Origin of the sequence: Serratia sp. CY82433 (assembly GCF_052166535.1) — a bacterium.
Taxonomy (GTDB): domain Bacteria; phylum Pseudomonadota; class Gammaproteobacteria; order Enterobacterales; family Enterobacteriaceae; genus Serratia; species Serratia sarumanii.
This window is the reverse complement of record NZ_JBJNOR010000001.1, coordinates 617,344-848,029: the sequence shown is the minus strand read 5'-3', so window position 1 is coordinate 848,029 and position 230,686 is coordinate 617,344. Positions and strand designations below refer to the sequence as shown.

Annotated in this window: 208 protein-coding genes, 3 pseudogenes and 1 other annotated feature (2 of these 212 running past the window's edge); of the genes and pseudogenes, 87 read left to right on the top strand and 124 right to left on the bottom strand. The window is 57.0% G+C overall.

Translation table 11 applies throughout. The annotated features are described in order from the left end of the window. Positions 1–1,439, bottom strand: partial view of an ATP-dependent Clp protease ATP-binding subunit ClpA gene (gene clpA, locus ACJ8PI_RS04185; protein WP_025302261.1) — the 5' portion only. The gene continues 841 nt to the left of window position 1, outside the view; the window shows 1,439 of its 2,280 coding nt (coding positions 1–1,439); it begins with the start codon at positions 1,437–1,439; its stop codon lies off the left edge, out of view. Positions 1,440–1,466: 27 nt separating this feature from the next. Then, the gene (clpS, locus tag ACJ8PI_RS04180; protein WP_004928347.1) at positions 1,467–1,787 is read right to left on the bottom strand and encodes an ATP-dependent Clp protease adapter ClpS; all 321 of its coding nucleotides are present in this window, start codon (positions 1,785–1,787) and stop codon (positions 1,467–1,469) included. Positions 1,788–2,142: 355 nt separating this feature from the next. Here clpS and cspD point away from each other — a divergent pair, with 355 nt between their 5' ends. Then, on the top strand, positions 2,143–2,364 hold the full coding sequence (gene cspD / locus ACJ8PI_RS04175) for a cold shock-like protein CspD (protein WP_004928349.1): 222 nt from the start codon (positions 2,143–2,145) through the stop codon (positions 2,362–2,364). Between the two features lie 87 nt (positions 2,365–2,451). Here the strand turns inward: cspD and macB are convergent, their stop codons facing one another. Both macB and macA read right to left on the bottom strand, forming a co-directional pair. Next, positions 2,452–4,398, bottom strand: a complete 1,947-nt coding sequence (gene macB / locus ACJ8PI_RS04170) for a macrolide ABC transporter ATP-binding protein/permease MacB (RefSeq protein WP_039566730.1) — start codon at positions 4,396–4,398, stop codon at positions 2,452–2,454. After that, positions 4,398–5,513, bottom strand: coding sequence for a macrolide transporter subunit MacA (gene macA / locus ACJ8PI_RS04165; RefSeq protein ID WP_033637836.1), 1,116 nt, complete (start codon positions 5,511–5,513; stop codon positions 4,398–4,400). The genes macB and macA overlap by 1 nt, the downstream gene beginning before the upstream one ends. Before the next feature lie 194 nt (positions 5,514–5,707). On the opposite strand from macA, the gene ACJ8PI_RS04160 reads away from it, so the two are divergent. Then, on the top strand, positions 5,708–6,661 hold the full coding sequence (locus tag ACJ8PI_RS04160) for a VirK/YbjX family protein (RefSeq protein WP_039566731.1): 954 nt from the start codon (positions 5,708–5,710) through the stop codon (positions 6,659–6,661). Positions 6,662–6,675: 14 nt separating this feature from the next. Here ACJ8PI_RS04160 and ACJ8PI_RS04155 read toward each other — a convergent pair whose 3' ends face one another. Next, positions 6,676–8,334, bottom strand: a complete 1,659-nt coding sequence (locus ACJ8PI_RS04155; RefSeq protein ID WP_033637834.1) for an ATP-dependent endonuclease — start codon at positions 8,332–8,334, stop codon at positions 6,676–6,678. Positions 8,335–8,521: 187 nt separating this feature from the next. On the opposite strand from ACJ8PI_RS04155, the gene ACJ8PI_RS04150 reads away from it, so the two are divergent. The 5 genes from ACJ8PI_RS04150 to ltaE all read left to right on the top strand — a co-directional run bounded on the left by ACJ8PI_RS04150 (position 8,522) and on the right by ltaE (position 15,320). Beyond that, positions 8,522–9,418, top strand: coding sequence for a lysine exporter LysO family protein (locus ACJ8PI_RS04150; protein ID WP_004928363.1), 897 nt, complete (start codon positions 8,522–8,524; stop codon positions 9,416–9,418). A 180-nt stretch (positions 9,419–9,598) separates the two neighbouring features. Next, positions 9,599–11,248 carry a hydroxylamine reductase gene (gene hcp, locus ACJ8PI_RS04145; protein ID WP_033646641.1) on the top strand — a complete coding sequence of 550 codons (1,650 nt, stop codon included), beginning with the start codon at positions 9,599–9,601 and terminating at the stop codon, positions 11,246–11,248. Between the two features lie 56 nt (positions 11,249–11,304). Next, positions 11,305–12,306 (top strand): NADH oxidoreductase, encoded by a 1,002-nt coding sequence (gene hcr, locus ACJ8PI_RS04140; protein WP_048321405.1) that lies wholly within the window; start codon positions 11,305–11,307, stop codon positions 12,304–12,306. 199 nt (positions 12,307–12,505) lie between these two features. After that, positions 12,506–14,227: a ubiquinone-dependent pyruvate dehydrogenase gene (gene poxB / locus ACJ8PI_RS04135; protein ID WP_039566737.1), complete on the top strand. Its 1,722-nt coding sequence runs from the start codon at positions 12,506–12,508 to the stop codon at positions 14,225–14,227. Between the two features lie 76 nt (positions 14,228–14,303). After that, positions 14,304–15,320 (top strand): low-specificity L-threonine aldolase, encoded by a 1,017-nt coding sequence (ltaE, locus tag ACJ8PI_RS04130; RefSeq protein ID WP_164134098.1) that lies wholly within the window; start codon positions 14,304–14,306, stop codon positions 15,318–15,320. Positions 15,321–15,350: 30 nt separating this feature from the next. Here the strand turns inward: ltaE and ACJ8PI_RS04125 are convergent, their stop codons facing one another. Then, on the bottom strand, positions 15,351–16,046 hold the full coding sequence (locus ACJ8PI_RS04125; protein ID WP_033646654.1) for an N-acetylmannosamine-6-phosphate 2-epimerase: 696 nt from the start codon (positions 16,044–16,046) through the stop codon (positions 15,351–15,353). Further along, positions 16,043–17,599 (bottom strand): PTS transporter subunit EIIC, encoded by a 1,557-nt coding sequence (locus tag ACJ8PI_RS04120; protein ID WP_164134097.1) that lies wholly within the window; start codon positions 17,597–17,599, stop codon positions 16,043–16,045. The genes ACJ8PI_RS04125 and ACJ8PI_RS04120 overlap by 4 nt, the downstream gene beginning before the upstream one ends. 167 nt (positions 17,600–17,766) lie before the next feature. Between ACJ8PI_RS04120 and ACJ8PI_RS04115 the strand changes: the two genes are divergently transcribed. Beyond that, the gene (locus tag ACJ8PI_RS04115) at positions 17,767–18,594 is read left to right on the top strand and encodes a MurR/RpiR family transcriptional regulator (protein WP_033646657.1); all 828 of its coding nucleotides are present in this window, start codon (positions 17,767–17,769) and stop codon (positions 18,592–18,594) included. Here ACJ8PI_RS04115 and ACJ8PI_RS04110 read toward each other — a convergent pair whose 3' ends face one another. Beyond that, a complete protein-coding gene (locus ACJ8PI_RS04110) occupies positions 18,595–18,942 on the bottom strand; it encodes a DUF1294 domain-containing protein (RefSeq protein ID WP_033654657.1) in 348 nt (115 codons plus the stop codon). A gap of 150 nt (positions 18,943–19,092) precedes the next feature. Between ACJ8PI_RS04110 and ACJ8PI_RS04105 the strand changes: the two genes are divergently transcribed. Together ACJ8PI_RS04105 and ACJ8PI_RS04100 are read left to right on the top strand one after the other, a co-directional pair. Then, complete coding sequence (locus ACJ8PI_RS04105) at positions 19,093–20,532, top strand: DUF2867 domain-containing protein (protein ID WP_164134096.1); 1,440 nt, start codon at positions 19,093–19,095, stop codon at positions 20,530–20,532. Between the two features lie 158 nt (positions 20,533–20,690). Beyond that, positions 20,691–21,701 (top strand): NAD-dependent epimerase/dehydratase family protein, encoded by a 1,011-nt coding sequence (locus tag ACJ8PI_RS04100; protein WP_033646660.1) that lies wholly within the window; start codon positions 20,691–20,693, stop codon positions 21,699–21,701. Here the strand turns inward: ACJ8PI_RS04100 and ACJ8PI_RS04095 are convergent, their stop codons facing one another. Together ACJ8PI_RS04095 and ACJ8PI_RS04090 are read right to left on the bottom strand one after the other, a co-directional pair. After that, a complete protein-coding gene (locus tag ACJ8PI_RS04095; protein ID WP_060419785.1) occupies positions 21,702–22,538 on the bottom strand; it encodes an N-acetylmuramoyl-L-alanine amidase in 837 nt (278 codons plus the stop codon). Positions 22,539–22,657: 119 nt separating this feature from the next. Next, on the bottom strand, positions 22,658–22,981 hold the full coding sequence (locus ACJ8PI_RS04090) for a heavy metal-binding domain-containing protein (protein ID WP_033637822.1): 324 nt from the start codon (positions 22,979–22,981) through the stop codon (positions 22,658–22,660). Between the two features lie 159 nt (positions 22,982–23,140). Between ACJ8PI_RS04090 and ACJ8PI_RS04085 the strand changes: the two genes are divergently transcribed. The 8 genes from ACJ8PI_RS04085 (at position 23,141) to ACJ8PI_RS04050 (ending at position 28,395) form a co-directional block, all read left to right on the top strand. Beyond that, positions 23,141–23,683 carry a lipoprotein gene (locus ACJ8PI_RS04085; RefSeq protein WP_033637821.1) on the top strand — a complete coding sequence of 181 codons (543 nt, stop codon included), beginning with the start codon at positions 23,141–23,143 and terminating at the stop codon, positions 23,681–23,683. A gap of 264 nt (positions 23,684–23,947) precedes the next feature. After that, complete coding sequence (gene artP, locus ACJ8PI_RS04080) at positions 23,948–24,676, top strand: arginine ABC transporter ATP-binding protein ArtP (RefSeq protein WP_038884338.1); 729 nt, start codon at positions 23,948–23,950, stop codon at positions 24,674–24,676. Positions 24,677–24,708: 32 nt separating this feature from the next. Then, positions 24,709–25,440 carry an arginine ABC transporter substrate-binding protein gene (gene artJ, locus ACJ8PI_RS04075; RefSeq protein ID WP_039566746.1) on the top strand — a complete coding sequence of 244 codons (732 nt, stop codon included), beginning with the start codon at positions 24,709–24,711 and terminating at the stop codon, positions 25,438–25,440. Positions 25,441–25,449: 9 nt separating this feature from the next. Then, positions 25,450–26,166, top strand: coding sequence for an arginine ABC transporter permease ArtQ (artQ, locus tag ACJ8PI_RS04070; protein WP_033646665.1), 717 nt, complete (start codon positions 25,450–25,452; stop codon positions 26,164–26,166). Further along, positions 26,166–26,834 (top strand): arginine ABC transporter permease ArtM, encoded by a 669-nt coding sequence (artM, locus tag ACJ8PI_RS04065; protein ID WP_033637817.1) that lies wholly within the window; start codon positions 26,166–26,168, stop codon positions 26,832–26,834. Before artQ ends, artM begins: the two co-directional genes overlap by 1 nt. A 199-nt stretch (positions 26,835–27,033) precedes the next feature. Continuing rightward, complete coding sequence (gene artJ / locus ACJ8PI_RS04060; RefSeq protein WP_033637816.1) at positions 27,034–27,768, top strand: arginine ABC transporter substrate-binding protein; 735 nt, start codon at positions 27,034–27,036, stop codon at positions 27,766–27,768. Between the two features lie 101 nt (positions 27,769–27,869). Continuing rightward, on the top strand, positions 27,870–28,121 hold the full coding sequence (locus ACJ8PI_RS04055) for a type II toxin-antitoxin system Phd/YefM family antitoxin (RefSeq protein WP_004928423.1): 252 nt from the start codon (positions 27,870–27,872) through the stop codon (positions 28,119–28,121). Then, positions 28,111–28,395 carry a type II toxin-antitoxin system RelE family toxin gene (locus ACJ8PI_RS04050; protein WP_033646666.1) on the top strand — a complete coding sequence of 95 codons (285 nt, stop codon included), beginning with the start codon at positions 28,111–28,113 and terminating at the stop codon, positions 28,393–28,395. The genes ACJ8PI_RS04055 and ACJ8PI_RS04050 overlap by 11 nt, the downstream gene beginning before the upstream one ends. Here the strand turns inward: ACJ8PI_RS04050 and rlmC are convergent. The 9 genes from rlmC to ACJ8PI_RS04005 all read right to left on the bottom strand — a co-directional run bounded on the left by rlmC (position 28,392) and on the right by ACJ8PI_RS04005 (position 36,648). Continuing rightward, positions 28,392–29,519: a 23S rRNA (uracil(747)-C(5))-methyltransferase RlmC gene (rlmC, locus tag ACJ8PI_RS04045; protein WP_033646667.1), complete on the bottom strand. Its 1,128-nt coding sequence runs from the start codon at positions 29,517–29,519 to the stop codon at positions 28,392–28,394. The two genes, ACJ8PI_RS04050 and rlmC, sit on opposite strands and share 4 nt — an antisense overlap. Positions 29,520–29,588: 69 nt before the next feature. Next, positions 29,589–30,068, bottom strand: a complete 480-nt coding sequence (locus ACJ8PI_RS04040; protein WP_048321404.1) for a YbjO family protein — start codon at positions 30,066–30,068, stop codon at positions 29,589–29,591. 104 nt (positions 30,069–30,172) lie between these two features. Beyond that, positions 30,173–31,018 carry a putrescine ABC transporter permease PotI gene (gene potI, locus ACJ8PI_RS04035; RefSeq protein WP_016928360.1) on the bottom strand — a complete coding sequence of 282 codons (846 nt, stop codon included), beginning with the start codon at positions 31,016–31,018 and terminating at the stop codon, positions 30,173–30,175. After that, positions 31,015–31,977 (bottom strand): putrescine ABC transporter permease PotH, encoded by a 963-nt coding sequence (gene potH / locus ACJ8PI_RS04030; RefSeq protein WP_033646669.1) that lies wholly within the window; start codon positions 31,975–31,977, stop codon positions 31,015–31,017. The genes potI and potH overlap by 4 nt, the downstream gene beginning before the upstream one ends. A gap of 24 nt (positions 31,978–32,001) precedes the next feature. Further along, a complete protein-coding gene (gene potG / locus ACJ8PI_RS04025) occupies positions 32,002–33,135 on the bottom strand; it encodes a putrescine ABC transporter ATP-binding subunit PotG (RefSeq protein ID WP_033637812.1) in 1,134 nt (377 codons plus the stop codon). A 122-nt stretch (positions 33,136–33,257) separates the two neighbouring features. Next, complete coding sequence (gene potF, locus ACJ8PI_RS04020) at positions 33,258–34,367, bottom strand: spermidine/putrescine ABC transporter substrate-binding protein PotF (protein ID WP_164134095.1); 1,110 nt, start codon at positions 34,365–34,367, stop codon at positions 33,258–33,260. A gap of 406 nt (positions 34,368–34,773) precedes the next feature. Continuing rightward, the gene (locus tag ACJ8PI_RS04015; protein WP_004938666.1) at positions 34,774–35,253 is read right to left on the bottom strand and encodes a YbjN domain-containing protein; all 480 of its coding nucleotides are present in this window, start codon (positions 35,251–35,253) and stop codon (positions 34,774–34,776) included. A gap of 135 nt (positions 35,254–35,388) precedes the next feature. Next, positions 35,389–36,291: a 30S ribosomal protein S6--L-glutamate ligase gene (gene rimK, locus ACJ8PI_RS04010; protein ID WP_033637810.1), complete on the bottom strand. Its 903-nt coding sequence runs from the start codon at positions 36,289–36,291 to the stop codon at positions 35,389–35,391. A gap of 54 nt (positions 36,292–36,345) precedes the next feature. After that, positions 36,346–36,648, bottom strand: coding sequence for a YbjC family protein (locus tag ACJ8PI_RS04005; RefSeq protein WP_033646672.1), 303 nt, complete (start codon positions 36,646–36,648; stop codon positions 36,346–36,348). Between the two features lie 230 nt (positions 36,649–36,878). On the opposite strand from ACJ8PI_RS04005, the gene ACJ8PI_RS04000 reads away from it, so the two are divergent. After that, on the top strand, positions 36,879–37,142 hold the full coding sequence (locus ACJ8PI_RS04000; protein ID WP_004938676.1) for a GrxA family glutaredoxin: 264 nt from the start codon (positions 36,879–36,881) through the stop codon (positions 37,140–37,142). A gap of 45 nt (positions 37,143–37,187) precedes the next feature. Here the strand turns inward: ACJ8PI_RS04000 and ACJ8PI_RS03995 are convergent, their stop codons facing one another. Next, positions 37,188–37,577, bottom strand: coding sequence for an inner membrane protein YbjM (locus tag ACJ8PI_RS03995; RefSeq protein WP_033637808.1), 390 nt, complete (start codon positions 37,575–37,577; stop codon positions 37,188–37,190). A gap of 294 nt (positions 37,578–37,871) precedes the next feature. Here ACJ8PI_RS03995 and ACJ8PI_RS03990 point away from each other — a divergent pair, with 294 nt between their 5' ends. After that, positions 37,872–39,560 (top strand): aspartate:alanine antiporter, encoded by a 1,689-nt coding sequence (locus ACJ8PI_RS03990; RefSeq protein ID WP_004938680.1) that lies wholly within the window; start codon positions 37,872–37,874, stop codon positions 39,558–39,560. A 693-nt stretch (positions 39,561–40,253) separates the two neighbouring features. Further along, entirely contained in the window at positions 40,254–41,144 is an 891-nt protein-coding gene (locus ACJ8PI_RS03985) for an abortive infection family protein (protein WP_239509767.1), read from the top strand. 896 nt (positions 41,145–42,040) lie between these two features. On the opposite strand, the gene ACJ8PI_RS03980 is transcribed toward ACJ8PI_RS03985, so the two are convergent. The 6 genes from ACJ8PI_RS03980 to ACJ8PI_RS03955 all read right to left on the bottom strand — a co-directional run bounded on the left by ACJ8PI_RS03980 (position 42,041) and on the right by ACJ8PI_RS03955 (position 44,454). Continuing rightward, complete coding sequence (locus ACJ8PI_RS03980) at positions 42,041–42,520, bottom strand: peptidase M14 (RefSeq protein ID WP_164134094.1); 480 nt, start codon at positions 42,518–42,520, stop codon at positions 42,041–42,043. 293 nt (positions 42,521–42,813) lie between these two features. Continuing rightward, positions 42,814–43,053, bottom strand: a complete 240-nt coding sequence (locus ACJ8PI_RS03975; protein WP_204350470.1) for a hypothetical protein — start codon at positions 43,051–43,053, stop codon at positions 42,814–42,816. Between the two features lie 2 nt (positions 43,054–43,055). Then, on the bottom strand, positions 43,056–43,475 hold the full coding sequence (locus tag ACJ8PI_RS03970) for a hypothetical protein (RefSeq protein ID WP_164134093.1): 420 nt from the start codon (positions 43,473–43,475) through the stop codon (positions 43,056–43,058). A 2-nt stretch (positions 43,476–43,477) separates the two neighbouring features. Continuing rightward, entirely contained in the window at positions 43,478–43,681 is a 204-nt protein-coding gene (locus ACJ8PI_RS03965; protein ID WP_047730024.1) for a phage filamentation protein Fil family protein, read from the bottom strand. A 9-nt stretch (positions 43,682–43,690) separates the two neighbouring features. Next, positions 43,691–44,200: a phage regulatory CII family protein gene (locus ACJ8PI_RS03960; RefSeq protein WP_103681973.1), complete on the bottom strand. Its 510-nt coding sequence runs from the start codon at positions 44,198–44,200 to the stop codon at positions 43,691–43,693. Between the two features lie 32 nt (positions 44,201–44,232). Beyond that, a complete protein-coding gene (locus tag ACJ8PI_RS03955) occupies positions 44,233–44,454 on the bottom strand; it encodes a regulator (RefSeq protein ID WP_100396482.1) in 222 nt (73 codons plus the stop codon). A 142-nt stretch (positions 44,455–44,596) separates the two neighbouring features. On the opposite strand from ACJ8PI_RS03955, the gene ACJ8PI_RS03950 reads away from it, so the two are divergent. From ACJ8PI_RS03950 to ACJ8PI_RS03940, 3 genes are all read left to right on the top strand, one after another. After that, positions 44,597–45,166 carry a phage repressor protein CI gene (locus ACJ8PI_RS03950; protein ID WP_164134092.1) on the top strand — a complete coding sequence of 190 codons (570 nt, stop codon included), beginning with the start codon at positions 44,597–44,599 and terminating at the stop codon, positions 45,164–45,166. A 20-nt stretch (positions 45,167–45,186) separates the two neighbouring features. Beyond that, positions 45,187–46,950, top strand: a complete 1,764-nt coding sequence (locus tag ACJ8PI_RS03945; RefSeq protein ID WP_164134091.1) for an ATP-dependent nuclease — start codon at positions 45,187–45,189, stop codon at positions 46,948–46,950. A 99-nt stretch (positions 46,951–47,049) separates the two neighbouring features. Beyond that, a complete protein-coding gene (locus ACJ8PI_RS03940) occupies positions 47,050–48,084 on the top strand; it encodes a phage integrase (RefSeq protein ID WP_164134090.1) in 1,035 nt (344 codons plus the stop codon). A gap of 439 nt (positions 48,085–48,523) precedes the next feature. Here the strand turns inward: ACJ8PI_RS03940 and ACJ8PI_RS03935 are convergent, their stop codons facing one another. From ACJ8PI_RS03935 to ACJ8PI_RS03920, 4 genes are all read right to left on the bottom strand, one after another. Next, positions 48,524–48,874, bottom strand: coding sequence for a hypothetical protein (locus ACJ8PI_RS03935; protein WP_144335939.1), 351 nt, complete (start codon positions 48,872–48,874; stop codon positions 48,524–48,526). Between the two features lie 184 nt (positions 48,875–49,058). After that, positions 49,059–49,751, bottom strand: coding sequence for a 4-hydroxythreonine-4-phosphate dehydrogenase (locus tag ACJ8PI_RS03930; RefSeq protein WP_164134089.1), 693 nt, complete (start codon positions 49,749–49,751; stop codon positions 49,059–49,061). Positions 49,752–49,783: 32 nt separating this feature from the next. After that, positions 49,784–50,785: a 4-hydroxythreonine-4-phosphate dehydrogenase PdxA gene (gene pdxA, locus ACJ8PI_RS03925; RefSeq protein ID WP_164134088.1), complete on the bottom strand. Its 1,002-nt coding sequence runs from the start codon at positions 50,783–50,785 to the stop codon at positions 49,784–49,786. Beyond that, the gene (locus ACJ8PI_RS03920) at positions 50,782–51,897 is read right to left on the bottom strand and encodes a four-carbon acid sugar kinase family protein (RefSeq protein WP_164134087.1); all 1,116 of its coding nucleotides are present in this window, start codon (positions 51,895–51,897) and stop codon (positions 50,782–50,784) included. The genes pdxA and ACJ8PI_RS03920 overlap by 4 nt, the downstream gene beginning before the upstream one ends. 112 nt (positions 51,898–52,009) lie before the next feature. On the opposite strand from ACJ8PI_RS03920, the gene ACJ8PI_RS03915 reads away from it, so the two are divergent. After that, positions 52,010–52,915 (top strand): LysR family transcriptional regulator, encoded by a 906-nt coding sequence (locus ACJ8PI_RS03915; RefSeq protein ID WP_052475408.1) that lies wholly within the window; start codon positions 52,010–52,012, stop codon positions 52,913–52,915. Between the two features lie 55 nt (positions 52,916–52,970). Here ACJ8PI_RS03915 and eco read toward each other — a convergent pair whose 3' ends face one another. Continuing rightward, positions 52,971–53,483 carry a serine protease inhibitor ecotin gene (gene eco / locus ACJ8PI_RS03910; RefSeq protein ID WP_049197154.1) on the bottom strand — a complete coding sequence of 171 codons (513 nt, stop codon included), beginning with the start codon at positions 53,481–53,483 and terminating at the stop codon, positions 52,971–52,973. Between the two features lie 142 nt (positions 53,484–53,625). Further along, positions 53,626–54,471, bottom strand: a complete 846-nt coding sequence (locus tag ACJ8PI_RS03905; RefSeq protein ID WP_049197152.1) for a 5'-methylthioadenosine/S-adenosylhomocysteine nucleosidase — start codon at positions 54,469–54,471, stop codon at positions 53,626–53,628. 147 nt (positions 54,472–54,618) lie between these two features. On the opposite strand from ACJ8PI_RS03905, the gene ACJ8PI_RS03900 reads away from it, so the two are divergent. Both ACJ8PI_RS03900 and ybjG read left to right on the top strand, forming a co-directional pair. Continuing rightward, positions 54,619–55,353, top strand: coding sequence for a phosphatase PAP2 family protein (locus ACJ8PI_RS03900; protein WP_164134086.1), 735 nt, complete (start codon positions 54,619–54,621; stop codon positions 55,351–55,353). Positions 55,354–55,358: 5 nt separating this feature from the next. Beyond that, positions 55,359–55,964: an undecaprenyl-diphosphate phosphatase gene (ybjG, locus tag ACJ8PI_RS03895; RefSeq protein ID WP_049197148.1), complete on the top strand. Its 606-nt coding sequence runs from the start codon at positions 55,359–55,361 to the stop codon at positions 55,962–55,964. 37 nt (positions 55,965–56,001) lie between these two features. On the opposite strand, the gene ACJ8PI_RS03890 is transcribed toward ybjG, so the two are convergent. Continuing rightward, positions 56,002–56,838 (bottom strand): hypothetical protein, encoded by an 837-nt coding sequence (locus ACJ8PI_RS03890; protein ID WP_164134085.1) that lies wholly within the window; start codon positions 56,836–56,838, stop codon positions 56,002–56,004. Between the two features lie 212 nt (positions 56,839–57,050). Between ACJ8PI_RS03890 and deoC the strand changes: the two genes are divergently transcribed. The 4 genes from deoC (at position 57,051) to ACJ8PI_RS03870 (ending at position 62,386) form a co-directional block, all read left to right on the top strand. Next, positions 57,051–57,731, top strand: coding sequence for a deoxyribose-phosphate aldolase (deoC, locus tag ACJ8PI_RS03885; RefSeq protein ID WP_033637798.1), 681 nt, complete (start codon positions 57,051–57,053; stop codon positions 57,729–57,731). Positions 57,732–57,883: 152 nt separating this feature from the next. Further along, the gene (gene deoR, locus ACJ8PI_RS03880) at positions 57,884–58,648 is read left to right on the top strand and encodes a DNA-binding transcriptional repressor DeoR (RefSeq protein WP_033637797.1); all 765 of its coding nucleotides are present in this window, start codon (positions 57,884–57,886) and stop codon (positions 58,646–58,648) included. 979 nt (positions 58,649–59,627) lie between these two features. Then, a complete protein-coding gene (locus tag ACJ8PI_RS03875; protein ID WP_004938697.1) occupies positions 59,628–60,926 on the top strand; it encodes an HAAAP family serine/threonine permease in 1,299 nt (432 codons plus the stop codon). A 92-nt stretch (positions 60,927–61,018) separates the two neighbouring features. Continuing rightward, positions 61,019–62,386, top strand: coding sequence for an L-serine ammonia-lyase (locus ACJ8PI_RS03870; protein ID WP_049214125.1), 1,368 nt, complete (start codon positions 61,019–61,021; stop codon positions 62,384–62,386). A gap of 54 nt (positions 62,387–62,440) precedes the next feature. Here ACJ8PI_RS03870 and ACJ8PI_RS03865 read toward each other — a convergent pair whose 3' ends face one another. From ACJ8PI_RS03865 to ACJ8PI_RS03825, 9 genes are all read right to left on the bottom strand, one after another. Further along, positions 62,441–63,106, bottom strand: coding sequence for a response regulator transcription factor (locus tag ACJ8PI_RS03865; protein ID WP_041034282.1), 666 nt, complete (start codon positions 63,104–63,106; stop codon positions 62,441–62,443). Then, positions 63,103–64,491, bottom strand: coding sequence for an FKBP-type peptidyl-prolyl cis-trans isomerase N-terminal domain-containing protein (locus tag ACJ8PI_RS03860; protein WP_164134084.1), 1,389 nt, complete (start codon positions 64,489–64,491; stop codon positions 63,103–63,105). Before ACJ8PI_RS03860 ends, ACJ8PI_RS03865 begins: the two co-directional genes overlap by 4 nt. After that, positions 64,488–64,910, bottom strand: a complete 423-nt coding sequence (locus tag ACJ8PI_RS03855) for a hypothetical protein (protein ID WP_047568423.1) — start codon at positions 64,908–64,910, stop codon at positions 64,488–64,490. Before ACJ8PI_RS03855 ends, ACJ8PI_RS03860 begins: the two co-directional genes overlap by 4 nt. A 24-nt stretch (positions 64,911–64,934) precedes the next feature. Beyond that, the gene (locus ACJ8PI_RS03850; RefSeq protein ID WP_033646700.1) at positions 64,935–65,489 is read right to left on the bottom strand and encodes a fimbrial protein; all 555 of its coding nucleotides are present in this window, start codon (positions 65,487–65,489) and stop codon (positions 64,935–64,937) included. Between the two features lie 50 nt (positions 65,490–65,539). After that, positions 65,540–66,178 (bottom strand): fimbrial protein, encoded by a 639-nt coding sequence (locus ACJ8PI_RS03845; RefSeq protein ID WP_060421603.1) that lies wholly within the window; start codon positions 66,176–66,178, stop codon positions 65,540–65,542. Positions 66,179–66,249: 71 nt separating this feature from the next. Then, entirely contained in the window at positions 66,250–67,014 is a 765-nt protein-coding gene (locus tag ACJ8PI_RS03840; protein WP_048321394.1) for a fimbria/pilus periplasmic chaperone, read from the bottom strand. A gap of 81 nt (positions 67,015–67,095) precedes the next feature. Next, entirely contained in the window at positions 67,096–69,630 is a 2,535-nt protein-coding gene (locus ACJ8PI_RS03835; protein WP_049234301.1) for an outer membrane usher protein, read from the bottom strand. A gap of 46 nt (positions 69,631–69,676) precedes the next feature. Next, the gene (locus tag ACJ8PI_RS03830; RefSeq protein WP_033654626.1) at positions 69,677–70,213 is read right to left on the bottom strand and encodes a fimbrial protein; all 537 of its coding nucleotides are present in this window, start codon (positions 70,211–70,213) and stop codon (positions 69,677–69,679) included. Between the two features lie 78 nt (positions 70,214–70,291). Then, on the bottom strand, positions 70,292–70,813 hold the full coding sequence (locus tag ACJ8PI_RS03825) for a fimbrial protein (RefSeq protein WP_025302212.1): 522 nt from the start codon (positions 70,811–70,813) through the stop codon (positions 70,292–70,294). A gap of 665 nt (positions 70,814–71,478) precedes the next feature. Here ACJ8PI_RS03825 and ACJ8PI_RS03820 point away from each other — a divergent pair. From ACJ8PI_RS03820 to ACJ8PI_RS03810, 3 genes are all read left to right on the top strand, one after another. Then, on the top strand, positions 71,479–71,808 hold the full coding sequence (locus tag ACJ8PI_RS03820; RefSeq protein WP_033646709.1) for a hypothetical protein: 330 nt from the start codon (positions 71,479–71,481) through the stop codon (positions 71,806–71,808). 133 nt (positions 71,809–71,941) lie between these two features. Beyond that, positions 71,942–72,859 (top strand): fimbrial protein, encoded by a 918-nt coding sequence (locus tag ACJ8PI_RS03815; protein WP_442528118.1) that lies wholly within the window; start codon positions 71,942–71,944, stop codon positions 72,857–72,859. A 19-nt stretch (positions 72,860–72,878) separates the two neighbouring features. Next, a complete protein-coding gene (locus ACJ8PI_RS03810) occupies positions 72,879–73,370 on the top strand; it encodes a fimbrial protein (protein WP_225369105.1) in 492 nt (163 codons plus the stop codon). A 98-nt stretch (positions 73,371–73,468) separates the two neighbouring features. Here the strand turns inward: ACJ8PI_RS03810 and ACJ8PI_RS03805 are convergent, their stop codons facing one another. Further along, the gene (locus tag ACJ8PI_RS03805) at positions 73,469–74,674 is read right to left on the bottom strand and encodes a serine hydrolase (RefSeq protein WP_060453210.1); all 1,206 of its coding nucleotides are present in this window, start codon (positions 74,672–74,674) and stop codon (positions 73,469–73,471) included. A gap of 466 nt (positions 74,675–75,140) precedes the next feature. Here ACJ8PI_RS03805 and ACJ8PI_RS03800 point away from each other — a divergent pair, with 466 nt between their 5' ends. Next, the gene (locus ACJ8PI_RS03800) at positions 75,141–76,508 is read left to right on the top strand and encodes a pyridoxal-phosphate dependent enzyme (protein WP_164134083.1); all 1,368 of its coding nucleotides are present in this window, start codon (positions 75,141–75,143) and stop codon (positions 76,506–76,508) included. A gap of 12 nt (positions 76,509–76,520) precedes the next feature. Continuing rightward, positions 76,521–77,666, top strand: a complete 1,146-nt coding sequence (locus ACJ8PI_RS03795; protein WP_164134082.1) for a trans-sulfuration enzyme family protein — start codon at positions 76,521–76,523, stop codon at positions 77,664–77,666. A gap of 59 nt (positions 77,667–77,725) precedes the next feature. Here ACJ8PI_RS03795 and ACJ8PI_RS03790 read toward each other — a convergent pair whose 3' ends face one another. Then, positions 77,726–78,748 carry an isopenicillin N synthase family dioxygenase gene (locus ACJ8PI_RS03790; protein ID WP_049212986.1) on the bottom strand — a complete coding sequence of 341 codons (1,023 nt, stop codon included), beginning with the start codon at positions 78,746–78,748 and terminating at the stop codon, positions 77,726–77,728. A gap of 288 nt (positions 78,749–79,036) precedes the next feature. Here ACJ8PI_RS03790 and ACJ8PI_RS03785 point away from each other — a divergent pair, with 288 nt between their 5' ends. Next, positions 79,037–79,693, top strand: coding sequence for an HAD family hydrolase (locus tag ACJ8PI_RS03785; RefSeq protein ID WP_033654623.1), 657 nt, complete (start codon positions 79,037–79,039; stop codon positions 79,691–79,693). 89 nt (positions 79,694–79,782) lie between these two features. Continuing rightward, positions 79,783–80,403 carry a glutathione S-transferase family protein gene (locus tag ACJ8PI_RS03780; protein WP_033637781.1) on the top strand — a complete coding sequence of 207 codons (621 nt, stop codon included), beginning with the start codon at positions 79,783–79,785 and terminating at the stop codon, positions 80,401–80,403. Between the two features lie 13 nt (positions 80,404–80,416). Here ACJ8PI_RS03780 and ACJ8PI_RS03775 read toward each other — a convergent pair whose 3' ends face one another. Then, entirely contained in the window at positions 80,417–81,517 is a 1,101-nt protein-coding gene (locus ACJ8PI_RS03775) for a PQQ-dependent sugar dehydrogenase (protein ID WP_164134081.1), read from the bottom strand. 131 nt (positions 81,518–81,648) lie between these two features. Between ACJ8PI_RS03775 and ACJ8PI_RS03770 the strand changes: the two genes are divergently transcribed. Further along, entirely contained in the window at positions 81,649–82,068 is a 420-nt protein-coding gene (locus ACJ8PI_RS03770; RefSeq protein WP_164134080.1) for a GNAT family N-acetyltransferase, read from the top strand. A gap of 11 nt (positions 82,069–82,079) precedes the next feature. Next, entirely contained in the window at positions 82,080–83,063 is a 984-nt protein-coding gene (gene corA, locus ACJ8PI_RS03765) for a magnesium/cobalt transporter CorA (protein ID WP_033637778.1), read from the top strand. A gap of 62 nt (positions 83,064–83,125) precedes the next feature. Here corA and ACJ8PI_RS03760 read toward each other — a convergent pair whose 3' ends face one another. The 3 genes from ACJ8PI_RS03760 to speB all read right to left on the bottom strand — a co-directional run bounded on the left by ACJ8PI_RS03760 (position 83,126) and on the right by speB (position 86,432). Continuing rightward, a complete protein-coding gene (locus tag ACJ8PI_RS03760) occupies positions 83,126–83,938 on the bottom strand; it encodes a nitrilase-related carbon-nitrogen hydrolase (RefSeq protein ID WP_225845457.1) in 813 nt (270 codons plus the stop codon). Positions 83,939–84,037: 99 nt separating this feature from the next. Further along, positions 84,038–85,423 carry a sodium:solute symporter gene (locus ACJ8PI_RS03755; RefSeq protein ID WP_033646725.1) on the bottom strand — a complete coding sequence of 462 codons (1,386 nt, stop codon included), beginning with the start codon at positions 85,421–85,423 and terminating at the stop codon, positions 84,038–84,040. A 76-nt stretch (positions 85,424–85,499) separates the two neighbouring features. Then, positions 85,500–86,432 (bottom strand): agmatinase, encoded by a 933-nt coding sequence (gene speB / locus ACJ8PI_RS03750; RefSeq protein ID WP_103772466.1) that lies wholly within the window; start codon positions 86,430–86,432, stop codon positions 85,500–85,502. 249 nt (positions 86,433–86,681) lie between these two features. Here speB and ACJ8PI_RS03745 point away from each other — a divergent pair, with 249 nt between their 5' ends. Continuing rightward, complete coding sequence (locus ACJ8PI_RS03745; protein ID WP_442528080.1) at positions 86,682–87,611, top strand: LysR family transcriptional regulator; 930 nt, start codon at positions 86,682–86,684, stop codon at positions 87,609–87,611. On the opposite strand, the gene ACJ8PI_RS03740 is transcribed toward ACJ8PI_RS03745, so the two are convergent. After that, positions 87,604–88,428, bottom strand: a complete 825-nt coding sequence (locus ACJ8PI_RS03740) for an SDR family oxidoreductase (RefSeq protein WP_039566785.1) — start codon at positions 88,426–88,428, stop codon at positions 87,604–87,606. The two genes, ACJ8PI_RS03745 and ACJ8PI_RS03740, sit on opposite strands and share 8 nt — an antisense overlap. A 229-nt stretch (positions 88,429–88,657) precedes the next feature. Between ACJ8PI_RS03740 and hisL the strand changes: the two genes are divergently transcribed. From hisL to hisIE, 9 genes are all read left to right on the top strand, one after another. Next, positions 88,658–88,705: a his operon leader peptide gene (hisL, locus tag ACJ8PI_RS03735; protein WP_100396937.1), complete on the top strand. Its 48-nt coding sequence runs from the start codon at positions 88,658–88,660 to the stop codon at positions 88,703–88,705. Next, positions 88,681–88,807, top strand: a sequence feature (His leader region). Its footprint overlaps the gene before it by 25 nt. Before the next feature lie 70 nt (positions 88,808–88,877). After that, positions 88,878–89,777 (top strand): ATP phosphoribosyltransferase, encoded by a 900-nt coding sequence (hisG, locus tag ACJ8PI_RS03730; RefSeq protein WP_049234311.1) that lies wholly within the window; start codon positions 88,878–88,880, stop codon positions 89,775–89,777. A 4-nt stretch (positions 89,778–89,781) separates the two neighbouring features. Beyond that, positions 89,782–91,089 (top strand): histidinol dehydrogenase, encoded by a 1,308-nt coding sequence (hisD, locus tag ACJ8PI_RS03725; protein ID WP_049234312.1) that lies wholly within the window; start codon positions 89,782–89,784, stop codon positions 91,087–91,089. Further along, positions 91,086–92,174 (top strand): histidinol-phosphate transaminase, encoded by a 1,089-nt coding sequence (gene hisC / locus ACJ8PI_RS03720; protein WP_060428344.1) that lies wholly within the window; start codon positions 91,086–91,088, stop codon positions 92,172–92,174. Before hisD ends, hisC begins: the two co-directional genes overlap by 4 nt. Beyond that, positions 92,171–93,238 (top strand): bifunctional histidinol-phosphatase/imidazoleglycerol-phosphate dehydratase HisB, encoded by a 1,068-nt coding sequence (gene hisB, locus ACJ8PI_RS03715; RefSeq protein WP_033637767.1) that lies wholly within the window; start codon positions 92,171–92,173, stop codon positions 93,236–93,238. Before hisC ends, hisB begins: the two co-directional genes overlap by 4 nt. Then, positions 93,238–93,828 (top strand): imidazole glycerol phosphate synthase subunit HisH, encoded by a 591-nt coding sequence (gene hisH, locus ACJ8PI_RS03710; protein WP_033637766.1) that lies wholly within the window; start codon positions 93,238–93,240, stop codon positions 93,826–93,828. Before hisB ends, hisH begins: the two co-directional genes overlap by 1 nt. A gap of 5 nt (positions 93,829–93,833) precedes the next feature. Further along, complete coding sequence (hisA, locus tag ACJ8PI_RS03705) at positions 93,834–94,571, top strand: 1-(5-phosphoribosyl)-5-[(5-phosphoribosylamino)methylideneamino]imidazole-4-carboxamide isomerase (protein WP_033637765.1); 738 nt, start codon at positions 93,834–93,836, stop codon at positions 94,569–94,571. After that, positions 94,553–95,329, top strand: a complete 777-nt coding sequence (hisF, locus tag ACJ8PI_RS03700) for an imidazole glycerol phosphate synthase subunit HisF (RefSeq protein WP_033637764.1) — start codon at positions 94,553–94,555, stop codon at positions 95,327–95,329. Before hisA ends, hisF begins: the two co-directional genes overlap by 19 nt. Continuing rightward, entirely contained in the window at positions 95,323–95,943 is a 621-nt protein-coding gene (gene hisIE, locus ACJ8PI_RS03695) for a bifunctional phosphoribosyl-AMP cyclohydrolase/phosphoribosyl-ATP diphosphatase HisIE (RefSeq protein ID WP_049194595.1), read from the top strand. Before hisF ends, hisIE begins: the two co-directional genes overlap by 7 nt. A 74-nt stretch (positions 95,944–96,017) precedes the next feature. Here hisIE and gndA read toward each other — a convergent pair whose 3' ends face one another. From gndA to galU, 29 genes and pseudogenes are all read right to left on the bottom strand, one after another. Beyond that, complete coding sequence (gndA, locus tag ACJ8PI_RS03690) at positions 96,018–97,424, bottom strand: NADP-dependent phosphogluconate dehydrogenase (RefSeq protein ID WP_004938815.1); 1,407 nt, start codon at positions 97,422–97,424, stop codon at positions 96,018–96,020. A gap of 166 nt (positions 97,425–97,590) precedes the next feature. Further along, positions 97,591–98,433: a glycosyltransferase gene (locus tag ACJ8PI_RS03685; protein WP_074027340.1), complete on the bottom strand. Its 843-nt coding sequence runs from the start codon at positions 98,431–98,433 to the stop codon at positions 97,591–97,593. Then, positions 98,430–99,326, bottom strand: coding sequence for a glycosyltransferase family 2 protein (locus ACJ8PI_RS03680; RefSeq protein ID WP_170310392.1), 897 nt, complete (start codon positions 99,324–99,326; stop codon positions 98,430–98,432). Before ACJ8PI_RS03680 ends, ACJ8PI_RS03685 begins: the two co-directional genes overlap by 4 nt. Positions 99,327–99,367: 41 nt before the next feature. Continuing rightward, a complete protein-coding gene (locus ACJ8PI_RS03675; protein WP_406822917.1) occupies positions 99,368–101,761 on the bottom strand; it encodes a glycosyltransferase in 2,394 nt (797 codons plus the stop codon). A 765-nt stretch (positions 101,762–102,526) separates the two neighbouring features. Further along, positions 102,527–102,937: pseudogene (locus tag ACJ8PI_RS03670) on the bottom strand (CmcI family methyltransferase); the annotation flags it as partial. Continuing rightward, complete coding sequence (locus ACJ8PI_RS03665) at positions 102,934–104,271, bottom strand: ABC transporter ATP-binding protein (RefSeq protein WP_047568462.1); 1,338 nt, start codon at positions 104,269–104,271, stop codon at positions 102,934–102,936. The gene ACJ8PI_RS03665 and the pseudogene ACJ8PI_RS03670, both read right to left, overlap by 4 nt. Further along, on the bottom strand, positions 104,261–105,079 hold the full coding sequence (locus ACJ8PI_RS03660) for an ABC transporter permease (protein ID WP_072021573.1): 819 nt from the start codon (positions 105,077–105,079) through the stop codon (positions 104,261–104,263). Before ACJ8PI_RS03660 ends, ACJ8PI_RS03665 begins: the two co-directional genes overlap by 11 nt. Continuing rightward, entirely contained in the window at positions 105,076–105,621 is a 546-nt protein-coding gene (gene rfbC, locus ACJ8PI_RS03655) for a dTDP-4-dehydrorhamnose 3,5-epimerase (protein WP_126192420.1), read from the bottom strand. Before rfbC ends, ACJ8PI_RS03660 begins: the two co-directional genes overlap by 4 nt. 281 nt (positions 105,622–105,902) lie before the next feature. Continuing rightward, the gene (rfbD, locus tag ACJ8PI_RS03650) at positions 105,903–106,790 is read right to left on the bottom strand and encodes a dTDP-4-dehydrorhamnose reductase (protein ID WP_164134078.1); all 888 of its coding nucleotides are present in this window, start codon (positions 106,788–106,790) and stop codon (positions 105,903–105,905) included. 936 nt (positions 106,791–107,726) lie between these two features. After that, positions 107,727–108,845 (bottom strand): annotated as a pseudogene (locus ACJ8PI_RS03645) (IS3 family transposase); the annotation flags it as partial. A gap of 241 nt (positions 108,846–109,086) precedes the next feature. After that, positions 109,087–110,100 (bottom strand): UDP-glucose 4-epimerase GalE, encoded by a 1,014-nt coding sequence (gene galE / locus ACJ8PI_RS03640; protein ID WP_164134077.1) that lies wholly within the window; start codon positions 110,098–110,100, stop codon positions 109,087–109,089. Positions 110,101–110,244: 144 nt separating this feature from the next. Continuing rightward, positions 110,245–111,618 carry a phosphomannomutase CpsG gene (gene cpsG, locus ACJ8PI_RS03635; protein ID WP_074027345.1) on the bottom strand — a complete coding sequence of 458 codons (1,374 nt, stop codon included), beginning with the start codon at positions 111,616–111,618 and terminating at the stop codon, positions 110,245–110,247. Between the two features lie 12 nt (positions 111,619–111,630). Next, a complete protein-coding gene (locus ACJ8PI_RS03630) occupies positions 111,631–113,055 on the bottom strand; it encodes a mannose-1-phosphate guanylyltransferase/mannose-6-phosphate isomerase (RefSeq protein WP_164134076.1) in 1,425 nt (474 codons plus the stop codon). Between the two features lie 274 nt (positions 113,056–113,329). Then, positions 113,330–114,706 carry a TolC family outer membrane protein gene (locus tag ACJ8PI_RS03625; protein WP_016928415.1) on the bottom strand — a complete coding sequence of 459 codons (1,377 nt, stop codon included), beginning with the start codon at positions 114,704–114,706 and terminating at the stop codon, positions 113,330–113,332. A 2-nt stretch (positions 114,707–114,708) separates the two neighbouring features. Further along, entirely contained in the window at positions 114,709–116,040 is a 1,332-nt protein-coding gene (locus tag ACJ8PI_RS03620; RefSeq protein WP_033637755.1) for an HlyD family type I secretion periplasmic adaptor subunit, read from the bottom strand. 52 nt (positions 116,041–116,092) lie between these two features. Beyond that, positions 116,093–117,865 carry a type I secretion system permease/ATPase gene (locus ACJ8PI_RS03615; RefSeq protein ID WP_101427980.1) on the bottom strand — a complete coding sequence of 591 codons (1,773 nt, stop codon included), beginning with the start codon at positions 117,863–117,865 and terminating at the stop codon, positions 116,093–116,095. Positions 117,866–118,254: 389 nt separating this feature from the next. After that, a complete protein-coding gene (locus ACJ8PI_RS03610) occupies positions 118,255–121,269 on the bottom strand; it encodes a DUF4214 domain-containing protein (RefSeq protein ID WP_164134075.1) in 3,015 nt (1,004 codons plus the stop codon). Positions 121,270–122,502: 1,233 nt separating this feature from the next. Next, entirely contained in the window at positions 122,503–123,669 is a 1,167-nt protein-coding gene (locus ACJ8PI_RS03605; RefSeq protein ID WP_047568482.1) for a hypothetical protein, read from the bottom strand. 94 nt (positions 123,670–123,763) lie between these two features. Next, positions 123,764–125,197 (bottom strand): undecaprenyl-phosphate galactose phosphotransferase WbaP, encoded by a 1,434-nt coding sequence (gene wbaP / locus ACJ8PI_RS03600; protein ID WP_164134074.1) that lies wholly within the window; start codon positions 125,195–125,197, stop codon positions 123,764–123,766. Between the two features lie 111 nt (positions 125,198–125,308). Continuing rightward, positions 125,309–126,466: a glycosyltransferase family 4 protein gene (locus ACJ8PI_RS03595; protein WP_164134167.1), complete on the bottom strand. Its 1,158-nt coding sequence runs from the start codon at positions 126,464–126,466 to the stop codon at positions 125,309–125,311. 65 nt (positions 126,467–126,531) lie between these two features. Further along, positions 126,532–127,596: a glycosyltransferase family 4 protein gene (locus ACJ8PI_RS03590; RefSeq protein WP_164134073.1), complete on the bottom strand. Its 1,065-nt coding sequence runs from the start codon at positions 127,594–127,596 to the stop codon at positions 126,532–126,534. Positions 127,597–127,695: 99 nt separating this feature from the next. After that, the gene (wzc, locus tag ACJ8PI_RS03585; RefSeq protein WP_047571665.1) at positions 127,696–129,849 is read right to left on the bottom strand and encodes a tyrosine-protein kinase Wzc; all 2,154 of its coding nucleotides are present in this window, start codon (positions 129,847–129,849) and stop codon (positions 127,696–127,698) included. A gap of 15 nt (positions 129,850–129,864) precedes the next feature. Beyond that, entirely contained in the window at positions 129,865–130,296 is a 432-nt protein-coding gene (locus ACJ8PI_RS03580; RefSeq protein WP_047568487.1) for an arsenate reductase/protein-tyrosine-phosphatase family protein, read from the bottom strand. A 10-nt stretch (positions 130,297–130,306) separates the two neighbouring features. Continuing rightward, positions 130,307–131,443, bottom strand: coding sequence for a polysaccharide export protein (locus ACJ8PI_RS03575; protein WP_072021577.1), 1,137 nt, complete (start codon positions 131,441–131,443; stop codon positions 130,307–130,309). A gap of 29 nt (positions 131,444–131,472) precedes the next feature. Continuing rightward, complete coding sequence (locus tag ACJ8PI_RS03570; protein ID WP_047568489.1) at positions 131,473–132,564, bottom strand: glycosyltransferase family 4 protein; 1,092 nt, start codon at positions 132,562–132,564, stop codon at positions 131,473–131,475. A gap of 300 nt (positions 132,565–132,864) precedes the next feature. Further along, positions 132,865–133,848, bottom strand: a complete 984-nt coding sequence (locus tag ACJ8PI_RS03565) for a polysaccharide pyruvyl transferase family protein (protein WP_047568491.1) — start codon at positions 133,846–133,848, stop codon at positions 132,865–132,867. Between the two features lie 17 nt (positions 133,849–133,865). Beyond that, positions 133,866–135,392: a membrane protein gene (locus ACJ8PI_RS03560; RefSeq protein ID WP_047568493.1), complete on the bottom strand. Its 1,527-nt coding sequence runs from the start codon at positions 135,390–135,392 to the stop codon at positions 133,866–133,868. A gap of 266 nt (positions 135,393–135,658) precedes the next feature. Next, positions 135,659–136,570 carry a sugar phosphate nucleotidyltransferase gene (locus ACJ8PI_RS03555; protein ID WP_047571666.1) on the bottom strand — a complete coding sequence of 304 codons (912 nt, stop codon included), beginning with the start codon at positions 136,568–136,570 and terminating at the stop codon, positions 135,659–135,661. Positions 136,571–136,610: 40 nt separating this feature from the next. Continuing rightward, a complete protein-coding gene (galU, locus tag ACJ8PI_RS03550) occupies positions 136,611–137,510 on the bottom strand; it encodes a UTP--glucose-1-phosphate uridylyltransferase GalU (protein WP_047568495.1) in 900 nt (299 codons plus the stop codon). Positions 137,511–138,025: 515 nt separating this feature from the next. On the opposite strand from galU, the pseudogene ACJ8PI_RS03545 reads away from it, so the two are divergent. Together ACJ8PI_RS03545 and ACJ8PI_RS03540 are read left to right on the top strand one after the other, a co-directional pair. Next, positions 138,026–138,519 (top strand): annotated as a pseudogene (locus ACJ8PI_RS03545) (transposase); the annotation flags it as partial. A gap of 243 nt (positions 138,520–138,762) precedes the next feature. Further along, complete coding sequence (locus ACJ8PI_RS03540) at positions 138,763–140,346, top strand: TerC family protein (RefSeq protein ID WP_164134072.1); 1,584 nt, start codon at positions 138,763–138,765, stop codon at positions 140,344–140,346. A gap of 31 nt (positions 140,347–140,377) precedes the next feature. On the opposite strand, the gene dcuC is transcribed toward ACJ8PI_RS03540, so the two are convergent. After that, a complete protein-coding gene (gene dcuC, locus ACJ8PI_RS03535) occupies positions 140,378–141,730 on the bottom strand; it encodes an anaerobic C4-dicarboxylate transporter DcuC (RefSeq protein WP_164134071.1) in 1,353 nt (450 codons plus the stop codon). Between the two features lie 270 nt (positions 141,731–142,000). Between dcuC and ACJ8PI_RS03530 the strand changes: the two genes are divergently transcribed. Then, positions 142,001–143,794, top strand: coding sequence for a hypothetical protein (locus ACJ8PI_RS03530; protein ID WP_074026878.1), 1,794 nt, complete (start codon positions 142,001–142,003; stop codon positions 143,792–143,794). Positions 143,795–143,848: 54 nt separating this feature from the next. On the opposite strand, the gene asmA is transcribed toward ACJ8PI_RS03530, so the two are convergent. The 3 genes from asmA to udk all read right to left on the bottom strand — a co-directional run bounded on the left by asmA (position 143,849) and on the right by udk (position 147,075). Further along, positions 143,849–145,681 (bottom strand): outer membrane assembly protein AsmA, encoded by a 1,833-nt coding sequence (asmA, locus tag ACJ8PI_RS03525; protein WP_164134070.1) that lies wholly within the window; start codon positions 145,679–145,681, stop codon positions 143,849–143,851. A gap of 44 nt (positions 145,682–145,725) precedes the next feature. Further along, on the bottom strand, positions 145,726–146,307 hold the full coding sequence (gene dcd / locus ACJ8PI_RS03520) for a dCTP deaminase (RefSeq protein WP_004938917.1): 582 nt from the start codon (positions 146,305–146,307) through the stop codon (positions 145,726–145,728). A gap of 126 nt (positions 146,308–146,433) precedes the next feature. Then, a complete protein-coding gene (gene udk / locus ACJ8PI_RS03515; protein ID WP_004938922.1) occupies positions 146,434–147,075 on the bottom strand; it encodes a uridine kinase in 642 nt (213 codons plus the stop codon). Between the two features lie 231 nt (positions 147,076–147,306). Here udk and ACJ8PI_RS03510 point away from each other — a divergent pair, with 231 nt between their 5' ends. Next, a complete protein-coding gene (locus ACJ8PI_RS03510) occupies positions 147,307–147,936 on the top strand; it encodes a phosphatase PAP2 family protein (RefSeq protein WP_033637734.1) in 630 nt (209 codons plus the stop codon). Between the two features lie 45 nt (positions 147,937–147,981). Here ACJ8PI_RS03510 and apbC read toward each other — a convergent pair whose 3' ends face one another. Further along, positions 147,982–149,094, bottom strand: coding sequence for an iron-sulfur cluster carrier protein ApbC (gene apbC / locus ACJ8PI_RS03505; protein ID WP_033646773.1), 1,113 nt, complete (start codon positions 149,092–149,094; stop codon positions 147,982–147,984). A 159-nt stretch (positions 149,095–149,253) separates the two neighbouring features. Here apbC and metG point away from each other — a divergent pair, with 159 nt between their 5' ends. From metG to sanA, 8 genes are all read left to right on the top strand, one after another. After that, on the top strand, positions 149,254–151,281 hold the full coding sequence (gene metG / locus ACJ8PI_RS03500) for a methionine--tRNA ligase (RefSeq protein ID WP_033637732.1): 2,028 nt from the start codon (positions 149,254–149,256) through the stop codon (positions 151,279–151,281). A 222-nt stretch (positions 151,282–151,503) separates the two neighbouring features. Beyond that, positions 151,504–152,571 carry a sugar ABC transporter substrate-binding protein gene (locus ACJ8PI_RS03495; protein ID WP_060428323.1) on the top strand — a complete coding sequence of 356 codons (1,068 nt, stop codon included), beginning with the start codon at positions 151,504–151,506 and terminating at the stop codon, positions 152,569–152,571. 130 nt (positions 152,572–152,701) lie between these two features. Next, positions 152,702–153,916 carry an MFS transporter gene (locus ACJ8PI_RS03490; RefSeq protein WP_033654964.1) on the top strand — a complete coding sequence of 405 codons (1,215 nt, stop codon included), beginning with the start codon at positions 152,702–152,704 and terminating at the stop codon, positions 153,914–153,916. Between the two features lie 138 nt (positions 153,917–154,054). Continuing rightward, complete coding sequence (locus ACJ8PI_RS03485) at positions 154,055–154,462, top strand: CidA/LrgA family protein (protein WP_033654965.1); 408 nt, start codon at positions 154,055–154,057, stop codon at positions 154,460–154,462. Continuing rightward, on the top strand, positions 154,459–155,154 hold the full coding sequence (locus tag ACJ8PI_RS03480; protein ID WP_033646779.1) for a CidB/LrgB family autolysis modulator: 696 nt from the start codon (positions 154,459–154,461) through the stop codon (positions 155,152–155,154). The genes ACJ8PI_RS03485 and ACJ8PI_RS03480 overlap by 4 nt, the downstream gene beginning before the upstream one ends. A 137-nt stretch (positions 155,155–155,291) precedes the next feature. Next, the gene (gene cdd / locus ACJ8PI_RS03475) at positions 155,292–156,176 is read left to right on the top strand and encodes a cytidine deaminase (RefSeq protein WP_060438923.1); all 885 of its coding nucleotides are present in this window, start codon (positions 155,292–155,294) and stop codon (positions 156,174–156,176) included. Positions 156,177–156,397: 221 nt separating this feature from the next. Beyond that, positions 156,398–158,095, top strand: coding sequence for an NAD-dependent malic enzyme (locus ACJ8PI_RS03470; protein WP_033637726.1), 1,698 nt, complete (start codon positions 156,398–156,400; stop codon positions 158,093–158,095). Positions 158,096–158,264: 169 nt separating this feature from the next. Continuing rightward, complete coding sequence (gene sanA, locus ACJ8PI_RS03465; RefSeq protein WP_033637725.1) at positions 158,265–159,008, top strand: outer membrane permeability protein SanA; 744 nt, start codon at positions 158,265–158,267, stop codon at positions 159,006–159,008. Between the two features lie 64 nt (positions 159,009–159,072). Here the strand turns inward: sanA and mglC are convergent, their stop codons facing one another. The 7 genes from mglC to ACJ8PI_RS03430 all read right to left on the bottom strand — a co-directional run bounded on the left by mglC (position 159,073) and on the right by ACJ8PI_RS03430 (position 167,444). Further along, positions 159,073–160,083 carry a galactose/methyl galactoside ABC transporter permease MglC gene (gene mglC / locus ACJ8PI_RS03460; RefSeq protein WP_004938953.1) on the bottom strand — a complete coding sequence of 337 codons (1,011 nt, stop codon included), beginning with the start codon at positions 160,081–160,083 and terminating at the stop codon, positions 159,073–159,075. An 11-nt stretch (positions 160,084–160,094) separates the two neighbouring features. After that, the gene (gene mglA / locus ACJ8PI_RS03455; RefSeq protein ID WP_033637724.1) at positions 160,095–161,603 is read right to left on the bottom strand and encodes a galactose/methyl galactoside ABC transporter ATP-binding protein MglA; all 1,509 of its coding nucleotides are present in this window, start codon (positions 161,601–161,603) and stop codon (positions 160,095–160,097) included. 99 nt (positions 161,604–161,702) lie between these two features. Next, on the bottom strand, positions 161,703–162,695 hold the full coding sequence (gene mglB / locus ACJ8PI_RS03450; protein ID WP_033637723.1) for a galactose/glucose ABC transporter substrate-binding protein MglB: 993 nt from the start codon (positions 162,693–162,695) through the stop codon (positions 161,703–161,705). Positions 162,696–162,959: 264 nt separating this feature from the next. Continuing rightward, positions 162,960–163,997, bottom strand: a complete 1,038-nt coding sequence (gene galS / locus ACJ8PI_RS03445; protein ID WP_033646782.1) for an HTH-type transcriptional regulator GalS — start codon at positions 163,995–163,997, stop codon at positions 162,960–162,962. A gap of 127 nt (positions 163,998–164,124) precedes the next feature. Continuing rightward, positions 164,125–165,297, bottom strand: a complete 1,173-nt coding sequence (gene yeiB / locus ACJ8PI_RS03440) for a DUF418 domain-containing protein YeiB (RefSeq protein WP_060445636.1) — start codon at positions 165,295–165,297, stop codon at positions 164,125–164,127. A gap of 79 nt (positions 165,298–165,376) precedes the next feature. Further along, on the bottom strand, positions 165,377–166,042 hold the full coding sequence (gene folE, locus ACJ8PI_RS03435) for a GTP cyclohydrolase I FolE (protein ID WP_004938969.1): 666 nt from the start codon (positions 166,040–166,042) through the stop codon (positions 165,377–165,379). A 244-nt stretch (positions 166,043–166,286) separates the two neighbouring features. Further along, positions 166,287–167,444, bottom strand: a complete 1,158-nt coding sequence (locus ACJ8PI_RS03430) for a YbfB/YjiJ family MFS transporter (protein WP_033654978.1) — start codon at positions 167,442–167,444, stop codon at positions 166,287–166,289. Between the two features lie 105 nt (positions 167,445–167,549). Here ACJ8PI_RS03430 and ptrR point away from each other — a divergent pair, with 105 nt between their 5' ends. The 3 genes from ptrR to fghA are packed head-to-tail and all read left to right on the top strand — an operon-like array spanning position 167,550 to position 170,481. Next, positions 167,550–168,470, top strand: coding sequence for a putrescine utilization regulator PtrR (ptrR, locus tag ACJ8PI_RS03425; protein WP_033654969.1), 921 nt, complete (start codon positions 167,550–167,552; stop codon positions 168,468–168,470). Positions 168,471–168,499: 29 nt separating this feature from the next. Further along, positions 168,500–169,624, top strand: a complete 1,125-nt coding sequence (locus tag ACJ8PI_RS03420) for an S-(hydroxymethyl)glutathione dehydrogenase/class III alcohol dehydrogenase (protein ID WP_038880962.1) — start codon at positions 168,500–168,502, stop codon at positions 169,622–169,624. A 14-nt stretch (positions 169,625–169,638) separates the two neighbouring features. Then, positions 169,639–170,481 carry an S-formylglutathione hydrolase gene (gene fghA / locus ACJ8PI_RS03415; RefSeq protein WP_015377214.1) on the top strand — a complete coding sequence of 281 codons (843 nt, stop codon included), beginning with the start codon at positions 169,639–169,641 and terminating at the stop codon, positions 170,479–170,481. Between the two features lie 39 nt (positions 170,482–170,520). Here the strand turns inward: fghA and ACJ8PI_RS03410 are convergent, their stop codons facing one another. From ACJ8PI_RS03410 to ACJ8PI_RS03375, 8 genes are all read right to left on the bottom strand, one after another. After that, on the bottom strand, positions 170,521–170,835 hold the full coding sequence (locus ACJ8PI_RS03410) for a CcdB family protein (protein ID WP_019454426.1): 315 nt from the start codon (positions 170,833–170,835) through the stop codon (positions 170,521–170,523). 2 nt (positions 170,836–170,837) lie between these two features. Further along, positions 170,838–171,074 carry a type II toxin-antitoxin system CcdA family antitoxin gene (locus ACJ8PI_RS03405; protein WP_039566839.1) on the bottom strand — a complete coding sequence of 79 codons (237 nt, stop codon included), beginning with the start codon at positions 171,072–171,074 and terminating at the stop codon, positions 170,838–170,840. A gap of 106 nt (positions 171,075–171,180) precedes the next feature. Continuing rightward, complete coding sequence (gene gsiD, locus ACJ8PI_RS03400) at positions 171,181–172,089, bottom strand: glutathione ABC transporter permease GsiD (protein WP_049233469.1); 909 nt, start codon at positions 172,087–172,089, stop codon at positions 171,181–171,183. 9 nt (positions 172,090–172,098) lie between these two features. Beyond that, positions 172,099–173,019: a glutathione ABC transporter permease GsiC gene (gene gsiC / locus ACJ8PI_RS03395; protein WP_038880960.1), complete on the bottom strand. Its 921-nt coding sequence runs from the start codon at positions 173,017–173,019 to the stop codon at positions 172,099–172,101. Positions 173,020–173,071: 52 nt separating this feature from the next. Further along, entirely contained in the window at positions 173,072–174,607 is a 1,536-nt protein-coding gene (gene gsiB, locus ACJ8PI_RS03390; RefSeq protein WP_164134069.1) for a glutathione ABC transporter substrate-binding protein GsiB, read from the bottom strand. 23 nt (positions 174,608–174,630) lie between these two features. Beyond that, the gene (locus ACJ8PI_RS03385) at positions 174,631–176,508 is read right to left on the bottom strand and encodes a dipeptide ABC transporter ATP-binding protein (RefSeq protein WP_164134068.1); all 1,878 of its coding nucleotides are present in this window, start codon (positions 176,506–176,508) and stop codon (positions 174,631–174,633) included. Positions 176,509–176,527: 19 nt separating this feature from the next. Then, positions 176,528–177,484 carry an isoaspartyl peptidase/L-asparaginase family protein gene (locus ACJ8PI_RS03380; RefSeq protein WP_049233474.1) on the bottom strand — a complete coding sequence of 319 codons (957 nt, stop codon included), beginning with the start codon at positions 177,482–177,484 and terminating at the stop codon, positions 176,528–176,530. A gap of 357 nt (positions 177,485–177,841) precedes the next feature. Beyond that, positions 177,842–178,378, bottom strand: a complete 537-nt coding sequence (locus ACJ8PI_RS03375) for a DUF924 family protein (protein WP_164134166.1) — start codon at positions 178,376–178,378, stop codon at positions 177,842–177,844. A gap of 158 nt (positions 178,379–178,536) precedes the next feature. On the opposite strand from ACJ8PI_RS03375, the gene moeA reads away from it, so the two are divergent. Together moeA and moeB are read left to right on the top strand one after the other, a co-directional pair. Continuing rightward, positions 178,537–179,775 carry a molybdopterin molybdotransferase MoeA gene (gene moeA, locus ACJ8PI_RS03370; RefSeq protein WP_039566846.1) on the top strand — a complete coding sequence of 413 codons (1,239 nt, stop codon included), beginning with the start codon at positions 178,537–178,539 and terminating at the stop codon, positions 179,773–179,775. 2 nt (positions 179,776–179,777) lie between these two features. Then, positions 179,778–180,533 carry a molybdopterin-synthase adenylyltransferase MoeB gene (gene moeB / locus ACJ8PI_RS03365; protein WP_039566848.1) on the top strand — a complete coding sequence of 252 codons (756 nt, stop codon included), beginning with the start codon at positions 179,778–179,780 and terminating at the stop codon, positions 180,531–180,533. Between the two features lie 50 nt (positions 180,534–180,583). On the opposite strand, the gene ACJ8PI_RS03360 is transcribed toward moeB, so the two are convergent. Then, complete coding sequence (locus ACJ8PI_RS03360) at positions 180,584–182,176, bottom strand: ABC-F family ATPase (RefSeq protein ID WP_049233478.1); 1,593 nt, start codon at positions 182,174–182,176, stop codon at positions 180,584–180,586. A gap of 677 nt (positions 182,177–182,853) precedes the next feature. On the opposite strand from ACJ8PI_RS03360, the gene ACJ8PI_RS03355 reads away from it, so the two are divergent. Then, positions 182,854–184,158: an MFS transporter gene (locus ACJ8PI_RS03355; RefSeq protein WP_047568534.1), complete on the top strand. Its 1,305-nt coding sequence runs from the start codon at positions 182,854–182,856 to the stop codon at positions 184,156–184,158. A 22-nt stretch (positions 184,159–184,180) separates the two neighbouring features. Here ACJ8PI_RS03355 and cynR read toward each other — a convergent pair whose 3' ends face one another. Further along, positions 184,181–185,080: a transcriptional regulator CynR gene (gene cynR, locus ACJ8PI_RS03350; protein WP_060387466.1), complete on the bottom strand. Its 900-nt coding sequence runs from the start codon at positions 185,078–185,080 to the stop codon at positions 184,181–184,183. 114 nt (positions 185,081–185,194) lie between these two features. Between cynR and ACJ8PI_RS03345 the strand changes: the two genes are divergently transcribed. Further along, entirely contained in the window at positions 185,195–185,848 is a 654-nt protein-coding gene (locus tag ACJ8PI_RS03345) for a carbonic anhydrase (protein WP_043147014.1), read from the top strand. A gap of 19 nt (positions 185,849–185,867) precedes the next feature. Beyond that, complete coding sequence (gene cynS / locus ACJ8PI_RS03340) at positions 185,868–186,338, top strand: cyanase (RefSeq protein ID WP_049196256.1); 471 nt, start codon at positions 185,868–185,870, stop codon at positions 186,336–186,338. Between the two features lie 115 nt (positions 186,339–186,453). On the opposite strand, the gene ACJ8PI_RS03335 is transcribed toward cynS, so the two are convergent. Both ACJ8PI_RS03335 and ACJ8PI_RS03330 read right to left on the bottom strand, forming a co-directional pair. Continuing rightward, positions 186,454–186,951 carry an AAA family ATPase gene (locus ACJ8PI_RS03335; RefSeq protein WP_164037290.1) on the bottom strand — a complete coding sequence of 166 codons (498 nt, stop codon included), beginning with the start codon at positions 186,949–186,951 and terminating at the stop codon, positions 186,454–186,456. Between the two features lie 168 nt (positions 186,952–187,119). Then, positions 187,120–188,016 carry a LysR family transcriptional regulator gene (locus ACJ8PI_RS03330; protein ID WP_033637701.1) on the bottom strand — a complete coding sequence of 299 codons (897 nt, stop codon included), beginning with the start codon at positions 188,014–188,016 and terminating at the stop codon, positions 187,120–187,122. Positions 188,017–188,148: 132 nt separating this feature from the next. Here ACJ8PI_RS03330 and ACJ8PI_RS03325 point away from each other — a divergent pair, with 132 nt between their 5' ends. Then, entirely contained in the window at positions 188,149–188,880 is a 732-nt protein-coding gene (locus ACJ8PI_RS03325) for an isochorismatase family protein (protein WP_033637699.1), read from the top strand. Between the two features lie 31 nt (positions 188,881–188,911). Here the strand turns inward: ACJ8PI_RS03325 and ACJ8PI_RS03320 are convergent, their stop codons facing one another. Further along, positions 188,912–189,259, bottom strand: coding sequence for an antibiotic biosynthesis monooxygenase family protein (locus tag ACJ8PI_RS03320; protein WP_164134067.1), 348 nt, complete (start codon positions 189,257–189,259; stop codon positions 188,912–188,914). Between the two features lie 179 nt (positions 189,260–189,438). Here ACJ8PI_RS03320 and ACJ8PI_RS03315 point away from each other — a divergent pair, with 179 nt between their 5' ends. From ACJ8PI_RS03315 to ACJ8PI_RS03295, 5 genes are all read left to right on the top strand, one after another. Beyond that, a complete protein-coding gene (locus ACJ8PI_RS03315; protein ID WP_060451422.1) occupies positions 189,439–190,122 on the top strand; it encodes an ArsR/SmtB family transcription factor in 684 nt (227 codons plus the stop codon). A 74-nt stretch (positions 190,123–190,196) separates the two neighbouring features. Next, positions 190,197–190,904, top strand: a complete 708-nt coding sequence (locus ACJ8PI_RS03310; RefSeq protein ID WP_039566863.1) for a glutathione S-transferase N-terminal domain-containing protein — start codon at positions 190,197–190,199, stop codon at positions 190,902–190,904. A gap of 131 nt (positions 190,905–191,035) precedes the next feature. Next, complete coding sequence (phoA, locus tag ACJ8PI_RS03305; RefSeq protein WP_033646822.1) at positions 191,036–192,463, top strand: alkaline phosphatase; 1,428 nt, start codon at positions 191,036–191,038, stop codon at positions 192,461–192,463. Between the two features lie 461 nt (positions 192,464–192,924). Next, entirely contained in the window at positions 192,925–194,505 is a 1,581-nt protein-coding gene (locus ACJ8PI_RS03300; protein WP_033637693.1) for a malate:quinone oxidoreductase, read from the top strand. A 205-nt stretch (positions 194,506–194,710) separates the two neighbouring features. Further along, on the top strand, positions 194,711–195,169 hold the full coding sequence (locus ACJ8PI_RS03295) for a helix-turn-helix domain-containing protein (RefSeq protein WP_033646824.1): 459 nt from the start codon (positions 194,711–194,713) through the stop codon (positions 195,167–195,169). A 73-nt stretch (positions 195,170–195,242) separates the two neighbouring features. Here the strand turns inward: ACJ8PI_RS03295 and ACJ8PI_RS03290 are convergent, their stop codons facing one another. The 4 genes from ACJ8PI_RS03290 to ACJ8PI_RS03275 form a co-directional block, all read right to left on the bottom strand. Next, complete coding sequence (locus ACJ8PI_RS03290) at positions 195,243–196,283, bottom strand: fimbrial protein (RefSeq protein WP_033637691.1); 1,041 nt, start codon at positions 196,281–196,283, stop codon at positions 195,243–195,245. A gap of 11 nt (positions 196,284–196,294) precedes the next feature. Then, positions 196,295–198,910, bottom strand: coding sequence for a fimbria/pilus outer membrane usher protein (locus ACJ8PI_RS03285; protein WP_033637689.1), 2,616 nt, complete (start codon positions 198,908–198,910; stop codon positions 196,295–196,297). Between the two features lie 26 nt (positions 198,911–198,936). Continuing rightward, a complete protein-coding gene (locus tag ACJ8PI_RS03280) occupies positions 198,937–199,620 on the bottom strand; it encodes a fimbrial biogenesis chaperone (RefSeq protein WP_004939085.1) in 684 nt (227 codons plus the stop codon). Positions 199,621–199,686: 66 nt separating this feature from the next. Beyond that, entirely contained in the window at positions 199,687–200,214 is a 528-nt protein-coding gene (locus ACJ8PI_RS03275) for a fimbrial protein (RefSeq protein ID WP_004939088.1), read from the bottom strand. A gap of 512 nt (positions 200,215–200,726) precedes the next feature. Between ACJ8PI_RS03275 and ACJ8PI_RS03270 the strand changes: the two genes are divergently transcribed. The 3 genes from ACJ8PI_RS03270 to ACJ8PI_RS03260 all read left to right on the top strand — a co-directional run bounded on the left by ACJ8PI_RS03270 (position 200,727) and on the right by ACJ8PI_RS03260 (position 203,867). Continuing rightward, positions 200,727–201,443, top strand: a complete 717-nt coding sequence (locus ACJ8PI_RS03270; protein ID WP_033637688.1) for an EAL domain-containing protein — start codon at positions 200,727–200,729, stop codon at positions 201,441–201,443. Positions 201,444–201,464: 21 nt separating this feature from the next. After that, positions 201,465–202,055, top strand: coding sequence for a LuxR family transcriptional regulator (locus tag ACJ8PI_RS03265; protein WP_004939094.1), 591 nt, complete (start codon positions 201,465–201,467; stop codon positions 202,053–202,055). Between the two features lie 186 nt (positions 202,056–202,241). Continuing rightward, positions 202,242–203,867, top strand: a complete 1,626-nt coding sequence (locus ACJ8PI_RS03260; RefSeq protein ID WP_164134065.1) for an FMN-binding glutamate synthase family protein — start codon at positions 202,242–202,244, stop codon at positions 203,865–203,867. Positions 203,868–203,976: 109 nt separating this feature from the next. Here the strand turns inward: ACJ8PI_RS03260 and betA are convergent, their stop codons facing one another. The 3 genes from betA to betI all read right to left on the bottom strand — a co-directional run bounded on the left by betA (position 203,977) and on the right by betI (position 207,871). Beyond that, positions 203,977–205,644 carry a choline dehydrogenase gene (betA, locus tag ACJ8PI_RS03255; protein WP_033646828.1) on the bottom strand — a complete coding sequence of 556 codons (1,668 nt, stop codon included), beginning with the start codon at positions 205,642–205,644 and terminating at the stop codon, positions 203,977–203,979. 137 nt (positions 205,645–205,781) lie between these two features. Further along, on the bottom strand, positions 205,782–207,254 hold the full coding sequence (betB, locus tag ACJ8PI_RS03250) for a betaine-aldehyde dehydrogenase (protein WP_033646830.1): 1,473 nt from the start codon (positions 207,252–207,254) through the stop codon (positions 205,782–205,784). A gap of 14 nt (positions 207,255–207,268) precedes the next feature. After that, the gene (gene betI / locus ACJ8PI_RS03245) at positions 207,269–207,871 is read right to left on the bottom strand and encodes a transcriptional regulator BetI (RefSeq protein WP_004939107.1); all 603 of its coding nucleotides are present in this window, start codon (positions 207,869–207,871) and stop codon (positions 207,269–207,271) included. A gap of 399 nt (positions 207,872–208,270) precedes the next feature. Between betI and ACJ8PI_RS03240 the strand changes: the two genes are divergently transcribed. Beyond that, positions 208,271–210,310: a choline transporter gene (locus ACJ8PI_RS03240; RefSeq protein ID WP_033653535.1), complete on the top strand. Its 2,040-nt coding sequence runs from the start codon at positions 208,271–208,273 to the stop codon at positions 210,308–210,310. Between the two features lie 44 nt (positions 210,311–210,354). Here the strand turns inward: ACJ8PI_RS03240 and ACJ8PI_RS03235 are convergent, their stop codons facing one another. The 4 genes from ACJ8PI_RS03235 to ACJ8PI_RS03220 all read right to left on the bottom strand — a co-directional run bounded on the left by ACJ8PI_RS03235 (position 210,355) and on the right by ACJ8PI_RS03220 (position 212,639). Next, on the bottom strand, positions 210,355–210,825 hold the full coding sequence (locus tag ACJ8PI_RS03235; RefSeq protein WP_033637683.1) for a YkgB family protein: 471 nt from the start codon (positions 210,823–210,825) through the stop codon (positions 210,355–210,357). Between the two features lie 65 nt (positions 210,826–210,890). After that, positions 210,891–211,181, bottom strand: a complete 291-nt coding sequence (locus ACJ8PI_RS03230; RefSeq protein ID WP_033637682.1) for a pentapeptide MXKDX repeat protein — start codon at positions 211,179–211,181, stop codon at positions 210,891–210,893. A 59-nt stretch (positions 211,182–211,240) separates the two neighbouring features. Then, positions 211,241–212,017: a molybdopterin-dependent oxidoreductase gene (locus ACJ8PI_RS03225; RefSeq protein ID WP_060429773.1), complete on the bottom strand. Its 777-nt coding sequence runs from the start codon at positions 212,015–212,017 to the stop codon at positions 211,241–211,243. Positions 212,018–212,027: 10 nt separating this feature from the next. Then, on the bottom strand, positions 212,028–212,639 hold the full coding sequence (locus tag ACJ8PI_RS03220) for a cytochrome b/b6 domain-containing protein (RefSeq protein ID WP_033646833.1): 612 nt from the start codon (positions 212,637–212,639) through the stop codon (positions 212,028–212,030). Between the two features lie 150 nt (positions 212,640–212,789). On the opposite strand from ACJ8PI_RS03220, the gene ACJ8PI_RS03215 reads away from it, so the two are divergent. After that, complete coding sequence (locus ACJ8PI_RS03215; protein WP_060429772.1) at positions 212,790–213,503, top strand: response regulator transcription factor; 714 nt, start codon at positions 212,790–212,792, stop codon at positions 213,501–213,503. Between the two features lie 3 nt (positions 213,504–213,506). Next, positions 213,507–214,973: a sensor histidine kinase gene (locus ACJ8PI_RS03210; protein WP_060429769.1), complete on the top strand. Its 1,467-nt coding sequence runs from the start codon at positions 213,507–213,509 to the stop codon at positions 214,971–214,973. Here ACJ8PI_RS03210 and ACJ8PI_RS03205 read toward each other — a convergent pair. The 9 genes from ACJ8PI_RS03205 to ACJ8PI_RS03165 all read right to left on the bottom strand — a co-directional run bounded on the left by ACJ8PI_RS03205 (position 214,970) and on the right by ACJ8PI_RS03165 (position 225,845). Further along, a complete protein-coding gene (locus tag ACJ8PI_RS03205; protein ID WP_049233507.1) occupies positions 214,970–215,629 on the bottom strand; it encodes a fimbria/pilus periplasmic chaperone in 660 nt (219 codons plus the stop codon). The two genes, ACJ8PI_RS03210 and ACJ8PI_RS03205, sit on opposite strands and share 4 nt — an antisense overlap. 18 nt (positions 215,630–215,647) lie before the next feature. Continuing rightward, positions 215,648–217,282 carry a fimbrial adhesin EcpD gene (gene ecpD / locus ACJ8PI_RS03200; RefSeq protein WP_164134064.1) on the bottom strand — a complete coding sequence of 545 codons (1,635 nt, stop codon included), beginning with the start codon at positions 217,280–217,282 and terminating at the stop codon, positions 215,648–215,650. Next, on the bottom strand, positions 217,272–219,824 hold the full coding sequence (locus ACJ8PI_RS03195) for a fimbrial biogenesis outer membrane usher protein (protein ID WP_275428450.1): 2,553 nt from the start codon (positions 219,822–219,824) through the stop codon (positions 217,272–217,274). Before ACJ8PI_RS03195 ends, ecpD begins: the two co-directional genes overlap by 11 nt. A gap of 17 nt (positions 219,825–219,841) precedes the next feature. Next, on the bottom strand, positions 219,842–220,510 hold the full coding sequence (locus tag ACJ8PI_RS03190) for a hypothetical protein (protein ID WP_047568587.1): 669 nt from the start codon (positions 220,508–220,510) through the stop codon (positions 219,842–219,844). Positions 220,511–220,587: 77 nt separating this feature from the next. Further along, on the bottom strand, positions 220,588–221,175 hold the full coding sequence (gene ecpA / locus ACJ8PI_RS03185; RefSeq protein WP_033646847.1) for a common pilus major fimbrillin subunit EcpA: 588 nt from the start codon (positions 221,173–221,175) through the stop codon (positions 220,588–220,590). Between the two features lie 426 nt (positions 221,176–221,601). Beyond that, positions 221,602–222,231: a helix-turn-helix transcriptional regulator gene (locus ACJ8PI_RS03180; RefSeq protein WP_164134062.1), complete on the bottom strand. Its 630-nt coding sequence runs from the start codon at positions 222,229–222,231 to the stop codon at positions 221,602–221,604. A 168-nt stretch (positions 222,232–222,399) separates the two neighbouring features. Continuing rightward, positions 222,400–223,239: a winged helix-turn-helix domain-containing protein gene (locus ACJ8PI_RS03175; RefSeq protein WP_060421729.1), complete on the bottom strand. Its 840-nt coding sequence runs from the start codon at positions 223,237–223,239 to the stop codon at positions 222,400–222,402. 516 nt (positions 223,240–223,755) lie between these two features. Continuing rightward, positions 223,756–225,177 (bottom strand): heavy metal sensor histidine kinase, encoded by a 1,422-nt coding sequence (locus tag ACJ8PI_RS03170; protein WP_060452755.1) that lies wholly within the window; start codon positions 225,175–225,177, stop codon positions 223,756–223,758. Beyond that, the gene (locus ACJ8PI_RS03165) at positions 225,174–225,845 is read right to left on the bottom strand and encodes a heavy metal response regulator transcription factor (RefSeq protein ID WP_033637675.1); all 672 of its coding nucleotides are present in this window, start codon (positions 225,843–225,845) and stop codon (positions 225,174–225,176) included. Before ACJ8PI_RS03165 ends, ACJ8PI_RS03170 begins: the two co-directional genes overlap by 4 nt. Before the next feature lie 140 nt (positions 225,846–225,985). Between ACJ8PI_RS03165 and ACJ8PI_RS03160 the strand changes: the two genes are divergently transcribed. The 4 genes from ACJ8PI_RS03160 to ACJ8PI_RS03145 all read left to right on the top strand — a co-directional run bounded on the left by ACJ8PI_RS03160 (position 225,986) and on the right by ACJ8PI_RS03145 (position 228,712). Then, positions 225,986–226,612, top strand: a complete 627-nt coding sequence (locus ACJ8PI_RS03160; RefSeq protein WP_033653393.1) for a hypothetical protein — start codon at positions 225,986–225,988, stop codon at positions 226,610–226,612. Positions 226,613–226,624: 12 nt separating this feature from the next. Continuing rightward, entirely contained in the window at positions 226,625–227,230 is a 606-nt protein-coding gene (locus ACJ8PI_RS03155) for a cytochrome b/b6 domain-containing protein (protein WP_041034126.1), read from the top strand. Next, complete coding sequence (locus tag ACJ8PI_RS03150) at positions 227,223–227,990, top strand: molybdopterin-dependent oxidoreductase (RefSeq protein ID WP_033637672.1); 768 nt, start codon at positions 227,223–227,225, stop codon at positions 227,988–227,990. The genes ACJ8PI_RS03155 and ACJ8PI_RS03150 overlap by 8 nt, the downstream gene beginning before the upstream one ends. 122 nt (positions 227,991–228,112) lie before the next feature. After that, a complete protein-coding gene (locus tag ACJ8PI_RS03145; protein ID WP_041034124.1) occupies positions 228,113–228,712 on the top strand; it encodes a hypothetical protein in 600 nt (199 codons plus the stop codon). A 77-nt stretch (positions 228,713–228,789) separates the two neighbouring features. Here ACJ8PI_RS03145 and ygbI read toward each other — a convergent pair whose 3' ends face one another. Continuing rightward, positions 228,790–229,560: a DNA-binding transcriptional repressor YgbI gene (ygbI, locus tag ACJ8PI_RS03140; protein ID WP_033637671.1), complete on the bottom strand. Its 771-nt coding sequence runs from the start codon at positions 229,558–229,560 to the stop codon at positions 228,790–228,792. A gap of 283 nt (positions 229,561–229,843) precedes the next feature. On the opposite strand from ygbI, the gene ltnD reads away from it, so the two are divergent. Next, on the top strand, positions 229,844–230,686 hold the 5' portion of the coding sequence (gene ltnD / locus ACJ8PI_RS03135) for an L-threonate dehydrogenase (RefSeq protein ID WP_033646860.1). The gene runs 72 nt beyond the window's last position; the window shows 843 of its 915 coding nt (coding positions 1–843); the start codon lies at positions 229,844–229,846; its stop codon lies off the right edge, out of view.

The window sequence follows — 230,686 nt, the reverse complement described above, 5'->3', positions numbered from 1 at the left end:
AGGCCGGCGCGGCTCATCTTGATCGCTTCGGTCAGCGCTTCAATCGCCTGATCCTGGCCGAACACCAGCATCTTCAAGCGATCGCCCAGGTTTCTCAGCACGTCGCGATCGCTGGCCGACACGGTTTTCTCCGGGATACGAGCGATGCGCGCCACCACGGATTCGATATCGGCCACGTTGACGGTTTTCTTGCGCTTGCTGGCCGGCATCAACCGGCTGCGGGCGCCCGCCTCGTCGATCACGTCGATCGCCTTATCCGGCAGATGACGATCGTTGATGTATTTCACCGACAGCTCCACCGCGGCGCGGATCGCCTTGGCGGTATAACGCACGTCGTGGTGCGCTTCATACTTGGTCTTCAGGCCGTTGATGATCTGAACGGTCTCTTCCGCCGTCGGTTCGGTGATGTCAATCTTCTGGAAACGGCGCGCCAGGGCACGATCCTTTTCGAAGATGTTGCTGAACTCCTGGTAGGTGGTCGAGCCGATCACCCGGATCTTGCCGCTCGACAGCAGCGGTTTGATCAGGTTGGCGGCATCCACCTGCCCACCGGAAGCCGCGCCGGCGCCGATGATGGTGTGAATTTCATCGATGAACAGAATGCTGTTCTGATCCTGCTCCAGCTGCTTGAGCAGCGCCTTGAAGCGCTTCTCGAAGTCGCCGCGGTATTTGGTGCCGGCCAGCAGTGAACCGATGTCCAGCGAATACAGCGTGCAGTCCGCCATCACTTCCGGCACGTCGCCCTGCACGATACGCCAGGCCAGGCCCTCGGCGATGGCGGTCTTGCCGACGCCGGATTCGCCGACCAGCAGCGGGTTGTTTTTACGACGGCGGCACAGCACCTGAATCGCGCGCTCCAGCTCACGATCGCGGCCGATCAACGGATCGATGCCGCCCACACGGGCCAACTGATTGAGGTTGGTGGTGAAGTTTTCCATACGGTCTTCCCCTCCGGACTGCTCTTCGTTCACCGGGTTTTCCGCATTCGGCGCTTGGCCCGGCTCGTCTTTACGCGTGCCATGTGAAATGAAGTTCACCACGTCGAGACGGCTGACGTCGTGTTTGCGCAGCAGATAGGCCGCCTGCGACTCCTGCTCGCTGAAGATGGCCACCAACACGTTGGCGCCGGACACTTCGCTGCGGCCGGAAGATTGCACATGGAAGACCGCGCGCTGCAGCACGCGCTGGAAGCTGAGCGTCGGCTGAGTGTCACGCTCTTCTTCGCCGGCGGGCAGCGTCGGTGTGGTTTGTTCGATGAAGGCTTCCAGCTCCTGGCGCAACGCGGCCAGATCCACCGTACATGCCTCAAGCGCTTCTCGCGCGGCAGGGTTGCTCAGCAACGCCAGCAACAGGTGCTCCACGGTCATAAACTCGTGTCTGTGCTCACGCGCCCTGGCGAAAGCCATGTTGAGACTGAGTTCCAGTTCTTGATTGAGCATAAGCACCTCCCCAATAGATTGCCTTATTCAGGCTTTTTCCAGCGTACAAAGCAACGGATGCTCGTTCTCCCTTGCGTACCGGTTCACATGGACGACTTTGGTTTCCGCCACCTCGGCGGTAAAAACACCACAGATCGCCTTGCCTTGATAGTGGACCGTGAGCATCAGTTGCGTTGCGCGTTCAATATCATAAGAAAAGAACTTTTGCAGAACGTCAATCACAAATTCCATCGGTGTGTAATCGTCGTTGTTAAGTATAACTTTATACATAGACGGCGGTTTTACCGCATCGATTTGTTTTTCTTCGGCCAAGTGTTCAAAGTTTAGCCAGTCGTTGTTATTGCCCATCGCTGCTCATCTTCTCTGCTCTGCCCTCAGATATGGGGGCAGGTTTCGGTTATTCAAAGTGGGGATAGTTACTATTTTATCATCTTCGGCTTCGTCCCGCCGCACTGTAACGTGCGCAAAAAAACGGGCCAATTGTGACTGAATCGTGGCAATAGCGTTACCTGCTTCAAACTTTGGTGAACTGCTCCCCGCCGACAAAAGCCGATCCCTTGACGCCCCGATCATTTGCTCTAGAGTGTAAATTCGTGGCTGGTGGTCTTTTAACCACCCCTTGTCCACCCTGCTACCCGCCCACGGCGGGTGCGAAATCAGTTATTCATCTCACTTAAAATAGCGTTGCGAGGGATGTAAAAGCATGGAGACGGGTACTGTTAAATGGTTTAACAACGCCAAAGGTTTTGGCTTCATCTGCCCAGCCGGCGGCGGCGAAGATATTTTCGCGCATTATTCCACCATCAAGATGGATGGTTACAGAACGTTGAAGGCGGGCCAGCAGGTCAGCTTCGACGTGCATCAAGGGCCGAAAGGGAACCATGCCAGTCTTATTGTGCCGGTGGAAAGCGAGGCGCTGTCCTAAACGCTTCCGGCAAAGTCGCGCTGCACTGAGCGTGACTGCGATAAAAATGCCAGCCGCCGTGTGACTGGCATTTTTTATGCCTGTTACCTACTCGCGCGCCAGCGCATCGATCGGATTCAGCCGCGCGGCATTGCGCGCCGGCAGATAGCCGAACACCACGCCGATGCCGGTGGAACAGAGGAACGCGCTCAGCAACGCCGCTGGCGGGAAGCTGATCTGCCAGCCCGGCAATACCAGCTGCACCGCCAGGCCGATGGCGAACGACAGCGTAATCCCCAGCGCGCCCCCCACCAGGCAGACCAGAACCGCTTCGATCAGGAACTGCTGCAACACGTCGCCGGAACGGGCGCCCACCGCCATGCGGATGCCGATCTCGCGCGTGCGTTCGGTCACCGACACCAGCATGATATTCATCACGCCGATGCCGCCGACCACCAGCGAAATCACCGCCACCAGCGTCAGGAACAGCTGCAGCGTGCGGGTGGTTTTCTCGGCGGTTTGCACCAGGCTGTCCATGTTATAGGTGAAGAAGTCCTTCTTGCCGTGGCGCAGCGTCAACAGGCGCGACAGCTGCTGTTCCGCTTCCTTGCTGTCGTAGCCGTCGCGGATGCGCACGGTGATCGAGTCAAAATAATTGTTGCCCATCAATCGGTTGGCCATGGTGCTGTAAGGCACCCACACGTTCAGCGTCTTGCTGCTGCCGAACATCGACTGCTTCTCCTTGGCAACGCCGACCACCGTCGCCGGCATGTTGCCTACCAGGATCACCTCGCCCACCACGTTCTTCTGGTGCGGGAACAGCCGCCGCTGGGTATTGGCGTCGATCACCACCGTCTGCGCCTGCGACTGCACCTGCATCGAGTCGATGCCGACGCCCTGGGTAAAGCTCATGCCGTACACGCGGAAGAACTGCTCGCTGACGCCGTTGACGTTAGCCGCCGCGTCGACGTTGCCCAAGCGCAGCCGCATGCTGCTGCTGATGCTCGGCGACAGCGCGCTGATGTACGGCTGTTCGCGCAGCGCATCGAGATCGCCGTATTTCAACGATTGCCGGTAGGTCGGATCGTCATCGCCGAAGTCCTTGCCGGGATAGATATCGACGGTGTTGGTGCCGATGGATTTAATGTCCGCCAGCACCATCTGCTTGGCGGCGTCGCCGATCACCAGGATCGACACCACCGAGGCGATGCCGATAATGATGCCGAGCATGGTCAGCGCGGTGCGCATCTTGTTGGCCGCCATCGCACGCCAGGCCATCACCAGCGCCTCGCGGAAACGGCCGCCCACCTGCCGCCAGGAAGCCGCCGCCGCGGCCAGCGCCAGCGGCTTGGCCTGCGCATTCTCCTGCGGTGCCGGGCGCGAATCGGCGATAATCTCGCCGTCGCGGATCTCGATGATCCGCTCCGCCTGGCGCGCTACCGCCGGATCGTGGGTCACCAGGATCACCGTGTGGCCCTGGGCGCACAGCTGTTTGAGGATCGCCATCACCTCTTCGCCGGAGTGGCTGTCGAGCGCGCCGGTCGGTTCATCCGCCAGGATCACCTGCCCGCCGTTCATCAGCGCGCGGGCGATGCTGACGCGCTGCTGCTGGCCGCCGGAAAGCTGGCTCGGCCGGTAGTTGACGCGCTCCCCCAGCCCCAGACGCCGCAACAGCGCCTCCGCCCGCTCGCGCCGCGCCGCTTTGCCCAGCCCCGCGTACACCGCCGGCACTTCGACGTTGTGCGCCGCACTCAGGTGCGGCAGCAGATGATAGCGCTGAAAGATAAAGCCGAAATGCTCGCGCCGCAGCTGCGCCAGCGCATCGTCGCTCAGCGTCGCCACATCCTGCCCGGCCACCCGATACACGCCGGCGCTCGGCTTGTCCAGACAGCCGAGAATATTCATCAGCGTCGATTTGCCGGAGCCGGAGGCCCCCATGATCGCCACCATTTCACCGGCATCGATGCTCAGGCTGATCCCCTTCAGCACCTCCACCGTCTGCTCGCCGGAACGGTAGCTGCGGCGAATGCCGCTCAGCTGCAACAGCGCCGCCATCAGCCGGCCTCCACGCCGCCGCGGCTGACGATCACCTCATCGCCCGCCTCGAGGCCGCTGAGGATCTGCACGTCGATATTGTTGCGCAGGCCGATAGCCACCTCGCGCTTCTCTTCCTTGCCCTGCTTCAGCACCGAGACGTGGTAGCGATTGTCGGCGATCTGATCGCCCAGCGCCGCCAGCGGGATCACCAGCGCCTGCTCGACGCCGGCCAACTGAATATGCACCTGCGCCGTCATTTGCAAGCGCAGCAGCCTTTCCGGGTTGGGCACTTCGAAACGCGCATAATAGAAGATGGCGTTGTTGACCTTTTCCGGCGTCGGCTGAATGTCTTTCAGCACGCCGTCGAAGCGCCGGGTCGGATCGCCCAGCACCGTGAACCAGGCCTTCTGACCCGGCTTGAGGTTGATGACGTCGGCCTCCGACACCTGCGCCTTCACCAGCATGGTGCCGAGATCCGCCAGCGTCAGAATGTTCGGCGCCTGCTGCGCCGCGATCACCGTCTGGCCCTGCAGCGTGGTGATCTGCACCACGTCGCCATCCATCGGCGCCTCGATGCGGGTATAGGCCAGGTTGATCTTGGCGGTATCCAGGCTGGCCTGGTTCCGCGCGATCTGCGCATTGATGGTGCCCACCTGCGCCTTCTTCACCGCCAGCTGCGTCGCCGCCTGATCCAGATCCTGGCGCGACACCGCCTGCAGCTTGGCCAGCGCCTGGTTGCGCTGCAGCGTGACCGCCGCCAGCTGCTGTTCGGCCTGCGCCTGCAGCAGTTGCGCATGCAGTTCACGCAGCGTCGCCTCGCCTTCGCGGATGCTGTTCTGCGCCTGTTGCGGATCGATAACGCCCAGCAACTGGCCTTTCTTCACCTTGTCGCCGATCTCGACATACAGCTTTTCCAACTGCCCGCTGACCTGCGCGCCGACGTCAACCTTGCGCACCGCGTCCAGCTGGCCGGTCGCCAACACGTTCTGCTGCAGATCGCGTTTGCTGGCTTTCACCGTTTTGAAATCGGTTGGCGCCGGATGGCGAAAGTGCCAAACGGCCGCCGCGGCAAGCGCCGCAATGACCGCCAGAACGAGTATCCAGCGGCGTTTATGTCCTGTAAACCCTGTCAAAATTGACCTGCCTGTGCTTGTGAATATCAACCGCCCATTGCGGCGGCGGAGCTAAATTAGCACGCACCGTAGGGAATAACTAAACCTTAGCTCAACACAATGTGGAGACACGCCTGGTTACAGTTCAGCATTGAACTCCCGTTTAGTGAAGCCTTGATGAAATAGCGCCATTCAATACAGCCAAGGATTTCATCATGTCACAGCTCAGCTACCCACTCGCCTCCGCCCGGCCGCTTAACGGCTGGCAACTGATGGCGGCGCTGATCAATGGCGAAAAGGCGCCAAGCAACGCCTGGAAAAAGCCCGCGTTTCGCCTGAAGTTTCTCGGCCGTTCGCTGCTCAACTGGCGCACCACCAGCGGCCTGCTCAGCACCCTGGCCAGCAACCCGCTGCGGGAGGAGATCCTGAGCGCGCAGCCGAACCTGCCGTGCAAACTGCATCGCCCGTACCTGGCGGCCAACATGAGCAAGATCGAATGCCTGTTCGCCCTGCGCGATCATTACGATCTTATCGCACAGCGCATGCCGCTGAAGATGCGCCTCGGCCACCTCGGCCCGCAGCCTTTCGTGCTGGCCCGCGCGATGGGCAAAAACGGAGCGCCGATCGCGCTGGAACTGGCGGCGATCGACAAGCTGAATAAGGAAGGGGAAGCCACGCTGCTGCTGCGCAACGCCAACGGCGTGATGCTGGCGGAGATCACCTTTGCGCTGATGCATTATCAGCAGCAGCCGACGCTGTTCATCGGCGGCCTGCAGGGCGCAAACCATGAGGTGCCGCACGCCGAGATCCAGCACACCACCAAAGAGTGCCACGGCCTGTTCCCCAAACGGCTGGTGCTGGAAGGCATCTGCACGCTGGCGCGGCACCTCGGCATCCGCCAGATCGTGGCGGTCGGCAACGCCACCCATATCTATCAAAACTGGCGTTACCAGAGTAAGAAGAAGGACCAACTGCACGCCGATTACGATCAGTTCTGGCTGTCGATGGGCGCCAAACCGCTCGACAGCGGCTATTTCCTGCTGCCCGAGCGCATCGCCCGCAAGCCGATCGAAGAAGTTGCCAGCAAGAAGCGCGCCGAGTATCGCCGCCGCTATCAGCTGCTGGACGAGCTGGAACAGGGATTGGCGGCGCATTTCTGCGCCCGATAACGCCCGGCGGGCCGTCAGTCCGCCCGGCCGCGCGCCAGCCAGATCACCCGTGAGAACATTTTCTTCAGCAGCGGCGGCACCGAGTCCGTGCCCCATTCGCCGGCCTGCATCGCGACCTCGATCGCCAGATCCGGCTTCGACGAGTGGTGGACCGCTTTCAGGATCACCTTGCGCACCGGCATTTGCGCGTTGATCGGCACCGACGCCATCCGGTGATAGACCGGGCCGAACCCTTCGCGGAACATGAAGTGTTCCATGTCCGGCGCCGGCAGCGCGGTCAGCCGATCGCGTTCGTTGTCTTCATGATTGTCCAGCAGGCTGCGCACGGTATTGGCGTACTTTTTGCCCGCCTCGTCGCCGTCCACCAGCGCATGCCACTCGATGCCCATGCGGCGGGCGAAGCGCAGCAGCGGCTTCAGGCCGCACTGGGCGAACTCGATGACCCGCACCCCTTCCGCCTCGAAATGGTAGCCGCACTGGCGCGCCAGCTCGTTCAGCAGCCACACTTCGGTCTCGCCCTCCACCAGCAGCCAGCAGCGGGCGAACAGCGACGACGGCCGGTTGAAACGGATGTGAAACGCGATGCGCCGCCCGTCTTCGGCGCTCAGCCCGCGCGGCCCGAGACGGTAGGTCGCGACCCGCCCCGACTCGCGCACCAGCCGGCAGACGTGCTCCACCGGCACCAGCGACACCAGTTCGCTGGAGTTGGTGGTGGTGATGCGCTGCAGCGGCAGCTGATTGAGCAGCCCCCAGGCCACCGACAGCATAATCGGGTGCAGGCGAGTTTCCGGGTCTTCCACCAGCAGCAGCGGCCGTGCATGCGCATCCAGCTTAACGTCGCCCTTGGCCTGCAGCAGGGTGGAAAACATCCCCAGCAGGATCAGGCGCATGCTGCGGCTGTTCGGTTCGGCCACCATGCGGTTGATGCCGTCCAACGCACGCCAGGCATCCTGCTCCGGTTCGCCGCCGCGGCGGCGCGGCCGCGTCACCTGCGAACTTTGCTCGGCGAAGTAGTGCTCCAGCAGTTGCTGCATGGCCGCCAGCCCCTGACGCAGTTCGCCGTTGGTCAGCTTCTGCGGATTGCGCACCAGCTCGCGCGTCAGCTGATCCAACTGCTGCGCCAGCGCCTGGGTATCGGGTTTGCGTTCATCGCCGAGGCTGCTGGGGCGCAGGCGACGAATAAAGCGCGCGTCGCGCAGGCGCAATACCGGATGAATGCGGATGATGGCGTGGGCCAGCTGTTCGATATGGTGCAGTTGAAAGGCGTTGCCGTCGGCGTCGAGAAAACCGCGCCAGGTGCACACCGTGCCGTCGTCGGCCAGCTCGCCTTCGCAGCGGTAATGAATGCGGCTCAGGCCATCCTCGCCCTTGACCCACAGCGGCGTCAGGTGGCGATAGCGCGGCAGGTGCGCATGGCCGATGTCTTTTTCGCAGAAGGTGAACACCACCTGCAGGTGGCGCTCTTTGGCCGCCTCTTCTCCGGGCGGGAAATGGAAGTCGTGCGCCTCAAACCGATACAGCTTCTGCTCCGGCGCCAGCAGCAGCGTCAGCGCATCCAGCAGGCTGGATTTACCCCAGGCGTTTTCGCCGAGCAACAGCGTGTTGTCGTCCAGCATCAGGGACAGCCGGTTAATGCCGCGAAAACCTACAATTTCGATACGCTCCAAGAACATCCGCCGCCTCCCGTGCGCGCCGTCGCCTCGTCAATGAGGCAACCTTCACAGAGCATGGTCAAAAAACCCCTTGCAGGTCAAGCGGCCAACGTCAAATCTGCCGCTTTACTCCGGCCGGGCTTTTGGTTAGCGTGTGCTCCTCGCCGCCGTTCGGCGCGCGCCAAAACTCAAGGACACAAGCTGCACCATGTACTCAGGACTGTTGATTATTCTGTTACCGCTGATTGTCGGTTACCTCATTCCCTTACGCCATCGCCCGCTGCTGGTGCTGATCAACCGGCTGCTGAGCTGGATGGTGTACGTGATCCTGTTTTTCATGGGTATCAGCCTGGCGTTCATGGAAGATCTCAGCAGCAACCTGGTGCTGATCTTCCAATACAGCGCGGTGTTCTTCTTCTGCATTCTCTGCGCCAATCTGCTGTTGCTGGCGCTGCTGGAGCGGCGCATGCCGTGGCGCAGCAGCCATAAACAGGAAAAGCTGCCTTCGCGCGTGCACATGGCGCTGGAGTCGCTCAAGCTGTGCGGCGTGGTGCTCGGCGGCTTCCTGCTCGGCCTGACGCAGTGGCAATGGCTGCAGTTCGCCCATAAAGGCAGCGAATATGCGCTGATCTTCCTGCTGCTGTTGGTCGGCATTCAGCTGCGCAACAGCGGCATGACGCTGCGCCAGATCGTGCTCAACCGCCGCGGCACGCTGGTGGCGTTGGTGGTGACCGTCGCGTCGCTGGCCGGCGGCGCGCTGGCGGCGCAGCTGCTGGGGCTGCCGGTCAAGGCCGGGCTGGCGATGGCCTCCGGCTTCGGCTGGTACTCGCTGTCGGGCATTCTGATCACCGACGCCTACGGCCCGGTGATGGGCAGCGCCGCGTTCTTCAACGATCTGGCGCGCGAGCTGGTGGCGATCATGCTGATCCCGACGCTGGTGCGCCGCAGCCGCTCCACCGCCCTCGGCCTGTGCGGCGCCACCTCGATGGACTTCACCCTGCCGGTGCTGCAGCGCAGCGGCGGGCTGGACATGGTGCCCCCCGCCATCGTGCACGGCTTCCTGCTGAGCCTGCTGGCGCCGGTGCTGATCGCCCTGTTCTCCTGATCCTCTCCCCTGGGGGCCGCCCGGCCCCCAAAGCGTAATAATTCCCATCCGCACGGCAAAATTGCGCTAAATCAAACTTGCCCGCAGTAGTCGCACAAAAGCCTTTTGCAACCCCGATCGCCGATCTATGCTTTTAAACAAGCATTATAAATGCAACTTTAAAAATAAAAGGAAGCGACTATGTTCTGTGTGCAATGTGAACAAACCATCCGTACCCCGGCAGGCAACGGCTGCGCGTATGCTCAGGGCATGTGCGGCAAGACGGCGGAAACCTCCGATCTGCAGGATCTGCTGGTGGCGGCGCTACAGGGCCTCTCCGCCTGGGCACTGCAGGCGCGTTCGCTGGGCATCGTCGATCACGAGATCGACAGCTTCGCCCCGCGCGCCTTCTTCTCCACCCTGACCAACGTCAACTTCGACTCCCAGCGCATCATCGGCTACGCGCGCGAAACCCTGCTGCTGCGCGATTCGCTGGCTGCCCGTTGCCGGCTGCTGGATGCCGGCGTGCGCGTCGATCACCCGATGGCGGCGCTGCAGCTGGCCGGTGACGATATGCCTGCGCTGCTGCAACAGGCGGCGCAGTTTGCCCTCAACGGCGACAAGGCCGAGGTCGGCGACGACGTCCACGGTTTGCGCATGCTGTGCCTGTACGGCCTGAAAGGCGCCGCGGCCTATATGGAACACGCGCACGTGCTCGGCCAGTTCGACGAGCAGCTCTATGCCGACTACCACGCCTTTATGGCCTGGCTCGGCACTCGGCCGCGCGACGTCGACACCCTGCTGAACAACGCCATGGGCATCGGCAAGATGAACTTCAACGTGATGGCGATCCTCGATCGCGGCGAAACCCAGGCCTACGGCGATCCACAGCCCAGCGCGGTCAACGTGCGCCCGGTGGCCGGGAAAGCCATTCTGATCTCCGGCCACGATCTGAAAGATCTGCGCATGCTGCTCGAACAAACCGAAGGGCAAAACGTCAACGTCTACACCCACGGTGAAATGCTGCCGGCGCACGGCTATCCGGAGCTGAAAAAATTCAAGCATCTGGTGGGCAACTACGGCAGCGGCTGGCAGAACCAGCAGACGGAGTTCGCCAAATTCCCCGGCCCGATCGTGATGACCTCCAACTGCATCATCGATCCGAACGTCGGCAACTACGGCGATCGCATCTGGACCCGCAGCATCGTCGGCTGGCCGGGCGTCAACCATCTGGAGGGCGACGACTTCGGCGCCGTGATCCGCCAGGCGCAGGGCATGAACGGCTTCCCTTATACCGAGATCGAGCACCTGATCACCGTCGGCTTCGGCCGCCAGACGCTGCTGAACGCCGCCGACACGGTGATCGATCTGGTGTCGCAGAAAAAACTGCGCCACGTCTTCCTGGTCGGCGGCTGCGACGGCAGCCGCGACGAGCGCAGCTACTTCACCGACTTCGCCCGCAGCGTGCCGCAAGACTGCCTGATCATGACGCTGGCCTGCGGCAAGTACCGTTTCAACAAGCTGGACTTCGGCACGCTGGAAGGGCTGCCGCGCCTGCTGGACGTCGGCCAGTGCAACGACGCCTATTCCGCCATCATGCTGGCGGTCAAGCTGGCGGACACGCTCGGCTGCAGCGTCAACGAGCTGCCGCTCAGCCTGGTGCTGTCGTGGTTTGAACAGAAGGCGATCGTCATTCTGCTGACGCTGTTGTCGCTGGGGGTGAAAAACATCGTCACCGGCCCGACCGCGCCGGGCTTCCTGACCGACAACCTGATGGCGATCCTCAACGAGAAATTCGGCCTGCGTCCGATCACCACCGTCGAGCAGGATATCAACGCGCTGCTCGCCTGATGCCATTACGTTATGGGGCCGCCTGCGCCGGCCCCTTTGCTTTTTGAGGTGCCCCGATGACTCAACCCACTCCGCTTTGCCCGAACCGCATGCAGGTACATTCCATCCAGCGCGAAACCGCCGACGTCTGGACGCTGAACCTGATATGCGACGTTTTCTACCCTTATCAGGCGGGCCAGTTTGCGCTGGTCAGCATCCGCAACAGCGAGGAGACGCTGCGCGCCTATACGCTCTCTTCCTCGCCCGGCCAGAGCCGCTTTCTCAGCATCAGCGTGCGCTGCCTGCCGGACGGCGTCGGATCGCGTTGGCTGACGCAAGAGGTCAAGCCCGGCAACACGCTGTGGTTGTCCGACGCGCAGGGCGAGTTCAGCTGTGAGCGCCACCCGGCCGATCGTTATCTGATGCTGGCCGCCGGCTGCGGCGTGACGCCGATCGTCTCGATGTGCCGCTGGCTGACCGCCAACCGTCCGGCCTGCGATATCGCCGTGATCTTTAACGTGCGCACCCCCGCCGACACGATTTTCGCCGATCAGTGGCGCGCGCTGTGCGCCGCCCATCCGCAGCTGCGCCTGACGCTGATGGCCGAGCGGGATCTGCAACCCGGCTACCTCAGCGGCCGCATCGATGAGCAGACGCTGCGGCAGGCGGCGCCGGATATCGCCGAACGCACGGTGATGACCTGCGGCCCTGCGCCCTACATGGACCACGTGGAGCAGCTGTGCCGTCGGCTCGGCGTGCCGGCCGAGCGTTTCCATAAAGAGCAGTTCCACACGCCGGCGGCGCAGGCCGATGCCACCGAAGGGCTGACGCTGCGCGCCGCCCGCCCGCTGCGCGAATTCCGCGTGCCGGTCGGCAGCACGCTGCTGGCGGCGATGGAGGCCAATGCCCTGCCGGTCAACGCCGCCTGCCGCGCCGGGGTGTGCGGCTCGTGCAAAACCCGCATCCTCGAGGGCGACTACACCACCACCAGCACCATGACGCTGAGCGCAGAAGAGGTAGCTCAGGGCTACGTGCTGGCCTGCAGTTGCCAGCTGCGGGGCGACGTCACGCTGGCGTGATCCCCTGGCCCCATCGCCGCGATGGGGCATTTATCGGCAAGTTCCCCCCTCCCCGCCCGGTTACACTTTCCCCCGTCCTACGCTCTTTACCCTTCCTGACCGCATCTCGTCCACCGCCGGTAAGCTATGCTTGCAGTTGTTCTGCTGCCGCTCACCGGATCGAGTACACATCGTTTTTTAAACCATGTTTGGGGGAACCATGAAGCAAACCGTAGCCACACTGATCGCCAAAACGCTGGATCAAGCCGGCGTAAAACGCATTTGGGGCGTGACCGGCGATTCGCTCAACGGCCTTAGCGACAGCCTGCACCGCATGGGCACCATCGAATGGCTGGGCACCCGCCATGAAGAGGTGGCCGCCTTCGCCGCCGGCGCCGAAGCCCAGCTCACCGGCCAGTTGGCGGTGTGCGCCGGTTCCTGCGGCCCCGGCAACCTGCACCTGATCAACGGCCTGTTCGACTGCCACCGCAACCATGTGCCGGTGCTGGCGATCGCCGCGCACATTCCTTCCAGCGAAATCGGCAGCGGCTACTTCCAGGAAACGCATCCCCAGGAGCTGTTCCGCGAATGCAGCCACTATTGCGAGCTGGTTTCCAATCCGGAACAGCTGCCGCGCGTGCTGGAGATCGCCATGCGCAAGGCGATCCTCAACCGCGGCGTCTCGGTGGTGGTCTTGCCGGGCGACGTGGCGCTGCGCATGGCACCGGAAGACGCGACCCTGACCTGGCATACCCCGGCGCTGCCGCTGGTGCAGCCGCCGATGAGCGAGCTGAACAAGCTGGCGGAAACGCTGAACAAGGCGAAAAACATCACCCTGATGTGCGGCAGCGGCTGCGCCGGCGCGCACGATGAGGTGGTCAAGCTGGCCGAGCTGCTGCAGGCGCCGGTGGTGCACGCGCTGCGCGGCAAAGAGCATATCGAATGGGATAACCCTTACAGCGTCGGCATGACCGGGCTGATCGGCTTCTCCTCCGGCTACCACGCGATGATGAACGCCGACACGCTGGTGCTGCTCGGCACCCAGTTCCCCTACCGCGCGTTCTACCCCACCAACGCCAACATCATTCAGATCGACATCAACCCCGGCAGCATCGGCGCGCACTGCCCGGTCAACATGGCGCTGGTGGGCGATATCCACACCACCCTCGCCGCCCTGCTGCCGCAGCTGGAGCCCAAGCGCGACCGGGCGTTCCTCGACAAGGCGCTGGAGCATTACCGCAACGCGCGCAAGGATCTCGACGGGCTGGCGACCGCCAACGACGACCAACCGATCCACCCGCAGTATCTGGCGCAGCAGCTCAGCCGGTACGCCAGCGACGACGCCATCTTCACCTGCGACGTCGGCACGCCGACGGTGTGGGCCGCCCGCTACGTGAAAATGAACGGCAAGCGCCGCCTGCTCGGTTCGTTCAACCACGGTTCGATGGCCAACGCCATGCCGCAGGCGATCGGCGCCCAGGCCACCGCGCCGGATAAACAGGTGATCGCCATGTGCGGCGACGGCGGCTTCACCATGCTGATGGGGGATTTCCTGTCGCTGGCGCAGCTCAAGCTGCCGGTGAAAATCGTGGTGTTCAACAACAGCGTGCTGGGGTTCGTGGCGATGGAGATGAAGGCCGGCGGCTACCTGACCGACGGCACCGATCTGCATAACCCGGACTTCGCGGCGATCGCCAACGCCGCCGGCATCAAGGGCATCCGCGTGGAAAAAGCCTCGGAGCTGGACGTCGCGCTGCAGGAGATGTTGGCGCACCCCGGCCCGGCGCTGCTGGACGTGGTCACCGCCAAGCAAGAGCTGGCGATGCCGCCGCAGATCAAGTTCGAACAGGCGAAAGGCTTCAGCCTGTACATGCTGCGCGCCATCATCAACGGCCGTGGCGACGAAGTGGTCGAGCTGGCGAAAACCAACTGGCTGCGCTAAGCAAGCTGCCCCCCGGTGAAATAAGGGTATATGATGCCATGTACCCTTTTCCTCTCCCTTACATTCCAGGAACCCTATGCTTATCGATCTACGCAGCGACACCGTCACCCGCCCCAGCGCCGCCATGCGCCAGGCGATGGCTCAGGCAGAGGTCGGCGACGACGTCTACGGCGATGACCCGACGGTCAACGTGCTAGAGGCCGAGGCGGTGCGCCTGTCGGGCAAAGAGGCGGCGCTGTTTTTGCCCAGCGGCACCCAGGCCAACCTGGTGGCGCTGCTGAGCCACTGCCAGCGCGGCGACGAGTATCTGGTCGGCCAACAGGCGCACAACTATAAATACGAGGCCGGCGGCGCAGCGGTGCTGGGCAGCATCCAGCCGCAGCCGATCGAGGCCGACGCGGACGGCACGCTGCCGCTGGACAAGCTCGCCGCCGCCATCAAACCCGACGATATCCACTTCGCCCGCACCCGGCTGCTGAGCCTGGAAAACACCATCGGCGGCCGAGTCCTGCCGCAGGCCTACCTGCAGCAGGCGTGGCAGTTTACCCGCGAGCGGCAGCTGGCGCTGCATATCGACGGCGCGCGCATCTTCAACGCCGCCGTGGCGCTGAACCTGCCGCTGAAAGAAATCGTGCAATACTGCGACACCTTCACCATTTGCCTGTCGAAAGGGCTGGGCGCGCCGGTCGGGTCGCTGCTGTGCGGCAGCGAGGCCTTCATTCAGCGCGCGCTGCGCTGGCGCAAGATGACCGGCGGCGGGCTGCGTCAGGCCGGCATCCTGGCGGCGGCCGGCCTCTACGCGCTGGAGCATAACGTCGCGCGGCTGCGCGAAGACCATGACAACGCGGTCTGGCTGGAGCAACAGCTGCGGCAGATCGGCGTGGAGGTCGTCGAACCCGGCGCACAGACCAACGTGCTGTACCTGCGCCAACCGCCGGCGCTGGCGGCCAAATTCGGCCCGTGGATGCGCGAACGCGGCGTGCTGATCAGCAGCGGCCCGCTGACGCGCATTCTGACCCACCTCGACGTCAGCCGTCAGGATCTGCAGCGGGTGGTCGAGCTGTGGCGGGAGTTCCTCCAGCAGCACGCCTGATTTCCCCTCCCCGGCGCGCCGGGGAGCCCTTCACCGCCCGCCGATGGCCTCGACAAAGCGGCGGGTGATCTGCTGCGGGCGCGTAATGGCGCCGCCCACCACCACAGCATGCGCCCCCAGCGCCAGGCAGCGCGCGGCCATCGCCGGCGTTTCGACATTGCCCTCGGCGATGACCGGCACCGGCACCGCCGCCAGCACCGCACGCAGAAAGCCGAAATCGTCCTCCGCCAGTCGGGCGCCCCGGCTTTCGGCGGTATAGCCGTGCAGCGTGGTGCCCACGCAGTCGAACCCCAACCTGGCAGCCTCTTGCGCTTCTTCCACGGTGGCGATGTCTGCCATCAGCAGCAGCCGGGGATACCTGGCGCGGATCGCGGCAACCAGCGCCGCCAGCTGCAGCTCCCCTGGCCGCCGGTGGCCGGTAGCGTCCAATGCAATCATCTGCGGCGCCGCAGTCATCAGCTCATCGATTTCACGCAGGGTCGGCGTGATATAGACATCGCTACCGGCATAATCGCGCTTGATAATGCCGATCACCGGCAGCGCCACCGTGCGCAGGATGGCTTTAACGTCTTCGACGCCGTTGGCGCGGATCGCCGCCGCACCGCCTTGCTCGGCCGCCAGCGCCATGCGCGCCATGATAAAATCGCTGTGCAGCGGCTCGTCGTCCAGCGCCTGGCAAGACACCACCAGCCGGCCCTTAATCTGCTGCAAAATGGAAAGCGTCATAAATCCAACAACTCCTCGACTTCGTTTTTAATAATGGTCACGTGCGGGCCATAGATCACCTGAACGCCGTTGCCGCGAACGATCACTGCCCGCGCGCCGCTGGCCTTCAGCCCGCTTTCGTCCAGCAACCGACTCTGTTTTACCGTCACGCGCAGCCGCGTGGCGCAACAATCCAGTTCGACGATATTCTCTTTGCCGCCCAGCGCCGCCATCACCTGCTGCGAGCGTTCGGTGCCGGTCGTCACCGCTTCCGGCGTGGTTTCCACCTCGCGCCCCGGCGTTTTGAAATTGAAGCGCAGGATCAGGAAACGGAACGTGAAGTAGTACAGGAAGAACCAGGGCACCCCGACCAGCGGCACATACATCCAGTGGGTTTTCGCTTCGCCCTGCAACACGCCGAACAGCATGAAATCGATAAAACCGCCGGAGAACGTCTGGCCGATGGTGATATGCAGAATGTGCGCGATCGCGAACGCCAGGCCGTCGAACAGCGCGTGCACCACGTACAGCGCCGGCGCGATGAACAGGAACGAGAATTCGATAGGTTCGGTGATGCCGGTCAGGAAAGAGGTCAGCGCCGCCGACAGCAGCAGCCCGCCGACGCGTTTGCGGTTCTCCGGGCGCGCGCTTTGGTACATCGCCAGGCAGGCGCCGACCAGGCCGAACATCATGGTGATAAAGCGGCCGGACATGAAGCGCGCCGTGCCGATGTAGAACTGCTGCGTATTCGGGTCGGCCAACTGGGCGAAGAAAATGCGCTGCGTGCCTTCCACCAGCTGTCCGTTGATCACTTCGCTGCCGCCGAGCGCGGTAGTCCAGAACGGTAGGTAGAAGATGTGATGCAGGCCGAACGGCCCGAGCATGCGCAGCACGAAGCCGTAGATAAAGGTGCCGAGATAGCCGCTGGCGTCCACCAGCCCGCCCATGCCGAAGATCAGCCGTTGGAAAGGCGGCCACACCACGGTCATCAGGGCGCCGACCGCCATCGCCGCCAGCGAGCTGACGATCGGCACAAAGCGCGAGCCGCCGAAAAAGCCCAGGAACGGCGGCAGCGCTATCTTGTTGTAGCGGCCGTGCAGATACCAGGTCACCAGACCGATGACCACCCCGCCGAACACCCCGGTCTCCAGCGTCTGGATCCCGAGAATCGTTCCCTGCCCCACCGCGCCGGCGTTCTGCTCGGCCAGCGTGCCGTTGATTTTCAACAGCACATTGATGGTGGCGTTCATCACCAGGTAGGCGATCAGCGAGGCCAGCCCCGCCGTGCCCTTGTCGCTTTTGGCCAACCCCACCGCCACGCCGACCGCGAACAGGACCGCCAGGTTGGCGAACACGATGGCGCCGGCGCTGGCCATCACCGTAAATACGCTTTGCAGCCAGCCGACGTCGAGCCAGGGATACGCCTCGACGGTATTGGGGTTGGACAGCGCACCGCCGATCCCCAACAGCAGGCCGGCCGCCGGCAGCACGGCGATCGGCAACATGAACGATTTGCCGAACAGCTGGGCTTTTTCGAACCAGCCGCCGGAGCGCGACAATTCTGGTGTTGACATAAATTTTTCCCCGCTATCATTTTTATGATGAAAATTTTTACCACATTAAAATTAATTTAATGAAAATTTTATTCATAACGATGATCGGCTTCACAATCCGTCGATTTCGCTGGCGAGCGGCGGCGTCTTTCCGCCACAATAGAAACGGGAATACTCAGAAAGGTAACGTGATGAATACAGGCAACTTGTTATTGCGGCTGCGGCAGGATTTGGCGGGGTACAGCCCCACGCTGCAAAAGCTCGGCAACTATCTTCTTGCGCAGCCCTCCCGCGCCGTTTACCTGACCATCACCGAACTGGCGCGTGAAAGCGCCACCAGCGAAGCCAGCGTCACGCGGCTGTGCCGCCATCTGGGCTGTAAAGGCTATACCGAATTTAAAATGGCGCTGGCCCTCAGCCTACAACAAAGCCAGCCGGAGGCGGCGACGCGGCAAAGCGCGACGGAAAATTTGGTGGAAGAGAGCGTTCAGGCGCTGCGGGATACCGGCGCGCTGTTGGATCCGCAGGCGCTGCAACAGGCGGCGGACAGCCTGCAGCGTTGCGCTTCAGTGCAGATTTACGGCGTCGCCGCCAGCGCCATCATCGGCGATTTCCTGCACTACAAGCTGCTGCGCCTCGGCAAACCGGCGCAGCTGTTCAGCGACATGCACCGGGCGGCGATGAACGCCGCCTCGCTGAGTGAGCGGGATCTGCTGATCGTCATCTCCAGCTCCGGCTCCACCAAGGACGTGCTGCATGCGGTGGCATTGGCCAAAGGGCGCGGCGCACGCGTGATCGCCGTCAGCAACACCCAACGCAGCCCGCTGGCCAAGCTGGCGGATACGCTGCTGGTGGCGGCCAAACCGGAAGGGCCGCTGACCGCCGGCGCCCTGCCGGCCAAGGTCGGCGCCATGCTGCTGGTGGAGTTGATGATCGCCGAACTGGCTCGGCGCGATCCCGCCTACGCTCAGGCGATGCAGGCCACCGCCAGCGCCACCCTGCCGCTGCTGCTGTAATCAGAAGATCCAGCGGCCATAAACCCAGTACCACAGCCCCAGCACCGCCACCAGGTTGAGCGCCACGCTGAGGATGAACCAGGTTTTAAACGGCTGCTTCTGGGTTTTGTGGCGAAACAGCTGCTGTGCCGCCAGTGCGCCCAACCACCCGCCCAGCGCGCCGAACAGCAACAGCGTCGCCTCCGGCACCCGCCGCCACCCCTTGCGCGCCGCCAGCTTATCGCCGCCGTAGATCAGAAACGTCAGCAGGTTAGCCAGCAGCAACCACATCCACACCGGATGCAGCGAGAACAGGCTGGCGACCAGCGCCAGGCCCAGCAGGGCGTAACAAATCACATTGAGCTTCATGGCATCCGGTTTTTCGTTCGATAAAGGGCGCGTAGTGTGAACCTGCGCCACGATGGATGCAACCGGCTTATACCCATACAAAAAGTGCATTTAAACCCTGAATTTGGCATCCTGTCGTTCTGCCAATCCTCTACCGCACAAGGCGGCCCGATGACACCCCAACGCGTACTGGTTCTTGGAGCCAGCGGCTATATAGGCCAGAACCTGATCCCGCACCTGATCGAACAGGGGCACCAGATTACCGCCGCCGCGCGGCGCATCGAGTGGCTGCAGGAGCGGAACTGGCCGCAGGTCAACTGCCTGTATGCCGATCTGTACCGCCCGGAGACCCTGAGCGCGGCGCTGTGGGAGACAGATACGCTTTACTATCTGGTGCACGCTATGGGCGACGGCGACGATTTTATCGAGAAGGAGCGCCAGGCAGCGGAAAACCTGCGCGACGCGCTGCGCAATGCCGGCGTCAAACAGGTGATCTTCCTCGGCGCGCTGCAGCCGAACGACGACAGTTCGCCGCACCTGGCGGCCCGCCGCCTAACCGGCGAGATTTTGCGCCAGAGCGGCGTGCCGGTGACCGAACTGCGCGCCGGCATCATCGTCGGCCCCGGATCGGCGGCGTTCGAAGTGATGCGCGACATGGTCTATAACCTGCCGGTGCTGACGCCGCCGCGCTGGGTGCGCTCGAAGTCGTCGCCGGTGGCGCTGGAGAACCTGCTGGTTTATCTGGCCGACCTGCTGGCGCACCCGGCGCAGGAGCACCGCATCTTCGACGTTGCCGGGCCGGAGTACCTCAGCTACCAGGATATGTTCCAACGCTTTATCGCCCTCAGCGGCAAGCGGCGCTGGCTGATCCCGATCCCCTTGCCGACGCGGCTGATTTCGGTGTGGTTCATCAGCCTGATCACCTCGGTGCCGACGCCGATCGCCCGCGCGCTGATCCAGGGGCTGAAGCACGATCTGCCCGCTGACGGCCGGCCGCTGCAGGCGCTGATCCCGCAGCGGCTGCACACCTTCGATCAGGCGGTCGCCACCACGCTGCAGCGCGAACAGGAGGTGGTCGATTCCGCCGACTGGGGCTACGATCCGGCGGCGCGGGCCCGCTGGCGCCCCGGCTACGGTTACTATCCGAAACAGGCCGGTTGTTCACTGGACACCGCCGCCACCCGCGAGGCCCTATGGCAAACGGTGCAGCAGCTGGGGGGCGAAGAAGGCTATTTCTACGCCAATATTCTGTGGCGGATCCGCGCCCGCATGGACGACATGATCGGCAACGGCGTAGTCTATGGCCGCCCGGCGCGCGCGAGCCTGGCGCTGGGCGACGAGATCGACGGCTGGAAAGTCATCACGCTGAAACCGCTGCGGCAACTGGCGCTGCTGTTCGGCATGAAGGCGCCAGGGCTGGGGCGGCTGAGCTTCACCATTACCGATCACGGCGATCGCCGCACGCTGGACGTGCGCGCCTGGTGGCATCCGGCAGGCTTCAGCGGGCTGCTGTATTGGTTCGCCATGATGCCCGCGCATCTGTTCATTTTCCGCGGCATGGCGAAGCGCATCGCCGAACTTGCCGAGGGTCTGGACCGCCAACAGCGCTGAACGCCGTTCATTTGTCGATCAACCGCACAGTTTGCCGCTGTGCTTCGGGGCTTTCCGATTGCATAGCGCACGAAATCACGGAAGAATGGCATCTTATTTGCTGGGAGCGCCGCAAGCGCCCGCCGGTATTCCGATTTTGGGTGAGAATAGAGTCCGTTATGAAGGTATTGGTCACCGGTGCCACCAGTGGGTTAGGCCGTAACGCCGTCGAATATCTGCGCCGTCAGGGCATCAAAGTGCGCGCCACCGGCCGCAACCAGGCGATGGGCGGCCTGCTGGAAAAAATGGGCGCGGAGTTCATTCATGCCGATCTCACCAATCTGATCTCTTCGCAGGCCAAGGCGATGCTGACTGACGTCGACGTGCTGTGGCACTGCTCCAGCTTCACCTCGCCCTGGGGCACCGAAGAGGCCTTCGAACTGGCCAACGTCCGCGCCACCCGCCGCCTCGGCGAATGGGCGGCGGCCTACGGCGTGGCGCAGTTCATTCACATCTCTTCCCCGGCGATCTATTTCGATTACCACCATCACCGCAACGTGACCGAAGACTTTCGCCCGCAGCGCTACGCCAACGAGTTCGCGCGCAGCAAGGCCGCCGGCGAGCAGGTGATCCAGCAGCTGGCGCTGTCCAATCCGCAGACCCATTTCACCATTCTGCGCCCGCAGGGATTGTTCGGGCCGCACGACAAGGTGATGCTGCCGCGGCTGCTGCAGATGATCAAACGCTACGGCAACCTGCTGCTGCCGCGCGGCGGCGCGGCGATGGTGGACATGACCTACCTGGAGAATGCGGTGCACGCCATGTGGCTGGCGACGCTAAAAGAAGATACGCCGTCCGGCCGCGCCTATAACATCACCAACCAGCAGCCGCGCCCGCTTCGCACCGTGGTGCAGCAGCTGATCGACGATTTGGGCATGAAGTGCCATATCCGCTCCGTCCCCTATCCGATGCTCGACATGATGGCGCGCGGCATGGAGCGCCTCGGCAGCAAAAGCGAGAAGGAGCCGGTGCTGACCCACTACGGCGTCGCCAAACTCAATTTCGACCTCACGCTCGATACCACCCGCGCGCAGCAAGAACTGGGCTATCAGCCGATCGTCTCGCTGGAAGAAGGCATCGCGCGCACCGCCCGCTGGCTGAAAGATCACGGCAAGCTGCACGGCCTGTAATCAACGCGCCGCGCCGTACTTCACCAGCAGCGCATCGACAATCGCTTCACTCTCCGCATCCGGTTCGCCGCGCACATCGTCGGGCCGGAAGTGCATCTGAAACGCCGCCAGCACATTGCGCTGCTGCCGCGCATTCCACGACGGGTCGATCGCGTAGCCGTAACGCGCCAGCTTTTCGAGCAGCGGCGCCATCGCTACCGGCGCATGGCGATCGCGCCCCGCCAGCAAACGCTGCACGTCGCGTTCGTCCGGCCAGGCGCCGATGCCGGCCTGCGCCAGCTGCCGCCAGGGGAACAGCGGGCCGGGATCCTGTTTGCGCTGCGGCGCGATGTCGCTGTGCCCCACCACGTCCTGCGGCTGGATGCCATAGCGTTGGATGATGTCGCGGCTCAGCGGGACCAGCACGGCGATCTGCTCCGCCGTATAGGGCTGCCAGTGGGTGAACAGCATGCTGCGGGTGAAGCCCTTGTTGACGATTTCGATGCCGATCGAGGTGTCATTGAGGTTGCTGCGGCCGCGCCAGGCGCTGGCGCCGGCATGCCAGGCGCGCATCGCTTCCGGCACCAGGCGGAACACCGTCGGTTTACCGTGTTCGCGCTGCGGATGCGCCGGCAGCAGATAATGCGCGCTGACGTGTTCGTCGGTCAGCGTTTTCAGCGATGAGTGGAAGTCTTCCGCCGTGTAGTGCATCACCAGAAAGCGGATGCGTTGATCCGCGCCCTGCGCCTGATGCAGGGTTTCGAGCTGGTAAGCGCCGCGATCGACGAGCGTGTCCTGCTGCGGATTTTGGCATCCCGCCAGCAGCGCGGCGGCGATGATCCCTGGCCAAATTTTCACTTATCCTCCCTGTGATGTGATGACCTGATATAGCGTTAACGTTAATCAATAATCGCCACGGAAGCCACCGTCGGACAAAGTAAAACGCCCCGGACGCGCCAGGGCGTTGAGGAGTGGGATTAGCGGCTGGCTTTCACCGCGGTGCCGCTGACGGTCACCATCAGCATGCTGCCGTCTTTGCCAACGGTTTCATAATCGATATCGATGCCGACCACCGCGTTGGCGCCCAGCTCTTTCGCCTGATCTTCCAGTTCTTCGAACGCGATCAAGCGCGCCTTGCGCAGCTCTTTCTCATAAGCGCCCGAGCGGCCGCCGACGATATCGCGCACGCCGGCGAAGAAATCACGAAAGATGTTGGCGCCGAGGATCGCTTCGCCGGTGACCACGCCGCAGTATTCGGTGATGGTGAACCCTTCCAGGGTCGGGGTAGTTGAAAGCTGCATCAGAATTCCTTGTTTGATTAATTCAACGTATCTATGACCAGAAGATTAGCGTTATGTTCGCTTAATCAATGGCACGCAGTACGAATGCAAGGCCAAAAAACGCATTTATACTGTAAGCTATCGGTCTTCATGGTAGAGACTTTCACATAAGGTAATAAGATGAAAACAAAAACGATTGCGGCTGTTTTACCCTTAGCGCTGTTGCTGAGTGCCTGTACCACGGTGGAACCGGCATACAAGGATATCGGCACCCGCAGCGGCAGCTGTGTGGAAGGCGGCCCGGATACGGTCGCGCAAAAGTTCTATGACCTGCGCATCCAGCAGGGCGCCGGCCTGCCGGACAGCAACCGCCTGGCGCAGCTGCAGCCTTACCTGAGCAAAGTGCTGTATCAGGATCTGGTCAGCGCCGCCCAGAACCCGGGCAAGCATCGGATCACCGGCGACTTGTTCTCCGGCAATGCGCAGGGGCCAGGCAGCGCGTCCGTCGCCAGCGCCTCGACCATTCCTAACACCGATGCGAAAAACATCCCGCTGCGCGTCGACTTGAGCTACCAAAAAGACGCCAACAGCACCGTGAACTGGCAGGACGAAGTGCTGATGGTGCGCGAAGGCACCTGCTGGGTGGTTGATGATATTCGCTACCTGAATGTTCCAGCGCATGCCACCAACGGCAGCGTGCGCCAGGTGTTGGAAAACCAGTAACCCGCGATCCCCCGGCCGACGCGGGTTTGCCGCGTCGGCCATCCCCGCCTCCCGCCTGCCGCTCAGATTTCGTCCAATAGAAAAAATTTCGCTACCGATCTCACAGCCTGCGCCACAAATCCCCTCCCTCGGCTTGAGTCGCGGTATCTTGTGCTAATCTTTTACTGTCCCGCCGCACACTCATAAATTTTAACGCACAAAGATTGCATAAGTATTCTGTGGAAGTTAACATTTGCGGCATCAATGTCTATTCAATTCTGGCGCATGAGTATTCAACTTAACGGTATCAATTGCTATTACGGCGCTCACCAGGCGCTGTTTGACATCACGCTGGATTGTCCAGCCGGGGAAACCCTGGTGCTGCTTGGCCCAAGCGGCGCCGGGAAAAGTTCATTGCTGCGGGTGCTGAACCTGCTGGAAATGCCGCGTTCGGGCCAACTGCAGATCGCCGGCAACCAATTCGACTTCAAGCAGGCGCCTGGCGAGAAAGCCATTCGCGAACTGCGTCAAAATGTCGGCATGGTGTTCCAGCAATACAACCTGTGGCCTCACCTCACCGTGGTTCAGAACCTGATCGAAGCGCCTTGCCGCGTGCTGGGTCTGACCAAGGCTCAGGCGATGGAGCGCGCCGACAAGCTGCTCAAGCGTCTGCGCCTGACCGACTTCGCCGATCGCTTCCCGCTGCACCTTTCCGGCGGCCAGCAGCAGCGCGTAGCGATCGCCCGCGCCCTGATGATGGAACCGCAGGTGCTGCTGTTCGATGAACCGACCGCGGCGCTGGATCCGGAAATCACCGCTCAGATCGTCAGCATCATTCGCGAACTGGCCGGCACCGGCATCACGCAGGTGATCGTCACCCACGAAGTGGAAGTGGCGCGCAAGACCGCCAGCCGCGTGGTGTACATGGAAAACGGCCACGTGGTGGAGCAAGGCGACAGCAGCCACTTCACGCAGCCGCGGACCACCGAGTTTGCCAACTACTTATCACACTAACAATTAACTTGCTGTAATTTGGGGAGTTTGCGATGAAAAAACTAATAATCGCCGCCGTTCTGGCCGGCATCAGCGTTTCCGCCTCCGCAGCCGAAACCATCCGTTTCGCTACCGAAGCCTCCTATCCTCCATTTGAATTTATTGACGCCGGCAACAAGATTCAGGGTTTTGATGTCGATCTGGCCAACGCGCTGTGCAAAGAGATGCAGGCCGAGTGCACCTTCACCAACCAGGCGTTCGACAGCCTGATCCCAAGCCTTAAATTCAAGCGTTTCGATGCGGTGATGGCCGGCATGGACATTACGCCGGAACGTGAAAAGCAGGTGCTGTTCACCAAGCCGTACTACGATAACTCGGCGCTGTTCATCGCGCAGAAAGGCAAAATCGCCGACGTGGCGGCGCTGAAAGGCAAGAAAGTGGGCGTGCAAAACGGCACCACCCACCAGAAATACCTGACCGACAAGCACCCGGAAATCACCACCGTGCCTTACGACAGCTACCAGAACGCCATTTTGGATCTGAAGAACGGCCGCGTTGATGCGGTGTTCGGCGATACCGCGGTGGTCAACGAGTGGCTGAAGCAGAATGACGCGCTGGCGGCAGTGGGCACCAAAGTCACGGATAAAGACTACTTCGGCACCGGCCTCGGCATCGCGGTACGCCAGAAGAACACCGAGCTGCAGGGCAAGTTCAACGCCGCTCTGGACAAGATCAAGCAGGATGGGACCTATGAAACCATCTACAAAAAATGGTTCCAGCAGTAATACGCCCCGATGAATGAATTTCAACCTTTAGCAAGCGCCGCCGGCATGACCGTCGGCCTTGCCGTTTGCGCCCTGATCCTCGGGCTGATTCTGGCGATGCTGTTCGCCGTATGGGAATCGTCCCGCTGGAAAGCGGTCAGCTGGCTCGGCACCGCCTTGGTGACCGTGCTGCGCGGCCTGCCGGAAATCCTGGTGGTGCTGTTTATCTATTTCGGTTCGTCGCAGCTGCTGCTGATGCTCTCCGACGGCTTTACCCTCAACCTCGGTCTGTTCCAGCTGCCGATTCAGCTGGCGATCGACAATTTCGAAGTCAGCCCGTTCCTGTGCGGGGTGATCGCTCTGGCCCTGCTCTATTCCGCCTACGCCTCGCAGACGCTGCGCGGCGCGCTGAAAGCGGTGCCGCAGGGGCAGTGGGAGTCCGGCCAGGCGCTGGGGCTCGGCAAGGCGGCGATCTTCTTTCGCCTGATCATGCCGCAGATGTGGCGCCACGCCCTGCCCGGCCTCGGCAACCAGTGGCTGGTGCTGCTGAAAGACACCGCGCTGGTGTCGCTGATCAGCGTGAACGATCTGATGCTGCAAACCAAGAGCATCGCCACCCGCACACAAGAACCCTTTACCTGGTATGTGATCGCGGCGGCCATCTACCTGCTGGTGACGCTGTTCAGCCAATACGTCATCAAACGCATTGAGCTGCGCGCCACGCGCTTTGAGCGGGGGCCGGTCTGATGATTGAGTATTTGCCGGAAATCCTCAAAGGGTTGCACACCAGCCTGACGCTGACCGTCGCCGCGCTGATCGTCGCGCTGGTGCTGTCGCTGCTGCTGACGGTGATCCTGACGCTGAAAACGCCAATCCTGACGCCGCTGGTCAAGATCTACGTGACGCTGTTCACCGGCACGCCGTTGCTGGTGCAGATCTTCCTGATCTACTACGGCCCCGGCCAGTTCCCGGCGATCCGCGACTACCCGTGGCTGTGGAATCTGCTGTCGCAGCCTTGGTTGTGCGCGATGATAGCGCTGGCGCTGAACAGCGCGGCCTACACCACGCAACTGTTCTACGGCGCGGTGCGCGCCATTCCCGCCGGGCAATGGCAGTCGTGCGAAGCGCTGGGCATGTCGCGCCGGCAGACGCTGCGCATCCTGCTGCCGTTCGCCTTCAAGCGCGCGCTGTCGTCTTACTCCAACGAAGTGGTGCTGGTGTTCAAAAGCACCTCGCTGGCTTACACCATCACGCTGATGGAAGTGATGGGCTACAGCCAGCTGATGTACGGCCGCACTTACGACGTCATGGTGTTTGGCGCCGCAGGCCTGGTGTACCTGTGCGTCAACGGCCTGCTGACGCTGCTGATGCGGCTGGTGGAGCGCCGCGCGCTGGCGTTTGAGCGCCGCAACTGAGGCCGCCTCCCCTCATGAGCCCCGCCGTCGTGCGGGGCTTTTTTTACTCCTGATGCAATATTTAATCATTTTCATTGCATTTTAATTCACTCGATGGCAGGGTTATCAGCAGGTGTCCTCGCAAAAACCTCTGGCGATTACCAGTAAAAACAAACGATAGCGAAAAATCACTTTCAGGATCCAGACAGGAGCTCTACGCATGAAAAAACTGCTGCTTGCCGCGACGATGTTGGCCGGAATCACCTTTAACGCCACCGCGGCCGAGACCATCCGCTTCGCCGCCTCCGCCACCTACCCGCCGTTCGAATCGCTCGACGCCAATAACCAGATCGTCGGCTTCGATATCGATCTGGCCAACGCGCTGTGCAAGCAGATGCAGGCGCAGTGCACCTTCACCAACCAGGCGTTCGACAGCCTGATCGCCGCGCTGAAATTCAAGAAATACGATGCGGTGATTTCCGGTATGGATATCACGCCGGAGCGCAGCAAACAGGTCGCCTTCACCCAGCCTTACTACGCCAACTCGGCGATCGTGATCGCGCAAAAAGGCAAGTTCAGCTCGCTGGCGGATCTGAAAGGCAAAAAACTCGGCATGGAAAACGGCACCACCCACCAGAAATACATGCAGGACAAGCACCCGGAGATTAACACCGTCTCTTACGACAGCTACCAAAACGCCATTCTGGAGCTGAAAAACGGCCGTATCGACGGCGTGTTCGGCGACACCGCCGTGGTGAACGAGTGGCTGAAAACCAACCCGCAGCTGGCGCCGGTCGGCGAGCACATCACCGATGCGCAATACTTCGGCACCGGTCTCGGCATCGCTGTGCGCCCGGACAACCAGGCGCTGCTGGCCAAGCTGAACGCCGCGCTGGACGCCATCAAGGCCGACGGCACCTACAAGGCCATCAACGACAAGTGGTTCCCGCAGTAAGTTCGCATGTGGAGCCGCCATCCTTTGGCGGCTCCATCCGATTGCCACCCCATCCGGTTAGTGCTAAATTTGATACTGAATTTAGCATCAAGGATAACATCATGACGGTTCAACCCATTCTTGCCGATTCCGCAGTCAGCATCAGCGATTTTAAGAAATCGCCCAACGCCGCCCTTAAAGAGGCACAAGGGCAGCCGGTCGCCGTCCTGACCAACGGTAAGATTTCGGGATATTACGTCTCACCGGAAACCTGGGAGGCTATCGCGGAGTACCTGGAAGATATCGAACTCGCTGAAATCGTTCGTTCACGGATGAACGGCAAACGCATTAAGGTCAATTTGGATGACTTATAAGCTTGAATTCGAAGAACATGCGCTGAAGGAATTTAAAAAACTGTCCCCGGTGATCCGGGAACAGTTCAAAAAAAAGCTGGTATCGGTATTGGTTAATCCCCACGTCCCCGCCAACAAACTCGCCGGTTTGCCCGATTGCTACAAAATCAAACTCAGAGCATCAGGCTTTCGTTTGGTGTATCGCGTCATGGAAACGAAGATCGTGGTTCTGGTCCTGTCTGTGGGCAAACGCGAACATTCAGCGGCTTATACGGCTGCCAAAAAGCGCCTTTAACGCCGCACCAACAGCGTCAGCACTTCGTAGTGCGCGGTATGCGGGAACATGTCGAACAGCTGCACCCGTTCGATGCGGTACCCCGACAACATTTCGATATCTTTCGCCATGCTCTCGGCGTTGCAGCTGGAATAGAGAATATAGCCCGGCGCCATCCGGCTCAGGTAGTCGCACAGCGCCTGGCCGATGCCGCGCCGCGGCGGGTTGACCAGCACCAGCTGCGGCACCTGGCCTTCGGCGGTGGCGAAACGGGTGGAATCGAGCGCCTGAAAATCTACGTGCAACAACCCTAACCGCTGCGCCGACTGGCGCGCGCAGGCGATCGCTTCTGCGCTGATTTCGATGCCGGTCAGCCGCGTTTGCGGCTGCGCGCAGTGCAGGCCGAAACCGCCGACGCCGCAGAACAGATCCCACATGCTGTCGATACCCAGCGCGCGCACCCAGTCGCGGGCGGTGGCATACAGATCGGCGGCCACCTGCGGGTTGGTCTGGAAGAAGCTTTGCGGGCGGATGAACAGCGGCACCTGATTGAACCGTTCCTCCAGCGCCTGCTGTTCGGTCAGCGCAATCTCGCGCTCCCCTTCCATGATCGCCATGTGCACCGGCTGAATATTGGCGGAGATCACCTTGAGCTGCGGCAACTGCTGCTGCAGCCACGGCAGCGCGGCGCGCAGCTGCGCCAGCTTGGTTTCCGAGCGCAGCACGAAGCGCAGCATCACGCCGCCGTCGAGCGTGCTTTCGGTCAGCAGCAGGTACTTCAGCTCGCCGCGTTTGCGCGCCACGTTATACGGCGTCAGGCCCGCGCGGGCGATAAAGCTTTTCAGCACCGCGAACATCGGCGCAAAACCGGCAGGGTACAGCGGGCAGTCGCTCAGATCGGCCGGTGTGCCGTCGCGGTGCAGCATGCCGAGCAGCGGGCGCTCCACGCTGCCGCTGACCACCATCTTGGCTTTATTGCGAAATGCGCTCAGTTCCCCCGCCACCGGCTGCAGCCACTGCGCGACGTCGCGCCCGGCCAGCAGCGAGTGCAGGTGGTGCTGTTTGTCGGCCAGTTGCTGCGGATAGGGCTTTTCCAGCCACTGACAGGAACGGCAGGTGCCCGCCGTATACAAAGCGCAATGCATGAAGATTACCGTGAAGTTCAGGATGACGAATCAAGGGCGCAGAGTTTACCACTCCGCGCGCCTAAAATCTCACTTGCGCGCGGCGAAGAAGCGGCGGCTGGCGGTGGGAACAAACAGCAACGCCAGGATCACCGCGTCGGGGATCTTTTGCAGGATCAGAACGTGCAGGATTTGGCCGCTGGTTTCGCCTTCCACGGTGAACACCTCGGGGAAGACGCTGCCGATGGTGGCCAACAGCAGGTAAAGCACCACGATGCACTGGCAGGCTACATACCCCCAGCGCCCCCAGTTGCGACCGCGCATCACGGCAAAACCGCAGCTGATTTGCAGACACAGCAGCAGCAGGCCGGCCAGAAAGATAAAGGTAGAATCCCACGCCTGCGCGCTGGTGTTGACGAACTCCTGCGCGCCGTCGACGCCCAGCTCGCCCAGCAGCAGCACCACGCTGATACATTTGATCGCGACCATGGCGGTACCCGCCACCATCACCGGCACCGGCGCATCCGAAGTCGATCCCATTCCCTGCCCGCTTTTCAGCATGTCTGACATATCCGTATTCCGCTACGACGCGCCACCTATACAGGTGGCGCATGTAAAGTCAGGTAGTTAGTTGCAATACTTATTGATTGCAAAAATAGCAGGTTTGTTACGATTCAGCTACGGGCCGCCCGCTGCAATTCGCGCGATCGTTGTTTTTCCGAGCGCGCCATAAACCACCAGGCGATCAGGCCGAGAATGCCCACCACCAGCAGGATCAGGCTGGCCAACGCGTTAATTTCCGGGTTCACCCCCATGCGCACGCTGGAGAACACCAGCATCGGCAGCGTGGTGGCGCCCGGGCCGGAGACGAAGCTGGCGATCACCAGGTCGTCCAGCGACAGGGTGAACGCCAGCATCCAGCCGGAGATCAGCGCCGGCGCGATCATCGGCAAGGTAATGACGAAGAACACCTTCAGCGGCGGCGCCCCCAGGTCCATCGCCGCCTCTTCAATTGAGCGATCCACCTCGCGCAGGCGCGAGCTGATCACCACCGCCACGTAAGCGGTACAGAAGGTGACATGCGCCAGCCAGATGGTGAACATGCCGCGCTCCGACGGCCAGCCGAAGGCGTGCCCCATCGCCACGAACAGCAGCAGCAGCGACAGGCCGGTGATCACGTCCGGCATCACCAGCGGCGCAGTCAGCATAAACGCGAAGCCGGTCGAACCGCGAAAGCGGCCGAAGCGCACCATCACCACGGCGGCGATGGCCCCCAGTACCACCGCGGCGGTGGCGGAAGCGGCGGCGATGGTCAGGCTGAGCCCCACCGCGCTGATCATCGCCGAGTCGTGGAACAGTTCGGTATACCAGCGCGTGGACCAGCCGGCCCACACCGTCACCAGCTTGGAGCTATTGAAGGAGTAGATCACCAGCATCAGCATCGGCGCATACAGGAAGGTAAAACCGATCGTCAGGATGGCGATGCGCCACGGTGAACGCACTACCGGCAAGTTGTTCATGCCTGCCCCCCCATTTCCTTGTTCTGGTGTTTGTGGAACCACAAAATTGGCACGATCAACAGCAGCAGCATGATGGTGGCGACCGCCGAGGCCACCGGCCAGTCGCGGTTATTGAAGAACTCCTGCCACAGCACGCGGCCGATCATGATGCTGTCCGGCCCACCGAGCAGTTCCGGGATCACGAACTCCCCCACCGCCGGAATGAACACCAGCATCGAACCGGCGATGATACCGCCGCGCGTTAGCGGCACGATCACGCTGAAGAAAGTTTTCAGCGGCCGGGCGCCCAGATCCAGCGACGCCTCCACCAGCGAGTAATCCAGCCGGATCAGCGCCGTGTAGATCGGCAGCACCATAAACGGCAGATAGGAATAAACGATGCCGATATACACCGCCAGGTTGGTGTGCAGGATCACCAGCGGCTGATCGATGACACCTAGCCACATCAGGAAGTTATTAAGAATGCCGTTGTTTTTCAGAATGCCCATCCAGGCATAGACGCGGATCAGGAACGAGGTCCAGGAAGGCAGGATCACCAGCAGCAGCAGAATGTTGCGGGTTGACGCCTTGCTGTGAGCCACCGCCCAGGCCAGCGGATAACCGATGATCAGGCAGCACAGCGTCGAGACCGCCGCCACGCGCAGCGACTGCAGGTAGGCGTCGATATACAGCGGATCGTCGGTCAGCTGCAGGTAGTTGGCAAAGTTGAGCGCGATGTTCAGCTTGCCGTCCACCCAGCTCATCAGCTCGGTGTAAGGCGGCACCGCCAGCGCCAGCTCCGCCAGGCTGATCTTGAACACGATCAGGAACGGCAGCATGAACAGCAGCGTCAGCCATAAATACGGCAGCGCGATCACCAGCTTGCGGCCGTGAGCCATCAGCAGGCGGTGGAACAGCGCCTTGAGGGTGCCGGGCGTTTTGGCCGGCGGTTCCGGCGTGCGTTCAGAAAGCAGGGTCATACGGGTTACTCCTCACCGGCTCCACTACACCGTCAACACTACGCAGCTGTCGGTTTCCCAGCACAGACGCACTTCATCGCCCCAGGTCGGCATCCCCTTGCGGAAACGGTGGCCGTTTTGCAGCTGGGCGCTGATAATCTGCCCGCTGTGCAGCTTCACGTGATAAATGGACAGATCGCCCAGGTAGGAAATATGCGCCACTTCTCCCACCGCGAAGTTGCAGCCGTCTTCCGGCACCTGTTCGCACAGCAGGATCTTTTCCGGCCGCAGCGCCACCTGGATCGGCACGCCGTCCACCACCGAGGCGTCCGGATCGACTTTGATCGCATGGCGCAACCCGGGGCTTTGCAGGATCAGCGCATCGTCGTGGCGCTCTTGCAATACGCAGTCGAAGACGTTGACCGAGCCGATAAATTCGGCGCTGAAGCGGCTGTTCGGATGCTCGTAGATCTCTTCCGGCTCGCCGATCTGCACGAACTTGCCGCGGTTCATGATGGCGATGCGCCCCGCCATGGTCATCGCCTCTTCCTGATCGTGCGTCACCATCACGCAGGTGACGCCGACGCGCTCGAGAATGTCGGTCACTTCCAACTGCATGCGATCGCGCAGTTTCTTGTCCAGCGCGCCCATCGGCTCATCCAGCAGCAGCAGCTTCGGCCGCTTGGCCAGGCTGCGCGCCAGCGCCACCCGCTGCCGCTGGCCGCCGGAAAGCTGGTGCGGCTTGCGTTTGGCGTACTCTTGCATGTGCACCAGCGCCAGCATTTCCGCCACCCGCTCGGCGATCGCCGCCCGTGGCATTTTGTCCTGTTTCAGGCCGAAGGCGATGTTCTGCTCCACCGTCATGTGCGGGAACAGCGCGTAGGACTGAAACATCATGTTGATCGGCCGCTGGTACGGCGGCACGTGCGACATATCCTGCCCATCGAGCACGATCTGCCCTTCCGAGGGCTGCTCGAAACCGGCCAGCATGCGCAGCAAGGTGGACTTACCGCAGCCGGACGGGCCGAGCAGCGCAAAGATCTCGCCCTTGTAGATGGTAAGGCTGACGTCTTCGACCGCGTTCTGCCCGTCGAAGGTTTTGGTGAGGTTACGGATTTCCAGCAGAGGGGTGAAAACCTTCTGCGACTTGGCTTGAGGACGAGGGATGGCGTCGTTCAATCGGGGTGCTCTCCGGCGTAAAGCGGCACAAAACCACGGCGAGCGCCGTGGCCCAAAACGGCAATGCAGGCGGGGAGCGCCCCCCTGCCGGTTTACCGACGATCGGGGGATATCCCCCATCATCACTTCCCGCTTTTAACTTTAGTCCATGCGCGGGTAATGACACGGTCCAGCTTCGGCGACTGTACGTTAAGCGTGAACAGCTTGGCGCGCAGATCGGCCGGCGGATAGACGTTCGGGTTATTGCGCACCTCAGCCTTCACCAGCGGCGTGGAGTCCTTCACCGCATTGGCGTAATAGACATAGTTGCTGATGCCCGCCATCACGTCAGGTTTCATCAGGAAGTTCAGGAACTGGTAGGCGGCGTCTTTGTTCTTGGCGTCCGCCGGCATGGCGAACATGTCAAAGTAGGTCAGCGCCCCTTCTTTCGGGATCGCGTAGGCCACGTTCACGCCGTTCTTCGCCTCTTTGGCGCGATTGGCCGCCTGCATCACGTCGCCCGACCAGCCGATCGCCACGCAGATATCACCGTTCGCCAGATCGTTGATGTATTGAGACGAGTGGAAGTAACGGATGTTCGGCCGCAGCTTCAACAGCAGATCGTTAGCCGCGCCGGTATAGTCCGCCGCGTTGGTGCTGTTGGGATCTTTGCCCAGGTAGTGCAGCACGGTGGCGTAGACCTCGCTCGGCGCATCGAGGAAGGAGACGCCGCAGCTTTTCAGCTTCTCGAGGTTTTCCGGCTTGAGGATCAGATCCCAGCTGTCGACCGGCGCGTCTTTGCCCAATGCCGCCTTCACCTTGTCGACATTGTAGCCGATGCCGGTGGTCACCATCAGGTAAGGGATGCCGTATTTGTTGTCCTTGTCATTGTGCGCCACCAGCTTCAGCATCTCGGGATCGAGATTCTTGTAGTTGGGCATTTTGCTCTTGTCGAGCGGCTCGAAGATGCCGGCCTGCGACTGGCGCTCGAGGAAGTTGGATGAAGGAACCACCAGATCATAACCGGTGCTGCCCGCCATCAGTTTGCCTTCCAACACTTCGTTGGAGTCAAAGACGTCGTACACCACCTTGATGCCGGTTTCTTTCTGGAATTTGGCCAGGGTATCCGGCGCGATATAGTCGGACCAGTTATACACGTGCAGCGTTTTCTCTTCGGCTGACGCCGTGACGGACGCGGCCATCAACAGGCCGGCAACCACACCCGATAACCACTTTTTACGTTGGGTGACCATCCGTAACTTCCTCCAAAACAGGGTGAATCATAGAATTGAACTTGTATCTGCAGCGATACAAAACCTTTCCTGATCGAGCGCAATCGTTGCAACCGCGAACTGAATGGCTATGCATATGATTGCATGCGCCTTTTTTCACTGCCCTGCTCGCGTGGCCACAAGGGAAATCGCAAGCCCTTTGCAGAATCAGCAGCATAGCCGCTGCCATCGCAACCCGCCAGCCCCCAGGGTAAAAAACGCCTTTTATCGATTTTTTATGCAGTTTTTCTCTATGTGATACGCCATTAACGGCACAAAAGGCGAGAAAGATCGGGCGGCAAAGGCCAAAGTGCAGAATATTTTATTGCGGAGGGGAATAACGGCAGCATGCCGCCGGAGCGACGGCATGCTTAAGGTACGACGAGGATCAGTGCAGCATCGGCTGACGCACGGCGCCAGCGGGGATCTCTTCTTCATCACCCATAAACAGCAGATCGTTCGCCCGCGCCTCGAGGATCACCATCGAGACCTGCTCTTCGCCCTGCTGCATGAAGTGGGTAAACTGCTCGTAGGTGATGCCGACCGCCACGCTCAACGACTGGCAGACGATCAGCTTCGGCAGGTTGTCGTCCTGAATGTCGACGAACGCCTTGATGGTCAGCGAACTGGCGTTGATCTGGCTCAGGTCCGCCACCAACGGGATCAGCGCGGTCGGCTTCACCTCGGCCAGCGCGGAAAACAGAATGACGTTGTCCACCAGATCTATCTTGGCGTCGAACACGCCGTCGAAGTTCTGCATGTGCGGCAGGTGCAGCGCCTGGCAGGAATCGCACTCAAAGAAAGAGATGCCCGACTGATCCAGCCAGCGCCGCAACAGCGCCAAATCGGGGACAATGAGTGAATCCATAATAACCAGCCTCACAATATTCAATACGCGAAAAGGCGCATAGCTTACGGAATATTCACCCGATACGCCACGATCAATACGGCTTAATTCACTAATTCAGATATTGCACGGCGGGAAAAGCGCGCCCCCGCCCCGTCAACCGCCGGATTTCAGGCGAAAGCCCGGCCGGCCGCGCTGCTCGATGTATTCGATCATCATGCCGGCGATGTCCAGCCCGGTGGTGGTTTCCACGCCTTCGAGCCCCGGCGACGCGTTGACTTCCATCACCAGCGGGCCGCGCTCGGCGCGCAGGATATCCACCCCGGCGACGTCCAGCCCCAGCGTACTGGCCGCTTTCACCGCGATCGCCCGCTCCCTGGCGGTGATGGTCACCTTGCGGGCGGTGCCGCCGCGGTGCAGGTTGGAGCGAAACTCGCCCGGCTTGGCCTGCCGTTCGATGGCGGCCACCACCCGGCCGCCGACCACCAAACAGCGCACGTCGCGCCCCTGCGCTTCACGCACGTATTCCTGCACCAGGATGTGGGCGTTCAGCCCGCGAAAGGCGTCGATCACGCTTTCCGCCGCCTGGCGGGTTTCCGCCAGCACCACGCCGATGCCCTGCGTGCCTTCCACCAGCTTGACCACCAACGGCGCGCCGCCGACCAGCTCGATCAGATCGCCGGTATCGTCCGGCGAATGGGCAAAGCCGGTAATCGGCAGATCGATGCCCTGCCGCGCCAGCAGCTGCAGCGAACGCAGCTTGTCGCGGGCGCGGGTAATGGCCACGGATTCGTTTAGCGGGTAGCTGCCGAGCAGCTCGAACTGGCGCAGCACCGCCGTGCCGTAAAAGGTGATGGCGGAGCCGATGCGCGGGATCACCGCATCGTAACGCTCCAGTTGGCGGCCGCGATAATGAATGGTCGGCGCCGCCGGATTGATGTTCATGTAGCAGGAGAGCGGATCGATGATATCGATGCTGTGCCCGCGATCTTCCGCCGCTTCACGCAGCCGCTTGCATGAGTAGAGCGTTCCGTCGCGAGAAAGAATGGCAATTTTCACTCGTCACCCCAAAGGCCAACGCCTGCCCGGCAGGCGGGTTAGCGGCCGCGGCGCTCAGGCGCGCGGATCGCTGTCCTGATTATCTTTCGATTGCGGTTTGCGGCGATCGTTTTCCGGCGGCAACCCGCCGCGCATCAGCGGCCCAAAGCCCTGCACCACGCGCCACACCAGAAACGCCGCCGCCGGCACCATCAGCGCCACGCCGAGGAAAATCATGCCGACCGCCGCCTGCTGCGAAGCCAGCCAGCCCGGCAGCTGCAGGTGCCCGTGAATGCTGAGGTAGGCCAGCACCAGCATCACGATGCCCAGCCCTTCCAACACCAGCACCGGGCGCGGTAAGTCACCGAATGAACGCATATTTTTCTTCTCCAGAAGGTCTGCCTCCAGTGTAGTGAATTCCCGTCGGCGGCGACAGTCCCGGCAGACTAATTGGTTACATGAATCAAACTAACAGGTAATTCCTGCTTTTTTTTCGCCGTCTCAACGGGCATAGTAGGCGCCATCTGACGCAGGTAATGACTTTTTCGGTGACGGGATGTCGTTGCGGTAGCGAACAATTTATTGAAAATCCAATTAAGGAGCGTTGCATGTTTGCAGTAATCTTCGGGCGTCCTGGCTGTCCTTATTGTGTCCGCGCTAAAGAACTGGCGGAAAAACTGACTGAAGAACGCGACGATTTCAACTTCCGTTACGTTGACATCCACGCGGAAGGCATCACCAAGGCCGATCTGGAAAAAACCGTCGGCAAACCGGTTGAAACCGTGCCGCAGATCTTCCTGGATGAGAAGCACATCGGCGGTTGCACCGATTTCGAAGCTTACGCCAAAGAACACCTGAACCTGTTCCAGTAAGTTTTTGAACGACAAAGACAAAAAAGGCGCTTAACGCGCCTTTTTTTATTGCCGCTGCCGCCGGTGCAGCTGCTGCAGCGTCTGCAACAGGCCGAGGGCGAACAGCATCAGCATCGCGCCGAACACGCACCAGAACACCGCGCTGGTGGCGTACGCCAGTTCCTGCCAGAACGAAGAGGACGGCGTCAGCCAGAAATGGCGGATCAACAGGCACAGCGGCAGCGCATACAGCGCGCCGAGCAGCGGGCAAAGCAGCCGCTTGCGGCTCGACAGATAGCTGGCGATCGCACCGGGGATCACAAACAGCAGCAGGCCGGTTTCGCCGTGGTGCTCATGATCGGTGCTGCCGAACAGGCCGGTTTGCTGGCCGAGAAACACCAGGCTGAACAACAGAAAACAGCTGAGAATGCCCAGCCAATATCTATAACTCGTCATGCGAATTCTCCCCCGCCCAATTACCGCATCAATAGAAATCGGCCCGCTCACCCACGCGGTGACGCTGAACCGAATTTTTTCCTTGGTCAAAAGAGAGTTAAATGCGCACGGCGGCGCAGGAAATCAGCTTTCTGTGCTGGCTGTCATCGGTCATAGCGTCTAGAATGAACGCCGCCGAACGATGGTTCGCTTTGCCTTACGCTGGTGGTGATTTATGACGTCGTTTTAAGGCTGAATTTATCTCTTATAGTCATCTATATCAAGCACTTACTGGTAAACAATAAGTTATCCTCCGTGAACATAAACGTCGCTAGTTTGTTAAACGGTAACTACATTCTGTTACTGTTCGTGGTACTCGCACTGGGGCTGTGCCTCGGTAAACTCCGTCTGGGCTCCGTCCAACTCGGTAATTCCATTGGCGTTTTGGTGGTTTCGCTGCTGCTCGGCCAGCAACACTTCGCCATTAACACCGAGGCGCTGAATCTCGGCTTTATGCTGTTTATTTTCTGCGTCGGCGTGGAAGCCGGGCCCAACTTTTTCTCGATTTTCTTCCGCGACGGCAAAAACTACCTGATGCTGGCGCTGGTGATGGTCGGCTCGGCGATGGTGATCGCCATCGGTCTCGGCAAACTGTTCCACTGGGACATCGGCCTGACCGCCGGCATGCTGGCCGGCTCGATGACCTCGACGCCGGTGCTGGTGGGCGCCGGCGACACGCTGCGCAACACCATCGTCAACGGCCCGGCGCTGCTGGCGGCGCAGGATCATCTGAGCCTTGGCTACGCCCTCACCTACCTGATCGGTCTGGTCAGCCTGATCTTCGGCGCGCGCTACCTGCCGAAGCTGCAGCACCAGGACCTGTCCACCTCTGCCCAGCAGATCGCCCGCGAACGCGGCCTGGACACCGACAGCCAGCGCAAGGTCTACCTGCCGGTGATCCGCGCCTACCGCGTCGGCCCCGAACTGGTGGCCTGGGCCGACGGCAAGAACCTGCGCGAACTGGGCATCTACCGCCAGACCGGCTGTTACATCGAACGCATCCGCCGCAACGGCATTCTGGCCAACCCGGACGGTGACGCGGTGCTGCAGGTGGGCGACGAGATCTCGCTGGTCGGCTACCCGGACGCCCACGCGCGGCTGGATCCGAGCTTCCGCAACGGCAAGGAAGTGTTCGATCGCGATCTGCTCGACATGCGCATCGTCACCGAAGAGATCGTGGTGAAGAACAGCAACGCGGTGAACAAGCGCCTGAGCCAGCTGAAGCTGACCGACCACGGCTGCTTCCTCAACCGCGTGATCCGCAGCCAGATCGAAATGCCGATCGACGACAGCATCGTGCTTAACAAGGGCGACGTGCTGCAGGTGAGCGGCGACGCGCGCCGGGTGAAGAGCGTGGCGGAGAAGATTGGCTTTATCTCGATCCACAGCCAAGTGACCGACCTGCTGGCGTTCTGCGCCTTCTTCATCATCGGCCTGCTGATCGGCCAGATCACCATTCAGTTCAGTAACTTCTCGTTCGGCATCGGCAACGCCGCCGGCCTGCTGATGTCCGGCATCATGCTCGGCTTCCTGCGCGCCAACCACCCGACCTTCGGCTACATTCCGCAGGGCGCGCTGAACATGGTGAAAGAATTCGGCCTGATGGTGTTTATGGCGGGCGTGGGCCTGAGCGCCGGCGCCGGCATCGGCCACAGCCTGGGCGCGGTCGGCGGCCAGATGCTGATCGCCGGGCTGATCGTCAGCCTGGTGCCGGTGATTATCTGCTTCCTGTTCGGCGCCTACGTGCTGCGCATGAACCGCGCCCTGCTGTTCGGCGCCATCATGGGCGCCCGCACCTGTGCGCCGGCGATGGAGATCATCAGCGACACCGCGCGCAGCAACATCCCGGCGCTGGGCTATGCCGGCACCTACGCCATCGCTAACGTGCTGTTAACGCTGGCGGGTTCACTTATCGTGGTGCTATGGCCAGGGATACTCGGCTGATCGATTAGCGGGAGAGATGGATCGGCGATAAAAATATTTTGATTTTTTTGTCGCCGGCCAGAACTTTCGTTGGGGGCCGCAGTCTGAATTAGTGCCACTGCTTTTCTTTGATGTCCCCATTTTGTGGAGCCCGATAATCCCGCCTTTTAGGTTCAAGATTATCGGGTTTTTTGTTGCCTTTAAAAAATATCATTACTAAACAAGTAGCTACAAGCTGGGCTGTTATCCTATGGCGATAAAGTGGCGACACAACTTCAACAACCTGCTTTATGATCAATCTGTTGCCTCCCCCCTTACCTCTCTAGTAACATGTACTCGTCCTTAACAAAAATGCAAAAGGAGGATTTCTTGACCCAATTTTTGCACACTGCTTTAGATTTTTAGTTCGGCCTAAAATTATACGGTAGTTGGCTTTTAGCTGTAAAAAGCGGTAATGGACAGATGCATGAGTGAGGAAAATTGAACCGGGCGCTAGATCAGTGACGATACTTTAGTCCTACTGACGAATGAAGGCTGCCGACTTTGTGTTCCCGCTAACCCCAAGTAGAGAGAGTCATCTACCACTGATATTCTATGACTCGCACCGAACTTTTGCATCACCCCAAATTATTTGTATGAGGCATTCCGAACTTGTAGTAATTTCGGACGGGGGTTCAAATCCCCCCAGCTCCACCAAACAAAACAAGGGGTTACGTGCAAGCGCAGCCCCTTTTCTTTGTCTGTGGCGGCAAAATGGCGGCAGACAAGACTTCCCTGATGGAGGGTATAATGAGACGAGAGATCCCTCAGCCCATTATTGATGTCGTCGCTGAGTACATGTCAGAAGTTGAAACACATGATCGCCTAGATAGTCTGTTTGACTATGTTGGTGCCCCTGGTGAACCGCCGGATCAACCAAAGAAATCCAAATCATTAGCATGGCTGAGACGTATAAATAAACAATGTGATGAACCTTTAGCTCTTTTAGGCAAGCTCATTGAAAAATACATGGATGCAGAACGTCCTGATAATTCAAATAATATCTGGGACAAAGAGCTAAAAGAATTTGTCGAGTCTATGCATAAGCATCTTGAAAAGTATGGACTTAAGTATATGACAGGTGGCTTTATAGTAGATGGTTCATCAATAACTTCATTATCTCTTCGTGATGCAATAAAAAAGCGTGATATTCCAGCTGTCGAAAATGAGTTCTCTCGAGCTATTAAAAATTTACATTCAGACCCTCGAGAGGCTGTTTCCGCAGCATGTAATATAATGGAGTCAACTTTTAAAATTTACATTGCTGATGAAGGGATCACACCCCCTGCAAAACAAGACTTACAAGGATTATGGAAAGTTGTACGTGATTCATTAGGGATGAACACTAAGTCCATTGAAGATGAAGATCTTAAAAGAATTTTGAGTGGATTATACTCAATTGCAGATGGAGTTGGAGCATTAAGAACTCATGCAAGCTCAGCTCATGGTGCTGGTAGGAAGATTTATAAATTAAAGCCAAGGCATGCTCGGTTGGCAATTAGTTCTGCGCACGCACTAACTATGTTTATTCTTGAGTCATGGGAAGAAAAGCGCGACTCAAAATAGTGCGTAGTATAGAAATTGACTACGCACACTCGTTAAACCCGAAATAATAACAAGGTGAAAAACAATGGAAAAAAGTCCAATTGATTACAGTAAAGTAGTAGAGGTACAGCAATTCTCAGCACAAGATGGCTTCGACAAAATGAACCGACTTCTAGAATCTAAGGAATGGATTTTAATAGGGGTTGCAACTGGGGTTGACTCGGAAGGTCATCCGATTACAGTTTATTCAGTGGGCCGCCTACGAACCAGCGGCTCCTTCTTTAGTTAAGATTGACAATAATAACAACGCTTATTATTTAATCTATTAAACTGTACATGCTTAGAAAACCCGAACGCTAAATTTCAGTTAAAGAAATTTGTTCCGTTTCATCCTAAGCTGCGCCTGGCCTAGGGCTCTAACCTTTCCTTATGCCAGGCGCGATCCTTTCTAAAAAATAAGATAATTCACGAAATTTATTTTTTTGTTAAATTTCAATTTTTTACGACGACATCGACAATTTCGCACGATCCAAAAACTGAAAAACACTGAAATTCTTTTCAATCTTTTCAGTTTGGGATTGCTCGCAAAGCCCCAGGCGCGGCGCGGCGGGGTGTTTTGTAGAAAATCAGAACTGAAAAAATTTCCTGATCCAAATTGCGCAGGCGGGTGCGGTGTAGTGCCGTTTCCGTGAGGGTGACGTTGATTCCGTGGGGATTCTGCCGCGCTGGCGGCTCGCTGCTGCGGTGATCGGATTGGGTCGAGTGGGTTTGTATCTGGAGTGATTGAGGGCTTAGCGGCGCGCACAGGCGCACCAAATGTTAGGCATGAAAAAGCCCGCTCTAGGCAGGCTGCTTTTCACTGGTGTTAACGCTGTTTTTTTTTCAATCTCATCTATAGCGTCAGCAAACTTTAAAAATCAGATATTTTTCCGATCCTCTTTCATCTTGAGTAGTTCTGCATAAGCCCTGTACTGAAACTTCGCTGCATTATCCCTTCCTAGTTTACGAAGAGAATCAACAAGTTCCAGATCACCGCTTTTATTATAAAAAATGAATGACGACACAGCAGATTGCAATTCAAACGCTGCAAGTCTTATTTCATCTTCTGAAGTGATAGTAATCTCATTGTGTATTCGCAAATACTTGAGATAATCATCACTACTTCCACTGCATTGGGTAAATAAATAAGTCTGCATAAGTGAATGAGACATTGTTAAAAACTCCACATATCTATTTGTTTTTATGGAGATTTCATCCGTCAGTGATGCTTTTGCTTCTCTCTTTATTTCATGATGCTGTGTTAGCTTAAGTGTGAGCCAGCCACTCAGAAGTGCAATTAATGAACCTAACCCTATTTTTACAGCATTATCGACAACATCAATCCAGGTAACAGCCATCCTATCCCCTATTCTTACTCTGATTCAGATTAACTAGTTAATTTTAATGATTACTCAAACCAACGCCAGCCTCCAAGTTTGATTTAGCTTAAACCCAACAACATGTAAGGCCAAGGGCATTGCGGGGATTGTCGCCGGGGTGGCTGACGGCACAGAAAGACGCACAGGCGCACCAGATGGCAGGCATGAAAAAGCCCGCGCGGGGCGGGCTGGTGCTTCCTGGTGTTGGCTTTCTTGTTTGTTCAATTTCTACACGGTTACGCTCTCAAAAGATAATTGGTTGTGTAGATCAATTACTCATTATTGGCGGTGCCGGCTTCACGGTATGCGCGGCACCAAAACGCCGCATTGGAGGCAAACCACTGGTAAGGGCTGGTCAAATGCATGGAGTCATTGAAAACAAACGGCTCCAGCGCAACAAGGCCATCAACTTCTTGGCATTTGGCCAGGAAAAAGCGGGCATAGTTCGGCGCGACTCCCCAAGCGGCCAAATCGTCCATAAGCCCCTGCTTTTCAACTGCGATCACTTTCATGTTTACCTTTCCTCTGCCTGGCCTTGCAGGCTTTCTTGTTGCTCTAAAATCCTGATAATGTGCGGCGCTGCCACCATTTCCACTTGCTTGCGCACCGGGTGATGCTCCTTCATATTTCGGCGCGTTCCCTTCCGCTGAAAGTCCGATTCACGCAGAGATCCAAACCCACCAAACACATTCCGCGCCTTTTGGATGCCGGCACGAATCTGCATGATTGCTTGAGGGGGTAACCGCTCGAACAGCTCGCGCCAAAGGCAATTGCTCAAACTGGCTTTTAACTCCTCCCTCCCTTCCAGCGCCGCAGCGTGGATCACTACGCCGCGCCACTCTGGCGATAGGGCATTCCAAAAGTCGGCGGCCTCTGAATGTTTGGGGCAAACCTGGGCGCGGATTTTGGCCAACCAATAGTTGTTATCCGCCATCGTTACCCCCTCATACCCATCAAGCGGAACCACCAGGGGCGGCGTTTGGCCTGCTTACCTGGTGCAACGGAATCCCCGGAAAACACCACTCGGCTGGCGCATGGCTGCCAGCGCTGGCCGTTCGGCAGCTCAATCCAACCGTGGCCAAAGCTGGCCAGCTGCGGGGCCGGTGATTGTCGTTTCAGGTATTGCGCAAAAGCTTTCATGTAGTTACCTCAGCTCATGCCGAACGCCGGCGCGCAGGTGTTGAACACATCAACAGCGGCGGCCAGCACTGGCGTAGATTGGAAACGCGCTTCTACCGACACGACGATCAGCGACAAATCACGAATTGCCTGGTTGGCACGGTCGAGAATGGCGTTTTTACGGGATTGCGTCATAGGAGCATTGGATGCGGTTTCGCCGGCGATAGCGCCGATCGCCGCAGTGGCGCTTAACGTGTGAGTAGGCAAGCTGTTGGGCTTTGCCTCGTTGGTTGGCACTGCCGGCAAGCAATTAAGTTGCGCCAGCAGGCCATCAAGAATCGCCGCATCGTCAGTGATCGCGGTGAGCGTCACCAACTGGGAAAGCGTCAGTTCGTGCGGCTGCTCAGGGTTCAGCTTATTGCGTAGCACCTGCGGCGAGACATTCAGCACCGGGGCTAACTCTGCTAGGTTGTGTGCCTGAGCGAATCGGCGGCAAGCGCTGCTTAAGTGTGAGTGTTTGGATGTTTGGTAATCAAACATAGCGGTTTCCCTCCCCCTATCGCAAAATCGAACTATGCCGTAGCAATGTCGCAATTTGAGAGAGCATCAACGGTCAACTGCGCAATGTTGATCATGACTTTTTCGCGTTTTTTATCTTTACGTAGGCGATGGCGAGGCAAACGCCCATCGGCCAACATGTCATTGATAGTATCCTCAGCCAAACCAGTAAGTTCGCTGTAACGCTCTATCGTGACGTGAGGTGTGATCAGAGTGATTGAAATGTTAGGTCGCATGATGCAACATCCCTCTTTGCTTGGCTTGTGGCGAGCCGTTGTTAGTAGTGATTACTTGTGAGTAAACGTTTCGTTTACGCGTCGTACATTACGATCACGAAACGTTTACACCAATGGATATTGTAAACGTTTCGGGATTTTCATGACTTTAGATCTAGACAAAGGCGGGCGTGCAGCGATCGAACGGATGATCGATGCATACGGATGTGGAACTAAAACAGCGCTTGCGGAGCTTTTGGGGATTTCGAAAGGAACGTTGTCAAATCGTTATCTAAGAGATACTTTCCCTGCTGATTATGTGATTCAGTGTGCTCTTGAAACTGGGGTTTCACTCTTGTGGCTAGCTACTGGTAATGGACCTATGTATGAGAATAACCAAACAGATATATTATCTCTCTCAAGGAAAAAACTGATTGACGGAAAACTTTATGAATCAAATTTCATAATGTTTGATAAAGCTTTTTTATCTAGCAAGTTAATAGATCCCATCGTTATTTCAGAAGACAACATAACATATGTGGCCGAGCAAAAATTCGATGAAGTAACAGATGGAAAATGGTTATTAAGTATTGATGATAAAATTTCCATTCGTGATGTGGGTGTACTGCCCGGTGAAAAAATCCGCATAGAGAATGGTAAATTTTCTTTTGAGTGCAAACTTTCTGATTTAAGTTTTTTGGCGAAGGTAGATTCAATTACTTTAAAAATCTAGTAACACAGCAAGGAGTCATAATGTCTCACTATTTAGATACATTAACAATAAAAAACTTCAAATCCTGCAAACATATTGAAGTGAAGCTTTCAGAATTCACTCCAATAATTGGATATAATAACGCAGGAAAATCCAACATTCTTTCAGCCGTTGAATGGTTGTTCAAGAAAAAAGTATTAGCACTTGATGATTATCATGATGCTGATATGGAAATTTGCGTTGAAGGGAAAATAGTTGGTGTAAGTGATGAGATTTTAGATGGCCTAGCTCAAGAACATAGAGAAAAAATATCACCATTTATACAAGATGGTATTGTTGAGATTAAAAGAACCCAAATAGTCAATGCTTCCAAAGCAGCAGATGTAAAACTACAAATAAAAAATCCAGCAAATGGTCAATATCGAGCACCACCAACAGGAATAGATAATGCAATTAAGGGATTATTCCCTGAACCTATTCGAGTTGGCGCAATGGAAAACTCCGCTGAAGACGCTTCTAAATCAAAAGCTAGTAGTACTATAGGAAAGTTACTGTCTGAACTTTGCGAATCAGTACAGAAAAGTAACTCCACCAGGATTTCTAAACACTTGAATGCAGTATCAAGGAGAATGGAGGCAGATGGAAATAAAAGAATTCCAGAGTTATCAGACATCGATACTTCCATAAATGAAAAGATTGCTGATTTTTTCCCCGGAATCAATTTAAAACTTCACTTCCCGACCCCTAGTTTTGAAGATCTGTTTAAATCTGGAACCGTTAAAGTTTATGAAGATGGTATGGCAGGTATTGCCAGAGAGTGTTCTTCCTATGGGCATGGAACCCAACGCTCAATACAAATGGCATTAATCCGCCACTTAGCCGACATAAAGAAAAATGAGCAAAGCTCAACAACGACCCTATTACTAATTGATGAGCCTGAATTATACTTACATCCATTCGCCATAGAACAAATAAGAGAGGCACTAAACACTTTATCTGGAAATGGATACCAAATTATATTCACAACTCACTCCTCACAAATGATTACGGAAGAAACTGCACCCCATACCATTCTTATAAGAAAAAATAATATCAAGGGCACATATCGTAGAACAACTATGGCTGAGGCTGTTGCACGAACCATTGAGGATGGGCCAGCACAAGCAAGCCATTTGTTCTCTTTAACACAGTCCTCACAAGTATTATTCTCTAACAACGTTATTTTGACGGAAGGAAAAACAGAACTTCGCTTACTTCCTTTCATTTTCCAAAAGATACAGAACAGAACTCTTGGACAAGCCCAGATAGCAATGATTGAAACAGGCTCAGTCAATAACATTAGCAAGACATTGAAAATACTGAAGGCTATGGATATTCCTGCAAGAGCAATTGTAGACTTAGATTACGCATTCAGAGGCGCAATAATAAATGGAATTATTAATGATGACGATCAAAACATTGCTGAATTAAAAAAGATATTACAAAAAATGCATGATAATCAAGAATGTAAAGTCGGTCACAATGGTTTACCAACCAAAGGAGGAGTTTGTACTGCGGCAGAAGCTTTTGAGATCATGGCATCAAAACCAGAAGCGCACGCCCACATTCAAGCGCTAGCAACAATTCTTCGTGAGAAGAATATATGGTTATGGCAAAAAGGGGCTATTGAGGCACACTTAGGTTTAGAAAGTAAAGATGAAGACACATGGTCTCAATTCAAAGTAAAAGCATCACGTTCCCCTTTGGAAGAAATATGTCCAGACCATGCGGGTATACACGCATTGATTCAATGGGTCTCAGCATAGACTACATGAAACCGAATGTATTTTTTTGCTCTAACACACATTGACCACTGTTTTTACATACAGTTAAATACCCCTCTATATTGAAAGGAAGTGGGTATAATGGCAGTTCGAAAACAATCATCCGGTAAGTGGTTATGTGAGTGCTACCCTGCTGGCCGTGAAGGCCGCAGGGTACGCAAGCAGTTCGCAACCAAAGGCGAAGCATTGGCATTTGAACGCTTCATCATGGAGCAGGTAGACAATAAGCCGTGGTTAGGAGAGACGATTGACCGCCGTAAGCTGAGTGAGGTTGCCAAACTTTGGTACAACCTGCACGGCCAATCCCTCACCGCTGGTGAACGTACCTACAAAAAACTATGCCTTGTGATCGAAGCCCTAGGCGATCCCCCTGCTACCACCTTCACCGCAAAAGACTTCGCGCATTATCGTGATAAGCGTCTGTCCGGCGAAATCTACTTTTCAGAGAAGTGGAAAAACGGCGCAGAACCTGTGACCGTCAATCTTGAGCAAAGCTATCTAAGCGGCATGTTCAGCGAGCTGGCGCGGCTAGGCGAATGGAACCAGCCCAATCCTTTGGAAAACATGCGCAAGTTTACCGTTGCAGAAAAGGAAATGGCGTGGCTGACGCACTCACAAATCACAGAGTTGTTTGCAGCCTGCAGCAAAGGCGATTCTGATTTGCCGCTCGTGGTCGAGGTATGCCTCAGTACTGGCGCTCGCTGGCGAGAAGCGGAAAACCTCACCCGGTCACAGATAACACCGCATAAAATCACGTTCATCCGAACCAAAGGCAAAAAAAATCGCAGCGTTCCGATCAGTAAAGCACTGTACAAGAAGTTGGTAACGCGGGGCGATGATCGTCTATTCAGCGAATGCTATTTTCGCTTTATGGCCGCGCTTGAGAACACCAGCATTCAATTGCCCAAAGGTCAACTAACGCATGTGCTACGCCATACCTTTGCGGCGCACTTTATGATGTCTGGCGGCAACATTCTGGTGTTACAACGCATCCTCGGCCATCATGATATCAAAATGACTATGCGTTATGCTCACCTTGCACCGGAGCACCTCGAAACAGCCCTGCAATTCAATCCGCTGGCGACGATGCCAGGTGGCGACAAAGTGGCGGCATAGGTTGGCAATCCCCGTATTTCCTCCCCCTTCATCGGTATAAAAACTCTTTATAAAACAAATAACTTATTGATTTTATTATTGTAGTGAGGAAATCGGGTTTTTTGTTGCCTTGAAAAAGCCGTCTGTTGCCCGTTATCGCTTTGTGCGAAGCCAGTTCATAGCCAAACTCGCCAGAAAATCGGTGACCGAGGCCGCAGCCGCAACAGCGAATAATTTTCCCTCTCGTCACCCCCAAAAAGGCGAATAACGCCGCAAAAAAAGGTCCACCACGCCTGACTCAGCCGCCTCGGCCGTTTGTCGGCCGACAAGACAAATTTAATTAACGTCACAAGAAAGAATTTGAGCCAGTTAATGATTAACGCCTGCACAACACTCACGAAGCGTTCGGTTTCCCTAAAGTGACGTTCTTTAAACCCCAGGCCGGCGCAGCAACGCCCGTTTAGAACCGCTGTTTGATAGGTTCATCACTGTTCAGATTGCCGTTGGCCTGCGCTTCCCCGCAGGTGGTTGGGCCGAAGGCCACCACTTTGCCGTCGCTGTTTCTGAAGCCGACGTAGAACGGCGTCACGGTGCCGTTCGGCAAGCGGTGGTGGTAGTCGTGGCATACGCCCTGGCCGTTCAGCGTCGGCAGGGTGGCGATCGGCGCGCCGAAATCCCGGCTGACCGAGCGCTTGTCGGCGCCGACGTGAAAAGCGTCGGCGATCTTTTGATCGCGCAGCAGGCTGAAGGTATCGCAGCCGGTTAACAACAGGCTCACCGCCACAACGGCACTCCCTAACCCTTTAATCATTTTTCACTCCCTCTATATATATTGAATCTGGCGGCAATCACGCTGTGTTGCCGGGTAAACGTCGGCGAGCGCCCAAGGGCGTGCCTGCTCGCAAGAGCATTAAAAAAGAGAAGCCATGCAAATTAATGATTCAACGAATGAGATAACCATCCCATCGCCGTGGAAAGAACCGGATGGCGACGCGTTACAGTTTGCGGATCACATTGCCAATCAGGCATTTCACGGCGTTGATTTGCGCCGTCAGCCCCGGCTTGTCGGCGGGAAACACGCCGTCCAGCGCCGCGGTACCGACGGTGAAGCCAACCGCATTGCCCGTCACCACGGCGGCGATGCGATCTTCGCGGTCGATAGAGCCGGCGATATAAACCGGTTTGTCGACCGCATCGCACACCCGTCGAATCAACGTCGGCACGTCGCCGGCGAAGCGGTAGGCCAGCAGATCCAGCCCTGTCACGCCCGGTAAAGCGGCGCGCTGGCGGGCGCTGGCGACAATGTCTTCAATGTCACCTTCCAGCACGCTGGGGTGGCCGCTGATGCGGCCGGCGAACGGATAGTAGCGCAGGCCAGACTGACGAATGATCGGCAGCACGCTTTCCGGCCGCGTTCCCCCCATCAATACATCAACGCCCAATTCCAGCGCCGCGCGCGCCGAATTCATCTCGCTTTCCTCATCCAGGCTGACCACTTCCAGGTACGCGGTGGCGCCGCCGGCGTGGATCGCCTGCGCCAACCGTTTGAGTTGATCCAGCGGCAGGCCGATATCCTTAAAGCCGATATGCTTCACGCCGGCAGCCAGCACTTCTGGCAGCCGCGCTTGCGCATCGGGCACCGTGCTGTCGTTGCGCGTCAGCATGAAAATAAACTCGGGTGTGTGCATGGTGTTTCCTTATTGTCTTCAGGTGATATGAGTTATTGGGCGCGCAGCATTTTTTCCGCCTGCCGGAAGGCGTACAGCAGGCTGGCGTGTTCCGCCCGTCCGCTGCCCGCAATATCGAACGCCGTACCGTGGTCGACCGAGGTGCGGATAAACGGCAGGCCGACGGTGACGTTAACGCCGTGATCCACCCCGAGATATTTCACCGGGATCAGGCCCTGGTCGTGATATTGGGCGACCACAATGTCGAACTCCCCGCGCCGGGCGCGCATGAAAACGGTATCGCCGGGCCAGGGGCCGCTGACGTCCAACCCCTGTTCCCGCGCCAGGGTGATGGCGGGCACGATGACGTCAAGATCTTCGCGGCCGAACAGGCCGTTCTCCCCGGCGTGCGGATTCAGGCCGGCCACCGCAATGCGTGGTTTCGCTATGCCCAACGCCCGACAGGCCGTTTGCGCCAGATGAAACGCGCGCAGCTCATTTTCCACGGTCGCCGCGTCGATGGCGTCCCGCAGCGAAACGTGAATGGAAACCAGGATCACCCGCAGCTCGTCGTTGGCCAGCATCATGGCGAAATCCTGGGTGCCCGAGCGCGCCGCCAGGATCTCGGTGTGCCCCGGATAATCGATCCCCGCCAGGCGCATCGCTTCCTTGTTCAGCGGCGCAGTGACGATGCCGGCGATGCGCCCCGCCAGCGCCAGATCGATGGCGGCAACCACCCAGGCATAAGACGCCGCCCCCGCGCGCTTATCGAGCCTGCCGAGGGGCAAGTCCGCCGGCAGCGCAACGCCGGCGGAATAGACGGCGGTCTCCCCCCGCCGCCAGGCTTCGTCCCATCCCGCCAGCAAGGCGGGCAGTTCGCGGATAGGCAGCGTCAGCCCCAGACTGGCCGCCGCGCGCGCCAGTGCGCCGGCATCGCCAATCACCACATAAGGCGTGCTCAACCGCTCTGTGGCCGCCAGTTTGGCAATGATCTCCGGCCCGATGCCGGCGGGATCGCCCATGGTTATCGCCAGCGGCAAAGTGGAAAGGGTCATTGTTCTTCTCCTTCTCGGTCAGCGCGCAACCGGGTTACGCAGTTCAACAACGTACCGGCCCGGCCAAAACCGCCCGCCTTGGTGGCGAACGGCAGCCTGCGGCCCGGCAGATTTAACAACCCGAAAGGCACGCCGGGTTCCACCTCGCCGAACAGCGTCAATGAGCCGGCCGCCATGGCGTCGACGATACGCCGCGCGGTATCGCCGCCGGTCGCCACCAGCCCATCGAAGGCTGGCGTGCAACGGCTGACGACCGCGCCCAGCGCAGCGGCATGATCCGCCGTGGCCGCTCGCGACCGGGGCGACATCAGGCAAACCACATCGGCGCGCGCAAACGCCGTTCGCACCTCTTGCGCTACCGCCTCGGGATCGGCCGCTTCAGGCAGCGTAACCAGCACCGCACCCGCCTGCCGCAGGCTTGCCAGCTGGGCGTCATTCGCCGGATGCAGGCTGCCAATCGCCATCAGCACTTTGCTGGCTCTCAGCGGCGGTTGAGCGGGCGCCGCGTTCTCCTTAGGGGACAACGCACGCGACAGCGCCGCCGCCAGGCCCGGCGATCCCACCCACACCACCGGTTCGGCAATGCCGATCCGCCTCACGACCTCATCCAACTCGCCGTTGTCTGCGGCGTCGAATACCTGAAAACGCGTCGGCTCCAGCCCCGCCATGCGCTCCATGACGTAGCCGGTGACGATCGGGTTCTTCGGATCGCGCGCAAAAGCGGTCTGCTCCAGCGCGACGCCGTCGACGTATTGCCGGCCGCCCACCGTGGTGCGGCCGGCATCCGGGAAGGCCGGCGCAACGATGGCGAGACGGCGCCCGCTGCCCGACAGCGCCCCGCGCGTTTCCGGCCCCAGATTGCCGCGCAGCGTGGAATCGATCGTTTTGTATATGAGGCGCGCCGGCTTCACACTGGCGGCGGCATGGCGAAAACGCCGCTCCGCCTGCTCCGGCGAAACGAAGCGGGAATCTAAATCGAAAGCGACGATCTCAGCGCCCTGCAACGCGGCATCGGGCAGGCGCAGCATGACGCAGGCGCTCAGTCCGCGCGCGGCGAACGGGGCCGCGCCGTCGAGCGCGCTGGTAAGATCATCGGCGAGAATGGCAATCATCGCAGTTACCCGTAAGTGGAAAGTGATGCACACTTTGGCGGATTTGGCTGGCAATAAAAAACGATTTGCGTAGTATCGATGATTGACAAAAACTCAATCAAAAGGGGGCGCAGTGCGTCAACGAAGGTTGCCTAACCTGGCGGTATTACGGGCTTTCGAAGCTACGGTGCGGTACGGCAGCGTGTCGAAAGCCGCCAAATCACTCAACGTCACCGACGGCGCCGTCAGCCGTGCGGTGCGCGAATTCGAGCAGACCCTGGGATTCGCGCTGTTTCAGCGCACCAGCCGCATGGTGCACCCGACGCCGCAGGCGCAAGAGCTGGCGAGCGAGATCGGCCGGGGGCTGGACAACCTGCAGTCGGCGATCGACCGCGCCTGTCGGCATCATCAGAATCGCCCGTTGGTGATCTCCTGCGAGCCGACCTTTCTGATCCGCTGGCTGATCCCGCGCCTGGCCGGTTTGCAGCAGGCGGTGGGGAAAGAGCGCGATCTGCAGCTGGTCTCCGCCGGCGGCGCCGTCGCCTTCTCGCGCGAAGGCATCGATCTGGCGATTCGCCGCAACGATTTCCCGATCGCCGACGACGTGGTCGCCCGCCCGTTCCTCAAAGAACGGGTCGGCCCGGTATGCCGCCGGGAGCATGCCGCGGCGGGGCGTGAACTGCGCGGCACCCTGCTCCACACCGAGACGCGACCGTACGCCTGGCGCGACTGGTGCGCCCACAGCGGCTTCGAGATCCAGCCGGGCAACGAGCTGCGTTTCGAACATTTCTATCTCAGCCTGCAGGCGGCGGTCGCCGGCGCCGGTATCGGCATCGGCCCTTTGGCGCTGGTGGCGGATGACATCGTCAACGGCGCGCTGGTGGCGCCATATGGCTTTGCGCCTGACGGGACGGATTACGTGCTGATGACCCAGGCCGACGGCCAGGAGGATGCGATATTCTCAACGGTGTTGGATTGGCTGATCGCCATGGGGGAAGAAACCGAACGGGCGGTATTGGCGGGCGGAAAGAAAGCGTAACGGGGAAAAGTCTCCGCCTGCCGCGCAGGGCAAGCGGAGCGGCGTCAGGCGGCGATTACTTCTGCTCGGCCTGGCTTACGGTATCTTCGGCTTTCCAGATGCGGTATTTCACTTCCGCGTCTTTCGGCGCATACACCACGATCGGCAGGCGGCTGTTGTAGCGCTGCATCGCGGCGTCGCCCAGGTTGGCGGCGATGAATTGCTTGGTCTTGGTGTTGTCCGGGCAGCCCATCATGGTCGAGGCCGGTTCAGAGAGCTTCTCCAGCACCAGATAATCGTAGCCCCAGCCGGACAGGGTTTTGGTTTCCAGCGTGCCGCCGATCATGTGGCGGTTGCAGTCCACCTCCAGCGTCTTGCCGATCAGCAGCTCCACCTTGTAGTTCTCTTCGTGCTCTTGCTTCGGCAGGTAGATCACCTGGCGGTTCATGCCCTTTTCGGCTTTCGGGTAAGGCGCGACCTTTTCCAGCGGCTGTTTGCTGATATCCACGTCATCGCCAGAGGTAGCCGCCATAGCGCCGGCGGAAACGGCCATCAGCAGGCCGGAAAATACAACGGATGCCTTGTTCATGTTTTATCCCTACACTTTTTGTCAAATAATCCGCCTATAAACTAATACACTACCGCCAAGCCCGCCACAGGTTTAATCTTCTTTACAATAGGCGATAAATAGTGACAATCGCCTGATATCGTCGATTAACCGAAGCAATGGCTCAGTGTTTCTTCAGGTTGGCGATATAGGCCTTCACCACCTGATAAACATAATCCTGGCATGCCAGCCCGGTTTGCGGATCGTATTTGCCCTGATTGGTGATGTTGTTGGACAACACGCGAATGCCGACGAACGGCACCTTGAATTCGGCGGCGATCTGCGCGGCGGAGGCGGTCTCCATCTCTTCGACCGAAGTTTGATAGCTGTCGTGGAAATAGCGAATACGATCCAGCTCGCTGTTCCACACGTCGGCCGAGCCGATCACCCCTTCCACGACCTTGCCCTGTCGGTAATCGCTCTTAACGCTTTGCGCAATCGCCAGCAGGTTGGGGTCGGCGGGAAACTGGCGCAGGCTGTGCGCCTTTTTGTCCTCGCCGGCGCTGCCTTTGGAAGCCAACAGATCCATCGGCTGCCACTGCCGTGAGTCGCTACCTGCCCCCAACGCCTTGGCCGGCGTTTTGAACGCCCCGAGATTGACCGAATATTTGCCCAGCACGATGTCATACACCTTGAGCGCAGGATCGTGGCCGCCGGCGGTGCCCTGGTTGATGATCGCCACCGGGCGGAACTGCGTGGCGGCGATCGCCGTGGCCGCCGCGGCGTTGGACATGCCCTTCAGCGTCTCCGACACCACCACTGGGTAGCCGTCTACGGTGCCGTGCCAAAAGCGCCAGCCGCCAATCTGCTCCTCACGCGGGTTTTCCAATCGCTGGGCAAAACGTTCCGCCTCCACCGGCATGGCGCCCTGCACCACGATCGGCCCGGCCGCCGCAGGCTGGCCAAAGCTCAGCGGAGAAAAGGCCGCACCGGCAGCCGCCAACAGTAAGACACGCGCGTTATTCTGCATCACCACATTCTCATCCCGAAAAAAAGCAAACGATTACCTTAGCCGAAGGCGGTGGCCTCGGATAGGGTTTTCTTACCGGTGGACTAAGGTTTTCTTAAGACAGAATTATTACAGTGGCGCTATTCAATCCTGCCACCGAGCCTGCGCGTGAATCCAGAATCGTCATTAAATCAATCCTCAACGGCACCGCAAATTAAGACAACCGCCCTTTACTCCCTGCCGGCATCCTTTTACCGTTGGCAGTTTTTTGGCCTGCTGATCAGCGGCCTGCTGTTCCTGTGGCTTTCCCGCAGCGAACAGCTGGACTGGGCGATCGGCAACTTTTGGTACGATGCCGCCAGCGGGCATTTCCCGTGGCAAAACAATTATTGGCTGGATCTGATCAACCACCGCCTGCTGAAGCAAATAGTGATCGTCGGGGCGGTACTGGCGCTGTTTTGGGGCATCTATCGCCGCAGCGCGCGCCTGATCGTGACCATGCTGTTGATCGGGATCGGCCCGTTGGTAGTGGGCATTCTCAAGGCCACCAGCGCGCACTCCTGTCCGTGGGATCTGATCGAGTACGGCGGCAAGGCGATGTCCTTCCCGTTGTTCGATGCGGTGCCGGCACTGCCGGGCCCCGGCCGCTGTTTCCCCGGCGGGCACGCCTCGAGCGGTTTCGCGATCATGGCGTTGTTTTTCCTGTTTTATCCGCAGCGCCCGCGCCTGGCCTGGTGGTGCTGGTGCGGCGGCATTGCGCTCGGCATGCTGATGGGCTTTGGTCAGATCATGCGCGGCGCACATTTTCTTACCCATAACCTGTGGGCGGGTTGGTGGGTTTGGTTAAGCCAGTTGGTTATTTATTGGATGGTTAGCGGCTATTGGTGCCGCAAGATGAGGTAACGGTTATGGAGCAGTTAAACCATGTTCTTTTCGCCTGGATCAATGCGACCCCGGCGTCTCCCGAGTGGATGATTGATTTCGCCACCTTTTTGGCGCGCGATCTGATCATTATCGTGCCGCTGCTGATCGTCGGCCTGTGGCTGTGGGGGCCGCAAAGCCAGCTGGTTTCACAGCGCGAAGTGGTGGCGAAAACCACGATCGCGCTGCTGTTCGCCATGCTTGCCGCCTCCGCTATCGGCGCGCTGCTGCCGCATGAGCGCCCATTTGTCGCCGGCGTGGGGTATACCTTCCTGGCGCACGCGCCGGACAGCTCGTTCCCGAGCGATCACGGCACCGCCATCTTTACCTTTGCGCTGGCGTTCCTGTTCTGGCACCGGGTCTGGTCCGGTGCGCTGCTGATGATTGTCGCCGTCGGCATCGCCTGGTCACGCGTTTACCTCGGCGTACACTGGCCGCTGGATATGGTCGGCGGTTTCCTGCTCGGCCTGGTCGGCTGCCTGTTCGCCCAGCTGGTGTGGAATCTGTTCGGCGATCCCCTCGCCGACAAGCTGTCGCGCCTGTATCGTTTCCTGTTCGCCTTCGCCATTCGCCGCGGCTGGGTGAAAGAGTAACCGTACAACATGACCGGGGCATTACCGCCCCGTGATTTCACACCACGCCGGTGGTCACGCAGAACGCACGCGTTTTTCCCGCTCCCAGCATCACCCCCGCCTCACCCTCTGGCGCATTCGGGCGACAGTTCGCCGGCTGAACAAAGGCCAGCAACCGCCGGTTGCCCTGAACGGCGATGCGCCGGAGGCCATAGTTGAATTGCCCGGTAGCGAAGCGCGTGACATAACGCCGGCCTTGCGGCGTCAGCATAAAGAACTCGGCCTGATCCACATAGCGCGTCAGATCGTCGGAGCACAGCAGTTCTTGCCCGATCGCATCCCCTAACAAAGCCGGCGTCGGCAGATTCTGGCGGAATACCGCGTCGGGAATGCAATCATAGTTGAGGCGACACACATAGCGCAGCGGCTGCGGCCGCTCGGCCAGGTTAGTGACCTTCATCTCTATGGCGAACTGCGCGCTCTCGGCTGCCAAACGCAGCGCCGGGCCGATGCGCCAACGCCCGCCCAACCGCTCGCCTTCGCCATGCAACGTCAGCTCATCGCCCGTCAGCTGCAGCCACACGCGCTGCATCTGCAGCGGCGCGCCGTCGTGGCTCGGCCAGGCGGGGCAGAACGCCGCGTCGTCAGCGCGCTTTCTCCCGAGACCGCGGGCGCGGCGGCGGCCCGATTTCAATGAATAACCGTCAAACTCGGCGTCCCAAATCGCCAGGCCCTCATACGGCAAGACCGTCAGCGCGCCGCGGCAGTTCGCCAGCGTCAGCATCGGCCCGCGTTCTGCGCAGCGATGCGCGCTCACCGCGAAATCCGCATTGCGGAACAGTTCCTGCCGATGCGCCCCGAAAGCTTCAGGATCCAGTTCGATGTTGATCTTCATCTTTTTTCCCTCGACGTTGCGCCCGCGCAGGCCGCGAGCCATTAAATGTTATTTAAATAACAAAACTCCACCTTTAAGTTATACGTATAACGGCCTGTTCGCGACGATCTCGTCGACATTTTTTAAACATCGCTAGGTTTATCGGCATCTGAATGTTATTATTTTCACATTACCCATCCGGCTTACTGTCTTAACTTCACTAAGGAATCGCGATGACCACCGAAAACATCGATTACGCCAGCTACGTTGACCACACCCTGCTGGCGATGGACGCCACCGAACTGCAGATCGCCAAACTGTGCGAAGAAGCGCAGCAGCACAACTTCTATGCGGTATGCGTCAACTCCGGCTACGTGCCGCTGGCGGCCCAGCTGCTGCAGGAAAGCACCGTGAAAGTCTGCTCGGTGATCGGCTTCCCGCTGGGCGCCGGCCTGACCGTCGCCAAAGCCTTTGAAGCCAAAGCGGCGATCGCCGCCGGCGCGCAAGAGATCGATATGGTGATCAACGTCGGCTGGCTGAAAAGCGGCCTGCTGGACGAAGTGAAAGCCGACATCGCCGCCGTGCGCGAGGTTTGCGCGGCGATCCCGTTGAAGGTAATATTGGAAACCTGCCTGCTCAGCGATGCGCAGATCGTCCAGGTTTGTGAAATGTGTCGCGAACTCGATGTCGCCTTCGTGAAAACCTCTACCGGCTTCAGCACCGGCGGCGCTCGGGAAGAGCACGTCAAACTGATGCGCGAGACCGTGGGCAGCGAAATGGGCGTGAAAGCTTCCGGCGCCGTGCGCGATCGCGCCACCGCCGAGAAGATGATCAACGCCGGCGCCACGCGTATCGGCACCAGCTCCGGCGTCGCCATCGTATCCGGCGCCCAGCCGGCGGCGGGCAGCTACTGATCGTCGGCATGCCCTGACGGGCATAGCCAATACACAACGATGCGGGACAATACGGGCGGCCAATGCGGCCCGATATTGCCCCGCATCGTTGTGTTTAACGCCGGAAACGCCGGCACGCCCTTTACCTCTACTACCTGTGGGAAGACGGATCTATGGAAACGCGGCGCGAAGAACGTATCAACCGGTTAGTTCAGGCGTTAAAACGCGCTGACAAGATCCACCTGAAAGAAGCCGCCGTGCTGCTGGGGGTCTCGGAGATGACCATTCGCCGCGATCTGAGCGCCGAACCGGCGGCGGTGGTGCTGCTCGGCGGCTACGTGGTGACCGATCCGCGCAGCAACGGCGTCACCAACTACTTCGTTTCCGATCAAAAAGCCAAGCAGGTGACGGAGAAACGGCGCATCGGCCTGCTGGCGGCGCCGTTGATCAATGAAAACGACACGGTGTTTTTCGACTGCGGCACCACCACCCCGGCGATCATCGACGCCATCGCCGACGAGCTGATCTTCACCGCCGTGTGTCATTCGCTGAACACCTTCCTGGCGCTGCAGGACAAACCGAACTGCAAAGTGGTCCTGTGCGGCGGTGAGTTCAAGCCGAACAACTACATCTTTTCCAGCGTCGGCGGCCGCAACGAGCTCGATCACATCTGCCCGAACATCGCCTTTATCTCCGCCGCCGGCCTCAGCCTGCAGCACGGCGCCACCTGCTTCAACTTCGACGAGCTGGAGATGAAGCATCGCGCCATGGCGATGGCGCAGCAAAAGATCCTGGTGGCGGATCACAGCAAGTTCGGCAAAACCAAACCGGCCTGCATCGGCCCGCTGACGCAGTTCGATCGGGTGATCAGCGACCGCCAACCGGACGCCGACTTCATGGCGTTCTTCAACGACAACGCCATCGCTACCCGCTATTAATTCGCCTTCTGCGCCGTCGAAACCGACGGCGCACCGCTGCAATCCCCTTCTTTCCCCGCCCGAAAATGAACAAATAATGCGCAATCGATTCGCGTTTTTCGCTTATCCGCACGCAACATCAGGTTAATAAAATGCAACAGGTCACCCGGGTGATTATTTTCTCGCAGGCTAAACCCGCTGCCGGCTGGGTAAATTAACGACTATTTATGGCTTTTATATGATAAATCGCGCCAAAGGCCGCGATGTTTAAATAAACGGCGGTTTAAGCGGTTGCAGCAAATATCGCCAATACCTGTTAGGCATCTGTTATTTATATGATGAATGGTTACGCATTTCTATCCGCTAACCACGTAAGTAATTTCCCTTCGTTATTAACGGCGATTTTCATTAAAAACCATTTAAAAACAAATCGATGAATGAAATTTTACTTAAAAATACAATGTGATCCACATCACTAAAACTGCTTAATCCGGGTTTTTCGCTAGATCCAAAACCACGCATAAAATATATTGCTCGGCTTGCTGCTGAGCACAGCGCTTTATCCGGCTAATTATTGTACAAACCGCATAATCGCAGAAATTATTATGAGAGCGTTCTCAGCACAAAATCTTACACAAATGTGCAACAAATGCGCGAAAAATCGATAAAAAAGCAGATAACTGCACATATTGCGCATTTGAGAGCAGGATCACGGTTGTTTCTACTGTAAATCGTTATCTTGCCGCCAACAAAAATCGACAGGCAAAGACCTGTCGGCAGCGGTAACGACTTTTATCGCCCGTGACGGTGAAAAGTCTTTAGTGAATTACCCGGCGCTGTGCCTTGGTAATGAACACAATAAACAACCAGGGGGACGCCAAAACATCCCCGCAAGCAACACCTGATTCTTACCGCAAGCGTTGCCTGAATAGGACGTTTGACGGTTTAACCTTAAGTTTTGCCTTTTAATTTTAAATTCGTGTTCACTTCGGAGATATTTATGGACACTACACAGACCGGCACAATTGCCTCTGCGGCCTCGGGCTCCAGCAGTACCTGGCGTAAAACGGATACCATGTGGATGTTGGGCCTGTATGGCACCGCCATCGGCGCAGGCGTCCTGTTCTTGCCAATCAACGCCGGCATCGGCGGTTTGATTCCTCTGATCATCATGGCCATCATCGCTTTTCCGATGACCTTCTTTGCCCACCGCGGCCTGTGCCGTTTCGTTCTGTCCGGCAAGAATCCCGGTGAAGACATCACCGCCGTGGTAGAAGAGCACTTCGGCATCACCGCCGGTAAACTGATCACCCTGCTGTACTTCTTCGCCATCTACCCGATTCTGCTGGTTTACAGCGTGGCGATCACCAACACCGTCGACAGCTTCATCACCCACCAGTTGGGTATGACGTCGCCACCGCGCGCCATCCTGTCGCTGATCCTGATCGTCGGCCTGATGACCATCGTGCGCTTCGGTGAGCAGGCCATCGTGAAAACCATGAGCATCCTGGTCTTCCCGTTCGTCGCGGTGCTGATGCTGCTGGCGGTGTATCTGATCCCTAACTGGACCGGCGCCATCTTCGAAAACGTGTCGCTGTCCGGCAGCGGTACCGGCATGGGCCACGGCCTGATCATGACCCTGTGGCTGGCGATCCCGGTAATGGTGTTCTCCTTCAACCACTCGCCGATCATCTCCGCCTTCGCCGTCGCCAAACGTGAAGAGTACGGCGCAGACGCCGAGAAGAAATGCTCCCGCATTCTGGCCTACGCACACATCATGATGGTGCTGACCGTAATGTTCTTCGTGTTCAGCTGCGTGCTGAGCCTGACGCCGGAAAACCTGGCGGAAGCCAAGGCGCAGAACATCTCGATTCTGTCTTACCTGGCTAACCACTTTAATAACCCGATGATCGAGTACATCGCGCCGGTTATCGCCTTCGTCGCCATCACCAAATCGTTCCTGGGCCACTACCTGGGCGCGCGTGAAGGCTTCAACGGCCTGGTTGCCAAGTCGATGAAGAGCCGCGGCAAAACCGTCAGCACCGCCAAGCTGAACCGCATGACCGCTATCTTCATGCTGGTGACCACCTGGATCGTCGCCACCCTGAACCCAAGCATCCTGGGCATGATCGAAACCCTGGGCGGCCCAATCATCGCCATGCTGCTGTTCCTGATGCCGATGTATGCCATCCGTAAAGTGCCTGCCATGCGCAAGTACAGCGGCCACATCAGCAACGTGTTCGTGGTTGTGATGGGTCTGATCGCCATCTCTGCTATCGTGTTCAGCCTGCTCGGCTAATCACGTCCGGCCGGCGCCGCTGCGCGCCGGCCCTCCCGCACTCCCCCATTTCCCGTATTCACCGCCTGAAACCTGAAGAAGGAGGCGAGACCATGGTCAGCGTTTTCGATATTTTCAAAATTGGCATCGGCCCATCCAGTTCCCACACCGTTGGCCCGATGAAAGCCGGCAAACAGTTCGTCGACGATCTGATCGCCCACCAGCAGTTGCAGGACACCACCCGCGTGGTGGTCGACGTGTACGGTTCGCTGTCGTTGACCGGTAAAGGCCACCACACCGATATCGCCATCATCATGGGCCTGGCCGGCAACCTGCCGCACGACGTGGACATCGACAGCATTCCCGGCTTTATCCGCGACGTCGAACAGCGCGGCCGCCTGCCGCTGGCCAACGGCCATCACGAGGTGGATTTCCCGCAGCACGGCGGCATGAATTTCCACAGCGATAACCTGCCGCTGCACGAAAACGGCATGCGCATCCGCGCCTTCGCCGGTGAGCGCCTGCTGCACAGCAAAACCTATTACTCGATCGGCGGCGGTTTCATCGTCGACGAAGAGCACTTCGGCCAGTCTGCCGAGGGCGCCACGCCGGTGCCCTACCCGTTCAAATCGGCGCACGATCTGCAGCAGCATTGCAAAGACACCGGGCTGTCGCTGTCCGGCCTGGTGATGCAGAACGAGCTGGCGCTGCGCAGCAAGGCCGATATCGACGCGCACTTCGCCGACGTCTGGCGGGTGATGAGCGCCGGTATCGAACGCGGCATCAACACCGAAGGCTTGCTGCCCGGCCCGATGAAGGTGCCGCGTCGCGCCGCCGCGCTGCGCCGCATTCTGGTGACCGGAGACAAGAACAATATCGACCCGATGAACGTGGTCGATTGGATCAACATGTTCGCGCTGGCGGTCAACGAAGAAAACGCCGCCGGTGGCCGCGTGGTCACCGCGCCGACCAACGGCGCCTGCGGCATCATTCCTGCGGTGCTGGCTTACTACGACAAGTTCATCCGTCCGGTAAACGCCAACTCCTACACCCGTTACTTCCTGGCATCCGGCGTGATTGGCGCGCTGTACAAGATGAACGCCTCGATCTCCGGCGCCGAAGTGGGCTGTCAGGGGGAAGTGGGCGTGGCCTGTTCGATGGCGGCGGCCGGGTTGACCGAACTGCTGGGCGGCAGCCCGGCGCAGGTGTGCATCGCGGCGGAGATCGCCATGGAGCATCATTTGGGGCTGACCTGCGATCCGCTCGCCGGCCAGGTTCAGGTGCCCTGCATCGAGCGTAACGCCATTTCCGCCGTCAAGGCGGTCAACGCCGCACGCATGGCGATGCGCCGCACCAGCGAACCGCGAGTTTGTCTGGATAAGGTGATCGAAACCATGTACGAAACCGGCAAAGACATGAACGCCAAATACCGCGAAACCTCGCAGGGCGGGCTGGCGATCAAGGTCGTGGCCTGCAACTGACCGCCACGGCGAGGCACTTAAGGCGCCGGCCGCTCCGATTGGGCCGGCGCCATCTCAGTGCTGCGCCTTCCCTGCCGCAATGCCAGGCTGAATGCCGGCTCGCGCCCCCACGGCGCCGGGACGGGCGCTGTGCCGCAGCCAGCCGTAAAGTTCGGCATTACGCCGGAACCCCATCTTGCGCATAACGCTCATCTTGTGATTGCTGACGGTTTTCACGCTGATGTCCAGCATCCGTGCGATTTGCGTCACTCCCATCTCCCGCGTCATGCAGCGCATGATCTCCTGTTCGCGCAGCGTCAGGCCTCGGTGCTGGCATACGCAGTTCATGCCACAACTCGGCCTGCCCGGCCATTTGCTGCGCCGCTCCAACTCGGCGTTCACCTGATACAGCGCCGATACTAGCGGCGTATCGTGGTAGATGACGCCGGCCTCCAGCGCGCAGCGGGTGCCGGCGGTGCGTTTATGCCGCCCCTCCGGCGTTCGCAACGAGAAATACAGCGTTTGGCGCCCCGCAGCCTGCGCCTCAAAGAAGTGACAAAAACAGCTTTGCACGCCGGGAGGAAAATAGCAGAACACCAGATCGGCTTCGTGAACCTGCTGCGCATCCAGTAACAGCGTGCGCTTGCCGTAAGTGCTGAAGTGCAGCGCCAGGGCCTCCTGCCAACCGGCGCTGAAGTAACGGTTTTCATCAAATAGCGCGATTTTTATCATGGTGTTCATCCCTGCCCTCCCGCCGTGTCGGCTTCCCGTTTAACCGCCTTGGCACCCTTTGCCGGTGCCTGGCTGTTGTCGATGCGTAATTCATAAACCATGGTGGCGTTGGGCGGCACCTTCGGCGGATAGCCGGTTTCGCCGTAGGCCAGCGCCGGCGGCACGACCATCGTCAGCGAACCGTGGTTATGCAGATGGCTTATCGCCTCCCGAAACAGCGGCGGATATTCGGACAGCGGTTGCGACAGCACCTTGCCGCTCAGTTCCATATCCTGGATCACCGTGCCGTCGGTCAGTTTCTCCTTCACCACCACATCGACCACCGCCGTTGGCGCCAACGCCCCCTCCCCGGCGTAATCCACCCGATACCAGAAGCCCATCGCCGACGGCTTAACGCCCTTTTGTTGACGGAACTGCGCCAGGTAATCTTCGTCACGCCGCCGCTGTTCGTTAACGCGTTTCTCACGCGCGGCCACGGCGGCGGCATCCGCCTGCGCCGTCAGCGCATTCAGTTCATCCGGCGGCAGCTGCAAACGCCCCGACACGCTATCGATGACGCCCGCCAACAGGCTGTCGCGATCCACCGGTACGCCCCAGCTTTGACGCTCCGCCACAACCCCCTGAATGTCACGCCCCAGCGCACTGCCCGCCGCGTAGGACAAACGCTTGCGTTTATCCTTCAACTGCTCCGGCGTCATCTCCCATTGCAGCCGCTGATGCAGCGCCAACAGCGCCTCGCGCGCCTGCTGGGTCGCCTTCTGCTCAGCGGCTCGCTTCTGCTCACTCGCTTCCAACGCGGCGCGCAGAGCGTGCAGCGCCTCCTGGTGCTCGCGCTGGCGTTGTGCAAGCGTCTGTGCCGATGCCTGCGCGGCGGACTCCAGCTCGCTGGCGCGCCGTTCGGCCTGCATCGCCGCCGCTTTGGTTTTGGCGGTTTCCTGCGTCGCCTGACGCAGCAGCGCCTCGGCGCGTTGGGCATCGGGCGAACCGCGCCAGGCGGCGCCCAGCCCGGCGATCCACTGCTGCAGCGTTGACGAGTCCGGCAACATCGCGACGGATGGCGCCGCTTTCTCCGCCCGCAGCGCGGCAAGTTCCTGGCGCAACATCGTCAGTTCCATTCGCTGGCGCGCCAGCTGTTGGTCACGCGCCAATAATGCCTGGCTCAGCGTAAAAGCTTTGGCCGGTGAAGCCGGCTGTTGGGTGTCCGACGGGCGCTTCGCCGGCTCACGCTTTTTTTGCCCCGACGCGCGGTCGGCGGGCGCCGCGTTTTCGCTCTTCGGCCCGGTGCTCTGCCGTTGATACTGCTCGGCAAACTGCAGCAGCGCCGGCACGCCGTCGTCCGCCTGCGCAACGCCGGTGAACAGCAGAGCGACACAGCCGAGCAGACGCATCCTCATTTAACCTGCTCTCCGCGATCCGCCAGCCCGGTCAACACCGCCTGATTCACCCCGGCACACAGATAGTTGACCTTGTAGCGATACAGCGCATCCACCGTCTCCTGCGTGTCGCCGTTTACCCGGGCGCGCAGATTGGCGTACTGCGAAGCGCCGCTCATCAGGCTGTCGAAGGCCTGTTTATAGCGCTGATATTGTTTCTCGTTGATGGTGCGCAATGCGCCCAGTTGCTGCTGGCACTGCTGCAGTTGCTCGGCCTCACGCTGCTTGCGCAAAGCCTCTTCTGACGGCGCTTGCACAGCCTGATTTTGGGTGTTCACGGCGGGTTTGCCCGATTTTTGGTTTTGACAGGCGGCGGCGCTCAACGCCAACAGGCACAGCAGGCCCATGCGCAGGGTGCGATTGAGGGGCTTTATCATCATTGCGTTTTTTGTCCTTGTAGACGCTTATTCGTATTCCAGCGTAAAAGTGGCCACCGCGCTGAAGGTGCCGCGGCCGATGGTCTTCGTTTGGATAGCCTCCGGTTCCCCCTGCACATAGGCCTGCAGCGTGAGCGTGGTGTTGCCGGCATTCAGGCGGAATTTATCGCTGGCGCGATTGAGCGGCAGCGCCTTGCCGCTGCTGTCCTCCAACCCGATGCCGATCCCCGAGGCCAGGCTGCCGGCATCCAGCGCCAGCAGGCCGGGCAGTTTGGCGTTCTCGGTGCCGGTAAACGTAATGGCCACCGTATTGCCCAGGCTGAGATCGCACTCGGTCAGGTGCAACGCGAAGGTTTGGCTATGGGTGCGGGTGTTCAGATACAGGTATTTGTCGACGATGGTGCCGAAATCCAGTTGGATATCCTCATCTCCCGGCTGAATGACGCACGGCTCGGCCACCAGCGTCCCGTGAAAGCGCATGTTTTCCGCCGCGTCCGCCGGCTGCGCCATCATGCCGGCCACCATGACCATGCCTGCCCCCAACAGCGCGCTCCGGCGCCGGTTCGTCTCTGTCGCGCGCATGACGCCACTCCCTTTGGTTAGGCTTGCGCCGGCTCGGCGCAAGCGGCGTATTAGTCGTAATAAAGGCGGAAATCGATCGCCGCACGGTAGGCGCCGGCGCTCAGCGTCGCCGGGGTGCGCACCGGCGTCACCGTATACGTCAGGGTGTTTTGTCCCGGCGTCAGCAAGATCGGTTTGTTACGCGCGCCGAGGCGCACCGGCAGGCCGCTGGCATCCGCCAACTGCAACCCCAAGCCGGTGACGCCGGCGACCCTGACCAGGCTCGGCGCGTCGTCATCCGTCGGCGCGGCAAACGCCACGGACACCGCAGGCTGGCTGCCGCTCCAGGCCAGCACCCCGGTCCAGGCGTCGCGGTTGCTCGCCGGCGCCCGCAGGCAGTCTTTCAGCGTCAGCTCGAACGCCACCGGCGTGCCGCGATCGCCCGGGCGCTGAAAATGCGCCGTTCCCGTCTCCCCCAGCCACACTTCCTGACGCGCGGTGGTCATTTCCAGACTGCAGGCGCTTTCCGTCAACGCGCCGTAGACGTGGAGCGTGCCGTTCGCGCCCTCCACCTCCCAGTTGTCCACCGCGCGGGCCGGTGGCATCAGCACCAGCATCGTGCCCGCCGTCAGCGGCACCATCAGCGCGGCCAACACCGTCAGGCCGATAGTGCGTCGCTGATGACGTTCATAGGCTTTTCCCAACAGCATGGGGATCTTTCGTTGCATGATTCGTTCACTCCGCTGTGTTCACTCTGTCTTCCCTGCTGGCGCGCGGATCGTCATTTGGCGACCGGCACGACCTGGCAGGCATTGCCGGCGCAGCGGAAGTTCAACTGCGGCCGCCCACCGTAATCGTTGATGTACGCCAGCGACGGCCCGTTGCCGAGGCTCGCGGCGGAGACGTTCAGCGGGGCGCTGGCCTTCGGCGCCACCATCAACGGTTCAAAGCCCGCCGCCCCTTTCCCGCCCTTGCCGGCGCTCGCCTCAACGATCGTCACGTAATACGGGGTCGGGTTGTTCACCACGTACTTGTCGCCCTGCCGGGTCAGCGTCAGCTGCTCCTGCCACGGTGCGGCATTCTTTTTCGGGGCGAGCGCCGCCGGGCGATAAAACATTTTGATGCGCGTCTGCAGCGCTATCTGCAGCGTGTTCGGCTTATTGCTGCGCGGCGGGATCTCGCGCAGGTTGAAGTAATACAGCGTCTCCCTGTCCTGCGGCAGCTGACGCGCCGCCGGCAGCGACTGGATCTTCACCTGGCTCGGTTTGCCCGGTTCCACCCGCTGCACCGGCGGCAGCACGGTGAAAGGGCTTTGGATCTTGTTGCCGCGGTCGTCTTCGATCCATCCCTGCGCCAGATACGGCAACTGTTTGTTCTGGTTACTGATGTTGAGACTGACCGTTTTCAGGTCGCCGTCGAAAATCACGCGCGTGCGATCCAGCGCGATGGCCGCATGAGCGGGCAGGCTGACCGCGCCGATCGTCAACGCGGCGGCGAGCGGGCCCACAAGGAAAACGGTCTTTCTGGTCATAGTCAGATTCATCATGTCTTCACGGTTCCAGTCGGCCGGAAGCGGACGAGCCCGCCCCGGCGGTTTAGCGGCGGAGCGCACTCCGCCGGGTGTATGTCAGTTGGCGTCGGCCGCCGGCTTGTCGCCGGCAAGAGGACGGCAAGGCAGCAGCAACGTGTTCATCAACATTTCGGCCGGCAGCGGCGCCGGCAGCTGGATTTCACACTGCGCCGCGCCGTTCCAGTGCACGCTCATGCGCTCGCCGGGATTGAGGCCGGACAGGTAAACGCTGCCGCCGTCATTGATGATGCCGGTCTCCTGTTTGCGGGCATTCAGCACCGTGGCGCCGAACGGCGGCTCGCTGCCGTCCGCCAGCTTGACGATCGCCATCGCCTTCTCGCCGGCAATCACCTCAAACTTGCGGTAGCCGATGGCCCCCTCGGTCAACGTGGCCTGCACCACCGAACGCGTCGCCTCGACGTTGTCGCTCAGGCTGTTGAGATCGATGCTGGCCTTGTTGCGGTAGTAGCTGTTTACATCCGCCACCACCGCCTTGCCGTAACGGTTGGTCAGCACCGTACTGCCGTAGCCACGCACCGGCACACCGGCGACGCCTTCGGTATCGAGCAGCAAACGCGTGCCGCCCGGCGTATTGACGCGGTGCAGCACCGCCCCTTCCGCCGCCATCGTCAGGCCACCCTGCGCGCCAATGCCGACGGCGCTGTAGCGGCCGGCCTGGTAGCTGGCGTTGGCGTTGATCTGCGCCATGTCGCCCTGATGGCTGTAATAACCGCTGGCCGTCGCTCCGCTGCGTGCGGCGCCGGCGCTGATCTGATAGTTGTTGTGTTCATCGACCCGGTTGTAGTACCCGACCCGGTGGGCGTTCTCTTCGCGATCGAGCGTCATGTTGTAACTGAGCGTGCCCGCGCTGCCCCAGGGCAGCGACAGCGACAGATACATCCCGTCGTCGTTGCGCTCGTTGTAACGGTTGCGATAGGCCGACAGCGACACGCTGACGTTCTTGAAATCGCCGATGTCGAAGTAGCGCGACACCATCAGGTTGTAACGATCGTTCGGTGCCCGATCCCAGTAGGTTTGGTGGCTGTAGTTGAGATAGGTGCTCAGCCCCAGATCGCGGAACTGTTTGTTGAAGGTGATGGTGTACATCTCCTTGCTCTTGCCGCTGCGCCCCCCTTCGTAACGCGCATCCAGGTAGTCCCCCATGCTCATGAAGTCTTCCTGAGAGAAGCGGTAACCGGCGAAGGTGACCTGGCTGTCGTATTCATCGAAGTTCTTCGAATAGCTCAGCCGGTACGAACCGCCGGTCAACGTGCCATCCTGCGGCAGACGCGCACGCGACTGCGTGGCATCGAACGACAGCGCCCCCAGCGCCATCAGATCGCGCCCGATCCCCAGCGACAGCGCGTTGTAATCGCCGCCGGCGATGCCCCCGCCGTACAGCGACCAGCCGTTGCTGATCCCCCAGGAGAACTCGCCGGTGCCGAACATCGGCCCGCGCAGATGGTGCCCCCACTCCGACGGCTTGCCCGTCGCCAGCTTGTAACGCACCGTACCCGGCCGCGTCAGATAAGGGATGTTGGCGGTGTTCATCTTGAACTCCTGCACGCTGCCGTCCTGCTCTTCGACGCGCACGTCCAGCTCGCCGGAAACCGCATCGTTGATGTCCTGAATGCGGAACGGCCCCGCCGCCACCTGCGTTTCATACAACACGCGCCCCTGCTGGCTGACCACCACCTTGGCGTTGGTTTTCGCCACGCCGGTCACTTCCGGCGCATAGCCGCGCAGGTTGGGCGGCAACATGCTGTCGTCGGATCGCAGGCTGACGCCGGTAAAGCGCAGGCTGTCGAAAATGTCGGAGTTCAGGTAATCCTCACCCATCGTCAGCCGCGAACGCAGCGCCGGGATCGCCCGGTAGGCGTAATAGCGGCTCCAGTCGAACTGTTTGTCGGTCGGCTGAGAAGAACCGGTCTGATGGTTGAGGTTGGCCTGCCAGTCGGCGCGCAGACGCCAGGCGCCCAGGTTGGCGCCGCCGGTGCCATTGCCGCTCAGGCTGTAACTGCTGCCGCCCTTCTGATGTTTTTGCGTTTGGGCGTTGACGTTATAGTCAAACAGCAGCCCAGGAATACCATCATCCCAGCGCGAAGGCGGGTCCCAGTTTTCCGAGCTGTATTCCAGATAGGCCTGAGGAATGTTGAGATACAGCGAAGAGCTGGCAAGATCGCCGCGGGCTTCCATCCCCGCCAGGCTGGAGGCGTCAAGGCAACGGCCGCCGTGCGTCCAGTTCAGCGTGCTTAACAGTTTTTCTTTCAGCCCCAGTTGGTTGACCAACTCCGGCGAAAGACAGGCTTCGCTGCCTTTAGGATCGTTCTCGGGCGCCATAAACGTCACCGGCTGTTCCGGCAGATCGTTCTTATTGACGTGCACCACCATGGTATAAACGCCCGGCATGATGTAGCCGCTGCGCGTGAATTGGCTCAGATCGATATTTTTGCGATCGTTGATGTCCAATACGTCGGTATTGAATTGAATCACGTCGGCGGCATAGACCAACGCGATTGGATTTCCCAGAGAAAGGGCAACGCAAAGCCCCAAGGCCTGAAGACGAAATAACTTCCCTGCCGGTGAAAGCATAATAAAGTCCTTTCAATAACGAATTAACCGTCAGTACGAGAAAAAATCAAAAATAATCCAGCTTAAAACGCACTGTGGAAAAATACGCTCCCACCTTCAACGGCTGGTGATTCGGCATCAACGTCATGGAATAATTCAGCACTCGGTTCCCCGGTATTATTCCCTCCATCGGCAAAGGTTTCCCTGGAATAACCGCCGTGCCGCTGCTGTCTTTTATCTCCAATGCCACGCCGCGCGCATCGCCCTGTACGCCAAACAGAGCGCCTTCCGCATAACCATCAAACGTGACCTGAAAGAATTTCCAGTCAGGCTTGTTTTCCGGCCGTTCCAAAATGCAATTGACCAATTCGATACTGAAAGGTTTGGTCATCCCCTGGCCGTCACGAATGATCTGCCCGAGAGGAATAGTGTCCATATCGATCGTCTGATCGCGGCTGCCGGCGGCAATGGCGCAGGCGGTGTCGATAATGGCGCCGTGCATGTTGACTTTGCCCCACCCCTGCGCGGCGGAAGTTGCATGGCCGGGCGCAAACGCCAACGACGCCAAAAGAACGGCACCCGCTCGATTCCTTGGTAAAAACATCGCGACATTCCTTTGACAGGGAGATTCACCAGGCATGCGGCGAACCCCATGCCTGGTTGATTAAGCCTTCGGGCTCACTTACTGATAAGCCAGGGTGAAATCGGCTACGGCAGTGAAATCGCCCGGAACGATGGCGGCGGAAGCGCCTTCGCCCTGCAGGTAGGCGGCGAAATGCAGGGTGTTGTTGCCGGTATTCAGGGTCTGCGCGGTAGTCGCTTCACCCAGTTTGATCGGCTGGCCATTGTAAGAGATGGCTACGCCGGCGCCGCTGGCGGTGCCCGCGATACCCAACAGATCCTTGTCGGTGGACGATGCGACGCCGCTGAAGGTGGTTTTAACGGTTTTCAGCGTGGTGATGTCGCACTGCTCCAGTTTGATTTCAAACGGACGCGGGTTGGATTTGCCGCCGTTTTTCAACGCCACGTTGGAAACCTGGCCCAGATCTACGGTCTGATCGATCGACTCGGGCGCAATAGAGCATGGCGCATCAATAATAGAGCCCGTGAAGGTGACCTTACCGTGTCCCTGATCGGCTGCCTGTGCAAAAGAACTTGCGCCAAATGCAATCACTGCAGCCATCATGATTTTGTTAAGTTTCATAGAACCTATATTCCTTATAAGAAAAAATGCATATTCCAATCAAGAAAAAGAGCAACAGGAAACCTGCTCGCGCTTATATGTGCGCAGCCCTGATTCTTTAGCATCTTGCTGGTTGGTTAACTGCCAAAACCCAAAGGCATCGACAATAAATACGTCGATAACGGCAAGTCTGCAGCGGCCCACCCATTAATGAATTCGTCATATAAAAATAAACGAAATCACAACAAGCAGAGGCCAATACTTTCTAATCCGTCCTTCTTGTCCGGCGATGAATATTCTGGCAAATGCCTCTCAGCAAAAAAAGGCTTTTTTTGATCAAGGCGAACATTCGCAATTTATTTCCTAATTGAAGTTAATTTACTGTTATTTTTAGCCTCATAGATCGTAAAAGATACTTTTATAGAGCAATATCCTGTTTTTCTTTGATTCCCAAGTAATCAGATCGCAAAGTGGCGCTTTGTGAATATAATAAACCAAAATTTTAGGTTTCAGCGTGACGCCACCCCTGCCTAAGCACAGGTAAAAACGGGGCGGGCAACGCCTTTTTTTTCAATCCTGATAAATAGATAGGAATTTTCTTTGTTCGCGTTTTACCTCGTTGTTGGTAGGCAGCGAAAGTTTGTTTTTTCTTAGGAATACGGCAATCGGAATACAGAGGAAGTGCTATGGAAGCGTTATCTCCGAAACAAAAGGAAATACGGCAATTGCAGCACGATCTGCTGCAAACATTATTCGCGCAGTCGCCCCGTAAGTGCCCTATCGGCGGGTTGCCGCCACAGCAGCAATGGCTATCGACGCGGCAACTGGCCAATGCCGTCAACGTCGGTGTTTACCGGGCGCGGCGGCTATTGTTGGATCTTGTCTCCCGGAAAAAAGTGATTGTGACGGACGGCTCTATCAACAACTCATTGAGGTGGTATCCCACCGCGTTGCTGAACGGTGATAACGACGGCATCTCCAACAGCGATGCCCCTCACTCCCCTTTAACGGAATAAATATGGCCAGCCGGCCTGATTGGCAATATTTCATTGCGGAGTAACGCCGCACACTATTTATATATATTGGGATATTATCGTGAGAAAAACAGCCCTGCTATTTTTACGTTGCTGCCTGGCATTATCTTTCTTCATGCTGTTTGGCAACGCCAACGCGTTTACCTGCCGCACGTCCGATGGCGGACTGATTCCACCCGGGGGCTCGACCACGCCGGTTGACGTCCGGGTACGCATCGGGCCACAGCTTTCTTATGGCAAAAACGAAATCGTCAACGTCAGCCAGGTCACCTGTAAAAACGACGTCGCGAGCTGGTATGACTATCTCAAAACCGACAGCCCGGCGCTGACGATGAACAGTGCGATTTTTGGCGCCATCGGCAGCGGCACCACCATCAACGGCAGCGATTACACCTCCCCGGTGCCATCAGGCATCAGCGTACTCAGCCTTACCGGCCTGCAAACCCAGTCGGTCGCCATCCGGGTCTATATCGTGTTGAACCGTTTCCCAACGCCGGACATCAAGGTGAACAAAGGCGACGTCATCGGCCAAATCAACTTTATTCAGACCAACGATCAGCCGGGTTGCCCACAGTGCGGCGTTTATCGCTGGCGCCTGATCGCCGACAACGACGCTTACTTCGTCACCACCAGCTGCACCATCAACAACGGCCAGCAGATTAACGTCGACTTCGGCCAGATCCGTCAGGACTTTCTGACCCAGAGCGCCAATGATGCCCAGATAAAACAGGACAAAGCGCTCAGCTACCAATGCGACGACCAGAGCGCGACGCAGGATATTCTGATCCGCATGGTCAGCGATGCCAGCGGCTTCTCCAGCGATTTTATCAAGACCACCAATCCTAACGTCGGCGTGGCGATGATGTACAACGGCGCGGTGGTGAAGCCGAACAATGCCTTCAGAACGCGCATCGTCAACGGCCAGGGCAACGATACCGTGACCTTTGTACCGGTAAAGAACAATGTCCCTTACACCAGCATCGCCACCGGCCCGCTATCGGGTTCGGCTACGCTGATCTTCAGCGCACCTTGAGACGGGAGCAAGAATGAACATGACGAGTAAAACGCGCTGCGCTCTGCTGTGGGCGCTGAGCCTGATTAGCGCCGCGGCTCAGGCCGCCGACCAGGGTACCAAAGTCAACATCACCGCCACCGTGGTGGCGCCCCCGCCTTGCGTGATCAACGACGGGCGCACCATCGATATCGACTTCGGCAAGGTCGGCATCAAGCGCATCGACGGCAATCGCTATATGCAACGCATCGATTACAGCATCAAATGCGAGTTTCTGGATAACAGCCGCCAGCTGAAAATGAAGATCATGGGCAGCGCGGCGGCCTTCGACGGCAGCGTGTTAACCAGCAGCGTCAATGGATTGGGCATCAAACTGTTGGCCAACGGTAAGGCCTTCGCCATCAATACGCCGCTGAACATCGACTACGCCAATCCGCCGACGCTTGATGCGGTGCCGGTGAAAAACAGCGCCGTCCCCCTGGCGGAAGGCGATTTCACCAGCGGCGCCACCATGCTGGTGGACTACTTTTAATCACCGCCCCCAAAAAATCGCGAAAAAAAGCCGCAACCTCGCAGTTGCGGCCTGGTCGAGGATCGTGCGCCCGGGGCGCGCTCCTCACATCAGGGTATTCAGCCGAAGATCCCGCCGAACCACTGGCTCAGCTTCATCATCACCATATCCCAGATGCGGCTGAAGAAGTTGCCCTCTTTCACCTCTTGCATCACCACCAGCGGGTGTTGCTCGATGGTCTTGCCGTCCAGCTGGAAATCGATGGTGCCGACCACCTGGTTTTTCGCCAACGGCGCTTCCAGCGTCGGTTGGGTCAGCTTGTAGCTGGCCTTCAGGTTTTTCATCTGCCCTTTCGGAATGGTGACCGAGGCGTCTTTCGCCACGCCGAGCGGCACTTCGCTGACGTCGCCGAACCACACTTTCTGGGTGACGAACGGCTTATCGGCCTTGATCGGCGTCGCGGTTTCATAGAAGCGGAAGCCCCAGGTCAGCAGTTTTTCGCTTTCGCTAAAGCGCACGCGATCGCTCGGCGCGCCCAGCACCACCGAGATCAGGCGCATCGAGCCGTCGGTGGCCGATGCCACCAGGTTGTGGCCGGCGCCGCTGGTGTAACCGGTCTTGATGCCGTCGACGTTCAGGTTGCTGCTCCACAGCAGGCGGTTGCGGTTAACCTGGCGGATCTTGTTAAAGGTGAATTCTTTCTCTTTATGCAGCGCGTATTCGTCCGGCACGTCGCGGATCAGCGCCTGGCTCAGCAGCGCCATGTCGCGCGCGGTGCTGTACTGCCCTTCCGCATCCAGGCCGTGCACCGTCAGGAAGTGGGTGTTCTGCAGCCCCAGAGATTTGGCGTAATTGTTCATCAGGCCGACGAACGAATCCTGGCTGCCCGCCACGTAGTCCGCCAGCGCGATGCTGGCGTCGTTGCCCGACTGGATCACGATGCCTTTATTCAGCTCCAGCACCGGCACCTGATCGCCCGGCTTGATGAACATCAGCGAAGAACCGCGCAGCGCCGGGTTGCCGGGCGCCCAGGCGTCTTTGCCGACGGTGACCATGTCTTCCGGCTTGATCTTGCCGGCCTTGATCGCCTGCCCAATCACGTAGCTGGACATGATCTTGGTCAGGCTGGCGGGATCGAGGCGGGTGTCGGCATTGCCTTCGGTCAACACCTTGCCGCTGTTGTAATCCATCAGAATGAAGGCCTTGGCGTCTACCTGCGGCGGCGCCGGCGGCTCGGCCGCATGCACGGCCGGGGCGGCCAGCAACAGGATGCCTACGCTGAAGGTCAGTTTTTTCAGGGAAGTGGATAAGTTTTTTTTCATCATGACGTCGCCAGAGTGTCCATTCAAATCATTGAAATAGCGTTAACTTTCAAACATGTTCACGTTTTAAGCCAACCAGCGAGAGTGGCCCGGTGCGCGCGTGCCGGCCGCAACCCCCTGCGGCGCCCGTAGCGGGTAACGCAGCGCACCGAAAATGCCCTTGCTGTGAGTTTATGTGATTTATCTTATTTTTGCAGGGTTTAGCGTGAATTTTCAGCATTTTTACATAACTGTACGCAACCCCCCGCTTATCGTTCAAAAAAGCATCGTGACGCGCATTTTTGCACCCACCCACGGCTACACGGCCAAGCATCTGCACTGCTAAACATCTGCGCATCCATACGTCTAAAAAAGATTAATATATTCCATAATGGCATATACAACCGTTATTTGTTCTTTTTAAAGCGCTTATTCTCAGCGCTATCATCCACATAACGACTTTTATACCGAATAATCCTGGAGATGAGTCATGGCGATCCCCCATTCCGTCATCGAGATGATTGGCAATACCCCGATGCTGGAACTGACCCGGTTCGATACCGGCCCGTGCCGGCTGTTCGTCAAGCTGGAGAATCAAAACCCCGGCGGTTCGATCAAAGACCGCGTGGCGCTGTCGATGATCGAACAGGCCGAGCGCGACGGCAAGCTGCAGCCGGGCGGCACCATCATCGAAGCCACCGCCGGCAATACCGGCCTGGGGCTGGCGCTGGTGGCGGCGCTGAAAGGCTATAAGCTGCTGCTGGTGGTGCCGGACAAGATGAGCCGCGAGAAGATCTTCCACCTGCGCGCGCTGGGCGTGGAAGTGCTGCTGACCCGCTCGGACGTCGGCAAGGGGCATCCGGCTTACTATCAGGATTACGCCAAACGCCTGGCCGGGGAGATCCCCGGCGCCTTTTATATCGATCAGTTCAACAACCCGGCCAATCCGGCGGCCCATACCACCACCACCGCGCCCGAACTGTGGCGGCAGATGGAGCATGACGTGGACGCTATCGTGGTTGGCGTCGGCTCCGGCGGCACGCTGGGCGGGTTGAGCCGCTATTTCGCCGAGGTTTCGCCGCAGACGGAATTCGTGCTGGCCGACCCTGCCGGCTCTATCCTGGCGGACTATCTCGACAGCGGCCGCATCGGCGAAGCGGGCAGTTGGCTGGTGGAAGGCATCGGCGAAGACTTCGTCCCGCCGCTCAGCGACTTTGACCAGGTCCGCAACGCTTACCGCATCGGCGACGCCGAAGCCTTCACCACCGCGCGCGATCTGCTGCGCAAGGAAGGCGTGCTGGCGGGATCGTCCACCGGCACCCTGCTGGCCGCCGCGCTGCGTTACTGCCGCGCACAGACCGAACCCAAGCGGGTGGTGACCTTCGTCTGCGACAGCGGCAACAAATACCTGTCTAAAATGTATAACGACCACTGGATGCTGGAACAGGGCCTGCTGAGCAAGCCGCAGCACGGCGATCTGCGCGATCTGATCGCCTACCGCCACGACGAAGGCGCCGCCGTCTCCGCCGCGCCGGACGACACGCTGGCGATCGTGCACGCCCGCATGCGGCTGTACGACATCTCGCAGCTGCCGGTGCTGGAAGGCGATCGGGTGGTCGGCCTGATCGATGAGTGGGATCTGCTGAACGCCGTCCAGGCCGACGCCGCCCACTTCAGCCTGCCGGCCGGCAGCGCGATGACCAAGCAAGTCCAGACGCTGCAAAAGGAAGCCGGCTACGACGAATTGCAGGCCACCTTCAACCATGGCCACGTCGCGGTGGTGCTCGACGGCGAGCGCTTCCTCGGCCTGATTACCCGCACAGACGTGCTAAACGCCTGGCGCCAAAAATTACGTTAATAAGGACCCTTTATGGCCAAGTTTGATACGTTGACCGTTCACGCCGGTTACACCCCGGACGCCACCGGCGCCGTGATGCCGGCAATTTACGCCACCTCCACCTACGCCCAACCGGCGCCGGGCGAGCATACCGGCTACGAATACTCCCGCAGCGCCAACCCGACGCGCACCGCGCTGGAAAGCGCCATCGCCGAACTGGAGGGCGGCAGCCGCGGCTACGCCTTCGCCTCCGGCCTGGCGGCCTGCTCCACGGTGCTGGAGCTGCTCGATAAGGACAGCCACCTGATCGCAGTAGACGATCTGTACGGCGGCACCTATCGCCTGCTGGAAAAAGTGCGCAGCCGCACCGCCGGCCTGCGCGTCACCTACGTGTCGCCGGCGGATCTCGCCGGGCTGGAGCAGGCGATCGAGCCGGACACCAAAATGATCTGGGTAGAGACCCCGACCAACCCGCTGCTGAAGCTGGCGGATCTGAGCGCCATTGCCGCGATCGCCAAAAAGCATGGGCTTATCAGCGTGGCGGACAATACCTTCGCCTCGCCGTATCTGCAGCGCCCGCTGGATCTGGGCTTTGACGTGGTGGTGCACTCCGCCACCAAATACCTCAACGGCCACTCCGACGTGGTGGCCGGCGTCGCAGCGGTGGGGGATAACTCGGCGCTGGCGGAACAGCTCGGTTTCCTGCAAAACGCGGTCGGCGGCATTCTCGATCCGTTCAGCAGCTTCCTGACGCTGCGCGGCATTCGCACCCTGGCACTGCGCATGCAGCGCCACAGCGACAGCGCGCTGCGCATCGCCCAGTGGCTGGAGAGCCAGCCGCAGGTTGAAAACGTCTACTATCCCGGCCTGCCTAGCCATCCGCAGCACGCGCTGGCGGCGCGCCAGATGACGCGCTTCGGCGGCATGATCTCGGTGCGGCTGAAAGGCGACGATGCCTATGCGCGCCGGGTCATCAAGCGCTCGCGCCTGTTCACCCTGGCGGAAAGCCTGGGCGGCGTGGAAAGCCTGATCAGCCAGCCGTTCAGCATGACGCACGCCTCCATTCCGCTGGAACAGCGCCTGGCAACCGGCATCACGCCGCAGCTGGTGCGCCTGTCGGTGGGGATTGAGGATGTGGAAGATCTGATCGCCGATCTGCAGCAGGCGCTGGCGGAATAATCGCCTGCATCAAGCGCCATCAGCCCGGCCGGCGCGCCGGGCTTTTTTGTGCCCGCTATTCAGACGCCGATGACGTCCCGATAAAAGCGCTGCGCCACATCGGGGTGGGAACGGATGCGGCCTTTCAGGTAGTTATACCCCACGTCGCGCAGCAGCGGGTTGAGCGGATCGCTGGCCGGGCCGCGCGCCTGCGCCGCCAGCGGCGGCGGCAGTTGATACAGCGGCACCACCGCGTCCAAGCGCGCGCCGAGGAAAAAAGCGATCGACAGCCTGTCGCGCCCCGCCGGCGGCGTTTCCACCCGGTGCACCGTGGCGCGCAGATAGCCGTTGGTCGCCAGTTCCAGCAGCTCGCCGATGTTCACCACGAAGGTGTCTTCACGCGGCTGGGCGTCGAGCCACTGCCCTTCGCTCACCTCCACCTGCAGCCCTTTTTGCTCGTCCTGCAGCAGGAAGCTGAGAAACCCGGAATCCTTGTGCGCGCCGACGCCCTGTGCGCTGGCGGTGGCGTCCCGTCCCGGATAGCGAATCAGTTTGATGTGCTCGTTGGGCTTATCGCCATACAAGCGATCGAAAGCCTGCTCCGGCAACGACAGCGCCAAAGCGAAAGCGCGCAGCAGCCGCAGCGACATGGCGGTCATCGCCTGTTGCCACTGCAGCAGCAGCGGTTTCAGCGTCGGCAGCGCCGCCGGCCACTGGTTTGGCCCCTGCAGGCGTGCCCAGCGTGGGGTGTCGTCAGATAGCGTCAGCGCCGGGCGTTCGGCACCGATATCGAACTGCTCGCGCCAGTCCGGCTGGCCGCGCGTGAGCTCCGCCGCCGCCCGGTTGTAACCGCGAAAGTGCGGCGAATGCACCATCTGCACCGCCAGCTTGTCGGCTTCCGGCAGCGCGAAAAATTGCCGCGCGCCCTGCTGCAGCCGCGCATTCAGCACACTGTCCACGCCGTGCCCGCGCAGATAGAAAAAGCCGACGTCGCGGGCCGCCGCGCGCAGATCGTCAAGAAAGGCGCGCCGCTGGCGCGCATCGCCGTCAAGCAGCGAAAGATCCAGCAGCGGCAGCGTCTTCAGCGTCGTCAGATGCGTCATCGTGTGGTTCCTCTTCTTCCCCAATCACAATCGGGCTGCCATACAGGCGAATAATCAACATTGTCACTCCCTACCGGGTAGCTGCATTTGCTCCATAGTTATCACCGCGCTCGCCGGGGCGGCCAATATTGTTGCGTTCTAAGTTATGCAAACGTTCAACAAACTGTCGCAAAACCGTCATCAATGTTTCTTATGCTCTGCGCAATTTCGCCGACGCCGCTGGCTGGCGACGGGCGCTATCCGCTATCCTGTAAACGACCTCATACCCTGCCTGCCGGAGAAATACTGATGGATTTAGCCTTATTCGACCTGGATGAAACCCTGATTGACGATGACAGCGCCAGCCTGTGGATCCGCTGGCTGGTCGGCCAGGGCTTCGCGCCGGCGGAGCTGGAGCTGCAGGAGCAGCAGCTGATGCAGCTTTATTATCAGGGCAAGCTGTCGATGGAGGACTACATGCAGGCCACGCTGGCGCCGCTGGCCGGCCTGAGCGTGCAAACCGTGGCCGGCTGGGTACAGCGTTACATCCGGCGCGACATCCTGCCGCGCGTCTATCCCGCCGCCCGTGAACGCCTGCAGTGGCACCGCGAGCGCGGCGACTGCATTCTGGTGATTTCCGCCACCGGCGAGCATCTGGTGGCGCCGATCGCCGAACAGCTCGGCGCCGATGATGCGCTGGCGATCGGCGTGGAAATCAGCGACGGCCGCTTCACCGGCAACACCTACGGCACCATGACCTATCAACAGGGCAAGGTGATCCGCCTGCAACGCTGGCTGGCGCAGCATCCGCACCTGCAATTCGAACACAGCCACGGCTACAGCGACTCCCTCAACGATAAAGCGATGCTGCAATTCGTCGACAGCGCCACGGTGATCAACCCCGACAGCGAACTGAGCGCGCTGGCGGCGGAGCACGGCTGGGAAGTGTGCCGCTGGGAACGCTGAGCGGCAGGCAAAAAGTGCCCTGCGGTGTGACAAATAGCGTTTTGTGGCGTAGGTATAGAGGGTCCTTAATCCACTAACGGAGTTGCGCAATGCTGACCATTTGGGGCCGTGAGAATTCGAACAACGTCAGGAAAGTGCTGTGGTGCGCCGCCGAACTGGGGCTGAGCTATACCCACATCAACGCCGGCGGCGCGTTCGGCAAGGTGAACGAAGAGAGTTACCGCGCGCTGAACCCGAACGGCCTGGTGCCGCTGCTGCAGGACGATGACTTCGTGCTGTGGGAATCCAACACCATCGTGCGCTATCTGGCGGCGAAATTCGGCGACGCGACGTTCTATCCGCAAGATCTGCAGGCGCGCGCCGCCGCCGAGAAGTGGATGGACTGGACCACCTCAACCATCGTCCCGGCCTTCACCATCGTCTTTTGGGGCCTGATCCGCACCGCGCCGGAATTGCGCGACATGGCGAAAATCGAAGCGGCGATCGCCACGCTGGAAAAGCACTTCGACGTCATCGAACAGACGCTGGCGCGCCAGCCTTACCTCTCCGGCGACGCGTTCGGCTTCGGCGATATCCCGCTCGGTAGCTTCGCCTACGCCTGGTTCGAAATGCCGATCGCCCGCCGCCCGCGGCCGAACATGGAGCGCTGGTATCAGCAGCTGCGCGCCCGCCCGGCCTATCAGCGCGGCGTGATGAGCGAACTCACCTGATCGCTGCGGGGCGTTACGACGCCCCGACCTTCAGCAGCTTGCCGTTCCGCTCGTCCGTCAGCAGATACAGATAGCCATCCGGTCCGCTGCGCACCTCGCGAATGCGCTCGCCGCGATCGCCCAGCAGCCGCTCTTCCGCCACCACCTTGTCGCCTTCCAGCGTCAGGCGGATCAGCTCCTTTTGCGCCAGCGCGCCGATGAACAGCGAGTGCCGCCAGGCGGGGAAGCGCTGCCCGTCATAAAACGCCATGCCGCTGAGGCCGGGCGATACCCGCCAATAGTGCAGCGGCTGTTCGGTGCCGGGCACCCGTTCCCCTTTGGCCTCGGGGATCGGCTGGCCGGAATAGTTGATGCCGTAGGTGGCCAGCGGCCAGCCGTAGTTTTTACCCGGCAGCGGGAGGTTGAGCTCATCGCCGCCGCGTGGGCCGTGCTCGTGTTCCCAGATAGCGCCGCTCCACGGGTTCAGCGCCAGCCCTTGCGGATTGCGGTGGCCGTAGGACCAAACCTCCGGCCGTTTGCCCGCCTGGCCGACCCAGGGGTTGTCCGGCGGCACCGCGCCTTCGGCGGTCAGTCGCACCAGCTTGCCCTGCAGCTTGTCGGTCTCCTGCGCCGTCGGCCGCTGGTTGTTTTCGCCCAGCGCGATAAACAGGTAGCCCTGCCTGTCGAACGCCAGCTTGCCGCCGAAGTGATTGCCGACTGACAGCTTGGGCAGCTGGCGGAAGATCACCTTGAAGTTTTCCAGCCGCGCGCCGTCGTCGCTCAAACGGCCGTAGCCGACCGCCGTGCCGGCTTTGCCGCCCTCGCCCGGTTCGGCGAAGCTGAGGTACACCCGGCGGCTGGCGGCGAAGTCGGGGGCCGGCAACACCTCCAGCAGGCCGCCCTGCCCCTCGGCGTAAACCTGCGGCACGCCGGCGATCGGCGGCGACAGGCCTTTGCCCTGCTGCCACAGCCGCAGCCGGCCGGGCCGCTCGGTGATAAGCAGGCCTTGTTCCGCCGGCAAAAAGGCCAGCGACCACGGGTGTTCCAGGCCGTCCTGCAGTTGGCTGACCGTCGGCGCGGCCTGCAGCAGGCCGCTGCACAGCAGCAAACCGGCCAGCAAAGTCAATCGGGGCATGGCATCCTCCTGGGGGTGAAATGACCCGTTTAGTGTAGCCCACTCAGCGGGCGCGGTCGTTTGCATTACATTTCAACAGGTTGCCTTTTGGCCGCAGTGTGCTTAAGTTAACCCATCACCCAGGAGGAATCATGGACATTACCGTTACCGACGCGATTGACGAACACACCCTCGATGCGATCAGGCAAGGCCTGCGCGCTTACAACCTGCCGCATATCGACGCCCGTCACCGCAAGCCGCTCAGCGTCTATGCGCGCGCCGAGGCCGGCACGGTGATCGGCGGGCTGACCGCCGAAACCTGGGGCAACTGGCTGAGCGTCGAATGGCTGTGGGTGGCGGATTCCCAGCGCGGCAGCGGCCTCGGCGGCCGGTTGATGCGCGCCGCCGAACGCGAGGCGCAGGCGCGCGGCTGCCGCTACGCTCGCCTGGATACCTTCAGCTTCCAGGCGCGGCCGTTCTACGAAAAACTCGGCTATCAGCTGCAAATGACGCTGAAAGAGTATCCGGTGGAACATGAGTGTTATTTTCTTACCAAAACCCTGACTGATTAATGGATGGACGGATGGACAGCAAAAGCATGGTGGTGAACTGTGTGGCGTACAAAGCCGGCCAACGGCTGGGCGAAGTGACCATCGACGATATCAGCGAGGTGGTCAAACAGCCGGATACCTTCATCTGGCTGGGGCTGCGGCAGCCGGAGCCGGCGTTTATGCGCAAGGTGCAGGAAGAGTTCGGCCTGCACGATCTGGCGATCGAAGACGCGCTGTGCGCGCACCAGCGGCCGAAGCTGGAAACCTACGGCGACTCGCTGTTCATCGTGGTGAAAACCGCGCAGTGGGGCGAGAACGACGAAATCGAATACGGCGAAACCCATTTCTTCGTCGGCAAAAACTTTCTGGTGACGGTGCGCCACGGCGCCTCGCCCAGCTACGCGCCGATCCGCGCCAAGGCGGAGGAGAACCGCAAGCAGATGTGCCGCGGGCCAGGCTTCGCCCTCTATTCGGTGCTGGACTTCGTGGTGGACAACTACCGCAGCGTGGTGACGCGCTTCGAGAGCACCATCGAGAATATCGAAGCCAACATGTTTCAGTCGGAGTTCGATCAGGCGGCGATCGAGAACGTCTATACCCTGCGCCGCCACCTGTTGGCGCTGCGCAACGCCGCGCTGCCGATGGATGAAATCTGCAACCAGCTGATCCGCCTGCACGAAGAGGTGATCCCGAAAGAGCTGCGCGCCTATGTGCGTGATGTGCAGGATCACGCGCATCAGGTGGTCAGCAATATCGACGACATGCGCGAAATGCTGACCAACGCCATGCACGTCAACCTGGCGTTGGTGACGGTCAAACAGAACGAAGTGGTGAAACGCCTGGCGGGCTGGGGGGCGATTTTGGCCATCCCGACGGTGATCTTCAGCCTGTACGGCATGAACTTCGCCGACATGCCGGAACTGAAGTTCCCGTGGGCCTACCACGCCACGCTGGGGGTGACCGCCGTCGGCTGCATTTTCCTGTATCAGAAGCTGAAGAAATCGGGCTGGCTGTAAGCGCCAAAACGGCGGGTTTTCCCGCCGGAGAAACGATCTGCGGAGCGGCCCGCCACGCCGCTTCAATACAGCATCGGCCGCCGATCGCGATGCACGTGATTGTGGCGGCCGATGTGCTTGTCATCGGCCGAGCCGATATCCATCGATGCCAGCACCATGCCTTCGCCTGCCAGGCTCTGCGTCAATGGATAGCCGTCGGCGTCGACGATCACCGAGCCGCCGATCCACGCAACGCCGCGCTCCGTTTCGCAACGATCGCACACCGCGATGAACAGCCGATTGACGGCGGCGTTGGCCTGCGCCTTCACCATTTCCGCCGGCCGTTCGCCCTGCGGGCGCGGTGCCAGCGGCCAGTTGACCGGCGCGCACAGCAGCTGAGCGCCGGCCAGCGCCGGCAGCCGTACCCACTCAGGGAATTCGAGATCGTAACAGATCATCACCGCCAACCGGCCAAAGCGGGTCTCGACGACCGGCGGCGGCCGATCGCCGGCGGTAAAGATGGTGCTCTCTTCATGCCACAGGTGCGCTTTGCGATAAATCGCCCTCACCCCCTGCGCATCGATCAATGCCGCGCTGTTGGCCACCTCGCCATCGGGCAGGCGCTCGCAGAAACCGGCGACGATCGCCACATCCAACTCGCGCGCCAGGGCTCCCCACAGGCTGAGGCTAGGCCCGTCTTCAGCCTCGGCCAACGCCCGCGCCTCCGCCTTATCGCGCAGCACGTAGCCGCTGTTCACCAGCTCCGGCAGCACGATAACGTTGGCGCCGCGCTGCGCCGCCCGGCGGGTAGCCTGGGCGGACAGCGCCCGATTATGTTCCGCTTCCCCGACCCGCAACGCTAACTGGCAGCATGCGACGCTGATTTTTTCCTTCACTCCCAATCTCCTTACGACCGCCGTTAAACCCATTCGGGAGCCGTGCGCCCCGCCCTCCAGTAAAGCAGCAAAGGCGCCGCGATAAAAGCTCAGTGCGTTTCAGCGCTCGGTTTGGGTCTGCAGCTGCGCTGCCGGGCGGCTCAACAGGCTGCCCAGCACGAAGGCGACGCCGCCGCCCAGCAGGCCGCCGTAGATTGGGCTGTTGGCGTCGATGCCGTGCCAGACCATCAGCCCCACCACGCACAGGCTGCCGGTCAGCATGCTGGCGATGGCGCCGGCGCTGGTGGCGCGCGGCCAGAAGATCGCCCCCACCAGCGGGATCAGCATGCCGCCCACCAACAGGTTGTAAGCCAGGGTCAGCGCCGCCAGCACGTCGCGCACCACGAATGCCAGCCCCAACATGACCGCGCCCATGAGGAGCGTGGTGAAGCGCCCGGCGGCCAACCCGCCGGAAGGTTTGCGCCGGATGGCCGGCAATACGTCCTCCAGCGCGATGGTGGAAGAGGCCAGCAGGCAAGCGCTGGCGGTGGACATCAGCGCCGCCAACGCCGCGGCGGCCACCAGCCCGCTGACGCCGACCGGCAACACCGCCTGCGCGATAGCGGCGAAGGCGCCGTCGGTGTTGCTGAGCGACGGCAGCACGATCTTGCCGGCCATGCCGATCAGCGCGCCGGTCACGCCGTACAGCACGCAGTAGACGCCCGCCCCCAGCCCGGCGAAGCGCGCCACGTTGGCGCTGCGGGCGGTAAATACCCGCTGCCAGATGTCCTGGCCGATCAGAATGCCGAAGAAATAGATCAGGAAAAATACCAGAATGGTGTCCAGCCCGATCGACGACAGCTGGTAGTAACCGGCGGGCAGCAGGCTGGTGAACGCCTCCCAGCCGCCGGCCTTTACGATGCTCATCGGCATCAGCACCAGCATCATGCCGACGGTCATGATGATGAACTGAATGATGTCGGTCAGCGTCAGCGACCACATGCCCCCCAGCGTCGAATACAGCACCACCAGCCCGCCGCCGAGCAGGATAGACGCGCTGAACGACAGGCCAAACATCACCTGCATCACGCTGCCGATGGCGATGATCGAAGTCACCGCCACCATCAGATCATACGCCAGCATGATCGCGCCGCTGGTAACCCGCGCCGCCGGATGATAGCGCCGCGACAACACCTGGCTGACGGTATACAGCTTCAGCTTGAGCAGCGGCTTGGCCAGCACCAGGCTCAACACCACGATGCCCAGCCCCAGCGCGCCGCACAGCCAGACGCCGGAGATGCCGTAGGTGTAGCCGAGCTTGACGCTGCCGATGGTCGACGCGCCGCCGAGCACCACCGCCGACAGCGTACCCAGATACAGCCCCGGCCCCAGGTTGCGCCCGGCGACCAGATACGCCTCTTTGGAATTGGCGCGGCGAATGCCCATCCACCCCACCGCGCCTATCACCAGAAAGTAAAACACCACGACCAGCAGATCGAGATTCATGGGTACCTCCACTCCGTTGTTATTGTTATCAGGGGCCCCGACGCAACCGCTCCGCCGGTAGGGTCAGTGCGCCGCCTCAGCGGGCCGGCAGCACGCACAACATTTCAAACAGCAGGTTGGCCGCCAGCAGCGCCGTGTTGCCGGAGCGATCGTAAGGCGGCGACACTTCCACCACATCGCCGCCCACCAGGTTCAGCCCGTGGCAGCCGCGCACGATCTCCAGCCCCTGCCAGACCGACAGCCCGCCGACCTCCGGCGTGCCGGTGCCCGGCGCGAAGGCCGGATCCAGCCCGTCGATATCGAAGCTGAGGTAAACCGGCGCATCGCCCATCTGTTCGCGGATCTCCGCCATCAGCGGCGTCAGCGATCGGTGCCAGCAGGCCTCGGCCGGCACCACGTGAAAGCCCTGGCGCCGTGACCAGTCGAAGTCGTCCGCCGCATAGCCGCTGCCGCGCAGGCCAATCTGCACCACCTTTTCCGGCGCCAGCAGCCCCTCCTCGAACGCGCGGCGGAAGGTGGTGCCGTGCGCCAGCTGTTCGCCGAACATCTCCTCGTTGGTGTCGGAATGCGCATCGACGTGGATCAGCCCGACCGGGCCATGCCGACGGGCGACGGCGCGCAGCACCGGCAGCGTCAGCGTGTGGTCGCCGCCGAGCGTCAACGGCATGCAGCCGTGCGCCAGGATCTCGTGGTAAGCCGCCTCGATGCGCTGCACGCTGTCCGCCAGGCTGTAAGGGTTGATGGCGACATCCCCCAGATCGGCCACCTGCAGCCGTTCGAACGGGGCGGAGCCGGTGCCCATGTTGTAGGGGCGGATCATCACCGATTCCTGGCGGATCTGGCGCGGGCCATAGCGGGTGCCGCTGCGGTTGGAGGTGCCGATATCCAGCGGAATGCCGACAAAGGCGGCGTCCAAACCGCGCGCCTGTTCGGCGGCGGGCAGGCGCATCATGGTGGGGATACCGGCAAAGCGCGGCATATCGTTACCGCTTTGGGGTTGGTTCAGCATGGCGTTTCCTTGTCTTGATCTGCGATGAATTGAAACATTTGAGCAACATTCGCAGACTACCCCGCTGGCCACCCCGGCTACCATTCCCGCTTTTGCATGTAAACATCGAAAAACGCGATGTAACTAACCTATTGAAGTATTGATTTTTATTTCCACTTCATGCCATAAGGGAGGCCATATCTTCAGCGCCGCACCTATTTTCTCGATGTTAAAAATGGGTTAACCGGCCGACGTTCTGCGGAGGGGACGATGCTCACCAACCTAAGCGATATCGATCTGAAACTGCTGCGGGTATTCGTCGCGGTGGCGGAAGCTCAGGGCGTCAGCGCCGCGCAGGAAGCGCTGCTGATGAACCAGTCTACCATCAGCACTCATCTGGCCTCGCTGGAAACCCGGCTGGGTTTTCGCCTGTGCCAACGCGGCCGCTCCGGCTTCCGGCTGACGCCCAAGGGCGAACGCATGCTGATCGCCTGCCGCTCGCTGTTCAACGCCGCCCGCGACTTCACCCGAGTCAGCCAGTCGCTGAACGGCCTGCTGACCGGCGATCTGCAGATCGGTCTGGTGGATAATCTGGTTTCGCTGCCGGGCAATCCGTTCAGCCAGGCCATCAAACATTTCCAGCGCCGCCACCAGGACGTGCAATTGCAGTGCCGCATCTGTTCGCCGAACGAGATTGAGCAATGGCTGCTGCACCGGCAGCTCGATCTGGGCATCGGCTACTTCGGCCAGCAGTTGGAGGCGTTGCGTTATCAGCCGTGGCTGGAGGAGACGCAGGCGATCTACTGCAGCGCGGATCACCCGCTGTTCACGGTGGAAGAACCGGAGCGCGAGCAGATTGAAAACGCGCGCTGGGTCAAGCGCGGCTACCTGCTGGCGCAGCAGTTGTGCCCGATCGCGCCGCCTCACCTGGCGGCGGTGGCCCACCATATGGAAAGCGTCGCCCATCTGGTGCTGAGCGGCACTTGTCTCGGCTATCTGCCCACCCACTACGCGGCGCGCTGGGTGGAACAGGGGCTGCTGCGGCAGCTGGGCGGCACGGCGCTCTCTTACCGCGCCACGCTCAGCCTGGTCAGCCGCCCCGTCCAGCCCGACGAGGCGTTGAACGCGCTGCTGGAGGATTTGGCGCGCGCCGGCGAAAAAAAAGCCCCGCATGCGCGGGGCCTGACGGACGTTAGCTGACCGGCATGCGCGCCGGATCGGGATACTGATACTCAAAACCCAGCTCATTGCAGATGCGGTTGCCGTCCACCAGCCGCTCATCCTGCTCCGCTTCGTCGGCGAACTGCGGCGGCTCCAGGTGCAGCTGCTCGGCCAGCGCCGGATAAAATTCGCGTTTGGCCGGATGACGCGGCGCGCACAGGTTGTACACGTGGCCGCCCTTCGGCAGCTTCAGCAGCAGTTGGATGGCGGCGATGACGTCGTCCTGGTGCACCAGATTCACCCCCTGCGAACCGCCCTTCACGTCGAGTTTGCCCGCCAGGAAGCGGCCGGGGTGGCGATCGGCGCCCACCAGTCCCGCCAGCCGCAGAATGTCCACCGAGGTATTCGGCAATTCATGCAGCCAGCGCTCCAGCTCGGCCAGCACCCGGCCCGACGGCGAGACCGGCCGCAGCGGCGACTCTTCGCGCAGCGTGCCGGCGGTTTCGCCGTACACCGAGGTGGAACTGGTGAAGATCACGCGCGGCACGCCGAAGGCCATCGCGCTGTCCACCAGCATGCGCACCGCATTGAAATAGTTCTCGCTGCCTTCGACGGTGCGGCGCGCGGGCAGCGTCACCACCAGCGCATCCACGCGCAGCAGTGATTCCAGATCGTCCGGATCGCACTCCAGCTCCGGCGTCAGCTCCAGTTGATAGCATTCGATGCCGCTCATGCGCGCGGCCTCGACGCCGTCCGGCGTGGTTTTGCTGCCGACCACGTCATACCCGCGGCCCATCAGCGACAGCGCCAACGGCATGCCCAGCCAACCCAAACCAATAATGGCTACCTTTTTCATCCTCTTCCTCTCCTGAAGATCGCAGCGCCCTACCCCTAAGGCTACGCCACTGTGCACGGCGATACAATCTGCCCGGCTTAAGGTTAGGTAAAGCCGTGTGTGGCTAATAACCTAACCTGTTTCAATAAATTAAATTTATGACGTTAAAAAAGGGTTGCGCGGTGGACAGCGGATAGTTTAGCTTAATTGGCATACGGTTTTTACCGGCTTTTGATTAGAGAAAAACACCATGACACGCGTTCAGTTCAACCACCATCATCACCATCACCCTGACTAGTCTTTCAGGCGATGTGTGCTGGAAGACGGTTTGTTAATCTTCCAGTGGCGCGCAGAACGCAAGAGAGAGCCCTCGGAAGATTTCTTCCGAGGGTTTTTTTTTTGGCTTCGGACAGACAGAAAGAATATTTTTACAACAAATTCATAAAATTACAGATTAAACAGAGGTTACCATGCTGGACAAGACACGTTTACGGATCGCAATGCAGAAGTCGGGCCGCCTGAGCGAGGAATCCCAGGAACTGCTGGCGCGCTGCGGCATCAAGATCAACCTGCAGCAGCAGCGTCTGATCGCCTTCGCGGAAAACATGCCGATCGATATCCTGCGCGTGCGCGATGACGACATTCCGGGCCTGGTGATGGACGGCGTGGTCGATCTGGGCATCATCGGCGAAAACGTGCTGGAAGAAGAGCTGCTCAGCCGCCGCGCTCAGGGCGAAGACCCGCGTTACTTCACCCTGCGCCGCCTCGATTTCGGCGGCTGCCGCCTGTCGCTGGCCACCCCGCTCGACGCCGAATATACCGGCCCGCAAAACCTGCAGGACGCCCGCATCGCCACGTCTTACCCGCACCTGCTGAAGCAATACCTCGACAAGCAGGGCGTGCGCTTTAAATCTTGCCTGCTGAACGGCTCGGTGGAAGTGGCGCCGCGCGCCGGCCTGGCCGACGCCATCTGCGATCTGGTCTCTACCGGCGCCACGCTGGAGGCCAACGGCCTGCGCGAAGTGGAGGTGATCTACCGCTCCAAGGCCTGCCTGATCCAGCGCGACGGCGAAATGCCGGAAGCCAAACAGCAGCTGATCGACCGCCTGATGACCCGCATTCAGGGCGTGATCCAGGCGCGCGAATCCAAATACATCATGCTGCACGCGCCGAGCGAGAAGCTGGACGAGATCGTCGCGCTGCTGCCGGGCGCCGAACGCCCGACTATCCTGCCGCTGGCCGGCGCGCAGAACCGCGTGGCGATGCACATGGTGAGCAGCGAAACCCTGTTCTGGGAAACCATGGAAAAACTGAAAGCGCTCGGCGCCAGCTCGATTCTGGTGCTGCCGATTGAAAAGATGATGGAGTAACGCCATGTCGACCTTCAACACGCCGATCGACTGGGCAACGTGCAGCGCCGAACGCCAGGCCGAGCTGCTGATGCGCCCGGCAATCGCCGCTTCCGACAGCATCACCCGCACGGTGAGCGAGATCCTCGACAACGTGAAGGCCAACGGCGATCGGGCGCTGCGCGACTACAGCGCCCGCTTCGACAAGGCGGAAGTCGCCGCGCTGCGCGTCAGCGCCGAGCAGATCGCCGCCGCCTGCGCGCGACTGGGCGATGACATCAAACAGGCGATGGCGGTGGCCGTCGCCAACGTGGACACCTTCCACAACGCGCAGCGACTGCCGGCGGTGGACGTCGAAACCCAGCCGGGCGTGCGCTGCCAGCAGGTGACCCGCCCAATCGACTCGGTGGGCCTGTATATTCCCGGCGGGTCGGCGCCGCTGTTCTCCACCGTGCTGATGCTGGCGACGCCAGCGCGCATCGCCGGCTGCCGCCGGGTGGTGCTGTGCTCGCCGCCGCCGATCGCCGATGAGATCCTGTATGCGGCGCAGCTGTGCGGCGTGCAGGAAGTGTTTCAGGTCGGGGGCGCACAGGCGATCGCCGCCCTGGCGTTCGGCACCGAAAGCGTGCCGCGCGTGGCGAAAATCTTCGGGCCGGGCAACGCCTTCGTGACCGAAGCCAAGCGGCAGGTCAGCCAGCGTCTCGACGGCGCGGCCATTGACATGCCGGCCGGGCCTTCGGAGGTGCTGGTGATCGCCGATGCCGGCGCCACCCCGGCGTTCGTCGCTTCCGATCTGCTGTCGCAGGCCGAACACGGCCCGGATTCGCAGGTGATCCTGCTGACGCCGGACGCGGCGATGGCGCGGGCAGTGGCCGAAGCGGTGGAAAGCCAGCTGGCCGAGCTGCCGCGCGCCGAGACCGCCCGCCAGGCGCTGGCGAGCAGCCGCCTGATCGTGGCGCGCGATCTGCCTGAGTGCGTGGCCATCAGCAACCGCTACGGCCCGGAGCACCTGATCATTCAGACCCGCAATGCGCGCGAGCTGGTGGACGGCATCACCAGCGCCGGCTCAGTGTTCCTCGGCGACTGGTCGCCGGAGTCCGCCGGCGATTACGCCTCCGGCACCAACCACGTGCTGCCGACCTACGGTTACACCGCCACCTGCTCCAGCCTGGGGCTGGCCGATTTTCAAAAACGCATGACGGTGCAGGAGCTGACGCCGCAGGGCTTCAGCAACCTGGCCGCCACCATCGAGACGCTGGCCGCCGCCGAGCAGCTGATCGCCCACAAGAACGCCGTGACCCTGCGCGTCGCCGCCCTGAAGGAGCAAGCATGAGCATCGAAAAACTGGCGCGCGCCAACGTTCGCGAGCTGACCCCTTATCAATCGGCGCGCCGCCTCGGCGGTAAGGGCGACGTGTGGCTGAACGCCAACGAATACCCGATCGCGCCCGAGTTCCAGCTGACCGCGCAAACCTTCAACCGCTATCCGGAGTGCCAGCCGGCGTTGGTGATCGAACGCTACGCCGCCTACGCCGGGGTGAAGAAAGAGCAGGTGCTGGTCAGCCGCGGCGCCGATGAAGGCATCGAACTGCTGATCCGCGCCTTCTGCGAGCCGGGCAAAGACGCCATTCTGTTCTGCCCGCCGACCTACGGCATGTACGCCGTCAGCGCCGAAACTTTCGGCGTGGAGCGCCGCACCGTGGCCGCCAAAGAGGACTGGCAGCTGGATCTGCCGGCCATCGCAGACAGCATGGACAACGTGAAGCTGATCTACGTCTGCAGCCCGAACAACCCGACCGGCAACCTGATCGACCCGGACTCGCTGCGCAACCTGCTGGAGCTGGCCAAAGGCAAGGCGATCGTCGCGGTGGACGAAGCCTATATCGAGTTTTGCCCGCAGGCCTCGGTGGCCGGGTGGCTGAGCGACTATCCGCACCTGGCTATCCTGCGCACGCTGTCGAAGGCCTTTGCGCTGGCCGGCCTGCGCTGCGGCTTTACGCTCGCCAACGAAGATCTGATCGCCCTGCTGCTGAAGGTGATCGCGCCTTACCCGCTCTCGACGCCGGTGGCGGATATCGCCTCGCAGGCGCTGAGCGAAGAAGGTATCCGCACCATGCGTCAGCGCGTCACCGACATCGCCGCCACCCGCAGCTGGCTGCAGCAACAGCTGGAAAAATGCGCCTGCGTCGAGCAGGTTTTCGCCAGCGACAGCAATTACCTGCTGGCCCGCTTCACCGCCTCAAGTAATGTGTTTAAAAGCTTGTGGGATCAGGGCATTATCTTACGAGACCAAAACAAACAGCCCGGGTTGTCCGGCTGCCTACGCATCACCATAGGCACCCGCGACGAATGTCAACGCGTGGTGGACGCCTTGTCCGCCCTGCCCGGCGCCAACCAGACTCGCCAGGAGCCAATGTGAGCCAAAAAATCCTCTTTATCGATCGTGACGGCACGCTGATCGCCGAGCCACCGGAAGATTTCCAGGTTGACCGCCTGGACAAGCTGGCGCTCGAGCCGGACGTGATCCCTTCCCTGCTGGCGCTGCAACAGGCGGGGTATCAGCTGGTGATGATCACCAATCAGGATGGGCTCGGCACCGCCAGTTTCCCGCAGGAAACCTTCGATCCGCCGCACAACCTGATGATGCAGATCCTCAGCTCACAGGGCATTCAGTTCGCCGATGTGCTGATCTGCCCGCACCTGCCGGCGGACAACTGCGACTGCCGCAAACCGAAAACCGCGCTGGTGAAGGGCTACCTCGAACCCGGCGTGCTGAATGCCGCCCACAGCTACGTGATCGGCGATCGGCCGACCGACGTGCAGCTGGCGGAAAACATGGGCATCCAGGGGCTGCGCTACCAGCGCGGCGTGCTGGGCTGGAAAGAGATCGTGCGCCAGCTGACCCTGCGCGACCGCCACGCGCGGGTTAACCGCGTGACCAAAGAGACGCAGATCGACGTCAACGTCTGGCTGGATCGCGAAGGCGGCAGCAAGATCAAAACCGGCGTCGGCTTCTTCGATCACATGCTGGATCAGATCGCCACCCACGGCGGCTTCCGCATGGAGATCGACGTCAAAGGCGATCTGTATATCGACGATCACCACACGGTGGAAGACACCGGTCTGGCGCTGGGTGAAGCGCTGAACAAGGCGCTTGGCGACAAGCGCGGCATCGCCCGCTTCGGCTTCGTGCTGCCGATGGACGAGTGCCTGGCGCGCTGCGCGCTGGATATTTCCGGCCGCCCGCACCTGGAGTACAAGGCCGAGTTCAACTATCAGCGCGTCGGCGATCTCAGCACCGAAATGGTCGAGCACTTCTTCCGTTCGCTCTCTTACACCATGGGCTGCACGCTGCACCTGAAGACCAAGGGCAAAAACGACCACCACCGGGTCGAGAGCCTGTTCAAAGTGTTTGGCCGCACGCTGCGCCAGGCGATCCGCGTCGAGGGCAATACCCTGCCGAGTTCGAAAGGAGTGCTGTGATGAACGTGGTGATTTTGGATACCGGCTGCGCCAACCTGGCCTCCGTCACCTACGCGGTGCGGCGCCTGGGTTACCAGCCGGAGGTGAGCCGCGATCCGGAGATCGTGCTGCGCGCCGACAAGCTGTTCCTGCCGGGCGTCGGCACCGCGCAGGCGGCGATGGATCAACTGCGCGAGCGCGATCTGATCGAGCTGATCAAGGCCTGCACGCAGCCGGTGCTGGGCATCTGCCTCGGCATGCAGCTGCTGGCGGCCAGCAGCGAAGAGAACGGCGGCGTGACCACGCTCGGCCTCATCGATACGCCGGTCAAGCAGATGACCGACTTTGGCCTGCCGTTGCCGCACATGGGCTGGAATCAGGTGTCCGCGCAGGCGGGCCACCATCTGTTCCGCGGCATCGATGACGGCGCCTACTTCTATTTCGTTCACAGCTATGCGATGCCGATATGCCCCAGCACCATCGCCCAGGCGAACTACGGCGAGCCCTTCACCGCCGCCGTGCAAAAAGACAACTTCTTCGGCGTGCAGTTTCATCCAGAACGTTCTGGAGCGGCCGGCGCACAACTGTTGAAAAACTTTCTGGAGATGTAGGCAGCATGATTATTCCGGCTTTGGATTTGATCGACGGCAAGGTGGTGCGTTTGCATCAGGGCGATTACGGCCAACAGCGCGACTACGGCAACGATCCGCTGTTACGCCTGCAGGACTATCAACAACAGGGCGCGCAGGTGCTGCACCTGGTCGATCTGACCGGCGCCAAGGATCCGGCGGCGCGCCAGATCCCGCTGCTGCGCAAACTGCTGGCGGGGGTTAATGTGCCGGTGCAGGTCGGCGGCGGCATCCGCAACGAGCAAGACGTCAGCGCCCTGCTGGAGGCCGGCGCCACGCGCGTGGTGATCGGCTCCACCGCGGTGAAACAGCCGCAACTGGTGCAGAGCTGGTTCGAGCGCTACGGCGCCGACGCGCTGGTGCTGGCGCTGGACGTGCGCATCGACGCGCAGGGCGTGAAACGCGTGGCCATCAGCGGCTGGCAGGAGGATTCCGACGCCACGCTGGAACAGGTGGTGGAGCAGTTCCTGCCCTACGGGCTGAAGCACGTGCTGTGCACCGACATTTCGCGCGACGGTACGCTGGCCGGTTCCAACGTGGCGCTGTATCAGGCGATCAGTCGCCGCTATCCGCAGGTGGCCTTCCAGGCCTCGGGCGGCATCGGCAATCTGGATGACATCGCCCAGCTGCGCGGCAGCGGCGTTGCCGGCGTGATCGTGGGGCGCGCCCTGCTGGAAGGTAAATTTAGCGTTGAGGAGGCGATCGCATGCTGGCAAAACGGATAATCCCGTGCCTGGATGTTAAAGACGGGCAAGTGGTGAAAGGCGTGCAGTTCCGCAACCACGAAATCATCGGCGACATCGTGCCGCTGGCGCAGCGCTATGCGCAAGAAGGTGCGGACGAGCTGGTGTTTTACGATATCACCGCCTCAAGCGACGGCCGGGTGGTGGACAAAAGCTGGGTATCGCGCGTGGCGGAGGTGATTGATATTCCGTTCTGCGTCGCCGGCGGCATTAAAAGCGCCGAGGACGCCAGCCAGATCCTGTCTTTCGGCGCCGACAAGATTTCGATCAACTCGCCGGCGCTGGCCGATCCCGAGCTGATTAGCCGCCTGGCGGAACGCTTCGGCGTGCAGTGCATCGTCGTGGGCATCGACACCTGGTTCGACAGTGAAACCGGCAAGTATCACGTCAACCAATATACCGGCGACGAGAGCCGCACCCGCATCACCCAGTGGGAAACCCTCGACTGGGTACAGGAAGTGCAGCGCCGCGGCGCCGGTGAGATCGTGCTGAACATGATGAACCAGGACGGCGTGCGCAACGGTTACGATCTGCAGCAGCTGCGCCGGGTGCGCGAGGCCTGCAAGGTGCCGCTGATCGCCTCGGGCGGCGCGGGCACCATGGAGCACTTCCTGGAAGCGTTCCGCGATGCGGACGTCGACGGCGCGCTGGCGGCGTCGGTGTTCCACAAACAAATCATCAATATCGGCGAGCTGAAAAGGTTCCTGGTTGAACAAGGCGTGGAGATTCGCGTGTGCTGACAGAACAACAGAACAACCAGCTGGACTGGAAAAAAACCGACGGCCTGATGCCGGCCATCGTGCAGCACGCCGTTTCCGGCGAAGTGCTGATGCTGGGTTACATGACGCCGGAAGCGCTGGCGGCCACCGAGCAGAGCGGCAACGTCACCTTCTTCTCGCGCACCAAGCAGCGCCTGTGGACCAAGGGTGAAAGCTCCGGCCACTTCCTCAAGGTGGTCAGCATCACGCCGGACTGCGATAACGACACGCTGCTGGTATTGGCCAACCCGATCGGCCCGACCTGCCACCTCGGCAACAGCAGCTGCTTCCACCCGGCCGCCAGCGACTGGACGTTCCTCTATCAGCTGGAGCAGCTGTTGGCGGAGCGCAAGCACGCCAGCCCGGACAGCTCGTACACTGCCAGCCTGTATGCCAGCGGCACCAAGCGCATTGCGCAGAAGGTCGGGGAAGAAGGCGTGGAAACCGCGCTGGCCGCCACGGTCAACGATCGCGAAGAGCTGACCAACGAGGCCTCGGATCTGATCTATCACCTGCTGGTGCTGCTGCAGGACCAGGATCTGGACCTGAGCGCGGTGATCGGCCGGCTGCGCGAGCGGCATCAGAAAAAAGCGTGACGTTAAATCGCGCCCAATAAAAAAGCCGCCGGGCGTTAACCTCGGCGGCTTTTTTTATCGCTCAACGGGCGGGCTTATTCCATCCATTCGGTATGGAACACGCCTTCCTTGTCGATGCGTTTATAGGTGTGCGCACCGAAGTAGTCGCGCTGCGCCTGGATCAGGTTCGCCGGCAGCACCGCGGAGCGGTAGCTGTCGTAGTAGGCGATCGCAGCGGAGAAGGTCGGCGTAGGAATACCATTCTGCACGGCATAGGCCACCACGTCACGCAGCGCCTGCTGGTACTCGTCGGCGATTTGCTTGAAGTATGGTGCCAGCAGCAGGTTGGCGATATCGGCATCCGCCGCGTAAGCGTCGGTGATCTTCTGCAGGAACTGGGCGCGGATGATGCAGCCGGCGCGGAAGATCTTGGCGATTTCGCCGTAGTGCAGATCCCAGTTGTTTTCTTTAGACGCGGCTTTCAGCTGAGAGAAGCCCTGCGCGTAGGATACGATCTTGCCCAGATACAGCGCGCGACGCACTTTCTCGATGAATTCGGCTTTGTCGCCGGTGAACGGTGCCACTTTCGGGCCGGTCAGCACTTTAGACGCGGCAACGCGCTGGTCTTTCAGCGAGGACAGGTAGCGCGCAAACACCGACTCGGTGATCAGCGACAGAGGTTCGCCCAGATCCAGAGAGCTCTGGCTGGTCCACTTGCCGGTGCCTTTGTTGGCGGCTTCGTCCAGGATCACATCAACCAGGTATTTACCCTCTTCGTCTTTCTTGGTGAAGATGTCTTTGGTGATGTCGATCAGGTAGCTGTTCAGTTCGCCCTTGTTCCACTCGGCGAAGGTTTCGGCCAGTTGCTCGTTGCTCAGGTTCAGCGCCTGCTTCAGCAGGGAATAGGCTTCGGCAATCAGCTGCATGTCGCCGTATTCGATGCCGTTGTGCACCATTTTCACATAGTGGCCGGCGCCGTCTGCGCCGATGTAGGTCACGCAAGGCTCGCCTTCGGCAACCGCAGCGATTTTCTCCAGGATCGGCGCCACCAGCTCGTAAGCTTCTTTCTGGCCGCCAGGCATGATGGAAGGCCCTTTCAGCGCGCCCTCTTCACCGCCGGAAACGCCGGTACCGATGAAGTTGAAGCCCTGGTCGGACAGTTCGCGGTTACGACGGATGGTGTCCTGATAGTAGGTGTTGCCGCCGTCGATCAGGATATCGCCCTTGTCCAGGTGCGGAGTCAGCGAGGCAATGGTTTTATCCGTTGCTTCGCCCGCTTTCACCATCAGCAGGATGCGGCGCGGTTTTTCCAGCGATTCGACAAACTCTTCAACGGTATAATACGGCGCCAGATTCTTGCCCGGGTTCTCAGCGATCACTTCGTCAGTTTTGTCGCCAGAACGGTTGAAAATGGAAACGGTGTAACCACGGCTCTCGATGTTCAGCGCGAGGTTGCGGCCCATTACCGCCATGCCGACAACGCCGATTTGTTGCTTGGACATTTAGGAACTCCTGTCTTTGAATGACACAGACCTGAAGCGTCTGTTATTTATCTACTGTTAGAGGATAGTAACCGAAGTTTTGGCATGTAGGGTAGCAATAGGTGTGATAGGCATGAAAAATCAATTACTGATTACAATACCATCAAAAACCACATTTTTATTATAGTTACCGTATTTTCCAGCCATACTTATTAAAAAATTTAACCATCGAATGACAGAAAAATAGAATATGTTTGATTCCTTTTTTTGATACATTTCCGCCATGATGGATGATTTTCACGCTAGGCACATAGGCAACATGCGTAATGCTGCTGGCTCGAAAACTGAGGTCTGTATCTTCAAAATACAAGAAAAACTGAGGGTCAAATCCTGCGAGTTGCTGCAAAACATCACTACGGAATAGCATAAAACAACCACTGACAATTTGAGGATTCCAGTAGTTATCTGTCTCATTAATAACGTCCACCATATTATAGTGGTCGAGTCTGAACTTAAAAAATTTCTTTACTATCGCAGGAGCAAATGCCCGCAACAGCAAAGTGAATACTGATGGATAGCGTTTGCACAAAAACTGTCGCTCACCATTTCGCCACCGGGCCAACGGCGTCAATAATCCGCACTGAGGGTTATCGTTCATAAACCGCATAGCTACGGCCAGTGTATCTTCGTACAGAATAATATCGGGATTTAAAATAAGATGGTAATCATAGTCATGACTTAATGTCAGATTGTGCGCACGGCCATAACCGATATTTTCACCCGAAATGACTACTCGACAGCAGGGATATTGCTCCTCAAGGAAATGGTGGAGATCCGTTTTCTGTTTGAAACCATTCTCGACGACAGTCACGTCCACTTGAATATTTGGGCAGGCTCGTTCAGCTTTCACGATGGAATCCATCAAAGTAAAGATGTCATCATTAATGTAAAAAGACACAACTGAAATTTGCACACGGATTTTGGCACACTGCCCTGAAATTATATCATTATCAATATGTGTATAATTCATTGTAATGGACACTTACCTGATTTACTCGTAATACCATGAATACCCCCTTGTACAATTGCTTTTAAGTTCTGCAACCGCTGACCAGAAAACAGTAACAAAAAAGTCAATTTCAAGACAAGCTTGTACGTGTCGACCAATTTCCAATTCAAAGGAATATAATCTTTCTTATACAAAAGTATGGCATTCCTAACGAGGTAATAATGACGAAGGGGGCTATGTATTGCAATGTGCCTTCCGGCAAACTCAATGCGTCCGTCTCCCAGGCTATGATGCATTTGCGCGGAAAAAACACCATATGACAACAACCCTTTTGCCCGAGCACGCAGTGCCCACTCTATGTCGACATAATCGATAAAGAGGGATTCATCCATTAGCCCCACCCGTTCGAAAACAGCAACAGGAATCAACGACCCGGATGCAATAAGATGATCAACCTCAACGATATTATCGCAGGAACTTGATGACATTTTGATAATACGAATCCCTTCAACGCGAATAAACCGAGCCCTGACGCTTTGATCTGCGTCAATAAAACAGGGACCAACGGCGGCTAATCCATTCTTGTGCTTAGCCGCCGTCAAAAGTTCTTCAACCATATTATCTGCCGGGAGACTATCCTGATCCATCAACAACACATAGTCGAACCCTTGCTCTTTTGCCATTCGGATACCGCGATTCTGAGCTGCAGCTATCCCTTCATTTTCGGCCAAACACATTAACGTTAATTGCCCAGAAAACTCGGCCAAGGCAATTGTCAGCTGTTCAGAATTGGTTGAATTATTGTCAACAACAACTACAGCAACCTGGCTTGCCAACAGTACCTTAATCTGTCGTTTAAGGCTGGGGATATTAGGATTATAACTTACCGTAATTGCGATTATTTTCCTATTCACACTAGTTTCCCTAAGAAAAAAAGGGCCTCTCGGCCCTTTTCTTAGTGAGTAGAAAGGTAGATCTCTGCCAGTTCTTCATACTGTTCATCAAAAGAACGAATATGAGAGTGAGGCATGACAGGCAAACATCCATCTGGCATTTGACGGAAATGTTGTATCGTTGCCTCAACAGCAGCCAGCAACTTCATGGCATCGTTATCAAATGGAATAACAATACCATTTTCTCCATCAATAATATCTTCAGGAGCTCCCCCCGCATCAGAGGTAATCACCCAAACATTGCGGATTAAGGCTTCGCGAACCGTCAAGCCAAAGCTTTCTTTAGATTGCGTCGGATAGAGCAGAACATCAATACTGCCATAAAATTCATCCATATTTTGCTGAGTAAATGCGGGAACAACTTCATAATTATTCAACCCGTCTAGGTCACTGTCATGAAAAGTTCTAAAGCCAAGATTCAACGTATTATCAACAATCACAACCTTGGCATCTTCAGCAGCAATATTTCTGAAAGCTTCCTTGATTAAATGATATCCCTTAATGTTGGTGTTTCCACCAACATAACCAAAGGTTATCACTTTTGAAACCTCTCGATCTTTAGTCAACTGCGGATAATTTACACCATTTTTATTCAGATGAACATTACCGAAGCCTTCACTAGCATAAAGTTGACGAGTAAATGCACTTGGCGCAAGAATTTTACTCGCCAACATCAGCGCCTTGCGTTTCTTCAGGACATAATAACTGACCGTATCTTTATCCTTCAGTTTTTCCGATTCGTGACCCTCGAAAACACCACGCAACTTGTGCTTATCGTCGAAGCTGAGAATAAACTGATGGTCATATAACCACCAATAATCATGCGCAGTGACAATTATTGGGATATCTCTTTCAGCACAGACCTCCAACATAGAAATGCCTAGGCCTTGAATAGAGTGAAAATGAACACAGTCCGGTTTGACAACATCGAGAATCTGCTTAAATGCAGGATCAATATTGTGATTCAGTATTTGTTCTTCTTCACGCAAGAAGTGAGGCAACCCAATGCCATAACAATCATGACCAAAAGCACCATAACGCCGTATATGGTATGGCATTACATAATCTTCAGAGAGGGATGTCACAACATGAATATTAATATTTCCATTGGAATCGAAACGCTTATTAAGCTCCTCTGCAACAACGGTCGCCCCACCAAATGAACGAGGGTTATAATAACAATTAACCGAGAGTATATTTTTCTGCTTAGCTGCTTTATTGCGTCTAATAAATTTATCAGCAATAACAGAAACTTGTTCTTTAGCTATATTATCCGGCGAATAATGATGCAGCACCGTCGTCTGAGCATGCGATCCAATTTCGCTTCTTAACTCAGCAGATTGAACCAACTGGAGCAGCGTCGTCTCCCACTCCACAGGGGTTTTACATAGGTAACCATTCACACCATGCTCTATAACTCGACTAAAGGTCGGCAGTGGTGAGCAAATGCTTGGTATACCAAGAATAGAGGCCTCAATAAACTTGATGTTGCTTTTGGAATAATTAAATACGTAATCTTCCAGCGGAGCCAAACTGATGTCACATTCTGCCAAAACCTTAAGATAGTCTTTATAAGGGCAAAGTTCAACGCGTTCAATCTGCGATTTCACCGCATCAAACGATGGCGGAAGTTCTAAAACCCCAATTAAACGAAAACGTACATTTTCATTATTTTTCAATACATTAAGAATAGCACTGGCTGCTTCCTGAAAATCAACATTATGTGTACTGGTTCCAGAGCCATAAACAATTCGAACAATCCCATCGGTTTCACTCGTGCGCGAAACTGGCAGGTTTTGAGCCGTAATAATAGTTTCAGGATCCAGCGCATTCTCTATCACGTAGGCGTATTTCGCGCCCGCATCGATCATTGCCTCGGCCAGATGTTGCGTGGAAGCAATCGTCCCCCGACATTTCAGCATTGCTCGCTTATAAAGGCTGGCACCTTCAAGAAGCCCATTAAATGTATTTTTATCTAGTTCATTCAAGGTCTTGCTATTAGCCAGCACGTCCCTATCAAAAATGAGATCGTCAACTTCCCAGAGAGTGGTCAGATTCAAACGTTCACATTCATCGAAAATACGATCCATACTTTCAAAAGCGGGAACGCGATAAAAGATAACTATTGAATGCGTTTGCAACGCTTCCATACACTCATTTTGCTGAGTCCAGCTTAATGCAGTGGCTTCAATCCCAAGCTTTTTGAAAAGCTCTACCTTTTGGTCAACACGATATTTGCGGCATTGGGGAATAGACATTTCAGCAATAATCAGCACTTTAGGCATCAAAACCGCTTCGGCCACAACGCCAACAGTGGCCAATTCCTTGCGTTCTATAACGTGAGAGGCAACGTGCTGTTGATTTATCAAACGTAGCCTGTCAATCACACCACGCATACCAAACTGCTTATACACTGCCATAGCCTTTTTCAGGCTATATTGAAGACCGTGTATTTTGATAACATTCTTAGAAACGACTACGCCGCGTTTTAATTTACGCAGATTCGCTACACCCGTTCGCATTGGCTGTGTGACTTTCCAACTTGTCGATGTTAATAGTGCATGGTTGTCGTGTGACAAAGAGTGCACCAACCGATCTTTCTCGGCCATACTTTGTCGGTTTACATCAACCTCTTGGCGAAGAACCTCTTCGACACTCTTGTAATAGATAATATCGCGGTTTAGCTTCTCTATTTTCGCCAGTGCTTGTTTTTTTTCCTCGAGTTGACTTTTGTTATTTTCAGTTAAGCTTTGCCATTCCATCTCAGGGAACGTCGGTAGATCGCCCCAAGGATTTTTATCCTGCACGGGGGCAACATTCAAACTACCATCAACTTTTAGGTTCCCTTTAACTACCGCTTCTTCGTCTCCGATAATAACTCGAGGACCAAGGATATTTTCTTGGGGCGATTTTTTCTTGATAATACAGAGCGAGTTGATAAATTGAACAGAATGTATATGGCTATAGTCAACCGAATCCAATGCTTCACAATTGTAATGCTGATAAAAAGGTTTTAGGTAATCATGCTCAGATTTTTCAACTCCCCAATGTTCATGGTTAGGAATATCCGCAAGTTTTTTAAGGAATGCCATTGAAGAATATGGATCATATAAACCACCTTCAAAAGCCTGCCAATAGCTACAGTGCAAATCTTCAATAATATAGTAGCCACCATCTTCCACCAGCGGAAAATAGAGAAGAAATGACTTAATAATATCAGAGGAATCATGTGAACCATCGTCAATAGCGATAGTTATTGTAGGTGTTATAGACTCTATTTTTTCTTTTACTTCTACAGTCGAAGAATTTCCGATGACAACCTGTATTTTTTTCTCTTCATACTTCAGCTGAGCGCAATTAGCATCAATGTCACAGCCAATAATATTTTTTGCATTTGGGAAATATGTATTCCAGACCTCTAATGAGCCTCCATTTTGAACACCTATCTCCATAAAGTTAACAGGGTTAAACTTAAGGTGAGACAATACTTCATGGTAAGAGGAAAGATATATAGACCATTTATCAGAAGATTTTCCATGATGCTCTTCATAGAGTTCAACTAAAGTTTTCATTTAATTTCCAGCTTCACTTCATCAAATTTAATACCAACGAGCCCCCAACGGACCTCACTAGATGAAACGTTAATGATGACAGCGTCATGCATCCAATGGTGCTGAACATGGTTATTTATATCACCATTTGCCAACGATACCATCATTGCGTATTCTCCATTTGGCAGCATCGGCAATGTGAACACATAATGCGCGGAGAAAATCTCTCCTGCACTAATTTTTTTTGGCTCACTCTGTGTAAATGGCAGAGTGTTTTCTCCAAATAATACCTGCCCCAAGCGGTCTTTTACCAAAAAACCGATTATAGGTGCATCAAAAAACTCATGTGCAACAGCTTCAATAGTCAGCTTGACTTTTTCTCCGCCTTTAAAGACATGTAGCGTATTGCCACTTGTCAATTCTGAAAATGAAACAGAAAGGATTTCGCCGGCCCCTGTTTTCCAACCTTCAGCCTCGGACAAATTTTCTCCCATGCCATACTGAGAGTTGTAATTAATGATAGATTTATCAGCAGTAACTTCTACCGTTTGAGGTTTGTCATCGACATCCCCAATTGTTTCTTTTTTAAGGCTATCCAACTTCGTTTCGTCGCCATAAACTTCCTGGAGAGTATACTGCAAATACTTTTCAGCTATACTCTTTGCTTTACCTGAAGTGACCATTTCTCCTTGATGAAGCCAGATAGCTTTATCACAAAGATTAATAACGGAGTTGGTATCATGGCTAACGAAAAGCAGTGTCCCATTCTCTTTAAACTTACGGATGAAACGCATGCATTTTTGCGTAAAGACAGCGTCGCCAACCGCTAAGGCTTCATCCACTACAAGAATATCGGCATCAACATGAGCAATTACAGCGAAAGCAAGACGGACATACATACCACTGGAGTATGTTTTTACCGGCTGATCAATATGTTCGCCAATGTCGGCAAAGGCCAGAATACTTTCATAACGCTCGCGGATCTGCTCATTGCTCAAACCATACAGTGATGCCGCCATAAAGATATTTTCATGCCCTGTGAACTCAGGGTTGAACCCGGCACCCAGCTCCAGTAGAGCCGCTATTTTTCCGTTAACTTTAACCGTACCATCTGTCGGTGTCAGAGTGCCGCAGATCATTTGAAGTAACGTTGATTTACCTGAACCATTACGACCAATAATGCCTACCGTTTCACCTTTTTTTAAGCTAAATGAGACATTCTTCAACGCCCAAAACTCACGAAATAGTTTTTTGCTTCCGCGAAAAAACATCTGCAGTAAGCGATCCTTCGGTGAGTCATAAATCTGGTAACATTTACTGAGGCCTTCTACTTCAATAATATTATCAGATGACATCAGCAAACCCCTTTCGTGTTCTTTGGAACCAGAAAAAACCAAACCATGCAATTAAAGAGCCGGAAACCAACGCTTTTACCCACGAATAAAAATCAGGGATGCGCCCCCAATACATAACATCTCGTGCTTGCTCAATAAAAACCGCCAACGGATTGAGCGAAAGAAGCGGTTTTATTTCAGCAGGCAATGCTGAAATGGGGAAAAAGATCGGAGACAGGAACATTAATACCATGGTAATTATACCAACTAGTTGACCCACATCTCGCAAATACACGCCTAATGAAGATAAAATCCAACTAAGCCCCATAACCATTAAAACCAATGGTAAGAGAATGAATGGAAGTAACAAAATCGTAGCATGTGGAACACCCACTTCAAAAATATAGAAAACCAACCAAACAGAACAACTAATAAAGAAGTGAAATAGCGCAGCCCCCATATTCACCCATGGTAATATTTCTAACGGAAATATAACTTTTTTTACATAATTGGAATTAGCAAGGATCGTAGTCGGTGCACGATTAACACACTCAGAGAAAAGATTAAATATGATAAGGCCGGAGAATAGCACTAATGCAAAAGCCGACTTAGACGTTTGTCCCTCACTCCACTTAGCCTGAAAGACAACACTAAATACAAAAGTATAAACAACTAGCATTAAAATAGGCGTAAAAAACGACCACAATAGGCCAAACACAGAACCACGGTACCGGCTGATAACTTCCCGTTTAGTTAGCGTATAGATTAAACGCTTATTTTTAAAGGTTGTGCCGAAAAGGTCTAACGTCGTTTTTACTATTGTTTTCATTCAAAAACCTCTGCATCAATAAATCGTGAGGCAGATAAATCTTTATCAGAAAGCAGGCAATTATTGGTTTCCCAACCAATATTGATATCTTTATCATTCCAAAGAATACTTCTCTCGCTTTCTTTAGCATAATAATTAGTAGTTTTATAAACGAATTCCGCAGTGTCACTCAGCGTCAAGAAACCATGGGCAAAACCTTCTGGTATCCAAAGCTGACGTTTATTCTCAGCGCTTAACTTAACACCTACCCATTGCCCGAAGGTTTTAGAATGACGTCTAATATCAACCGCGACATCGAAAACCTCACCTTCAACGCAGCGTACCAGTTTTGCTTGAGCATGAGGATTCAGTTGATAATGGAGGCCGCGTAAAACTCCTTTCGTCGATTTTGAGTGGTTATCTTGCACAAAATCGACATGACGCCCAACCGCCTCATCAAAAACTCTTTGACTGAAACTCTCAAAAAAGAACCCACGCGGATCACCGAAAACTGTCGGCTCAAAAATCAAAACATCTGGCAGCGCTGTAGCAATCACTTTCATTACACTTTCCTTCCGTTTACATCAACAGAAATTTAACAAAACCAGAAAACATAGGCGCTTCATATAGGAACAATGGAGTGCCACTTATCCAGGCCTTCACTGACGATAACCACTACTACGGATGAAGAAATATACCGATATTTTTTCACAAGCATGCATTACGGTATGAAATTATTAGTGAGTTATCGTTTAATGTTAAGCCGACGACTGAGATTTAGCCGTCGATAATCTTTCAGAACAACTTTCTGCCAAGGCTTCATATGATAAATATTGCCTTTGTACTACCGCAATATTTCGTCAAGCATCCGCTTCACACCAAGCTCCCAATGCGGCAATGTCAGGCCAAATGTTTGTTGGAATTTTTCTGTACACAAACGAGAATTTAATGGACGTACAGCTGGCGTCGGGAAGGCAGTTGTCGGTACTGCAGTAATATTGGAAACCTTAAACTCAACACCTTTTGTTCTGGCATAATCTATGACCAACGAAGCATATGCATGCCAGGTTGTTTCGCCAGAAGCTATCAGATGATACACCCCACTCACTTCAGGGCGAAGCATGGCGGTTTTAATCGCATGTGCGGTGCAGTCGGCCAGCAACTCTGCTCCCGTTGGAGCCCCAAATTGATCGTTGATCACCGAAAGAGAATCACGTTCTTGCGCCAGACGAATCATCGTACGCGCAAAGTTATTGCCTTTTGCGGCATAGACCCAGCTGGTGCGGAAAATCAGGTAGCGTGACGCATATTTCTGAATCGCCTGCTCCCCACTCAACTTTGTTTGCCCATAAATATTCAGCGGCGATGTTGGGTCGTTTTCCGTCCAAGCCGATTCGCCGCGGCCGTTGAATACATAATCAGTAGAATAATGAACCAGTAGCGCTCCGACTTCTTCTGCAGCTTTAGCTAAAGCTGCGACTGATGTCGAATTAATGAGCTCTGCCAACTCCGTTTCATTTTCAGCCTTATCCACCGCGGTATGAGCGGCGGCATTAACAATAACATGCGGCTTTACACGCCGAACCGTTTCGGCGATCCCTTTCGGATTAGTGAAGTCACCGCAATATTCTGTAGTATTGTAGTCGAGCACCACCACCTGTCCCAATGGCGCCAAGGCACGCTGTAATTCCCAACCAACTTGCCCATTTTTACCAAACAGTAAAATATTCATTTGCGCGATATCTCATCGTTGTTTAGCGCAGAAGCTGCACTAAACATTTCAAAAAATTAGCATTACTCACTATCCGTCAACGCTGTGGCATTCAGCCGCATCACAGCCATCCTACTTACAACAGTTAAGAAGAGTCATTTTTCGCCAAAAATTGTACATTCAAAGGTCAAAAAGCTCATTTAGCCACTGATTTATCGTACAGCCGGGAGTAGAATGTGTTGATGATTAGTGGGTATATCAAAAACTAAATTTCCGCGGCATTCGTCTAGTGCCAAGGAGGACAAACAATAGCAAATTTTGCTTATGTTTTTACTTTACCTAGCTATCATCCTGCCAAACGCCTACGGAACGGGGATTTCTCTTAACCCCTAAAAAAGCACGCTACCGCCCCTAGGTTTCAGCTCCCAGAGTGCTACGTGCCCGTTTATCTTCATCATTCAGCGTTCCCGCCTTCAGCTCACGCTGATTAAAGAAAAACAAAAAACCTCTTTTTAAACATAATGTTAATCATCCCGCCCCCCTAGAAAACGGGATTTTCTATGATAAATTGTACCATTTGAACCTTTCAAACACGAACTAAATACCCACAAAAAACCTTCACAAGGTTAAATATTGACCACTTGATGACGTTTGGCATTAGCGCTGAGAAACCGCAAAAAAAGCAATCAGACTTCGATGAAAGCAAAGCGATTTCTTATCGAAACAACTGTTCCCTTAAGATGAAAAGACGAATAATTCACTGCAAGTCGGAACCAATCATCCCCTTTTATCGCGATCACAGAGAGGTGTAAGTAAGCCCTTAGGAGAGATAAAAAGCTCATGCTAGGCTCTCTAAGATGTTCCAAGCAGTGCCTGCGTCTTTGCCAACCGACCATTTATTGACATGAGAAGGGAGTGTAAGTATCCCTGACCTACCCCCAGTATTAGATACAACCGTCAGTTAGCAATGTCGGCTTGTTTACTTTCACATTTTCCATTTCGCCACCGTGCTGCAAACTCTGATGGCATCTGATAATTCAGTGCCGAATGTGGACGACACTCGTTATAATCCTGCCGCCAGTCATTAATGATTTTCCTGACGTGAACGATATCGTTGAACCAGTGCTCATTCAGACATTCATCGCGAAATCGTGCGTTAAAGCTCTCAATAAATCCGTTCTGCGCTGGCCTGCCTGGCTGGATTAAGCGCAACTCAACACCATGCTCAAAGGCCCATTGATCTAGTGCGCGGCAAGTAAACTCTGGTCCCTGGTCAGTTCTTATCGTCGCCGGATAGCCCTGAAACAGTGCAATGCTTTCCAGAATACGCGTTACCTGAGCGCCTGAAATCCCGAATGCGGGGGTAATTGTCAGACACTCCTTCGTGAAGTCGTCCACACAGGCCAGGCACTTTATCCTGCGACCGGTGGCCAGTGCGTCCATGACGAAATCAATCGACCAGGTCAGGTTGGGCGCTGCCGGGCGGAGCAGCGGCAGACGTTCCGTTGCCAGTCCTTTACGACGTCGTCTGCGTTTCACGCCCAGCCCGCTGTGATGATAAAGGCGGTACACGCGCTTGTGATTAACCTGAAGGCCTTCACGGCGCAGTAACGGCCTGATGCGGCGGTAGCCAAAACGCCTGCGCTCCAGTGCCAGCTCAATAATGCGCCCCGATAAATGCGCGTCAGTCGCCGGACGCTGAGCTTCGTAGCGGCAGGTCGACAGAGACAAACCTGTAAGCCTGCTGGCACGACGTTGCGACAGACCGGTCGCATCACACATAAACTCAACGGTTCCCGCTTCTGGCCAGTCGTCAGTACTTTCGCCCCAGAGCCACCTGAAGCGCCTCCTTATCCAGCATGGCTTCGGCAAGCAGCTTCTTGAGTCTGGCGTTCTCTTCCTCAAGCGACTTCAGGCGCTTAACCTCGGGCACCTCCATACCGCCATACTTCTTACGCCAGGTGTAAAAGGTGGCGTAAGAAGTATGGCGTGCTTACGGCATAGCTCACGGGCAGAAACCCCGGCTTCAGCCTCGCGGAGGATACTGATGATCTGTTCGTCGGAAAAACGCTTCTTCTGGGGATGTCCTCATGTGGCTTATGAAGACATTACTAACATCGCGGTGTATTAATCAACGGGGAGCAGGTCACACTTCATGTATATATTAATAAAACCCCAGGTAAAATATGAGAGCCATGTCAGGCCCTTATAAAAATCTCTATAGGGGCTAGGAATTCTACATGCCCCATCGTTTTTCGTTTTATGCTTAATTAGCCTTTCATGCCTATTTATCACTATCAAGACATATCAATCAAGGTTAGCGATAACCATGTGGATTTTTGCTTTGCCAGTTCCAGGTATCGCGCATCATGTCATCGATACCCCGACTGACTTTCCAACCCAACTCCTGATAAGCCAGATCGGCGTTCGCCCAGAAAGCCGGCAGATCGCCGTCACGGCGAGGTAATATTTGGTAAGGGATCGTTACGCCGGACGCTTTTTCAAACGCCTGAACCATCGCCAGCACCGAGTGCCCTACGCCAGCCCCCAGGTTATAAGCCTTAAATCCGTTGATCTTCGGCAAATGATCCATGGCTTTCAGGTGGCCTTCAGCCAAATCCATGACATGGATGTAATCGCGCTCTCCCGTGCCGTCCTTCGTCGGATAATCTCCGCCGAAAATACCCAGCTTTTCCAACTTGCCGATAGCCACCTGTGAGATGTAAGGCAGCAAGTTATTGGGGATACCGTTAGGGTCTTCGCCAATGAGGCCGGACTCGTGAGCCCCCACTGGATTGAAGTAACGCAAAGCAATAATCGAAAATTGCGGTTCAGCCTTGGCGAAATCTAGCAGGATCTGCTCTACCATCAACTTTGATGTCCCATAAGGGCTGGTTGTCCCACCGATCGGTGTCGTCTCTACATAAGGCACTGGCGAATTGGCACCATAGACAGTGGCAGAAGAGCTAAAGATAAAGTCGTGCACGCCGGCACGACGCATAGCATCCAACAACACCAGCGTGCCGGTAACGTTATTCTGATAATACTCCAGCGGCTTGCGCGTAGACTCCCCCACCGCCTTAAGACCGGCGAAATGGATCACGGCAGTGATCTCATGAGCGCCGAAGATGCGATGCAGGCATTCGGCATCCTGAACGTCTCCCTGATGGAATACCGCGGCTTTCCCCGACAGTTTCTCCACCCGCTGCAATGACTCCGCAGATGAGTTGGACAAATTATCCAACACCACGACGTCCTCGCCACGCTCCAGGAGCGATAGCACAGTGTGTGATCCGATGTAACCAGCACCGCCGGTAACTAAAATTGCCATATCAATCCCCTTATACTTCGGCAACATGCTTGATTCTACAAAAACTCCCTCATCGATACCGGGCGCATCATACAACCTTCTGAGCCTACCATGGGGAGAGCGGTAAAAATCGCTCTCATCCTCGACTATTCAATGTATTAAGCGTTAATTTTGTGCACCGAGCAACGCCAAAATCTCGTCGGTTTTCTCTTGCATCAGTGCAACATCGGCCCGCGACTCGACATTAAGACGTACCACAGGTTCCGTATTGGAGGAGCGCAAATTGAAACGCCAGCCTGCGAACGCCATGCTGATGCCATCGGTGTAGTCAACCTCATCGGCATACGGTAAATAGTGTTGTTTAACGCTTTCGATGGACACGGCAGGCTGAGCCAGCTTGATATTGATCTCACCGGAAGACGGGTAGGCGGCAATGCGATCCTGTACCAGTTGCCCCAGCGTTTGCCCCTTCACACTGACCAGCTCAGCGACCAGCAGCCACGGGATCATGCCACTGTCACAATAAGCAAAATCACGGAAATAGTGGTGGGCACTCATCTCTCCGCCATAAATGGCGTCTTCCGCACGCATGCGTTCCTTAATGAAAGCATGGCCGGTTTTCGACATCACAGGTACGCCCCCGGCACCGGTAACCACATCGACGGTGTTCCAACTCAGACGTGGATCGTGGATGATCTTCGCGCCCGGCTGTTTCTGCAAGAAGGCCTCCGCCAGCAAGCCGACGATATAATAACCCTCAATAAAATCGCCTTTTTCATCGAACAGGAAGCAGCGGTCGAAATCGCCGTCGAACGCAATGCCCATATCAGCGCTATGCTCACGCACCGCATCGGCGGTATCCGCGCGACACTCAGGCAGCAATGGGTTGGGAATACCGTTAGGGAAAGTGCCGTCCGGTTGGTGATGCACCTTGATAAACTCCAGCGGCACGCCCCGCGCCCTCAGTTGCGCTTCAATAGCATCGATCACATGCCCCGCCGCACCGTTGCCCGAGTTGATCACCAGCTTCAATGGTTTGAAATTTTTCACGTCGACGTAGGACAGAATGTGTTCTACATAAGCCCCTAATACGTCCTGGCGAACATAGCTACCGCGCATTGCAGTCGGGGCCTGAAATTGGTTTTTCTCCGCCAGTTCTTGGATCGCCCGTAACCCGGTATCGCCGCTAATCGGCCGAGAGCCATCACGCACCAACTTCATGCCGTTGTAATCGATCGGGTTGTGGCTGGCGGTGACTTCCACGCCACCATCCGTTTTTAAATAGGTTGTGGCGAAATAGATTTCTTCGGTACCGGTTAAGCCGATGTCTATCACATCAGTGCCCGCATCCTGCAAACCCTTCGCCAGCGCCAGTTTCAGGCTTTCACTGGTTAACCGAACATCGCTGCCCAACACGATATTTTTGGGCTTCAAAAACTCGCCGTAGGCGCGTCCAATACGATACGCGATGTCCTCATTCAGCTCTTCGCCCAGCTTTCCCCGAATGTCATAAGCTTTAAAACACGTCAATTTTTGCATTACCAAACCCTATTAAACTCTGCCATAGCGATCTTGCAAACGCTCAATATCATCTTCTTCCAGATAGTGCCCCGACCTGACCTCGATCATTTCCAAATCGATTTTTCCCGGGTTTTCTAACGTATGGACACTGCCCGCAGGAATGAAGGTAGACTGATTTTCCGACAAGAAGAACTCTTGATCATCAACGTTAACTCTTGCTGTCCCACTCACGACGACCCAATGTTCGGCGCGGTGGAGATGGCGTTGTACCGACAGCCCCTCCCCTGGCCGCACAATGATTTTCTTCACCTGGAAGTGCGTGCCGCTGTCGATATCGCAAATCTTGCCCCAGGGACGATAGGCGGTGGAATGCTGGCGAAAATGATGAAGATTGCGTTTTTTAAGCTCATCAACCACTTTCTTCACATCCTGCACCTTGTCCTTGTGAGCGATCAGCAAGGCATCACTGGTGTTGACCACAACCAGGTTTTCCAACCCGATGGTCGCCACCAACGCGGACTCAGAGGAAATGTAGTTATCATTGGAATCGATTGAGATAATTTCACCCACGTTGACATTACCCAAATGATCCTTCTTTGACACTTCCCACAATGAGGACCAGGAACCGACGTCACTCCAGCCCGCATCAATAGGAATCACCACCGCGTCATGTGTCTTTTCCATCACCGCATAGTCGATGGAGTCACTAGGGCAGTGCTTGAAGATGTCTTGCTCAACCCGGATAAAATTCATGTCGCGTTGACTGTTGCTCACAGACTGCTGGGTTGTGCTGAAAATTTCAGGACTGAACTGCCGCAGTTCCTGCAGGAATTTGGCCGTCTTGAACATAAACATACCGCTATTCCAGCTGTAATCACCGCTGGCGAGGTATTCGACCGCTTTCTCCAAACGCGGCTTCTCAACGAACGAATCAACTTTGAAACATGCATTGGAAAGGTGCTCGCCACGCTTAATATAGCCATAGCCCGTTTCAGGGTGCTCAGGGATAATGCCAAACGTGACCAATTGGTTGTTTTCTGCAAACGAAATAGCCGTCTGAATAGCCGCGTGAAAATTATCCACTTTGGTGATCAGATGGTCCGCTGCCAGCACCAAAAGCATACTCTCTTCGTCTTCCTCTGCAGCAAGATGAGCGGCTAACGCCACTGCTGGGGCAGTATTACGCCCTACGGGCTCTAAAATAATATTGGTCGCTAATTGTCCAATTTCACGTAATTGTTCGGCAACTAAAAAACGGTGTTCCTCGTTGCAGATGACCAGAGGAGCAGCAACTTCGATACCGGTCAGACCCGACAAACGCTGTAACGTTTGTTGCAGCAGGCTCACCCCGCTGTCATCAATAGATAAAAACTGTTTAGGAAACGATTCTCGCGACATCGGCCACAGACGACTCCCAGTACCACCGGCCATAACCACAGGAATTAGTTTGGACATTATCTACCCTTTACTCAGCCATCGTTCTTACAAGGACGCCGCCGCACGTCAGCAGCATCACTCTAAAATTCGTACGGATATTAACCAATCGTTACACTTTGCGAAAAGCATGCATCCTTCTAACCTACCGTTCCTTAACAGAAAATTATGTATAAAAATAAACCAGGCAAGTATAAATACAGAAGGAACTACCAGCCAATAACATAACGTATTAACGCAAAAAAGAGCAGCATAGTGCTGCTCTTTCAGATTAATGCTCATAGTGAATATGTTGCTAGCGACTGCGGGCAAAATACTGCGCTACCCGCATAACATCTTTTTCATCCAACGTACCGGAGTCGCTCAGCAAGGTAATCCACGACTTGATGTAGGCGTACTTGGCGGAGGCCAGATCGCGCTGGGCGCTATAGAGCTGCTGTTCGGCGTTGAGCACGTCAACGTTGACACGTTGCCCGGCCAGCACGCTTTGCCGGGTCGCCGTCACCTGTGTGGTGGCCGATTGTACCGCCAGCTCATAGGCCGCCACCTTGGCGCGGCTGCTGATGCACAGATTGTACTGCTTGCGCAGATCGTTGAGCGTGGTGCCCGTCTGCGCATCCATCTCATACATCGCCTGGCCATAGCGCGCCGCCGCCTGCCGGGTCGACGCCGAAACGCCGCCGCCGGAATAAATAGGCATGCTGACCTGCACGCCGATGCTGTCGGTGCGATATTTCTGGTTAACCGTGTTATCGCTGCTGGAGTCGTTTTCCGAATGCGAAGCATACAGCTGAACCTGCGGCATAAAGCCCGCCCGATTCCTTTCAACGTCATACTTGGCGGCATCCACGCCATGACGCGAGGCGGCCAGCACCGGGTTATTCTCCAGCGCGATCTTTTGCCACTCTTCAAACTTGGACGGGATCAGCGGCGCCACCTTGAACTTGCCCGGCCGCAACACCTGCAATTCATCCAGCTGGTTCAGCGGCATGCCGATAATCACTTCCAATTCGCGCTGCGCGGCATCCAGCGCATCGCGCGCTTCGATGACCTGCGCTTCGGCCAGGCTGTAGCGCGCCTGGGTTTCCGATACGTCGGTAATGGTGCCTTCACCGGCGCTCATCAGGCGATCGTTCAAGGTCAGCTGTTCCTTGTAAGCCGCCTTTTGCGCTTCGGCCAACGCGATTTGATCCTTGGAATAGGCCACTTCGACATAGGCGTTAATCACCCTAACCGCAAGATCCAGCAACTTACCGCGATAGCGCTCGTCCGACATCATCGTCTGCGCGACGCCGGCTTTGTAGCGCGCGTACGCTTCATAATCGAACAGCGGCTGCGTCAGCGTGATCGAGCTGGAATAACTGCGATATTGCTGCCGCCGGGTGACCTCCGAAACATTGCCGAAAAAGTCGCTCTGCGGATATTTTTGCGTCTGCCAGTTGCGCGGCGAATTCTGATAGTTCAGCGACACTTTCGGCAGCAGCCCCGCCCTGCCGATGTTTTCGTTCTCATCTCCAGCTTCTTTCTCTTTTATAGCCGCCCGGAAAGTCGGGTCCTTTTCTAATGCCAGCGAATATGCGTCTAAAATCCCTATCGAATAAACCGGCGCAGATATCGCAAACAAAAGGGTGCCGATAACCAGACCGGCAGCCTGTCGTTTTGATTGAATCAAAATTATTCCTCGGTTAATGAAGTATGAGCGCGATCCAAAATAGGTTTAAACAGATAGCTCAGCAGCGAGCGCGATCCCGTTTTCACGAACACCTCCACCGGCATCCCCGGCTTGATGTCCTCGCCACTGAGCATCTTCATGCCCTCCGGCGAGACCGTGACCTGCATCTGGTAGTAAGGCTCGCCGTTGGCTTTGTCGACCAGGCGATCGGCGGAAACCAACGTGACCGTTCCCGGAATTTTCGGGGTTTTGTTCTGGTTGAAGGCGGTAAACATCAGATCCACCGGCAACCCGTTGTACACCTTGTCGATCAGGTCGACTTTGAGGCGAGAATCCACCACCAATGTCGCCTGGCTGGGTACAACGTCCATCAGGTGGTCACCCGCTCCCACGACGCCCCCCTGAGTGAAGATATTCAATCCGACCACGGTGCCGTCCACCGGTGAGGTGATGGCAGTGTTGCCCAGATCGAAATCGGCCATTTGCAGCTTATTGCGAAACTCGCTGGCGTCCATTTGGGTTTGCGCCAGTTGCGTTCTGACCTCGCGCTGATAGTCGGCGAAACGCTGATCGATACGCTGCTGAGATTCCTGCAGCTGCTTTTGCAGCTGGCCAATCCGCCCGACGGTTTCATCGATGCTGCTGTTCACCTCGGCAAACTGACGCTGCACTTCCAGGTAGCGGTTGCGCGGCAGGTAGCCGTCCGCCGCCAGTTGCTTCATGCTGTTCATCTGCTCACGCAGGCTGGAAAGTTGAATCTGCTTGTTGGCGCGCGAATCCTGCAGGCCTTTCAATTGGAAACGAATCCCGTCCATCGACTGCTTATAACCGTCAATTTCACTTTGCAGCCCCTGGCGGCGGGAGGCAAACAGCTGCGTTTGCAACGCGATGATTTCAGCCACGCGCGGCTGAGTTTTGATCTGGGCAAAAATAGGGGAAAAAGTGACGTTGCTCAGACCGTCGCGCTCGGCGAGTAAACGCCCTTCGGTGGCCAGCGTGGTGTAGTACTGGTCGCGCAGGGAATCGACCTGCGCCTGTGCCTGCACCTGGCTCAACTGCACCAGGACTTCACCGGCTTTCACCTTGTCGCCGTCTTTCACCGCGATATTCTTGATGATGCCGCTGGCCGGGGCCTGCACCGTTTTGCGGTTGCCGGAAACGGTTACCGATCCCGGCGATGCCACCCCTTTATCCAGAGGCGCGAACGCTGCCCAGGCCAAAAATCCGAACAGACCAATTCCCACCACCAGCCAGCCCATCCGGGTAAACCGCCGTTCATCCTGCGGGATCTCTTCAATATACGAGTCTTGCGGCTCGCCAATGTGCGTCGACATACCAACTCCTTTAAACTGCGGACGGCAATAAAGCCGCCAGGCAATTCACGGCTTAATTAATTTGCGTTTTCGGGATATTGCCTTCATCCGGCTCGGAATTTACCGCCCTCACCGCTTGCTGAGGCGGTTGCGCCTGCGCTTTTTGCGCATTGGCTAACGCCTGAAGCACTTGTTGAGTCGGGCCGAATGCGTTGACGTTGCCATTAACCAGGAGCAACAGCTTGCTGGTCATCGACAGCAAATTGGTGCGATGGGTAATCAGAACCACCGTTTTATTACGTTGCTTGAGGAACATAATGGCCTGGTTCAACGCTTTCTCGCCCGCATCATCCAGGTTGGAGTTAGGCTCATCCAATACCACCAGCGAAGGGTCGCCATACAATGCGCGCGCCAGGCCGATACGCTGTTTCTGTCCACCGGACAGCCCAGCGCCACCGCTGCCAAGCACCGAATCGTAGCCGTTAGGGAAACGCAGGATCAGTTCGTGCACGCCGGCCAGCTTGGCGGCTTCAATGACTTTCTCTGAGTCGATATCGTTAAAGCGGGCGATATTCTCGGCGATAGTCCCGGCAAACAGCTCAATGTCCTGTGGCAGATAGCCGATATACGGCCCCAACTCATCCTTGTTCCACTGATAGATGTCGGCATTATCCAACCGAACAATCCCTTCGCTGACCGGCCAAATGCCGACCAGCAAACGCGCCAGCGTCGATTTCCCCGATGCGCTCGGGCCAATGATCCCCAGCACGTCACCGGGTTGGATGGTAAAACTCACGTTATGCAATACCGCATCGCCTTGGGATCCCGGCGGCGTGGCGGTGACGCCTTCTACGGCCAGCACCCCTTCCGGGCGCGGCAAGGACATGCCGGTACCCCGTTGCGGATGCGTTTCCAGCAGCTTGACCAACCGGCCATAAGAAAGCTTCGCCGCGCTGTAGCTCTTCCAGACGTTAATAACCTGCTCAATCGGCGCCAGGGTTCGCCCCATCAGAATGGAACCGGCGATCATCATACCGGGCGTGATGTGCCCATCGATCGCCAGCCAGCCCCCCAGCCCCAGCACCAATGATTGCAGCGACATGCGCACAAACTTGGTGATCGACGTGACCCGCGATGCGCGTTCGCTGGCGATGCGCTGACTGTTCAAGAACCGCTGGTGCAGACCGAACCACCGGCGTTTCAGGTTGGGCAACATCCCCAAAGCTTCGATCACTTCGGCATTGCGCAGATTGGTGCTGGCCAGCGTCCCGGACATAATCGACAGCTTGCTGGCTTCCGCCAGCGGCTTTTTCGACACCATTTCGTTGATCACCGCCAATGCGATCAGCAACAGCGCACCGACCAGAGCGAAAAGCCCCAACCAAGGGTTAAAGAGGAATATCACCAACAGATAGATTGGAAACCACGGCGCATCAAAGAAGGCGAACAGCGCGCTGCCGGTGAGGAATTGGCGCAGATTGGTCAAATCGCTCAGCATCTGGCCGGCATCAGACGAGCCGTTTTTCAGATTCGCCTCGTAGGCCGCGGTATAGACTCGCGTGTTGAGCCGCATATCCAGCTGGCTGCCGATACGGATCACCACCATGCTGCGCACGTATTCCAACAGCGACATCATGCCGAACATGCCCAGCATGATCAGCGTCAGCATCAACAGCGTGATTTCATTGCGAGAAGGAAGCACCCGGTCATAAACCTGGAGCATATAGATAGAAGGAACTAGCATTAATAAATTAATAAATGCGGTAAATATGCCAACGGTCCAGAAAACCTTGCTGCGAGTCCGTATAACATCCGCAATTTCATTGCGCGGTATAAATTGGTTCACTTTCTGCCCTTACATCATGTGCACTGTCAGTCAAAATCCGCATTGGACTCTTATAAGGAAAATCCTAAAAAGGGAAAAATAAAATAAATCCTAAATAACCCCACCCCAGACATGCTCGAGACTGCAGATACTTTTCCTAACTATAGGTAGAGAAAGCGGATACCAGCAAGGCCGTAAGCAAAAAAAATCGCATCACAAACCACAGAAAAAAACAAATGAAAACAGTGAGGTAAATTACAGGCGGGGCAAAGCGGGTTTAGTACGAAAGGGAATAAATTAGAGATAATGACGTAGTTCACAAATTTCAAAGAATACGGGGTGTTTATACACCCCGTATTCTTTATTGACTAACAGTTTCAATGGGAATTATAACCCACTGGAATTCATACTTACGCGTAGTGCAGCGTATCCACCAATTGCTGGTGGTTTTGCCCAGTCAGGTATACCACGGTATCGTTGAGGTCCAGCGAGTGGTTATCGTTGTTGTCGATAATCACGTAAGAGCTGGCAGTGTTACCGCCACCGCTGAATACAACGGATGCCACACCCACTTTCGACGTCAGCGAGTTGCTGCTATCCAGGCCAAGAATACCGCCCAGCAGGCCGATAACGCCATTGGTCAAACCGCCCACCAGTGTCCCCAACAATGCATCCAACGTGTCGGCAGAACGCGTACCGTAGTTCGCTACCGCGGTGCCGCTGGCGTCATCGGAGATAGTCAGGCCGCCATGGTTCACGTCGACAATCGAGTCCTTGAGGCTATTAAAGTCCTTGATGGTCACACCCGCCTGCGTGTTACTGGCTTTGATGTCGTAGGTGTTGGCACCTGCGCCGCCGGTCAGCGTGGTGTTGCCAATCACGCCCAGAGTATCGGCAGCACTGGAGCCTTCTACGGTCATTTGGTAACCGTTCAGGCCCAACGCCGTCAACACCGGTGCCAACAGGTTGGTGGTGACAACGCTCAGCGGCAGAATGTTCAGCAACTGAATGATGATACCGTCACCGGTACCGCCATGGCTGGAGTCGAGATTCAGCCCCGCTGTATTGGTGGACGCATTGATATCACGCACGTTGCTGAAACCGCTGCCCACCGTCAGATCCAGCGCGTGATCACCGGTCACGTTGATGGTCTGAACCTGCGCATTGGTGCCGGCCAATGACAGAATATTGTCAAAGCTGCCGGTACCGCCCGAGGCCACGTTAACTGTACTCAATGCAGTACCGCCAATCAGGCTGCTGCTGCTGTTGAGGGTGATGGCACCGGCGTTCACATTGGCGGAACTCACCGCATCGAAGTTGATGTCGAAGTGATTGGTGGCGTTCTGGACAAAGGTGAAGTTCAGCGTGCTGGCAGCGGTCGCGTCCCCTTTCACTGCCAACTGCGCGGCGTTGCCGCCGGCGGCGTTGATGACGTTGACGTTAGCCAGACCGGAGACCACAAACCCCTGAGTGCCCAGATTGGTGGCCGCTGCGTTCTGCGTAACCGTGCCGCCGGTGGTGCCTTCGACCGTGGACGTGCCGTTGGTCAGGCCAAAGTCAAAGGTGTTGTTTGGCGTGGTCACGCTGGTGGTAGTCGGTGAACCGATCAGCGGCGTCGTAATCAGCGTGCCGACGGACTTGCCGATATAGCCGGTCAGGTCGATCTGCTCGAAGTTCGAGAAGTTGTTGGCGTTGCTGGTCACGGTGCTGGTACGAACGCCCAGGGCGTTTTGGTTGGTCACCACGGTTTTGGTGATGAAGTTGGCGGAGATGGAGTCCGTACCCGCGCCGCCATTAGCGGAGATGCCGGCGCCGACGGTGTTGGCTGCGCCGGTTGCCGCATTCCCCGCCCATTTCAGCGAGTCGTTGCCGTTGCCAAGGTTAAAGTCGCCGGTGCCCGTGGCGATATTGGCCGTCGACGTTACGATGACATCATCATTCCCGGAACTGGCGTTCAGAATCACGTTGCCATTGTTAACGGTAATATCGACACCGGGGTTAACACCGTTGTCAGACAGGTTGACCGTTGCTGCGCTGGTGCCGTTGATGGTCAGATTCGCCAGGTGATCGGCGAACTTCAGGTTCACGATGCTGGCGGCATTGGCGTTCAGTTGCACATCCGTCAACACTGCCGTTTCGGCATTGCTAATTTGGTGAGATGCGCCAGTGTTGACGGTGCCTGTCGCGTTGCCGCCGGCGGCCGTTGCCGTCAGAGACGCCGCGGTTTTGTACAGCAGGCTGGTACCGATATCGTATTCAAAACCATGCTGCTGGGTTACAGTCGTGGCGTCAGTGGCCGTTGAGTTGCGGAGGTCGTTTATGATGGCCAACGTGATAGCCGTTTTATCCGTGCCCAGAGCAATATACGGCGCGAGCTGTGCGGCAGTACCGGCAACGCCGTGCACATCAGTATAAATCAGCTGAATATAGTCGCTTAAAGTAATGCCTTTAGGGAAATGAATGCCAAATTCACGAGAAACCAAAAATTCTTTAATGATCCCGTCGTAATTTTTTGCTCCTCGCTCCAGTTGCCTTGTATAGCTGCTCAACCCCAGTGCATCAATTTGGCGATCAAAAACAGATAAGTAAAGAGATGCAAGTTGCTCTTTGTTGGTCATGCTTGCCGGCAAATAACCATCATTATAACTTGGAGAACTAAGCACAAGTTTTTGCTTGGCAGCTAAATCGGAACCCGATGTTATAGCTTTCAATGTGTCATATACATTAACAATCACTTGAGCTCTACTAGCCCCAGATGAGAGTTCATTAAGATAGGTATTAAGCTCAGTAGCCGTTGGATCACGTAAATAGCCAGCTTTAAAAATACTTTTGACAAAATTAGTTGCAGTAGCAGTAATCAAGCCAGGACGAAGTTGCAGTAAAGCAGTTGCAGCGTCAGTTTCAGTCGCTGTGCCCCCGTTGATCCCAGTGCCAATGGATTGCAAGATAGCATCAGTGGGGTAAGTCCCCATGATATAAGCAATCCCTTTAACTGTAGTCCCCCCTAAACCTGTCGCAGCACCATCTCCCGCATAGAGAGCAGTATTCAAAATTTGTTGAAAAGCTTGCTGCTGAGATAATAAAGTACTATCAAACCCGTTATAAGTAACCAGGCTAATAGTAAGTGATGCAATATTTTGCGCCACCGTGTTACCGTTAGTCAAATACCCCGACAGAACAGCTGCTGTAGGAGCAACACCATAAGCCTTGGTATATACGGCAGTTAAAATATCGGAATCCGATTTCCCGGCATAAAGAGCTTGCCCATCGGGTGATGTCAGTACAGAGTTAACAAAATCACTCGTTGTTTGCAGGCCATACTGGATATTTTGGCCCTGAATGTCAAAAAAAGCCCCACTGGGTTTCTGACCCAGTATAGCGTAATACATCGCAACAACATTTGTTTGAACTGCTAAAGAAGCCATAAAACCCCCAATCATTCAATATGATGGACGATAAAGAACAAAAAAGACAACCACGATTAACAGTTTAAGTTAAGTACAGCTTCTTTTTGCTGTCAAGAATTAAAAATAATAAATTTCCTATATAAAATCAAAAAGATAATAACGTATTTCACGATAATTAAAAAAGAGAGTCAACAATTAACAGAACGACATAAAAACAGAACAAAATCAAATAAAACAGACACATACAAAAAAAATAAAGAACAAACCGTGTCTGACCTCATTCTAAAAAATAAGCTCAGCCCACATAATTAAAAATATTATATATTATGAAATTAACTACAAGGCATCGTAAAAACATTTATTAAAACAGAACGTGGAAATATTATTAATGAAAATATCTAGTATGAAGAACAATCCTTGGGTGGACAGAGGTACTAAATTTCTTCTTCTCTCTTACAACGAGGTGTGTCAGCCAAAAGAAACCTAGCCATATATAACAATTGGAAAAGGTTTATGAGCAATGAGGAAACAAAACGACAGCGCCTATTATGACTCGAAGGCAAAAATCAGCCGCAGAAGGACGAATGTCAGGTTCGGCTTTAGACATCGCCAGATTCAAAAAAGATCATCTGTCACTGGCAGAGCCTGCGTGATGCGAGGGAAATTCGCTCTACATAGCCTCTATATTCCGCGACAAATGTCCATGCATTTACATCTATCTACGTCACGAATAGTGGAAATTAACTATAAGGAATTATTGTAAACTATTGTCAAGAAGGAATTAAGCCAAAGATGTAAGCATAGCATCATGGCAATGGATGAGTCAGGAAAGACCAGCACTAAGTAAATTAGTTTAATACTGGGGTTTGGGGTTTGGGGTCTGTATAGAACGGGATGTTTATGGTGACGTGTTGGACACTGAATTTAGACTGGGATATTCAAGCCACAAAGATCTACGGAATCCCTGAAAGATGATGATGTGGCAGGAGATGTTGAAGAGCTTAGGATTGCCAAACGGCAGAATTTCACACAGTATCAAGGATGATGATGATAGTGGATTTATTTCGAAATAACGGGATTAATTAGCATATGAAAATGGCACGAAGTCAAGCCCCACTAAAAAATACTTATAGCTGAGAAAATCGTTATCGAAAAATAACCCCTCAGTATTCAAGAGGGGCAAGCTTTACATAATTTTATTTTCAAACATGATCAAGCGTTAAATAACATTGAGCAACCAATCTTACAATACTATTCAAAATTATTTTTCCCTTTATGATTAGTTATGATATAAAAATAAGTAAGTATTATAAAACTGTCAACCGTAAAGAAAGAAACCGTTGCTGTAAATATAGCTACAATAGCAACATCATAACTATCCAGTTTAAGTATCAAAAAAGCAAATATCACTCCAACAAATCCAAGTAACCCCATGTCCATAATTAACCCGGACAATCCAACAGCAGGAATTAGACCTTGATCAGTAAGGTAACCGACCAGGGGCTGGTAGTCTACAATGCAATTGTACTCTGTGTTGCAGCCATAGAGAAGATTGCCAATGTTCATATGGAGCATAAGATATGATGCTGATAAGCGGTGAGCTATGGAGTCATTAACCATAAAGTAGCTCGGTGCCCCAATATTTAAAAATTGCGCTAGTGACACGAAAATGACAATAAACCCGATAAAGGTGACAATAACTGGGACCTTTCTCAATAATTTTCTCATCGGGTAAAGAATAAAGAAGAGAACTAGTGTAATCGAAGATTTCGAGAGACTGAAAAGATAACCAAGAAGAAAAAGTGATTTCTCGATAAAATTGAGTTTATTATCCCTAGTGCGTATCATGAAAGAAATAATTAGCAGAGAAGCAAAAAAACCCGCCTCTCGTGATAAACCTGACATGCGGGGAAACAGGAAAAGCGTGTATTGATTCGTAAAAGTCATCGTTGCAAACTCGCCCCAGAAAAACTTCGATATGGAGCCTGGGCCAATCGCAGCAGAATAAGAGGGATTAATCTGATATGCAATGAATTGTATTACACACCATACTATCGATATTAACATGCAACAATAAACTTTATTGGTAATAGGTGTTCCTACTTTGACTAGATAAGATACCCCCAAGATAAGAACAAAAGACTTAAGCGCCAAATCATATCTAAAGAATAAAAAACACATGCTTAACCAAATAAAGACACAAAGCAAGACAGCCTTTGAGACCGCCCTGAAAGATCTTATATATTGATAATCAAAAAATACTAGCGGAATCCACAAATAAATCGTCGTATTAGCAACAAAGGGACTTAAAGGGCTTGCAATTATAAATAGTGCTATTAACCACCGTAAGGTTTTTAGATAAAAAGACTCACTACACTTACTGTTCTCAAGAAGTACATTCTCAGACACTATTGTCATCATATTTCCTTTCTTAGAAACTTATGACAGGTTAAAATCGTTATAAAAATATGCACTTAACGGATAAACGCAAGTGCATATAAACTCAAATCACTTAATAAGCGCCATCTTTTTTAAGCACGACATTAATAGTTTTAAAAAGGATAGCGATATCGTTCCATAGTGCCCAATTCTTGACGTACCATGCATCAAAATAGACTCGGGTATCATAATCAATATCATTACGTCCACTAACTTGCCATAGTCCCGTCATGCCAGGTTTCGCCATCAAATAGTAATCAACATCGCCTGCATAGCGCTCAAGCTCTGCCTCAACTATAGGTCGCGGTCCAACCAAACTCATTTCGCCAATAAAAACATTCCAAAGTTGTGGAAGTTCATCAAGACTGGTTTTACGTATGAAAGAACCTATCTTAGTAATACGCGGATCATTTTTTAGTTTAAAATCTTTATCCCATTCTTCACGTGCCACCGGATCATTAGCAAGTAATTCAGCCAAGACTTCTTGCGAATTTACAACCATTGAACGGAACTTTAAACACTTGAATTTTCTTCCGTCACGGCCAATTCTTTCATGACCATAGATTGGCTTTCCGCCATCACGTGATACAGTATAAGCTAAGAATAGCAGTACTGGTGACAAAACAAGCATTATTGCAAATGAACCGAAAATATCAAAGATACGTTTAAGAAAACGCGATGAGCGCTTTGCTAAATTATTGCTGACCCTAAGAATCATCACTTCATGACTAAAAATAAATGACATGTCAGTACCGTAAAGGGGTACTCCTCGTAAAGTAGGAATGACAGATACTGAACGACAATTGTGTTTTGCTAGATTTTTTAGCCACCAATCACGCAAGTTATGTTGCTCAAATTCGAGAGCCACAATGAATTGAGTATTTTCTATGTCTGCAATTTCCCATAATTCCTTTTCACTATTAATTACAGGAATACCATTATATTCTCTTTCACATGGTGAATCTGTGCACACAAACGCGGAAACGTTGAATCCTAACACTTCTTCACTTTGTAAAGCAGCATATGCCTCAAATGCGTTACGGCCAGACCCAATGATGATAGTGTTTTTTTTCCACAAATTAAGTTTATTCAGAATGTGTTTGGCTAAGCTACGACCTAGCGGAACGGCAACAAGGATCAGCGTCCAAGTAACCAACCATAGTAACCGAGAAAAGTTCCATTTTGAGAATGCAACTAATGCCAGATCTAGAACCGCGAAAATTAGTAATGTTCTTATAATTTCTTTCAATTCAAACCAAAAAGGCTTCCGGTAAGAATAGTGTCTGAGTCGAGTCCAAAACCATCCTATGCAAATGACAGAAAGAAAGAAATGAGATAAAAACCTCATATTCATTTCGTTCGCAGGAATAAAAACAGACACGTTATCAAACACAAAACACACAATAAAATAAGCAAAAACAATTGCTAAATTAAAAAACAACAAATCAGCCGCAGCAAGAAATACTTTTGGGAAAGCCCCCCCAAAAAATATATTATTTCTTTTCATCAGTTTTACCCATTCCTGAATGGCCTTAATCGCCTTATGAAAACTCGAACAAAATAAAACACTACATTTATCTCAGCTAATGCATTCTATTCGAGAGCCCACCATAATAAATTAGTATACAATTTTCTTGCTTTCTTCAAACTGTTCCCATTTGGATGAGATATATTCACCCATTTCCTTCTTGAAACGTTCACTTGAAAATTTCATCGCATGATTTCGACAATCTTCAGCAACAAAGTTATCTTTTATTTTTTCAAAATGCTGGACAGCAGCTATCACAGATTGAGGCGTTTGCTGATCAAATAGAATACCCGTTGGGTGCATAACTCCAAACGGCCTTACCGTTTCGAGAGACCCACCTTTTCCGTAAGCAATCACAGGAGTGCCACAAGCCTGGGCTTCTACTGGAGTAATACCGAAATCTTCTTCCGCTGCAAAAATAAATGCACGAGCCCTTTCCATATATTTTTGCATTACATCATTGGTTTGATAGCCCAGAATTTCAACATTTCCGGCTGCTTTCGACTTTATTTTTTTCATCTCACTACCATCACCAATCACAACCAACTTTTTATCTGGCATGCCACTGAATGCATCAACAATAAGATCGACTCTTTTATAAGGTACGAGGCGTGATGCGGTGACATAATAATCTTCTTTCTCTGAGCAGAAGTTGAAACGCTCGACATCCACAGGCGGATAAATGACATCTGCATCACGTCCGTATACTTTTTTTATTCTGCGAGCAATAAATTGAGAGTTTGCCACAAAATGGTCAACGCCATTAGTCGTTCTGCAGTCCCAAATCCTAATTTTATGTAGCAACCATTTTGCAAGCATTCCCTTCAACCCGCGGTCTAAACCAGACTCTTTTAAATACTGGTGCTGTAAATCCCACGCATAGCGAATTGGTGAATGAACATAACAAATATGCATTTGGTCAGGGCCTGTGAGTACCCCTTTTGATACAGCATGTGAACTAGACAGAATAACATTGTGATTAGAAACATCTAGTTGCTCTATGGCAAGAGGCATTAATGGAAGGTATTTTTGGTATGATCTCTTCGCCCTTGGCAAAGTTTGTATAAACGTAGTTTTGGCTTTCTTGCCTTTGAAATTAATACGTGACTCATCAGATAAGAAGTCAACAACAGAATATAAATCAGCTTCTGGATAAATTTCAAAAAACTCTTTAATAACCTTCTCTGCACCGGCATACGTAACTAGCCAATCAGCAACAATTCCGACGTTGATTTTCTCTTGAAACATAGAAATCCCTTGAGTCATAACATTTATTCTCAGATGAACTGATGCAACATTAAACGGATCAGTTTCTAATTTAAGCAATCAACAAGAGTATTCAATTGTTGCGCTGAGTTAACCCAAGAAAATCTTTTAACATTTTCGCGACCTTTTTCAATTAACTGAACACGAAGCGTTGGGTTATCTCTTATCATATACATTGCATTAATAATTTCAGATTCATTTTCAGGATTGAAGAAGATTGCACTATCCGACAAAACTTCGGGCATTGAAGCTGCGTTAGATGACAGAATGGGGCAATCGCATGCTTGCGCTTCCAAAGGAGGAATACCGAATCCCTCATATAGAGAGGGGAATATGAATGAATATGCGTTTGAATAAAGTTCAACGAGTTCTTCATCTGAAACCCGACCAAGAAATTCAATTTTATTTTTACAATTCCTGATCAACTCATCCAAATCTATGCCACCAAGATTTTTGCTCTTCTTACCGATTATTTTTAAAGAGTAACCATCAAAGTTTTCTGCCTTTGAAAAAGCTTTTATTAAACCATGAAAATTCTTATGAAAACTAGGAGAAGAAACGGCCAAAAAATATTTATTCGGACCCAGGGAGTTAGAGATTGTTAATTTTTTTTTGAAAATGTCACTCGATGCATTATAGATGACATTTATTCTATTTTTTCCATAGTGGTAAACACTCTCAATTTCATCCTTAGAAAACTCACTAACCGTTATTAATGCACGACTATTCTTTAGCATCAAAGGAATAAAGGTGTTATAAATAGAGCGAAACTTCCATGAATAACTTTGAGGGAATTTTTTATACGTAACATCGTGGTGTGTTACGATCTGGTTTCTATAAAAAACTGGACCAGTATTACCAAGATTGATCAGGAGTCCTCCTCCACTATTCTTAAGGTAATTAGGAAGGGTTATCTGCTCCCAAAAGTGCCCTCCTCTCTCTCCGATTTTTACTACATTAAGCTTAGATGCTATCTCGTCTCTCAAAATATCTGGAGGTGCTAGGAATACAACATCGTTTCTTATTTTCTTAAATTCAAGACTAATTTGCTCTGCAAATCGCTGTACTCCAGTCAGATTTTGCGTTAAAAATCTCGCGTTGACATATATCATAACCAGATAAACACCTTATTTTTGACTATTATCTTTTTGAAAAAGCATGTGATAAATTAGGGTAAGAAAGAAATCTTACCCTAATGTAAAAACTAAACTCTAGCTTTTATACTCATATTGATAATAATCATAATAGTTAGTAGCCCGTCGCTCAACAGCATTCAAAATAATACCTTTAACTTCAATGCCATTTTGCTCAAAACGCCTCATACTTACTTCGATCTCTTTAACGGTATTCATCGCAAATCTGGCAACCATTAAAGATGTTCCAACGTGGTGACCTATGATAGCTGCATCAGTAACAGCTAAAATCGGAGGCGTATCGATAAGCACGAGATCATAATTTTTAGTAGCCCAATCAACAAGGTCTCCAAAGCGCGAGGTCATCAATAGTTCAGCAGGGTTAGGTGGAACCTGGCCACGAGAAATGAAGTCCATTCCTTCTATGTCAGTTTTCTTTATCGAGCTCTCTATTCCTATTTTCCCAGCTAAAATATCTGATAAACCATTTGTCCCTTCGAAGCCCAGCAAACTATGCGAATAACCTTTTCGCATATCGGCATCTATAATAAGAACCCTTTGCCCTGTTTGAGCAATAACAGCAGCTAAGTTAATGCTAACAAAAGTTTTACCAATATTAGGACTAGCACCAGATATCATTAAAGCATTATTTTTTGCCTCAAGCATTGCGAAGTGCAAACTAGTACGAAGACTTCGAATAGCTTCAATCGCTAGGTCTGCAGGGTTTTCTGTAGAAAGAAGATTACCTTTGCCTGGTTGATGACGTTTTTTATAGTGAACAAACGTCTCTCTATCTTTCTTTTGTTGCCATTCAGAAAACGGAATGCTCGCATATACGTTTATTCCTTCCTGTTCAAGCTGCTCTGGGCTTTCGATTCCCTTATGCAACATTGTTTTTAGCAAAACAATACTGACGGATATCAGCAAACCTAAAATTGTTGCAATGATAATAATTAACAACGTACGTGGTTGTACAGGTTTGATCTGAGTGATTGCAGGATCAACCACACGGACATTACCAACTGTACTCGCTTTGGTGATGCTTAATTCTTGCTGTTTATTTAATAACTGCATGTAAATTTCTTTACCTGCATCAACATCACGTGTTAACCGAATTATCTCCTGCTGAGTCTTCGGCATTCCATTAATTTTCTTATTTAAGTTACCTCGCTCTGTCTCCAATGTTTTACGCTTTTCTAACAATGCCCGATAGGCAGGGTGCTCTTTAGTGTAAAGCTTGGATATCTCGGCTTCTTTGAAAGTTAGCTCGTTGAGCTGTGACTCTGTGGATACGATAGTATCCAGCATGGATTTCGCTTCAAGAGAGAGATCGACAGAAGAGTTTTGTTGCCTGAAAAGATTCAGCTTGTTTTCAGCCGTATCTAGTGACTCTCGTACGATTGGTAATTGCTCTTTTAAGAAAGCCAGACTTTTTGCGGCCTCTTCCGACTTTCTTTCGACATTTTGCAATAAATAATTATTACTAATGCTTTGCAGCACTTTTTTGCCTTGAACGGGATCAGTACTCAAATAACTGAGATTAAGAACGCCGGTATCCTTTCCCTTATCCACAACAGTCAAAGCTTTTAAAACTGTATTTATCGCATTAATCTTGTGTACTTTTTCAACAAAAAAAATCGTTTCGGGAACCGCATCTATATCAGTTACAAGTAAACTAGCATAATCCGATGTTGATAGTGTGCCTACTTGCCCTTTAAGAATTTCCGTATCATCAGCTGACAGAATATAATTATTTTTATCGACAACCTTAAGTTCCATCTGCGAACCAATCAGATCTTCACGTACATTAAGGCGTGAGAGTGCAATTTTGGGTTCTTTCTCTGAGATTAGCTGCTCCCAGGCGCGACCAAGAATAGGGAATCTTTTGACAGAAACTATAGTATCGAGACCAAGATCATCGACAGTTTTCCCTACTACCATCCTAGATTGGATCAATTCTATTTCGGTCGATGAAGTACTGGAATCATTATTAGAGATCATTTGTGACAGATCGCTAAGTATCGCATTCCCTGCCTTATTTTCAACCTGAATTAAAGCATCTGATTGATAGACGGGAGTTGCGAATATGACATATACCATGCTCACAACAGAGAATAAAAGGGTTATACCAATGATCAACCAACGATGATCAATTAGTATTCCAAATAATCTGCCGAGATCGATGTCATCCTGACCATTGCCAGTAGTGCCAGCTCTTTTATTTTCAGTCATTGTCATCTCTATTCATCAATTTAGTGCTTTAACCCATTTCTGCGCTGACTCAGCTAACAGCTTATAGACAAACTCAAAGACTTCGTCGCTCTTACGATAGGGGTCGACGACTTCTTTTCTATCGTTCCAATGGCCATAAAGCATCGTTTTTCCACGTGCTTCCGGTGAGAATTGGCACACAGCGTCAATGTGTTTACGTTCCATAACAAGAATAAGTGAGCTTTTCCTGCACATTTCGGTGGTTAGTTGGCGTGCAACATGCCCATTCAGACTTAACCCATGTGCATTAGCAACATTGATGGCTTTAGCATCAGCAGAGTTGCCAACTAAGGCCGAAATGCCTGCAGAGCTAATATCTTTGTGAGGAAGCAACTCCTTTAGTAAACGTTCACCGATAGGTGAACGACATATGTTTCCGACACAAACAATTAAAATTGAATCAAACATGTCTCAATTCCTACGGCCAGTTTCGGATACGCAAGCTAGCTTCGGTTAAATTATTAAAGCTAGAGATTGTAGGAGCAAGCTGTACTATGACACGGTTCCAACGAACGACAGGTGCAGCTGTAACATAAACAACATCATAAGGCTGTAAATGGAATTCAGTACCCATTACCATAGCGGTAGCATCAGCCATATTAAGTTGATATATATCCGCAATCTTTTTTCCCTGCGTTCCACGCAGAGGTCGAATAACAAACACACCTGTTGCATCAGCAGTGTTTTGATCCAAGCCAGCAGAATTGCCTAATGCTTCTGTTAAGGTCATACCACTGCGATCCATTTTTAATGTCGCCGGGGATTTGACTTCACCCATAACAAAAACTTTCAAATCATCGTTACGTGGTACATAAATGATGTCACCAGGATAGAGCAACTGATTTTGCGTTAAATCACCATTTTGCATCAACTTTTGAAGTGATAGTATTTGCTCTTTACCATTGTGTGTCAAAACTACATTTCGCCAGTCGGCATTAGCACTGAGTCCACCTGCCGCATTAATGGCATCCAATACTGTCAATGGAATATTGGTAATTGGCTGTTGACCTGACTTCTCAACCTCACCAGTAATATAAGCTTTCTGAGATCTAAAGGCAGCTATATTCACATCCACTTGGGGGCTTTCAATATATTGGGTCAGACGACTAGAGATTTCACTTCTTACCTGGCTGGCTGTTTTCCCTGAAACTTTAACCTTACCTATGTAAGGGTAGAAGATGGTCCCATCGGATTGTACCCAGTTACCGGTATCACTCGCACTACGATACTGGCCTGCAGGCGTAGTTAGTTCTGGATGATCCCACACTGTGATGTTTAAAACATCACCAACGCCAATTCTGTACTCATAATTCTTCGTTGCTTGCTCTAATAATACGTTAGGCTGTGCAACCACTTTTACCGGTCTAAGTTTGGCAATAAGCGAGGGAGTCAAAGGGTAAATGTTAACTAGTTCATCAATCTGAAAGTCACTATCTTCTTGTTTAACAACATTTTTGCTATCAGTTGTTAGGTGCTGACCGGGTGCAATTGCACACCCCGTTAACATAGCTCCGTATACAATGATTGCTAAAGCTTTAACTTTTGGGTTTATCATTATTGATCACTACCATCTGAATATTTAAGTTAAATTTTTGGCGTTCGCTGGCGAATGTGAGCGATTATTTTACTCCGAAGAGCCATCACAGAATCACCACTGACATCATATAGGCTGTCCGTAGGTAAGTAATCTAACATACCATCCCTAGCAGCAGCAATGATTGGCACATTTCTTTCCAAAGCTTCCAGCATGACAAGCGGTACGCCTTCGAACAGCGATGGTATTACCAGAAAATCAATCTTGTTCTTTTCTGCCACATCCCAAGAGTTGGTTGCCCAGCCATGAAAAACCATCGATATGTTGTCTGGTAATTTTCCCTGCATGTTTTTTAAATTTTTTAGATCTGGACCGTCACCAACTACATGCAATGCAATTTGATATTCGCCAATCCCCGAAAGGGCTTCTACTAATACATCATGCCCTTTTTGATGAAATTGCACACGGCCAATGATGAAAATATTAACGACATCAGTGACACAAAATTCTCGCACAGTGAAAGATGCTGAGGTTTTTTCAACGAAATTATGAACAACAAGGACTTTTGCTTTCCTATTCCTATTTATTATTTCTTTTTCAAAAACTTTCGATATCGTTATATAATTATTACATAGCCTATAAGCTAAGGTTGAAAAACTATCTTTTAGCCATGCAGCTTTTGCCGCCATTCTCTTGAAAGAATGAGCATATGGTATATAACTACTCACAGTTTTATTAAGCAATCTCCCCGCGACAAAGTAACCCAGTCCCTGGAGAATATCACCCTGAACAACAATTATTTTACTTCCCTTTGGGGTTGAGCGTAGCAACCTGATGCAGCGTGATACGTATACAGGATTAAAGAGAGCATGTAGGAACTCGGGTTTGAATAAATTGGCTTTAAATGATTCGTACGCAATTTCATTTTCAAACAGTGTTTTTTTTATTTTTAGATTATCGATAGGAACATACGCCAGAAAATTTCTTTTTTTAAATTCTTTTTGCTGCCTCAGTAACTTGATAAGTTCTATCGCCATAATCTCATGTCCTCCCACTATTTTGGAGGGGAAAATGAAACATACTGGACAATCGTCAAGCGCTGAAGAAAAGAGTTTAATATCACTTTCTATCATATCATTCATACGCAGGGCTACCCGTACCTATACTACGATTTGGTTTTTATTTATAGGCAACATTCATAAAAAAATAATGACTACTTTGTTGTGTTAGCTAAAACTCAAAGCAGTCCTTATTTATATATTACAAAACGTCTATGTCTATAGCGACCAAGAAAAATCATCCAACTAGAATATGGTGAGCATCTGAACTGAAGCTTTATAAATAAATAAAACAAAAGTTTCTATGACCATATCCATATAATAACTAGAATTTATTTTCGAGGTATTCGGTTGAATAGCATGCTACTGTGTAGCATCAAGAAATTAGCTCTGTGCAAAATCTTTGCATTTTGCTATCAATTCATTTGCATATTGAAGGTGAATGTCTTTGTTTTTGATAAGAGTTCTAAGCCCTATTTTTTCACCAGAATACTCAAAGTTTGTAGTCGACTCAGCTTTATCATCAACATCAATTCTATTGAAGAAGTCAAACAGACCATCAAATCGACAATTGTCGACCTTATTCTTAAAACCGCCATTAACGAAGATAACTGGAGTTCCCATTGCCAAGCACGGTAATGCTGTGTGAATTCTCGACGTCACTACCAGTCTTGCATTAGCCAAGCGTCGCAGGAAATCATCGGCTAACTTAAACCCTTCCTTCGCATCAATATACGGTATAATTTGTGTTTCAAACTTGGCTTGCTCTAATAATTCTGCATCGAAGTACTGATTTAGTATTTTTTTACGATGGGTGAATTCAAATGCCCGTCCATTTAGAATTCGTTTACCGAATCGAAGAGGCTGACGAATTAGCTCAGGTAACGTTTTGGAGTCATACATTACGTCGATGAAATATACATCATCAGTAACTTTATTTCTCTTGTATGACTCTCCTAAGGTCAATGTCATGCATCCTGAGTAGTATGCATCAATCCCCTTTTTTTGCAACAAATCACGAGTGTAGAAATCGCGACAACCTATGGGTGAGTATTTTTTGAAATGCTCGATTGCTGCCGGGGTCAACATCTTTTCTGCAACCGTCGAGTTAATGTGTATCGATACATATAGCGGACAGACATTATCTGATGGAGGGAAATTTTCAGGTAAATCCATGTACCAGGCATTCATAATCATTTTGGCTTTATTGCCTGCATATGAATTCATATGGTCACGAGGGATGAATTTATCTACATGAGGGAAAAATTGTTTAGCCGCTGTACTTTGGACATAGTCACCAAGGTTAATCCAATTTCGCTTAACATATACTTCACTTTCATAAGTTAATACACCATACTCATTATTCATATTTCAACCTTAATATATTAAACCCGTTTAAATCGATTTTTTATCATATTGATAATGTTTACCCTCTCTTTTTTGCTCACGATAAACAGAGAAAACATGATCAAGACAGCAAAGAAGTTAACTAACGTTAAACTAACGACCCCAAAGAAACCACCTACCATATAATAACTACAGTAATGACTTAAAAGAATACAAACTAAAGCTACAAATACCAAGCGAGGGAAGTCATAAAATAAAAAACGATTGACGCTAATCCCTATGGTTTTACTTACATAAATGACTCTAAATATCAACAAAGATAAAGTGCAAACTATTCGTGCAGAAACTGCAATGTAGATAGAGTAGCCGGAAAAATAAAGAATTAGGGTGAGTAAGAGAGAGAGTAACATGATTGAAGAAACTATAATTTGATAGTTCCTAAGCCTCCCGACTGCATAAATTGCAGTTACATAAGGCCCCGACATTGAATCTATCAGAACATATATGGAAACTATTTTTATAAGACCGACCAAATACTCAGGAGGAGTATTTAGCCAAATTCCAGCAATAACTTTTGCATCAATAAAAACCGGTATTGCAGAAACCATGACAACAAACGCTGTTAATTTGCAGGATAGCGATAAAAGAGACTCAACTTCATGATGGTTACCAATCGTATACTGCTTTATTATTTGAGGATTAAATGCTGTCTGCAAAGTACCGATAATTCTATTAAAGGCAATCAATATTTGTTCTGCTAGCCAGACGGCACCGTTAGCTACGACTCCTACAAAATAGTAGGTTAGTAACGCAATCCCCTGAGACAACCCTACAACGCTTAGTGACCCCAGCATCGACCAGCTAGAGAAGAAGAAAATTTCCTTCAGCAAACTCGCACTATCCTTCTGGCGTAGATTTATTTTACAAATACTTAACCGAGAAGTACAAAACTTAAGATAAACCGAAAAGACAAGAAAGTAGCCTATTAGCAAGAATATCGCATAGCCGATGATTTTATTTTCAACCGCCGAGATCGAGAAAATAAACACCATAAGCCATCGCTGGAAGGCATCAAATATACCGATTTTGGCGAATAAATCCATTTTTTCACATGCAATCATTGATGCTATAAATGGCGTTTGCATTATTTGAAAAAGCAAAGAAAGAATTGATATTTGATATACCCAAAATATATCATCTAGCCTTGCTTCTGGTACTTTTAACTTATGCAGTAAAAACCAAAGTCCAACTGTCTCTGCAACGACAATTATCAAGGCACATATGATTAAATGAACAATTATACTGACGTTAAATACTTTATTCGTCCAGACGAAATCCATCTTCCCCAAGCCAACAGATAAAAAACGCTGTGTAGCCAAAGCCGAAACATTCTGAATGAACGAGAACAGTACGATTATACTACCGACCAGGCTATACAAGCCGAAATCGTAAACCCCCAAGGCTTCCAGAACCATTCGTGATGTATATAGCGTCGCAAACATGATTAACAACATGCGGCCATACAGCATGAAAGTGTTTTTCGCCATTAATTTTTTATTTACCACTTAGAGTTCTCTTCTCAGTAGAATAAAACTGACGTCGAGCGCCCATAATTCACCTCCCCTTTCAGCCCCTATCCTTATGATGTAAAGAACACAATGAATTGCGGTTCTAGGTAGATCACATTGAGGCTTCATTTAACCGAATTACATTATCATAAACAATGAACTAACTTTCTCTTGTTAACATCAAGGACTGTGACATAGCAAAAAGAAAGACGAGCAAACTCTCGATTGCTCGACTTGTTTAAATAATTTCTATACTGCTGTAGTTACTTAGCTGACAGCAATCCAAAATCAAATTGTCTAAGCCATTCTCGAAATGCGTGACCCTGTGTAGGGTGGCGTAATCCATAAGTCACGAATGCCCGTAGATAACCTAGCTTTTCACCGCAGTTAAACGACTCACCAACTAATTCAGTGGCCTCGACCGTCTGATGCTTCAGTAACTCGGCTATCGCATCCGTCAACTGAATACGTCCCCAGGCACCCGGCTCGGTTTTTTCCAAAATAGGCCAGATGGCGTCTGACAGTACGTAGCGCCCAACAGCTGAATAGTTGGATTTCAGTTGAACACGGTTGTCAGGCTTTTCGATGATAGCGGTAATAGGTGAGGATTCGCCTGACTGCAACGTATTATTCTGGCACTCCACAACAGAGTAATCGCGCAAAACATGCTCATCCACAGGTTGTATCAACAGCTGGCTCAATCCCGTCGCTTCGAAACGGGAAATCAGGTGTGCCAAGTTATCTTTTTTCAGATCGGCTTTAGCATCGTCAAGCAACACATCCGGCAACAGCACCACGAAAGGAGCATCTCCGATCAATGGTTTGGCGCAAAGCACCGCATGACCCAACCCTTTAGGTTGCCCTTGCCTAATATGCATCAACGTTACGCCTTTCGGCGTTATCGATTGGACTTCATCCAATAACTGGCGCTTAACACGAGCCTCGAGCATCGCTTCCAGTTCAAAGGACGTATCGAAATGGTTTTCTATTGCATTTTTAGATGAATGCGTAACCAAAATGATCTCTTTGATGCCTGCCGCTACGCACTCATTAACAATATATTGAATCAAAGGCTTATCGACGATCGGCAACATCTCTTTAGGAATCGCTTTGGTCGCTGGCAGCATATGCATGCCAAGGCCAGCGACAGGAATGACAGCTTTCAACTTCGTCATGCTCGTCCTCTTCAATCTTGTGAACGTACTCAGCCACATGTTAGTTGTTATTCAAGGCCAGCTTCAACCATCGCGAGAAATCCTCACCTTCTGTGGCATGGCGTAGACCGTATTGCACAAAGGCCTTCATATAACCCAGTTTATCGCCGCAGTCGTGTGATTTACCGCTCATATGAAAGGCTTCCACTATTTGCTCATCCATCAGCATGGCGATAGCATCGGTCAACTGGATTTCATCGCCGGCGCCAGGCGGAGTTTTCTCAAGTAAAGGCCAAATGTCTGCGGAAAGCACATAACGGCCAACAACAGCTAGATTTGAAGGAGCGTCCTCACGAGCCGGTTTCTCTACCACCGCCATCATTGGTGCACTTTCACCCGCAATGAGCGCAGCACCCGCGCAATCTACCACGCCATATTTAGATACGTCTTCTTCCGGTACCGGTTCAACCATGACTTGACTGAATCCCGTCTCATCAAAACGCTGGAGCATTTTGGCCAGATTTTCTTTGCGAAGATCTGTCTTTGCTTCATCCAGTAAGACGTCCGGCAGGAGAACTACGAAGGGGTAATCACCCACCATCGGTTTGGCGCACAATACCGCATGTCCAAGTCCTTTCGCTTGCCCTTGGCGAACCTGCATCACGGTCACATCCGGTGGGCAGATGTTTTGTACTTCAGCCAACAGCTGGCGTTTTACTCGCGCTTCCAATACTGCTTCTAATTCGAAAGAGGTGTCGAAATGGTTCTCAATCGCATTTTTTGAAGAATGTGTGACCAGTACGATATCTTTGATACCGGCGGCAACACATTCGCTGACAATGTATTGGATAAGTGGCTTATCAACCACTGGTAACATTTCTTTAGGGATCGCCTTGGTTGCAGGCAACATACGCGTCCCTAGACCCGCCACGGGGATCACAGCCTTTAGTCTTTTCTGCATGTCCACTTCCACAAGCAATTAACTGATTTGTTTAGCATAAACCACACCAATCGGACAAAGCATGGCAATACGAAAATTCATTCAGGCACGCTACCGCCCTTGGCTTAAAGCTACCAAAATGCTGTTGGTTGCGAATTTACTGGCAATTACCATCACACTTCTACGAACCACGAAGTTTGTATGCCCACATGAATGTTTGCGACTCACAAAACGGCAAAAAGTGTGTGCCTTATAACCAAACAATGCTAGTTGTTGCCATTTATGAGGCTAAGATTCTTATACTATTAACTTACTGATACAAGCCTTAGATACCTGTGGTTAGGTGTTTTCAGAATAAGACTACTAACGATCTGTATACAGACGAAGTGTAGCATAGGGATTTATTTCAACGATCTGATTTATTTAAATTTTTAGTCATGTGTTTTTTATGAACAATTGGCCTCATGTGACCCGCTCTTCGTTGTTCACCCCATCCTGACGTTAGTAATTTCTTCATGAGCGACATGATGCCCCGCATGAAGAAGCGTTTTGCCAGCGAACAGCTCATCAGTATTCTCCGTGAAATCGAAGCGCGTATACCTGCCCGTGAACTTGACCGTAAGCATGCGATCTCTGAAGCTACCTTTTATACTTGGCGTAAGAAGTTTGGCTGCATGGAATTACCTGAATTAAAACGTCTTAAGTCACTTGAAGAAGAGAATGCTCACCTCTAGAGGTTGCTCGCAGAATCCATGCTTGAAAAGGAAACATTACAGGCTATGCAGCGCCGAAAGTACTGGCAACAGACCACAAGCAGGTAGCTGTTGTAATGATGTGTGAAGCGACGGGCCTGTCGCAATATCAGATCTGCTGGCGGGTTTGTACTTGTCAACGAGTCGCGATGAAGCGCAACGTCGACGACTGATGCGAATTTATCTGAACGCATCACCGAACTGGCACCGGAGCGCAGACGCATCGGTTCCCGCCGTAATGGCAGCCACTGCGTCGAGAAGGTCTGCTTGTTATCCACAACTGATATGACTAACTGGCAGTTGTATCTGATCTTAGGGAGCAGGTCACAAGATCTATATACCGTTATACCGTTGCTCGGTCATAGTGGCCCCCTCAAGCGCGTTTAGGATTATGGGGGGCTTGTGTCAGCCTAAATGCCCGTTTTCATCCACTTCCTCTGATTAAAGTTGAATTTTGCCGCCTCAACGCCCATCATTCCCGAGCGGCATAAGCCGTAGAACTTACAGGTGAAATTGGGCGTATGGAATGGATCGCTGATCCAACAATTTGGGCCGGCCTGGCCACGTTGGTCGTGCTGGAAATCGTGCTGGGTATAGACAACCTTGTCTTCATCGCCATTCTGGCGGACAAACTACCAAAACAACAAAGAGATAAGGCCCGTGTCGTCGGTCTGTTGCTGGCGCTGGTCATGCGTCTGGCGCTGCTCGCCTCCATCTCGTGGCTGGCGACGCTGACCAAACCGATGTTCATCGTCGCGGAGCACCCCTTCAGCGGTCGCGATCTGATCATGCTGGTCGGCGGGATATTCCTGCTGTTCAAAGCCACCATGGAGCTTAATGAGCGGCTGGAAGGCAAAGATGAAGAGCAGCACGGCGCGCGCAAAGGCGCACGTTTCTGGCTGGTGGTGGCGCAGATCGTGGTGCTGGACGCCGTTTTCTCGCTCGACTCGGTGATCACCGCCGTTGGGATGGTCGATCACCTGGCGGTGATGATGATCGCGGTCTGTATCGCCATCGGCCTGATGCTGCTGGCCAGCAAACCGCTGACGCGTTTCGTCAACGCTCACCCGACTATCGTTATTCTATGCCTGAGCTTCCTGCTGATGATCGGTTTCAGCCTGGTGGCGGAGGGCTTCGGCTACCACATTCCGAAAGGCTATCTCTACGCGGCGATCGGCTTCTCGGTAATGATCGAGGCATTGAACCAACTGGCGCAGTTCAACCGCCGTCGTTTCCTGTCAAAGGTGCGGCCACTGCGCGAGCGCACCGCCGAGGCTGTGCTGCGCATGCTGAGCGGCAAACATGAAGAAGCGGAGGTCGACAGCCATTCCGCCAACCTGCTGGCGGACAGCGACAGCGAAAACGGCGAGATCTTCAACCAGCAAGAGCGGCGAATGATCGAACGCGTGCTGGGCATGGCGCAGCGCACCGTCAGCAGCATCATGACCTCGCGTCACGACGTCGAATACCTTGAGCTGAACGATCCGCAGGAAAAGCTGACGCAGTTGCTGGAGCGTAATCAGCACACGCGCATCGTGGTGGTGGAAAGCAGCGCCAGCGATGAGCCGTTGGGCGTGATCCACACCATCGACGTCCTCAAACAGCAGCTGGCGCAGGCGCCGCTGGATCTGCGTGCGCTGATACGCCAACCGTTGATCTTCCCGGAACAGCTCACGCTGTTAAGCGCCCTGGAACAATTCCGCCAGGCGCAGACGCACTTTGCCTTTGTGGTCGATGAGTTCGGCTCCGTCGAAGGCGTCGTCACCCTGACGGACGTGATGGAAACCATCGCCGGCAACCTGCCGGAGGCCGGCGAAGAGGTGGACGCACGCCACGACATTCAGCAAAACGAGGACGGCAGCTGGATCGCCAACGGCTATATGCCGCTGGAGGATATGGTGTTGTACTTGCCGATGCCGCTGGAAGAAAAGCGCGAATACCACACGCTGGCGGGGCTATTGATGGAACACAGCCAGCGCGTGCCGCAAGAAGGCGAACAAATCAGGATCGGTGACTACCTGTTCGAGCCGTTGGAGGTCAACAGCCACCGCATCCTTAAAGTGAAGATCACCCCGCCTCTCCCAGCGGAGGACTACGAGGTTTAACACAAAGGCCGGGCATTGCCCGGCCTTTGTGTTACTGGGGAACCAGCAGCTCCGTCGCCACGATCACCACCACCAGCCCGACAATCACCGGCACCGAAGTGCGCTTCACCACGTCGAACGGCGAGATTTTCGCCATGCCGGAGACCGCCACCACCACACCGGAGACCGGCGACAGCGTGCGGCCGAGATTAGACGCCTGCAGCATCGGGATCACCAGGTAGGCCGGATTCACGCCCATCTGCGCCGCCAGTTTCGGGATCAGTTCGACAAACGCATAGAACGGCGCATTGCCGGAGCCGGTGGTCATGGCCGCCAGCATGGTGATCACCACCAACACCAGCATCATGATCAAACCGCCGGTGCCGAACGACTGCGCCAACCCGATCAATCCGCTGATAAAGCCGACGGTGCTCAACCCCTGCGCGAAGACGCCCGCGGCCACCAACAGCATCACCACGCTGGCGAATGCGTCCGCCATGCCGCGATACGCCACTTCCAGGCCGCTGAATACCTGTTTGGCGCTGAAGCTGCGCACGAACTCGATCGCGGCCGCCAACAGTATGCACCCTACCAGCACGGTGATGATGTGCAGCTCCGGCCCCCATTTGCCGTCGAAGAGCAGCACGCCGAGGATCGGCGTAAACGGCAGTATCGCGTAGAACCCCGGCGCATGCGTTTTGATTTCGCTGACGTCCACGATGTGATGCTGTTCATCACTCTTCCTGTCGAGATAACGCTGCCAGAAAAAGTGCGCCACGGCCATGCAGACGATGGCGGCAATCGAGATAGGCAGCGTGGTTTTGAACGCGAAGTCCACCAGCGGCATCTCCGCCGCCTTGGCCGCCAGCACCACGTCGCCGGAGGTCGGCGCCAGGATAATCGCCGCCGGCGAAGCGCAAATGGCCGCCGCCGCCCCGCGGCTGATGCCAACGTTCACCATCAATGGGAACAGCGTCGCCATCAGCAATACGCCGAGACCAGTGGCGGAAGAGACCGCCAATGACATCAGGCAAGCGACAAAATAGGCCGCCACCATCAGCAGATAAGGCGAGTTGATCATCTGCAACGGGCGCGAGGCCAGCTTGACGACCACGTCGTTGGCGCCGATATGCGTCATGTAGGCGGCGAAACCGCACAGCATCATGATCATCATGCCCAGATCGCCGCCGCGGCTCATCAGCAAGATCTTGACGTATTCGATAATATCGGTCGCGCGCCAGCCGGTAGACGCGGCGCCGGACGGCAACAGCGTTTTCCCCATCAGGGCGCTGATGCCAAGCAGCAGTAACCCGCCCACCATCAAGACACCAGTGGCGGAATATCCTTTGATGATGTAACGACCTACACAGGCAGCAACGATAATCCCAATAGCGAGCTCAGTCATAAATAACCCCAAAGAAAATAGACAAATAATAGACTAAGGAAACGCCACGACTTAATCGTGATGCAAATCAAACAAAATAGGAAATATCGCAATAAATTGATACCCCCTTGAATGACAGAACAATCCTAATAATAAATTTTCTTCATTTTCATAGATAACAATGCCATAACATTTGGAAAAGACATTTAACAACTTAATGTTTACAAGCTTTTATCAGATGCTATTATCGTTAACATCCTTCATCTTACATTGTGTTTCATGGGTGGACATATGAACAGAAGAGATCTGGTAAAAACTATCATAGCGGGCACCTCAGGTATTTTAGTAGCGAAGTCCTATGCGGCAGAGACCGTAAAAAGCATCGAATCCAACAGTACGGAACAAGACTTATCTTCAAGTAACAATTTATCTGTTCTCTCGTCAAAATTATCCGGCTATGATGGTGCTAAATATATAGGTCGTTGCCCAGATATTGATACATTAAGAAAAATAACCCCCCAATTTCCTGGGCAAAAAATTGATGTCGTTAGCTTTTACTCCACTAATGATATCAAATCAACAGGTGGAGGAGAGTTTTACTCAGCTCGTTCAAAAGATCTAAAGGAAAAAAATGGAATTGTTATTAGAGTAGATGAAATCTGGTGCTGGATAAGAGTTGATTCCGTATCAACAAATATTTGGCCAATTGAATGGCTAGGTGTCAGGATTGGTTCACCTCAGTACGGCGAGGACAATTCAAATATACTCCAAGAATCCATGGTAAATAACTATCGAGTTGAGCTGATTTTTCCAAGTGGAGTCACTTATCTTAAACCAGGCATATTACGGATACCGGGTAATTGGGCCGGAGTACTGAGAGGGAGCAACACAAGAAACTGTATAATATCACCAAGCGAGGATCCGAAAAATCCCGATGTGATACTTTTAGAATATAATCATGAGAAGATCTTCAGTTGGGGCTTGAGGATAGAAAATATTTCTTTCGATGGAAATAACTATACGTTGAGTGCACTACGCATTAGTAACGTCGGATATATTTACACCAACAATCTACAGATCTACTCTTTTCATGGTTGCAATCTTTGGCTAGATAAAGTACAAGATTCCGTTTTTGAAGCAACCAATATACAAGACGGTGGATACTCTACCGGTGATGTTAGCGACAATTCACAAACGACGCATCCGGCATTATTACTAACAAGCACCATCAAAAATGATGCGTGTAACATGATAAGATTCAACAACTGTCAAATAGAGAACAATAAGTGCAGCCCTTATGTTCGCATTAAAAGTGGAATTGGGCTCATGTTCACCCAAACACATGCCGAGGTTAGAGATCAAAATCAATGGGCAAAGAGAGACTTTTTAGAAGTTGATAATGCAGATGTACAAATAATTGAACATGCTGGTTCTCGCTTCAGAAACGCTGTATTAATTAAAGGCTACGGCGCAACCACGATAAGCGGGGGGCGTGCATTAGGTGGTGATATTAAGACTCTGGCTGAGGGGAAAAGAGGCAATATTTCTTTATCCAATTGCCGCGTAGGGAACATAATAATTTCGGCTTACTATGGAAATCATCAGTTCTCAAACGTCTACGCAGCTGATGTCATATTAAATAAAACGGCAGGTTCTATAAGATGGTTTGGCGGCTCGATAGGTCAACTGTCTGTAAATGGCTCTGTCAATCCATCCCTAGGAGTTCATTTTGATGGAGTTATCGTATCTAAAGACGTATATTTTAATGACAAACTCAATGACAGAAAATTATCTCATTCATTTATAAATAGTACTGTACTGGGAAATATGATTTTTAACTGCATTAATGGCGTTTATTACGCTAACAATGTTGCAGGGAAAGAGTTAATTGGGGCCGAACAGAAAATTTCAATCCCAAGTAATGTGCGAACAATTTACAGTAATGCAGTGCCAACATCAGGTAGTTACAATCAAGGAGATAGAGTCATAAATACCCTCCCCATAGCTGGTAGTTGGGACGGTTGGAGATGCGTAGAATCAGGTTCTCCGGGTGTATGGAAGGGGTACGGTAAAATATCTGATTAATTACAGTTAATTGCCCCTACAGGAATGATAGTACTTCTCCCATAGGGGCTAATATCACAGCTTGTCGAGCAGCTTCTTCAGATCCTGGCCTTCGCGCGAATCCTTGTTCTTTTCAGCCCATTTGTTCAGCGCATCTTTAGCCCGATCCTGCAGCGTTTTGCGCAGCACCTGATCGACCTGCAGTTGGTAATTCAGCCGTTGCCACGGCCCGTAAACCCGCAGCGGGATCGGCGTTTTTTGCAGTTGCTCGATCAGTTCGCCGCGCCCTTGCCAGCCGCCTGTAACACGCACGTTAAGCGCCATATCGCACTGTTTTCCCGGCATATCGATACTGCCGGCGCCGGTCAACGCCAGCAAAGGCGAATCCGCCATCAGGCTGCTGAGCTTGACAGTGCCCTGGCTCAGGCTGGCCCGCGCCGAGACGCTTTTGACTTCGGTATAGCGCTGATAGCTGTCTTGCCCGCGCACGCTGTTATCGTTGCGCGCCACCGCCTGTTGGATCAATTGCTGAATGTTCAGGCCGTGCAACTGCGCATCCTGCATTGCCAACTGCGCCGTACCGCGCCAACGGTGCTCAAATGACTGTGAAGAAAGGCGATCGCCGGTCAAATCTCCTTTCATGCTGAATTTGCCGGTCAGCATCTGCGGCATGTCGAAGGCTTTGAGCACCGTGCCGAGCTCAACCTGGTTCAGGGTCGGCTGCACGTTTATCACCGGTTTATTGCCGCGAGCGTCGAGCGTTCCCGGCAAGGAAAAATCGCCGCCGGCCAATTGCCCGGCAAGTTTATGCAGCGTCAACAGGCCGCGTTGATTATCCGCCGCGACGGCCAACTGGGTAACGTTCATACCGCGGTAGGTCAACTGCGCCGCCTGCAGATTCAGCCGTGCATTGAAATCGCGCAGCGCTTCCAGGTTCTGCTGCCGATCGTCATCCTGGCTGGCGATCACCGGCGCGGCGGTCACGGCGGGCTGCTCGGCGGTATTGATGCTGGATTGCCAACCGGAAAGCGCGTCGAGATCGAGATTAGCCGAATTCAGGTTCACCACATAGCCGGGCACCGCCCCCAGGCTGGCGCTGATATCGCCGGTCAACTGGCTGTTATTGGCACTGACGTTCAGCTGGCTGACGGCAATCTGCGCCGGCGTCTGCTGATAGACCACCTGAGCATTGCCCTCGCCTTGAATACCGCCGTTCGGAATATCTGCCCCCGCCAATTGGTAATTGAACTGGGTCACCTTGGCACCGATCTGGTGCGGGAACTGCTGCAGATCGATATCGGCCGCCATGCTGAAGGCCAGGTCGCGCTGATCGCGGTTGACCCGGCTGGAGATGTCCAGCCGCGCCTGCCGTTTCTCCGTTTGCTGCAGGGTAAGATTGATGTCCCGGACATTGATTTGCTCGTTGTCGGCGCGCTGCCAAATCAACAGGCTGTCCACGACGCGCAGGTTATCGATATCGAATTTCCAGGCCGCGTCTGCCGCATCAGCGCCGCTGCCGGCCGGCGCAATCGGGGCGTCCACTTGCGAGTGCTCTTCACTGTCGGGGGTGAGGCGAATGACGGCGTTTTTCAACATCACCTGTTTCACAAACAGCTGATGCGACAGCAGCGGCAACAGTTTGACGTCAAGGCGCATGTTTTCCGCGCTCACCACCGGCGCCTTGGCGCCCGGCGCGGTCAGCGTCATGCGCCCGGCCAAAATGCTGAGCTGCGGCCAGATATGCCAACGCAGGTCGCCTTCGAGCGTCAGCTGGTAGCCGCTCTTCTGCTCGACCTTTTTGACCATGTAACCGCGAAAATCATTCGGATTGACCAGCAGTACCAGCGCGGACATCCCCGCCACCACGACCACCAGTAAAATCGCCAATGTCGTCAGTAATCTTCTCATGCCACCCTCTTGTCAGCGCCACACCGACGGTGCATCCCGCGCCGTTAGTCCTTGTCGATTCGACTGGCTACTGCGCCCTGCTGATCGCGATATTTTGCGTCCTGCCGGCTGTTGTATGGCCGGGCCGCCGGGCCGGACAACGGCTCAAAGCTCAAGGCGCCAATCAGCATCCCCGGCCGCAGCGCCAGCGGCAGCTTGCCGGAGTTGTAAAACTCCAGCACGATGCGCCCGTGCCAGCCCGGATCGATACGGTGCGCGGTCACGTGCACCATCAGCCCCAGACGCGCCAGAGAAGAGCGGCCGTCGAGCCAGCCCACGAGATCGTTCGGCAGCGTCACGGATTCGAAGGTCACCGCCAGGGCCAGTTCACCGGGATGAAGGAAGAACGCCTCGCCTTCCGGCAGGACAATCTCGTCGCTCATCACGCGATCCAGCGCGGCGCTGACTTCGTCTTTCGGCCCGCTAAGATCGATAAAAGGCGCGGTATGGCCGCGGAACACGCGGAACTGATTGCCCAAACGGACATCTACTGTGGCCCCGTTGATGCGTTCGAGCGGCGGGCGCGGGGAAATCACCAGTTTCTCGCTATCCAGCCAGGCTTCTATATCGCGGTCGCACAGTCTCATGTCTTTCTTCTCCATCAAAACGCGTAACTAAACAAAAATTGCCACACAACGGGCGAAAGGTCTACGCCGGGGTGCAAATAGTTGGCCGCCGGCCGGAAATGCGCATTTCCGGCCATGTAAGCGGCATTATTCAAAGAATTGGCTGATTTTGGCTTTCAGAATATCGATCGCGATGCGGTTTTTGCCGCCGCGCGGGACGATGATATCGGCGTATTGTTTGGAAGGTTCGATAAACTGCAGGAACATCGGGCGCACGGTTTTCTGGTATTGCGCCATCACCGAATCCATCGAGCGGCCGCGCTCATTGACGTCGCGCTTCATGCGGCGCATCAGGCAGATATCGAGCGGCGTGTCGACAAAGATCGAGAAGTTCATCTCCTGGCGCAGGCGGATATCCGTCAGCAGCAAGATGCCTTCCAGAATGATCACTTTTTTAGGTTCGAGATGGACGGTTTCTTTCTTGCGCGTGTGTTCGGTGTAGCTGTACAGCGGCAGTTCAATCGCCTTGCCGGCCTTCAGCATCTGCAGATGCTGGAACAGCAGGTTGTGATCCATGGCGCTCGGGTGGTCATAGTTGGTTTTGACCCGTTCTTCCATGGTCAGGTGAGTCTGGTCTTTATAGTAACTGTCTTCTGGAATAACGCCGATGTGCTCATCGCCGACCTGCTCGCGGAGTTCGCGGTACAACGTGCTGGCGATAAGGCTTTTTCCGGAGGCAGATGCGCCAGCTATACCAATAATGACGCACTGATGCGGATTGTCAGTCATAAAATTAAAGACCTGATTTCGTATTGTGAAGGGGGGGAACTAAAACGCGACAATTATAGGGAGTCGCCGGGGATTGCGCCACTGTATATTGCGCGGCGGCGGGCGAATTCGGGCTGCCACGCCACGGGCACGCGGCATTTTAAGAATCTCGCGGCTAGGGCAACGCGCCGTAACGGGTTACACTCCCCGGCGCTGACTTTTGCTCCCCGCCCCCTTTCATCGGAGATTGATGTGCTGGATTGGTATTTTCTGACTTTTTTCGGCGACAGCATGTTGTTGCTGCCCTGCGCGCTGATTCTGTTTTTATTGCTGCTCATATCTCCCGCCACCCGCGCGGCGGGTTGGCAGTGGGCGCTGATCTTCGGATTCACCGGCGGGGTGGTCTGCCTGTCCAAACTGGCCTTTATGGGCTGGGGCATCGGCAGCGAGCGCTATGATTTCACCGGATTCAGCGGCCATTCAGCTCTCGCGGCCAGCATCTGGCCGCCACTGCTCTGGACGTTGACCGGCCGCTTTTCCCACCCGATACGCAGCATCGCTTTGCTGACCGGATGGATATTGCCTTTCGCCATCGGCGTGTCGCGGCTGGAAATTCGCGTGCATTCGGTATCAGAGGTGATCAGCGGGCTGATTTTAGGCTACCTGGCCAGCGCACTGTTCCTGCGGTTGCAGCGGAACAAAGCGCGCCCGCATCTCTCCTGGCCGCACTTCGCCATCGCGCTGGCCTTGCCCTTGGCGCTGATGGGGCAGCGGCAGCCGGCCCCCACCCAGGGATTGCTGGAGCATATCGCCAAAACGCTGGCGCAGATCGAACGCCCTTATACCCGGGCAGATTTGCACAACCCCACCCGCATCCCATAAAAAAACCCGGCGCTTGAGCCGGGTTCTTGCATTGCGATAGGCAGATTACAGCGCGCGGAACGCGATCTCCGTCGGGATCGCCTCGCCCTGCCAATACATCTGCGCGGCCACGCGGCCGGCCAGTTGACGATACATCTCGGCGAATTCGCTGTCCGGGCGGCTGATCACCGTCGGCGTACCGCGATCCAGGTCTTCGCGCAGCGAAATATGCAGCGGCATCTGCCCCAGCAGACGGCTGTGGTATTTCTGCACCAGCTTCTCGGCGCCGCCGGTGCCGAAGATCGGCTCATGGTGGCCGCAGTTGCTGCAGATATGCACGCTCATGTTCTCCACGATGCCCAGCACCGGCACATGCACTTTCTCGAACATCACGATGCCCTTGGCGGCATCCAGCAAGGCGATATCCTGCGGCGTGGTGACCACCAGCGCGCCGGTTACCGGAATATTCTGCGACAGCGTCAGCTGGATGTCGCCGGTGCCCGGCGGCATGTCCAGCACCAGATAATCCAGATCCGGCCACAGCGTATCCTGCAGCAGCTGCATCAGCGCCTTGCTGGCCATCGGGCCGCGCCACACCATGGCGTTGTCGTCGGTCACCAGATAGCCGATGGAGTTGGTCGCCAGGCCGTGCGCCATGATTGGCGCCATGTGCTGACCGTCCGGCGAAGTCGGCCGCTCATGTTCGGTGCCCAGCATGTTGGGGATCGACGGGCCGTAAATGTCGGCGTCCAGAATGCCGACCTTGGCACCCTCGGCGGCCAGCGCCAGCGCCAGGTTGACGGCGGTGCTGGATTTGCCCACCCCACCTTTGCCGGAGCTGACGGCGACGATGTTGCGCACGCCTTTGATGCCGGCCTGGCCGTTGGCGCGTTTCAGCGTCGTGATGTCGTGTTTCAGCTTCCAGTCGATGGCGGAAGCGCCGGTCACGCGCAGCAATTCGGGGCCGACGCTCGCCTGCAGCGCCTCAAAACCGCTCTGCCAGGCAAACGGCATCGTCAGTTCGATATGCAGCACATCGTCCAGCAACGCGCAGTGATGAATGGCCTTCAATGCGGTCAGGTTGTTTTTCAACGTCGGGTGTTCAAAGGCGGCCAGTACACCGGTCACCAGGGCGCGCAGAACTTCGGGGTTGGTCTGCTCAGGGGATTTTGCGTTCATCCCGGCTCCTTGATTTTGAATGGGTAGCTTCCGGCTAAGCATATCAGAACTGCGCTGCCGCTGACGCATATAACCTGCAAGAAACCGCCCTAGCAGCGAAGGGCGCGATCGGTTAACATCGAAGGCCCTTTTATTCATTACAGAAAGCAAGTTCTCACTATGGCTCAAGTCGCGAAAAAATTATTGGTGACGTGCGCGCTACCGTACGCAAATGGTTCCATCCATCTCGGCCACATGCTCGAGCACATCCAGGCGGATATCTGGGTGCGTTACCAACGAATGCGCGGCCACGAAGTGCATTTCATCTGCGCGGACGACGCGCACGGCACGCCGATCATGCTGAAAGCGCAGCAGCTGGGCGTGAAACCGGAAGAAATGATCGCGGAGATGAGCCAGGAGCACCAACAGGATTTCGCCGGCTTTGGTATCAGCTATGACAACTACCATTCGACCCATAGCGATGAAAACCGCGAGCTGTCCACCCTGATTTACAGCCGCCTGAAAGAAAACGGTTTTATCAAGAACCGCACCATTTCTCAGCTGTACGATCCGGAGAAAGGCATGTTCCTGCCGGACCGTTTCGTGAAAGGCACCTGCCCGAAATGCAAATCGCCGGATCAGTACGGCGACAACTGTGAAGTGTGCGGCGCCACCTACAGCCCGACGGAGCTGATCGATCCGAAGTCCGTGGTTTCCGGCGCGACGCCGGTGATGCGCGACTCCGAGCACTTCTTCTTCGACCTGCCGGCCTTCAGCGAAATGCTGCAGGCGTGGACGCGCTCCGGCGCGCTGCAAGAGCAGGTGGCGAACAAAATGCAGGAGTGGTTCGAATCCGGCCTGCAGCAGTGGGACATCTCCCGCGATGCGCCTTACTTCGGCTTCGAGATCCCGGATGCGCCGGGCAAATACTTCTACGTCTGGCTGGACGCGCCGATCGGCTACATGGGCTCCTTCAAGAACCTGTGCGACAAGCGCGGCGATCTGGACTTCGACGAGTTCTGGCGCAAAGACTCCACCACCGAGCTGTATCACTTTATCGGCAAGGACATCGTCTACTTCCACAGCCTGTTCTGGCCGGCGATGCTGGAAGGCAGCAACTTCCGCAAACCGACCAACCTGTTCGTGCACGGCTACGTGACGGTGAACGGCGCCAAAATGTCCAAATCGCGCGGCACCTTCATCAAGGCCGGCACCTACCTGCAGCATCTGGACGCCGACTGCCTGCGCTATTACTACGCCGCCAAGCTCTCTTCGCGCATTGATGACATCGATCTCAATCTGGAAGACTTCGTGCAGCGCGTAAACGCCGACATCGTCAACAAGGTGGTGAACCTGGCGTCGCGCAACGCCGGCTTTATCAACAAGCGCTTCGGCGGCAAGCTGGCCGACAGCCTGGCCGATCCGGCGCTGTACCAGACCTTCGTTGACGCGGCGCAGAGCATTGCCGAAGCTTACGCCGGCCGCGAGTTCAGCCGCGCGATCCGCGAAATCATGGCGCTGGCCGATCTGGCCAACCGCTACGTGGATGAGCAGGCACCTTGGGTGGTGGCGAAGGAAGAAGGCCGCGACGCCGACCTGCAGGCCATCTGCTCGATGGGCATCAACCTGTTCCGCGTGCTGATGACTTACCTGAAGCCGGTGCTGCCTTCGCTGACCGAGCGCGCCGAAGCGTTCCTCAACGCCGAGCTGAGCTGGGACGCAATCCCGCAGCCGCTGCTGGGCCATCAGGTGAACGCCTTCAAAGCGCTGTTCAACCGCATCGATCTGGACAAGGTCAGCGAGATGGTCAACGCCTCGAAAGAAGACATGGCCGCCGCCAAGCCGGTGACCGGTCCATTGGCCGATGATCCTATTCAGGAAACCATCACCTTTGACGACTTCGCCAAGGTGGACATGCGCATCGCCCTGATCAAGAGCGCCGACTTTGTCGAAGGCTCTGACAAACTACTGAAACTGCAGCTGGATCTGGGCGGCGAATCGCGCCAGATCTTCTCCGGCATTCGCTCCGCTTACCCGGATCCGAAAGCGCTGGAAGGCCGCCTGACCATCATGGTCGCCAACCTGGCGCCGCGCAAAATGCGCTTCGGCGTTTCGGAAGGCATGGTAATGGCGGCGGGCCCCGGCGGGAAAGAGATCTTCCTGCTGAGCCCGGACAGCGGCGCGCAGCCCGGCATGCAGGTCAAGTAACCGCGCCGGCGCGTTACATCAAGGGTCGAGCTTGCTCGGCCCTTTTTTAATGCCTCAAACCCAAGGTTATAAACAGTAAGAAAACGTCATAACCGCTCTGATTCCCTCGCCCGTCGTATCCCGCTATGATGCTCAGCAACAACAAATAGACGTCCAGACAGAAAGACTGCTATAACAGACCTTCACCGGGACCCTTTACCCGCTTTTTTGGAGCCTATAATAATGAAAAACCTCAAGACTTCACTGCTCGCCCTCAGCCTGCTGGCTGCCCTGCCGCTGCAGGCGGCGGAAAATGCCGCCGTGCCTGCCGCCATCGCTCAGCATCAGGGGCCGGTGCGCATCGCGGTGATCCGCAATCTCGGCTCCGACGACAACACCACGCAATTCTTGGCGGGCGCCATTCAGGAAGGGCGCAAGCTTGGCTTCAAGGTGGACACCTTCCTCAGCAACGGCGACGACGCGCGCTTCCAGGACTTCGTCAACCAGGCTATCAGCCAGAAATATGACGGCATCATTCTCTCGCAGGGGCGGGCCCCCTATTCCACCGAGCTGGTCAAACGCATCGCGGCGGCCGGCATCGCCGTCGCGGCTTTCGATACCGACGTCAGCGGCAGCGTTCCCGGCGTCACCGTCTCACAGCAGGACGACGCTTCGCTGGCCAACGCCTCCTTCGGCCAGCTGGTGAAGGATTTCAACGGCCAGGCCAACATCATCAAACTCTGGGTGGCCGGCTTCCCGCCGATGGAACGCCGCCAGGCCGCCTATCAGCAGCTGCTGAAACAGCATCCGGGCATTCACGAGCTGGAATCGATCGGCGCGGTCTCCTCCGACGTGCAGGGCGATACCGCCAACAAGGTGGGCGCGGTGCTGGCGAAATACCCGAAAGGCAAGATTGACGCCATCTGGGGCACCTGGGATGCCTTTACCCAGGGCGCTTACAAGGCGCTGAAAGAGAACGGCCGCACCGAAATCAAGCTGTACAGCATCGATATCTCCAACCAGGACTTGCAGCTGATGCGCGAGGCCGGCAGCCCGTGGCAGGTCAGCGTGGCGGTGGATCCGAAGCTTATCGGCGCAGTCAACCTGCGCCTGGTGGCCAACAAGATCGCCGGGGAAAGCACGCCGGACAGTTATCAGTTCAAAGCGACGGTCATTCCGCAAGCGCTGCTGCTGGCGCAGCCGGGGCCGGTCAACGTCGCCGGGCTGGCGAAGATCATCCCCGGCTGGGGCAGCAGCAGCGATTTCGTCCAGCCGTGGTTCGCCACGCTGCAGGCCGAACACGGTAAATAGTGCTGTTTTTGACGAGGCTGGCGACGCAGCCTCTGTTTTTAACCTAATTATCGGCTTTCCCCTTCCGTCCTCGCCAAAATACGCTATGTTATCTGCATCGCCCATAACTGTATGCATAAACAGGCTTCGAATGAAGGGATTCCCCTCGCTGATCAACATACTGCTGGCCAGTTCACTGGTGTTGACCATCGGCCGCGGCGTGACGCTGCCGTTCATCACCATCTACCTCACCGAGCATTTCCATCTGCTGCCGAAGAGCGTGGGCGTGATCCTGGGCGTCAGCCTGACCCTCGGCATCCTTGCCAGCCTGTACGGCGGCTATCTGGTGGACAAATTCAGCAAAAACCGCCTGATCCTGCTGTCGATTGTCTTGTTTGCGCTGAGCTTCTTCGCCATTCCCTGGATCCCGCGCCCCGGCGGCGTCATCGTGGTGCTGGCGATCCTGCATACCTGCTATTCGGTGTTGAGTATCACCATCAAGGCCTGCTTCGCCGACTGGCTGCCGGTCGAGCAGCGCATCAAGGCTTTCTCTATCAACTATACGTTGGTCAACGTCGGCTGGGCGATCGGCTCTGCGCTCGGCGTGCTGGTAGCCGGGCTTAGCCCGCTGCTGCCGTTTTATCTGTCGGGCGGGTTGGCGCTGGCGACGGTGGCGGCGCTGAGCCTGCGCTTGCGCGGCCGGGAACAGCGCCCGGCGCCAACCGCCGCCGCACCGGCGGCGCTCCCCAACTTCCGCCAGACGGTGACTATCCTGCGCAGCGATCGGCGGCTTATCTACTTCACTCTCGGCAGTACCCTGGGCGCCGTGGTGTTCGGTCAGTTCACCGGCTATCTGTCGCAGTATCTGATCACCGTCTCCAGCGCCGAGTTCGCCTACAAAATTATCGGGCTGGTGATGATCGTCAACGCCGGCATCGTTATCGCCCTGCAATACTTGCTCAGTCGCGGCATGCGCCAGGAAAACATGCTGCGCTGGCTGGTGCTGGGCACGCTGTTTTTCATCGTCGGGCTGCTCGGTTTCATGATGGCCGGCCAGGCGGTCTGGCTGTGGATGGTGGCGATGGCGGTGTTTACCCTCGGCGAAATCATCGTCATTCCGGTGGAATACATGTTCATCGACTTTATCGCGCCGCCGCATCTGAAAGGCAGCTACTATGGGGTACAGAACCTCAGCGCGCTAGGCGGCGCCATCAACCCGGTTCTGAGCGGTATGCTGCTCAGCTATGCCGCGCCGCCGTTGATGTTCGTGATGTTGATCGTTTGCGCGCTGCTTAGCCTGCTGTTTTTCTTCCTTGGCCATCGACTGGCAGAACAGGCTGCGGCAACCGCCGAAGACGCGCGCTGAATCCGCGTGTAGCGGCCATTCCGGGCTGTCAACCCGCCGATCGGGCATGGCGCCCATAGCGAGAATTCATGGCGCGATCTGTGGCATGGCTCACAGTTTAATTGTATGATGAATGCATCGGTTAAACGGGAAAAGACAATGGCCAACGTGCTCACACTATGCTGGAAATACCTGAGGGCTCTGCTCCTCATCTACCTTTGTCTGTTCGTCGGCAACGCGCTGGCGGCGCTGCTGCCGTTCGCCATTCCCGGCAGCATTCTCGGCATGCTGCTGCTGTTCGCCCTGCTCTCTACCCAGATTATGCCGGCCAAATGGGTTAAACCCGGCTGCCATCTGCTGATCCGCTACATGGTGCTGCTGTTCGTGCCGATCGGCGTCGGGGTGATGAAATACTACGACCAGATCGTCGCGCATCTGGGCCCGCTGGTTATCTCTTGCCTGATCAGTACGCTGATGGTGCTGGTGGTGGTCGGCTATACCTCACATTATTTTCATCGCGAGCGCCGCATCGCCGGCAAACCCGACGACACGGAGGGTAACTCATGATCCATGAAATCTGGTGGTCGCTGCCGCTGACGCTGGCGGTCTATTTCGCCGCGCGCTGGCTAGCGCGCAAGCTGAATATGCCGCTGCTCAACCCGCTGCTGGTTTCCATGGCGGTGATCATCCCGCTGCTGCTGCTCACCGGCATCCCCTATGAGCGTTACTTCCTGGGCAGCAAAATCCTCAACGATCTGCTGCAGCCGGCGGTCGTCGCGCTGGCCTTCCCGCTGTATGAGCAGTTGCACCAGATCCGCGCGCGCTGGAAATCGATTATCGCGGTGTGCTTCATAGGCAGCCTGACCGCCATGATCAGCGGCGGCGCCATCGCCCTGTGGCTGGGTGCCACGCCGGAAATCGCCGCCTCTATCCTGCCGAAATCGGTCACTACGCCGATCGCCATGGCCGTCGCGGACTCGCTCGGCGGCATTCCGGCGATCAGCGCGGTCTGCGTCATTTTCGTCGGTATCCTCGGCGCCGTGTTCGGCCATACGCTGTTCAACCTGTTGAAAATCACCACCCACTCGGCGCGCGGCCTGGCGATGGGCACCGCGTCCCACGCGCTGGGCACCGCACGCTGCGCGGAGATGGACTACCAGGAAGGCGCTTTCGGCTCGCTGGCGCTGGTGATCTGCGGCATCATCACCTCGCTGCTGGCACCGTTCCTGTTCCCGGTGCTGCTGCACCTGTTCAGTTGAACAGGGTGAAACTTGCGATACATCTCGCATTTATGTATCTCATTGCACTAATTTCATCAATTAAGAGACATTAATCACACTTTAATGTCTCTGGCCTGCCTAGAATGTTATCCCGTTAACCTGTAGAGAGACTTTCTATGCATCCGCGTTTTCACACCGCGTTCAGCGCACTGCCCGCGACACTGCAATCCGCCCTGCAGCCCTATCTGGACGCGCCTGACTTTCCGGCGATGTTCACGGCCGAGCAAGCGGAGGCGATCCGCACAGGCTGCGGGCTGGACGATGATGCGCTGGCATTCGCGCTGCTGCCGCTGGCGGCGGCCTGCTCGTTAACCCCGATATCGCACTTCCACGTCGGCGCCATCGCGCGCGGGCAAAGCGGCAACCTCTATTTCGGCGCCAATATGGAATTCAGCGGCGCGCCGCTGCAGCAATCCGTGCATGCGGAACAGAGTGCGGTAACGCACGCCTGGCTGCGCGGCGAAAAAGCGCTGGCCTCGGTCACCGTCAACTACACGCCGTGCGGCCATTGCCGCCAGTTTATGAATGAACTGAACAGCGGCGGCGAGCTGCAGATCCGTCTGCCGGGCCGCGCGCCGGCCACGCTGGCGGACTATCTGCCGGACGCCTTCGGCCCGAAAGATCTGGATGTCGCCTCGCTGCTGATGGACGAGGTCGATCATGGCCATCAGCTGGCGCTGAACGATGCGCTGGCACAAGCGGCGCTGGCGGCGGCCAACCGAAGCCACGCGCCGTACAGCAACGCCCACAGCGGCGTGGCGCTGGAAACGGCGGACGGCACCATCTACGCCGGCCGCTATGCGGAAAACGCCGCCTTCAACCCGAGCCTGCCGCCGCTGCAGGCCGCGCTGATCCTGCTGAACCTCTCCGGCGGTGACTGCCTGAACATCCGCCGCGCCGTGCTGGCCGAACCGCAGGAGGCGATCATCAGCCAATGGGACGCCACCCGCGTCACCCTGGCGGCGCTGGGCTGCCAAAACGTCAGCCGCGCCGCGTTCTAAGCGCTCAACGGCGGAGCCATCCGGTTCCGCCGCTAACAGCCCCGCCCGCCAAATACAATGCCCCGACGCCGCCAGAGACACTTTCTTTAGTTAAAAAATCATTTGATTGTCGATAATTACGCCAACCTGGTTCATCATCTGGCAACAAATGCTGTACATCTGCTCTTTATCTCTTAGGATCGTCGGCAATAAAGTTATCTGATACGTGAAGAGTAAAACTGATGGAACTAGAATACGAAAGCAAACGCCCGCTCTACATCCCTTACGCCGGCCCGATTCTGCTGGAATTTCCGCTGCTGAACAAAGGCAGCGCTTTCACCGAGGAAGAACGTAGCCACTTCAACCTGCACGGCCTGCTGCCGGAAGCGGTGGAAACCATCGAAGAACAGGTGGAACGCGCCTACCGTCAGTATCAGGATTTCAAGAACGATAACGACAAGCACATCTACCTGCGCAACATCCAGGACACCAACGAAACCCTGTTCTACCGCCTGCTGGACTCGCACCTGAGCGAGATGATGCCGATCATCTACACCCCGACCGTCGGCGAGGCCTGCGAGCACTTCTCCGATATCTATCGCCGCGCGCGCGGGCTGTTCATCTCCTACCCGAACCGCGATCGCATCGATGACATGCTGCAAAACGCCACCAAGCAGAACGTCAAGGTGATCGTGGTCACCGACGGCGAGCGCATTCTCGGCCTGGGCGACCAGGGCATCGGCGGCATGGGCATTCCGATCGGCAAACTGTCGCTGTACACCGCCTGCGGCGGCATCAGCCCGGCCTACACCCTGCCGGTAGTGTTGGACGTCGGCACCAACAACCCACAGCGCCTCAACGATCCGCTGTACATGGGCTGGCGCCATCCGCGCATCTCCGGCGAGGAGTACCACGCCTTCGTCGAAGAGTTTATTCAGGCGGTCAAACGCCGCTGGCCGAACGTGCTGCTGCAGTTCGAAGACTTCGCGCAGAACAACGCCACCCCGCTGTTGAATCGCTACCGCGATGAGATCTGCTGTTTCAACGATGACATCCAGGGCACCGCCGCGGTCACCCTCGGCAGCCTGATCGCCGCCAGCCGCGCCGCCGGCAGCCAGCTGCGCGATCAGACCGTCACCTTCCTCGGCGCCGGTTCCGCCGGCTGCGGCATCGCCGAGCAGATCATCGCGCAGATGAAGTCCGAAGGGTTGAGCGAAGACGAAGCGCGCGCCCGCGTGTTCATGGTCGACCGCTTCGGCCTGCTGACCGACAAACTGCCGAACCTGCTCGACTTCCAGAGCAAGCTGGTGCAGAAGAGCGACAACCTGGCCGGCTGGGAAACCGCCAGCGACGCAATCTCGCTGCTGGACGTGGTGCGCAACGCCAAGCCGACCATTCTGATCGGCGTGTCCGGCCAGCCGGGGCTGTTTACCGAAGAGCTGATCCGCGAGATGCACAAACACTGTGAACGCCCTATCGTGATGCCGCTGTCCAACCCGACCTCGCGCGTGGAAGCCCGTCCGGAAGACATCATCAACTGGACCGACGGCGCCGCCCTGGTGGCGACCGGCAGCCCGTTCGCGCCGGTGAGCTATAAAGATCAGCTGTACCCGATCGCCCAGTGCAACAACTCCTATATCTTCCCCGGGATCGGCCTCGGCGTGCTGGCCTCCGGCGCCACCCGCGTCACCGACGCCATGCTGATGGCCGCCAGCCGCGCGCTGGCGGACTGCTCGCCGCTGGCCACCGACGGCCACGGCGCGCTGCTGCCGAATATCGACGATATTCAGGGCGTGTCGAAGTGCATCGCCATGGAAGTGGGTAAAGCCGCGCAGCTGCAGGGCGTGGCGATCGTCACCTCCGAAGACGCGCTGTCGAAAGCCATCGAACACAACTTCTGGCGGCCGCAATACCGCAGCTACAAGCGCACCTCGTTCTGAATGGCGCGCTGAAATGACCCAGCCCGGCTCCGCCGGGCTTTTTTGTGCGACAAAAACGCCGAAAAATGCGGCGGCGCGCGTGCTTCAGGCGGTTCACGTCTTGCGTAGGTCGGTCAGGTAAAGTAGCCTTGATCCATCTTTTTCAGCCCGGCGCGCGTAAGGCAACAACATGTGGAAACGCCTGATCATCAGCCTGTTCATCTTCATTGCGGTGTTGATGGGTTCGGCTATTGCGCTCGATCGCTGGATCAGCTGGAAAACCGCGCCTTACGTCTACGACGAACTGCAGGCATTGCCGCACCGCCAGGTCGGCGTGGTGCTCGGCACCGCCAAGTATTACCGCACCGGGGTGATCAACCAGTACTACCGTTACCGCATTCAGGGAGCGATCAACGCCTATAACAGCGGCAAGGTGAAATACCTGCTGCTGAGCGGCGACAACGCCCAGCAAAGCTATAATGAGCCGATGACCATGCGCCGCGATCTGATCGCCGCCGGCGTGGCGCCGAGCGATATCGTGCTGGACTACGCCGGCTTCCGCACCCTGGACTCCATCGTGCGCACCCGCAAGGTGTTCGACACCAACGATTTCATCATCATCACCCAGCGCTTCCACTGCGAGCGCGCGCTGTTCATCGCCCTGCACATGGGCATTCAGGCGCAGTGCTACGCGGTGCCGTCGCCGAAAGACATGATGACGGTGCGCGCCCGCGAGATCTTCGCCCGCCTGGGCGCACTGACCGATCTCTATATCCTCAAGCGCGAACCGCGCTTCCTCGGCCCGCTGATCCCGATTTCCGCCATGCACACCGTACCGGAAGACGCCCAGGGCTATCCCGCCGTTTCGCCGGAACAGCTGGTCGAGCTGGAGCACAAGCTGAAAGAAGAGAAGCAGAAAGCCAAACAGCCCTGACGTGCAATGCCCAAAATAAAGGCCGGCATATTTTGCCGGCCTTGTCGTCTGTACTGCGGTAAATCTACTTCTTCTTGGCGTATTTCAACGAGTCCAGCGCCACGGCGAAGATGATGATGCTGCCCTTGATGATGTACTGCCAGTACGGGTTGATGCCGATATAGGTCAGGCCGTAGTTGATGACGGTGAAGATGATCACCCCGGTCACCACGCCCCACACCGTACCCACCCCGCCGGCGAAGGAGACGCCCCCCACCACGCAGGCGGCGATGGCGTCCAGCTCGTACATAAAGCCGAGGTTATTGGTGGCGCTGCCGATGCGCCCCGCTTCCAGCAGGCCGCCGAAGGCGTAGAACACGCCGGACAGCGCATAGATCATGATCAGGTTCAGCGGCACGTTGACCCCGGACACCTTGGCCGCTTCCGGGTTGCCGCCGATGGCGAAAATGTTCTTGCCGAAGCGGGTCTTGGTCCACAGGATCCAGACGAATATGATGGCGATCAGCGCATAGAAGGTAATGTACGACAGCTTAAAGTCGCCGAAGCGCAAGAAGCCCTGGGCAAAGGTGGAGAACTTCGGATCGAAGCCCGCCACCGGCGAAGCGCCGACCGAATCGTAATACAGCGAGTTGATGCCGTAGACGATGATCATGGTGCCCAGGGTGGTGATGAACGGCGTCACGTTGAGATAGGCGATAATCAGGCCGTTAACCAGGCCGATCACCGCGCCGACCGCACACACCAGCAGGATAACCAGGGGAATCGACCAGGTTTCCATGTGCGGGAACACCTTGTTGACGTTATCCATCGACTGCAGCAGCGTGGCCGCCACCACCGCCGCCAGCCCCACCTGCCGCCCGGCGGACAGGTCGGTGCCCTGGGTCACGATCAGCCCCGCCACGCCCAGCGCGATGATGATGCGCACCGAAGACTGCGTCAGGATGTTGCTCAGGTTCATCAGGCTGAGGAAAGTCGGATCCTGAATGATGATGATGGCCAACAGCACCAGCAACACCACGTAAATGCCGCCTTCCTTGAAATAGGTAAATAAGGTTTTTTTATTTAGCGCGTTCATAATTCCGATCCTTAAAGGTGCAGGGAGGCGAGACGTAAGATTTCATTTTGCGAGGTCTGTTTGGTGTTAACGATGCCCGCAACCTGACCATTGCTCATCACCAAAATACGGTCGGTGATCCCCAAAAGCTCCGGCATTTCGGACGAGACGATAATGATCCCCTTGCCCTTCTTCGCCAGTTCGGTCATCAGCTGATAAATCTCGAACTTGGCGCCCACGTCGATGCCGCGCGTCGGTTCATCCAGCATCAGGATCTCCGGCTGCGTCAGCAGCCAGCGGCCGATGATCACCTTCTGCTGATTGCCGCCGGACAGCGAGCCGATATGGGTGTGATGCCCCGGCGTTTTCACCCGCATGGCGTCGATCACCCACTGGGTGTCGCTCTTCATCCGCGCGTTATCCAGCAGGCCGAGCTTGTTTTTATAATTGCGGATATTGGAGATCAGCGAGTTGAAGCCCACGTCGAGGTAAGCGTAAATCCCGGTGGATCGGCGCTCTTCGGTCACCAGCGCAAAACCGTGGTTGATCGCTTCGTTGGCGCTGTGGTTATCGATCGCTTTGCCGTGCAGCTTGATGGTGCCCGCCACCTTTTCGCGAATGCCGAACAGCGTCTCGACGATATCGGTGCGTTTGGCGCCCACCAGCCCAGCGATGCCGAGGATCTCGCCTTGGTGCAGATCGAAGGACACATCGCGGATCGAAGGTTGACGCAGCGACGTCAGGTTTTTCACCTCGAGGATCACCTCACCCGGCGTGTTCTGCCTGTCGGGGAAGCGCTGGCTGAGCGAGCGGCCGACCATCATGGCGATGATCTTGTCCATATCCAGCCCTTCCAGCGGTTGGGTGGCGATCCATTGCCCGTCGCGCAGCACCGTTATCTCGTCGCACAGCTGGAAGATCTCTTCCATCTTGTGCGAGATATAAACGATGCCGCAGCCGCGCTCTTTCAGCTTGCGGATAATGGTGAACAGGTGATTGACCTCTTTCTCCGTCAGCGAGGAGGTCGGCTCATCCATGATGACGATTTTGGCGTCGTAGGAAAACGCCTTGGCGATCTCGATCATCTGCATCTGCGACACCGACAGGTTGCCCACCTTTTCGCGCGGGTTGATGTCGATATCCAGCTCGTCGAAGATCGCCTGGGTGTCTTTGAGCATTTTTTCCTGATCGACGAACAGGCCTTTGGTCGGATAGCGCCCCAGCCACATGTTGTCCATCACGGTGCGCTGCAGCACCAGGTTCAGCTCCTGGTGCACCATGGAAACGCCGTGCTCCAGCGCTTCTTTCGAACTCTTGAAATCGATTTCCCGGCCCTGAAATACAATGCTGCCGCTGTCTTTTTTATAAATGCCGAACAGGCATTTCAGCAACGTCGATTTCCCCGCGCCGTTCTCTCCCATCAGGGCGTGAATCGAGTGCGGACGGACGCGTAAATTGACATTGTCCAAGGCTTTGACGCCGGGAAATGACTTACAGATATCCGTCATTTCCAGCAAAAATTCGCGTGAGCTATCGGCCATAAATACACCTGGCTTAACTGTCTTGCAGTCGTAAACATCCCCGCCGGCGGTATTCCTGGTGTTGGCGCCGCAGGCGGGGTCTTAGCGGGATCTCAATTCTTATTTAACAAACTGAGACAGGTTGTCTTTATCTACGCCGACGTAAGGAATACGCACGACTTTATTTTCGATTTTATATTGGGTGCCTTCGGTGGCCGGTTTGCCCGCCGCCAGGTTCTTCGCCAGCTCGAAGGTGGCTTTCGCCTGGTTGTCGGCGTCGTTCAGCACCGTGCCCGCCATCGCGCCGGATTTCACCAGCGCCAGCGCCTCAGGCAACGCATCGACGCCAAATACCGGGATAGTGGTCTTGTTATGCGCCTTCAGCGCTTCCACCGCGCCCATCGCCATGGCGTCGTTGTTGGCGATCACCACTTCAATCTTGTTGGCGTTCGGGCCGGAGAGCCAGGCGTCCATCTTGTCTTTCGCCTGCGCGGTATCCCACATCGCGGTATCCATCTGTAGCTGCTGGGTCTTGATGCCTTTCTCGTTCAGCGTTTTCACCACGTAGGTGGTGCGCGCTTCGGCATCCGGGTGGCCCGGCTCGCCTTTCAGCAGCACGAACTGGATCTGGCCGTCTTTGTTCAGATCCCAGGCCGGGTTGGCTTGCCAGTGTTTGGCGATCAGCTCGCCCTGGATCACGCCGGATTCTTTGGAGTCGGTGCCGACGTAATACGCCTTCTCATAGCTGTCCAACGCCTTGCGGGAAGGCTCTTTGTTGTAGAACACCACCGGGATATCGTTTGCGCGCGCCTTATCGATAACCACCGGCGCCGCGGCCGGGTCGACCAGGTTGATCGCCAGCGCTTTCACGCCCTTGGCCAGCAGCACGTCGATCTGATCGTTCTGCTTGGACTGGTCGTTCTGCGAGTCATTCATCAGCAGGGTGACGTCCGGTGAAGCCTTGGCGTCCTTCTCGATCGCCTTGCGCACCACCGACATGAAGTTGTCGTCGTATTTGTAAATCGTGACGCCAATACGGGTGTCAGCATGGGCTGCGGCGCCAAACATCATGGCTGCGGCCATGGCGGCCAGGGTGAAAACCTTCTTATTCATTGTCAGTCTCCGGTTCTGTGTAGGGTATTACTCGTCTTTGAGCCAATGGTCACCGGCAGTGCGCACACCCCAGGCCAGGCGATTTCCACTCAACACCTGCCGTCCGTGGATCTTGTTATTTCCGAGAAATGCTGTGTCAGCGCGAGATAAAGGTTGCAGCGGCAAGGGCCTTTGCGCCGGAAAACGCCTAGAGCATAGACGGCGTGATGTTAATATTCTGTGAATTTTCTCACAGATTGAAAACGGTTACACAAGATTAAATCGTCAGAGAGTGACCGTCGCCTCACTTTGCCAGGGGGCGACAGAATGGCGCCGCACCAGCGTCGGCATGAACAGATGAGCGGCCTGCGGCTCCGTCAGGCCTGCCGCGCCCTGCAACGCCAGCTCGGTGGCCAGCGTGGCCATCGAGACGATCGGGTAGCGCACCGTGGTAAGCTTGGGGCTGGTGTAACGTGCGATGGGGATGTCGTCGAAGCCGATCAGCGAGAAATGCTGCGGCACCGTGATACCGTTTTCTTTCAGCACCGCCATGGCGCCGGCGGCCATGGCGTCGTTGTAGGCGAACACCGCGCTCAGCTGTAAGTTACGCCCCAGCAGCTCCACCATCGCCGCCTCGCCGCCCTGCAGATCCGGCGAACCGTAGGCGCGCCAGTTGTCGGGCGTGGCCAGCCCGGCGGCGGCCATCGCCTGCGCATAGCCCTGCTGGCGCAGCGGCCCGTCTTCGATCGGGTGATTGGAGCCCAGATAGCCGATGCGCCGATGGCCCTGCGACAGCAAAAGACGCATCGCCATTTCCGCGCCGCAGACGTTATCCAGCCCGACGCAGCGCGGCTCATAGCCGGGAATAATCCGGTTGATCAGCACCATGCCCGGCACCTGCTCCAGAAAGCCGATCAGCTCGGCGTCGCTCAGGGCTTTGGCGTGAACAATCAGGGCGTTACAGCGCTGGCGAATCAGCACTTCGATCGCGTGGCGCTCTTTGTCCGCCTGATGATAGCTGTTGCCGATCAGCAGGTATTTGTGGTGTTTCTGCGCCACCGTGTCTACCGCTTTCACCAGCGCGCCGAAGAACGGATCGGAGACGTCCATCACCACCACGCCCAGGGTATCGCTGCTTTGGGTCGCCAGCGCCTGCGCGTTGGCGTTGGGGCGATAGCCCAGCTCCGCCACCGCCTGCAGCACCTGCTCGCGCGTCTCCTTGCTGGTCAGCGCGCTGTGGTTCAGCACGCGGGAGACGGTCGCCACGGAGACCCCGGCGCGTTTCGCCACGTCGCGGATGGTGATCGGATGAACTGGAGGCATGCGGGATCCTGAAATCGGGGTAGTGGCCGGTGGCGCTATCCTACCCCGATTGGCCCGCTGCTCTGCGTGAATTACGTCACAGGAAAGAAAACGTTTACATACATTTTTTTAACCTGCCGGCAGGCGCTCACTTCAGCGTTTTGGGTTCCGCTTCGCCGGCGGCCAGCTGCGTCAGCTTGCGCCACAGCCACTCCATCGGCCCCTGTTCGAAGTAACGCAGCCACAGTGCGGAAAACGCCAGGTTGGCCAGCCAGACCAGCGGCACGAACGCCAACAGCTGCAGCCGGTCGAACTGCTCATAGAGGCCAAAGCGATAAAACAGCGTGGTGCAGATCAGCGTTTGCAGCAGGTAGTTGCTCAACGCCATGCGCCCCACCAGGGTCAGCCAGTGGGCGATGCGCATGCGCGACAGCGCGGGCCAGAAACCGTAACACAGCGCCAGATAGCCCATCGCCTGCAGCGGGGCGCCCAGCTCGCGCGGCACCTGCAGCAGGAAACCGCTCCAGCGATAGTCCCAATGCACCTGCCATTGCAGCGCCACCGCCGGCAGCTGGATCAGCACCGAAAGCGGCAGCAGCCACGCCGCCTGCCGCAAATAATAACCGGAGGAATAACTGCCGCGCAGCCAGCCGCTGCGCATCAACCCGGCGCCGAACAGCATCAGCCCCGCCAGCTCCCAGCCATACTGCGCGCCGATGGCCAGCAGGCTGGACGAGAGCAGATCGGCGCGGCTGCGCCAGGCTTCGAAACCGCCCTGCAGCTTCCAGAACTTCTCGTACTGCAGCTCCGCCGCGCCCGGCTGCCAGAAGCTGCCCGGCTCACCGTGCGAGATAAAACCGAGCAACAGCAGCACCGCCACGCCGATCAAATACAGCACCACGCCGGTTTTCAGCAGCTGGAAGGTTTCCCTGGCCTCGCGGATCATGCGCCAGCACACCAGGCCAATCAGCCCGTAGGCCAGCAGAATGTCGCCGTCCCACAGGAAGATGGCATGCGCAAGACCGAACAACAGCAGCCACGACAGCCGCGCGCGGATCCAGCTTTTGCCGCGCCGCAGCAGCATTTGCAGCCCGGCGCCGAACAGCAGCGCGAACATCGCCAGGAACTTGGCCTGGGCGAACAGATCGAGCAGCGCCCAGGTCCAGGCGTCGCGCGATGACGGCATGCCCAAATAGGCCGGGTTGAGGTAGGCGGCCTTCGGCAAGCCGAAGGCGCTGATGTTCAGCAATAAAATGCCGAGGATGGCGATGCCGCGCACGCAGTCCAGCGTAGCGATGCGTGGCAGAGGGTGACTGTTCATTTTTTATCGCTGTCTTCCGCTCATGAAAAAGGCGCCCGCAGGCGCCTGTTGTCGTCGTGCGGGTCGCCCCGCTACGCCATCACCCCTGGTGATGACGCACCGCGCGCAGGAACTCCTGGCGGGTATTCTGGCTGGACTTGAACAGCCCCCCCAACGAGGTGGTGGTGGTGGCGCTGGTCGCGTCGCGGATGCCGCGCGCCTTGACACAATAATGGACCGCATCGATCGATACCGCCACGTTATTGGTGCCGAGCAGGGTCTGCAGCGCCACCAGGATCTGCTGGGTCAGGCGCTCTTGCACCTGCGGACGCTGGGAGAAGAACTGCACGATGCGGTTGATCTTCGACAGGCCGATCACCGAGTCTTTCGGGATATAGGCCACGGTGGCCTTGCCGTCGATGGTCACGAAGTGGTGTTCGCAGGTGCTGGTCAGCGTGATATCGCGCACCGTCACCATCTCATCCACCTTCATCTTGTTCTCGATAACGGTGATTTTCGGGAAGTTGGCGTAGTCCAGCCCGGAGAAGATCTCGTCGACATACATTTTGGCGATGCGATGCGGCGTCTCCGCCAGGCTGTCATCGGACAGATCGAGGTTCAGCAGCTGCATGATTTCGGTCATGTGCTCTTTGATACGGCGCTTGCGCGTTTCGCGATCCAGCACTTCCCCGCGCAGCGGCGTCTCCAGACCACGCTCTTCCAGCGCCGCATGCACCAGCGCGGCTTCTTTACTTAATGATGTCATGTATTTGTTCTCCTGCGGACGGAACCCGCCGGCGGCCTGGTAGGGCGTGCGGCCGGCGAATTGCTTGCTCTCGTGACGGCAGAGTTTTCGTGGTGGATAACGTGAACCCGGTCAAGATTTTGCCCCCACTGTAGATGAGAGCGCGGCGATTATCCAGTGATAGTGCTTCATCCGCAGGTGAAATATTCGCATTTAGCACAATCAGGCCGGCTGCGGGATTCCACGCTTTTTGTATGGATTTCAATCACCGCATCGCCGTTTTTTGCGCCAACCGCCGCGCCGGGGTATTCACCACCAGCGCACCGGCCACCAACAGCGCCGCCACCGCTACGTACAGCGCCGGCTCCAGTCGATGGGTCAAGGCGGTCGACAGCGCCGACAGCATCGGCCCGACCAGTTGGCCGATCGCATAACCGGTGGTCAGCAACCCGGCCATGTAGCGCGCATGGCGCGGCGCCAGTTCACGGCCGTGCTGAAGGGCGAGCTGCACCACGCAGAGGAAGCCGCCGCCGGTCAGCAACGCCCCCAACGCCAGGCCGGCCACGCCCGGCACAACTTCGGCGCTCAGCACGCCCAGCGCCTGTATCCACAGCGTGATCGCCAACCGGGTCTGGGTAGTGAGCCGATGGCGGGTCAAAATGCCGATAACGATCCCCAGCACCGCCGCGCCGCCGAACACCGGCCAGACGAACTGCGCGAACAGGCTGCCGGGAAAACGCGCCGCCGCCATCTGCGACAAGAACGTCGCCGGCAGGATGTAGCCGAACCCGGCCAGGCTGTAGCTCCACACCAGGCGTTTGAGCGCCGGCGTCAGCAGTAGCGGTTCCGGGGCCACGTCCGGGCGATGCAGCTCGCCGCTGCGCGGCAGAAAGGCGCTAATCGCCCCCACCAACGCCAGCGCCGGCACGCCATACACCAGCCAGGCCTGCGCCGCCGTCAGCCCCAGCGTGTTGATGCCCACCGCCAGCATGCCGCTGAGGAAGATACCGGCGCCCGGCCCGGCGAACACCGCCGCGCTCAGCGCCGGCCGGCCGTAGTGCGCCAACCGCTCATTGGTCCAGGCCGCCACCAGCACCATCGCCCAGCCGCTGGCCCAGCCGATGACGAAGCGCAGCGCGCCGTGCGTCCATTCATCCTGCGCCAGCGCCGACAGCAGCGTCAGCGCCACCGCGCCCCACACGCCAAGCCACAGGCGCCGCTCGACGTGGCGCGTGGCGCGCATCGCGTCGTAGGCGCCGCACAGATAGCCCAAATAGTTGATCGCCGCCACCAGCCCGGCACCGGTCAGGGTGAACTGATGTTCCGCGATCATCAGCGGCACCTGGGGGGTGAAAGCGAAGCGGCCAATGCCCATCGCAACGATCAGCGCGGCAAAACCGCTCAAGGCAATACGTAAAGCCATATCGGCATCCAAAAGGTTAAAAGAAAGTTGCCAGTATCATGCCGCAGTATTAAACTCACAAAAACTGAATAATACTAATCAAGTTCATCACGAAACGAGAATATTATGGATCTGACCCAGCTTCGCATGTTCTGCTGCGTAGCGGAAACCGGCTCGGTCGCCCGCGCCGCCGAGCAGCTGCACCGCGTGCCGTCGAATCTGACCACCCGACTGCGACAGCTCGAGCAGGAGCTGGGCGCCGATCTGTTTATCCGCGAAAAACAGCGCCTGCGCCTGTCGCCGATGGGCCATAACTTTCTGTGCTACGCCAACCGCATCCTGGCGCTGAGCGACGAGGCGATGAGCATCACCCACGCCGGCGAACCGGCGGGCAACTTCGCCCTCGGCTCGATGGAGAGCACCGCCGCTACCCGCCTGCCCTCGCTGCTGGCGGCTTACCACCAGCGCTTCTCGCAGGTTTCGCTGTCGCTGACCACCGGCACCTCCGGCGAAATCGCCGATCGGGTGCGCGCCGGCACGCTGGCCGCGGCGCTGGTCGACGGCCCGGTACCCTATGACGAGCTGAACGGCTGCATCGCCTATCCTGAACATATGGTGGTGATCTCCTGCCTCGATCACGCGCCGATCCACAGCGCCAAAGACGCCAATGGCGAGACGCTGTTCGCCTTTCGCGCCAGCTGCTCCTACCGCCTGCGGCTGGAGGCCTGGTTCAAGCGCGAAGGCGCGCGGCCGGGGCAAATTATGGAGATCCAGTCCTATCACGCCATGCTGGCCTGCGTCGCCAGCGGCGCCGGGCTGGCGATGATCCCGCATTCGGTGCTGAGCCTGCTGCCGGGCCATGAGCGGGTGCGGGTTCACCCCCTGCCGCCGGACGTGGCCGACACCGCCACCTGGCTGCTGTGGCGCCGCGACGCGTTCGGGCCGAACGTGCGCGCGCTGAAAGAGTTGATTATTGAACAGACGGAAACCGCCGCTGTTGATGAAAGCACCCCCAACGATTTATCAGACGTTGTCGATATCGCCTGATTTAAAAGAAAACCACTGAGGAGACTATGATGGAGATGATCAAAACCCGCGCCGCCGTTGCCTGGGGCCCGAACCAGCCGCTGAAGATCGAAGAAGTCGAGCTGATGCCACCGCAAAAAGGCGAAGTGCTGGTGCGGATCGTCGCCACCGGCGTTTGTCACACCGACGCCTACACCCTGTCCGGCAAAGATCCGGAAGGCGTGTTCCCGGCGATCCTCGGCCACGAGGGCGGCGGCGTGGTGGAAGCGGTCGGTGAAGGCGTCACCAGCGTGGCGGTCGGCGATCACGTGATCCCGCTCTACACCCCGGAGTGCGGCGAGTGCAAATTCTGTAAATCCGGCAAGACCAACCTGTGCCAGGCGATCCGCGCCACCCAGGGCAAAGGGCTGATGCCGGACGGCACCACCCGCTTCTTCAAAGATGGCAAGCCGATCTTCCACTACATGGGCACGTCCACCTTCTCCGAGTACACCGTGGTGCCGGAAATCTCACTGGCGAAAATCAACAAGGAAGCGCCGCTGGAAGAAGTGTGCCTGCTGGGCTGCGGCGTGACCACCGGCATGGGCGCGGTGATGAACACCGCCAAAGTGCAACCGGGCGACACCGTGGCAATCTTCGGCCTGGGCGGCATCGGCCTGTCGGCGATCATCGGCGCGCAGATGGCCGGCGCGGGCCGCATCATCGGCATCGACATCAACACCAGCAAGTTCGATCTGGCCCGCAAGCTGGGCGCCACCGATCTGATCAACCCGAAAGACTATGACAAGCCGATTCAGGAAGTGATCGTCGAGCTGACCGACGGCGGTGTCGATTTCTCCTTCGAGTGCATCGGCAACGTGAACGTGATGCGTTCCGCGCTGGAGTGCTGCCACAAGGGCTGGGGCGAATCGGTGATCATCGGCGTCGCAGGCGCCGGCGAAGAGATCTCGACCCGTCCGTTCCAACTGGTCACCGGCCGCGTCTGGCGTGGTTCGGCGTTCGGCGGCGTCAAGGGCCGTTCGCAGCTGCCGGGCATAGTCGAACGCTATCTGGACGGTGAATTCGCGCTGAACGACTTTATCACCCATACCATGGGGCTGGAGCAGATCAACGAAGCGTTCGATTTGATGCACGAAGGCAAATCGATCCGTTCCGTCATCCACTTCGACCAATAAGCCAGGAGGCAGAGATGACGTTGTCATTGGAACTTCTCGAAGAGCACCGCATGTTCGGCGGCTGGCAGCAGCGCTATCGCCACGCGGCGCAGAGCCTGAATTGCAACATGACATTCAGCATCTACCTGCCGCCGCCGCGCGATGACAACCCGCCGCCGGTGCTGTACTGGCTGTCGGGGCTGACCTGCAACGACGAGAACTTCACGTTGAAAGCCGGCGCGCAGCGCATCGCCGCCGAGCTGGGCCTGGTGCTGGTGATGCCGGACACCAGCCCGCGTGGCGACGAAGTGCCGAACGACGAAGGCTACGATCTGGGCCAGGGCGCCGGGTTTTACCTGAACGCCACCCAGGCGCCGTGGGATCGCCACTTCCGTATGTACGACTACATCAGCGCCGAACTGCCGGCGCTGATCGAACAGCACTTCAGCGTCAGCGATCGTCAGTCGATCTTCGGCCACTCGATGGGCGGCCACGGCGCGCTGATGATGGCGTTTCGCAATCCGCAGCGCTTCCGCTCGGTATCGGCGTTCGCGCCGATCGTTAACCCGTGCCAGGTGCCGTGGGGCCGCAAGGCGTTCACCGCCTATCTGGGCAGCGACGAAAGCCAGTGGCTGCAGTACGACAGTTGCCATCTGCTGGCCAGCGGCGCGGAAAAAATGCCGGTCCTTATCGACCAGGGCGACGACGACCAGTTCCTGGCCGATCAACTGCAGCCGGCGCGGTTGGCGGAGCTGGCGCGCCAGCGCGACTGGCCGCTGACTCTGCGCATTCAGCCGGGGTACGATCACAGCTACTTCACCATCGCCACCTTCGTGGAAGATCACCTGCGCTTCCACGCCGAGCACCTGTTCCGCTGATAAAAAAATCCGGGCGGTTATTAAAGCGCCCGGATTTCTTCAAATACCGTCAAGAAGAAAGTCGATGGCGGCTTTTATCCTGGTCCGATACTGGGAAACATCACAAAACTCGGCCCCCAAAGCCCGAACCGGGATGCTGGCCATTTCATATGTCATCACGGCGTACTCGTTGTCATCAATCAATCTGATCAACGGGATCAAGCGTTCCGGTCGCGTACTCCCAGGGTATTTTTCAACGGGCAACAAAGGGATCACAACTCGACGATTTAATTGCCCAATGATATCGCTCGTCACATCAAGCAGCAGGGGATAAACCGCGCTGTTCCCCCTATTCGCATACACCGTAAATTGCATCGCTAAAACGTCCTGTATTCGTCGCTAAAGCAACCATGCTCATCATTAAATCGGTTAAGCGCTTCAAGCGCCTCTCGGTTTTCTTCCTGCCATTTTATCCTCTCATGCTGACGTAACTCAGCATCTAAAGCAGCAGTTAGCGTCGCGCTGAGATTAATCCCCGCCTCACGCGCACGGCTCAACAAACTGCGTTCCACCGTCATGGTCACACTTTGCGTCGTTCGTTGTTTTACTGGCATCGGCACCTCTCTCACTCATTTTCGTGCAAACAACACGGTTTATTGAACGATAGTAGCATTGAGACGTCATTTGAGCCCGTTCAAATATGCGCCATACGTTAAAGCATCATCCCTTCAGCTTAGGATCGAGCGCGTCGCGCAGTCCGTCGCCCAACAGGTTGAACGCCAGCACGGTAATGAATATCGCCAGACTGGGGAAGATCGCCACGTGCGGCGCGATCACCATATCGGCGCGCGCTTCGTTGAGCATCGCCCCCCACTCCGGCGTCGGCGGCTGGGCACCCAGGCCCAGAAACGACAGGCTGGCGGCGGTGATGATCGAGGTGCCGATGCGCAGGGTGAAATAGACCACAATCGAAGACAGGGTGCCCGGCAGAATGTGCCGCAGGATGATGGTCCAGTCCGAGGCGCCGATGCTGCGCGCCGATTCGATATAGGTCAGGTGCTTCAGCACCAGCGTATTGCCGCGCACCAGGCGGGCGAAGGCCGGAATGCTGAAGATCGCCACCGCGACGATCACGTTGGCCATGCCGCTGCCCATGATCGCCACCACGCCGATCGCCAGCAGAATACCGGGAAACGCGAACAGCACATCGCAGACGCGCATGGTGAGGCGATCCCACCAGCCCTCATAGTAGCCGGCCAGCAGCCCCAGCAGGGTGCCGATCGCCCCGCCCGCCAGCACCGAGAACACCCCGGCCGCCAGCGAAATGCGCGTGCCCATCAGGATGCGGCTGAAGATATCGCGCCCGAGAGAATCCACGCCCAGCCAGTGCATCAGCGAAGGCCCCTCGTTCAGCCGATCGTAATCGAAATAGTTTTCCGCATCGAACGGTGCCAGATAAGGCGCCAGCAGCGCCGCCGCAATCAGCAGCAGCACCAACAGACCGGCGACCAGCGCCGCCCGCTGGCGGCGAAAACGCCGCCAAAACTCGCTCCACGGCGTGCGTACCGCGTTGGGGTCGATAAGCGGCATCGCCTTCAGTGCGGCGTTGCGCCGCCAATGCTTAATCATGCCGCGCCCTCATTGATAACGAATCGCCGGGTTGATCGCCGCGTACAGCATATCCACCAGCAGGTTGATCAGGATGAACTCCAGCGAGAACAGCAGCACCTCGGCCTGGATCACCGGGTAATCGCGCATCTCCACCGAGTCCACCAGCAACCGCCCCAACCCCGGCCAGTTGAACACCTTCTCCACCACGATCGAACCGCCGAGCAGGAAGCCGAACTGCAACCCCATCATGGTCACCACCGGGATCATCGCGTTGCGCAGGCCGTGTTTCATCACCACCACGCTTTCCCGCACGCCCTTGGCGCGCGCGGTGCGCATGTAGTCCTCCTGCAGCACCTCGACGAACGAAGCGCGGGTGAAGCGCGCCATCACCGCCGCCACCGCCGCCCCCAGGGTGATCGAAGGCAGAATGTAGTGCCGCCAGCTGTCGGCGCCCACCGTCGGCAGCCACCCCAGCTCGACCGAGAACACCTGCATCAGCAGCATGCCGAGCGCAAAGGCCGGGAACGAGATCCCCGACACCGCCAGCGTCATGCCGAGGCGATCCGGCCAGCGGTTGCGCCACACCGCCGACACCACGCCGATCGCCAGGCCGAACGCCACCGCCCACAGCATGCTGGTGACGGTCAGCCAGAAGGTCGGCATAAAGCGCGAGGCGATCTCTTCGCTCACCGGGCGCTTGGACACCATCGAGATGCCGAAGTCGCCCCGCAGCGCGTTGACGAAGAAGTGCGCGAACTGCTGCGGCAGCGGCTTATCCAGCCCCAAATCCTTGCGCACCAGCTGCACCACCGCCTCGTCGGCCTCCGGCCCCGCCGCCAGCCGCGCCGGATCGCCCGGCAGCAGGTGAACGAACAGAAACACCAGCACCGCCACGATCAGCAGCGTCGGGATCAGGCCCAGCAGTCGTTTCAGAAAATAATTGAGCATCTCATTCCTTCCCCCGCCCGCCGCCGCTTGGCCACGGGCGGGGATGGGCGCCTTATTTCAGATCGGCGTTATCAAAGTTGAACGAGGTATCCGGCATCACGTAGAAGCCGCTCAGCTGTTTGCTGTTGGCCGACAACAGACGTTCGGTCGCCAGGAAGATCCAGGGCGCGTCGGCCCAGATGCGATCCTGCGCGTCCTGATACAGTTTCTGCTTCTCGGCGCGATCGGTGGTCGCCAACGCGTCGGTCAGATCCTTGTCCACCTGCGGGTTGCTGTAGAACGCGGTGTTGAACTGCTTCGGCGGCGCCGCCTGGGTAGAGAACAGCGGCGACAGTGCCCAGTCCGCTTCCCCGGTCGAGGCCGACCAGCCGGTGTAGAACAGCCGCACGCCAGTGTCCTTCACCCCGACGCTCTCCACCTGCGCCGCACGCTGCCCGGCATCCATCGCCGTCACCGTCACTTTCACCCCCACCTGCGCCAGCTGCTGCTGGGTGAACTGCAGCACCTTCTGCGCGGTACTGTGGTTGTGGGAAGACCACAGGGTGGTGGTGAAGCCGTTCGGGTAGCCGGCCTCTTTCAGCAGCTCGCGCGCCTTGGCCGGATCGTACGGCCACGGCTTATAGCGGGCAGCGAAGTCAATGGCCGGCGGCACCGGCCCTTCCGCCGGCACCGCGTACCCGGCGAACGCCACTTTGATCAGCGCGTCCTTGTTGATGGCATAGTTTAGCGCCTGGCGCACCTTCGGGTTGTCGAACGGCTTCTGGGTGACGTTCATGCTGATGTAACGCTGCAGGATCGACGGGGCAGCCACCACGTCCAGCTTGGCGTTGCCCTCCAGCACCTTGGCCTGCTCGTAAGGGATCGGGAAGGCGAAGGTCGCCTCGCCGGTCTGCAGCATCGCCGCGCGGGTGTTGTTATCCACCACCGGGCGCCAGGTGATGCTGTCGAGCTTCGGCAGCCCCGGCTGCCAGTAGCCGTCGAACTTCTTCACCTTAACGAAATCGGTCTGGTTCCAGGTGACGAACTGATACGGCCCGGTGCCGACCGGGTGGAAACCGATCTCCTTGCTGTATTGCTTCAGCGCCGCCGGCGAGATGATCGCCGCCGCCGGGTGCGCCAGGTTGTTGACGAACGCCGAGAACGGCGCTTTCAGCACGATCTTCACCGTATCGGCGTCCACCGCTTCGGTTTTGTCGATCATCTTGAACAGGTTGTAGCGCTTGAGGTGGCTGTCCGGATTGCTGGCGCGATCGAGGTTTACCTTCACCGCCTCGGCGTTGAACGCGGTGCCGTCGTGGAATTTAATCCCCTGGCGCAGTTTGACGGTGTAGGTCAGGCCGTCTTTGCTGACCTCATAGCTGTCCGCCAGCACGTTCACCAGCTTCATGTCCTTGTCGAAGCCGAACAGCCCCTGATAGAAAGACTTGGCCACCGCCTGCGACAGCGTATCGTTGGCGTCGTAAGGATCGAGGGTGGTGAAGTTGGAGGCCACGGCGATCACCGCGTCCTTCGCCGCCCAGACCGGGCCGGCTCCCGCCGCCAGCAGTACGGCGGCCAACAGCGCATTGCGTTTGAATGTGTGCTTCATGTCGCTTGTCTCTCCTGAGGTCTTTAAAAAGCACCGGCGATCGGGTGGCGGGCGACAAAGTGCCCGGCGCCAACCTGCACCAGCGGTGCGGTAACGGGTTCATCGCCCAGCGCGCGCACCGGGCTCGGGATCTCATCGGCCGGCAGCGGCTGCCGTTTGTGGGCGTGGGCGGGATCGGCCACCGGCACCGCCGCCATCAGCTTGCGGGTGTAGGGGTGCTGCGGGTTGTCGAACACCGCCTGCCGTGGGCCGATCTCAACGATCTGCCCGAGGTACATCACCGCCACCCGGTGGCTGATGCGCTCCACCACCGCCATGTCGTGTGAAATGAACAGAAAAGCGATGCCGAACTCGCGCTGCAGGTCGAGCAGCAGATTGACGATCTGCGCCTGAATCGACACGTCCAGCGCCGACACCGCCTCGTCGGCGATCACCACTTTCGGGTTCAGCGCCAGCGCGCGCGCGATGCAGATGCGCTGGCGCTGGCCGCCGGAAAATTCGTGCGGGTAGCGGCGCGCATGCTCCGGCAGCAGGCCGACGCGTTCCAGCAGCCAGGCCACCCGTTGCTCCGCCTCGCGGCCGCGCATCACATTGTGCACCAGCAGCGGCTCCATGATGGAAAAACCGACCGTCAGACGCGGATCAAGCGAAGCGTATGGATCCTGAAAGATGAACTGAATATCGCGCCGCAGGTGCTGCAGGGCCGGCCCCTTCAACTGATCTATCCGCCGCCCGGCGAAGGTGATGGTGCCGCTCTGGCTGTCCACCAGCTTCAGCAAAGAGCGCCCGGTGGTGGACTTGCCGCAGCCGGACTCGCCCACCAGCCCCAGCGTCTCGCCGGGGTAAAGATCGAAACTGACGTTTTCCACCGCGTGCACCCGGCGAGTGACCCGATTGAACAACCCGCCGCGCAGATCAAAACGCGTGACCAGATGCTCCACCTGCAGGATAGGCGCGGCGTCTGTCGGCACGGTATCCTGCGGCGCCGTATCCCCCTCGCCGCCCGGCAACGGAAACTTCGCCGGCAGCGGCCGATCGGCCATCGCCCCCAGCTTCGGCACCGCCGCCAACAGCGCCCGGGTATAGGCCTGCTGCGGCGCGGCAAACAGCTCGCGCACCCGATTCTGTTCCACCTGCTCGCCGCGGCGCATCACCAGCACCCGGTCGGCTATCTCCGCCACCACGCCCATGTCATGAGTGATGAAGATCACCCCCATCTGCATCTCCCGTTGCAGCACGCGGATCAGCTGCAGGATCTGCGCCTGAATGGTGACGTCGAGGGCGGTGGTGGGTTCATCGGCGATCAGCAGCGCCGGCTTGCAGGAGAGCGCCATGGCGATCATCACCCGCTGGCGCATGCCGCCGGAAAGCTGGTGCGGGTAACGCCCCAGCACCTCTTTGGCCTCCGGAATGCGTACCAGATCGAGCATGCGCAGCGCCTCCTGGCGCGCGCTGCGGCGATCCATGCCCTGATGCAGGCGCAGCGATTCGGCGATCTGCTCGCCGACCGGAAATACCGGGTTGAGCGAGGTCATCGGCTCCTGGAAGATCATCGCCATGTCGGCGCCGCGCACCGTGCGCAGCGTGCTCTGCGAGGCCTGCGCCAGATCGAGCAGCGCGCCGTCGCGCCGGCGCAGCGTCATGACGCCGCCGACGATGCGCCCGCCGCCCTGCTCCACCAGCCGCATCAGCCCCAGCGAAGTGACCGATTTGCCGGAGCCGGACTCACCGACGATCGCCAGCGTCTCGCCGCGATCGAGATCGAACGACAGGTTGCGCACCGCTTCCACGGCGCCGTCCGGTTGAGGAAAGCTGATGCTCAGATCGCGCACCGTCAGCACCCGCTGCGGCGGCAATGACGGCCCGCCGCTGGCGGCGGGTCGAAGTAAAACGTCGGTCATGCACCCTCCCGGTGAACGCTTAGCGGTAAATCCCGACGGACGGCGCATCGCCGACATAGCCAAAACCGCGATACATCCCCTCGCAGTTGAACGGCAACGCGATATTGCCGTGGCGATCGACGGCGATCATGCCGCCGCTGCCACCGAGGGCCGGCAGCTTCTCCATCACCACCCGATCGCTGGCCGCCTGCAGGCTCAGATCGCCGTATTCGATCAGGGCGGAGACGTCATAGGCCGCCACGCCGCGCATGAAGATTTCGCCGGTGCCGGTGCTGGAAACCGCCACGGTGGCGTTGTTGGCATAGCAGCCGGCGCCGATAATCGGCGTGTCGCCTACCCGCCCGGCCTGCTTGTTGGTCATGCCGCCGGTCGAAGTGGCGGCGGCGAGGTTGCCCAGCGCATCCAGCGCCACCGCGCCGACGGTGCCGAATTTGCGATCGGGATCGAGCGGATCGCCGGCCTGCGCCGCGCCGTCGTGATCGAGCAATACCCGGCCCTGCTCCGCCTGGGCGCGGTGCAGCTGATCGAAACGTTCCTGGGTAAAGAAGAAATCGGGAGCGACCATTTCCAGGCCGTGGGCTGCGGCAAACTTCTCGGCGCCTTCGGCGGCAAACAGCACGTGTTCGCTATTTTCCAGCACCGCGCGCGCCGCCAGCACCGGGTTGCGGATGCGGCTGACGCCGGCGACGGCGCCGGCATCGCAGGTGCGGCCGTCCATCACGCAGGCATCAAGCTCGTGGGTGCCCTGATGGGTAAACACCGAGCCTTTGCCGGCGTTGAACAGCGGGCACTCTTCGAGCAGCCGCACCGCTTCGGTCACCGCGTCCAGCGCGCTGCCGCCCTGGGCCAGTATCGCCTGCCCGGCGGCCACGATCTCGGACAGCGCCTGGATATACTGCCGTTCTTTTTCCGCACTCAGCGCCGCCCGGGTAATTGCGCCCGCGCCGCCATGAATGGCAATCACTGGTTTGCTCATTTGCCTGACACCCTGTGTTAATCCCGCCGTTGCGCAGCGAATAAGCTGAGCGCGGTATCATTATTATTCAGTCTTTTTCGACTCTATTTAGTCCTACAGTGGAAGTACAGCATAACGTCCACGTCCCGCTTTTAGCGTAGTCCGCTTAGACCGTTTCGCACCTTGAAATAGCTTATTGGAATAAAAACAGCAGGTTATAAAAAGCCGTAAACCGCCGATCGTACGGCCGAGATTATTGGTAATTCCGCGTGCGGAAATAGCGGCATGGCGTAAGGAAATAAACGTTCGCGCTGAATAACGCTTATTGCGGCGCCCGGCCTGCTGTTTTTTCCCCGGCCGGGCGCAGATGATCCGAGATTAAAAACCCGATCCGGGCTGCTGTAAAAAAGCCTCTTCTTCCGGCGTGCTGGTGCGCCCCAATATCGCATTGCGATGCGGGTAGCGGCCGAAACGATCGATGATCGCCTTATGCCGAAGCTCGAACTTCAGCTGGTCGCCGTTATTGAGCTCGGTGTACAGCACCAGCGCCTGCTGGTGGATCAGCGGCGATTCCGAATGCATGAACGGCAGATAAAGGAAACCGCGCTGCTCGCGGCTCAGCCGTTCGCACTCGCCGCTGCGGATCGCCTCCTGCGCCAGGATCAGCGCCATGCCGTCGCAGGCGAACGACTGCGGCGTGCCGCGGAACAGGTTGCGGCTGAACTGATCGAGCACGATCACCTCCGCCAGGCGCCCCTCGATGGTGTCGCGCCAGTGCGCCAATTCCCCCGCCGCCGCCGCGCGCCAGATTTCGCCGAAACGACTGTGCAGCAGACGATCGAAATCGTCGTCCTTTTTGAACCACATGATCGGTTCGATCTCGTCGAACCAGAAGTCGATAACCTGTTTATGCATCATGATTCTCCTCTGTTTTACGCAGTTTATACCCGATCGCCCCATCACCGCAGTGCGAAAGATGGCGGGCATAACCCGTTCTCCCCCCCGGCGTTCTCTGCCATAATACCCGCACTTTGTCGCTATTTTAGCGCCCCCCTGATTACGGAGTTCCCTTTATGGATCATTGCCATACTTCCGATCTCATTTCCCTGGAGCAAGCGCTGGAAAAAATGCTCGGGCAGATCGCCCCACTGCAGCAGACCGAATCCGTCGCCCTGACCGCCGCCGCCGGCCGCATCACCGCCGCGCCAGTGGTCTCACCGCTCGACGTGCCGCCGTTCGCCAACTCGGCGATGGACGGCTATGCGCTGCGCCTCGCCGATCTGGCGGCCAATGCGCCGCTGCCGGTCGCCGGTAAGGCCTTCGCCGGTGCGCCGTTCGACGGCCAATGGCCGACCAACAGCTGCGTGCGCATCATGACCGGCGCGCCGATCCCGGCCGGGGCGGACGCGGTAGTGATGCAGGAGCAGGCCGAGGTGAGCGACCAGGGCGTGCGTTTTTCCGCGCCGGTTGAAGCCGGCCAGAATATCCGTCTGGCGGGTGAAGACATTCGCCGCGGCGCGAGCGTGTTGCCGGCCGGCGTGAAGCTGGGCGCCGCACAGCTGCCGCTGCTGGCTTCGCTTGGCGTCGCCGAGGTGCAGGTGATGCGTAAGCTGAAGGTGGCGGTGTTCTCCACCGGCGACGAACTGCAGCCGGTCGGCCAGCCGCTGCAGGCGGGCCAAATCTACGACACCAACCGCTTCGCGGTGCGCCTGATGCTGGAGCAGATGGGCTGCGAGGTGCTCGATCTCGGCATTATCCGCGACGATCGCGATGCGCTGCGCGCCGCTTTCGAACGGGCGGACAGCCAGGCCGACGTGGTCATCAGCAGCGGCGGCGTCTCGGTCGGCGAGGCCGACTACACCAAACAAATGCTCGACGAACTGGGCCAGGTCAGCTTCTGGAAGCTGGCGATCAAACCCGGCAAACCCTTCGCCTTCGGCAAGCTGGGCCACGCCTGGTTCTGCGGCCTGCCGGGCAACCCGGTTTCCGCCGCCCTGACCTTCTACCAACTGGTGCAACCGCTGCTGGCGAAGCTGGCCGGCCACAGCGACTGGCGCCTGCCGCCGCGCCTGCGCGCACGGGCGCTGACCCCGCTGAAGAAATCGCCGGGCCGCCTCGATTTCCAGCGCGGCGTGTTCAGCAGCAACGCCGCGGGCGAACTGGAGGTCAGCACCACCGGCCACCAGGGCTCGCACGTCTTCAGCTCTTACAGCCAGGGCAACTGCTTCATCGTGCTGGAGCGCGAACGCGGTTCGGTGGCGGTAGGCGAAACGGTGGAGATCGAGCCGTTCAACGCCCTGCTGAGGAGCTGAGCATGCTGCCGGAATTGACCGACGCCGAAGCGCTGCGCTACAACCGCCAGATCGTGCTGCGCGGCTTTGACTTCGACGGCCAGGAGAAGCTGAAGGCCGCCCGCGTGCTGATCGCCGGGCTGGGCGGGCTGGGCTGCGCCGCCGCGCCATATCTGGCAGCGGCCGGCGTCGGCCATCTGGTGCTGGTGGATTTCGACACCGTCTCGCTCTCCAACCTGCAGCGCCAGATCCTGCACCGCGACGATCGCATCGGCCAGAGCAAGGTCGCTTCCGCCAAGCGGGAACTGAACGCCATCAACCCGCATATCCGCATCGACGCGATCGACTGCCGTTTGGAAGATGACGCGGTCGCGGCAGAGATCGCCGCCTGCGATCTGGTGCTGGACTGCACCGACAACGTGGCGGCGCGCGATGCCCTGAACCGCCTGTGCCACGCGCAGCAGAGGCCGCTGGTTTCCGGCGCGGCGATCCGCATGGAAGGCCAGCTCAGCGTGTTCACCTATCAGCCGGGCGAGCCCTGCTACCGCTGCCTGAGCCGGCTGTTCGGCGACAGCGCCCTCACCTGCGTCGAAGCGGGCGTGATGGCGCCGCTGGTCGGCACTATCGGCACCCTGCAGGCGATGGAGGCCATCAAGCTGCTGGCCGACTATGGTCAGCCGCTGCGCGGCAAGCTGTTGATGTTCGATGCGATGAGCATGCAGTTCCGCGAGATGAAACTGCCGAAGGATCCGCACTGCGAGGTGTGCGGCGGGGAATGACGAATAAAAAAGGGCGGGATAATTCCCGCCCTGATGCGTTGCCGCGAGGGTTAGACGATGCCCTGGCTGCGCAGATAGTCTTCGTAGTTGCCGGTAAAGTCGATCACCTTGTTCGGAGTGATTTCCAGAATGCGCGTCGCCAGCGAGCTGACGAACTCACGGTCGTGGGAGACGAAGATCAGCGTGCCTTCGTACATCTCCAGCGCCATGTTCAGCGATTCAATGGATTCCATATCCAGGTGGTTGGTCGGTTCGTCCATCACCAGAATATTCGGGCGCTGCATCATCAGCTTGCCGAACAACATGCGGCCCTTCTCACCGCCGGACAGCACCTTCACTTTCTTCTTGATGTCGTCCTGGCTGAACAGTAAACGGCCCAGCACGCTGCGCACCGCCTGCTCGTCGTCTTTTTCCTGCTTCCACTGGCTCATCCAGTCGAACACGGTCAGGGTATCGTCAAACTCGTATTCGTGATCCTGCGCGTAGTAACCGATACGGGCGTTTTCCGACCACTTCACGGTGCCGGTGTCCGGCTGCGCGTCGCCCACCAGCGTTTTCAACAGGGTGGTTTTACCGATGCCGTTGGCGCCCAGCACCGCAACCTTCTCACCCACTTCCACCATCAGGTTCAGCTTGCTGAACAGCGGGCCGTTGTCGAAGCCCTTGGTGAGCGCTTCCACTTCCAGCGCGTTACGGAACAGCTTCTTGTCCTGATCGAAACGGATGAACGGGTTCTGGCGGCTGGAGGCCTTCACTTCTTCCAGCTGGATCTTGTCGATCTGGCGGGCACGCGAGGTGGCCTGCTTGGATTTGGAGGCGTTGGCGCTGAAACGGCTGACGAACGATTGCAGCTCGTTGATCTGCGCCTTCTTCTTGGCGTTGTCGGCCAGCAGACGTTCACGCGCCTGGGTGGCGGCGGTCATGTATTCGTCGTAGTTGCCCGGATAAACGCGCAGTTCGCCGTAATCCAGATCCGCCATGTGGGTGCAGACCATGTTCAGGAAGTGACGGTCGTGCGAGATGATGATCATGGTGCTGTTGCGTTCGTTCAGCACCTGCTCCAGCCAGCGAATGGTATCGATGTCCAGGTTGTTGGTCGGTTCGTCGAGCAGCAGGATTTCCGGATCGGAGAACAGCGCCTGCGCCAGCAACACGCGCAGCTTCCAGCCCGGCGCGATTTCGCTCATCGGGCCATAGTGCTGTTCCACCGGAATGCCGACGCCAAGCAGCAGTTCGCCGGCGCGCGCTTCGGCGGTGTAACCGTCCATCTCGCCGTAGGCGACTTCCAGATCGGCCACTTTATAGCCGTCTTCTTCACTCATCTCCGCCATGGCGTAGATGCGGTCGCGCTCTTCCTTCACCGCCCACAGCTCGGTGTGGCCCATGATCACGGTGTCCAGCACGCTGTACTGTTCGAAGGCGAACTGATCCTGACGCAGTTTACCCAGGCGCTCGTTCGGATCGAGGAACACGTTGCCGCCAGTCGGCGCCAAATCGCCGCCGAGGATTTTCATAAAGGTGGACTTGCCGCAGCCGTTGGCGCCGATCAGGCCATAACGGTTGCCGCCGCCGAATTTAACAGAGATGTTTTCAAACAACGGCTTGCTGCCGAACTGCATGGTGATGTTGTTGGTGCTTAACACAGCGCTCGCTCTTTATACATAGGGAATGTGATTTGGCGCGCATTATGCCACAACGGGGTTAAGAGATCGCGGGAAGTTTTGGTGACATTTTGAGCGGTGACGACGGATGAGTCATAGTTGGGTTGAATAACACCGATAAAATTCACGGCGAGATTTCACGCAGCAAGCCGTACAATATTTGAAACCAATTCGCCAAATATATTAATTAAACTTAAAAATGACATTTATTCTCCTCAGAACTGCCCCAGGCACGAATAAATCGTATCTGTTCATCTTATGAAAATCATTAATACAGCCAACACGTCTCTATTTAATTCTAGTTTTTTCCGACTATCGCCACACATTCTGCTATACGCGACATTTTGTGACCGCCTTCTTAATTACCAAGGTTTTTTAGAGGATTAATGCGTTACAGCTCACTAAACCGACATGGCACATTCGTTCAGATAACAGGAAAAACCAAATAAAAACAATTAAATACAGGGAGATGTGAAAATCAAACCACCGTTATCGCGCTAACTACTCTCATATTGCATATGATTGTACATACAAGTATATGTAAACATGACGTTGCCGTTTTGTTGGCGTTTCGGGGCTCGGTTATCGCCGCCCCGGATAACGCCACCCCGGCCAGAAAATAATAACAACACACCGTCCACCTATCGCGAGAGACAACGATGAACACTGCTGAAAACGCATTGCCCAAAAGCCAAACGGCGCAGAAGGGCGCGGTAAATTACAAAGTCATTGTCGGCGCCAGCCTGGGCAACGGCCTGGAGATTTTCGACTTCACCGTCTACAGCTTCTTTGCCGCCATTATCGGCAAACTCTATTTTCCCAGCGACAGCGCCTACGGCTCCTTGTTGATGTCGGTGGCGGTGTTCGGCGTCGGCTTTATCATGCGCCCGCTGGGCAGCATGGTGCTGGGCGCCTATGCCGACCGGGTCGGCCGCAAGGCCGCCATGCTGATGACCATCGTGCTGATGGGCGTCGGCACCGCGCTGATCGCCTTCGCGCCCACCCATGCGCAAATCGGCGTTCTGGCGCCGGTGCTGATCGTGGTTGGCCGCCTGATTCAGGGGTTTGCCGCCGGCGGTGAAGTGGGCTCAGCGACTACGCTGCTGCTGGAGTCGGCCGGCGCCAATCAGCGCGGCTTTTTCGTCAGCTGGCAGGCGATAAGCCAGGGCATCAGCGCCCTGCTTGGCGCCTCTTTAGGCCTGGCGCTCACCTATTTTCTGCCGGAGCAGGCACTGTATGCCTGGGGCTGGCGCGTGCCGTTCATCATCGGTTTGTTGATCATTCCCGTCGGCATCTATATTCGCAAACATCTGGAAGAGACCTACAGTGGAGAGGCGCCGGCTCACGCGCGGCCGCCGCTGAATCCGGTATGGGATCTGGTGAGCAATCATGCCAAAGATCTGTTGCTGGGCGTATTGATCATCATGTCCGGCACCGTGATGGTCTACGTGGTGCTGCTGTATATGCCGACCTACATGATGCAGACCTATCACATCGCCGGCCCGACCGCCTACCTGTTCAGCTGTATCGCCTCTGTGGTACAGATCATCGCCGTCTATTGCGCAGGCCGTTACGTCGATCGGGTGCAGAACTACAAAAGGCCGCTGCTGTTCTCAATCTTTGCAGCACTGATCCTGATTTACCCGACCTTCTGGTTCCTCAGCGCCACGCAAACCCTGTGGCTGGCGATCGTTTTCCGCATCCTGCTGATCGGCGCGCTGGGCATCAACATGCTGGCCAGCACTATGCTGATCGTCTCGGCGCTGCCGCGCCACGTGCGCGCCACCGGCACCTCGATGATCTACGCCTTTGGCGTGACGCTGTTCGGCGGATCGGCGCAGTTGGTCGTCACCTGGCTGCTGGACGTCAGCGGCAATCCGATGGCGCCGGCGTGGTACGTCACCGGCATGTTGACCGTCAGCCTGATCGCCACTCTGCTGTTCCGCGAACGTCATAAAGAATAGCGCCTGCTGCCGGGCCGTGCGGCTATCGGCTGCCCGGCGCCGGCGTAATGCCCTGTTCCTGCAAGAGGGCGATAAACGCCTGCGCGGCGGCGCTGCGGTAAGCGCCTTTGCGCTGCAGCCATACCGCCTGCCGCACCGGCATGGCGTTGGCCAAAGCCACTTTTTTCAACTGCCGGTTCTCGCGCACAATGGCGGCCGGCAGCAGCGTGGCGAGCTGCCCGCGCCGCACGATCTCGACGATGGCGCCCAGCGCATTGGCCTCCACCGCCACCTGCGGCCGGAAACCCAGCTGCGTGCAGTAGCGATCGATAAACTGGCGCGTGGCGAAGTCGCCGCTCAGCAAGGCCAGCGGCAGATGTTGCCACTCCGCCAGCGTCAGCGGCCGGCGATGAGACGCCAAGGGATGATCGGCGCCGACCATCAGCTCCAGCGACTCATTGAACAACGGCGCAGCTTCCACCTCCGCCGACTGCGCCATCTCGAAGGCAATGCCCAGATCCAGCCTATCCTGCGCCAGCAGCGCCTCCATTCGCTCTTGCGCCATCTCTTCAATGCTCAGCGTAATCCCCGGATAGCGGCGGTAGAAGGCATCGACCGCCGGCCCCACCAGATAGGCGGTGAACGTGGGGGTCATCGCCAGCCGCAAATGGCCGCGCGCCAGCGTCGCCACGTCATGGATCGCCCGCGCGCCGGCATCCAGATCCTGCAGCGCCAAGCGCGCATAGCGCATCCACGCCTCACCGGCGTCGGTCAGGCGCACGGCTCTGCCGCTGCGATCGAACAGCGGCGCTCCCAATGTGTCTTCCAGCTGCTTGATCTGTTGCGACAGCGTCGGTTGCGACACGTGCAGCGCTTCGGCGGCGCGGGTGAAATTGCCCTGTTCGGCAACGGCCAGAAAATAACGGATGTGTCGCAGCAGCATAACGCCCCAGCTATTAGTAAAACCTATAGCTGGCATTATAAATGGGTCTTAGACCCTATAGCCAGAAGCGTTCATCATGCCGCCATCGCATAACGACACCCAATGGAGAAACGGATGAAAGAGGTGATTGAAGGCTTCCTGAAGTTCCAGCGCGAAGCCTTTGTTGAACGCACGGCGCTGTTTCAGCAGTTGGCGACCCGCCAAAACCCGCGCACCCTGTTTATCTCATGTTCCGACAGCCGCCTGGTGCCGGAGCTGGTCACCCAGCGCGAGCCGGGCGATCTGTTCGTGATCCGCAATGCCGGCAACATCGTGCCTTCTTTCGGCCCCGAACCCGGCGGGGTTACCGCCTCGGTCGAGTACGCCGTCGCCGCGCTGGGCGTGGAAGATATCGTGATCTGCGGCCATTCCGACTGCGGCGCAATGACCGCCATCGCCACCTGCCAGTGTCTGGATCACCTGCCCACGGTCGCCGGCTGGCTGCGTTACGCCGATTCCGCGAAGGCGGTCAATCAGGCTTATCCGCACGCTTCCAAAGAGGCGCGGGTCGCATCGATGGTGCGCGAAAACGTCATCGCCCAGCTCAACAACATCAAAACGCACCCTTCCGTCGCCCTGGCGCTGGATCAGGGACGCCTGACGCTGCACGGTTGGGTCTATGACATCGCCAGCGGCGCTATCGACGCGCTGGACGGCGAAACCCGCCGCTTCGTGCCGCTCGCCACCCATCCCGAGGTGACCGCCACTCCGGCGATCGCCCGTTTTTAAGCCAACAAAAGGAGCTAACATGACACACTCTCTGCACAACGCCGCCCCGCGCGCAGCGCTCACCGACATCATCATGGCCGCCAAGATCCGCCATAACCTGACTTTCGACGCGCTGGCGGAGGGCACCGGACTCAGCCTGGCGTTCGTCACCGCCGCGCTGCTGGGGCAGCATGCGCTGCCGGAACAAGCGGCACGCACCGTGGCGGCCAAGCTCGGGCTGGACGAAGAGGCGGTACAGCTGCTGCAAACCATCCCGCTACGCGGCAGCATTCCCGGCGGCGTGCCGACCGATCCGACCATTTATCGCTTCTATGAAATGCTGCAGGTTTACGGCTCCACGCTGAAAGCGCTGGTGCACGAGCAGTTCGGCGACGGCATCATCAGCGCCATCAACTTCAAGCTGGATATCAAGAAGGTGGCCGATCCGGAAGGCGGCGAACGCGCGGTGATCACCCTGGACGGCAAATACCTGCCGACCAAGCCTTTCTAATCTACTTCCGCGCCATCGCCTTCCAGGCCGCGCTGCCGTGCGCGGAAGTCGCCTTCTACAACGCGTTTAACGCCAAAGCCTAACCCTATTGCCGGCGCCGTCATGGCGCCGGTTTTCAGTCCTGTTCGCCATAACGCAAGACTGTCATCCCTTCCTCTTCCGCCGGGGGAACAAAGTACTGCGCCAGGCGCTCAAACTCCGCTTCGCTCAGTGTAAACGGGTGCTCGCCGCGCGCGTTTCTCAGCGTTATCCGGCTCAGGCACTGCGCATGGCTGACGTCGAGAAAATGCAGGCAGTGCGCGACGCCGGCTTCCTCCGCCAACGCTTTGGCCCAGCGCCGCCTGTCCGGCGTATTCATCGGGAAATCGAGCGCCACGGACCAGCCGCCGCGCAGCAGCTGAACGAGGTGCCCGCCCAGCGCCCGCCGCAACCGGTCGGAACAGCGCGCATAGTCTTGCAGGCTGGTCATCTCCTGCTCATACAGCGTCGCCAGCCACGCATCTTCGACCAGCAACAGCGTTTGCGGTTGCTGCGCCAAACGCTGCGCCAGCGTCGATTTGCCTGCGCCGGCCTTGCCACATATCAGGTGTAAAACTGCAGGGTAGGTTTTCATGACGTTCTCCGGTCGTTGCCGGAAGGGGATAAAAAAACCCGCCTGCCGGCGGGTTTTTATTGGCGACACACGCGCTATCCCACCCTTTGGAGAAGGGTGATAATAATTTGCGCGAATGGGCGGTAGGATTTTTTCATAGCTAATGAATATGACAACCGTGCGCCGTTGTCAATTCGCCGTCATCAATCCCTGTTCTCGCACAAATTCGGTGAATAAACTCACTTTCTGCTGCACATGCCGGCGCGTCGGGTAAACCGCGAAAACCTGATGCACGTCGGCAATCTGTTCAGGGAACAGCCGCACCAGCCTGCCGGCGGCGATTTCGGGATCCGCCACGAACGACGGCAGCGAACCGATGCCCAGTCCCGCCACCAGCATATCCCGCAGCATCAGGCTGTTGTTGGCGATCAACCGGGGAGTGAACGTCACGCTCAGGCTCTCCTCGCCGGCGGTGAACTGCCACTGCCCCGGCCTTTCCGCCAGGGAATAGGCCAGACAGCTGTGTCGCTGCAATTCATTCGGCGTTTGCGGCACGCCGTGCTGCGCCAAATAGCCGGGCGCGGCGCAAATTCGCTGGTGCACTTCACCCAGCGCCCGGGCGCTGAGGGAAGAATCCGGCAGCCGTCGGCGAATGCGCAAGGAAATATCGAAACCGGCCGCCACCACGTCCAATACCCTGTCGTCCAACGTCAGCTCTACCTGCAGCTGCGGGTAACGTTGCATAAACGGCGGCAGCAGTGGCGACAACACCGTCAGGCCGAACGAAAGCGGCGCATTGACCCGCAGCGTGCCGGAGACCTGCTGCGCGCTGGCGGCAACCGTCTGCTCCAGCGCGTCGAACTCGCCGAGCAACCGACAGGCTTCCTGGTAATAGAGCTGCCCGGCTTCGGTCAGGCTCATGCTACGGGTAGTGCGCACCAGCAACAGCGTCCCCAACCGGTTTTCCAACTGCTTAATCTGCTTGCTCAACGCCGCCGGCGTGATCGCCAGATCCTCCGCCGCCTTATAAAAACTGTTGCGCTCAACCACGCGACGAAAGGCGCGCATCGTCAGTAGCACGTCCATATTATGTCCTGATGGTTAATTATAAATTCAATAAAACACAGATTATTAACTTCAACAACCTCAGTAGACTTTATTCAACCGCCTCCCTGAGTGAGAGGTGAATTTAATCTACTGATAATCATGGAGTTAATAATGAAAAAGACCCTGTTCGCCCTGATGCTCGGCCTGAGCGCCGCCGCCGCCCCCGTCGCCGCGCTGGCGCAATCCCCCGCCGCCGACAGCCGCCAGGCGGGTTATGTGCAGCCGCTGACCGCCGAGAACAGCCTGTTGCTGTTGGTCGATCTGCAGGACATGTTCGGCATGACCATTTCCTCTATCGATCAAACCAACCTGGTCAATAACGCCGCCGGCATCGCCAAGGCCGCCAAGGTGTTCAACGTGCCGACCATTCTGGCCTCGGCCAACGCCAAAAGCTTCGCCGGGCCGGTATTCCAGCAGGTGACGCAGGCACGCCCGGACCTACAGGTGTACGATCGCACCGCCATCAACGTCTGGCAGGACCGGCGCGTGGTGGATCTGATCAAACAATCCGGACGCAAGAAAATCATCATCGGCGGGCTGTGGACCGCCAGCTGCGTGATGCTGCCGGCGCTGTCCGCCCTGGGCGAGGGTTATGAGGTTTATATCCTGTCGGACGTCACCGGCGACATTACGCCAGACAGCCAAAACAACGCCATGCAGCGTCTGGTACAGGCGGGCGCCACGCCCATCAACTGGGTGGCGTTGATGCTGGAATGGCAGCAGGACTGGAGCCGCAAAGCCACGGCGGGAGGCGTATTGCAGATCGCCCGCGACCACGGCGCCGCCTGGGGGATGGGCGCCAGCTACGCCGGGGCAATGAAGGTGGGCAGCGAAGCGAAATAACGGACGAAAGCCCGCCGCCGGCGGGCTTTCTTCAGGTGCGGTGATAGCAACGGCTATCTTGCGGCGCCTGGTCGCGTCTCTCCAGCCCGTAGTCCCGCACCACCTCCGCCACCCGCAGCCGATAGTGCGCCAGCACCTCGCCACGGCCGCGCGCCTGCGCCGCCCGGTGCTGCTCGAGATTGCGCCACTGCTGCACCGCCGCCTCGTCGCGCCAGAAGGAGAGCGACAGCAGGCGCGCAGGATCGGCCAGGCTTTGAAAGCGCTCGATGGAGATGAATCCGTCGATCTGCGCCAGCAGCGGCTTCAGCTCCGCCGCCAACGCCAGATAGGTATCGCGCTGCCCGTCGGCGGCCTGCAGTTCAAAAATCACGGCGATCATTATCGTCTCCTCTCAACGGTAAAATTCAGGTACGCGCGCATTGATTGTAGGAAGGGCGCCACCGCACCGATTCCAACGCCCGCTCATCAATATCCAGCGAACACAGACGCACAGCACCAGAATGCGACAGCCACAGGTTAGCAATGGACGCGCAGTCATACTTCGTCTAACCTCGAAGTATGCATAACATCGACCTAGAAGATCGTTTGGCGGCGCTGAGCGCCGCCATCGCCGACCGCACCCGGGCGCGCATGCTGTGCCTGTTGATGGATGGGCGCGCCTACACCGCCACCGAGCTCAGCGCGGCGGTCGAGGTCGCCCCGTCCACCGCCAGCGCACATCTGGCGAAACTGCTGGAGCAGCGGCTGATCGCCTGCGTCAAACAGGGGCGCTACCGCTATTTTCGGCTGGCCGGTCAGCCGGTGGCCGAGGCGCTGGAAGGCCTGATGGCGCTGGCGGGCGTACCGCGCCCGTCGGTGAAAAGCAGCACGCCCACCACGCTGCAATATGCCCGCACCTGCTACGACCATATGGCGGGCGAGGTGGCGGTGAAGCTGCACGATCGGCTGCATGCGCTGAATTGGCTGACCGGTGAGGAAGACTACCGGTTAAGCGACGCCGGTCAGGCCGCGCTGGCGCGGCTGGGCGTCGATTGCTCCCCCGCCCCCACCCGCCGCCGCTTCGCCTGCGGCTGCCTGGACTGGAGCGAACGCCGCTCTCACCTCGGCGGCGCGCTGGGCGCCGCACTGTTGGCCGCCTTTATCCACCGCGGCTGGATCGTCCGCCGGCTCGACAGCCGCGAGTTGCAGCTGACCCCTGCCGGTAAAAAAGCGCTGGCAGCACATTTTGAACTCACGGTGTAACCCGGCGGCGGGGTAGTTTTACTGCAATACTCAAGGGGTACGCTTAGGCCACCCCGCCAACCCGAGGAGTTTCCATGCTCGATTCCACCCAATTCCCGATCGTCAAACGCTGGCCGGCTCAGCATCCTGAAAGGCTGCAGCTCTATTCCCTGCCGACGCCGAACGGCGTCAAAGTGTCCATCATGCTGGAAGAGATCGGCCTGCCCTATGAGGCGCACCTGATCGACATCGGCAACAACGAAACCTGGACGCCGGAATTCCTGGCGCTGAACCCGAACGGCAAGATCCCGGCGATCATCGATCCCGACGGCCCCGGCGGCCGGCCGCTGCCGCTGTTCGAATCCGGCGCCATTCTGCTCTACCTGGCGGAAAAGAGCGGCCGTTTCCTGCCGCAGGATCCGGCGCAGCGTTACGAAACCATTCAGTGGGTGTTCTTCCAGATGGCCGCCGTCGGCCCGATGTTCGGCCAGCTCGGTTTCTTCCACAAATTCGCCGGGCGCGAGTATGAAGATAAGCGGCCGCTGGAGCGCTACAAAAACGAATCGAAACGCTTGCTCGGCGTGCTGGAAACGCGCCTGGAAGGCCGCGACTGGATCATGGGCGCGGACTACACCATCGCCGATATCTCGCTGCTGGGCTGGGTGCGCAACCTGATCGGCTTCTATGAGGCGCGCGAACTGGTAGAGTTCGACAGTTTCCCCCGCGTCGCGCAGTGGCTGGAGCGCGGTCTGGCGCGGCCGGCGGTGCAGCGTGGGCTCACTATACCGGCGCGCGCGGCCTGATCGTCAAACGGGATGGCCGCCGGGCCGTCCCGCATTCCGCTGTCATAAAATTGTCATCCCTCTGCTCTACTCTCCTTACGTAACAATTTGATGTTATTTACATTGTTGTATTACGACAAGGAGCTTGCCCCATGCAACCTGCTGTATCCCTGATCGCCGGCGCCGTGCTGTCCGCCCTGCTCTGTTCCTCCGCCATCGCGGCGGAAACCTCGGCCAATGCCGATGGCCTGACCGAACGCGCCGCGCGCGGCACCCTCACCGAACCGGGCGGCGCCCGTCGTCTGGCCGGCGATCAGACCGCCGCGCTGAAGGCGTCGCTGTCGGACAAAACGGTGAAAAACGTGATCCTGCTGATTGGCGACGGCATGGGGGATTCCGAGATCACCGCCGCGCGTAACTATGCCGAGGGCGCAGGCGGTTACTTCAAGGGCATCGACGCCCTGCCGCTGACCGGGCAATACACCCACTACTCGCTGGACAAGAAAACCCACAAACCGGATTACGTGACCGACTCCGCCGCTTCCGCCACCGCCTGGGCCACCGGGGTGAAAACCTATAACGGCGCGCTCGGCGTGGACGTGAACGGCAAAGACCAGCCGACGCTGCTGGAGATCGCCAAGGCGGCCGGCAAGGCCACCGGCAACGTCTCCACCGCCGAACTGCAGGACGCCACACCGGCGGCGCTGGTGTCGCACGTTACCTCGCGCAAATGCTACGGCCCGGAGGAAACCAGCGAGAAATGCGCCGCTAACGCGCTGGAAAACGGCGGCCGCGGTTCCATCACCGAGCAGTTGCTGAAAACCCGTGCCGACGTCACGCTGGGCGGCGGCGCGAAATCCTTCAACCAACTGGCGAAAAGCGGCGAATGGCAAGGAAAATCGCTGAAAGATCAAGCGGCGGCGCAAGGTTATCAGTGGGTGAGCAACGCGGATGAACTGCAGGCCGTTACCCTGGCCAATCAGCAAAAACCGCTGCTGGGCCTGTTCGCCGACGGCAACATGCCGGTGCGCTGGCTGGGGCCGAAAGCCAGCTATCACGGCAACCTCGACAAGCCGGCGGTAACTTGCGAAAACAACCCGGCGCGCACCGCGGCCACGCCAACGCTGGCGGCGATGACCGAAAAAGCGATCGCGCTGCTGAAAGACAACCCGAACGGCTTTTTCCTGCAGGTAGAGGGCGCGTCGATCGATAAGCAGGATCACGCCGCCAACCCGTGCGGGCAGATTGGTGAGACCGTCGATCTGGACGAGGCGGTGCAAAAAGCGCTGGCCTTCGCCCGCGCCGACGGCAACACGCTGGTGATCGTCACCGCCGACCACGCGCACTCCAGCCAGATCGTCGCCGCCGACGCCAAAGCGCCGGGCCTGACCCAGACACTGACCACCAAAGACGGCGCGCCGATGACCCTCAGCTACGGCAACTCGGAAGAGGAATCGCAGGGGCACACCGGCACCCAGCTGCGCGTCGCGGCCTACGGCCCGCACGCCGCCAACGTGGTGGGGTTGACCGATCAGACCGATCTGTTCTTCACCATGCGCGATGCGATGGGCATCAAGTAACCGCCTTATGAATCCTGGCCGCCCGCAACGGCGGCCGTTTATTATTGGTTACCGATGCGTATTTGCAATTTAACCGCAATTATTGTGTGATAACGAAATAACGTTTAATTACGCGACAATTAACCCCTGAAAATAACGCGGTTATATGGCCTTACTCCCCTCTCTGTTTATTCCTGCGACAACAACCGGCCTATTTTTGCTTATATTCATTTTTTTTAGTTACAAAAGTAGTTTTTAACATTCTCGCAAACAATAATACCCCGCCAGTAACGTGAACCGATCAATTTGCATCCGGACGGCCTGCAATAGTTCACTTTTCGTTAAAAACCCTATTAACAAAAAGGCATTATCGCTGCCTATCGGCTCACGCCGGGCGGTCGGCTTCACTATTTTCCAGGGTAACTCCCGCTAAATTCTTTCACCTGCAATGAGTAGAATTTACACACAAGAGATTTAATTCAATGAGAAAATTACTCGTCCTGATTTTCAGTCTCAGCCTGTTTAGCGTTACGCAGCAGGCAGCGGCTGAAGAGAAGAATAAAACCGTCGACGTGGTGTTGATCGGCGGCGGCATCATGAGCGCCACCTTGGGCACCTATCTGCATGAGCTGGAGCCGACCTGGACCATCGACATGTACGAGCGCATGAACGGCGTGGCGGAAGAGAGCTCCAACGGCTGGAACAACGCCGGCACCGGCCACTCCGCCTTCAGCGAAATGAACTACACGCCGGAAAAAGCCGATGGCACCATCGACATCAGCAAGGCGGTGAAGGTCAACGAGTCTTTCGAAATCTCTCGCCAGTTCTGGTCTTATCAGGTGAAAAACAATGTCCTGAAAGATCCGAAATCCTTCATTAACAGCGTGCCGCACATGAGCTTCGTGTGGGGTGACGACAACGTCAACTTCCTGCGTAAACGCTACGCGGCGCTGCAGCACAGCACCCTGTTCCGCGGCATGGAATACTCCGAAGATCCTGCGCAAATCAAACAGTGGGCGCCGCTGGTGATGAACGGCCGCGATCCGGCGCAGAAAATCGCCGCGACCCGCATGCCGCTGGGTACCGACGTCAACTTCGGCGTGATCACCCATCAGCTGGTTGACGCGCTGAGCACCAGCGACAAGTTCAAGCTGAACCTGAGCCACGAAGTGCGCGACATCAAGCGCAACGCCGATCAGACCTGGAGCGTGACCGTTGCCGATCTGAACCGCGACGGTAAAGAAACCACCGTTAACGCCAAGTTCGTGTTCATCGGCGCAGGCGGCGCCTCCCTGACCCTGCTGCAGAAATCCGGCATCCCTGAAGCCGACGGCTATGGCGGCTTCCCGGTCGGCGGCCAGTTCCTGGTCACCACCAACCCGGCGATCGCCAACCAGCACCTGGCCAAAGTGTATGGCCTGGCCAGCGTAGGTTCGCCGCCGATGTCCGTGCCGCACCTGGATACCCGCATGCTGGACGGCAAGCGCGTACTGCTGTTCGGGCCATTCGCCACCTTCTCCAGCAAGTTCCTGAAGAACGGTTCGCTGTTCGATCTGCTGCACTCGCTGAGCACCTCGAACCTGATGCCGATGACCCACGTCGGTCTGGATAACTTCGATCTGGTGAAATACCTGGTCGGCCAGCTGATGATGAACGACGACGATCGCTTCGCCGCGCTGAAAGAGTACTTCCCGGACGCCAAGCAGGAAGACTGGAAGCTGTGGACCGCAGGCCAGCGCGTGCAGATCATCAAGAAAGACGCGGATAAAGGCGGCGTGCTGCAGTTCGGCACCGAAGTCGTCAGCTCTGAAGACGGCAGCATCGCCGCTCTGCTGGGCGCGTCACCGGGTGCTTCCACCGCTGCGCCAATCATGCTGCACCTGATGGAAACCGTGTTCAAAGACAAAGTGGCGACGCCGGAATGGCAGAGCAAACTGAAAGAGATCATCCCGTCTTACGGCCACAAGCTGAACGGCGATATCGAGATGACCAACAAGATCCGCGGCTACACCAGCAGCGTGCTGGGTCTGAACTACATTGAAGTGAAACCGGAAACCAACTGATTTTCCACTCGTTTCCTGCTGGAAAGGCCGCTTTATGCGGCCTTTCTTTTATCCCCCTGCGATTCAAAGAGCATTTTTGGTCACCTTTTCCCCCCGGTTTACCCTTGCGTAACGGCGCACTCGCGCCTATTATCAAAGTATATTCTTGGATAATTAAGCTAAGTCACTGTGACCTGAATGTCGTTTTTGCGGGAGAACTAAAACCATGGATCGCGTCAATATCATTCACGATTTACTAGACTGGATTGAAACTCATCTGGACCAGCCGCTGCTGCTGGATAACGTCGCCGCCAAGTCGGGCTACTCCAAATGGCACCTGCAGCGCATGTTCCGCAGCACCACCGGCCACGCGCTCGGCAGCTATATCCGCGAGCGGCGCCTGTCGCAGGCGGCGCAGGCGCTGCGCTCCACCCCGCGTCCGATCCTGGATATCGCCCTGCAATACCATTTCGATTCTCAGCCTTCGTTCTCACGCGCCTTCAAGAAACAGTTCGGCAAAACCCCGGCGGTGTATCGCCGCACCACCCGCTGGGACGTGGCGGAATGGCCGGCGCAGCCGGTGGAAGTGGAGGCCGAGCCACGCCACGATGCCCCCACGCTGCCTCGTTGGTATGCAGGCAAACCGCCGGAAGGCGTTTGCACCACCTGGATGGGGCTGCGCTGATAAACGCGGCATAACACGTAAAAAGGGTTCAGTTCTCGCGAACTGAACCCTTTTTAATTGAAGCGACACCGGATTATTTGAAGGTGACGTCAATATTCGCCGATGCGCTGAACGGCCCCACTTTCGGGTTGGTGCTCAACCATTTCAGGCTGGCCATGAAGTTCTTTTCAACGATGGTGCCGTTAACCAGGCCCAGATCGACCGGGCTGTTCATCATGATCGGCGTATTCGGCGTCGCCGCCTGCGAGATCAAAATACCGAAGCCGCTGTCGCTGGTCGGCAGGATCACGCTGTTATCCTGCAGCGGATAAGTACTGCTGAAGCTGGCCTGCAACGTCTCCCCCTGGCAGTCCTGCCCGGTCGTCGGATCGGACATATTGGCGGCAACCGAGAACGGCACCTGTTTCTCGATTTTGCCCACTACCGCATTCTGACGCGGGATAGTGCCAAAATTAACCGTCGAACCGTTGTTGGCCACCACGGTGATTTTCGGGTTGCAGGAAATAAACTGAATGTTGCCCAGCCCGGAAATATAGGCGTTAAAGTTGCTGTTCGGCGTGCCGTTCAAGCCGCCGACGCCATCAACCTGAAATACCGAGTACGAGTTGTTGTCGTTAATCTTGCCGCCAGCCGGAGGCGCCTTGCCGGTTGCTTTAATATAGATAGCGTAAGACACGGTTACCGTCAGCGATCTGGCCGGAGACAGACAACGGCTGCCTGAACGGCGGCATTCCGTTCCTGGCCCCACATCCTGACGTGCGCCTTTCGTTGGTTTGACATCAATCCCCTGATAAGTGACACCCACTTCGATCGAGTTATGGATCTGACTCATCCGGGACTGAGGATCCCAGTACAGGTAGGCATTTTCCCCTTTCGGGTTGTTCCAGTCATCCGTACATTGGAAAGTCGAGGTAAAGGTCTGCGAACGCCACAGCAATGCGCCCGGCGCGGTATTGGCGGTCGATACCTTGATGGCTTTATCCAGCACGATGTCCTGGCGAATGCTGCCGTTCTGCTTACAGGACAACGCATAGCTGCTCTGCGAAAACGTGCCCAGCGTGACCAGCAGCCCAGCCGCCAACCCGAGATTCTTATGCTTTAATAAAGAAGACATATCCTTTCCTTTTACGGTTTTCCGCAGGTCAGCGAAAGTTCCTGATAACCCATCAGCTGTTCGGTCGCCGCTTTCAATTCCGGCACCACCAGTGAGCAGCTTTCGCCCGCGTCGTTGCCCCATTTCACCAGCAGGCGATCCCCTGCGGAAGCCCCTGAAATATAAATATCGCCGTTGGTACCGACAGTACCGTTGTTCTTGCCGTCCGCACTGAAGACGTTGGCGCCAATCGGCGGTACGCTGCCGTCGGCCATTTTGCTGTGTACCAACAGGCTTTGGCCCGTGTGCGTTTCAAACTTCACGCGGGTAATTGCGCCGTAAGTCGGCACCACGTCTCTCGCCGCCATCGGGATATCCAGGCCGTTGCCGATATCTTCGGTGCGCAGCGCCACGCGGTTATGGCGGTATGGCGATGCAGAGGTCATCACCGCGTAACCGAAGCGGTCGATGGCGACACCCGGTTGGTTTTCGATACGAACGCCCTTGGCGTCTTTCGCTTCCACCAGCACAAACGTATTCTGCAGCGGTTGGGTCAGCGTCACGCCGCCGGAGTGTGCGACGATGCCGCCCGCCACGCCCAACGAAGACTGCTGATAATCTTTGCTGTAGCTATAACCGGCATTGATGGTCCCCATGCTGCCCTGATAACCGACGTTGGCCGAGCTGGTTTGGCCCGAATAACGATCATGACCGCTTTGCACCGCATAGTTCAAGCGGTTGTCATCCAGCGCGGTGCCACTCAGGCCGGCGCTGTAGGTATTGCCGCTCTGCTTGCTGTGACCGGCGTTGAAGCTGGCGGTCATGTCCGACGAATCCTTGCTGAAGAAGCTGAACGGAATCGACACGGTCAGGTTGACGCTGCGGTCTTTATAGCCGTAGTTGCTGCGGCTGTCCTGATAAAAGACGCCATAGCTGATATTTTTATAGCTGCTGTTGAAACCGGTTTGTACGGTGCGATCTTCACCGGATCCGCCCCAGTAAGACTGGTTGCTGAGGTTGGCGTACAGCGTAGAATTACCGGCGATGCGCTGGTTGACAGACAGCTCAACGCGCTGGCGTTTGTTGTTGAAACGGCTGGTATAATAGCTGCGACGGCGAGATTCCGCCCAGTCCGGCACGCCCAGGTTGCGATCGTTTTGATCGTAGTAATCGTTACGGTAATAACCGTTCTCATAACGTTCGCGCTCGGCAACCGCATCGGAGAAATCATAATATCCGGAGGTCGAGTAACGGTAACCGGCAATGCGGAATTCCGTCCCCCAGTCGTTGAGCGACTTGGAATACAGGAAGCGGAAACTCTCCCCTTGTTTGTCATCGCCGTTCACCAGGTTGGTGTCGGAATAGGACATATCAAAGGAGACGGCCCCCCAGTTCCCCAGGTTTTTACCGAGGCCCACGACCGCTGAACGATAGTTTTCCGCCACCAGCACGCCGCCGTAAGGCGTGATGTCATACGCCATGCCGTGCGACAAGGTGCCCTGCACAAATTTAGGCTGATAGCGGCTGGTGCCGTCGTGGTATTTACCGGCGGTCAGCTGATAGTTCCAAATCCCTTCGCGCAGCATGTTCGGCACCGAGGAGAATGGCACAACGAAAGAGGTTCTCGAGCCGTTGGCTTCGATGACCGTCACGTCCAGGTTACCGCTCAGGGTGCTTGGGAAAATGTCCGTCAGCGCAAACGGCCCTGGCGGAACGTTGGTGCTGTAAATGGTATAGCCGTTCTGACGCACCTCAACGCGCGCGTTGGTCGTCGCCACGCCGCGCACCACCGGCGCATAGCCGCGCTGGCTTTCCGGCAGCATGTCGTCGGCGCTGGACATCTGCACACCGCGGAACTGGATGCTGTCGAAAACGTTGTTGTTGGTGTTGGTCTGGCCGATCACCAGACGGCTGCGCAGAGAAACGATATCCGTTTCCGCCCAGCTGGAAATGTTCTTCCAGTGCGTGCCGGCACCCGACTGCTGGTTCAGCGTCGAGTTGTTGCGCAGGCGCCAATCGCCAATATTGAGGCCATTGTTAAGGCTCAGGAAGTAATAGTCAGAAGTCTTGTCGTTCTGGTTGTTGCCGTAGCGGTTATGGGTGCCGCTAAAGTTATAGTTTACAAAGCCGGCGTTGATGCCGCGATCGTAAACTTTCGGCGAAATGGCGCCTTGCGGGCGCGGGATCAGAAACACCTGCGGCACTTCCAGATCCATACGCTGTACGGCAGCGTCATAGCTCAGCTTGGCACCGGAGATCTGTTGCGGCAATGCGTAGCATTGCTCGGCACCGGCGGTGGTCAGATCGCCGGGCAGCTTTACGCCGTAATCCTGGTAGTCCACAGCCGTCAGGCACGGCGCTACCGGGGAGTCTTTGGATTCTTTCTTGAACTCTATCTCGCGGTGATCGACACGCTGTCCGTTGAGATAGATATCAAACGGGTATTTACCCGGCAAAATATCGTCTCCGCTGGCCAGCGCCGCCACCTGAGCAATATTGTCATCACCATGGATGAAGGAGGTGTTGAACTGCTCCTCCGCCATGGCCATATGCGAGAATGAAAATGGCACGGCAGAAAAATAAATTACACCATTAATCAGCTTAACCAAACGTTTTGGCGCGAGGGTTGTTATTCTTTTGTGTGCCATTTCTTTCATTCCTTGAAGTGCTTCAATCAATTCAGTGCGACGTTTTTAATCTCGGTGTGACCGCCATAGTCGTTGATATAGGTAAACGACATGTTGTTGGCTGATTGCGCGCCCTGAGGCAAAGAGATGCGCAGGCTGTCGTGTGGCTTGACCATGTCGGCGTTCACTTTCCAGCTCTTGCCGCCGCTCTTCAGGTTCAACACGCCGAGAGTGACGAACAACGGGCCATCGTTAGTCACGACCAAATTGCCGCCCTGGCGCTTCCACTTCAGCGCTTCCGCCTGCTGTTGCAGGTTGGTTTTCAACGAATCCGGGCGGTAGAACAGTTTGATACGGGTACGGATCGCCACCTGCAGCACGTTATCTTGCTTAGGCGTTGGCGGAATTTCCTGTACGTTGACCCAGAGCAGAGATTCTCTGTCCTGCGGCAAACCGCTGCCGGAATAGATAAAACGCAAAATGGCGTCTTTCTTGGCAGCCAGCTTCAAAATGGGTGGCGTCACCACGATCGGCAAATTCTTGGGCATCTGGCTTGCATCGCCAGTATCCAGCCAGGTTTGCACCATGTAGGTATCGTCGCTGTCATTGCTGATTGAGAGCGATGCGGATTTACTTGCACTGTTATAGATGACACGCGTCGCATCAACCTGGATGCCGGCGAAGGCATTAACAGAGAATGCGAATAAAATACCAGTCAGAATTTTTTTCATCGGAATGTCTCAACTCTCAAAATTTAGCCATCCATGGCCAATAACTCTATCTATCCTGCCAGCGAATTATTTGTATTCGATGGTGAAGGTAGCGTTAGAGTTTGCCTGACCGGCAGTTACCAGATCCTGGAAGGATTTGTAACGAGCGCGCAGGTTGAAAGTCGCAGCGCCTGGGTTATCGCCATCAGCGGCAACAGTAACGGTAGCTGGGGTAGCCACTTCCTGAGAGATAGGCAGAGTAGAGCCGTTGTTGTCCAGAATTTCAACGCCAACGCCAGTCGCGCCGCCAGTTACAGCCAACAGCTCTGGGTGGCCGGCTGGAGTGTTACCGTCGAAACGCAGGGTGTAGTTACCCGCTTCACATTTCTCCAGGCTGATATCGAAAGCTTTAGCACCGCTGGTAGAACCGGCAGTTGGGAAAGCGGTAGTAGGATATTTACCCAGGTAAACTTCTTTATTCTGGTCTTTATCAACAACTTTACAGGTGGACTGTACAATTTCACCGGTGAATTTAACGTTGCCGTTTGCTGCCATTGCGTTGGAAGCAGTTGCAGACAATACCAGGGCAGCCAAAGGCAATAATACTTTTTTCATTTCCAGCTCCATAGAACAATAAAATAATCGATTCAGTGGCGGGCTTATATATATTGCCGCCACTGAGCATACACTCAGCGATAGCACTCCCTTGCTGAAAAGGAGCGTTGCCTCGATGAACTCATTGCCGGACGAAATATAGACTAAGCATATTCTTAATGTTAAATCGTTTAAAACATTCATAAGGCCCCTATTGATAGGAATAAACTATCGGCGAATACCTATCGATCGATGTTGACGATTCATATGAATAGGAATAATCTGTGTTTGGGAAAGCTGCAGAGTTCAAGATTTTGCATTAAGGCCTGAAAATCAGAATATTATCCCGAATATTTACATTTAGTAACAGATTGCGACATTTGGACTTTGGCACGAATTACGCGTTAAATGGTCTGTCGACACGCTTCGGCCATTCTGGCGCTTTAAATAAGAAATTTACCAATAAACCTGGAGTAACTTTCTTTTTAATCATTTAAAATCAACAAGTTAAATATCAATCCAAGGATTGGGAAATGAGCGGTTCTTTCAGAGAGAAAAATAACGGCATTAATTATGTTTTTCAGCCAATGTTCGCGAAATCGGGACAATTGCTGGCCGTTGAATGTCTGTCTCGCTTTACGTTTAATAGCGAATACGCTCATTTTTCTCCTGAACAGTTCTTTCGCCACGCCGATAGCGCCACCCGGATTGAGATTTTGATGGATCAGATCAATCTGATCGATAAATACAAACACTGGTTTCATGAAAACCAAGTGATAGCCACTTTGAATGTTGACGATTATTCTCTGCAATCGCTGGCGAATACTCACTTTGCCGAAAGAATTAATGCCATGCGCTGTATTCATTTCGAGATCAGCGAGAATTCAACCCGGCTGGTGAAAGATCGCGTGCACGGCGATCCGTCATTGAATAGTTATTCATTTTGGCTCGATGATTTTGGTTCTGGCTATGCGGGTTTTTCCGCGTTGTACAACAGCCAGTTCCGCTTCGTTAAGCTCGACCGTTTTCTGCTCTGGGACTTCATGAAAAAGTCCGGCGGCGAGGGCTTGATGCGCGCATTACTGCGCTTCTTTTACCTTAATCATTACAAGGTAATTATCGAAGGAGTTGAAACTCCCGAACACAAGAAATGGCTGGATGAAATGCCATATTACGCACTGCAGGGAAAGCTGTGGAAGGAATCCAGCATCAAGGATTTGAACTCGCTTCTTACAGCTGAATACTTTTAACTCGGTATTGGTGTTTGCCCTATGTCTAAAAACAACGTTCTTGTGATTAGTGAGTGTAAGTACAGCTATGTTGGCCTGTCGGTGCTGCTGAAGAAACACTACGGCGCGTACGATATCCGCCTGTTTTCCGATTTCATGCACGGCGGCGCCAAAGCAGAGAAGATCACCAAGCACGATATCGCGCTGATTTTCACCTCGCAAAACCTGGAGCAGAGCGTTAACGTGATCGAAAGCCTGGTGTCCCTGCACCAGCAGTACAACAGCAAAACGCGCCTGTTGGTGTTCTACGACGACGAGCGCGTGGTGAAACTGCTGTCGATCCTGGGAATTTCCGTTGAGTTGGTCTCTACCCGCATTCCGCTTTATTCGCTGCAGGAAAAAATCCAGCGGCTGTTGGAAAGCAAAGAACCGGGCGGCATCAGAGTGCAGAAAACCCGCGAGCTCAGCCCGGCGGAAAGCGACGTGATCTTCAATCTGCTGCGCGGCGACAGCCTGCTGCACATTGCGGAAAAGCGCGGCACGCACCCGAAAACCATCTTCTCGCAAAAATACAGCGCGATGAAAAAGCTGCGGCTGCGCAGCATGAGCACCATCTTCGTCGCCGGCAAATAAACATCCTGGCTTGTTGCGCGGTACGCCGCGCGGCAACCCGTCTCCCCTGCCGCCAAGTTAAATTAATGTAACAACCGGCGACAAAGCAGCAACAGACACACAACATCTCCTCCTGTTGGCTACGATTCGCACACGGATTATCCGTGAGTCATGTCGTGTGGATTAAAATAAACATCAGGAGATGTTATGAAGTCGTCCTTATTCAGCCGCTATACCTGCTTTGTGCTGAGCATCTTGCTCACCCTGGCTTTCTTGATCATGATGCACAACTATCCGTGGTTCTGGCTGCCGGCCCTGGCCTGCGGTTGCCTGATGGTGTTGGGTATTTACGATCTCACCCAGCAGCGCCACGCCATCTGCCGCAACTACCCGATCATCGGCCGCATGCGCTTCTTCTTCGAGTTCATCCGCCCGGAACTGCGCCAGTATTTCCTCGAGCAGGATAATGAAGAGATCCCGTTTTCGCGCACCCAGCGCACGCTGGTGTATCGCCGGGCGAAAAACGAGATGGGCGACAAACCGTTCGGCACCCTGCTGGACGTCTACCAAACCGGCTATGAGTGCATCGGCCACTCCATGCGGCCGGTGGAAGCCGCCGATCCGACCAGTTTCCGCATCACCATCGGCGGCGCCGACTGCCGCCAGCCCTACTCCGCGTCGATCTTCAACATTTCTGCCATGAGCTTCGGCGCGCTCTCCGCCAACGCCATTCGCGCGCTCAACCTCGGCGCGGCCAAGGGCAATTTCTACCACGACACCGGCGAGGGCAGCATCAGCCGCTATCACCGGGAAAACAACGGCGGTCTGGTGTGGGAGCTGGGCAGCGGCTATTTCGGCTGCCGCACCGCCGACGGCCATTTCGATCCACGGCGCTTTGCCGAACAGGCGCAAAGCCCGCAGGTGAAAATGATTGAAATCAAGCTCAGCCAGGGCGCCAAACCCGGCCACGGCGGCATTCTGCCGGCGAAAAAGGTGGATGCGGAAATCGCCGCCACCCGCGGCGTGCCGGAAGGCGTCGATTGCATCTCGCCGGCGTCGCACAGCGCCTTCACCACCCCGCTGGAAATGATGCATTTCATCCAACAGCTGCGCGAGCTGTCAGGCGGCAAACCGGTCGGTTTCAAGCTGTGCATCGGCCACCCGTGGGAGTTCGTCGCCATCGTCAAGGCGATGCTGCACACCCGCATCCTGCCGGATTTCATCGTGGTGGACGGCAAGGAAGGCGGCACCGGCGCCGCGCCGCTTGAGCTTTCCAACTATATGGGCATGCCGCTGCGCGAAGGGCTGCTGTTCGTGCATAACACGCTGGTAGGCTGCGGCCTGCGCGACCAGATCAAGATAGGCGCCAGCGGCAAGATCATCAGCGCGTTCGACATCGCCAGCGTGCTGGTGCTCGGCGCCGATTGGGTGAACTCGGCGCGCGGCTTTATGTTCGCCGTCGGCTGCATCCAGTCGCAAAGCTGCCACACCAACCACTGCCCGACCGGCGTAGCGACGCAAGATCCGCTGCGGCAAAAGGCGCTGGTGGTGCCGAACAAGGCGGAACGCGTCTACCACTTCCATCAAAATACGGTGAAAGCGCTGGCGGACATGCTGGCGGCGGCCGGCGTCAGCCGCCCGGAGCAGCTGACCTCGCACCATATGCTGCGCCGCATCACGCCGACCGAGATCAAGGTGTACGCCGATATCTATTACTACCTGGAGCCGGGCGCGCTGCTGCAGCCGGATATCAAAAGCGAGTTCTACGCCCGCATGTGGCGCATGGCGACGCCCACCAGTTTCGATCAGGCGATCTCGCTGCCGGCGGCATGATGGGATAAGGAATAAAAAGAGAGTTGCCCCCTCGCCTTGGGGAAGAGCATATGGAGAGGGGTTGCTTGCTACGGCGGCCCTCCCCCTCAACGGCGAGAGGGCGTATCGGTTACTGTTTGCGCACCGGCGCATCGCCGGCGACGTAATAGTCGGCGGTACTGCGCGGCAGCGGCGCGCGCTGGCGAATGCGATCGGCTAACTTCTCGGCGATCATGATGGTGGTGGCGTTCAGGTTGCCGGTAATGATCAGCGGCATGATCGACGCATCCACCACCCGCAATCCTTCCATGCCGTGCACCCGGCCCTGCCCATCGACCACCGCCATCTCATCCTCGCCCATCTTGCACGAGCAGGACGGGTGGAAGGCGGTTTCGGCGTGCTCGCGCACGAAGGCGTCCAGCTGCTCGTCGGTCTGCACCTCCGGCCCCGGGCTTATCTCGCGGCCACGGTATTCGTCCAAAGCCGGCTGCGCCATGATCTCGCGCGTGATGCGAATAGCGTCGCGGAACTCCTGCCAGTCCTGTTCGGTCGACATGTAGTTGAACAGAATGCTCGGGTGCTGGCGCGGATCTTTCGACTTCACCTGCACCCGGCCACGGCTCGGCGAACGCATCGAGCCGACGTGCGCCTGGAAGCCGTGCTCTTTCACCGCGTTGCTGCCGTTGTAGTTAATCGCCACCGGCAGGAAGTGATACTGAATGTTCGGCCAGGCGAATTCTGCGCGGCTGCGGATGAAGCCGCCGGCCTCGAACTGGTTGCTGGCGCCAACGCCGGTACCGTTGAACAGCCATTCCGCGCCGATCTTCGGCTGGTTGAACCATTGCAGCGCCGGGTACAGCGACACCGGTTTCTTACAGGCGTACTGCAGGTACATCTCCAGGTGATCCTGCAGGTTTTCCCCGACGCCCGGCAGATCGTGCACCACCTTGATATCCAGGCTGTTCAGCAGCGCCGCCGGGCCGACGCCCGAACGCTGCAGGATCTGCGGCGAGGCGATGGCGCCGGCGCACAGCAGCACTTCGCGCCGCGCTTTGGCGTGGGTCAGCTGATTGCTGTCGCCCTGCAAATAGTTGACGCCCACCGCACGCTTGCCGTCGAACACAATGTGGTCGGTCAGCGCATGGGTGACGATCTTCAGGTTCGGCCGCGAACGCGCCTGATCCAGATAGCCGCGGGCGGTGCTGGCGCGGCGCCCTTTCGGCGTCACGGTGCGATCCATCGGGCCGAAGCCTTCTTGTTGGTAACCGTTCAGATCGTCGGTGCGCGGGTAGCCCGCCTGCACGCCGGCTTCCACCATGGCGTGGAACAGTTCGTTGTTACCGGCTTTCGGCGTGGTGACGCTCACCGGGCCCTCGCCGCCGTGATAGTCGTTCGGGCCGATATCGCGGGTTTCCGCCTTGCGGAAATACGGCAGGCAGTCCAGATAGGTCCAGTCTTCCAGACCCGGCGCCTTGGCCCAGTTATCGAAGTCCATCGCGTTGCCGCGAATGTAACACATGCCGTTGATCAGGGACGAACCGCCCAGCCCTTTGCCGCGGCCGCATTCCATCCGGCGATTGTTCATGTGCGGCTCAGGATCGGTCTCATACGCCCAGTTATAGCGGCGGCCCTGCAGCGGAAACGCCAGCGCGGCCGGCATCTGGGTACGGAAATCCATCCGGTAATCCGGGCCGCCGGCTTCCAGCAGCAGGACGCTGACGTCGGCGTCCTCGGTCAATCGGGTGGCTAACACGTTGCCGGCGGAACCGGCACCGATAATGATGTAGTCAAATTCCATTCATTATCTCCTTACTTTATAGAGGCCTGGTCAGGCAAAGACGCGAAGCGCGACTCGGCAACAGGCGGTGTATTTTGGCTCTCTAGAGATTGTCGGCCGCAGCCAACGCGGCTGCGGCTCGAAAGACGGCGGGAAGATCAGAATACCGAGGCGTATTCGCCCAGCTCAACCTGCACCGATTTGATCTGGGTGTAGTGTTCCAGCGTAGTCAGGCCGTTCTCGCGGCCAACGCCGGACTGCTTGTAGCCGCCGACAGGCATTTCCGCCGCCGACTCGCCCCAGGTGTTGATCCAGCAAATGCCGGCTTCCAGCTGGTGGATCACGCGGTGCGCGCGCGCCAGATCGTTGGTCACCACGCCCGCGGCCAGGCCGAAGGTGGTATCGTTGGCGCGGCGCACCACTTCCTCTTCGCTCTGGTAGCTGAGAATGCTCATCACCGGCCCGAAGATCTCCTCGCGCACGATTTCCATGTCGTCGCGGCAGTCGCTGAATACCGTCGGCGCCACGTAAGCGCCCTTGCCGAATTCGCCGTGGGTGACGCGTTCGCCGCCGCACAGCAGGCGCGCGCCGCTGTTCTTGCCGCTTTCGATAAAGCGCAGCACCGATTCCATGTGCGCGAAGCTGACCAGCGGCCCGAAGTTGGTCTGCGGGTCGGTCGGATCGCCGAGGCGAATGCGCTTCACGCGCTCGAGGATTTTCGCCTCAAACTGCGCCTGCAGCGCCGCCGGCACGAAGACGCGGGTGCCGTTGGTGCACACTTGGCCGGAGCTGTAGAAGTTGGCCATCATGGCGATATCGGCGGCGCGATCCAGATCGGCGTCGTCGAAGATAATCAGCGGCGACTTGCCGCCCAGCTCCATGGTGACTTCTTTCAGCGTCGACCCCGACGCGTTGGCCATCACCTTCTTGCCGGTTTTCACCCCGCCGGTGAAAGAGACTTTGGCGATGCCCGGATGGTCAGTCAGGTACTGCCCCACTTCCGCGCCGCTGCCAGTCACCACGTTGAATACGCCGTCCGGCAGGCCGGCTTCGGTGTAAATTTCCGCCAGCTTCAGCGCCGTCAACGAGGTGACTTCGCTCGGTTTGAAGATCATCGCGTTGCCCGCCGCCAACGCCGGCGCGGACTTCCACAGCGCGATTTGAATCGGGTAGTTCCAGGCGCCGATGCCGGCCACCACGCCCAGCGGTTCGCGGCGGGTATAGACGAACGAGGTATCGCGCAGCGGGATCTGTTCGCCTTCAATGGCCGGGATCAGACCGGCGTAATACTCCAGCACGTCGGCGCCGGTGACGATGTCCACCGCGGTGGTTTCCGACATCGCTTTGCCGGTATCCAGCGTTTCCAGCGCCGCCAGCTCATCGTTGCGCTCGCGCAGAATATCCACCGCGCGGCGCAGGATGCGCGAACGCGCCATCGCCGTCATCGCCGCCCACACCTTCTGCCCGCTGGCCGCGCTGGCCACTGCACGATCGACGTCTTCAGCGCCGGCGGCCTGGACTTCCGCCAGAACTTCGCCGTTCGCCGGGTTAATGGCGTTGAAGGTTTTTCCAGCGGTGCTGTCTACATAGGCGCCATGAATATAGAGCTTCTGCAAGCCAAAACGGGACATAGGATCTCCTTGAGTTATCCTCCGGGCGGCGTCTGCCCCCGGAGTTGGAACGTGATGTATTCGGTCGTGAGCGCCAGCGCCTGCGCCTGATTGAACGCCGAGCCGCGCAGCGCGCTGCGCAGCCACAGTCCGTCGATCAACGCCGCCAGCCCCTTGGCCGCCAACCGCGCCTGCGGCTGCGGCATGACGCGGCGAAACTCGGCGCACAGGTTGGAATAGAGCCGGCGGCCGTTCACCTGCTGCAGCCGGTTGAGCTGCGGTTGGTGCAGACTGCTGGCCCAAAAGGCCAGCCAGGTCTTCATCGCCGCGCTGTTGATCTGGCTGTCGTCGAAGTTGCCGGCGACGATCGCCTGCAGCCGCGCCGCCGGGCTGTTATCGGTCAGCGCCTGCAAACGCAGCTTCACCGCCTCACCCAGATGGCTGATCAGATAGCGCATCGTGGCTTCCAGCAGGCCGTTCTTGTCCTTGAAATAATGGCTGATGATGCCGTTGGAAACGCCGGCCCGCCGCGCGATCTGCGCGATGGTGGCGTCATGCATTCCCACTTCGTTTACCGCGGCGAGCGTGGCATCAATCAACTGCTGCCTTCTGATTGGCTGCATTCCTACCTTTGGCATATTTCGACTCTCACAAAACCGACTTCGGCCTTATCTCAGCGGGCAAATTTCACTGCCGTTTCGCCCGTGATTCAGGTCATCATGGGGACTATTAAACTTTTTTTTGATTGAACGTTCAATAAAAATTGCATATATTTTATTGCCGCCTGGTTAAAAATTTGTACTATCTGGTTGTGGAACTGGCTGATTTTTGTGAGGTAATTAACGAATCTGACCAAAATCAGTGGCTGTAAGCGGTTCCCGCCGCGAAGCGCGCCGGCGCTTCGTTAACAGGCGAAAGCGGCGTTACTCAGGCCCTCCTGATGGGGTGGTCGCCGCCTTCATTCGCCCGTTTTCCGGCGGCGCCAACGCGCCCCGAAATGCGGAGCGGCACGATTTTACTCAGTTCAGAGGATGACGATGACAACACGCGAAACCTCCTCCAAACCGCAGCAGGACCGCCTCAACCCTGTGGTTTTCTTCACCTCGGCGGGGCTGATCCTGGCCTTCTCGCTGATGACCATCTTTTTCACCGACTTCTCCGGGCAGTGGATCACCCGCACGCTGAATTGGGTGTCGACCACCTTCGGTTGGTACTACCTGCTGGCGGCGACGCTGTACATCGTGTTCGTGGTGTTTATCGCCGCTTCGCGCTTCGGTTCGATCAAGCTCGGGCCGGAGCAGTCCAAGCCGGAGTTCAGCCTGATGAGCTGGGCGGCGATGCTGTTCGCCGCCGGCATCGGCATCGACCTGATGTTCTTCTCGGTCGCTGAGCCGGTGACCCAGTACATGATGCCGCCGGAAGGCGACGCGCAAACGCTGGAGGCCGCGCGCCAGGCGATGGTCTGGACGCTGTTCCACTACGGCCTGACCGGCTGGTCGATGTATGCGCTGATGGGCATCGCCCTCGGCTACTTCAGCTATCGCTACAATCTGCCGCTGACCATCCGCTCGGCGCTGTACCCGATCTTCGGTAAGCGTATCAATGGCCCGATCGGCCACAGCGTGGACATCGCCGCGGTGCTCGGCACCATCTTCGGCATCGCCACCACGCTGGGCATCGGCGTGGTGCAGCTCAACTACGGCCTCAAGGTGCTGTTCGAGATCCCGGAAAACCTGACGGTGCAGGGCTCGCTGATCCTGCTGTCGGTGATCATGGCCACCATCTCGGTCACCTCGGGCGTCAACAAGGGCATCCGCATCCTGTCCGAGCTGAACGTGCTGCTGGCGCTGGGCCTGATCCTGTTCGTGCTGTTCTTCGGCGACACCGAGTTCCTGCTCAATGCGCTGGTGCTCAACGTCGGCGATTACATCAACCGCTTTATGGGCATGACGCTCAACAGCTTCGCCTTCGATCGGCCGGTGGAGTGGATGAACAACTGGACGCTGTTCTTCTGGGCCTGGTGGGTGGCGTGGTCGCCGTTCGTCGGCCTGTTCCTGGCGCGCATCTCGCGCGGGCGCACCATTCGCCAGTTCGTGGTCGGCACGCTGATCATTCCGTTCGTGTTCACCCTGCTGTGGCTGTCAATCTTCGGCAACAGCGCGCTGTACCAGATCATTCACGGCAACGCCGAGTTTGCGCAGGAAGTGATGCAGTTCCCGGAGCGCGGCTTCTACAGCCTGCTGGCGCAATACCCCGGCTTCACCTTCAGCGCCTCGGTGGCCACCATCACCGGCCTGCTGTTCTACGTCACCTCGGCGGACTCCGGCTCGCTGGTGCTGGGCAACTTCACCTCGCGCCTGGCCGACATCAATAATGATGCGCCAAACTGGCTGCGGATTTTCTGGTCGGTGGCCATCGGCCTGCTGACCATCGGCATGCTGATGACCGACGGCGTGCCGGCGCTGCAGAAAACCACGGTGATCATGGGACTGCCGTTCAGCTTCGTGATCTTCTTCGTGATGGCCGGGCTGTATAAATCGCTGCGGGTGGAAGACTACCGCAAGGCCAGCGCGCTCAGCACCCTGGCGCCGGTGCCGGTCTCCAGCCACGACGTGCTCAACTGGAAACAGCGCCTGTCGCGGGTGATGAACTACCCGGGCACCCAGTACACGCAGAAAATGTTGGATAAAGTCTGCCGCCCGGCAATGCAGGACGTGGCGCGCGAGCTGGAGCTGCGCGGTGCGAAAGTGGAGTTCAGCGAAGTGCCGCCGACCGAAGATGAACGCCTGAACCACCTGGAGCTGCTGGTGCACCTGGGCGAGGAACAGAACTTCATCTATCAGATCTGGCCGATGCGCTACTCGGTGCCGGGCTTCACCTACCGCGCCCGCTCCGGTAAATCGCACTACTACCGGCTGGAAACCTTCCTGATGGAAGGCACCCAGGGCAACGACCTGATGGACTACAGCAAGGAACAGGTGATTGGCGATATCCTCGACCAGTACGAGAAGCACCTGAACTTCCTGCACATTCATCGCGAAGCGCCGGGGGGCACCCTGACCTTCCCGGATATGTGACGGTCGATCAATAACCAGAGGGCGTAGCCAGGCTACGCCCTTTTTTATGCCTGCTCGGCCGGCAAATCGGCTTTCAGCAGCACCAGGGAACCGGCCAGCAACACCAGATCCTTGATCAAAAAGCTGGTGGCGCCGGCCATGGCCGGAAAACCGCCGGCGGAAGGCTCCCAGGCACCCGGCGTGGAAAAGATCAGCGTCAGCGTGGTCAGGTAGGTCACCGTCGAACCGATCGCCCCCAGCAACCCCAGCCGCCGCGACCAGAATCCCGCCAGCAGCAGCAAACCGAAGCTCCACTCGGCGACGCCCAGCGCATAGCTGGCGCCGCGGATGCCGAACGCCTGATGCATCCAGCTCAGCAGCGGGCTGTTGCCGATCAGCGGCACCAGCCCCTGCGCCTCGTAATCAAACCATTTGGCGTAGCCGAAGGCGGCGAAGATCACCACCAGCGCCGCGCGCATAAAGATAACGTCCCCGTTCGAGCGCTGAAAGCGCCGCAGCCATGTCGCCAGCATCATCCTCTCTCCTTATGTTGCCCACGGCCGCCGCGGATCGCCCGCTGGCGGCCGCGGAATGCGGCGGCTTAGTGCCCCATCGCGTCCTTCTTCATTTCGTCTTTCTTCATGCCGTCTTTGGCCATACCGTCTTTCGCCATGCCATCCTTTTTCATGGCGTCTTTGCCCATCTTGTCTTTCTTCATGCAGTCCTTGCCCATGCACTCTTTCTTCATCCCATCTTTCGCCATGCCGTCGTGCGACATCTGGCTCATGCCGTCCTTTTTCATCGCGTCTTTGCTCATGCCATCAGCGGCGTTGGCGCCGGCTACGCCCAGCATCAGCGCGCTGCACATCATCATTGCGAATAACTTTTTCATGGTATTTCCTTCCGTCATGTCAAAGGCACCGGAGTGCCGGAGAATGGCCGGCGGCCGCCTCAGCTGCCGCCAAACCAGTTGTAGCCCTGGTCTTCCCAGTAACCGCCCGGGAAGCGGTTGGTGACCTCGACCACCTGAATGTGTTTCGGATTCTTGTAGCCCAGCTTGGTCGGCATGCGCAGCTTCATCGGGTAGCCGTACTTGCGCGGCAAGATCTGGCCGTCATAAGTCAGCGCGATAATCGTCTGCGGATGCAGCGCGGTGGCCATGTCGATGCTGGTGTAGTAGTCGTCGGCGCATTTGAAGCTGACGTAGCGGGCGCTCAGATCCGCGCCAATCGCCTTGAGGAAGGTCGCGAACGGCACGCCGCCCCACTTGCCGATGGCGCTCCAGCCCTCGACACAGATATGGCGCGTCACCTGGCTGACCTGCGCCATCCGGTGCAGCTGCGGCAGGCTCCAGTCGCGTTTGTCCTGCACCAGTCCGGCCACCTCCAGCCGGTAGTCGTCGCCGTTGATGTCCGGCGCGTCCTCCTCGGCGTAGAAAGCGTTGAACGGGAACGGCCGGGTGATCATCGATTCCGGGTAGACCGGCGCCAGGCGCTCGCCGTCGAATAGCCAGCCCTGCACCCGATCGTTGAAGCGCGACATGCGGCTCAGCGCCTGTTCGACGTTGGCGTTGTCGCTGAGATCGCAGCCGGTGAGCATGGCGATGCCGCCCAGCGTCAGGCCATTGCGCAGAAAGCGGCGGCGGGATGACGCGCTCAACAGCCGCTGCGCTTCTTTGACGATCGCCTGCCCTTCACCGATCGTCATGATCTGTTTATCCTTTTCCATCATTCACTCCTTAGCGTCCGCGCAGCATGGCCAGCAGCGTCCGGGGCACCAGCGCCACCATCACCAGGTGAATCGCGACGAAGGCCACCAGCGCCGACATGGCAAAAAAGTGGATATAGCGCGCTGCCTCATAGCCGCCGAGCAGCGTGCGCAGCAGCGGAAACTGCACCGATTTCCACAGCACCAGCCCGGACAGCGCGCTCAACACGCCGAGGATCATCACCGACAGATAGGCCACGCGCTGCACCATGTTGTAGTGGCGCAGGTCGGCGTGTTGCAGCCTGCCGCGCAGCGCGGCGCCTATATCGGCGAGAAACTGCCGTGGGCTGAGCGGCCAATATTTGCGTTTGAAACGCCCGCTGGCCAGGTTGATCAGCAGGTAGCACAGCCCGTTGACGCCGAACAGCCACATGCCGGCGAAGTGCCACTGCAGCGCGCCGCCCAGCCAGCCGCCGAGCGTCAGCTCATTGAGAAAGCTGAAGTTGAACAGCGGCGAGGCGTTGTAGATGCGCCAGCCGCTGGTCACCATGATCAGCATCGCCAGCGCATTCAGCCAGTGCGTCAACCGCAGCCACAGCGGATGCACCGTCTGTCGTTGTTCCGGGGTGAGAATGAGGCTCATGCGAACTCCTGGCGACCAATGAGGCGATGAGCCGAGTATTCCCCGGATTTGTTCCCCAAGACCTCACGCAAAGTTAAATAAAATGTGATAACTCCGCCGGTGGGGGTTGTGTAGACTTCAGAGAGAAACGGGCAATCAGCGGTAATGAGAATGGACAAGCCAAAACGAATTTTGATCGTCGAGGACGACGGCGACATCGCCGAACTGCTGCAGCTGCATCTGCGCGACGAGGGTTACGCCATCAGCCACGCCGCCGACGGCAACCAGGGCATGGCGATGCTGGCACAGGGCGGCTGGGACGCCCTCATCCTCGATCTGATGCTGCCGGGCGTGGACGGATTGGAAATTTGCCGCCGGGCGCGCACCATGACGCGCTACACGCCGATCATCATCATCAGCGCACGCTCCAGCGAGGTACACCGCGTGCTGGGGCTGGAACTGGGCGCCGACGACTATCTGGCCAAGCCCTTCTCCATGCTGGAGCTGGTGGCGCGGGTCAAGGCGCTGTTCCGCCGCCAGGAAGCGATGAGCCGCAACCTGCGCATGGACGCCGGCGTGCTCAGTTTCAACGATCTGACTATCGATCCCATCGCCCGCGAAGTGCACCTGCACCAGCAGCCGGTCGAGCTGACGCCGCGCGAATTCGACCTGCTGTACTTTTTTGCCCGCCACCCGGGTCAGGTGTTCTCGCGCCTGAGCCTGTTGAATCAGGTCTGGGGCTATCAGCACGAGGGGTATGAGCACACCGTCAACACCCATATCAACCGGCTGCGCATCAAGATCGAGCGCAACCCGGCGGAACCCGAGCGCATCCTCACGGTGTGGGGCATGGGCTATAAATTCGCGGCCGCGCCGCAAGAGTGAGCCATGAAAAACCTTACGTTAGCGCAACGCCTCACGCTGATCTTCGCGCTGCTGATCGTCATCGGCTGCGCCTTTTCCGGCTGGATGCAGGTACGCAGCAGCACCCAGTACAGCCAGGCGGTGATCCAGCGCCTGTCCGGCAACCTGGCGCAGCATATCGCCGACAGCAACCCGCTGCTGGGTGTGAACGGGCCTGATCCGCAGGCGGTGCATACCCTGTTCGATCAGCTGATGGCGGTGAATCCCAGCGTTGAGGTTTACCTGCTCAACAAACAGGGCACGATTATCGGCAACGCCGCGCCGGCCGGGCATCTGAAGCGGCAGCGGGTCGCGCTGCCGCCGCTGCAGGCGCTGCTCGGTGGCGCGCCGATGCCGGTGTATGGCGACGATCCGCGCAGCGCGGACGGGCGCAAGGTGTTCAGCGTCGCGCCGCTAAAGGTTGATGGCCGGATCGAAGGCTATCTGTACGTGGTGCTGCTCGGCGAAGAGTACACGGCGCTGGCCAGCAACGCCCAGTTCAACTCGGCGGTCAGGATGGCGCTGTGGACCTCCGGGCTGATGGTGCTGTTCAGCCTGCTGGCCGGCGGTTTGGCGTTTTATTGGGTGACGCGCCCTATCCGTCGCCTGACCCGGCAGGTCAGCGCGCTGGACAGCGGCGGCATCGAGGCGGTGCAGGCCTACGCATCGCTGCCGGCGGTCAGGGCCGGGCGCGACGAAGTCAGCCAGCTGCAGCAGGCCTTCCACCGCATGGCGCAGCGCCTTGCCGAACAGTGGCAAACGCTGGCGCAGCAGGATCGGCTGCGGCGCGAGTTCATCGCCAACGTCTCGCACGATCTGCGCACCCCGCTCACCTCGCTGCACGGCTATCTGGAGACGCTGTCGGTCAAAGCCGCCACCCTGAGCGAAGCCGATCGGCAGCGCTACCTGGAGATCGCGCTGGCGCAGAGCCGCAAGGTGGGCAAGCTGGCGCAGGAGCTGTTCGAGCTGGCGCGGCTGGAGTATGGCGTGGTGAAACCGCAGAAAGAGCCCTTCTCCCTCAGCGAGCTGTTGCAGGACGTGTTCCAAAAGTTCGAACTGGCGGCGGAGGCGCGCAACCAGCGGCTGCACGCCGACATTCCCCCCGGCATTCCGCCGGTGTTCGCCGATCTCAGCATGATTGAGCGGGTGCTGACCAACCTGTTGGACAACGCCATTCGCCATACGCCGCCCGGCGGCGACATCGGCGTGCGGCTGTGGCGGCAGGACGATCGGGTGATGGTGCAGGTCAGCGACAGCGGCCCCGGTATTCCGCAGACGCTGCGCGCCGATCTGTTCGTGCGCCCGTCTGTCCTGAGCGGCGCCCGGCGCCCTTCCGGCGGACTGGGCCTGATGATCGTGCGGCGCATTTTGCAGCTGCACGATAGCGATATTCAGCTGATCGAACAAGCGCAAAGCGGCGCCTGCTTCCGGTTTGCCATTCCGCCGCGTTAATCGAGGCAGCTGCGATCGACGCTAATAAACTTGTCGTTATAGATAATGAATTTCTGCCCCTTCAGCCGAATACCGGCATGGGTCAGCGTATCGCCGGGGCGCAGGTATTCGGTGACGCCCTCTTCATCCGTGCTGTTGCAGCCCGGCTTGAGCAGGAACTTGAAGTAGGTGTTGCCGGTGTTGGTGAGCGTACCGCGCTGGGTATCGAGCCGATAGGCAAAGTTTACCTGACGCGGACGCACCACCAGAATGGTGTCCATCACCACGATCGGCTCCAGGTTGACGCCGGCGCCCCGACGCGGCCCCGGCTCGAACAATCGGGTCGGCACTTCGCGAAATGACACCCGGTAATAACGCTCGCGATTATCCTGCGGCCCGCGGTAGAAAAACTTGTAGTACTCCGCCTGCCCGGCCTGCAGAGTCAGCTGGCGCGGTGCGAACAGCAGCTCGCCGTCCGCCGGCCGGCTGCGCACCTCGCGCTCTCCCGGCCGATCGATGGCGCGAATGCTCACCTGATACAGGCGCGCGCTGCGGTTGTTATTCAACACCCGCTTGGCGGTGAATGAGCGATCCTGATCCATGGCAAACGTCAGGGTACCAACATTGATCGCGGCGGCAGTAAAGGGGAAGGACAAACACAGCAACCCTATCAGCATAAGTTTCACGCTCTGCCCTCAATTGATGTTGCGCCAGGTGGCTTCGACATGAATTTCACCGGCGGCGCTGACGTCGCCGTACCAACCATTGTCGTCGACGGTTCTCAGCGAGATCGGATTATTCATCGGAATGCTAAAGGTCACGCGGGTCTTGTTCAGCACCCCCACTTCGCCGGAAATATCATTCCACGGCGTGCTGCTCCAGAGCGCATTGGTCATGTCGTGCCACTGGCCATCGCAGCCGGCGGCGAAGCTCTGCTGGCCGTTGGTGCTGGTGGTGATGCCGAGGGTGGCGGGAAACGGCACCTGGGTACTGTTATCCGCGGAAGAAAAGAGGCAATAGTTCACCCCGTTGATCGCCCGAGTCGGCCCGGTCGCCATCACCCTCACCTGATCGGCGGCGGTTTTGCCGCTGGTAGTCACCAGGTAGCCGAACTCCAGCGCCGGCTCCGTCGGGCCGACATAACCTTCACGATGTGGGCTGTTGTCGTAATCATCGGAAATAATGCTGATGCTGAAATCGCGCGGCTTGATAATCAGCTGGTTTGAGGTGGAAAACTCATACCATCCCGACTCCGGCGAGGTGGTGTTCTGAAAACGGAAATTAATCAGATCGCGGGTGCCGCTGTCGGAAATCCCCAGCGCAACCATCTGTTTGAAGAAATTACTGGAGAAGAACACATAGACGGCGTTGCTGCTCTTCAGCTCGTTAAAGGTATAGTAGCTGCCGGTGCCCGACGTGTTTTTCCAGGTGTTGCCGTTCAGACTGAACTGCAGGTCGGCGGCGTTCACCGCGGATGACAGCGCCGCATGGTTAATCGCCGGGAAAACATGAATCGAGGTATTGCTGACGCTGCCGTCGGTCTGCAAATCATAGCTGACCATCTTGCACATGATGCCCGAGCGGGCGCCGATAGTCTGGTTCTTGCAATCGGCATTGCCCTCGCCGATGATCGGCACCCCATCGCTGTTGACGAACACCTCCGATACGGCGTTGGTATTGATAAAGCGCAGGTGGGCGGCCTTGCTGTGCGTGACGGTGCGCTTGTACCAGTTGCCGCTGGCCTGATCCTGGCAACGGCCGCCGGCCGCGGCGTCGTAAGCCACCGACGTTTGGCAACCGTTGATCTGCATGCTGAAAGCGTCACCCGCCGCCATCTGCTTCAGATACTGATAGAAGCTCGGCGACATCATGCCGTGCATCCATTTTGCGCCGCCTGGCGTGACCACGGCGCCATAAAATCCCTTTTCGTCGGTGGTCTGCGGCAGAATCAAGCTGGTATCCATATTGCAACCGGCATACCAGTTGATGCAGCGCAAGCCGAGGAACGGATTCTTTATCGGCGCATTTTCCAGCCACATGTCATAGCGCCAGTTGGCATTCAGCCCCGTGTTGTAACCATTGTCCACGTACCCCAGGCTCTGCTGATAGATAGTGCCGGAACCGCCGTATTTCAGCCCGGTCCACTTGTTGGCGCCGGTCATGCGCGGATCCAGCCCGCCGGCCGGCGTAACGAAAAAGTTGTCGTCGGCATTGTTCTCCACGAAGACAAATTTCATTACCGCCGCATCCGGCCAGTTGGTCTGGCTGACCGCCGCCTGCAGCGCGGGGGCGACCAGCGCCAACAACAACAGCGCAACGTTAGCTCTCATGGTCAGACTCCCCGGATGACAGATTGCCCGCATAGGTTTTCAGCCCGGTGCAGATCACGTCGCCGACCCACACCGCGCCTTGCGCCTTGCTGAGATCCAAATCCACTTCGCACGTCTGATTGCCGCTGTGGGTAAAATCGATAACCGGGAATTTTTTGTCGACGTCCATGATAAATTCGCCTTTCTCATCGGTGCGGGTGCGGCCGATATGGTTCTTGATATAGGCGTTGGCCAGCAGCGTGCCGTCCTCCGCCTTGATGCGGCCGAACACCGTCACCATCTGTTTTATCTCCGGCGAGATCACCGCCACGTTGCCCGGATACAGGGTGAGCCTGCTCTTGCGCCTGGTGACGATGTCGAAGCTCTCCGCCGAGTTTTTGTTGTTCATCAGCTCAACGTCGTACTGACCGTAAGGCGACAACGGCAGGTAATTCTTATTGCCGCTCAGCTTCACCATCCGGCCGTCAACCCGTGCGGTCAGCAGGCCGTCGTTTTCAATGCCGGTATTGAAGATAATCCCGGCGTTGCCTTCGTTGCGGCCGCTGATGGCAATATCACGCCCTTGCCAGCCCATGCTGCCGCTCGCGGTCAGGCTGCTGTTAACATAGCCGTCGGCGGAGCTGCTGACGTTGAGCGTGCCGGCAGAATACTTGGTGTCGAAGCGCGCATAGCCACCACCGTTGAAGCGGTTGTCGCCGCGGGTATCACCGGAAATCGCCCGCGACAGGTTGGCGCCCAGGGTGCGGATCGGCCCGTCCTTGATGTCCTTGCGCGCCGCCAGGTTGGCGGTGGTGTAGCCGTTTTGATTGGAAACGCCGGCGCTGAGCCAGTTGCCCATCGGCAGTGAAAAATCGAGCGCGATGTACTTGCCGGTATTGGCGTTGCTGCTGCCGTTGTTGTAGCGTTGCACGCCCGCCCGCACGCCCAGCGTGCCGAAGCGGCCGGTAAAGATGTTCTGGTAATAGTCGGCGTTGTAATAGTGGCTGTCGTTCTTCTTATCGTCGTTGTAGCTGGCGCTCAGGGTGCCCAGCGGGGACCACAGCGCCCCCAGATTAAGGCTGCCGCCAACGGCGCGGTTATAGGCGTCATTTTGCAACAGACGATCGCCAATCTGCGTTTTCTCCTGATTGATCCATACGCTGCTGAAGCCGCCGGGCAACGCGGCGCTGACGCTGTTGACCAGGCTCCAGGAGCGATCGGAGGCCGCCATGTTTTGCAGGTTGATCTGAATCGACTCGGTCACCGGCAGGCTGACGCGGCTCTCGCCGACGGCGTTGCCGTCAAACGAATACCCCGACAGCGCCCAATTCAGCGTGTGCAGATTGCCGGTAGCCGAAGCGCCAAGCAAATAAGAGTCCTTTGCCGGGCGGTGGCGCTCTCGCTCGCCGCACCAGTCGTCCATGCGCAGCATCCCGCCCCAGAATTGCCAGGCCAGCGGCGCATTGGCGCCGCGATTGGGGCTGAACAGTTTATTCACTCGCTGCATGCGTTTATCCACCACTTTGCCGTTGACCACGATCTCCACCTCGACGTCATAAATGCCGTAAGGCAGGCTACCGGTGTCCACTTCATGGTTGCCCATCGTGAAGTTTTGCACGCTGAGCAGCCGCCCATCGCGCGACAAATGCACCTCGCCGGCCGAGGGGAAAAAAACCACGATCGGCGTCAGCGATTGGGAATTATCGAATACCGTCGAGTTGGCGCGGTTGCCGTAGGACAGACCATAAATCTTGCTCGAGTTGATGGTGGTGACCGGCCCCAGCGACTGCAGATTCCAGCTGTCCAGCATGCCGGCGGCGAAACGGCGGCCGGCGAAATCACGCTCGTACATCGCTTTGTACAGCGTGGCGTTTTCATCGCCGCTGCCGATACCGTAGATGGAACCGTTCAACTCCACGTGGTGTTCACGCAACGCCGTGACGCTGTTGAGCGATAAATAACTGGAGGTATTGCCTTCGCTGGCGCGGGCCCGGTTATCGTAGACCCCGAGGTTATAATCCAGCGTGCTGCTTACGGCATCCACGCTGGACGCGCCGATGTCGCTGGAGCGGGCGCGCAGCACCGTTCCGAGCGCGGATTCTTTCACCACCAACTGCAGGTTGAGCTGCCGGAAATCCAGCGCCAGCCAGGCGTCGTCCGCGACCCGGATATGCTGCTGCCGATCGAATGGCGCATCCTGCAAAGCCTGCAGCTGGCCGGCTATCGCCGCCGTCAGCCGGGCGCCGTCGTCGTTATCCTCCAGCGTCACCCGACGAATCGTTAGCCTGTCCTGATCCAGGTAGAGAAAGGCATGGCCGATGCGGCTGTCGTCTTTGACGCCATCGCTCTTTTCATAATGCAACAACAGCGGAATACTCATCCCCTCGCGCAACGCCAGGCTGAAGGTTTGCGGGATCAGCACGCCGTTAATCTGCGTCAAACCGGCCGCCATCGCCATACGGCCAGGCAACAGCGTCGGCAGCGCCAGCGCACCGGCAGCCAGAAGCGTTTTCAACAGCACAGCGTTCACATGCCACTCCTTGCGTGATTGTTTTGCATCCATCGTGGATAACGCGCGCATTACTTCACCGGGATAAACTGTTCGCCGTGCCACAGCGCGACGCGCCCTTTTTTATCGTTGACGTCAACCTTGCTGAAGGCGCGATCCTTGCCCGGCATCACGAAATAGTTCTCCTTGCAGTCGCTGCCGTCTTGCTTGTTCCTGCAATTGCCGTAGGCCACCACTTTGAACGTGGCGTTGCCGGTGTTTTTGATCCGTCCGTTGGCGAACTGATAGGCGAAGCGATCCTGCCGAGGCGCCACCACCAAAATGGTGCCGATGCGCGCCGACGTGGTGGCCATGGCATTACGCCGAGCGGAGTTTTGCCCCGCCTCGCTCAGCGCCTGATCGAACCAAACGATGCGGTAGTAGCGCTCCTGAGCATCGTTCGGCCCCTTGTAGTAAAAGCGGATCACGTCGCTGGCGTTGGCCGGCAAGATCAGGCTGGCAGGCGACAGCAGCATTTCATCCCGGCTGCTCATCGGGATCGCCGTACCGGAGGCCAGAGGGCTGGAAATGCGTTCGATCTTGATGTTCACCAGCCGGCCGCTGTCGGTGGTGTTTTTGATTTCCTTGCTCAGGCGTGCGCTGTCACCAGGCATGAAGGAGCTGATCTCACCCACATCGAGAGCCAAAGCCGGCCGCAGCAGCATTAACATCAGGGTGACGGCGAGAGAAAAGCGTGTCATTGCGGTATTCCACTGGCGTTGATGAGCGATAAATAGCAGGAGGTCTCCCCCCTGCCAGGTGCAGATCGTTCGGGGGATTAGGAAGTCCAGGTCGCGTTGAACTCGACGCTGACGTCGCCGCTCCAGATACCTTCCGGCAACGTACTGAAATCCGTGACGGCGGTGGTGCCGTTTGACGTCGCGCCGATGATGCTGAAGGTGAATTGATCCTGCGCGCTGGTGCGGCCGGCCTGGTTGTAGGCGTTGGACAGGGCGCTCAGATTGCCGCCCAAAATGCCGGCGGTGGTGTCGATCATGGTGGTTTCAGCCGTTTTCTCTACCGCAGCACCGTTGTAGTTCACCCCGACTTCCAGCGTAGAACCGGAAGTATCCAGCTGAGTCAGCGTATTGGAGACCAGTTTTGAGGTCAGTTTGAAAGCGGTGGCCGTGGTATCGCCTTCCACGGTGACGTCAAACAGGCCTTTCTGACTGTTGAAACCCTTAATGCCTTCTGCATAGTTGAAGGTCAGGCTGCCAATCGGCGTCACAACCAGTTTGCTGGTGGTGTCTTTCTTGGCGGTCGCAGACCAGGTTGCCAACGCCTGAGCGGTAACGTCGGCGGCTTGAGCAGTGCTGACCGCTGCAAAGGCGGAAACGATCGCCAGAGCCAGTGTCATTTTCTTCATGGTATAACTCCCTTCAATGTTGAATATGTTTTCTTTCTTTCGTCCATTCTCAGCCAGCCGTTTGCATCACTGCGTTTAGCCAGTCTGCTTGACGCCACAAGAATATCCCTAGCCGATCAAAAAAGAATCATTAACTATTAAAGTTCAAATATTTAGATTTAAATACCGCAATTAAGGTTTTAACCACCTCCAGTCACGTTAAAACACGGATTAAGCCTTTGATGAAAGCACAATCATATTGTGGTTTAACCCCATCAAAGCGGTTGTTGTTTAACCACAAAGCAGCCCTGTTTATCCTTGCCATGTCCGTACAGAATTTCAGCGCCGCATCATTCGTTGCGGAGAGAAGATTGATTGGATTAACTCAGGAGAGCAGCAGCCAATGAAGATCGACTGCTGCAGAGAAGAGGTGACTCTTGCCACATTTCAGGAAGGATAGCGGGTTCTCAGGGTAAGAATAAGCCGCATAAAACCGGCCTGATTGAGGCCCAGTTTTCGCATAATATTCAGTTTATGGGAGCTGATGGTTTTGTAACTTCGCCGGGTCAGGTTGGCAATGCTTCGTGGAGATGCGCCGGCAGCCATCATGGCCAAAACTCGCCATTCACCGTCAGATAATGCGACAGGCGAATGGGCCAACCGGGCGCGAATATGCGGGGAACGATAGCCGGAGAACTCACCCGCAGCCGCAATGGCATCACGCAGGCAATGCAAAGATTCCTCCTTTGCCACTATAGCTATGCGCGCATCCCTCGCTAACAGCGCTAATATACCGGGGTGTTCTACCGCGGTGAAAATCACCAAGGGAAGTTCCGGCCAGACATTTTTTGCCGTCAGAACGAACCGCAATACATCATACAAATATTCGTTCTGATGATATAACTCCATAATAAGCGCGCGCGGCTTCCCCCCTTTCAATGCTCCCTCCAGCTCGCTCAAGGTATCGATAAAATACCTGTCACTTGATCGGGTAACGAGAAATGCTTCCATTCCTGTTCTCACTAAATAGCTGGGTTCAAAAAATAGCAGCGCATCACCGAAATCGGCTTTAACCATACATAATCACCATAATGAGGTAGAAAGCGGTAGAGAAAGGGAAATACCTCTCGATAAACGCCACACGGCACCCCGCCAAATGAAAATCAAACGTTCAATTTCAATGCTGTAATATTTTTGTCATATCCACCGTCCTTTCAATCGCGTTGGGCCGACGGCTATCGATGGTCAATTAATAAACTCGGCATTGTCGCTTTCCAAACCGGAACAGATCTCCATTTTATGTTCACGCAAAATCTTGCAGCGCAGCAGGAATAAGCGGGAAATGCCGGAAATGTAAGCCCTGACCTGATTACTGCGCACCACCAGCAAAAACTCATCGCCGCTGCATTCTCCCGTTTGGTGAGCGGCGTAAGCCAGAATGTCCCGATTCAGGCTGGCGTTGACCGACGCCGAGGCGGCAGGCAAGGACATGAAAACCTTACAATTGCCGGACTTTCCCAGGTAGCTCTCCTGCCGGGCCTCCGAGCCGCTGAAATAGGCGGTGGCAGCAATGGCCATGAGGATCCCCCCCAGGACCAATGCACAGATCATCAGCCAGCCGCGGCGGGAATCACCGAAAAAAGAGGTGGCCCGGTTGATGACGGTTGCGGATGGCGGGTTTATCGCCGCTTCGGGCGCAGGCTCCGGCAAAGAGGCGGCGGGTTCTGCATCGTGTCTATCTTCCGCTTCCTCATAAGACTCGATGGTAATCTCATCACGCAGCATAAAACCCACTTTAGGGACAGTGACAATAACCTCTTCTTCGACGCCCAGATTTTTAATCACCCGGCGTAATTTGCTGACGCACTGATTAAGATTATTATTGCTGGAAACCATGCCGTAATCGTCCCAGACCTTCTTGAATATCAATTCACGCCCCACGGCCTCGCCATGGTGGGCAATCAGCAGCAGCAACAACCGCTTGGAAGGACTGGATATGGATATGGGATCGTCAGAAAAATCAGTTGGGCTAAGGGTTCTGGTGTCTGCGTCAAAGAGAATATGGTCATTAAATCTATATTTCATTTTATTCACATGTTTTCACTATAGCGATAATTTATAGTTTGGCGTCAAATGTTAATGAAATATTAAATCGGGTTAATTCGCAAAAAGACCCAAATGCAGGCAAGAAAAACCACGCAATCAACGCCACGAAATACGCTTTTTCACCTCACCACCGTTATATAGGATTTTTCTTGCAAACCATAACCAAAGGTTAACCAATCACCACGCCCATTGATATATTGACGTGATAAAAACCACAAAGTTAGTTTTTTATATCGCAAATTACAAACTTTAAGGAAAATCATCTCAAAAAATGGTCGCAGAACTAAATTTTAATAAAAAAATAATAACACGTGAATGTTGAGCGCAATCACATATAGCCGGCATACGCATTAGCCTGATGAATTAACGCGCTTGCCGCGACGCAAATGTTAAAATTTAGGTTCAGCCAAGGCGCTGGGGAAATAATAATGAAAGGAAAAGCTTACGAATGACGCCTGTCGCATTATTCGCAACAGGCGAAAACATTCGCGCAGTTCATTGAACTGATGAAGGGAATATCAGGCTAAAGGTCAAGCAAGCAGCATCCTGGCCAGCGGAACACTGCGCGCGCACCTCACCGCCGTGCAGCGTCATGATGGCGCGCACGATAGACAGCCCCAGCCCACTGGCATGATTGCCGGCGCTGCGCGCGGGATCGGCGCGGTAGAAACGATCGAACAGTTTTTCCAGCTGTGCCGGCGCGATCGGCGGCCCCTGATTGATAACCTGCACCCACCAGGCATCGGCGCGCCGTTCAGCCCGCAACGCGATCAGGCTGTTTTCATCGGCATAGCGCACCGCGTTGGCCACCAGGTTGCTCAGCGCCCGCTGGAACAACATCGCGTCCGCCTTCAGCTCGCCTTCCCCTTCGCAGCTCAGCGCGATGCCGCGTTCTTCCGCCAGCCCTTCGAAGTAATCCGCCACCCGCCGCAGTTCCAGCGCCACATCCAGACGGCCGTAGTTCAGCGCAGACTGCGCCTCCCCGGCGCGCGCCAGGAACAGGATGTTTTCCACCATGCGGGAAATGCGCTCCAGCTCATCCATATTGTTCGACAGCAGGGTTTCGTACTCCTCCACGCTGCGGGGCTGGTAAAGCGCCACCTGGCACTGGCCCATCAGCGCCCCTACCGGGGTGCGGATCTCATGGGCCAGATCGGCGGAAAACTGCGTCAGGCGCTGATAGCCTTCATTCAATCGATCGAGCATCGCATTGAACGAACGGGTCAGCTGCTGCAACTCCTTCGGCGCCCCCTGCTCGCTGAGGCGCGTCGACAGCGTATTGGGCGCAATCTGCGATGCCTGCGCCGCCATGCGCCATAACGGCTTCAATCCCCGGCGCATGACCCCATACCCCAACAGCGCAATCAGCAGGAAAGCCACCGCCACCGCCGCGACGATGCGCCACAGGTAACGCGCCAGCATCTTCTGCTCGTTGACCATCACGTGCGCGGCGGAGATCTGCAACAGGCTGCCGTCTTCCAGGCGCACCATCGCCGACGCCGCACGCAGCGGCACCCCCTGCGCCGTTTCCCCGCCGCGCACGGCGGCCAACGTCTGCGCCTGGCCGGCCGGCGTCGGCGCGATCGGCGGCAATGCCACCCCGGCCGGGTTCACGTTGATGAGCGGTTCTTGCCCCGGAATTTGGAAAATCAGCACGTCCTGTTCATTGCCCAGCATGTTTTCAAACAGGCCGTTATTGGCGGTCAGGCGCGCCAAAGGAAAGCGCTGTCCCAGCAAATGGCGGAAATACTCTACGCGCCCGGTCACCTGCAGATCGCTGCGCAGCGTCATTTCCTGGCGCATGGCACTATACAGATACCCGCCCGTCCCGCTCACCACCAAAGCGGCCACCAGCGCGAACAGCGTGGCGGTGCGCAGCGTCAGCGATACCGGCCGACGTGAAGTGCGCCCGTTCACGAGCGTGGCTCGCAGACATAGCCGATGCCGCGCACGCTGTGGATCAGCTTGACGTCGAACGGCCGGTCTATTTTGGCGCGCAGGCGTTTGATCGCCACGTCAACCACATTGGTGTCGCTGTCGAAATTCATGTCCCACACCTGAGAGGCGATCTGCGTGCGCGACAGCACTTCTCCCTCGCGCCGCACCAGCAGGTGCAGCAGCATGAACTCCTTGTTGGTCAACGGGATCACCTGTTCCTGACGCACCGCCCGGCGGCGCAGCACGTCCAGCTGCAGATCGGCGATGGCATAATGATCGGCTTCGCGCGCCGGCCCACGGCGCAGCAAGGTGCGTAAACGCAGCACCAGTTCGGTGAACGAAAACGGTTTAATCAGATAATCGTCCGCGCCCAGCTCCAGACCGTGGATGCGATCCTGCACGCCGTCGCGAGCGGTGAGAAACAGAATCGGCACGTCGCTTTTCTTGCGCAGCACCTCGATGATCTGCCAACCGTCCAGCCCCGGCAGCATCACGTCGAGCACGATCGCATCGTAATCCTGCTCCAACGCGCGAAACAACCCGTCGGTGCCGGTGCGCGCCAAATCGACGCCGTACCCCGCCTCGCTCAGCCCTTTCTTCAGGTAATCCCCTGTGCCGATATCGTCTTCAACTACCAGTATTCGCATGCTCGCCACCTCGTTACGTCTGCAAAAATACTAGCAGCTTCGGCGGACAAACTTGATGACATTAATGTCATCAAACGGCCATGGCGCTGACCCAATGGCTCAACCATGCTTACCCGGCAAACTCATTTCAGGAGAACGTTATGATTACCCGTCATCGTATAGCCGGTTTACTGTTGTCCACCTTGCTGCTGTCCAGCGGCCTGGCCGCCGCCGCTCAAACGCCGGGCAAGGTTATCGCGCCGCTGCGCGGCACCATCAGCCAGGTGGCCGACGGCAATCTGCAGCTGACCGATCGCAAGGGTGAGACGCTCAGCGTCAAGCTGAACGATCAGACCAAAGTGCTCAGCGTGTCCAAGGCCACGCTGGACGACATCAAACCGGACAGCTTTATCGGCACCGCCGCCGTGCCGCAGCCGGACGGCACGCTCAAAGCGCTGGAGGTGCACGTGTTCGCCGCCAGCCTGCGCGGCACCGGCGAAGGGCACTCGGCCTGGGAATCCGCCGACGGCAAAGTGGACACCATGACCAACGGCACCGTCGGCAAACTGGTGAAATCCAACGGCCGCACCCTGACCGTCACCTACGGCAACCAGCAGAAAACCGTCGTCGTGCCGGAAGACGTGCCGATCGTGACGCTGGATCCGGGCGATCTGAGCCTGCTGAAGCCGGGCGTGCACATCGTGCTGTTCTCCGCCGTCAACGATAAGGGCGAGCGCGTCGCCACCCGCATATCCGCCGGCAAAGACGGCACCGTACCGCCGATGTAACCGGAGAAAGCCATGAAAACCAACGCGTCGCGGCCGGTGCATCGCTGGCCGGTTCGAATCACTCATTGGATCAACCTGTTCGCCATGGTGTGCATGTTCATGAGCGGCTGGGAGATCTATAACGCCTCGCCGCTGTTCGATTTCCGCTTTCCGCCGCAGATGACGCTGGGCGGTTGGCTGGGCGGCGCGATTGGTTGGCATTTGGCGGTGATGTGGCTATTGGCGCTCAACGCCGCCTGCTATCTGCTGTGGAGCCTGTTCAGCGGCCATTTTCGCCGCGATCTGTTGCCGCTTCGCGTCGGCGCGCTGCGGCAGGATATCTGGCTGGCGTTGACGCTGCGCCTGCGCCACCGGCATGGCCACTACAACGCCATTCAGAAGCTGATGTATCTCGGCGTGCTGGCGCTGGGCCTATTGCTGGTGCTGTCCGGCCTGGCGATTTGGAAGCCGGTTCAGCTGCAAGGATTGGTCGCCCTGTTTGGCGGCTTCGATTTCGCGCGCTACGTGCATTTCTTCGCCATGGCCGGCATTGGCCTGTTCGTGGCGATCCACGTCTTTATGGTGATCGTCGTGCCCAAAACGCTGTGGGCGATGATAACGGGTGGCAAACATGAATGAGAAAAAGCCGCGGGCAACCGCGCCAAAACTGGAACCGGACCAAAAAAAGCAGCTGGTCAATCTGCAGCGCCGCCTGATGCTGCGCTCCGGCCTGACGCTGGGCGGCATCGCCATGCTCACCGGTTGCAACCTGCAAGACGGCGATCGGGTGGATAAGGTGCTGTGGGCCATGTCGCGCTGGAACGACCGGGTGCAGGCCTGGCTGTTCAGCGGCCAGCGGCTGGCGCAAACTTACCGGCCCGATCAGATTACCCAGCCTTTCCCCTTCAACGCGTTTTACCCGGAATACAACGTCCCCGAGATCGATCTGGCCGGCTACCGGCTTGAAGTCGCGGGGAAAGTGGAGAAAAAAGCGCCCTGGACGCTGGAACAGCTGCAGCGGCTGCCGCAGCAAAGCCAGATCACGCGTCTGATCTGCATTGAGGGCTGGAGCGCCATCGGCCAATGGGGCGGCGTGCCGCTGCGCACCTTTCTGCAGCACGTCGGGGCGGATCTGAATGCCGGTTACGTCGGCTTCAAATGCGCCGATCGCTACTACTCCAGCCTCGACATGGCCACCGCGCTGCACCCGCAGACCATTCTGGCGCTGGATTTCGGCGGCAAGGCGCTGCCGGCGGACTATGGCTACCCGCTGCGGCTGCGGGTGCCCACCAAGCTGGGGTTCAAAAACGCCAAACATATCGCCGCCATCTTTGTCAGCGACGTCAATCCGGGCGGCTATTGGGAAGATCAGGGCTACAACTGGTTCAGCGGCATTTAGTTTTGCGCGGCGCTGCGCATAAGCGCCATCGGCGGCTGGAGGATCTTCTCTGCCGCAGTTAATAATCGGTTCGTCACAAAGGGGATAACTATAGGAAAAATAATAGTAAAAAGGATTTCATCATGGAGATTGATGTGAGGGAGATCAATGCGCGACCGGCCACAGAGTATAGATACCGAATAACGGTTTATAAAAATGCAGGCGCTGCTGCTGCGTATTACCTTGATTTTAAAAAAGCGACGTTAAGGATGCGTCAATGGCTTATTGGGGCTTATCCCACCTCGGAAATATTGGACAATGCGTATGCCATGGAACTGTATGATGTAAAAGCATTGGAAGTCCGCGCCGAAGTAGCCAGATCCTTATTTGATACCTATACCAGGATGGCGTACACCCGATATGAACGAGAACAACTCTTCATTAATGGCATTGGTCTGGCGATCGTCACCTTTGTTGCGCAATACCAAGCGAGATTGGTTTTCAGCGTACCGCTCAGGCCGGCATTAGCCAGAATTTATGACTCGCTCTTGAAAAAACACGCGCGTCGCGTACATTATTTGTACAACCAGGAGCTTATTGAGGACGGATTATATGTCATCGAAATCCCGCCTGTTAACGGCAGAATCCCACCCAACCCCTATGAGCATGAAGGAACGGCACCAAAAAGAGATGCAAGCTTTCCACGAAGAATGGGCGGAACAAAGGCGCCGCGAATGGCGTGAACGCGGCGGCATTGAAGCAAGTGAACCGCCCGCACGTGGCATCGATACCGAACTTTCATCCTGACTCCGGTTCGTTCTTACTCTTCTTCCCCTGCCGTCAGCAACGCAAGCCCCGCTTGCTCGATTGCCTCCCGCGCGGCGGCGGGTAGCCCCTCGTCGGTAATGACGGCGTCAAAGGCGGCGATCGGCAGCGCCAGGTAGGTCGCGATCTTGCCGTATTTCGAGGTGTCGCTGAGCAGAATGCAGCGGCGGCTGGCCTCGACGATGGCCTTCTTTACCATCACCTTGTCTTCGTTCGGCGTCGACAGGCCGCGCATGCTCCACGAAGAGGCGGAGATAAACGCCAGATCGATAAACAGACCGCGCAGCGCCTGCGCCGCCGCTTCGCCGACGCAGGAGCGGTTTTCCCGGCACACGGTGCCGCCGGTGTGGATGATTCTGCACTGGCTGTGTTCGATCAGGAAGCCGGCGATGACAAAGTCGTTGGTCACCACCGTCAAATCGTCACGTTCACCGATCTGCTTCGCCAGCGCCAGCGTGGTGGTGCCGGCATCCAGATAAATACAGCTATTGGCGGGAATTTGCCGCGCCGCCAGCCGGCCGATGGCGATTTTCTGCCGGCTGAACATCCCCTCTTTGGCCTGGTGCGAAGGTTCGCTCGCCACCCGCTCGGGCGCCTGCACGCCGCCCGAGACCGACTGCACCGCGCCCTGTTCCTCCAGCTTTTGCAAATCGCGGCGGATCGTCATATGCGACACCCCCAGCCGTTCGGTCAGCTCGGCAATGCTGACGACGCCGCGTTCGGATACCAGCGCAAGAATTTGTTGATGGCGTTCTACAGGTATCACGGTTCCCTCTCGTTGCTGCGGTGATAATAATTGTGATTTTACGTCAATTTTCGTTCGCCGATAGCCCTAATTTTTCGCGGCGTGACGGCGCGCGCAGTGACGCCAGAAAAACATAAACTTATTTAAAAACATAACAATAATGTTGATACAGGCCAGAAACCGTACGAAGAACTCGTCTCACACATTGTTAATTATTGTGATATCGATCGCGGATAAACGGCCGTCAAGCGCTTACATTTAACACAACAAAACAAATTATCACTAAAATTAACAGGAGTGCAGTATGACACACCCAGGGAATTATGCCGTCTGCGTCATTGGGCTGGGCGCGATGGGCATGGGCGCGGCGCGCTCGTGCCTCCGCGCCGGATTGACCACCTACGGGGCGGACCTGAATCCGCAGGCGCTGGCGGCGCTGCAACAGGCCGGCGCAAAACACGCGTCTACCAGCGCGCGCGACTTCGCCGCCGAACTGGACGCCGTGCTGCTGCTGGTGGTGAACGCCGCCCAGGTGAAGCAGATCCTGTTCGGCGAACAAGGCCTGGCGCCAAAGCTCAAGCCGGGCACCGCGGTGATGGTCTCTTCGACCATTTCCGCCGATGACGCCAAACAGATCGAGCAACGGCTGCTGGACTACGGGCTGCCGATGCTGGATGCGCCGGTTTCCGGCGGAGCGGCCAAGGCGGAGGAAGGCCAGATGACGGTGATGGCCGCCGGCGCCGACGCCACCTTCGAGCGCCTGCAACCCGTGCTGGACGCCATCGCCGGCAAGGTTTACCGCATCGGCGAGGCGATCGGCCTGGGCGCGACGGTTAAAATCATCCACCAGCTGTTGGCCGGGGTGCACATCGCCGCCGGAGCGGAAGCCATGGCGCTGGCCGCCCGCGCCGGCATCCCGCTGGACGTGATGTACGACGTGGTCACCCACGCCGCCGGCAACTCCTGGATGTTCGAAAATCGCATGCGCCACGTGGTCGACGGCGACTATGCGCCCAAATCGGCGGTGGATATCTTCGTCAAGGATCTGGGGCTGGTGGCCGATACCGCCAAGGCGCTGCACTTCCCGCTGCCGCTGGCCTCCACCGCCTTCACCATGTTTACCGCCGCCAGCAACGCCGGTTACGGT

Bases quoted from the DNA above. Each gene is read 5' to 3' on its own strand.
- clpS (WP_004928347.1), bottom strand. From the start codon at position 1,787: ATGGGCAATAACAACGACTGGCTAAACTTTGAACACTTGGCCGAAGAA.
- cspD (WP_004928349.1), top strand. From the start codon at position 2,143: ATGGAGACGGGTACTGTTAAATGGTTTAACAACGCCAAAGGTTTTGGC.
- macB (WP_039566730.1), bottom strand. From the start codon at position 4,398: ATGGCGGCGCTGTTGCAGCTGAGCGGCATTCGCCGCAGCTACCGTTCC.
- ACJ8PI_RS04160 (WP_039566731.1), top strand. From the start codon at position 5,708: ATGTCACAGCTCAGCTACCCACTCGCCTCCGCCCGGCCGCTTAACGGC.
- ACJ8PI_RS04155 (WP_033637834.1), bottom strand. From the start codon at position 8,334: ATGTTCTTGGAGCGTATCGAAATTGTAGGTTTTCGCGGCATTAACCGG.
- ACJ8PI_RS04150 (WP_004928363.1), top strand. From the start codon at position 8,522: ATGTACTCAGGACTGTTGATTATTCTGTTACCGCTGATTGTCGGTTAC.
- hcp (WP_033646641.1), top strand. From the start codon at position 9,599: ATGTTCTGTGTGCAATGTGAACAAACCATCCGTACCCCGGCAGGCAAC.
- hcr (WP_048321405.1), top strand. From the start codon at position 11,305: ATGACTCAACCCACTCCGCTTTGCCCGAACCGCATGCAGGTACATTCC.
- poxB (WP_039566737.1), top strand. From the start codon at position 12,506: ATGAAGCAAACCGTAGCCACACTGATCGCCAAAACGCTGGATCAAGCC.
- ltaE (WP_164134098.1), top strand. From the start codon at position 14,304: ATGCTTATCGATCTACGCAGCGACACCGTCACCCGCCCCAGCGCCGCC.
- ACJ8PI_RS04125 (WP_033646654.1), bottom strand. From the start codon at position 16,046: ATGACGCTTTCCATTTTGCAGCAGATTAAGGGCCGGCTGGTGGTGTCT.
- ACJ8PI_RS04120 (WP_164134097.1), bottom strand. From the start codon at position 17,599: ATGTCAACACCAGAATTGTCGCGCTCCGGCGGCTGGTTCGAAAAAGCC.
- ACJ8PI_RS04110 (WP_033654657.1), bottom strand. From the start codon at position 18,942: ATGAAGCTCAATGTGATTTGTTACGCCCTGCTGGGCCTGGCGCTGGTC.
- ACJ8PI_RS04105 (WP_164134096.1), top strand. From the start codon at position 19,093: ATGACACCCCAACGCGTACTGGTTCTTGGAGCCAGCGGCTATATAGGC.
- ACJ8PI_RS04100 (WP_033646660.1), top strand. From the start codon at position 20,691: ATGAAGGTATTGGTCACCGGTGCCACCAGTGGGTTAGGCCGTAACGCC.
- ACJ8PI_RS04090 (WP_033637822.1), bottom strand. From the start codon at position 22,981: ATGCAGCTTTCAACTACCCCGACCCTGGAAGGGTTCACCATCACCGAA.
- ACJ8PI_RS04085 (WP_033637821.1), top strand. From the start codon at position 23,141: ATGAAAACAAAAACGATTGCGGCTGTTTTACCCTTAGCGCTGTTGCTG.
- artP (WP_038884338.1), top strand. From the start codon at position 23,948: ATGAGTATTCAACTTAACGGTATCAATTGCTATTACGGCGCTCACCAG.
- artJ (WP_039566746.1), top strand. From the start codon at position 24,709: ATGAAAAAACTAATAATCGCCGCCGTTCTGGCCGGCATCAGCGTTTCC.
- artQ (WP_033646665.1), top strand. From the start codon at position 25,450: ATGAATGAATTTCAACCTTTAGCAAGCGCCGCCGGCATGACCGTCGGC.
- artM (WP_033637817.1), top strand. From the start codon at position 26,166: ATGATTGAGTATTTGCCGGAAATCCTCAAAGGGTTGCACACCAGCCTG.
- artJ (WP_033637816.1), top strand. From the start codon at position 27,034: ATGAAAAAACTGCTGCTTGCCGCGACGATGTTGGCCGGAATCACCTTT.
- ACJ8PI_RS04055 (WP_004928423.1), top strand. From the start codon at position 27,870: ATGACGGTTCAACCCATTCTTGCCGATTCCGCAGTCAGCATCAGCGAT.
- ACJ8PI_RS04050 (WP_033646666.1), top strand. From the start codon at position 28,111: ATGACTTATAAGCTTGAATTCGAAGAACATGCGCTGAAGGAATTTAAA.
- rlmC (WP_033646667.1), bottom strand. From the start codon at position 29,519: ATGCATTGCGCTTTGTATACGGCGGGCACCTGCCGTTCCTGTCAGTGG.
- ACJ8PI_RS04040 (WP_048321404.1), bottom strand. From the start codon at position 30,068: ATGTCAGACATGCTGAAAAGCGGGCAGGGAATGGGATCGACTTCGGAT.
- potI (WP_016928360.1), bottom strand. From the start codon at position 31,018: ATGAACAACTTGCCGGTAGTGCGTTCACCGTGGCGCATCGCCATCCTG.
- potH (WP_033646669.1), bottom strand. From the start codon at position 31,977: ATGACCCTGCTTTCTGAACGCACGCCGGAACCGCCGGCCAAAACGCCC.
- potF (WP_164134095.1), bottom strand. From the start codon at position 34,367: ATGGTCACCCAACGTAAAAAGTGGTTATCGGGTGTGGTTGCCGGCCTG.
- ACJ8PI_RS04015 (WP_004938666.1), bottom strand. From the start codon at position 35,253: ATGGATTCACTCATTGTCCCCGATTTGGCGCTGTTGCGGCGCTGGCTG.
- ACJ8PI_RS04005 (WP_033646672.1), bottom strand. From the start codon at position 36,648: ATGCGTTCATTCGGTGACTTACCGCGCCCGGTGCTGGTGTTGGAAGGG.
- ACJ8PI_RS04000 (WP_004938676.1), top strand. From the start codon at position 36,879: ATGTTTGCAGTAATCTTCGGGCGTCCTGGCTGTCCTTATTGTGTCCGC.
- ACJ8PI_RS03995 (WP_033637808.1), bottom strand. From the start codon at position 37,577: ATGACGAGTTATAGATATTGGCTGGGCATTCTCAGCTGTTTTCTGTTG.
- ACJ8PI_RS03980 (WP_164134094.1), bottom strand. From the start codon at position 42,520: ATGGCTGTTACCTGGATTGATGTTGTCGATAATGCTGTAAAAATAGGG.
- ACJ8PI_RS03975 (WP_204350470.1), bottom strand. From the start codon at position 43,053: ATGAAAGTGATCGCAGTTGAAAAGCAGGGGCTTATGGACGATTTGGCC.
- ACJ8PI_RS03970 (WP_164134093.1), bottom strand. From the start codon at position 43,475: ATGGCGGATAACAACTATTGGTTGGCCAAAATCCGCGCCCAGGTTTGC.
- ACJ8PI_RS03965 (WP_047730024.1), bottom strand. From the start codon at position 43,681: ATGAAAGCTTTTGCGCAATACCTGAAACGACAATCACCGGCCCCGCAG.
- ACJ8PI_RS03960 (WP_103681973.1), bottom strand. From the start codon at position 44,200: ATGTTTGATTACCAAACATCCAAACACTCACACTTAAGCAGCGCTTGC.
- ACJ8PI_RS03955 (WP_100396482.1), bottom strand. From the start codon at position 44,454: ATGCGACCTAACATTTCAATCACTCTGATCACACCTCACGTCACGATA.
- ACJ8PI_RS03950 (WP_164134092.1), top strand. From the start codon at position 44,597: ATGACTTTAGATCTAGACAAAGGCGGGCGTGCAGCGATCGAACGGATG.
- ACJ8PI_RS03945 (WP_164134091.1), top strand. From the start codon at position 45,187: ATGTCTCACTATTTAGATACATTAACAATAAAAAACTTCAAATCCTGC.
- ACJ8PI_RS03940 (WP_164134090.1), top strand. From the start codon at position 47,050: ATGGCAGTTCGAAAACAATCATCCGGTAAGTGGTTATGTGAGTGCTAC.
- ACJ8PI_RS03935 (WP_144335939.1), bottom strand. From the start codon at position 48,874: ATGATTAAAGGGTTAGGGAGTGCCGTTGTGGCGGTGAGCCTGTTGTTA.
- ACJ8PI_RS03930 (WP_164134089.1), bottom strand. From the start codon at position 49,751: ATGCACACACCCGAGTTTATTTTCATGCTGACGCGCAACGACAGCACG.
- pdxA (WP_164134088.1), bottom strand. From the start codon at position 50,785: ATGACCCTTTCCACTTTGCCGCTGGCGATAACCATGGGCGATCCCGCC.
- ACJ8PI_RS03920 (WP_164134087.1), bottom strand. From the start codon at position 51,897: ATGATTGCCATTCTCGCCGATGATCTTACCAGCGCGCTCGACGGCGCG.
- eco (WP_049197154.1), bottom strand. From the start codon at position 53,483: ATGAACAAGGCATCCGTTGTATTTTCCGGCCTGCTGATGGCCGTTTCC.
- ACJ8PI_RS03905 (WP_049197152.1), bottom strand. From the start codon at position 54,471: ATGCAGAATAACGCGCGTGTCTTACTGTTGGCGGCTGCCGGTGCGGCC.
- ybjG (WP_049197148.1), top strand. From the start codon at position 55,359: ATGGAGCAGTTAAACCATGTTCTTTTCGCCTGGATCAATGCGACCCCG.
- ACJ8PI_RS03890 (WP_164134085.1), bottom strand. From the start codon at position 56,838: ATGAAGATCAACATCGAACTGGATCCTGAAGCTTTCGGGGCGCATCGG.
- deoC (WP_033637798.1), top strand. From the start codon at position 57,051: ATGACCACCGAAAACATCGATTACGCCAGCTACGTTGACCACACCCTG.
- deoR (WP_033637797.1), top strand. From the start codon at position 57,884: ATGGAAACGCGGCGCGAAGAACGTATCAACCGGTTAGTTCAGGCGTTA.
- ACJ8PI_RS03875 (WP_004938697.1), top strand. From the start codon at position 59,628: ATGGACACTACACAGACCGGCACAATTGCCTCTGCGGCCTCGGGCTCC.
- ACJ8PI_RS03870 (WP_049214125.1), top strand. From the start codon at position 61,019: ATGGTCAGCGTTTTCGATATTTTCAAAATTGGCATCGGCCCATCCAGT.
- ACJ8PI_RS03865 (WP_041034282.1), bottom strand. From the start codon at position 63,106: ATGAACACCATGATAAAAATCGCGCTATTTGATGAAAACCGTTACTTC.
- ACJ8PI_RS03860 (WP_164134084.1), bottom strand. From the start codon at position 64,491: ATGAGGATGCGTCTGCTCGGCTGTGTCGCTCTGCTGTTCACCGGCGTT.
- ACJ8PI_RS03855 (WP_047568423.1), bottom strand. From the start codon at position 64,910: ATGATGATAAAGCCCCTCAATCGCACCCTGCGCATGGGCCTGCTGTGC.
- ACJ8PI_RS03850 (WP_033646700.1), bottom strand. From the start codon at position 65,489: ATGCGCGCGACAGAGACGAACCGGCGCCGGAGCGCGCTGTTGGGGGCA.
- ACJ8PI_RS03845 (WP_060421603.1), bottom strand. From the start codon at position 66,178: ATGCTGTTGGGAAAAGCCTATGAACGTCATCAGCGACGCACTATCGGC.
- ACJ8PI_RS03840 (WP_048321394.1), bottom strand. From the start codon at position 67,014: ATGATGAATCTGACTATGACCAGAAAGACCGTTTTCCTTGTGGGCCCG.
- ACJ8PI_RS03835 (WP_049234301.1), bottom strand. From the start codon at position 69,630: ATGCTTTCACCGGCAGGGAAGTTATTTCGTCTTCAGGCCTTGGGGCTT.
- ACJ8PI_RS03830 (WP_033654626.1), bottom strand. From the start codon at position 70,213: ATGTTTTTACCAAGGAATCGAGCGGGTGCCGTTCTTTTGGCGTCGTTG.
- ACJ8PI_RS03825 (WP_025302212.1), bottom strand. From the start codon at position 70,813: ATGAAACTTAACAAAATCATGATGGCTGCAGTGATTGCATTTGGCGCA.
- ACJ8PI_RS03820 (WP_033646709.1), top strand. From the start codon at position 71,479: ATGGAAGCGTTATCTCCGAAACAAAAGGAAATACGGCAATTGCAGCAC.
- ACJ8PI_RS03815 (WP_442528118.1), top strand. From the start codon at position 71,942: ATGCTGTTTGGCAACGCCAACGCGTTTACCTGCCGCACGTCCGATGGC.
- ACJ8PI_RS03810 (WP_225369105.1), top strand. From the start codon at position 72,879: ATGACGAGTAAAACGCGCTGCGCTCTGCTGTGGGCGCTGAGCCTGATT.
- ACJ8PI_RS03805 (WP_060453210.1), bottom strand. From the start codon at position 74,674: ATGATGAAAAAAAACTTATCCACTTCCCTGAAAAAACTGACCTTCAGC.
- ACJ8PI_RS03800 (WP_164134083.1), top strand. From the start codon at position 75,141: ATGGCGATCCCCCATTCCGTCATCGAGATGATTGGCAATACCCCGATG.
- ACJ8PI_RS03795 (WP_164134082.1), top strand. From the start codon at position 76,521: ATGGCCAAGTTTGATACGTTGACCGTTCACGCCGGTTACACCCCGGAC.
- ACJ8PI_RS03790 (WP_049212986.1), bottom strand. From the start codon at position 78,748: ATGACGCATCTGACGACGCTGAAGACGCTGCCGCTGCTGGATCTTTCG.
- ACJ8PI_RS03785 (WP_033654623.1), top strand. From the start codon at position 79,037: ATGGATTTAGCCTTATTCGACCTGGATGAAACCCTGATTGACGATGAC.
- ACJ8PI_RS03780 (WP_033637781.1), top strand. From the start codon at position 79,783: ATGCTGACCATTTGGGGCCGTGAGAATTCGAACAACGTCAGGAAAGTG.
- ACJ8PI_RS03775 (WP_164134081.1), bottom strand. From the start codon at position 81,517: ATGCCCCGATTGACTTTGCTGGCCGGTTTGCTGCTGTGCAGCGGCCTG.
- ACJ8PI_RS03770 (WP_164134080.1), top strand. From the start codon at position 81,649: ATGGACATTACCGTTACCGACGCGATTGACGAACACACCCTCGATGCG.
- corA (WP_033637778.1), top strand. From the start codon at position 82,080: ATGGACAGCAAAAGCATGGTGGTGAACTGTGTGGCGTACAAAGCCGGC.
- ACJ8PI_RS03755 (WP_033646725.1), bottom strand. From the start codon at position 85,423: ATGAATCTCGATCTGCTGGTCGTGGTGTTTTACTTTCTGGTGATAGGC.
- speB (WP_103772466.1), bottom strand. From the start codon at position 86,432: ATGCTGAACCAACCCCAAAGCGGTAACGATATGCCGCGCTTTGCCGGT.
- ACJ8PI_RS03745 (WP_442528080.1), top strand. From the start codon at position 86,682: ATGCTCACCAACCTAAGCGATATCGATCTGAAACTGCTGCGGGTATTC.
- ACJ8PI_RS03740 (WP_039566785.1), bottom strand. From the start codon at position 88,428: ATGAAAAAGGTAGCCATTATTGGTTTGGGTTGGCTGGGCATGCCGTTG.
- hisG (WP_049234311.1), top strand. From the start codon at position 88,878: ATGCTGGACAAGACACGTTTACGGATCGCAATGCAGAAGTCGGGCCGC.
- hisD (WP_049234312.1), top strand. From the start codon at position 89,782: ATGTCGACCTTCAACACGCCGATCGACTGGGCAACGTGCAGCGCCGAA.
- hisC (WP_060428344.1), top strand. From the start codon at position 91,086: ATGAGCATCGAAAAACTGGCGCGCGCCAACGTTCGCGAGCTGACCCCT.
- hisH (WP_033637766.1), top strand. From the start codon at position 93,238: ATGAACGTGGTGATTTTGGATACCGGCTGCGCCAACCTGGCCTCCGTC.
- hisA (WP_033637765.1), top strand. From the start codon at position 93,834: ATGATTATTCCGGCTTTGGATTTGATCGACGGCAAGGTGGTGCGTTTG.
- hisF (WP_033637764.1), top strand. From the start codon at position 94,553: ATGCTGGCAAAACGGATAATCCCGTGCCTGGATGTTAAAGACGGGCAA.
- gndA (WP_004938815.1), bottom strand. From the start codon at position 97,424: ATGTCCAAGCAACAAATCGGCGTTGTCGGCATGGCGGTAATGGGCCGC.
- ACJ8PI_RS03685 (WP_074027340.1), bottom strand. From the start codon at position 98,433: ATGAATTATACACATATTGATAATGATATAATTTCAGGGCAGTGTGCC.
- ACJ8PI_RS03675 (WP_406822917.1), bottom strand. From the start codon at position 101,761: ATGCGTGGTGTGATTGACAGGCTACGTTTGATAAATCAACAGCACGTT.
- ACJ8PI_RS03665 (WP_047568462.1), bottom strand. From the start codon at position 104,271: ATGTCATCTGATAATATTATTGAAGTAGAAGGCCTCAGTAAATGTTAC.
- ACJ8PI_RS03660 (WP_072021573.1), bottom strand. From the start codon at position 105,079: ATGAAAACAATAGTAAAAACGACGTTAGACCTTTTCGGCACAACCTTT.
- rfbC (WP_126192420.1), bottom strand. From the start codon at position 105,621: ATGAAAGTGATTGCTACAGCGCTGCCAGATGTTTTGATTTTTGAGCCG.
- rfbD (WP_164134078.1), bottom strand. From the start codon at position 106,790: ATGAATATTTTACTGTTTGGTAAAAATGGGCAAGTTGGTTGGGAATTA.
- galE (WP_164134077.1), bottom strand. From the start codon at position 110,100: ATGGCAATTTTAGTTACCGGCGGTGCTGGTTACATCGGATCACACACT.
- cpsG (WP_074027345.1), bottom strand. From the start codon at position 111,618: ATGCAAAAATTGACGTGTTTTAAAGCTTATGACATTCGGGGAAAGCTG.
- ACJ8PI_RS03630 (WP_164134076.1), bottom strand. From the start codon at position 113,055: ATGTCCAAACTAATTCCTGTGGTTATGGCCGGTGGTACTGGGAGTCGT.
- ACJ8PI_RS03620 (WP_033637755.1), bottom strand. From the start codon at position 116,040: ATGTCGACGCACATTGGCGAGCCGCAAGACTCGTATATTGAAGAGATC.
- ACJ8PI_RS03610 (WP_164134075.1), bottom strand. From the start codon at position 121,269: ATGGCTTCTTTAGCAGTTCAAACAAATGTTGTTGCGATGTATTACGCT.
- ACJ8PI_RS03605 (WP_047568482.1), bottom strand. From the start codon at position 123,669: ATGACAATAGTGTCTGAGAATGTACTTCTTGAGAACAGTAAGTGTAGT.
- wbaP (WP_164134074.1), bottom strand. From the start codon at position 125,197: ATGAAAAGAAATAATATATTTTTTGGGGGGGCTTTCCCAAAAGTATTT.
- ACJ8PI_RS03595 (WP_164134167.1), bottom strand. From the start codon at position 126,466: ATGTTTCAAGAGAAAATCAACGTCGGAATTGTTGCTGATTGGCTAGTT.
- ACJ8PI_RS03590 (WP_164134073.1), bottom strand. From the start codon at position 127,596: ATGATATATGTCAACGCGAGATTTTTAACGCAAAATCTGACTGGAGTA.
- wzc (WP_047571665.1), bottom strand. From the start codon at position 129,849: ATGACTGAAAATAAAAGAGCTGGCACTACTGGCAATGGTCAGGATGAC.
- ACJ8PI_RS03580 (WP_047568487.1), bottom strand. From the start codon at position 130,296: ATGTTTGATTCAATTTTAATTGTTTGTGTCGGAAACATATGTCGTTCA.
- ACJ8PI_RS03575 (WP_072021577.1), bottom strand. From the start codon at position 131,443: ATGATAAACCCAAAAGTTAAAGCTTTAGCAATCATTGTATACGGAGCT.
- ACJ8PI_RS03570 (WP_047568489.1), bottom strand. From the start codon at position 132,564: ATGAATGATATGATAGAAAGTGATATTAAACTCTTTTCTTCAGCGCTT.
- ACJ8PI_RS03565 (WP_047568491.1), bottom strand. From the start codon at position 133,848: ATGAATAATGAGTATGGTGTATTAACTTATGAAAGTGAAGTATATGTT.
- ACJ8PI_RS03555 (WP_047571666.1), bottom strand. From the start codon at position 136,570: ATGACGAAGTTGAAAGCTGTCATTCCTGTCGCTGGCCTTGGCATGCAT.
- galU (WP_047568495.1), bottom strand. From the start codon at position 137,510: ATGCAGAAAAGACTAAAGGCTGTGATCCCCGTGGCGGGTCTAGGGACG.
- ACJ8PI_RS03540 (WP_164134072.1), top strand. From the start codon at position 138,763: ATGGAATGGATCGCTGATCCAACAATTTGGGCCGGCCTGGCCACGTTG.
- dcuC (WP_164134071.1), bottom strand. From the start codon at position 141,730: ATGACTGAGCTCGCTATTGGGATTATCGTTGCTGCCTGTGTAGGTCGT.
- ACJ8PI_RS03530 (WP_074026878.1), top strand. From the start codon at position 142,001: ATGAACAGAAGAGATCTGGTAAAAACTATCATAGCGGGCACCTCAGGT.
- asmA (WP_164134070.1), bottom strand. From the start codon at position 145,681: ATGAGAAGATTACTGACGACATTGGCGATTTTACTGGTGGTCGTGGTG.
- dcd (WP_004938917.1), bottom strand. From the start codon at position 146,307: ATGAGACTGTGCGACCGCGATATAGAAGCCTGGCTGGATAGCGAGAAA.
- udk (WP_004938922.1), bottom strand. From the start codon at position 147,075: ATGACTGACAATCCGCATCAGTGCGTCATTATTGGTATAGCTGGCGCA.
- apbC (WP_033646773.1), bottom strand. From the start codon at position 149,094: ATGAACGCAAAATCCCCTGAGCAGACCAACCCCGAAGTTCTGCGCGCC.
- metG (WP_033637732.1), top strand. From the start codon at position 149,254: ATGGCTCAAGTCGCGAAAAAATTATTGGTGACGTGCGCGCTACCGTAC.
- ACJ8PI_RS03495 (WP_060428323.1), top strand. From the start codon at position 151,504: ATGAAAAACCTCAAGACTTCACTGCTCGCCCTCAGCCTGCTGGCTGCC.
- ACJ8PI_RS03490 (WP_033654964.1), top strand. From the start codon at position 152,702: ATGAAGGGATTCCCCTCGCTGATCAACATACTGCTGGCCAGTTCACTG.
- ACJ8PI_RS03485 (WP_033654965.1), top strand. From the start codon at position 154,055: ATGGCCAACGTGCTCACACTATGCTGGAAATACCTGAGGGCTCTGCTC.
- ACJ8PI_RS03480 (WP_033646779.1), top strand. From the start codon at position 154,459: ATGATCCATGAAATCTGGTGGTCGCTGCCGCTGACGCTGGCGGTCTAT.
- cdd (WP_060438923.1), top strand. From the start codon at position 155,292: ATGCATCCGCGTTTTCACACCGCGTTCAGCGCACTGCCCGCGACACTG.
- ACJ8PI_RS03470 (WP_033637726.1), top strand. From the start codon at position 156,398: ATGGAACTAGAATACGAAAGCAAACGCCCGCTCTACATCCCTTACGCC.
- sanA (WP_033637725.1), top strand. From the start codon at position 158,265: ATGTGGAAACGCCTGATCATCAGCCTGTTCATCTTCATTGCGGTGTTG.
- mglC (WP_004938953.1), bottom strand. From the start codon at position 160,083: ATGAACGCGCTAAATAAAAAAACCTTATTTACCTATTTCAAGGAAGGC.
- mglA (WP_033637724.1), bottom strand. From the start codon at position 161,603: ATGGCCGATAGCTCACGCGAATTTTTGCTGGAAATGACGGATATCTGT.
- mglB (WP_033637723.1), bottom strand. From the start codon at position 162,695: ATGAATAAGAAGGTTTTCACCCTGGCCGCCATGGCCGCAGCCATGATG.
- galS (WP_033646782.1), bottom strand. From the start codon at position 163,997: ATGCCTCCAGTTCATCCGATCACCATCCGCGACGTGGCGAAACGCGCC.
- yeiB (WP_060445636.1), bottom strand. From the start codon at position 165,297: ATGAACAGTCACCCTCTGCCACGCATCGCTACGCTGGACTGCGTGCGC.
- folE (WP_004938969.1), bottom strand. From the start codon at position 166,042: ATGACATCATTAAGTAAAGAAGCCGCGCTGGTGCATGCGGCGCTGGAA.
- ACJ8PI_RS03430 (WP_033654978.1), bottom strand. From the start codon at position 167,444: ATGGCTTTACGTATTGCCTTGAGCGGTTTTGCCGCGCTGATCGTTGCG.
- ptrR (WP_033654969.1), top strand. From the start codon at position 167,550: ATGGATCTGACCCAGCTTCGCATGTTCTGCTGCGTAGCGGAAACCGGC.
- ACJ8PI_RS03420 (WP_038880962.1), top strand. From the start codon at position 168,500: ATGGAGATGATCAAAACCCGCGCCGCCGTTGCCTGGGGCCCGAACCAG.
- fghA (WP_015377214.1), top strand. From the start codon at position 169,639: ATGACGTTGTCATTGGAACTTCTCGAAGAGCACCGCATGTTCGGCGGC.
- ACJ8PI_RS03410 (WP_019454426.1), bottom strand. From the start codon at position 170,835: ATGCAATTTACGGTGTATGCGAATAGGGGGAACAGCGCGGTTTATCCC.
- ACJ8PI_RS03405 (WP_039566839.1), bottom strand. From the start codon at position 171,074: ATGCCAGTAAAACAACGAACGACGCAAAGTGTGACCATGACGGTGGAA.
- gsiD (WP_049233469.1), bottom strand. From the start codon at position 172,089: ATGATTAAGCATTGGCGGCGCAACGCCGCACTGAAGGCGATGCCGCTT.
- gsiC (WP_038880960.1), bottom strand. From the start codon at position 173,019: ATGCTCAATTATTTTCTGAAACGACTGCTGGGCCTGATCCCGACGCTG.
- gsiB (WP_164134069.1), bottom strand. From the start codon at position 174,607: ATGAAGCACACATTCAAACGCAATGCGCTGTTGGCCGCCGTACTGCTG.
- ACJ8PI_RS03385 (WP_164134068.1), bottom strand. From the start codon at position 176,508: ATGACCGACGTTTTACTTCGACCCGCCGCCAGCGGCGGGCCGTCATTG.
- ACJ8PI_RS03380 (WP_049233474.1), bottom strand. From the start codon at position 177,484: ATGAGCAAACCAGTGATTGCCATTCATGGCGGCGCGGGCGCAATTACC.
- ACJ8PI_RS03375 (WP_164134166.1), bottom strand. From the start codon at position 178,378: ATGCATAAACAGGTTATCGACTTCTGGTTCGACGAGATCGAACCGATC.
- moeA (WP_039566846.1), top strand. From the start codon at position 178,537: ATGGATCATTGCCATACTTCCGATCTCATTTCCCTGGAGCAAGCGCTG.
- moeB (WP_039566848.1), top strand. From the start codon at position 179,778: ATGCTGCCGGAATTGACCGACGCCGAAGCGCTGCGCTACAACCGCCAG.
- ACJ8PI_RS03355 (WP_047568534.1), top strand. From the start codon at position 182,854: ATGAACACTGCTGAAAACGCATTGCCCAAAAGCCAAACGGCGCAGAAG.
- cynR (WP_060387466.1), bottom strand. From the start codon at position 185,080: ATGCTGCTGCGACACATCCGTTATTTTCTGGCCGTTGCCGAACAGGGC.
- ACJ8PI_RS03345 (WP_043147014.1), top strand. From the start codon at position 185,195: ATGAAAGAGGTGATTGAAGGCTTCCTGAAGTTCCAGCGCGAAGCCTTT.
- cynS (WP_049196256.1), top strand. From the start codon at position 185,868: ATGACACACTCTCTGCACAACGCCGCCCCGCGCGCAGCGCTCACCGAC.
- ACJ8PI_RS03335 (WP_164037290.1), bottom strand. From the start codon at position 186,951: ATGAAAACCTACCCTGCAGTTTTACACCTGATATGTGGCAAGGCCGGC.
- ACJ8PI_RS03330 (WP_033637701.1), bottom strand. From the start codon at position 188,016: ATGGACGTGCTACTGACGATGCGCGCCTTTCGTCGCGTGGTTGAGCGC.
- ACJ8PI_RS03325 (WP_033637699.1), top strand. From the start codon at position 188,149: ATGAAAAAGACCCTGTTCGCCCTGATGCTCGGCCTGAGCGCCGCCGCC.
- ACJ8PI_RS03320 (WP_164134067.1), bottom strand. From the start codon at position 189,259: ATGATCGCCGTGATTTTTGAACTGCAGGCCGCCGACGGGCAGCGCGAT.
- ACJ8PI_RS03315 (WP_060451422.1), top strand. From the start codon at position 189,439: ATGCATAACATCGACCTAGAAGATCGTTTGGCGGCGCTGAGCGCCGCC.
- ACJ8PI_RS03310 (WP_039566863.1), top strand. From the start codon at position 190,197: ATGCTCGATTCCACCCAATTCCCGATCGTCAAACGCTGGCCGGCTCAG.
- phoA (WP_033646822.1), top strand. From the start codon at position 191,036: ATGCAACCTGCTGTATCCCTGATCGCCGGCGCCGTGCTGTCCGCCCTG.
- ACJ8PI_RS03300 (WP_033637693.1), top strand. From the start codon at position 192,925: ATGAGAAAATTACTCGTCCTGATTTTCAGTCTCAGCCTGTTTAGCGTT.
- ACJ8PI_RS03295 (WP_033646824.1), top strand. From the start codon at position 194,711: ATGGATCGCGTCAATATCATTCACGATTTACTAGACTGGATTGAAACT.
- ACJ8PI_RS03290 (WP_033637691.1), bottom strand. From the start codon at position 196,283: ATGTCTTCTTTATTAAAGCATAAGAATCTCGGGTTGGCGGCTGGGCTG.
- ACJ8PI_RS03285 (WP_033637689.1), bottom strand. From the start codon at position 198,910: ATGGCACACAAAAGAATAACAACCCTCGCGCCAAAACGTTTGGTTAAG.
- ACJ8PI_RS03280 (WP_004939085.1), bottom strand. From the start codon at position 199,620: ATGAAAAAAATTCTGACTGGTATTTTATTCGCATTCTCTGTTAATGCC.
- ACJ8PI_RS03275 (WP_004939088.1), bottom strand. From the start codon at position 200,214: ATGAAAAAAGTATTATTGCCTTTGGCTGCCCTGGTATTGTCTGCAACT.
- ACJ8PI_RS03270 (WP_033637688.1), top strand. From the start codon at position 200,727: ATGAGCGGTTCTTTCAGAGAGAAAAATAACGGCATTAATTATGTTTTT.
- ACJ8PI_RS03265 (WP_004939094.1), top strand. From the start codon at position 201,465: ATGTCTAAAAACAACGTTCTTGTGATTAGTGAGTGTAAGTACAGCTAT.
- ACJ8PI_RS03260 (WP_164134065.1), top strand. From the start codon at position 202,242: ATGAAGTCGTCCTTATTCAGCCGCTATACCTGCTTTGTGCTGAGCATC.
- betA (WP_033646828.1), bottom strand. From the start codon at position 205,644: ATGGAATTTGACTACATCATTATCGGTGCCGGTTCCGCCGGCAACGTG.
- betB (WP_033646830.1), bottom strand. From the start codon at position 207,254: ATGTCCCGTTTTGGCTTGCAGAAGCTCTATATTCATGGCGCCTATGTA.
- betI (WP_004939107.1), bottom strand. From the start codon at position 207,871: ATGCCAAAGGTAGGAATGCAGCCAATCAGAAGGCAGCAGTTGATTGAT.
- ACJ8PI_RS03240 (WP_033653535.1), top strand. From the start codon at position 208,271: ATGACAACACGCGAAACCTCCTCCAAACCGCAGCAGGACCGCCTCAAC.
- ACJ8PI_RS03235 (WP_033637683.1), bottom strand. From the start codon at position 210,825: ATGATGCTGGCGACATGGCTGCGGCGCTTTCAGCGCTCGAACGGGGAC.
- ACJ8PI_RS03230 (WP_033637682.1), bottom strand. From the start codon at position 211,181: ATGAAAAAGTTATTCGCAATGATGATGTGCAGCGCGCTGATGCTGGGC.
- ACJ8PI_RS03225 (WP_060429773.1), bottom strand. From the start codon at position 212,017: ATGGAAAAGGATAAACAGATCATGACGATCGGTGAAGGGCAGGCGATC.
- ACJ8PI_RS03220 (WP_033646833.1), bottom strand. From the start codon at position 212,639: ATGAGCCTCATTCTCACCCCGGAACAACGACAGACGGTGCATCCGCTG.
- ACJ8PI_RS03215 (WP_060429772.1), top strand. From the start codon at position 212,790: ATGGACAAGCCAAAACGAATTTTGATCGTCGAGGACGACGGCGACATC.
- ACJ8PI_RS03210 (WP_060429769.1), top strand. From the start codon at position 213,507: ATGAAAAACCTTACGTTAGCGCAACGCCTCACGCTGATCTTCGCGCTG.
- ACJ8PI_RS03205 (WP_049233507.1), bottom strand. From the start codon at position 215,629: ATGCTGATAGGGTTGCTGTGTTTGTCCTTCCCCTTTACTGCCGCCGCG.
- ecpD (WP_164134064.1), bottom strand. From the start codon at position 217,282: ATGAGAGCTAACGTTGCGCTGTTGTTGTTGGCGCTGGTCGCCCCCGCG.
- ACJ8PI_RS03195 (WP_275428450.1), bottom strand. From the start codon at position 219,824: ATGGATGCAAAACAATCACGCAAGGAGTGGCATGTGAACGCTGTGCTG.
- ACJ8PI_RS03190 (WP_047568587.1), bottom strand. From the start codon at position 220,510: ATGACACGCTTTTCTCTCGCCGTCACCCTGATGTTAATGCTGCTGCGG.
- ecpA (WP_033646847.1), bottom strand. From the start codon at position 221,175: ATGAAGAAAATGACACTGGCTCTGGCGATCGTTTCCGCCTTTGCAGCG.
- ACJ8PI_RS03180 (WP_164134062.1), bottom strand. From the start codon at position 222,231: ATGGTTAAAGCCGATTTCGGTGATGCGCTGCTATTTTTTGAACCCAGC.
- ACJ8PI_RS03175 (WP_060421729.1), bottom strand. From the start codon at position 223,239: ATGAAATATAGATTTAATGACCATATTCTCTTTGACGCAGACACCAGA.
- ACJ8PI_RS03165 (WP_033637675.1), bottom strand. From the start codon at position 225,845: ATGCGAATACTGGTAGTTGAAGACGATATCGGCACAGGGGATTACCTG.
- ACJ8PI_RS03160 (WP_033653393.1), top strand. From the start codon at position 225,986: ATGATTACCCGTCATCGTATAGCCGGTTTACTGTTGTCCACCTTGCTG.
- ACJ8PI_RS03155 (WP_041034126.1), top strand. From the start codon at position 226,625: ATGAAAACCAACGCGTCGCGGCCGGTGCATCGCTGGCCGGTTCGAATC.
- ACJ8PI_RS03150 (WP_033637672.1), top strand. From the start codon at position 227,223: ATGAATGAGAAAAAGCCGCGGGCAACCGCGCCAAAACTGGAACCGGAC.
- ACJ8PI_RS03145 (WP_041034124.1), top strand. From the start codon at position 228,113: ATGGAGATTGATGTGAGGGAGATCAATGCGCGACCGGCCACAGAGTAT.